The 225,051-nt window shown below is 53.3% G+C and carries 251 protein-coding genes, 1 tRNA gene, 1 other RNA gene and 1 pseudogene (1 of these 254 only partly in view); 116 read left to right on the plus strand and 138 right to left on the minus strand.

Annotation, left to right across the window (positions count from 1 at the left end; all coding sequences use genetic code 11):
* Positions 1-1,153 precede the first annotated feature (1,153 nt).
* The 6 genes from NQL71_RS31475 to NQL71_RS31500 all read left to right on the plus strand — a co-directional run bounded on the left by NQL71_RS31475 (position 1,154) and on the right by NQL71_RS31500 (position 5,208).
* Positions 1,154-2,254: a hypothetical protein gene (locus tag NQL71_RS31475; protein WP_274644750.1), complete on the plus strand. Its 1,101-nt coding sequence runs from the start codon at positions 1,154-1,156 to the stop codon at positions 2,252-2,254.
* On the plus strand, positions 2,251-3,060 hold the full coding sequence (locus tag NQL71_RS31480; protein ID WP_274644751.1) for a type I-F CRISPR-associated protein Csy2: 810 nt from the start codon (positions 2,251-2,253) through the stop codon (positions 3,058-3,060). The genes NQL71_RS31475 and NQL71_RS31480 overlap by 4 nt, the downstream gene beginning before the upstream one ends.
* 20 nt (positions 3,061-3,080) lie before the next feature.
* Positions 3,081-4,163, plus strand: a complete 1,083-nt coding sequence (gene csy3 / locus NQL71_RS31485; protein WP_274644752.1) for a type I-F CRISPR-associated protein Csy3 — start codon at positions 3,081-3,083, stop codon at positions 4,161-4,163.
* Positions 4,163-4,714: a type I-F CRISPR-associated endoribonuclease Cas6/Csy4 gene (locus NQL71_RS31490; RefSeq protein ID WP_274644753.1), complete on the plus strand. Its 552-nt coding sequence runs from the start codon at positions 4,163-4,165 to the stop codon at positions 4,712-4,714. Before csy3 (NQL71_RS31485) ends, NQL71_RS31490 begins: the two co-directional genes overlap by 1 nt.
* 70 nt (positions 4,715-4,784) lie before the next feature.
* Positions 4,785-4,946: a hypothetical protein gene (locus tag NQL71_RS31495; protein ID WP_274644754.1), complete on the plus strand. Its 162-nt coding sequence runs from the start codon at positions 4,785-4,787 to the stop codon at positions 4,944-4,946.
* Positions 4,947-5,037: 91 nt separating this feature from the next.
* Positions 5,038-5,208: a hypothetical protein gene (locus NQL71_RS31500; RefSeq protein WP_274644755.1), complete on the plus strand. Its 171-nt coding sequence runs from the start codon at positions 5,038-5,040 to the stop codon at positions 5,206-5,208.
* A 10-nt stretch (positions 5,209-5,218) separates the two neighbouring features.
* On the opposite strand, the gene NQL71_RS31505 is transcribed toward NQL71_RS31500, so the two are convergent.
* Positions 5,219-5,839 (minus strand): hypothetical protein, encoded by a 621-nt coding sequence (locus tag NQL71_RS31505; RefSeq protein ID WP_274644756.1) that lies wholly within the window; start codon positions 5,837-5,839, stop codon positions 5,219-5,221.
* Positions 5,840-5,972: 133 nt separating this feature from the next.
* On the opposite strand from NQL71_RS31505, the gene NQL71_RS31510 reads away from it, so the two are divergent.
* The gene (locus NQL71_RS31510) at positions 5,973-6,518 is read left to right on the plus strand and encodes a hypothetical protein (RefSeq protein WP_274644757.1); all 546 of its coding nucleotides are present in this window, start codon (positions 5,973-5,975) and stop codon (positions 6,516-6,518) included.
* A 189-nt stretch (positions 6,519-6,707) separates the two neighbouring features.
* Positions 6,708-7,604, plus strand: a complete 897-nt coding sequence (locus tag NQL71_RS31515; protein ID WP_274644758.1) for a hypothetical protein — start codon at positions 6,708-6,710, stop codon at positions 7,602-7,604.
* Between the two features lie 127 nt (positions 7,605-7,731).
* Here the strand turns inward: NQL71_RS31515 and NQL71_RS31520 are convergent, their stop codons facing one another.
* A complete protein-coding gene (locus tag NQL71_RS31520) occupies positions 7,732-8,289 on the minus strand; it encodes a hypothetical protein (protein ID WP_274644759.1) in 558 nt (185 codons plus the stop codon).
* A 148-nt stretch (positions 8,290-8,437) separates the two neighbouring features.
* A complete protein-coding gene (locus NQL71_RS31525; protein WP_274644760.1) occupies positions 8,438-9,331 on the minus strand; it encodes a hypothetical protein in 894 nt (297 codons plus the stop codon).
* A 131-nt stretch (positions 9,332-9,462) separates the two neighbouring features.
* On the opposite strand from NQL71_RS31525, the gene NQL71_RS31530 reads away from it, so the two are divergent.
* Positions 9,463-10,218 carry a hypothetical protein gene (locus NQL71_RS31530; protein WP_274644761.1) on the plus strand — a complete coding sequence of 252 codons (756 nt, stop codon included), beginning with the start codon at positions 9,463-9,465 and terminating at the stop codon, positions 10,216-10,218.
* Between the two features lie 71 nt (positions 10,219-10,289).
* Here the strand turns inward: NQL71_RS31530 and umuC are convergent, their stop codons facing one another.
* The 5 genes from umuC to NQL71_RS31555 all read right to left on the minus strand — a co-directional run bounded on the left by umuC (position 10,290) and on the right by NQL71_RS31555 (position 14,134).
* Positions 10,290-11,549 (minus strand): translesion error-prone DNA polymerase V subunit UmuC, encoded by a 1,260-nt coding sequence (gene umuC / locus NQL71_RS31535; protein ID WP_274644762.1) that lies wholly within the window; start codon positions 11,547-11,549, stop codon positions 10,290-10,292.
* Positions 11,549-11,986, minus strand: coding sequence for a S24 family peptidase (locus tag NQL71_RS31540; RefSeq protein WP_274644763.1), 438 nt, complete (start codon positions 11,984-11,986; stop codon positions 11,549-11,551). Before NQL71_RS31540 ends, umuC begins: the two co-directional genes overlap by 1 nt.
* Before the next feature lie 115 nt (positions 11,987-12,101).
* A complete protein-coding gene (ligD, locus tag NQL71_RS31545) occupies positions 12,102-13,070 on the minus strand; it encodes a non-homologous end-joining DNA ligase (RefSeq protein ID WP_274644764.1) in 969 nt (322 codons plus the stop codon).
* 64 nt (positions 13,071-13,134) lie between these two features.
* The gene (locus tag NQL71_RS31550; protein ID WP_274644765.1) at positions 13,135-13,659 is read right to left on the minus strand and encodes a hypothetical protein; all 525 of its coding nucleotides are present in this window, start codon (positions 13,657-13,659) and stop codon (positions 13,135-13,137) included.
* A gap of 109 nt (positions 13,660-13,768) precedes the next feature.
* The gene (locus tag NQL71_RS31555) at positions 13,769-14,134 is read right to left on the minus strand and encodes a hypothetical protein (RefSeq protein WP_274644766.1); all 366 of its coding nucleotides are present in this window, start codon (positions 14,132-14,134) and stop codon (positions 13,769-13,771) included.
* Positions 14,135-14,286: 152 nt separating this feature from the next.
* Here NQL71_RS31555 and NQL71_RS31560 point away from each other — a divergent pair, with 152 nt between their 5' ends.
* A complete protein-coding gene (locus NQL71_RS31560; RefSeq protein WP_274644767.1) occupies positions 14,287-14,661 on the plus strand; it encodes a YkgJ family cysteine cluster protein in 375 nt (124 codons plus the stop codon).
* Here the strand turns inward: NQL71_RS31560 and NQL71_RS31565 are convergent.
* Positions 14,646-14,987 carry a hypothetical protein gene (locus tag NQL71_RS31565; protein ID WP_274644768.1) on the minus strand — a complete coding sequence of 114 codons (342 nt, stop codon included), beginning with the start codon at positions 14,985-14,987 and terminating at the stop codon, positions 14,646-14,648. The two genes, NQL71_RS31560 and NQL71_RS31565, sit on opposite strands and share 16 nt — an antisense overlap.
* 200 nt (positions 14,988-15,187) lie before the next feature.
* On the opposite strand from NQL71_RS31565, the gene NQL71_RS31570 reads away from it, so the two are divergent.
* The 5 genes from NQL71_RS31570 to NQL71_RS31590 all read left to right on the plus strand — a co-directional run bounded on the left by NQL71_RS31570 (position 15,188) and on the right by NQL71_RS31590 (position 18,458).
* Positions 15,188-15,526, plus strand: a complete 339-nt coding sequence (locus NQL71_RS31570; RefSeq protein WP_274644769.1) for a hypothetical protein — start codon at positions 15,188-15,190, stop codon at positions 15,524-15,526.
* Between the two features lie 141 nt (positions 15,527-15,667).
* The gene (locus NQL71_RS31575; RefSeq protein WP_274644770.1) at positions 15,668-16,288 is read left to right on the plus strand and encodes a YkgJ family cysteine cluster protein; all 621 of its coding nucleotides are present in this window, start codon (positions 15,668-15,670) and stop codon (positions 16,286-16,288) included.
* Positions 16,289-16,369: 81 nt separating this feature from the next.
* Complete coding sequence (locus NQL71_RS31580; RefSeq protein ID WP_274644771.1) at positions 16,370-17,152, plus strand: hypothetical protein; 783 nt, start codon at positions 16,370-16,372, stop codon at positions 17,150-17,152.
* 229 nt (positions 17,153-17,381) lie between these two features.
* Positions 17,382-17,840 carry a hypothetical protein gene (locus tag NQL71_RS31585; protein WP_274644772.1) on the plus strand — a complete coding sequence of 153 codons (459 nt, stop codon included), beginning with the start codon at positions 17,382-17,384 and terminating at the stop codon, positions 17,838-17,840.
* 108 nt (positions 17,841-17,948) lie between these two features.
* Entirely contained in the window at positions 17,949-18,458 is a 510-nt protein-coding gene (locus NQL71_RS31590) for a hypothetical protein (RefSeq protein ID WP_274644773.1), read from the plus strand.
* 7 nt (positions 18,459-18,465) lie between these two features.
* On the opposite strand, the gene NQL71_RS31595 is transcribed toward NQL71_RS31590, so the two are convergent.
* The 4 genes from NQL71_RS31595 to NQL71_RS31610 all read right to left on the minus strand — a co-directional run bounded on the left by NQL71_RS31595 (position 18,466) and on the right by NQL71_RS31610 (position 22,574).
* Positions 18,466-19,554: a hypothetical protein gene (locus tag NQL71_RS31595; RefSeq protein WP_274644774.1), complete on the minus strand. Its 1,089-nt coding sequence runs from the start codon at positions 19,552-19,554 to the stop codon at positions 18,466-18,468.
* A gap of 113 nt (positions 19,555-19,667) precedes the next feature.
* A complete protein-coding gene (locus NQL71_RS31600; protein ID WP_274644775.1) occupies positions 19,668-20,162 on the minus strand; it encodes a hypothetical protein in 495 nt (164 codons plus the stop codon).
* Between the two features lie 200 nt (positions 20,163-20,362).
* Entirely contained in the window at positions 20,363-20,767 is a 405-nt protein-coding gene (locus NQL71_RS31605; protein WP_274644776.1) for a type 2 periplasmic-binding domain-containing protein, read from the minus strand.
* A gap of 34 nt (positions 20,768-20,801) precedes the next feature.
* Positions 20,802-22,574, minus strand: a complete 1,773-nt coding sequence (locus NQL71_RS31610) for a hypothetical protein (protein WP_274644777.1) — start codon at positions 22,572-22,574, stop codon at positions 20,802-20,804.
* Positions 22,575-22,795: 221 nt separating this feature from the next.
* On the opposite strand from NQL71_RS31610, the gene NQL71_RS31615 reads away from it, so the two are divergent.
* From NQL71_RS31615 to NQL71_RS31640, 6 genes are all read left to right on the plus strand, one after another.
* Positions 22,796-23,128, plus strand: a complete 333-nt coding sequence (locus NQL71_RS31615) for a hypothetical protein (protein ID WP_274644778.1) — start codon at positions 22,796-22,798, stop codon at positions 23,126-23,128.
* A gap of 154 nt (positions 23,129-23,282) precedes the next feature.
* Positions 23,283-24,329 carry an RNA ligase family protein gene (locus NQL71_RS31620; protein WP_274644779.1) on the plus strand — a complete coding sequence of 349 codons (1,047 nt, stop codon included), beginning with the start codon at positions 23,283-23,285 and terminating at the stop codon, positions 24,327-24,329.
* A gap of 159 nt (positions 24,330-24,488) precedes the next feature.
* The gene (locus NQL71_RS31625; protein ID WP_274644780.1) at positions 24,489-25,034 is read left to right on the plus strand and encodes a hypothetical protein; all 546 of its coding nucleotides are present in this window, start codon (positions 24,489-24,491) and stop codon (positions 25,032-25,034) included.
* Positions 25,031-25,600, plus strand: a complete 570-nt coding sequence (locus NQL71_RS31630) for a hypothetical protein (protein WP_274644781.1) — start codon at positions 25,031-25,033, stop codon at positions 25,598-25,600. Before NQL71_RS31625 ends, NQL71_RS31630 begins: the two co-directional genes overlap by 4 nt.
* 57 nt (positions 25,601-25,657) lie before the next feature.
* Entirely contained in the window at positions 25,658-25,927 is a 270-nt protein-coding gene (locus NQL71_RS31635; protein ID WP_274644782.1) for a hypothetical protein, read from the plus strand.
* A 315-nt stretch (positions 25,928-26,242) separates the two neighbouring features.
* Positions 26,243-26,557, plus strand: a complete 315-nt coding sequence (locus tag NQL71_RS31640; RefSeq protein ID WP_274644783.1) for a hypothetical protein — start codon at positions 26,243-26,245, stop codon at positions 26,555-26,557.
* On the opposite strand, the gene NQL71_RS31645 is transcribed toward NQL71_RS31640, so the two are convergent.
* The gene (locus tag NQL71_RS31645; RefSeq protein ID WP_274644784.1) at positions 26,547-27,812 is read right to left on the minus strand and encodes a type II toxin-antitoxin system HipA family toxin; all 1,266 of its coding nucleotides are present in this window, start codon (positions 27,810-27,812) and stop codon (positions 26,547-26,549) included. The two genes, NQL71_RS31640 and NQL71_RS31645, sit on opposite strands and share 11 nt — an antisense overlap.
* Before the next feature lie 208 nt (positions 27,813-28,020).
* On the opposite strand from NQL71_RS31645, the gene NQL71_RS31650 reads away from it, so the two are divergent.
* The 4 genes from NQL71_RS31650 to NQL71_RS31665 all read left to right on the plus strand — a co-directional run bounded on the left by NQL71_RS31650 (position 28,021) and on the right by NQL71_RS31665 (position 31,382).
* Entirely contained in the window at positions 28,021-28,743 is a 723-nt protein-coding gene (locus tag NQL71_RS31650; protein WP_274644785.1) for a hypothetical protein, read from the plus strand.
* 110 nt (positions 28,744-28,853) lie between these two features.
* The gene (locus tag NQL71_RS31655) at positions 28,854-29,243 is read left to right on the plus strand and encodes an outer membrane protein assembly factor BamE (RefSeq protein ID WP_274644786.1); all 390 of its coding nucleotides are present in this window, start codon (positions 28,854-28,856) and stop codon (positions 29,241-29,243) included.
* A 380-nt stretch (positions 29,244-29,623) separates the two neighbouring features.
* The gene (locus tag NQL71_RS31660) at positions 29,624-30,952 is read left to right on the plus strand and encodes a hypothetical protein (protein WP_274644787.1); all 1,329 of its coding nucleotides are present in this window, start codon (positions 29,624-29,626) and stop codon (positions 30,950-30,952) included.
* The gene (locus NQL71_RS31665; protein WP_274644788.1) at positions 30,942-31,382 is read left to right on the plus strand and encodes a hypothetical protein; all 441 of its coding nucleotides are present in this window, start codon (positions 30,942-30,944) and stop codon (positions 31,380-31,382) included. Before NQL71_RS31660 ends, NQL71_RS31665 begins: the two co-directional genes overlap by 11 nt.
* Positions 31,383-31,440: 58 nt before the next feature.
* Here NQL71_RS31665 and NQL71_RS31670 read toward each other — a convergent pair whose 3' ends face one another.
* Complete coding sequence (locus tag NQL71_RS31670; RefSeq protein ID WP_274644789.1) at positions 31,441-31,827, minus strand: hypothetical protein; 387 nt, start codon at positions 31,825-31,827, stop codon at positions 31,441-31,443.
* A gap of 138 nt (positions 31,828-31,965) precedes the next feature.
* On the opposite strand from NQL71_RS31670, the gene NQL71_RS31675 reads away from it, so the two are divergent.
* Positions 31,966-32,250 (plus strand): hypothetical protein, encoded by a 285-nt coding sequence (locus tag NQL71_RS31675; RefSeq protein WP_274644790.1) that lies wholly within the window; start codon positions 31,966-31,968, stop codon positions 32,248-32,250.
* Here NQL71_RS31675 and NQL71_RS31680 read toward each other — a convergent pair.
* Genes NQL71_RS31680 through NQL71_RS31695 form a run of 4 tightly spaced genes read right to left on the minus strand, consistent with a single transcriptional unit; the run spans position 32,235 to position 34,320 of the window.
* Positions 32,235-32,393, minus strand: a complete 159-nt coding sequence (locus NQL71_RS31680; protein ID WP_274644791.1) for a hypothetical protein — start codon at positions 32,391-32,393, stop codon at positions 32,235-32,237. The genes NQL71_RS31675 and NQL71_RS31680 overlap by 16 nt on opposite strands.
* Positions 32,394-32,440: 47 nt before the next feature.
* Positions 32,441-33,178, minus strand: coding sequence for a hypothetical protein (locus NQL71_RS31685; protein WP_274644792.1), 738 nt, complete (start codon positions 33,176-33,178; stop codon positions 32,441-32,443).
* Positions 33,179-33,190: 12 nt separating this feature from the next.
* Positions 33,191-33,610 carry a ParB/Srx family N-terminal domain-containing protein gene (locus NQL71_RS31690; RefSeq protein WP_274644793.1) on the minus strand — a complete coding sequence of 140 codons (420 nt, stop codon included), beginning with the start codon at positions 33,608-33,610 and terminating at the stop codon, positions 33,191-33,193.
* A complete protein-coding gene (locus NQL71_RS31695) occupies positions 33,607-34,320 on the minus strand; it encodes a GNAT family N-acetyltransferase (RefSeq protein ID WP_274644794.1) in 714 nt (237 codons plus the stop codon). The genes NQL71_RS31690 and NQL71_RS31695 overlap by 4 nt, the downstream gene beginning before the upstream one ends.
* 185 nt (positions 34,321-34,505) lie before the next feature.
* Here NQL71_RS31695 and NQL71_RS31700 point away from each other — a divergent pair, with 185 nt between their 5' ends.
* Positions 34,506-35,618 carry a hypothetical protein gene (locus NQL71_RS31700; RefSeq protein WP_274644795.1) on the plus strand — a complete coding sequence of 371 codons (1,113 nt, stop codon included), beginning with the start codon at positions 34,506-34,508 and terminating at the stop codon, positions 35,616-35,618.
* 170 nt (positions 35,619-35,788) lie between these two features.
* On the opposite strand, the gene NQL71_RS31705 is transcribed toward NQL71_RS31700, so the two are convergent.
* The 6 genes from NQL71_RS31705 to NQL71_RS31730 form a co-directional block, all read right to left on the minus strand.
* On the minus strand, positions 35,789-36,241 hold the full coding sequence (locus NQL71_RS31705; RefSeq protein ID WP_274644796.1) for a YccF domain-containing protein: 453 nt from the start codon (positions 36,239-36,241) through the stop codon (positions 35,789-35,791).
* A 65-nt stretch (positions 36,242-36,306) separates the two neighbouring features.
* The gene (locus tag NQL71_RS31710; RefSeq protein ID WP_274644797.1) at positions 36,307-36,648 is read right to left on the minus strand and encodes a hypothetical protein; all 342 of its coding nucleotides are present in this window, start codon (positions 36,646-36,648) and stop codon (positions 36,307-36,309) included.
* Positions 36,649-36,903: 255 nt separating this feature from the next.
* Positions 36,904-37,407, minus strand: coding sequence for a hypothetical protein (locus NQL71_RS31715; protein WP_274644798.1), 504 nt, complete (start codon positions 37,405-37,407; stop codon positions 36,904-36,906).
* The gene (locus tag NQL71_RS31720) at positions 37,397-37,720 is read right to left on the minus strand and encodes a hypothetical protein (protein ID WP_274644799.1); all 324 of its coding nucleotides are present in this window, start codon (positions 37,718-37,720) and stop codon (positions 37,397-37,399) included. Before NQL71_RS31720 ends, NQL71_RS31715 begins: the two co-directional genes overlap by 11 nt.
* Positions 37,721-37,899: 179 nt before the next feature.
* Positions 37,900-38,145 carry a hypothetical protein gene (locus NQL71_RS31725; RefSeq protein WP_274644800.1) on the minus strand — a complete coding sequence of 82 codons (246 nt, stop codon included), beginning with the start codon at positions 38,143-38,145 and terminating at the stop codon, positions 37,900-37,902.
* The gene (locus tag NQL71_RS31730) at positions 38,142-38,606 is read right to left on the minus strand and encodes a hypothetical protein (RefSeq protein WP_274644801.1); all 465 of its coding nucleotides are present in this window, start codon (positions 38,604-38,606) and stop codon (positions 38,142-38,144) included. The genes NQL71_RS31725 and NQL71_RS31730 overlap by 4 nt, the downstream gene beginning before the upstream one ends.
* 154 nt (positions 38,607-38,760) lie before the next feature.
* Between NQL71_RS31730 and NQL71_RS31735 the strand changes: the two genes are divergently transcribed.
* Positions 38,761-39,255 (plus strand): hypothetical protein, encoded by a 495-nt coding sequence (locus NQL71_RS31735; RefSeq protein ID WP_274644802.1) that lies wholly within the window; start codon positions 38,761-38,763, stop codon positions 39,253-39,255.
* Between the two features lies 1 nt (position 39,256).
* Here the strand turns inward: NQL71_RS31735 and NQL71_RS31740 are convergent, their stop codons facing one another.
* The 4 genes from NQL71_RS31740 to NQL71_RS31750 are packed head-to-tail and all read right to left on the minus strand — an operon-like array spanning position 39,257 to position 41,519.
* The gene (locus NQL71_RS31740; RefSeq protein WP_425520707.1) at positions 39,257-39,808 is read right to left on the minus strand and encodes a hypothetical protein; all 552 of its coding nucleotides are present in this window, start codon (positions 39,806-39,808) and stop codon (positions 39,257-39,259) included.
* A complete protein-coding gene (locus NQL71_RS36950; protein ID WP_425520708.1) occupies positions 39,786-40,427 on the minus strand; it encodes a DUF6088 family protein in 642 nt (213 codons plus the stop codon). Before NQL71_RS36950 ends, NQL71_RS31740 begins: the two co-directional genes overlap by 23 nt.
* Positions 40,428-40,449: 22 nt before the next feature.
* On the minus strand, positions 40,450-40,818 hold the full coding sequence (locus NQL71_RS31745; RefSeq protein WP_274644804.1) for a hypothetical protein: 369 nt from the start codon (positions 40,816-40,818) through the stop codon (positions 40,450-40,452).
* A 53-nt stretch (positions 40,819-40,871) separates the two neighbouring features.
* On the minus strand, positions 40,872-41,519 hold the full coding sequence (locus NQL71_RS31750; RefSeq protein WP_274644805.1) for a hypothetical protein: 648 nt from the start codon (positions 41,517-41,519) through the stop codon (positions 40,872-40,874).
* A 305-nt stretch (positions 41,520-41,824) separates the two neighbouring features.
* On the opposite strand from NQL71_RS31750, the gene NQL71_RS31755 reads away from it, so the two are divergent.
* Positions 41,825-43,213, plus strand: coding sequence for a PhoH family protein (locus NQL71_RS31755; RefSeq protein WP_274644806.1), 1,389 nt, complete (start codon positions 41,825-41,827; stop codon positions 43,211-43,213).
* A 55-nt stretch (positions 43,214-43,268) separates the two neighbouring features.
* Here NQL71_RS31755 and NQL71_RS31760 read toward each other — a convergent pair whose 3' ends face one another.
* From NQL71_RS31760 to NQL71_RS31810, 11 genes are all read right to left on the minus strand, one after another.
* The gene (locus tag NQL71_RS31760) at positions 43,269-44,006 is read right to left on the minus strand and encodes a hypothetical protein (RefSeq protein ID WP_274644807.1); all 738 of its coding nucleotides are present in this window, start codon (positions 44,004-44,006) and stop codon (positions 43,269-43,271) included.
* Between the two features lie 48 nt (positions 44,007-44,054).
* Positions 44,055-44,813 carry a hypothetical protein gene (locus NQL71_RS31765; protein ID WP_274644808.1) on the minus strand — a complete coding sequence of 253 codons (759 nt, stop codon included), beginning with the start codon at positions 44,811-44,813 and terminating at the stop codon, positions 44,055-44,057.
* 3 nt (positions 44,814-44,816) lie between these two features.
* A complete protein-coding gene (locus tag NQL71_RS31770) occupies positions 44,817-45,248 on the minus strand; it encodes a hypothetical protein (protein WP_274644809.1) in 432 nt (143 codons plus the stop codon).
* Positions 45,249-45,320: 72 nt separating this feature from the next.
* Positions 45,321-46,796, minus strand: a complete 1,476-nt coding sequence (locus tag NQL71_RS31775; protein ID WP_274644810.1) for a hypothetical protein — start codon at positions 46,794-46,796, stop codon at positions 45,321-45,323.
* Positions 46,797-46,897: 101 nt separating this feature from the next.
* A complete protein-coding gene (locus tag NQL71_RS31780) occupies positions 46,898-47,818 on the minus strand; it encodes a hypothetical protein (protein WP_274644811.1) in 921 nt (306 codons plus the stop codon).
* A 49-nt stretch (positions 47,819-47,867) separates the two neighbouring features.
* Positions 47,868-48,626, minus strand: coding sequence for an ATP-grasp domain-containing protein (locus NQL71_RS31785; protein WP_274644812.1), 759 nt, complete (start codon positions 48,624-48,626; stop codon positions 47,868-47,870).
* 11 nt (positions 48,627-48,637) lie between these two features.
* Positions 48,638-49,291: a phage head-tail adapter protein gene (locus NQL71_RS31790; protein WP_274644813.1), complete on the minus strand. Its 654-nt coding sequence runs from the start codon at positions 49,289-49,291 to the stop codon at positions 48,638-48,640.
* A 21-nt stretch (positions 49,292-49,312) separates the two neighbouring features.
* Positions 49,313-49,630: a hypothetical protein gene (locus NQL71_RS31795; protein WP_274644814.1), complete on the minus strand. Its 318-nt coding sequence runs from the start codon at positions 49,628-49,630 to the stop codon at positions 49,313-49,315.
* A gap of 217 nt (positions 49,631-49,847) precedes the next feature.
* Positions 49,848-51,209, minus strand: coding sequence for a hypothetical protein (locus NQL71_RS31800; RefSeq protein WP_274644815.1), 1,362 nt, complete (start codon positions 51,207-51,209; stop codon positions 49,848-49,850).
* 98 nt (positions 51,210-51,307) lie between these two features.
* Positions 51,308-51,844 (minus strand): hypothetical protein, encoded by a 537-nt coding sequence (locus NQL71_RS31805; RefSeq protein ID WP_274644816.1) that lies wholly within the window; start codon positions 51,842-51,844, stop codon positions 51,308-51,310.
* Positions 51,845-51,930: 86 nt separating this feature from the next.
* Entirely contained in the window at positions 51,931-52,620 is a 690-nt protein-coding gene (locus NQL71_RS31810; RefSeq protein ID WP_274644817.1) for a hypothetical protein, read from the minus strand.
* A gap of 166 nt (positions 52,621-52,786) precedes the next feature.
* Between NQL71_RS31810 and NQL71_RS31815 the strand changes: the two genes are divergently transcribed.
* The 3 genes from NQL71_RS31815 (at position 52,787) to NQL71_RS31825 (ending at position 53,682) form a co-directional block, all read left to right on the plus strand.
* Entirely contained in the window at positions 52,787-53,020 is a 234-nt protein-coding gene (locus NQL71_RS31815; RefSeq protein ID WP_274644818.1) for a hypothetical protein, read from the plus strand.
* Between the two features lie 63 nt (positions 53,021-53,083).
* Positions 53,084-53,485: a hypothetical protein gene (locus tag NQL71_RS31820; protein WP_274644819.1), complete on the plus strand. Its 402-nt coding sequence runs from the start codon at positions 53,084-53,086 to the stop codon at positions 53,483-53,485.
* Positions 53,482-53,682, plus strand: coding sequence for a DUF1289 domain-containing protein (locus tag NQL71_RS31825; RefSeq protein ID WP_274644820.1), 201 nt, complete (start codon positions 53,482-53,484; stop codon positions 53,680-53,682). The genes NQL71_RS31820 and NQL71_RS31825 overlap by 4 nt, the downstream gene beginning before the upstream one ends.
* Here the strand turns inward: NQL71_RS31825 and NQL71_RS31830 are convergent.
* The 6 genes from NQL71_RS31830 to NQL71_RS31855 all read right to left on the minus strand — a co-directional run bounded on the left by NQL71_RS31830 (position 53,679) and on the right by NQL71_RS31855 (position 56,949).
* Positions 53,679-53,981 (minus strand): hypothetical protein, encoded by a 303-nt coding sequence (locus tag NQL71_RS31830; protein WP_274644821.1) that lies wholly within the window; start codon positions 53,979-53,981, stop codon positions 53,679-53,681. The genes NQL71_RS31825 and NQL71_RS31830 overlap by 4 nt on opposite strands.
* Positions 53,978-54,265 carry a hypothetical protein gene (locus tag NQL71_RS31835; RefSeq protein ID WP_274644822.1) on the minus strand — a complete coding sequence of 96 codons (288 nt, stop codon included), beginning with the start codon at positions 54,263-54,265 and terminating at the stop codon, positions 53,978-53,980. The genes NQL71_RS31830 and NQL71_RS31835 overlap by 4 nt, the downstream gene beginning before the upstream one ends.
* On the minus strand, positions 54,262-54,978 hold the full coding sequence (locus tag NQL71_RS31840) for a hypothetical protein (RefSeq protein ID WP_274644823.1): 717 nt from the start codon (positions 54,976-54,978) through the stop codon (positions 54,262-54,264). Before NQL71_RS31840 ends, NQL71_RS31835 begins: the two co-directional genes overlap by 4 nt.
* A 229-nt stretch (positions 54,979-55,207) precedes the next feature.
* Positions 55,208-55,768, minus strand: coding sequence for a hypothetical protein (locus tag NQL71_RS31845; RefSeq protein WP_274644824.1), 561 nt, complete (start codon positions 55,766-55,768; stop codon positions 55,208-55,210).
* Between the two features lie 166 nt (positions 55,769-55,934).
* A complete protein-coding gene (locus NQL71_RS31850; protein ID WP_274644825.1) occupies positions 55,935-56,390 on the minus strand; it encodes a hypothetical protein in 456 nt (151 codons plus the stop codon).
* Positions 56,391-56,541: 151 nt separating this feature from the next.
* Positions 56,542-56,949: a beta-sandwich lipoprotein gene (locus NQL71_RS31855; protein ID WP_274645080.1), complete on the minus strand. Its 408-nt coding sequence runs from the start codon at positions 56,947-56,949 to the stop codon at positions 56,542-56,544.
* Between the two features lie 174 nt (positions 56,950-57,123).
* Between NQL71_RS31855 and NQL71_RS31860 the strand changes: the two genes are divergently transcribed.
* A complete protein-coding gene (locus NQL71_RS31860; RefSeq protein WP_274644826.1) occupies positions 57,124-58,329 on the plus strand; it encodes an AAA family ATPase in 1,206 nt (401 codons plus the stop codon).
* A 63-nt stretch (positions 58,330-58,392) separates the two neighbouring features.
* Here NQL71_RS31860 and NQL71_RS31865 read toward each other — a convergent pair whose 3' ends face one another.
* The 5 genes from NQL71_RS31865 to NQL71_RS31885 all read right to left on the minus strand — a co-directional run bounded on the left by NQL71_RS31865 (position 58,393) and on the right by NQL71_RS31885 (position 64,739).
* Positions 58,393-59,034, minus strand: coding sequence for a hypothetical protein (locus NQL71_RS31865; protein WP_274644827.1), 642 nt, complete (start codon positions 59,032-59,034; stop codon positions 58,393-58,395).
* A complete protein-coding gene (locus NQL71_RS31870; RefSeq protein WP_274644828.1) occupies positions 59,031-59,246 on the minus strand; it encodes a hypothetical protein in 216 nt (71 codons plus the stop codon). Before NQL71_RS31870 ends, NQL71_RS31865 begins: the two co-directional genes overlap by 4 nt.
* 233 nt (positions 59,247-59,479) lie before the next feature.
* The gene (locus NQL71_RS31875) at positions 59,480-61,618 is read right to left on the minus strand and encodes a hypothetical protein (RefSeq protein ID WP_274644829.1); all 2,139 of its coding nucleotides are present in this window, start codon (positions 61,616-61,618) and stop codon (positions 59,480-59,482) included.
* A 2-nt stretch (positions 61,619-61,620) separates the two neighbouring features.
* Complete coding sequence (locus NQL71_RS31880) at positions 61,621-63,657, minus strand: hypothetical protein (protein ID WP_274644830.1); 2,037 nt, start codon at positions 63,655-63,657, stop codon at positions 61,621-61,623.
* Positions 63,658-63,842: 185 nt separating this feature from the next.
* Positions 63,843-64,739, minus strand: a complete 897-nt coding sequence (locus NQL71_RS31885) for a hypothetical protein (RefSeq protein WP_274644831.1) — start codon at positions 64,737-64,739, stop codon at positions 63,843-63,845.
* A 265-nt stretch (positions 64,740-65,004) separates the two neighbouring features.
* On the opposite strand from NQL71_RS31885, the gene NQL71_RS31890 reads away from it, so the two are divergent.
* The gene (locus NQL71_RS31890) at positions 65,005-65,439 is read left to right on the plus strand and encodes a hypothetical protein (protein ID WP_274644832.1); all 435 of its coding nucleotides are present in this window, start codon (positions 65,005-65,007) and stop codon (positions 65,437-65,439) included.
* Positions 65,440-65,465: 26 nt separating this feature from the next.
* Here NQL71_RS31890 and NQL71_RS31895 read toward each other — a convergent pair whose 3' ends face one another.
* Both NQL71_RS31895 and NQL71_RS31900 read right to left on the minus strand, forming a co-directional pair.
* Positions 65,466-66,266 carry a hypothetical protein gene (locus NQL71_RS31895; protein ID WP_274644833.1) on the minus strand — a complete coding sequence of 267 codons (801 nt, stop codon included), beginning with the start codon at positions 66,264-66,266 and terminating at the stop codon, positions 65,466-65,468.
* Between the two features lie 318 nt (positions 66,267-66,584).
* The gene (locus tag NQL71_RS31900; RefSeq protein ID WP_274644834.1) at positions 66,585-67,106 is read right to left on the minus strand and encodes an Arc family DNA-binding protein; all 522 of its coding nucleotides are present in this window, start codon (positions 67,104-67,106) and stop codon (positions 66,585-66,587) included.
* Between the two features lie 205 nt (positions 67,107-67,311).
* On the opposite strand from NQL71_RS31900, the gene NQL71_RS31905 reads away from it, so the two are divergent.
* Positions 67,312-67,623: a hypothetical protein gene (locus tag NQL71_RS31905; protein WP_274644835.1), complete on the plus strand. Its 312-nt coding sequence runs from the start codon at positions 67,312-67,314 to the stop codon at positions 67,621-67,623.
* Positions 67,624-67,681: 58 nt separating this feature from the next.
* Positions 67,682-68,542, plus strand: coding sequence for a hypothetical protein (locus NQL71_RS31910; protein WP_274644836.1), 861 nt, complete (start codon positions 67,682-67,684; stop codon positions 68,540-68,542).
* A gap of 173 nt (positions 68,543-68,715) precedes the next feature.
* On the opposite strand, the gene NQL71_RS31915 is transcribed toward NQL71_RS31910, so the two are convergent.
* The 18 genes from NQL71_RS31915 to NQL71_RS32000 all read right to left on the minus strand — a co-directional run bounded on the left by NQL71_RS31915 (position 68,716) and on the right by NQL71_RS32000 (position 79,925).
* Positions 68,716-69,420 carry a hypothetical protein gene (locus tag NQL71_RS31915; RefSeq protein ID WP_274644837.1) on the minus strand — a complete coding sequence of 235 codons (705 nt, stop codon included), beginning with the start codon at positions 69,418-69,420 and terminating at the stop codon, positions 68,716-68,718.
* Positions 69,421-69,452: 32 nt separating this feature from the next.
* On the minus strand, positions 69,453-69,875 hold the full coding sequence (locus NQL71_RS31920; protein WP_274644838.1) for a hypothetical protein: 423 nt from the start codon (positions 69,873-69,875) through the stop codon (positions 69,453-69,455).
* 40 nt (positions 69,876-69,915) lie between these two features.
* On the minus strand, positions 69,916-70,206 hold the full coding sequence (locus NQL71_RS31925) for a hypothetical protein (protein WP_274644839.1): 291 nt from the start codon (positions 70,204-70,206) through the stop codon (positions 69,916-69,918).
* A 305-nt stretch (positions 70,207-70,511) separates the two neighbouring features.
* The gene (locus NQL71_RS31930; RefSeq protein ID WP_274644840.1) at positions 70,512-71,009 is read right to left on the minus strand and encodes a hypothetical protein; all 498 of its coding nucleotides are present in this window, start codon (positions 71,007-71,009) and stop codon (positions 70,512-70,514) included.
* 235 nt (positions 71,010-71,244) lie between these two features.
* Positions 71,245-71,610, minus strand: coding sequence for a hypothetical protein (locus NQL71_RS31935; RefSeq protein WP_274644841.1), 366 nt, complete (start codon positions 71,608-71,610; stop codon positions 71,245-71,247).
* A 41-nt stretch (positions 71,611-71,651) separates the two neighbouring features.
* Positions 71,652-72,059: an aminoacyl-tRNA hydrolase gene (locus NQL71_RS31940; RefSeq protein ID WP_274644842.1), complete on the minus strand. Its 408-nt coding sequence runs from the start codon at positions 72,057-72,059 to the stop codon at positions 71,652-71,654.
* A gap of 146 nt (positions 72,060-72,205) precedes the next feature.
* Positions 72,206-72,295: transfer RNA gene (locus NQL71_RS31945), tRNA-Ser, on the minus strand.
* Positions 72,296-72,362: 67 nt separating this feature from the next.
* Positions 72,363-72,953, minus strand: a complete 591-nt coding sequence (locus NQL71_RS31950) for a hypothetical protein (protein ID WP_274644843.1) — start codon at positions 72,951-72,953, stop codon at positions 72,363-72,365.
* 87 nt (positions 72,954-73,040) lie between these two features.
* Positions 73,041-73,466: a hypothetical protein gene (locus NQL71_RS31955; RefSeq protein ID WP_274644844.1), complete on the minus strand. Its 426-nt coding sequence runs from the start codon at positions 73,464-73,466 to the stop codon at positions 73,041-73,043.
* A gap of 35 nt (positions 73,467-73,501) precedes the next feature.
* Entirely contained in the window at positions 73,502-74,002 is a 501-nt protein-coding gene (locus tag NQL71_RS31960; RefSeq protein WP_274644845.1) for a hypothetical protein, read from the minus strand.
* A complete protein-coding gene (locus tag NQL71_RS31965) occupies positions 73,999-74,400 on the minus strand; it encodes a hypothetical protein (RefSeq protein WP_274644846.1) in 402 nt (133 codons plus the stop codon). The genes NQL71_RS31960 and NQL71_RS31965 overlap by 4 nt, the downstream gene beginning before the upstream one ends.
* Positions 74,393-74,791 (minus strand): hypothetical protein, encoded by a 399-nt coding sequence (locus NQL71_RS31970; protein WP_274644847.1) that lies wholly within the window; start codon positions 74,789-74,791, stop codon positions 74,393-74,395. The genes NQL71_RS31965 and NQL71_RS31970 overlap by 8 nt, the downstream gene beginning before the upstream one ends.
* A 143-nt stretch (positions 74,792-74,934) precedes the next feature.
* Positions 74,935-75,285 carry a hypothetical protein gene (locus tag NQL71_RS31975; RefSeq protein WP_274644848.1) on the minus strand — a complete coding sequence of 117 codons (351 nt, stop codon included), beginning with the start codon at positions 75,283-75,285 and terminating at the stop codon, positions 74,935-74,937.
* Entirely contained in the window at positions 75,282-75,539 is a 258-nt protein-coding gene (locus NQL71_RS31980; RefSeq protein ID WP_274644849.1) for a hypothetical protein, read from the minus strand. Before NQL71_RS31980 ends, NQL71_RS31975 begins: the two co-directional genes overlap by 4 nt.
* A 148-nt stretch (positions 75,540-75,687) precedes the next feature.
* Positions 75,688-76,326, minus strand: a complete 639-nt coding sequence (gene orn, locus NQL71_RS31985; RefSeq protein ID WP_274644850.1) for an oligoribonuclease — start codon at positions 76,324-76,326, stop codon at positions 75,688-75,690.
* An 845-nt stretch (positions 76,327-77,171) separates the two neighbouring features.
* Positions 77,172-78,047: a Ref family recombination enhancement nuclease gene (locus NQL71_RS31990; protein WP_274644851.1), complete on the minus strand. Its 876-nt coding sequence runs from the start codon at positions 78,045-78,047 to the stop codon at positions 77,172-77,174.
* A gap of 192 nt (positions 78,048-78,239) precedes the next feature.
* On the minus strand, positions 78,240-78,689 hold the full coding sequence (locus tag NQL71_RS31995; protein WP_274644852.1) for a hypothetical protein: 450 nt from the start codon (positions 78,687-78,689) through the stop codon (positions 78,240-78,242).
* A gap of 240 nt (positions 78,690-78,929) precedes the next feature.
* Positions 78,930-79,925, minus strand: a complete 996-nt coding sequence (locus NQL71_RS32000; protein ID WP_274644853.1) for a glyoxalase superfamily protein — start codon at positions 79,923-79,925, stop codon at positions 78,930-78,932.
* Positions 79,926-80,208: 283 nt separating this feature from the next.
* Between NQL71_RS32000 and NQL71_RS32005 the strand changes: the two genes are divergently transcribed.
* Both NQL71_RS32005 and NQL71_RS32010 read left to right on the plus strand, forming a co-directional pair.
* Positions 80,209-80,913, plus strand: coding sequence for a hypothetical protein (locus NQL71_RS32005; protein WP_274644854.1), 705 nt, complete (start codon positions 80,209-80,211; stop codon positions 80,911-80,913).
* Between the two features lie 142 nt (positions 80,914-81,055).
* Positions 81,056-82,360 carry a hypothetical protein gene (locus NQL71_RS32010; protein WP_274644855.1) on the plus strand — a complete coding sequence of 435 codons (1,305 nt, stop codon included), beginning with the start codon at positions 81,056-81,058 and terminating at the stop codon, positions 82,358-82,360.
* A gap of 56 nt (positions 82,361-82,416) precedes the next feature.
* Here NQL71_RS32010 and NQL71_RS32015 read toward each other — a convergent pair whose 3' ends face one another.
* A complete protein-coding gene (locus tag NQL71_RS32015; protein ID WP_274644856.1) occupies positions 82,417-83,931 on the minus strand; it encodes a hypothetical protein in 1,515 nt (504 codons plus the stop codon).
* Positions 83,928-84,278, minus strand: a complete 351-nt coding sequence (locus NQL71_RS32020; protein WP_274644857.1) for a hypothetical protein — start codon at positions 84,276-84,278, stop codon at positions 83,928-83,930. Before NQL71_RS32020 ends, NQL71_RS32015 begins: the two co-directional genes overlap by 4 nt.
* A 112-nt stretch (positions 84,279-84,390) precedes the next feature.
* Here NQL71_RS32020 and NQL71_RS32025 point away from each other — a divergent pair, with 112 nt between their 5' ends.
* Positions 84,391-86,838, plus strand: a complete 2,448-nt coding sequence (locus NQL71_RS32025) for a DEAD/DEAH box helicase (RefSeq protein WP_274644858.1) — start codon at positions 84,391-84,393, stop codon at positions 86,836-86,838.
* Between the two features lie 39 nt (positions 86,839-86,877).
* On the opposite strand, the gene NQL71_RS32030 is transcribed toward NQL71_RS32025, so the two are convergent.
* The 5 genes from NQL71_RS32030 to NQL71_RS32050 all read right to left on the minus strand — a co-directional run bounded on the left by NQL71_RS32030 (position 86,878) and on the right by NQL71_RS32050 (position 88,699).
* Entirely contained in the window at positions 86,878-87,096 is a 219-nt protein-coding gene (locus NQL71_RS32030; RefSeq protein ID WP_274644859.1) for a hypothetical protein, read from the minus strand.
* Positions 87,097-87,183: 87 nt separating this feature from the next.
* Positions 87,184-87,381: a hypothetical protein gene (locus tag NQL71_RS32035; protein ID WP_274644860.1), complete on the minus strand. Its 198-nt coding sequence runs from the start codon at positions 87,379-87,381 to the stop codon at positions 87,184-87,186.
* Positions 87,382-87,429: 48 nt separating this feature from the next.
* Positions 87,430-87,687, minus strand: coding sequence for a hypothetical protein (locus tag NQL71_RS32040; protein ID WP_274644861.1), 258 nt, complete (start codon positions 87,685-87,687; stop codon positions 87,430-87,432).
* Positions 87,688-87,711: 24 nt separating this feature from the next.
* Positions 87,712-87,969 carry a hypothetical protein gene (locus tag NQL71_RS32045; protein ID WP_274644862.1) on the minus strand — a complete coding sequence of 86 codons (258 nt, stop codon included), beginning with the start codon at positions 87,967-87,969 and terminating at the stop codon, positions 87,712-87,714.
* Between the two features lie 76 nt (positions 87,970-88,045).
* Positions 88,046-88,699: a YiaD family glycine zipper/OmpA-like lipoprotein gene (locus tag NQL71_RS32050; RefSeq protein WP_274644863.1), complete on the minus strand. Its 654-nt coding sequence runs from the start codon at positions 88,697-88,699 to the stop codon at positions 88,046-88,048.
* Between the two features lie 204 nt (positions 88,700-88,903).
* On the opposite strand from NQL71_RS32050, the gene NQL71_RS32055 reads away from it, so the two are divergent.
* A complete protein-coding gene (locus tag NQL71_RS32055) occupies positions 88,904-89,404 on the plus strand; it encodes a hypothetical protein (protein ID WP_274644864.1) in 501 nt (166 codons plus the stop codon).
* A gap of 69 nt (positions 89,405-89,473) precedes the next feature.
* Here NQL71_RS32055 and NQL71_RS32060 read toward each other — a convergent pair whose 3' ends face one another.
* Positions 89,474-90,109: a hypothetical protein gene (locus tag NQL71_RS32060; protein WP_274644865.1), complete on the minus strand. Its 636-nt coding sequence runs from the start codon at positions 90,107-90,109 to the stop codon at positions 89,474-89,476.
* A gap of 96 nt (positions 90,110-90,205) precedes the next feature.
* Complete coding sequence (locus NQL71_RS32065; protein WP_274644866.1) at positions 90,206-91,177, minus strand: magnesium and cobalt transport protein CorA; 972 nt, start codon at positions 91,175-91,177, stop codon at positions 90,206-90,208.
* Between the two features lie 439 nt (positions 91,178-91,616).
* Between NQL71_RS32065 and NQL71_RS32070 the strand changes: the two genes are divergently transcribed.
* The 5 genes from NQL71_RS32070 (at position 91,617) to NQL71_RS32090 (ending at position 95,649) form a co-directional block, all read left to right on the plus strand.
* Positions 91,617-92,117, plus strand: coding sequence for a hypothetical protein (locus tag NQL71_RS32070; protein ID WP_274644867.1), 501 nt, complete (start codon positions 91,617-91,619; stop codon positions 92,115-92,117).
* Between the two features lie 117 nt (positions 92,118-92,234).
* The gene (locus NQL71_RS32075; RefSeq protein WP_274644868.1) at positions 92,235-93,122 is read left to right on the plus strand and encodes a hypothetical protein; all 888 of its coding nucleotides are present in this window, start codon (positions 92,235-92,237) and stop codon (positions 93,120-93,122) included.
* 68 nt (positions 93,123-93,190) lie between these two features.
* Positions 93,191-93,874, plus strand: coding sequence for an ERCC4 domain-containing protein (locus NQL71_RS32080; protein ID WP_274644869.1), 684 nt, complete (start codon positions 93,191-93,193; stop codon positions 93,872-93,874).
* A gap of 273 nt (positions 93,875-94,147) precedes the next feature.
* Entirely contained in the window at positions 94,148-94,870 is a 723-nt protein-coding gene (locus tag NQL71_RS32085; RefSeq protein ID WP_274644870.1) for a hypothetical protein, read from the plus strand.
* A 23-nt stretch (positions 94,871-94,893) separates the two neighbouring features.
* Positions 94,894-95,649, plus strand: a complete 756-nt coding sequence (locus NQL71_RS32090) for a hypothetical protein (protein WP_274644871.1) — start codon at positions 94,894-94,896, stop codon at positions 95,647-95,649.
* Between the two features lie 261 nt (positions 95,650-95,910).
* Here NQL71_RS32090 and NQL71_RS32095 read toward each other — a convergent pair whose 3' ends face one another.
* Positions 95,911-96,750: an ATPase, T2SS/T4P/T4SS family gene (locus NQL71_RS32095; RefSeq protein WP_274644872.1), complete on the minus strand. Its 840-nt coding sequence runs from the start codon at positions 96,748-96,750 to the stop codon at positions 95,911-95,913.
* A gap of 387 nt (positions 96,751-97,137) precedes the next feature.
* On the opposite strand from NQL71_RS32095, the gene NQL71_RS32100 reads away from it, so the two are divergent.
* The 3 genes from NQL71_RS32100 to NQL71_RS32110 all read left to right on the plus strand — a co-directional run bounded on the left by NQL71_RS32100 (position 97,138) and on the right by NQL71_RS32110 (position 98,828).
* Positions 97,138-97,377 (plus strand): hypothetical protein, encoded by a 240-nt coding sequence (locus NQL71_RS32100; protein WP_274644873.1) that lies wholly within the window; start codon positions 97,138-97,140, stop codon positions 97,375-97,377.
* Positions 97,378-97,623: 246 nt separating this feature from the next.
* On the plus strand, positions 97,624-98,046 hold the full coding sequence (locus tag NQL71_RS32105) for a helix-turn-helix domain-containing protein (protein WP_274644874.1): 423 nt from the start codon (positions 97,624-97,626) through the stop codon (positions 98,044-98,046).
* On the plus strand, positions 98,043-98,828 hold the full coding sequence (locus tag NQL71_RS32110; RefSeq protein ID WP_274644875.1) for a hypothetical protein: 786 nt from the start codon (positions 98,043-98,045) through the stop codon (positions 98,826-98,828). The genes NQL71_RS32105 and NQL71_RS32110 overlap by 4 nt, the downstream gene beginning before the upstream one ends.
* Positions 98,829-98,925: 97 nt before the next feature.
* Here NQL71_RS32110 and serS read toward each other — a convergent pair whose 3' ends face one another.
* Together serS and NQL71_RS32120 are read right to left on the minus strand one after the other, a co-directional pair.
* Positions 98,926-100,212: a serine--tRNA ligase gene (serS, locus tag NQL71_RS32115; protein ID WP_274644876.1), complete on the minus strand. Its 1,287-nt coding sequence runs from the start codon at positions 100,210-100,212 to the stop codon at positions 98,926-98,928.
* Between the two features lie 127 nt (positions 100,213-100,339).
* A complete protein-coding gene (locus NQL71_RS32120) occupies positions 100,340-100,972 on the minus strand; it encodes a hypothetical protein (protein ID WP_274644877.1) in 633 nt (210 codons plus the stop codon).
* A gap of 384 nt (positions 100,973-101,356) precedes the next feature.
* Between NQL71_RS32120 and NQL71_RS32125 the strand changes: the two genes are divergently transcribed.
* The 3 genes from NQL71_RS32125 (at position 101,357) to NQL71_RS32135 (ending at position 117,531) form a co-directional block, all read left to right on the plus strand.
* Entirely contained in the window at positions 101,357-103,018 is a 1,662-nt protein-coding gene (locus tag NQL71_RS32125; RefSeq protein WP_274644878.1) for a ShlB/FhaC/HecB family hemolysin secretion/activation protein, read from the plus strand.
* A gap of 197 nt (positions 103,019-103,215) precedes the next feature.
* Positions 103,216-110,538 carry a YDG domain-containing protein gene (locus NQL71_RS32130; protein WP_274644879.1) on the plus strand — a complete coding sequence of 2,441 codons (7,323 nt, stop codon included), beginning with the start codon at positions 103,216-103,218 and terminating at the stop codon, positions 110,536-110,538.
* A gap of 138 nt (positions 110,539-110,676) precedes the next feature.
* Positions 110,677-117,531, plus strand: a complete 6,855-nt coding sequence (locus tag NQL71_RS32135; protein WP_274644880.1) for a YDG domain-containing protein — start codon at positions 110,677-110,679, stop codon at positions 117,529-117,531.
* A 246-nt stretch (positions 117,532-117,777) separates the two neighbouring features.
* On the opposite strand, the gene NQL71_RS32140 is transcribed toward NQL71_RS32135, so the two are convergent.
* Positions 117,778-118,350 (minus strand): hypothetical protein, encoded by a 573-nt coding sequence (locus NQL71_RS32140; protein WP_274644881.1) that lies wholly within the window; start codon positions 118,348-118,350, stop codon positions 117,778-117,780.
* A 185-nt stretch (positions 118,351-118,535) separates the two neighbouring features.
* On the opposite strand from NQL71_RS32140, the gene NQL71_RS32145 reads away from it, so the two are divergent.
* Both NQL71_RS32145 and NQL71_RS32150 read left to right on the plus strand, forming a co-directional pair.
* A complete protein-coding gene (locus NQL71_RS32145) occupies positions 118,536-119,453 on the plus strand; it encodes a hypothetical protein (protein ID WP_274644882.1) in 918 nt (305 codons plus the stop codon).
* 52 nt (positions 119,454-119,505) lie between these two features.
* A complete protein-coding gene (locus tag NQL71_RS32150) occupies positions 119,506-119,994 on the plus strand; it encodes a 3'-5' exoribonuclease domain-containing protein (protein WP_274644883.1) in 489 nt (162 codons plus the stop codon).
* A 3-nt stretch (positions 119,995-119,997) separates the two neighbouring features.
* On the opposite strand, the gene NQL71_RS32155 is transcribed toward NQL71_RS32150, so the two are convergent.
* Both NQL71_RS32155 and NQL71_RS32160 read right to left on the minus strand, forming a co-directional pair.
* Positions 119,998-120,723, minus strand: a complete 726-nt coding sequence (locus NQL71_RS32155; protein WP_274644884.1) for a hypothetical protein — start codon at positions 120,721-120,723, stop codon at positions 119,998-120,000.
* A complete protein-coding gene (locus NQL71_RS32160) occupies positions 120,720-122,324 on the minus strand; it encodes an RNA repair transcriptional activator RtcR family protein (RefSeq protein WP_274644885.1) in 1,605 nt (534 codons plus the stop codon). The genes NQL71_RS32155 and NQL71_RS32160 overlap by 4 nt, the downstream gene beginning before the upstream one ends.
* 218 nt (positions 122,325-122,542) lie before the next feature.
* On the opposite strand from NQL71_RS32160, the gene NQL71_RS32165 reads away from it, so the two are divergent.
* Positions 122,543-124,054, plus strand: coding sequence for a TROVE domain-containing protein (locus NQL71_RS32165; RefSeq protein ID WP_274644886.1), 1,512 nt, complete (start codon positions 122,543-122,545; stop codon positions 124,052-124,054).
* A 787-nt stretch (positions 124,055-124,841) separates the two neighbouring features.
* On the opposite strand, the gene NQL71_RS32170 is transcribed toward NQL71_RS32165, so the two are convergent.
* The 3 genes from NQL71_RS32170 to NQL71_RS32180 form a co-directional block, all read right to left on the minus strand.
* Positions 124,842-126,575, minus strand: coding sequence for a hypothetical protein (locus NQL71_RS32170; RefSeq protein WP_274644887.1), 1,734 nt, complete (start codon positions 126,573-126,575; stop codon positions 124,842-124,844).
* 66 nt (positions 126,576-126,641) lie between these two features.
* Positions 126,642-127,271: a hypothetical protein gene (locus tag NQL71_RS32175; RefSeq protein ID WP_274644888.1), complete on the minus strand. Its 630-nt coding sequence runs from the start codon at positions 127,269-127,271 to the stop codon at positions 126,642-126,644.
* A 96-nt stretch (positions 127,272-127,367) separates the two neighbouring features.
* The gene (locus NQL71_RS32180) at positions 127,368-128,456 is read right to left on the minus strand and encodes a hypothetical protein (protein ID WP_274644889.1); all 1,089 of its coding nucleotides are present in this window, start codon (positions 128,454-128,456) and stop codon (positions 127,368-127,370) included.
* A gap of 78 nt (positions 128,457-128,534) precedes the next feature.
* Here NQL71_RS32180 and NQL71_RS32185 point away from each other — a divergent pair, with 78 nt between their 5' ends.
* From NQL71_RS32185 to NQL71_RS32195, 3 genes are all read left to right on the plus strand, one after another.
* On the plus strand, positions 128,535-129,116 hold the full coding sequence (locus NQL71_RS32185) for a hypothetical protein (protein ID WP_274644890.1): 582 nt from the start codon (positions 128,535-128,537) through the stop codon (positions 129,114-129,116).
* A 151-nt stretch (positions 129,117-129,267) separates the two neighbouring features.
* Positions 129,268-129,474, plus strand: a complete 207-nt coding sequence (locus NQL71_RS32190) for a hypothetical protein (protein WP_274644891.1) — start codon at positions 129,268-129,270, stop codon at positions 129,472-129,474.
* 187 nt (positions 129,475-129,661) lie between these two features.
* Complete coding sequence (locus NQL71_RS32195; RefSeq protein ID WP_274644892.1) at positions 129,662-130,417, plus strand: hypothetical protein; 756 nt, start codon at positions 129,662-129,664, stop codon at positions 130,415-130,417.
* Positions 130,418-130,452: 35 nt separating this feature from the next.
* Here NQL71_RS32195 and NQL71_RS32200 read toward each other — a convergent pair whose 3' ends face one another.
* The 3 genes from NQL71_RS32200 to NQL71_RS32210 all read right to left on the minus strand — a co-directional run bounded on the left by NQL71_RS32200 (position 130,453) and on the right by NQL71_RS32210 (position 132,223).
* Positions 130,453-130,962 carry a hypothetical protein gene (locus NQL71_RS32200; RefSeq protein WP_274644893.1) on the minus strand — a complete coding sequence of 170 codons (510 nt, stop codon included), beginning with the start codon at positions 130,960-130,962 and terminating at the stop codon, positions 130,453-130,455.
* A gap of 207 nt (positions 130,963-131,169) precedes the next feature.
* Positions 131,170-131,448, minus strand: a complete 279-nt coding sequence (locus NQL71_RS32205) for a septum formation initiator family protein (protein ID WP_274644894.1) — start codon at positions 131,446-131,448, stop codon at positions 131,170-131,172.
* 121 nt (positions 131,449-131,569) lie between these two features.
* On the minus strand, positions 131,570-132,223 hold the full coding sequence (locus tag NQL71_RS32210) for a hypothetical protein (protein ID WP_274644895.1): 654 nt from the start codon (positions 132,221-132,223) through the stop codon (positions 131,570-131,572).
* 171 nt (positions 132,224-132,394) lie between these two features.
* On the opposite strand from NQL71_RS32210, the gene NQL71_RS32215 reads away from it, so the two are divergent.
* From NQL71_RS32215 to adk, 9 genes are all read left to right on the plus strand, one after another.
* Positions 132,395-133,477, plus strand: coding sequence for a hypothetical protein (locus NQL71_RS32215; protein WP_274644896.1), 1,083 nt, complete (start codon positions 132,395-132,397; stop codon positions 133,475-133,477).
* Between the two features lie 190 nt (positions 133,478-133,667).
* Positions 133,668-134,348, plus strand: coding sequence for a hypothetical protein (locus tag NQL71_RS32220; protein WP_274644897.1), 681 nt, complete (start codon positions 133,668-133,670; stop codon positions 134,346-134,348).
* Positions 134,348-134,989: a hypothetical protein gene (locus NQL71_RS32225; RefSeq protein WP_274644898.1), complete on the plus strand. Its 642-nt coding sequence runs from the start codon at positions 134,348-134,350 to the stop codon at positions 134,987-134,989. Before NQL71_RS32220 ends, NQL71_RS32225 begins: the two co-directional genes overlap by 1 nt.
* The gene (locus NQL71_RS32230) at positions 134,986-139,515 is read left to right on the plus strand and encodes a calcium-binding protein (protein WP_274644899.1); all 4,530 of its coding nucleotides are present in this window, start codon (positions 134,986-134,988) and stop codon (positions 139,513-139,515) included. The genes NQL71_RS32225 and NQL71_RS32230 overlap by 4 nt, the downstream gene beginning before the upstream one ends.
* Positions 139,516-139,692: 177 nt before the next feature.
* Positions 139,693-140,091 (plus strand): hypothetical protein, encoded by a 399-nt coding sequence (locus tag NQL71_RS32235; protein ID WP_274644900.1) that lies wholly within the window; start codon positions 139,693-139,695, stop codon positions 140,089-140,091.
* A 213-nt stretch (positions 140,092-140,304) separates the two neighbouring features.
* A complete protein-coding gene (locus NQL71_RS32240; protein WP_274644901.1) occupies positions 140,305-140,940 on the plus strand; it encodes an ATP phosphoribosyltransferase regulatory subunit in 636 nt (211 codons plus the stop codon).
* A gap of 528 nt (positions 140,941-141,468) precedes the next feature.
* A complete protein-coding gene (locus NQL71_RS32245) occupies positions 141,469-142,179 on the plus strand; it encodes a LexA family protein (RefSeq protein ID WP_274644902.1) in 711 nt (236 codons plus the stop codon).
* Positions 142,180-142,201: 22 nt separating this feature from the next.
* Positions 142,202-143,152: a hypothetical protein gene (locus NQL71_RS32250; protein ID WP_274644903.1), complete on the plus strand. Its 951-nt coding sequence runs from the start codon at positions 142,202-142,204 to the stop codon at positions 143,150-143,152.
* Positions 143,153-143,380: 228 nt separating this feature from the next.
* Positions 143,381-144,040, plus strand: a complete 660-nt coding sequence (adk, locus tag NQL71_RS32255; RefSeq protein ID WP_274644904.1) for an adenylate kinase — start codon at positions 143,381-143,383, stop codon at positions 144,038-144,040.
* A 47-nt stretch (positions 144,041-144,087) separates the two neighbouring features.
* Here the strand turns inward: adk and NQL71_RS32260 are convergent, their stop codons facing one another.
* From NQL71_RS32260 to NQL71_RS32290, 7 genes are all read right to left on the minus strand, one after another.
* Positions 144,088-144,480 (minus strand): hypothetical protein, encoded by a 393-nt coding sequence (locus tag NQL71_RS32260; protein WP_274644905.1) that lies wholly within the window; start codon positions 144,478-144,480, stop codon positions 144,088-144,090.
* A gap of 33 nt (positions 144,481-144,513) precedes the next feature.
* On the minus strand, positions 144,514-144,957 hold the full coding sequence (locus NQL71_RS32265; protein WP_274644906.1) for a hypothetical protein: 444 nt from the start codon (positions 144,955-144,957) through the stop codon (positions 144,514-144,516).
* A 3-nt stretch (positions 144,958-144,960) separates the two neighbouring features.
* Positions 144,961-145,611 (minus strand): type I-F CRISPR-associated endoribonuclease Cas6/Csy4, encoded by a 651-nt coding sequence (locus NQL71_RS32270; RefSeq protein WP_274644907.1) that lies wholly within the window; start codon positions 145,609-145,611, stop codon positions 144,961-144,963.
* 46 nt (positions 145,612-145,657) lie between these two features.
* Positions 145,658-146,755 carry a type I-F CRISPR-associated protein Csy3 gene (gene csy3, locus NQL71_RS32275; RefSeq protein WP_274644908.1) on the minus strand — a complete coding sequence of 366 codons (1,098 nt, stop codon included), beginning with the start codon at positions 146,753-146,755 and terminating at the stop codon, positions 145,658-145,660.
* A 14-nt stretch (positions 146,756-146,769) separates the two neighbouring features.
* On the minus strand, positions 146,770-147,894 hold the full coding sequence (locus NQL71_RS32280; RefSeq protein WP_274644909.1) for a type I-F CRISPR-associated protein Csy2: 1,125 nt from the start codon (positions 147,892-147,894) through the stop codon (positions 146,770-146,772).
* 1 nt (position 147,895) lies between these two features.
* Positions 147,896-149,521: a hypothetical protein gene (locus tag NQL71_RS32285; protein ID WP_274644910.1), complete on the minus strand. Its 1,626-nt coding sequence runs from the start codon at positions 149,519-149,521 to the stop codon at positions 147,896-147,898.
* A 272-nt stretch (positions 149,522-149,793) separates the two neighbouring features.
* Positions 149,794-153,252, minus strand: coding sequence for a hypothetical protein (locus NQL71_RS32290; protein WP_274644911.1), 3,459 nt, complete (start codon positions 153,250-153,252; stop codon positions 149,794-149,796).
* Between the two features lie 258 nt (positions 153,253-153,510).
* Between NQL71_RS32290 and NQL71_RS32295 the strand changes: the two genes are divergently transcribed.
* From NQL71_RS32295 to NQL71_RS32315, 5 genes are all read left to right on the plus strand, one after another.
* The gene (locus NQL71_RS32295) at positions 153,511-153,837 is read left to right on the plus strand and encodes a hypothetical protein (protein WP_274644912.1); all 327 of its coding nucleotides are present in this window, start codon (positions 153,511-153,513) and stop codon (positions 153,835-153,837) included.
* 176 nt (positions 153,838-154,013) lie between these two features.
* Positions 154,014-154,361: a hypothetical protein gene (locus tag NQL71_RS32300; RefSeq protein WP_274644913.1), complete on the plus strand. Its 348-nt coding sequence runs from the start codon at positions 154,014-154,016 to the stop codon at positions 154,359-154,361.
* Between the two features lie 272 nt (positions 154,362-154,633).
* Positions 154,634-154,972: a hypothetical protein gene (locus tag NQL71_RS32305; protein WP_274644914.1), complete on the plus strand. Its 339-nt coding sequence runs from the start codon at positions 154,634-154,636 to the stop codon at positions 154,970-154,972.
* Positions 154,969-155,763, plus strand: coding sequence for a sulfite oxidase-like oxidoreductase (locus tag NQL71_RS32310; RefSeq protein WP_343228903.1), 795 nt, complete (start codon positions 154,969-154,971; stop codon positions 155,761-155,763). Before NQL71_RS32305 ends, NQL71_RS32310 begins: the two co-directional genes overlap by 4 nt.
* Before the next feature lie 42 nt (positions 155,764-155,805).
* A complete protein-coding gene (locus NQL71_RS32315; RefSeq protein ID WP_274644915.1) occupies positions 155,806-156,186 on the plus strand; it encodes an ATPase, T2SS/T4P/T4SS family in 381 nt (126 codons plus the stop codon).
* Positions 156,187-156,194: 8 nt separating this feature from the next.
* Here NQL71_RS32315 and NQL71_RS32320 read toward each other — a convergent pair whose 3' ends face one another.
* The 4 genes from NQL71_RS32320 to NQL71_RS32335 all read right to left on the minus strand — a co-directional run bounded on the left by NQL71_RS32320 (position 156,195) and on the right by NQL71_RS32335 (position 157,633).
* A complete protein-coding gene (locus NQL71_RS32320) occupies positions 156,195-156,434 on the minus strand; it encodes a hypothetical protein (protein WP_274644916.1) in 240 nt (79 codons plus the stop codon).
* A gap of 5 nt (positions 156,435-156,439) precedes the next feature.
* A complete protein-coding gene (locus tag NQL71_RS32325; protein ID WP_274644917.1) occupies positions 156,440-156,673 on the minus strand; it encodes a hypothetical protein in 234 nt (77 codons plus the stop codon).
* A 39-nt stretch (positions 156,674-156,712) separates the two neighbouring features.
* Positions 156,713-157,042: a helix-turn-helix domain-containing protein gene (locus NQL71_RS32330; RefSeq protein WP_274644918.1), complete on the minus strand. Its 330-nt coding sequence runs from the start codon at positions 157,040-157,042 to the stop codon at positions 156,713-156,715.
* Between the two features lie 141 nt (positions 157,043-157,183).
* Positions 157,184-157,633 (minus strand): hypothetical protein, encoded by a 450-nt coding sequence (locus tag NQL71_RS32335; RefSeq protein ID WP_274644919.1) that lies wholly within the window; start codon positions 157,631-157,633, stop codon positions 157,184-157,186.
* Positions 157,634-157,785: 152 nt separating this feature from the next.
* Between NQL71_RS32335 and NQL71_RS32340 the strand changes: the two genes are divergently transcribed.
* Positions 157,786-158,286, plus strand: a complete 501-nt coding sequence (locus NQL71_RS32340) for a hypothetical protein (protein WP_274644920.1) — start codon at positions 157,786-157,788, stop codon at positions 158,284-158,286.
* 21 nt (positions 158,287-158,307) lie between these two features.
* Here the strand turns inward: NQL71_RS32340 and NQL71_RS32345 are convergent, their stop codons facing one another.
* The gene (locus NQL71_RS32345; RefSeq protein ID WP_274644921.1) at positions 158,308-159,003 is read right to left on the minus strand and encodes a hypothetical protein; all 696 of its coding nucleotides are present in this window, start codon (positions 159,001-159,003) and stop codon (positions 158,308-158,310) included.
* Positions 159,004-159,169: 166 nt separating this feature from the next.
* Here NQL71_RS32345 and NQL71_RS32350 point away from each other — a divergent pair, with 166 nt between their 5' ends.
* Entirely contained in the window at positions 159,170-159,979 is an 810-nt protein-coding gene (locus NQL71_RS32350) for a hypothetical protein (RefSeq protein WP_274644922.1), read from the plus strand.
* Between the two features lie 60 nt (positions 159,980-160,039).
* Here NQL71_RS32350 and NQL71_RS32355 read toward each other — a convergent pair whose 3' ends face one another.
* The 5 genes from NQL71_RS32355 to NQL71_RS32375 all read right to left on the minus strand — a co-directional run bounded on the left by NQL71_RS32355 (position 160,040) and on the right by NQL71_RS32375 (position 162,652).
* Positions 160,040-160,681, minus strand: coding sequence for a hypothetical protein (locus NQL71_RS32355; RefSeq protein WP_274644923.1), 642 nt, complete (start codon positions 160,679-160,681; stop codon positions 160,040-160,042).
* Between the two features lie 71 nt (positions 160,682-160,752).
* On the minus strand, positions 160,753-161,226 hold the full coding sequence (locus tag NQL71_RS32360; protein ID WP_274644924.1) for a hypothetical protein: 474 nt from the start codon (positions 161,224-161,226) through the stop codon (positions 160,753-160,755).
* A complete protein-coding gene (locus NQL71_RS32365; RefSeq protein ID WP_274644925.1) occupies positions 161,223-161,771 on the minus strand; it encodes a hypothetical protein in 549 nt (182 codons plus the stop codon). The genes NQL71_RS32360 and NQL71_RS32365 overlap by 4 nt, the downstream gene beginning before the upstream one ends.
* A gap of 26 nt (positions 161,772-161,797) precedes the next feature.
* Positions 161,798-162,169, minus strand: a complete 372-nt coding sequence (locus NQL71_RS32370) for a DUF4031 domain-containing protein (RefSeq protein WP_274644926.1) — start codon at positions 162,167-162,169, stop codon at positions 161,798-161,800.
* Positions 162,170-162,208: 39 nt separating this feature from the next.
* The gene (locus NQL71_RS32375) at positions 162,209-162,652 is read right to left on the minus strand and encodes a hypothetical protein (protein ID WP_274644927.1); all 444 of its coding nucleotides are present in this window, start codon (positions 162,650-162,652) and stop codon (positions 162,209-162,211) included.
* A gap of 325 nt (positions 162,653-162,977) precedes the next feature.
* Between NQL71_RS32375 and NQL71_RS32380 the strand changes: the two genes are divergently transcribed.
* The 9 genes and pseudogenes from NQL71_RS32380 (at position 162,978) to NQL71_RS32420 (ending at position 170,607) form a co-directional block, all read left to right on the plus strand.
* On the plus strand, positions 162,978-164,228 hold the full coding sequence (locus NQL71_RS32380; RefSeq protein ID WP_274644928.1) for a DUF4116 domain-containing protein: 1,251 nt from the start codon (positions 162,978-162,980) through the stop codon (positions 164,226-164,228).
* A 286-nt stretch (positions 164,229-164,514) separates the two neighbouring features.
* Complete coding sequence (locus tag NQL71_RS32385; RefSeq protein ID WP_274644929.1) at positions 164,515-164,769, plus strand: Lpp/OprI family alanine-zipper lipoprotein; 255 nt, start codon at positions 164,515-164,517, stop codon at positions 164,767-164,769.
* A gap of 199 nt (positions 164,770-164,968) precedes the next feature.
* On the plus strand, positions 164,969-165,541 hold the full coding sequence (locus NQL71_RS32390) for a non-canonical purine NTP pyrophosphatase (RefSeq protein ID WP_274644930.1): 573 nt from the start codon (positions 164,969-164,971) through the stop codon (positions 165,539-165,541).
* A gap of 101 nt (positions 165,542-165,642) precedes the next feature.
* Positions 165,643-166,677 (plus strand): annotated as a pseudogene (gene recA, locus NQL71_RS32395) (recombinase RecA); the annotation flags it as partial.
* Positions 166,678-167,153: 476 nt separating this feature from the next.
* Positions 167,154-167,762 (plus strand): alpha-ketoglutarate-dependent dioxygenase AlkB, encoded by a 609-nt coding sequence (locus NQL71_RS32400; protein ID WP_274644931.1) that lies wholly within the window; start codon positions 167,154-167,156, stop codon positions 167,760-167,762.
* Positions 167,763-167,857: 95 nt separating this feature from the next.
* Positions 167,858-168,175, plus strand: coding sequence for a hypothetical protein (locus NQL71_RS32405; RefSeq protein ID WP_274644932.1), 318 nt, complete (start codon positions 167,858-167,860; stop codon positions 168,173-168,175).
* Positions 168,176-168,315: 140 nt separating this feature from the next.
* Complete coding sequence (locus NQL71_RS32410) at positions 168,316-168,672, plus strand: hypothetical protein (protein WP_274644933.1); 357 nt, start codon at positions 168,316-168,318, stop codon at positions 168,670-168,672.
* Between the two features lie 178 nt (positions 168,673-168,850).
* On the plus strand, positions 168,851-169,207 hold the full coding sequence (locus NQL71_RS32415; RefSeq protein ID WP_274644934.1) for a hypothetical protein: 357 nt from the start codon (positions 168,851-168,853) through the stop codon (positions 169,205-169,207).
* A 146-nt stretch (positions 169,208-169,353) separates the two neighbouring features.
* A complete protein-coding gene (locus NQL71_RS32420; protein WP_274644935.1) occupies positions 169,354-170,607 on the plus strand; it encodes a mechanosensitive ion channel family protein in 1,254 nt (417 codons plus the stop codon).
* Positions 170,608-170,927: 320 nt separating this feature from the next.
* Here NQL71_RS32420 and NQL71_RS32425 read toward each other — a convergent pair whose 3' ends face one another.
* A complete protein-coding gene (locus tag NQL71_RS32425) occupies positions 170,928-171,683 on the minus strand; it encodes a metallophosphoesterase (protein WP_274644936.1) in 756 nt (251 codons plus the stop codon).
* Positions 171,684-171,902: 219 nt separating this feature from the next.
* On the opposite strand from NQL71_RS32425, the gene NQL71_RS32430 reads away from it, so the two are divergent.
* The 3 genes from NQL71_RS32430 to NQL71_RS32440 all read left to right on the plus strand — a co-directional run bounded on the left by NQL71_RS32430 (position 171,903) and on the right by NQL71_RS32440 (position 175,375).
* Positions 171,903-172,343 (plus strand): hypothetical protein, encoded by a 441-nt coding sequence (locus NQL71_RS32430; RefSeq protein ID WP_274644937.1) that lies wholly within the window; start codon positions 171,903-171,905, stop codon positions 172,341-172,343.
* Positions 172,344-172,413: 70 nt separating this feature from the next.
* Entirely contained in the window at positions 172,414-173,859 is a 1,446-nt protein-coding gene (locus NQL71_RS32435; RefSeq protein WP_274644938.1) for a hypothetical protein, read from the plus strand.
* Positions 173,860-173,935: 76 nt separating this feature from the next.
* Positions 173,936-175,375 (plus strand): hypothetical protein, encoded by a 1,440-nt coding sequence (locus NQL71_RS32440; RefSeq protein WP_274644939.1) that lies wholly within the window; start codon positions 173,936-173,938, stop codon positions 175,373-175,375.
* Here NQL71_RS32440 and NQL71_RS32445 read toward each other — a convergent pair whose 3' ends face one another.
* Entirely contained in the window at positions 175,376-175,594 is a 219-nt protein-coding gene (locus tag NQL71_RS32445; RefSeq protein WP_274644940.1) for a hypothetical protein, read from the minus strand.
* Positions 175,595-175,789: 195 nt separating this feature from the next.
* On the opposite strand from NQL71_RS32445, the gene NQL71_RS32450 reads away from it, so the two are divergent.
* Positions 175,790-176,257: a hypothetical protein gene (locus NQL71_RS32450; RefSeq protein WP_274644941.1), complete on the plus strand. Its 468-nt coding sequence runs from the start codon at positions 175,790-175,792 to the stop codon at positions 176,255-176,257.
* 27 nt (positions 176,258-176,284) lie between these two features.
* Here the strand turns inward: NQL71_RS32450 and NQL71_RS32455 are convergent, their stop codons facing one another.
* Complete coding sequence (locus NQL71_RS32455; RefSeq protein ID WP_274644942.1) at positions 176,285-176,794, minus strand: DUF4326 domain-containing protein; 510 nt, start codon at positions 176,792-176,794, stop codon at positions 176,285-176,287.
* Positions 176,795-177,652: an SIMPL domain-containing protein gene (locus NQL71_RS32460; RefSeq protein ID WP_274644943.1), complete on the minus strand. Its 858-nt coding sequence runs from the start codon at positions 177,650-177,652 to the stop codon at positions 176,795-176,797.
* A 217-nt stretch (positions 177,653-177,869) separates the two neighbouring features.
* Here NQL71_RS32460 and NQL71_RS32465 point away from each other — a divergent pair, with 217 nt between their 5' ends.
* Positions 177,870-178,421: a CYTH domain-containing protein gene (locus tag NQL71_RS32465; RefSeq protein ID WP_274645081.1), complete on the plus strand. Its 552-nt coding sequence runs from the start codon at positions 177,870-177,872 to the stop codon at positions 178,419-178,421.
* 74 nt (positions 178,422-178,495) lie between these two features.
* Positions 178,496-178,894 carry a hypothetical protein gene (locus tag NQL71_RS32470; RefSeq protein WP_274644944.1) on the plus strand — a complete coding sequence of 133 codons (399 nt, stop codon included), beginning with the start codon at positions 178,496-178,498 and terminating at the stop codon, positions 178,892-178,894.
* Between the two features lie 56 nt (positions 178,895-178,950).
* Here NQL71_RS32470 and NQL71_RS32475 read toward each other — a convergent pair whose 3' ends face one another.
* Positions 178,951-179,925 carry a hypothetical protein gene (locus tag NQL71_RS32475; protein WP_274644945.1) on the minus strand — a complete coding sequence of 325 codons (975 nt, stop codon included), beginning with the start codon at positions 179,923-179,925 and terminating at the stop codon, positions 178,951-178,953.
* Positions 179,926-180,221: 296 nt separating this feature from the next.
* Here NQL71_RS32475 and NQL71_RS32480 point away from each other — a divergent pair, with 296 nt between their 5' ends.
* The 3 genes from NQL71_RS32480 (at position 180,222) to NQL71_RS32490 (ending at position 181,464) form a co-directional block, all read left to right on the plus strand.
* Positions 180,222-180,584: a hypothetical protein gene (locus NQL71_RS32480; protein WP_274644946.1), complete on the plus strand. Its 363-nt coding sequence runs from the start codon at positions 180,222-180,224 to the stop codon at positions 180,582-180,584.
* Entirely contained in the window at positions 180,581-181,036 is a 456-nt protein-coding gene (locus NQL71_RS32485; protein WP_274644947.1) for a hypothetical protein, read from the plus strand. The genes NQL71_RS32480 and NQL71_RS32485 overlap by 4 nt, the downstream gene beginning before the upstream one ends.
* 77 nt (positions 181,037-181,113) lie before the next feature.
* A complete protein-coding gene (locus NQL71_RS32490) occupies positions 181,114-181,464 on the plus strand; it encodes a hypothetical protein (protein ID WP_274644948.1) in 351 nt (116 codons plus the stop codon).
* Positions 181,465-181,517: 53 nt separating this feature from the next.
* Here the strand turns inward: NQL71_RS32490 and NQL71_RS32495 are convergent, their stop codons facing one another.
* Genes NQL71_RS32495 through NQL71_RS32505 form a run of 3 tightly spaced genes read right to left on the minus strand, consistent with a single transcriptional unit; the run spans position 181,518 to position 183,335 of the window.
* Positions 181,518-182,009 carry an NUDIX hydrolase gene (locus NQL71_RS32495; protein WP_274644949.1) on the minus strand — a complete coding sequence of 164 codons (492 nt, stop codon included), beginning with the start codon at positions 182,007-182,009 and terminating at the stop codon, positions 181,518-181,520.
* Positions 182,010-182,019: 10 nt separating this feature from the next.
* Positions 182,020-182,730: an NUDIX hydrolase gene (locus NQL71_RS32500; RefSeq protein ID WP_274644950.1), complete on the minus strand. Its 711-nt coding sequence runs from the start codon at positions 182,728-182,730 to the stop codon at positions 182,020-182,022.
* A 32-nt stretch (positions 182,731-182,762) separates the two neighbouring features.
* Positions 182,763-183,335 carry an adenylyltransferase/cytidyltransferase family protein gene (locus tag NQL71_RS32505; protein WP_274644951.1) on the minus strand — a complete coding sequence of 191 codons (573 nt, stop codon included), beginning with the start codon at positions 183,333-183,335 and terminating at the stop codon, positions 182,763-182,765.
* 236 nt (positions 183,336-183,571) lie between these two features.
* Between NQL71_RS32505 and NQL71_RS32510 the strand changes: the two genes are divergently transcribed.
* The 5 genes from NQL71_RS32510 to NQL71_RS32530 all read left to right on the plus strand — a co-directional run bounded on the left by NQL71_RS32510 (position 183,572) and on the right by NQL71_RS32530 (position 187,208).
* Positions 183,572-184,225: an isochorismatase family protein gene (locus NQL71_RS32510; RefSeq protein WP_274644952.1), complete on the plus strand. Its 654-nt coding sequence runs from the start codon at positions 183,572-183,574 to the stop codon at positions 184,223-184,225.
* Position 184,226: 1 nt separating this feature from the next.
* Positions 184,227-185,504 carry a nicotinate phosphoribosyltransferase gene (gene pncB / locus NQL71_RS32515; protein WP_274644953.1) on the plus strand — a complete coding sequence of 426 codons (1,278 nt, stop codon included), beginning with the start codon at positions 184,227-184,229 and terminating at the stop codon, positions 185,502-185,504.
* The gene (gene nadE, locus NQL71_RS32520; RefSeq protein WP_274644954.1) at positions 185,504-186,352 is read left to right on the plus strand and encodes an NAD(+) synthase; all 849 of its coding nucleotides are present in this window, start codon (positions 185,504-185,506) and stop codon (positions 186,350-186,352) included. Before pncB ends, nadE begins: the two co-directional genes overlap by 1 nt.
* 171 nt (positions 186,353-186,523) lie before the next feature.
* Complete coding sequence (locus tag NQL71_RS32525) at positions 186,524-186,787, plus strand: hypothetical protein (RefSeq protein ID WP_274644955.1); 264 nt, start codon at positions 186,524-186,526, stop codon at positions 186,785-186,787.
* A gap of 22 nt (positions 186,788-186,809) precedes the next feature.
* Complete coding sequence (locus NQL71_RS32530; protein WP_274644956.1) at positions 186,810-187,208, plus strand: hypothetical protein; 399 nt, start codon at positions 186,810-186,812, stop codon at positions 187,206-187,208.
* A gap of 25 nt (positions 187,209-187,233) precedes the next feature.
* Here the strand turns inward: NQL71_RS32530 and NQL71_RS32535 are convergent, their stop codons facing one another.
* From NQL71_RS32535 to NQL71_RS32555, 5 genes are all read right to left on the minus strand, one after another.
* Complete coding sequence (locus NQL71_RS32535; RefSeq protein WP_274644957.1) at positions 187,234-188,043, minus strand: transglutaminase-like cysteine peptidase; 810 nt, start codon at positions 188,041-188,043, stop codon at positions 187,234-187,236.
* Between the two features lie 350 nt (positions 188,044-188,393).
* Positions 188,394-190,457, minus strand: coding sequence for a hypothetical protein (locus tag NQL71_RS32540; RefSeq protein ID WP_274644958.1), 2,064 nt, complete (start codon positions 190,455-190,457; stop codon positions 188,394-188,396).
* Positions 190,458-190,696: 239 nt separating this feature from the next.
* Positions 190,697-191,248, minus strand: a complete 552-nt coding sequence (locus NQL71_RS32545; protein WP_274644959.1) for a hypothetical protein — start codon at positions 191,246-191,248, stop codon at positions 190,697-190,699.
* On the minus strand, positions 191,245-191,538 hold the full coding sequence (locus tag NQL71_RS32550; RefSeq protein ID WP_274644960.1) for a hypothetical protein: 294 nt from the start codon (positions 191,536-191,538) through the stop codon (positions 191,245-191,247). Before NQL71_RS32550 ends, NQL71_RS32545 begins: the two co-directional genes overlap by 4 nt.
* Before the next feature lie 109 nt (positions 191,539-191,647).
* Entirely contained in the window at positions 191,648-192,229 is a 582-nt protein-coding gene (locus tag NQL71_RS32555; protein ID WP_274644961.1) for a hypothetical protein, read from the minus strand.
* Between the two features lie 231 nt (positions 192,230-192,460).
* On the opposite strand from NQL71_RS32555, the gene NQL71_RS32560 reads away from it, so the two are divergent.
* Positions 192,461-193,339 (plus strand): hypothetical protein, encoded by an 879-nt coding sequence (locus NQL71_RS32560; RefSeq protein WP_274644962.1) that lies wholly within the window; start codon positions 192,461-192,463, stop codon positions 193,337-193,339.
* A gap of 47 nt (positions 193,340-193,386) precedes the next feature.
* Here NQL71_RS32560 and NQL71_RS32565 read toward each other — a convergent pair whose 3' ends face one another.
* A complete protein-coding gene (locus NQL71_RS32565; protein ID WP_274644963.1) occupies positions 193,387-193,863 on the minus strand; it encodes a hypothetical protein in 477 nt (158 codons plus the stop codon).
* 138 nt (positions 193,864-194,001) lie between these two features.
* On the opposite strand from NQL71_RS32565, the gene cheY reads away from it, so the two are divergent.
* From cheY to NQL71_RS32580, 3 genes are all read left to right on the plus strand, one after another.
* Positions 194,002-194,394, plus strand: a complete 393-nt coding sequence (gene cheY, locus NQL71_RS32570) for a chemotaxis response regulator CheY (RefSeq protein WP_274644964.1) — start codon at positions 194,002-194,004, stop codon at positions 194,392-194,394.
* A gap of 341 nt (positions 194,395-194,735) precedes the next feature.
* On the plus strand, positions 194,736-196,100 hold the full coding sequence (locus NQL71_RS32575) for an SPFH domain-containing protein (protein ID WP_274644965.1): 1,365 nt from the start codon (positions 194,736-194,738) through the stop codon (positions 196,098-196,100).
* A 277-nt stretch (positions 196,101-196,377) separates the two neighbouring features.
* Positions 196,378-196,911 carry a hypothetical protein gene (locus NQL71_RS32580; RefSeq protein WP_274644966.1) on the plus strand — a complete coding sequence of 178 codons (534 nt, stop codon included), beginning with the start codon at positions 196,378-196,380 and terminating at the stop codon, positions 196,909-196,911.
* Positions 196,912-196,963: 52 nt separating this feature from the next.
* Here the strand turns inward: NQL71_RS32580 and NQL71_RS32585 are convergent, their stop codons facing one another.
* Positions 196,964-197,644 (minus strand): Bax inhibitor-1 family protein, encoded by a 681-nt coding sequence (locus NQL71_RS32585; RefSeq protein ID WP_274644967.1) that lies wholly within the window; start codon positions 197,642-197,644, stop codon positions 196,964-196,966.
* A gap of 177 nt (positions 197,645-197,821) precedes the next feature.
* Here NQL71_RS32585 and NQL71_RS32590 point away from each other — a divergent pair, with 177 nt between their 5' ends.
* Complete coding sequence (locus NQL71_RS32590; RefSeq protein WP_274644968.1) at positions 197,822-198,199, plus strand: hypothetical protein; 378 nt, start codon at positions 197,822-197,824, stop codon at positions 198,197-198,199.
* A 19-nt stretch (positions 198,200-198,218) separates the two neighbouring features.
* On the opposite strand, the gene NQL71_RS32595 is transcribed toward NQL71_RS32590, so the two are convergent.
* The 6 genes from NQL71_RS32595 to NQL71_RS32620 form a co-directional block, all read right to left on the minus strand.
* Entirely contained in the window at positions 198,219-198,410 is a 192-nt protein-coding gene (locus tag NQL71_RS32595; protein ID WP_274644969.1) for an exodeoxyribonuclease VII small subunit, read from the minus strand.
* Positions 198,403-199,779: an exodeoxyribonuclease VII large subunit gene (gene xseA / locus NQL71_RS32600; protein ID WP_274644970.1), complete on the minus strand. Its 1,377-nt coding sequence runs from the start codon at positions 199,777-199,779 to the stop codon at positions 198,403-198,405. The genes NQL71_RS32595 and xseA overlap by 8 nt, the downstream gene beginning before the upstream one ends.
* A 13-nt stretch (positions 199,780-199,792) precedes the next feature.
* Positions 199,793-200,260, minus strand: coding sequence for an SsrA-binding protein SmpB (smpB, locus tag NQL71_RS32605; protein ID WP_274645082.1), 468 nt, complete (start codon positions 200,258-200,260; stop codon positions 199,793-199,795).
* An 81-nt stretch (positions 200,261-200,341) separates the two neighbouring features.
* Positions 200,342-200,735: a transfer-messenger RNA gene (ssrA, locus tag NQL71_RS32610) on the minus strand.
* A 155-nt stretch (positions 200,736-200,890) separates the two neighbouring features.
* The gene (locus NQL71_RS32615; RefSeq protein WP_274644971.1) at positions 200,891-201,571 is read right to left on the minus strand and encodes a hypothetical protein; all 681 of its coding nucleotides are present in this window, start codon (positions 201,569-201,571) and stop codon (positions 200,891-200,893) included.
* A gap of 105 nt (positions 201,572-201,676) precedes the next feature.
* Positions 201,677-202,825, minus strand: a complete 1,149-nt coding sequence (locus NQL71_RS32620) for a hypothetical protein (protein WP_274644972.1) — start codon at positions 202,823-202,825, stop codon at positions 201,677-201,679.
* Positions 202,826-202,943: 118 nt separating this feature from the next.
* Between NQL71_RS32620 and NQL71_RS32625 the strand changes: the two genes are divergently transcribed.
* Both NQL71_RS32625 and NQL71_RS32630 read left to right on the plus strand, forming a co-directional pair.
* Positions 202,944-203,579: a hypothetical protein gene (locus NQL71_RS32625; RefSeq protein ID WP_274644973.1), complete on the plus strand. Its 636-nt coding sequence runs from the start codon at positions 202,944-202,946 to the stop codon at positions 203,577-203,579.
* Between the two features lie 2 nt (positions 203,580-203,581).
* A complete protein-coding gene (locus NQL71_RS32630) occupies positions 203,582-204,886 on the plus strand; it encodes a hypothetical protein (RefSeq protein WP_274644974.1) in 1,305 nt (434 codons plus the stop codon).
* Positions 204,887-204,925: 39 nt separating this feature from the next.
* On the opposite strand, the gene NQL71_RS32635 is transcribed toward NQL71_RS32630, so the two are convergent.
* The 7 genes from NQL71_RS32635 to NQL71_RS32665 all read right to left on the minus strand — a co-directional run bounded on the left by NQL71_RS32635 (position 204,926) and on the right by NQL71_RS32665 (position 210,034).
* The gene (locus NQL71_RS32635; protein ID WP_274644975.1) at positions 204,926-205,075 is read right to left on the minus strand and encodes a hypothetical protein; all 150 of its coding nucleotides are present in this window, start codon (positions 205,073-205,075) and stop codon (positions 204,926-204,928) included.
* Between the two features lie 212 nt (positions 205,076-205,287).
* Positions 205,288-206,022, minus strand: a complete 735-nt coding sequence (locus NQL71_RS32640; RefSeq protein ID WP_274644976.1) for a hypothetical protein — start codon at positions 206,020-206,022, stop codon at positions 205,288-205,290.
* Positions 206,023-206,080: 58 nt separating this feature from the next.
* Positions 206,081-207,229, minus strand: a complete 1,149-nt coding sequence (locus tag NQL71_RS32645) for a hypothetical protein (protein ID WP_274644977.1) — start codon at positions 207,227-207,229, stop codon at positions 206,081-206,083.
* Positions 207,230-207,238: 9 nt separating this feature from the next.
* Positions 207,239-207,499, minus strand: coding sequence for a nicotinamide mononucleotide transporter (locus NQL71_RS32650; RefSeq protein ID WP_274644978.1), 261 nt, complete (start codon positions 207,497-207,499; stop codon positions 207,239-207,241).
* Positions 207,500-207,569: 70 nt separating this feature from the next.
* Positions 207,570-208,154 (minus strand): hypothetical protein, encoded by a 585-nt coding sequence (locus NQL71_RS32655; RefSeq protein ID WP_274644979.1) that lies wholly within the window; start codon positions 208,152-208,154, stop codon positions 207,570-207,572.
* A 59-nt stretch (positions 208,155-208,213) separates the two neighbouring features.
* Positions 208,214-209,131 carry a hypothetical protein gene (locus NQL71_RS32660; RefSeq protein WP_274644980.1) on the minus strand — a complete coding sequence of 306 codons (918 nt, stop codon included), beginning with the start codon at positions 209,129-209,131 and terminating at the stop codon, positions 208,214-208,216.
* Positions 209,132-209,182: 51 nt separating this feature from the next.
* On the minus strand, positions 209,183-210,034 hold the full coding sequence (locus tag NQL71_RS32665; RefSeq protein WP_274644981.1) for a hypothetical protein: 852 nt from the start codon (positions 210,032-210,034) through the stop codon (positions 209,183-209,185).
* A gap of 182 nt (positions 210,035-210,216) precedes the next feature.
* Here NQL71_RS32665 and NQL71_RS32670 point away from each other — a divergent pair, with 182 nt between their 5' ends.
* From NQL71_RS32670 to NQL71_RS32720, 11 genes are all read left to right on the plus strand, one after another.
* Positions 210,217-212,241: an AAA family ATPase gene (locus tag NQL71_RS32670; protein ID WP_274644982.1), complete on the plus strand. Its 2,025-nt coding sequence runs from the start codon at positions 210,217-210,219 to the stop codon at positions 212,239-212,241.
* A gap of 122 nt (positions 212,242-212,363) precedes the next feature.
* Complete coding sequence (locus NQL71_RS32675; RefSeq protein WP_274644983.1) at positions 212,364-213,176, plus strand: hypothetical protein; 813 nt, start codon at positions 212,364-212,366, stop codon at positions 213,174-213,176.
* Between the two features lie 220 nt (positions 213,177-213,396).
* Entirely contained in the window at positions 213,397-214,410 is a 1,014-nt protein-coding gene (gene fliM / locus NQL71_RS32680) for a flagellar motor switch protein FliM (protein ID WP_274644984.1), read from the plus strand.
* A gap of 91 nt (positions 214,411-214,501) precedes the next feature.
* Complete coding sequence (locus NQL71_RS32685; RefSeq protein WP_274644985.1) at positions 214,502-214,870, plus strand: hypothetical protein; 369 nt, start codon at positions 214,502-214,504, stop codon at positions 214,868-214,870.
* Positions 214,851-215,243: a hypothetical protein gene (locus NQL71_RS32690; RefSeq protein WP_274644986.1), complete on the plus strand. Its 393-nt coding sequence runs from the start codon at positions 214,851-214,853 to the stop codon at positions 215,241-215,243. The genes NQL71_RS32685 and NQL71_RS32690 overlap by 20 nt, the downstream gene beginning before the upstream one ends.
* A gap of 175 nt (positions 215,244-215,418) precedes the next feature.
* Entirely contained in the window at positions 215,419-215,703 is a 285-nt protein-coding gene (locus NQL71_RS32695; protein ID WP_274644987.1) for a hypothetical protein, read from the plus strand.
* Between the two features lie 6 nt (positions 215,704-215,709).
* The gene (locus NQL71_RS32700; protein ID WP_274644988.1) at positions 215,710-216,435 is read left to right on the plus strand and encodes a hypothetical protein; all 726 of its coding nucleotides are present in this window, start codon (positions 215,710-215,712) and stop codon (positions 216,433-216,435) included.
* Positions 216,436-216,562: 127 nt separating this feature from the next.
* Positions 216,563-217,486, plus strand: a complete 924-nt coding sequence (locus tag NQL71_RS32705) for a hypothetical protein (protein WP_274644989.1) — start codon at positions 216,563-216,565, stop codon at positions 217,484-217,486.
* Between the two features lie 64 nt (positions 217,487-217,550).
* Complete coding sequence (locus tag NQL71_RS32710; protein ID WP_274644990.1) at positions 217,551-219,023, plus strand: hypothetical protein; 1,473 nt, start codon at positions 217,551-217,553, stop codon at positions 219,021-219,023.
* A gap of 9 nt (positions 219,024-219,032) precedes the next feature.
* The gene (locus tag NQL71_RS32715; protein WP_274644991.1) at positions 219,033-220,628 is read left to right on the plus strand and encodes an FMN-binding glutamate synthase family protein; all 1,596 of its coding nucleotides are present in this window, start codon (positions 219,033-219,035) and stop codon (positions 220,626-220,628) included.
* A gap of 102 nt (positions 220,629-220,730) precedes the next feature.
* Positions 220,731-221,633 carry a PDDEXK family nuclease gene (locus NQL71_RS32720; RefSeq protein WP_274644992.1) on the plus strand — a complete coding sequence of 301 codons (903 nt, stop codon included), beginning with the start codon at positions 220,731-220,733 and terminating at the stop codon, positions 221,631-221,633.
* Here NQL71_RS32720 and NQL71_RS32725 read toward each other — a convergent pair.
* Entirely contained in the window at positions 221,630-223,435 is a 1,806-nt protein-coding gene (locus NQL71_RS32725; protein WP_274644993.1) for a hypothetical protein, read from the minus strand. The two genes, NQL71_RS32720 and NQL71_RS32725, sit on opposite strands and share 4 nt — an antisense overlap.
* Before the next feature lie 128 nt (positions 223,436-223,563).
* Here NQL71_RS32725 and NQL71_RS32730 point away from each other — a divergent pair, with 128 nt between their 5' ends.
* Together NQL71_RS32730 and NQL71_RS32735 are read left to right on the plus strand one after the other, a co-directional pair.
* The gene (locus NQL71_RS32730; protein ID WP_274644994.1) at positions 223,564-224,319 is read left to right on the plus strand and encodes an SEL1-like repeat protein; all 756 of its coding nucleotides are present in this window, start codon (positions 223,564-223,566) and stop codon (positions 224,317-224,319) included.
* Between the two features lie 9 nt (positions 224,320-224,328).
* A protein-coding gene (locus NQL71_RS32735) for a hypothetical protein (protein ID WP_274644995.1) crosses the window boundary here: on the plus strand, positions 224,329-225,051 show its 5' portion. It continues 270 nt past the right edge of the window; the window shows 723 of its 993 coding nt (coding positions 1-723); its start codon is at positions 224,329-224,331; its stop codon lies beyond the right edge, outside the window.

Raw genomic sequence — 225,051 nt, forward strand, 5'->3', positions numbered from 1 at the left:
CTAGCTGCACAGCTGTTCACCACCTGCGGGTGGTTTAGAAATACAACGTGGTACCGACCCTTGTGAGCGCAGCGTTCACCACCGTCCAGGTGGTTTTAATAAGGACTGGCACGACCCTGACGTCCCCCACCCTGAGGGTGGTTTTGAAAGCCGTTGGATGGCAGCTTGGCATTTACCACATTGAGGTGGTTTTGACACAGAAAGATCAAGCGGACATTGGTTCTCCACCGTTCAGGTGGTTTTGAAAACTGGATAAATGACTTAACCACCTGCTTGGTGGTTTTGACACAGGAAGATCATGCGGTCAGTAGTTCTCCACCGACCTGGTGGTTTTGAGATCTATAAAAATGAAATTGTTCACCACTTTCGCTGTGGTTGTGAAATATCGTATTGCCCCGCGTCCATGGTGGCATGCATTCACCACTGCTGAGGTGGTTTGTGAAAAGACTGTAGGTACTGTCGTCCACCCTTGTGGTGGTTTTGATATTGCTGATGGCCATAGGCTTCATCCGTTTACCACCCACCGGTGGTTTTGAACTCAGCCTGGATACCGTTTGCTGTCCACCCTTGAGTGGTTTCGAAGTCATAGTGCTCCCCACGTGTTCCCCACCCTAAAGGGTGGTTTTGAAGAAGACTGAACCCAGCTTTCTGTTCTCCACTTTCGAGTGGTTTGGAATCTATATTCTGCGCTCCCGCGTGTCCCGATCCCCGATTTATCGGGCTGGTCACGCTCGTTTTTCATCCCCACCGCACTGGTGGTTTAGAAGAAACACAATTCGAGTTCACCACCCTGCGGGTGGTTTGGAAAAACCCCAGTGAAGACTCGATTCTGTACCATTTGTTCACCACCCTACGGGTGGTTTTGAAGAGACTGTAGCCCGTCGACGCCATTCGCCTCCCCAGGCGACGGTTTCGAACAATCGGCTCGCCAGCGTCCGCCACCTTCGGGTGGTCTGAGCTTTTTCTGCGAAATTGCGGAGTCAATCAGCCAGCTTCCGATGGTTTTTTCGTTTGAAGAAGGCACCGTGGAGATTCCGTAAACCCTTACGCCGCAACGTTTTTCGCGATTTTCACCCAAACATAATTCAAGTGTTGACGAGTCATAACGTATTGCATATATTGCCGCCCCATCACGACTAACGATGCACACAAAATGACAAAAGAATCAGCGACAGCCGAAGCTGCAGATATCAAGGAGTGGAAAAGCCATCCTCTGGATGACTACTCCACAGCCATCGAAAAGCTTGTGCACCACTCGTTCAAAACTGTGAACACCAATGCTGAAGCCGGTGGCGTCCGGATCGCACAAACGAACGGCACCAAACTGCCCTACGTTGGCGTACGTACCCTGCTGGGCCACGGCATCGATGTCCTGATGGATCGCTATGAAGGCGCTGCGACCTCTCGGATCTACTCCCAGATCAGTGAAGTTGCTCAGGGCCGTGTTGAAGGAGTTCCACCCCTGGAACTCGCTCATATCCAGCAATCCCTGGCTCTGATCAAATCCACGAGCCTGGTGCAGAGCCGGCAGATCTCGCCACGTGTGCGTCAGATCTTGCTGCCGCGCCCTGATGGCGGCTACCTGAGTGTCACGCCAATCTCTGCTGCCGGCGTTAGCCATCAGCTGAAGTCGTCCGCGCTGGCTCACAATCAGATGATCCATGAGCTTCGAAAGGCCAAGGATGAATCGGCTGAAGGCTTCAGGCGCATTACGCTCGCCGACTTCCCTATCGGCGGCGCTAAGCCCCTGAACCCTGGCGGCATGGTGTTTTCCATGCGAGCACCTATCGTTGGGAAATTTCCGGCCATGGCCAGCGAGCGTTCACGCGCCCTTTCGCTGCATTACTACGGCATTCGCAACCTGCGTTTGCCCAAGGGCATGCAAGCGGAGTATGTGAGCTGGCGCAACAAGCACAAAGGCATGGTTGAGGCTGATCAAACCACTCGCACTGAGCATGCCAATTTGATCTCGCGCATGGTTCAGCACCTGTTGCGCTTAGGCGCGGACGCTTACGAGCTGCTCCAGCAAAATGCCGACAAACTCCCAGGCGGCGTGCTGCTGGGTGCCCAGGTCGGTCACCTTGAAGCTGGCCTGATTGATCCAGATCGTCGCACGACCAACTGGCGATACGACGCTGGTTCGGCACTTGCCCGGCGCTTCGCAGCGATTGAACGCGACGACACGCGTCAATACGAATATTCGCAAGGCGAGATCAATGCGATTGCCGGCCTGGTGAGGAATAGCCTGAAATGAGCTACTACCTGATTCTGAAACACCTCAACGTTCGCCATGCCAACGCATTGTCGAGCAACTACGCGGTTACGGCGGCGCCCATCATGGCGGTCAACCTCTTTGCCCATGCAATGGGCCTGAAGATCGGTTGCCAGGCAGACGGCGTGGCGATGATCCACCACGATGCCAAATACCTGGCGGAGATGGACTTCCACAGCGGCTACAAGCGCCCTCAGTTCCAGCAGCGCCGCGCCTCAACCTACATCGACAAGAACGACTATGTCGGTACCACCATGGCGCTCTCGTTGCAGCCGGTGGCCACCGTTCATTTGAAGATCAGTCTGGTAATCGAGTTTGCGACCAAACCTGACTTGGGCCTGGTAAAAGCGTTCCTGCATGAGGGTCGTCTTGCTGGCGGTGTAATCGAAAGCTACGTCACCCCGCAGGAATTCCATGAAAGCGATGACAAGCTGTTCGATGCCATCCCTGGTAACGGGTTCTGGCTCATCGACCGTCAAGACTTGTTGGTGGGCGAAAACCCTGTGGATCTGCTGGTCAGCGCACTTGGTACTCGGGCGCAGTCTGACGCAAACGACTCGTGGCTCACTCCAGTTGTGCCGGCTTACGCCTTGACGTCCGAGCCTGCTGAACGTGTTGTGGGTGTCAGGAGCCTCTCAGATGGCACCTACCCGGCCCACGCCTACGGCGAGCCACTGATGGGCCTGGCGCAGTACGTTTCAGTTCGTGAATTCGAGGGCGAATCCCTCCCGTTCTGGCGCAGCCGCTGGATCGACGACACCGTTTTCGCTGTAAGCACAACCTACTAATTTTTTAGAGAAGACCGACAATGACCACACCGACTATTAAATTTTCGAAACTCCCAGGCGTCCTGTCTTTTACACGCCGTATCAACGTCACCGACTGCCTGTTCTTCAGTGGCATGCCTGACGGCTCGCTGAAGCCCCTGCTGGTAACCCGCAGCGGCCTGCGTGGTACGCAGAACATCAACAAGAAGGCCACCGGTGATCGCCAGGAAGTCTCGAACATCCAACTGACCGACTCGGCCAAAACCGATGTTGAAGCGGCGTCCCTGGTTGTTCAGATGGGCATCGGCTTCTATGCGCTGCAGAATGGCCTGAACTCCTGCGCTCTGTCCAAGACCGACGACGAGTCGTTGCTGGGTCAGTTCAAGGCCAGCTTTAACGGCTTCCTCGAACGCAGTGCCGGCGCCACCGGGATCTCTGCAGGTCTTCAAGAAGTCGCCAACCGCTATGCCCGAAACATCGCCAATGGTCGTTGGCTGTGGCGCAATCGTCAGTACGCACAGACCGTCAGTGTGACCGTCCAGTGTGGCGACGACATCATGACTTTCGACGCCCTGAAGACACCGCTGAACCGCTTCGACAACTACACCGCCGATGAACTTAAACTGGGCGGCTACATCGCCAGCTGCCTGGCCGGCCAAGCCCAACACAAGCTGACCGTCGGTGCCATCCTGAACTTCGGTGAAGGCATGAACGGCAGCATGGAAGTCTACCCATCGCAAAACTACCTAGGCGGAGACAAGCCAAAAGGCTTCGCTCGTTCGTTGTACGCGGTCGGTGAGTCCTTCCTGACCCCTGCAACTGACCTGATGGCGCTGCAGTCCAGCCGTATCGTCGGCCAGGCGGCATTGCGTGACACCAAGGTGGCCAACGCCTTGCGCACCATGGATACCTGGTACCCTGATTTCGAATCCCACGGCCTGCCAATCTCGGTTGAACCGTGCGGTGCGAACCTGGACGCTCAAAAGATGTTCCGTGGCAACAAGGAATCGTCCTTCACCTTCATGCGCCAGCTCAATGCCACCGACGTCAACAGCGGCGAAGGCATGTTCATGATCGCCTCGCTGATTCGTGGCGGCGTGTACTCCGAGGGTGGTGACAAGTAATGAAGCCCGCCACTTATGTTGATTACACCTTGAAGGTGGCCAACAGGGCGTCCGTTGCGGAGGTGTCCCAGGGCGCCTCCCTGCTGATGAAGGCACTGCACGCCGGTTTTTCCGAGTACAAGGAGAAGTTCGCGCTCGCCCTGCCGTTCCTCGACGAGTCCAGCCCTCAGAAGAAGCTATCCACGTTCCGGGTGTTTGCCCAGAGCATGGAAGATCACGTCATGCTTCACGAATTCATGCAGCGCTCGGGGTATCTAGACACCTACTTTGTCGCCGGCTTCCCGAAAATGGTGCCAGCGGACTTCGCCGGCACGTACAAGGCCTTCAGCCGCGTGCGGATCAAGTCCCGAGCCGATGGCGTCAAGCGCCTGAAGAAAATGCTCGAGGTCGAATCCAACGGCAATCCATGGTTCAACGTGCAAAGCCGTGAAAACGGCCACCGGTTCCGGATGTACGTCCAAAGCCACGTTGCAGAGTCAGGCAGTGAGGGTGTGCTAAACGGGTACGGGATGTCGCAGGCCGAAAACCTGCAATACCTTCCTCACCTTTGATTTTCAGTACTAAAAGGGGGCAAAAGCCCCCCTGATTAAGCGATTCTCAAAGCGACTGATGGAATACCTAATGACACCCACTGAAAAAGAAGCTCTGGTTGTAATGCTGGATGCTTACTCAAAGCAGATCATCACACTTATCGGGCGCGATCCAAATGTCCAATACTGGGATGAGCAAAAAGCGCAAAAGCGCGTGGATGAAGCCGTCGCTGCTTTCCTGGCTGCACCCTAGACAATTATGAACTTGAGCGCTCAGAGCTGATACGCTAGAGCGAAGCCGAGCTATAGGCTGAATTCCATTCCTGCACTACAGAGGACTGTAAATGAGCGTTGAGCTTTTGTATGAAAAGGCCAGGAAACTTTCGGGCGCGACTCCGGAGGAGCGCCAACGCAAGGCACGAGCCCGCACCGTCGTGATGACCAAGATCCTTGCAGCTCAATCCAAAGCCCAAGCCGTTACCAACGAGATGCTCGCTCGTACTTGCGACCTTTGAAAAAAGCAGATCAGTGCGGCGATGGAGAATCCTCAACCACCTTCGGCTTGCTGACTTTGGTCGCGGCGGTTTTTTCCACTTCATCCCCGGCCATGATCATCGACGTCAGCATTCCAACCTGATTTTCCACCTCAGCAAGCACCTGGGCCTCGGTTTGTGTGTGGGAAAACTTGGTCAGTGTGCGCTGCAAATAGTCCTTAGGGAAAGTCATCACTGGATCCAGCCCCAACAGCTCGCCGGCAACTCCGCCTGCAAAGTCGACACCCGTTTGGCCACCGGAGATTACCCTCTCCAACGGCCAGTGCTTATGCACCAGATCCAGCACCTGGTACATCCACAGGTTAAGGTGCTCCTGGCGCCAGCCGTAGTCCTTCAGCGTGTAGATGCCGTTGCCAGCGATGTTGAGGACTTTTGCGCCTCGCTTCCGGCATTCAGCGAACACCAGGCGGGCCGCTTCAATCGGCGACAAGCTCAGGTCGATGTGCAGATACTTCCCATCTGCGGCAGTTTTGGTGAGTTCCTCGCCCCTGGAGCTGAAATCCTCAGCGAAGGCGACCGTCAGATCAGCCGTTTTCGCGTTGTGATAGGTGCGTGGCGGATAGCTCGCTGATTTGTGTGCAACTGCTTTCATGAGTGGTATCCGCTTTTTAGTTTCACAGAAATATTCTTGAATTTAACCATAACATTTGAGCTGTATTGACGGCTAGACACCGGCACACAGGGCCGGCTACTCATTATCATCCAGCACCCAAAGGCTTAGATAAGTGGATACTCCTGATAATTCGGCATTGAGACCAAAAAAGCTCGACAAACTTTACGCGGTGGTCGCGGCGTCGGGCATCGATGTCAGTGAATGGCACACCGGCAAAGGTCATTACGAGACCAACCCGAGCTTTTGCTTTCGTTGGGCATTTGTGGGGGAAAAAACCGCCCTGCTCTGCCTATGGGCGGACTCCATAAAATGCGTCGGCGGGGTCTGGACTTACGAGGGCAATGCCCGAGCTGACCAGCTTGAGCGTGCGGCTGCCGGCGCCGACCACTGGGATAAAGTCGTGCGTAATCGGGCGAGACAGCGGGCCACAATTGCTCACCAAATTGACGAGGTTCTGAAGCAGGCTTACCGGAACAAGCTCGGCGTCAGAATCTGCATTGTTGATGCTCGTGCCAAGGTTTCTGAGTCTGAGATCACAAGAGCGGACTATCGCGAGCTCGACCCTGTGTCATGGCAATTGACCTACGACATGATGACGGGCGCCTACAGCGTTCGTCGCGACGTCGAGACTCAGCATTTTGAATCTGCTGTCGCCTGATGGATTATCAGTAGGTACTGGGTTACGCTCCCCCGAAGCACGCCACATCGATGGAAAGTCGGCGTGCTGACGAAACTTATGTTGCACCCGCTGTAGGCACGTAAGGCGGGCCGAAAGAGGCACGCGGCCTCCGGTCGACACCAAGCAAAATGACTCATCTAGCCAATGAGCCCTCTGAGGTGATTACGAATGCCACACTCAAACGTAGGAATCACGCAGCAGCTCCTTGATCGATTTCAGCCTGGGAAGGATGCAAAGGCTGTTTTGTCCCATTGGAGGCTAGGTTCATCAAGGAACGTTACGCCGGACGTGATTATCCTTTCCAACCTGCTCCACGATGGGTTTGCTCAAACGGAACGAGCCGTACGAACGCCGAGACCCGCCGTCGATATCATGGAGCCTTCCTTTTTGCTCAAGGAATTGCTCTACCGGTACCTCACAGAGGTGCTCGATCCTGAATTCATCAGCCACAGTCGAGATCTATTCGACCAGGCGTACACCTATCGCCAATTGTCGTTGCAGGTGGCGAAGGACGTCCGCAAAATCATGCGTGAGAAGACCTTTCTGTCGTTACAAAAAGATGGCGCCAAGGCCATCGAAAAGAACGAGAAGCTCGGCTGGGATGTCTACTTCATGGGGGACGCTAATCGCCTTTTGCATGAAACGCTCGGACACAAGATCCGAGACCTGTATTTCTCGGGTGAGGTGCAATATGTACCAGGAATTGGCGCAGTCAAGCGCACGCTCAATCCGGCCAAAATTGAAGTCTTCGAAGGCATTCGAAAAAGCCAGGAGGAGTCACTGGCCGTCATTGAGCAGATGAACAACAAGGAGCTGTGCCTCAGGTTGCTCAGAAGCTTTGAGGACACCCACGAAGCGAAACACCAGGGTGAGCCACCCATATACGGGGTGAAGACCATTTTTGCCTATGCCCCCATCCTCATTGATCGGCTGTTAAACGGTTGGAGCTTTGACAACAAATCGATGATAGAAACGCTGTCAGATCAGCTGACCAGCGCAACGGCAGAGTTACAGGCCATCAAGGCCAGGTTTGATCGACTACAGACCGCCGCTGAATGCCACTAACCCAGCTACACGCAGGAGCTAGAAAAAAATTGCCGCATTGAGGCTAATCGCGGCTATTGTCCGGCGACCCCAGGCGTTAAAAAACCCGGCATCAAGTCCGGGTTTCGATTTAGCAGTTCAGGCTGTATTAAGCGGCATCAGGCTTGGGGCTTTCATCGGCATCCCAGCGACGATCTAGCCACTTGTCGATGTCCTGCTCGATGTCCTTACCTGTGAGCGTGAAAAAGTATTTTGCTGCCTGCTTGGCCTTGTTCTTGATTTCCAAAAGTCCTTCTTCAGTAGCCTCTTTCGACGCCTGGTATGGTCTTCCCACGTTATGGATCAGGTTGTTGATGGAAAACTCCAGATCGTCAGCCTTCCTATGCTCAATCAAAGATAGTTTATTGACCCTTCCGGCCCGCATTAGGCGCGTGGTCTTGATACTCTGGTAAATCATCCCTGGAAAAATACCGAAGGCCATCGGCGTTAGGATCATGACACCTAAGAAAAAGGTCGAATAGTGGCATAGGAAAATTATGCCAAGGGTACCAATTGGAATTCGATAGTCGAAACGGCCAGTCGGAAAACAACTAGGAAGCCGTTGCGACTCGTAAAAACAGTAGCCCATCAGCGCGAAAAAGTAGACAGCAAAAATTGCCCAGCCAGTACCAAAGTGTTCAAAAGCAAAGAAATGACCACTACCCATATGTAAACCCCTTCTGACTTATTGTTATTTTTATGCAGTTGAAGCTGACTACTAATCATGCCATATCCGGATCTGACAAAGCTCACGAAATTCATGGACAAAACATAGAAACGGGCCTTTCGGCCCGTTTACTGATTTTCTACCCGCGTTAAGGCGAAGGGCTATCGTCCTCGGGGGAAACCTCTGGCTTCCAGTCTTTTAGCCGCTTGGTCATTCCTACCAGATCCGATTGCAAGTCCCGGATGTCGGAGACAAGCCTGGCCTCGTAGGATCTGAATGAACTCGCCCACCGGGAACTGGCCTTGGTGATCGTCACTCTCTCGCCGGCAATTCGAATCGGCAGGCTTTCGATGGTATCTTTTTCCGCCTGCAATTGGATTGTGTGCGTCAACCTCGCCTGGTGATTTTCGATCATCCACTGCAAGCCGGCGCTCGATACCTCGAGAGGCGGAAAATGAATGCCTGGGCAACTTGCGGTCTGCCCACCGTCGCCCGGTCGCTCATACCCGTGGTGCGCCATGTGGCTACCGACAACCGCGATAGGTCTGTTGCAGCACGGGCAGGTTTTGACCACCTTGTTCGGATTGACCTCTTTAGGAGGCTCAGTACTCGGAGCCCTACCCTTCACAATACTTGCTTTTAGAGAGTCAATCGTTGTGGCCAGTGGCATCAACTCAGCCAGCAGCTCGCGCATCGCATCGATCATGGGATGTGTCAGCTTGGTTTTCTGAATCTTCTTGTCTACGGAAGGTAGAGTATGGATACCCATAATCATGATCGAGAAATTCAAGTTCCGGACGTCTTCTGGCAGGCTCGCATGCTTCCCGCAATTGGAGTACACGTCGGAGATCTTCTCTTCCCACAGATCCATCGCGATATCGCTCGCCCAACGCTTCACGTCTTTCATCTCGGTGTTGCGGATGGAACCGTTGAGAATTGAGCGATTCAAGGTCTCCATCACATTCTCGAACCGAACGATTTGACGCTCGGCGCCGCGACCCTTGCTCGAGTAAACGGATGGAAAATTTTCGCGAAGAATCATAAGTATCGCCCCATTTTCTTTAAGTATGACCTTGGCGACGCTTGCCCTACCAGTCCTCACACCGACAATTTGTTTGCAATGTTCAAGCGCTATACAATCTCTAAAAAATCCACGATCAAAAGGATCGGCTCATGTACATCGAGATTCCCGGTTTTGAAGCAAGAGGTGTTTGGGAAATTACCCAGAAGTTCGGTAACCTGTCCGGCGCCGTCAACATTCACTCGATGGCCTATGACTCTGCAACCGGTAAGGCGCTTTGGCTTGGACAAGAAGTTGTTGGCAAAAAACTCATGCGCCATAGCCTGGGCTTTGGCCTGTCGCAAAAAATGAGCGAAGACGACGTTCTTTGCAGGATCCGTTACACCAACCTGGAAGACATCTTCGCAATCGAAGCAGTCTTCGCTGAAATGACGCGACTGATTCCGCTAATCGAGAGCGGTGAAGTGGCCCCGGAATCAGGCTATGTAGAGATTCACCGACAAGGTGCAGTGTTCGCGTTCAAAATGAACCTCAGCACCAACAGCGTCCTGGCCTACACACGCGGCGAAGATGACAAACTTGAACCTGTTGGCTTGAAGACAGGTTCACCATTTACAAACTATCTCCAAATCCTTGTTATCACTCCGAATGGTGAAATTGATATCGGTGGCTATGACCTTTACTGCGGCATCGACTCTGCTCTTCGAGTGGCTCACGATTTCGAGGTCATGAGAGCGCTCATAGATGGCAAGCCTGAAGCTGAAATCCTGGCCATGAAGCCCATACGCGAGCCGGAACCCAGGCTGAAAATAGACTTAGGGGCGATAGCCGAAAAAGCGCTCGAAGATATGCTTTCCTCTATCGAAACATCAGAAGAAGCCGAACCGGAAAAAACTGTGATTCATTGACGCCGATGCTGTCATGGTCTGAAAAAACCCAGCTCGGCTGGGTTTTTCGTTTCAAGTGGCGGCTCGGTTACCTAGCTGCACTGCGGTAGATCCCCCCACCGATAGGTGTAGCCCGGCGAGAGCATGTCCCGGCGCATCACCCAGTCTGGATCCGGTTTTAGCCTGGCGGAGTGAATCGCCTGACGGCCATACCGCAGATTGATCGTGTCCATCACCGCCCCGATCTTGTCAGAGCCTGCCGGCGCCGGCGCCGCAAACAAATCCTCGGTGAATTCACCGCGCTGGTGAAGCCTGGTCAGCCGCACCGAACACTTCGAATACGCGTACCCCTTGCGATAGATACGCTCCAAGCCCGCCAGCGCCGCGCTCAGGAGGATTCGCGTGTCGTCGGAGGGATTGGTCAACTTCATGTCGATGCTGTTGTAATAGCGCTTAGAGGCATCCTCGAATTGCCCGGTCTGTACCGACACGCTCACCTGCTGACAGAGAGAACGCTGCGAGCGCATCTTTTCGGCAGCGACACTGGTGTAGCTCGCTGTGGCCTGGCGCAACTCATCCAGCAGATGAACGCGCTGCCCGAACATGCAGGACTTCATAATTTCCTGTTTCAGATCCGGGGCCTGGTGCATCTCCAGGCAGGCCTCGCCGGCGAGTTCCCTGGCGGTGCGTTCAACATTGACATTGAACATCTTGCGCAGCGACTTCCGGTCGTACCGGGACAAGTCCCAGGCCGTCTTGATGTTCATGATATCCAGGTGAGCACCGAGCTTTCTGCCGATCCCCCACACTTCCCCAACGGGGGCTATGCGCAGCAGCTTTTCCTGCCGGTCTTTAGCCGTCAGATCGACCACCCCCTTGGTGCCCGGCCAGGTCTTCGATGCCCACTGCGCCAGCTTGGCCAGTGTTTTTGTCGTGGATATGCCCATACCCACCGGCATGCCGACGTCGCGCATGACCTTATCTTTTATCACAAAGCCCAACGCTTCCAAGCTCCCTGGAACGCCAGTTAGATCGGCCCAACATTCATCGATGCTGTAACACTCAATATCGGGTACTTGCGAATGGATGGTCTGCATCACGCGGCGGGAGATGTCTGCGTATAGGGCGTAGTTGCTGGAGAACACGTTAACGCCCTCCTGGCGCAGGTAATCCTTCACCTGGAAGTACGGCACGCCCATCTTTACACCAAGCGCTTTGACCTGCTTGTTTCGGGCAATCACGCATCCGTCGTTGTTCGCGAGTACACAGACGGGCTTGTCCGTTAGGTCGGGTCGAAACAGCATTTCACACCGGGCGTAAAAGCTCTCACAGTCGATCAGTGCGATGACCATCAGAACCTGGTCGCCCGCAGATCTCGAACCACAAAGTCGACGACACCCCAGACGTTAACCTCCTCCGTTTTTTCGATGGCCACCCTCTCCCCGCAGGCGGATACCGTTACCAGGTTTAAAGCTCCAGCCTGCCCTTCGGCCAGGAAGACCCGATAGGCCCCCTCCGCAGCGATCACCGCGATCTTTCCCGGCGTCAGCTCGGTCTGACGATTCACGATCAACAGGTCACCCGCGTGCAGGCTCAGTCCAGCGAGGGCTTCACTTGTCAGGCGCCAGAAGAAGATATGGGGCGCCCCCAGGCCGGTGATCTCGTCGAGCGACAGTTGTAGTTGCTCGTAATCCGCAGCCGGCGAGCTGAAACCAGTGATCTTGATCTTTTCTGGGAGGTTGGCCAGGGTGCCGGATCGGCGTCCTGGTGAGATAAAGGCTTCTGACATGATGGCGGAGATCGGGGAGAAGGACTGTATATCTATCCAGCAAACAGGTGTCTTCGTCAAGCTCCGCCTGAAAAAGGATCCAGGCAGCCGACTGAAGGCGTTGCAATAAGCTCAGTCAGCTCAATGGGTCGACTGGCGTCTCTATCCATACTTCCGTTGCCGCTATGTCAGACCTCAATGCCACAAAAACCCCATGCCTGACGCGCCCCTTGCGGGTGATTTCGGCAAACTTCACCTCGCAAACAAGAATGGGTTGTACCCAAATCACGTGCCTGACTGTCACTGCTCCCGGATCGATCAGTGCGCTGGTGTCGGTCACGATGGGCTTGAGCGCCTTATGGACGCTTTGCAGATTCTTGGCGTTGAAGCCCGAACCTACCCTGCCCGCATACTTCAAGGCTCCAGCATCGTCGTAGCTCGCAAGCAGCACTGATCCGAGCCCGGTCGCGGATTGGGTGAAGCCGACGATTACGAACTCCTGCCGATTCCGGCATTTGAGCTTCAGCCAGTCGGTGCTCCTGCCGGAGAGGTAGGGACTGCCGGCGCGTTTGCCAATCAGGCCCTCCAGATTCATGGCGCAGGCGGATGCCAGGAGTGACTCCACGGGCTGATCAAAATCCTCGGAGATCCGAACTTGTTCCGTCTCGTGGCCTGAGAGCAGTTTCTTGAGCTTCGCTCGGCGGAACTCAAGCTTCCTGGGCCTTAGGTCGGTCTTGTCGTAGAACATCAGATCAAACACGTACAGGACGAGCTCCCCGGTATTCTTCTGACCGATTGCCTCCTGTAGGGCGCCAAAGTCAGGCCGACCCTCGGCATCCTGCATGACCAACTCGCCATCCAGCCAGGCGTCCAGCAGGCCGAGCGACTCAACCGCCCCCGCGACGCTCTTGAACTTCGACGTCCAGTCGGCACCATTTTTCGTGTAAAGGGTTACCTTTCCCCCGTGCACCCTAGCCATCATTCGATAGCCGTCGAACTTTATTTCCCAGAAGTACTTTCCATGGGGAGGCCTGGTCGCCAGCGAAGCGAGTTGAGGCGGGAACCTTGGAGGTAGTTCGGCGGATGATCCTTTGGTACTTGGCATGATCGTGAACTACAGGCGGGCATGTGTAGTTGTGACCACCAGTTGGTTGCGTGATTCAAATCTGTTAAATCGAGAACACGCCTTCGCTCAAACTTTCCGGAGGTCGGCTAACCACCGGGTTGCTGACTGGGCATTTTGGCGGCGGTACAACATCCTCAGGTAGAACCTCGTCCGTAGGTATCCCCTTTAGTCGTAAAGCGTGTATGACGGATCGGCGGTAAAGCGGCAACTCAAAAAAACTCGACACGCCCTCCGGGCACTCCGCGTCGTAGAAGCGCCGCTCTGAATGATCCGCGACGAAAACATGCCCACCGACATCAATAGTGTCCATCTCTTCGGCAGACAACCCTTCAGGTGGCGCAATGCCCCAAAACTTGTCCAAAAGCGGCCAATCCCATCCGCCATCATCAGTCTGAAAATTGCCGCCTTCAACATCATACAAATGGGCTGGTGATCCTAGCTGGAGTACCACCATGATTGCGAATTCATCGCATAAGCCATTGTTGATTTCAAAGTATGAGGGAACGCCATTGGTGCGCAAAAACTCATCTCGGAGTCGTCTTATCGTAGAACCAATGACCTCACTCATAGCGACCCCTAGACTTTCATATTGTGAAATGACACGCCATCCTTTGGCGTGTGTACGCAGGATGGCTTTTATACAGTCTATGGGGTGCGTATATCGCGGCTCAAACGAATCAGTTTCGAGTGGTGGCTTCTGCGTGATCCTGGCACGCGACACGGATCCACGCGCCGCGAACCATCACACCCGGCTTGCCACAGGTGTCGCAGGTTTTGGCCGACTTTGCTTCTGCCTCTGTGATGAACTCCCGGCAAGCCGAATCACCGCCCGATTTGTAAAACCGCAGCGTGCCGAACTTTTCCTTAATTTGATCCGCAACCACTTGCGGGCAGCCTGACTCGTCGACCCTGGCCTGAATTTTAGCCAGGGCTTCATCCAGCAGGTCGTACCAACCATCTCCAAGCTCAAAGCACCTGAACCGACCCCCGGTGAGAATCTTCGGATACTTGATTTTGAGTTGCTCGCTCAGCTCTTTTTTCATGACTTGCTCCTGCGCACATCGGCGCGTCTGAGTAACGGAATTGTGCTGCTATTTATAGCTATGGATAGGTATTGGCGCCATCTAACAATGATGGTAAATTGCCCACCTCTTGCAAAAAACCCTTGATTCAGCCACCTATCGAGCCGGAAAAGATGTCGACCTCTCCATGCACGTCCTGCGGCGCCTGCTGCGCGTTTTTCCGTGTCTCGTTCTTCTGGGGCGAGTGCCAATCAAGCGGTGGGACTGTCCCTGACGACACCGTTGAGCTTGTCACGCCGAGCCTGGTGGCGATGCGTGGCACCAGCCAACCGAATCCACGTTGCACCAAGCTTGCCGGCGAGATCGGTGAAGATGTTCGCTGCACCATGTACGAACAACGCTCCTCGTCCTGCCGTGATTTCGATGCGTCCTGGGAAAATGGCGAGCACAATCCACGGTGCGACGATGCTAGGGCAAAACACGGGTTGCCGCCACTGTCGCCGCAGCCTGTGATCAACCACATCCCCGTGCTTCAGTTGAGAAGCTGATTCTCAAGGTAGTACGTGGCTTCTTGCGTTGTTACGGCGGTTTCGGTGGTCACCACTTGAGCTTCCTTGATCCAGCAATGCAGATCCACCGTATCGGCGATGATTTTGGTGAGCTTCTTTCGGCCCAGCGCCGTGACGAAGGCTTTGGTGACAAACACGTAGACATCCACGCCGCCATTTTTGTGTCCGGAGTAGCCTTGGCGGCGAAGTTCATTGCGCAACCAGGGGCGGAAGTTCAAAGGCGTGACGGCTGCGCCGGCGTTGACTATCGTTGCATACCGCTCGTTAGACATGCTGTTCTCACTGACCTTAGGCTTCTGTGGCATGGCCACGGCGCCGGCATTGATTGATTTCTCGGCCACATCATATCGGACGGCTAATCACCGTCAATTGATGTAAAATATTGAAGACGGCCAAAAATCGCAGATTTCTTGATTGCCGGCTGGAGTCCTAAGCACCTTGGAGGTCGAATGAAGTACATCCACGATAAGAGCTCTCGATTGTGTTACTCAATCGGAGAAGCACAATGTCCAGAACCATCCGCCGCACCCGCGTCGCCACCACCATGCGCGGTTACATCGATCTTGAGATCCTGAAAAGCCATCATTACTTTGAAGGTGATGAAGATTACAGCCAGTATGTCCAGCTGGCGCTGATCGACTTTCACCGTGACAAGCACAGGCCAATGAGCCGGTTTGATGTGTATTCCACTGGGGTGCCACGCTGCGTGCGCATCATAGACGTGAAGCGTCAATCACGCGAAAGCGCAGCAATCCTGCGCAAGGCCGTGGAGCGCAATGATTTCGATGTCGTGCTGCCCCTGCTAGGGAAACGCGCCTTCGACGCTTGGTTCATGTACTGGTAGCAGAAGGCCCCGAAGAGTTCGAGCTCCTAGGGGCTTTTTTCTGGTCGTAAACATGGCGAACACCAGTGCAGAGCTGATGATAATTAGCTATCATTAAACCGTTGCATACCTTCTGCCGGCCTTCTGAATTGAGCCCAAATCATGGCGACCACGACTACCGCTGTCACACTCATTCCACTCCTGGCGGTGTCCCCTACCAAGGAAGAGGTAACCGCTCAGGCTGAAAAGAATCTGACTCTGATTCGCCAGGAAGGCGCTATGGAGAAGTATGGCCAAGCGTTTATGGATGAGCTCAGGGCTCCGATTCAACCCCGTGCCAAGATGAACCGCCTGAAGAAGCTGGCCGACAAGATCAGTGGCGCCGTCGTGCCGCACAGCGCTTGTCGAAACGGTTGCAGTCACTGCTGCAACATATCCGCGATCATCACTCAGACCGAGGCGAATGCCCTCGCCACTGCCAGTGGTCGCAAGGCCAAGCAACTGAGTGGGCCGCCGCCGTCGTCAGAAGCGATCATGAAATACTTTCGTGTGCCCTGCCCGTTTCTGAAGAAAGGTCGCTGCTCGGTCTACGAAGACCGTCCACTGGTTTGCCGCCTTCAGTTCAATATCGCCGATAACCCACACTTCTGCGACACAGCCATCGAACCCAAAGACAGCCATGTGACCATGCTCAATGTCCACCAGCTTGAAGAGGGCTACATGATGGCCTTCCTAAAAGACACCTGGGGCGATATCCGCGATTTCTTTCCTCCTTCGGCTTGACCATGCCCTGGCAATTCCATGGCTATTGGTCAGTTTCCGGTGGCAAGATATGAGTAATTGGTAACGAAACGTGAGGGCGGTATGCAATTCAAGAATTTTGACGAGCGCAAGAGTGAAGTCTTTCGTTTCCGGATGGCAACGCACTTTGAAACCATGAAGGACATGCTCACCGCCGTCGATCAATGTCCTAGTGGGTTCAGGCATTTTATTGCCTCAGGCGAATACAAAGTCGTCAGCGATGTGATTGACGGTAACTGCGTGGTCATCAAACGTCAGATGCACGTGAGTAATAAAGAGGCCTATGCCGCTTATTTCATCGATGCTCAGGGCCATGCCGACAGAATTCGTGGCGGAATTGAGCATGAACACAACCTGGAAGACCAAATGGCCTGGTTGCAATCTGTCGAGTTCACGCAAAACAAACTCGGCCATCTCCTGCGTTGTGACCTGCCACACCATCAGTACGACATGACTGCTGAGGAGCTCGAGTTTGAGCCGGGATCAGCCCACGAGAAACTGTTCAATAACTTCCAGGCGGCCTTTTCACAGTGGTGTTCAGCACCTCAAGCAACTCCAGGGCCTGCGTTCTATGCCTATACCAACGAGAGCTACTCCAGAGCCGGAGGAAAATCCCTAAGCGCCCTAAAAGCAGAGCTTCAAACCGTGTATGATGCCTACCCGGAGTACAGCGCCCCTGAAGAGGGTCAGGGTGATTTTATGGGCATGGTGCGCCTGTTCGCTGAAGACAATTTCTTCAACCTGCACTTCGTGGCTAAGCATTACCTGCTGTTGAGCCAGGAGCTGGAATTGGCCAATAAACAAAAGCCCCGAACGCGTGACAGCGAGCCCGGTTTAGAGATGTGACGCGCCCCTTCCCGCCCGGCTGAACCTGGGCGTCGCTTCGATCAATGAACGGTGGCTGAGGCCGCCGTTCCTGCTTTCGGCGCATGCCAAGCACGCGAAAGATCGCAATCCAGGACGGAGATGGCTATCATTGGCAAATTGACATTATCTGATAATTGTCGAAGACAGACAGCGCCAACGAAAGCCCAACCGGCCTGGAAAGCTCAGCATTAAACTGGATCTGGACGCCATGCCAACTTACGACCTGAAAAAAATCAGTGACACGATGTTCGTGGCCACGCGTGCCGATGCTGCGGCGGTTTTCAACCTGACGCATAAAACACACCACGGCTTTTTGCAATGGGTTTTGGAGTTTGATGGAAAATTCCATGTAGATCACGACAAGAGCAAAACCTACCTGGTCAACCGACTTCAGGCCGGCGCCTACGACGACTACCTGATCACAAGCGTAACGATTGGGGATCGCCAATACCCGGTAGTCAGCAGATCCGAGCTTTATGATGCGAAGTTAGACACTGAACGCCTGGCTCCTCTGAACACCGTACACTGGTGGGTCAAGGGCACTGACGACGCGCCCTACTTTAAGTGCTCGCTTCATACGGATGAGATTTCACTTGAACCCGGTGGTGACACTCTGATGGAGGCACTTAATGCCCTTCGTTCCGAGCTCCTGTGGTACGACATCTAAAGTCTGGTGGCGCCGGCGTTTGTGACCAATCAGCCTCCACACCTATAATGGGAAATCGGCTATTAAAAAGGCCCACTCGATGCTGGGGATTGGTTCATGGACAAAGGCTTGGCGCGGATTGCTGAATTCAGGCAGATCTTTGAGCAGTGCACGGATCGGGATTCCGAACTCGATATGCTTGCCTACAACGGCGCCCATGCAGAGCTCAGGCTTGATTTCGCCAAGATAAGGCGGCACAGACCTGACAAGATTGAATACCTCCAGCCTATGGAATCGCTGATGGATGAGTACCCGCAGCTTCCACAGGTGGTCTTCGACAACGCTGAGATTCACACGGCCAAGCGATTCGACCGAGTCGAGATGCTGATTTCAAAGTACACCAACACCGATGACCTGAAGAATCTGTACGCCGTCATCGCCATCCGGATGGCCCTGGACAGCACCGACGCAAGCTTCCGGATGGGCGCAATGATGCGAGAAAGCCGGACTGATGGTGGGCCGAAAACGTTGTCCGCGAATGACCAGGCCCTGGTGGATAAGCTGGCCGAGTTGCGCCGGGTTTGCTTGAATCCGAGAGCGGTGCCGGCCCCATCGGCTGACAGCTCCCCTTCCCCTTAAACGACAATCAAGGCTTCAGCTTTGGCACTTGCTCGAACGAGCGGTCAACACGCGGAGAGCATTTAAGCCTGGCCAATGCTGTCCTCGCATAGTCCGAAGTGAAGGTGACCGGATTCAGGCCACGGGCGGCCCCACAATGCGCACAATGAGCTGAAGCTGGCGGGTTGACCATCAAGCAGGTGTCGCATTGAGCCGCCTGGCCTCCCCACTCCGCGACTGAGCGTTGAATACTGGCCGCGATCAACTCAGCACGCTGCAGGATCTTCTGGCGTAAGGCGCTCTTATCCTCCCGCAGGGGCTGCCTTACAGGTAGGTTGACCGCTTGAGTCACCCTACTGCTTCCGAAGTCTTTTATCCCCTGTCTACGAAGCCTTATAGCCTCTGCCCTGGCTTTACGCTCAGCTGCAGCGGCCTCCAACCGCAGTCGGATGGTTTCATTCTTGGCTTTGATCTCCGTTGCCAGTTCGGCCTTGGCCTCGTTAACCATCTGAACGCCGCGATTTGAATGCACCCAGTGCTTGTTGCTGGGGTCATGCAAAAGCGCCTGCTCAAAGAGTCCAGGGTCGCAGATCGTGCGCATGTCCAGACTGGAAATGTTGATTTCCAGGGTAGATAGACCCAAAGCTCGCAATCGTGTGTGTTTGTCGTGGTCGATTTTTTTGGCGACCCGCACTTCGATCAATAGCTGATGACCATCGACCTCGTAGATTACATCCGGCGTGACACCCGATAACACCACTTCCGCATCAGCGCGTGTGGCTGTCAGACTTCGCCCTTTGAAGCGAACCACCTTGCTCAAGGCACCGCCATCATGGGTCGATCCGCTGATGATTTCCTCAAAGTCGGGTGTAACAATGAACTTGCGCTCTACCAAGAGAGCTATCGCAACTTTGTGTAGCGAGGACTCGTAGCCTGCCCGGCAGTCGACCGTCTTGGCGTGACGAAAGTGTGGGACGTTCTTCAGGCCTGCGTTAGCGGCGATCAGAGAGGTTTTGCAGCCTGGGCAAAGGCATCCGCAGGCCAACCCATTGGCAACCTCTATAGCGCGTACCAGGCGCCCCTCAAGGAGCCCGAAAGGGATCAGCGTTTGTTCCATCGTAACCGTCCTGGGTATCTGAGGATGTCTTGAGTTGCCGGTGCTAAGCTTCGAGGATCTTATCTCAGATGATAGCTAATCGTAGATGCTTTCTTGAATGCCTGTTGGGGGGGTCAGGCTGTCTGAGGATTAGCTGATAACCGCCGTGCGATTGAGTACAACGCACGCCTTTCTACTTCCTCATTCGGCTCATGCTGGAATGCACGCCAGTTCCCCATTACCGCCTCAGCTGAAGCGCTTACACGCAGCGCCGGCCAGAGATTTCCGTCGGCTTTTACAACAGCAATCACCGATCTGCCTTTGGCGTACAGCAGTCCCCATTTCGGCGGAAGCTCCTCCGGGGTAATCATCCCCTCCGGGCAAAGATAAAACCGGTACAAGCCCAGACCGCCAACGGAGCGTTCAGGCTTTTTCCGGTCAGCGAAGAAGTCTGATCGACTGACCTTCACCTCAATGATTGCCGAGCAGCTACTGCGAAACCCAATCACGTCTGGCTGCTCACGGCTGCCGAAACACGTGAGCTCCGTGGCAATAACGCCAAAGCCGCTCTTTCTGAACCAGCCTGCACCCAGTGCAGTCAGCCTTTTGTGCTCATCAGAGACAGCCATTTTCTGTTCTCATTAGGTTGACCGGATGACCATCAGATTGATTCTCGAGACGCGCCAAAATGGTGCCTCTGGTTACCAGGCAGGATCCACCTACAGACCGCCTGGATTCATCCATGGATCGGGGCAAATACTACGTGAACAAAAAGACCGGGGATAGCCCGGCCTTGCCGTGATTGTGGCGACTAGCCCCGCCCGATGACTCACGGTGATGGAATTTCGTCCGCCTCAGGAACCAACTGGCTGTAATGAGCAATCACCTCGCTGAGCGACTTCGCATGCTCATCCATGTTCTGGCGCATCGCACGAGCATTCGACGCCCTTATCCAGCCTGACGCCGTGTCGTTGCGCACGATCAGCGTGTTCTTGAAACGAAGAAACGGGTCGACGAAGCCGTAATTCCGGCGAGCCAGTTTAATCAGCTCAGAAAACTCCTGATATTGCCTATCATCCGTTAAAGCGGTGTCCGAAAGATCGACGAACACATCGATGTCTCCAGGCTGTAACGAGCCTTCCGCCATCGAGCCGAAAACCTTGATTTTGTCGGCATACGGCAGTCGCGTCATCGACTTTGCCACACCTAACAGTTTCTGGTTGTAGTTGATCATGTTCGAATGCACCGCATGCTAAAAGTGGTTGATATCACAAGCCTAAATCCTGGGAAAACGCCTGCGCCAAAGTTTTTGAAGGCATTTGATGCAAGTATGGGCGCATCGCATCTACGCCCAGTAATTCCAGAAGAAACGTCCACTCCTTTACCGACCTGGCGGCAGCCGTACAGGCCTCAGCGCCAGCGCTGACCAAAAATGTTCGGTTTGCTATTGCCGGCTGCGTGAAGCTGCCCATCGGGTCTTTCATCCGCCCGCAGACCTTAAGCGCGTCGGCAACACTCCCAGGCGCGTGTTTCTCAAAAGGCCATATCCCCATCTGCGCCAAGCGATAGCAACTCTGATTCGACTCACTCTTGAAGTAGTCCGGCAATGTCTTGGTCGCCCCAATGATTGTGCTGAACAGCGTTGTAAGGTCGACTATCGTCTCGCCGCTCGACCGGAACGCATAAGCGTTTGAGTCCGCAAATTTGTTTCCGATTACCTGACTCCCAGGATAAAACTTGAAACCCTGGTCGTGGAGAGCCTCGATGGACTGCTGACTGGGGCTCATCAGAAACCCCTGATTGTCGATGCCCAACTCGGCATGCAGCCGGCTCATAGCACTTCCCTTGATGACACAGGATCTTCCGAGCGCCCGCCATTGCTCCGGGCTCATCAGCCTCGCCAGGTTCGAACCAACTGCGTAGTCTAGAGCCAGTGCATCAAAGACATCACTGATACTGCTACTCACCAGTCCATTGGAGATCGAATGAGATAATTTTCCGTCAGGAAATGCCTCGAGCGTCAGTAAATCAAATGGCAAATACTGGCTCATGAATTGCTCGACCAGGGCAAGGTTGGCCGTGTTGCAGGCTTGCGGTATCTGAAACTCGGAGAGAAACGACGTCGTTGTGTGGCACAACTGCAGGTTGTCGTTTTCAAGAAAGCCATAACGGGCTGTCGCTGGCGCCATCGCGTGAAGAACGTATTGACCCTTGAGGTCATCCGAAACCGCCTCAGCTGAGATGGTCAGGTTCCACAGATCTGGCACAGGCTCATTCGCTTCAGTAGCCGCTGCAAAACGCGCCTGCCAGGCGGAAAGGCTTTGGGTAGTCCCCATTCTTTGTACGGTTGAGCGGCAGGATGCTTCATGCCGAGCGTGAAACGGATGAAGGTGTTCAGGGTAGGCAGCCACCATTGCTGGCGTTGCCCAGCACAGCATCGGCTCGTACGCCCGGCCCGCAATAGAGTCCTTACCCGCTTCAAGGAGACCCATCAACAGCTCAGGGTCTTTCAAGCGCTCGTTGTCCAGCGTTGGCACTACACCCTCGAAGATCACTGTCCTGCAGACGTCCGCAACCGAAGTGACCCCAGTGCCTGCACGAAAGATCCCCTGGCCTGTCTCGTTCGTACTGACGAGGCCGTTCACCTGCATGTCCCGTATATTTTGAAAAAGCCTCATCAGCTCAGGGGCAGATCTGGACGTGTAGAGCAGGCCATTCTGTTGGTAATGCACTAGTTGATGCGGCTGCCCGTTGAGTTCGTACGCGCCATTGCTTTGCCGAACAAGCTGAACCGGGAACGGGCCGCGTTGCTGCCACAGGCGCTCTGCGATGAAATTATCGCCATTCATCAGTGCATACAGCAGCGCCGGCGCCAGCTCGGCATCAGGCATCGCCTGGCAATTGTCGTCGAGCACCTTAACGTCGAATCCCCATGCTTCGGTCGATAATTGGCGATTCTTGATTTTGTTGTCGCTAGCGCGAGCGTAAACCGCCTGTTTCAATCCAACTAGGGCATCGGTTCCATCAAATTTCTTTGCCATCGACATTAAGCCTGTGATTATTTTCTTCTAGTATGCCGTTGCCGACGACAGTGCCACAAATTGCGGGATCTAGGCGGATCGGGCTCGACCACTGCGCCACCGGCGCCTGCAACTCAAGGAAAGGCTGAATTTCTACAATAAATTGACGGCTGACTTCTAATCAGCTGGTAAGCAGAAGGACTCCATTCATAGAATAGTGAAATACCCAGTAGGAGATTTTCATGCAATACATCCATGGCGAATGGCAACACAAGTTCCCGACCTCCCCAACCCGCGATACCACCTGCCGCATCCTGGTGGACGCGGACAACGTGAATCTGGTCGCCGGCGAGATCTGTACTCGCCAGGAAGGCTCCCAGCCTGCCATCTGGCGCCCGATGCGTGCTGATGAAAGAGCCGATCTGCTCGACAGCCTCAAGCATGGCAACGACGAGATGTTCGACAATCCAAGTGACTACGGCCTCGACGTTTCCGACGATGCTCCAGATTGGGCGAAGCTGGCTTTGCAACCAACCATCAAAGCACACCAGGTTGACGGCGGCTACGCACCTTAAGCGGCACCTAGCCTGCGCAGAAAAGCTCCGCTATTGCGGGGCTTTTTATTGCCCTCTGCGCAATCACAATCAAATTGACATCACGTCAATATATGCTAATAATTCGCGCCCCACCATGAGATAAAGCCCTTATTTGCTGACCTAAAGGATTGTCATGCGCAAGTTAGTAACCGTTCGACGAGTGTCCTCGCTTAAGCCCATTCCCGAAGCCGATCTGATCGAGTGCGCCACCGTCGAAGGGTGGAAATGCGTTGCACTGAAAGGCGATTTCGTTGTTGGGGATCACTGTCTCTACTTTGAGATTGACTCATTTCTGCTCGATTCCGACCCTCGTTTTGAGGTTCTGATGAAGGACAGTAAGCGGGAATGGAATGGCCTCGTTGGGATGAAAATCTCGACCCGCGAGTTCCGCAAGCAAATCTCCCAAGGTTTGGCCCTGCCACTTAAGGACTTCCCTGAGGTGCAGCAGCTCATTGAAGGGTTGGACGACAAGTCGATCCGCGCTATGGATTTCACGGACGTCGTTGGCGTCGTCAAGTGGGAAGCCATTGTTCCTGACGAAATCATGGAAACAGTGCGTGGCGGTATGCCCACCTACCTCCCGGCTACCGGTGGTGAACGCATTCAAAACATCCCGGCGTTGATTGAAGACTGCCCCGAGGAAATGTTCGAGGAGAGCGTGAAATTGGACGGGTTTTCCATGACCGTTTTCAAGCATGGCGATGATCACGGTGTGTGCGACCGGAGCTGGTGGTTCAAAGACGACACCGTGAATGAATACATGACGACTGCGGCCCGCATGGGGCTGATCGAAGCCTTGAAAAAGCACCCGATGAGTTTAGGTCTGCAGGGTGAGCTGATTGGCCCTGGCGTGCGCAAAAACAAGGAAAAGCTGGCTCAGAAAGAGTTCCGCCTGTTCCGCATCTGGGATATTGCCAACAGCCGTCGATGCACTCCGGAGGAGCGAGATCGCATCGTGCGCGAACTGCGTGAGCTCGGGGCTAAGCTGGAAACCACTGTGTTTACGGGTATTTTCAAGCTGTCTGAGCTAGGGACAATGGAAGACATGCTGGCGAGAGCCGATGGCCCATCTCTGAACCCGAACACAAAGCGTGAAGGCCTGTTCTACCACAGCGTCCACGGTCGCGGCTCGTTCAAGGTCATCAGCAACCGTTACCTTCTGAAGAACAGAGAAGCCTGATCTGACTTGAAACACCTAAAGCCCCGCATCGCGGGGTTTTTTCTTTTGGCGCCTACGCCAGATCTGCGGCTCAGTATGTATTGGTGGTCGATTGACAGTCGTCAATATATGCCAATAATACTTTCACAATAGGCACTTCAGTCTGGACAGAAAACGCCAATGACCCCTGCCCTTATCCGCTGCATCGGAAAAACACCAGAAACGACCATAGACATCCTCGTCTACTCCGACGGCGGCCTGTTACGCTTGGGCGAAGTCCTCGCTACCGCGTCGAAAGACATACTTTGGGGGGATCGGTTCTGCATCCATTTGCTGAACGAGCAGCACCCCGACCACAACATTCGCCTGGGCAGCGAGCGCCACCTTAGTTCGCTCATCTTCGGCCTGGTATGGGAAGAGTTCGACAAACTGACTTCGTTCACAGTTCGCGGCAAGGATTACCCTGTCCGGTACTCGCACAGCCAGTTCCAAATCGTGCCCGCCAGTGCCGATAACATGAGCTTGGCTGCCTGGGTGTACCAGGTGGAATTTCGTGACTATCCAAACGAGTTTATGAGTTTCACAGATCCTATGCGAGTCTGGATCAAGGTCATACACCCCGCTAACTCGTTCGAAGGTTGGCCGGAGGACGTGCTCGAGTTCATTGCCTTGAAGACCGCCGAGCGCGAGCTGGCCGAAAAAGCGGAACTGGAGGCCGGCCAATGACCCCTGCTCTGATCCGCTGCGCCGGCAAAACTCCGGAGCAAGCCATCGACATCTTGGTGGAATCCTCTGGTGGTATCTCCGCCCTTGGCGAATGTCTCTCCTCGCTGTGCGGTGACATCCTCTGGGGTCACCACATATCTTTGTACTCTCTCGAAGATCGTGACCCTGAAAAGCGCATCAGGCTAGGGCGTGAAGAGAATCTTGGGTCACTGGTCTTCGGGCTGCTGTGGCCTCATTTCGATGACATCGAAACCACTGAAATGATGCGCATAACAATCTCCAGGCGCTACTCCCACAACCAGTTCGTGATCGGCCCTGTCAACGACAAGAATCTGGAACGAGCCTACTACGTCTACCATCTTGAGTTCCGCGACTATCCTGGGCACTACCTAGGCTTCAAAGGTACCAAGCGTGTCTGGATCAACATCACGAACGATCAGCTGGTGACGGAATTCGAGGGCTGGCCAGAGGATGTGCTGGCGATGGCCACGGCCCAGACGAAGAACGATGAGCAAGATGAGTTGGAATATGAGTCCGCAGAGAGAACACAGCGACAGGACGATTAACACCGCCCTGCCGTTGTGAGATCATGAACACATATTCTCGCGCTATCCATTGTCGCCATGGTCGCTTTGGATGCCGCCATCGCTATGGTGTTCATCTTGTTAGCCATCAAGATTCTGGCCTGTATCTGGGCCTGCGTGTTTGTTTACTACACCGTCTTGGTTTTCGTCGAGGATGGCAAATTTGGACGGTACTGCTGGCAGATCTCTCTGCTCTGCGGCCTGTTCTATTCGACTGGTCTGCCTATCATTCTGATCTTCGACGCGATTGAAAATCCAAAAGCCCCTTTCTCCAGGCTTAAGTACCTCCGCAAGAGTTCAAGACGGTGATTGCCCGACCGGGCGCCGCCCTACTCTGGAAAGTGCCGCCATTCTGCGGATCCGTGATGGTTAAAGGCATGACGGAATCCGGGCTGATCGAGATGTATCACATGGACAGCGATCTGTTCTTCAGCGTCTCTCCGGATGTATTCAGCCAGTGCCGTACGCTCACTTTCAAGGATGAAACGTTACGGCTGATAAACCTACCACAATGGGAAATCCAGACTGCGATTTGGGCCAGAGCGTACCTACGTTGCGGCGTGCCTGCTACGTAGCCGACGGTATCTCGCAACGTAAACAACACCACAAGAAAAGGTGCCAACAATGAAATTCCCTCAGAACAACCCATTCATCGATTACCGCAACAACCTGATTCTTGCTGCGTTGGTTGAAATTGATCATTTGAATCGCCTCAGCACCGCGTCGAGAAGCCTTTCCAATGCGCTCGCTCCCTTCAAGGAGCCAGAGGGCTTCCTGAGCCTTGTAAACGAACTGGCCTATAACGCCATCAGTCACTCGGTACCGGAGATGGTTGCCGACCAGGTGCAGGAGGAATTGGAAGAAATGCCCATCACTCAGCCGGAACTGGATGCTGTACTCAATAAGCCAATCGGCTCGGCCCTTCAGATTACTCTTTGATATTTTTGACCGGGCTCCGGCGAAAGCCTTTTCCCAGTGCTGGGTGCAATGCCATGACGATCCCAGCCTCCCATTCCTTACTCATCGCGGCGTGCAGGCTCGGATCGAGGCGGTCACGGTTGATCCGCAAGGCTTCGTGCATGGCCTCGGCAATCCGGTTGATCACGTCTTCTGGCCGGCGCAACATGCATTGGTTCGAGCCGAAGGCCAGGAGTTCCTGGCGGGTCGGGTAGTTCTTCTTGCCATTAAGTTTGAGCGCCATGGTGCGATCAACCAGGCTTTGTCCGGATTTCGGGTTGTAGTGGTCGTAGATGGTAGTTGTGGTCACGTCAAAGATGGGGGACAGCCTGACCGACGCCCTATCCCCTGGATGGGTGTAGAGCAGGCCAAAGTTCTTGAGGTGAGCATCGCCGTTGCGCACCATCACGGATAAGCAGAACGAGGCGAAAAACGCCTCCAGCTCGCGATCCTTGTCTTGGCACAGGTCATTCACCACCCTGGAGACTACCTCGTAGCTCTGGGAGTACTTGTAGTTGTCGTGTTGATCCTTGGGCAGCCTGAGCAAAACCGCCATGTCCTCGAAGCCCAGAAGGCCTTCCGGGGTAAGATCGAACCGCTCCATGATGAACAGCTCGCGGCTGTCGGAGAGCCAGTAGGCCGGCGTTGAAATACCTGCCAACCGAGCCGCCTCCATGCACAGGAACTCATTCTGAGCCAACCCATGGTACTGCTCTGAACCAGATTTCACGATCAGGTCAGAGGCTCCTAAGGCACCGCGAAAGGCATCCTGCTTGTCCAGATCCGGGACAAGTACTTTGGGCTGTACACCGGAAATACCCGAGGCAAAGTGGGCGTCGACCAGGAACTCAAAGATCTTTGCGGACTGCTTCTCGTTGAGAAGCTCTTTGAGTCCAACCTGCGGTGTTATCGTCGCCCCTGTCGACAGGGGGTCTCGGAGCGTAAGACGTCCAATCTGGTTTTCACCGATCAACGAGAGCATCCGCATCTCATCGAGCGGCAGGTGCTTGGCCATCCTGCGCCGGATCTGATCGGCCAGGTACCCTTCAGGTACATTCATGTCGAATATCGGGTGCAGTGTACTCGACCTGAAGGGAGCGTTTGCGCTTGGCATGACCAGCGAAACTTCCCTGGCTTGCTCATCAGCTCCCTCATAGCTGTAAAGGAACTGGGAGCCTTTGTGCAAGACGCCCGACGGGCCTTCTGGTACGGCTACGTTCAGGTTCTTGATCTTCATGCCATAACCTACCTTCACTTTCCCTTCGTTGTAACGAGAATGTTCAAGATATGGTAGCTGGTCAAGGGTTAATCGCTGCGATGACCATATGGTGAAATGGCCCCTCTAATCGATGGTAAACCCGCCTGAAAGGATCATTAGCCACACAGCCATTCTGATATGATCTGCTCATTGCGCAATTCCACCAGGTCGCCCAGGAGGCCACGCTTTGTCTATCGACTACATGGGGATCAAACGCACCAACAATGCCATGGAGCTGGCTCTCACGCCTGAGTGCGCCGATTTCAACCCTGCTGTGCTGACCTGGTGGTTTGAGGCCACTATGGAAATGTACCGGCGTGGAAACACCCGTGCTGTGCTGGATGGCCCTACCCAGGCGTTTGTCGACGCAAATCGCCATGGGGCCAATACTGCTCGGTCGGCACTGAGCATGCCGGGAAAGCTGCTTCTCCAGTCCACGATCACCGCGTACGAGTCGCACCTGCGCAAAGGCATCGACAAGAACCTGTTGTTAATTGCCGCCGCTTACGAACATGCCCTCAAATTGGCTGCGTGCACAGTCGAGAAGAAGTCGATTAGTTACACCCTGAAAAAGCACCGCGACAACAGCGCCCTTAGGGTTATGACTGTGCGCTCCGACGTGCTGCAGGACTTTGGATTCGAAGGTGCAAGCCTGGCCCTCACTGTTCTAGTCAAGGCGGTTGAGCGGGATCTCAACAAAAAGGTCTCGATCTGGAACCTGCATGAGGTATTCGGACAACACGACGCTTCACGCGTTTCTCCGGACTACGTAAGTGACGAGGTGTTTTTCCTTCACACTCACCTGGTCGAATACCTGTGCAGTAACCTGACGCTGGCGGAAGTTAAGGCCAACCTCGGCGTGATCAAGACCCTGAACGACTACTTTGTAACCCTTGAAATACCCGCTTAAAACACGGCAAAGATTTATTTCCATTTGGCGTGTTATATCATATTGACAGTATGTCAATTCATGGGCATCATCAAAGCTCATCACTGACATGTGTTTAAGGAAAGCCCTGCATGAAAAAGACTCTGTTGCTGTCCGCCGCCGTAATGTCCCTGGCTCTGCTGGGTGGCTGTGCGCAAGTTAACTCCGTCGTGAAAAAGATGGATTACACCACCGGTACCCAAGTGACCGATCAGCAGCTGCAAAGCTTCAAGAAAGGCAAAACCACCCAGGATCAAGTGGTAGCTGCCATCGGTTATCCGGCCAGCAAAGCTGAAGTCACCGGCAAAGAAGTGTGGAGCTACCCCTACACCCTGATCGCGGCAATGCCGTTCGCGCCGAACAAGCAGGAAACCACAGTTTTCGAGTGGAACGCCAAGGGCGTCCTGCTGAACTTCTACAAAGCGGGCGGTTCTGCTGGTGGCTCGGGCAACGCCCTGCTGGACGCGGCCAACATCAAGTAACAATCCGTTTTCAAAGCAAGGTCAACATCGAAAGGTGTTGGCCTTTTCTTTTGCCACCCAAAAGTAACATGTCGGTAAAGATCTGTGCCGGGCAAGGGGAAAGGCCAGAGCCCCTCGCCCACTCCGCGTCAGCGGCTTAAAGTTGGAGCCGACCACCCTGAGACACAAACGGGGGAACGCGGCGCCCGAGGTGATGCCCACTTTGCCGTCAACCGCCCTACACTGCACCTGGTTAAGCCAGATCTTCGATCTGAATGGGCGACGCCTCTCTTGTCGAGGCCTCCACGACGGCTCGGGTTCCTGTGGCTATATAATTATTATCCATATATTGACAACGACCCATAGGCGATTACCATCGTCTCCTCCTATTTCTCACCTGCTTGGCAAGGATCGTCGTGATGAGTACAGAAAGACTGAGCATGCGCCGGGAACTCCTCGAGACCATCGAAAAGTCTTGGCGCGTGCCAAACGGTTACCCACAAAGCGTAAGCGAATATGCTGAAACGATGATCGTGAATGGCCTGCACGAATTGCGGGAAGCGCTGGCCAGGCCCGGCAAGACAGTGTCGCTGCTCCCGCTTCCTGAAACCCGCCATTCGCTGATGGGTGATCCCTCGACTGCAGCCTACACCGCAGAGCAGATGCAGGCATACGCCCTGTACAACGTTGATTCGCGAGTGGTCGCTTGGCACTTCCATCGGGATCCACGTGAGAACGGCACCTTCGGCTTCAACTGGCCGGAGGTGAGTCGGATCATTCGCGAAGAAAAGAAGGCCATCAATGCCGCTGGCACCATCACGGAATCATCCCCCGGTACGCTCACGCCAATGGTGATTGACGACGTCCTCTCCATGCTAAGCAAGACGCTGATCAAGGTTTCCAGGCTTGAAAGCGCCGTCGAAGACGTAGAGAAGAAAAACGCTGAACTGACTCAGATGGTTCAGATCATGACGCCTGAGCGTGACATCTACAAGGCATCCAGCGAAGCCTTGGAAGATCAATGGGGTGAATCCCGACGGGAGCTGGAAAAGTTAGAGTCGCGGTTCGACCAGCAAGGTGCAACGCTGATCTCCTTGCGGAAGGTGCTCGACGGCGGCGATCCGGACTGGAAGGGCAAATCCATCAAGTTACTCGAGGAGTTGATTGCCTCATCGATTGAACCCGTTAGCGCACCTCGCAAGCATGTTGTGTCACTCGACGGCTCTGGTGCATTCAGCAGCGAACGTTCTAAATCAGCACAAACGATACTGGAATCGCTGTCCTCTCTTCCGATGGGCAAGGCCCCTGAGGGCGCGTTTAAGGCATGGCTGGAGCAAACCCACCCGATTGCCCTCGTCGAATCGGGGCGTTCCCTCAGCGATCAACACGCGGCCCTGCAGGCCCAGGTCGAAATGTTGAAAGACCCAGAGGTGGTTCTGGTCAACATGCTGCGAGGCAACATCGCCAAACCCAGTGTTCGTTCGATCAGTAAGCTCTTTGGCGAGGTTCTGAACGACGACGATGCCCAGTTGCTGGAGATTGCCATGCTGCGGGCTCACACCCGCGAGCTGAAGGAGCTCCTCAATCATTGGCTGCACCTGTCCAATGTCTGTGATGACAACCTGGCGCAGCTGGCGGTTGAAACCGCATCCGTTTTGAACGCCGGTGAAGTAGCCGAACGCACAAAACTGCAGAACGATGCAAACGGAGATCCAACCAATGGCCAATAAATGCGGACACGGTCGTAACTTTTGCATGGAGTGCCACACCCCCTCCACCCCGCCACAACCGGTGGTGACTCCAGACCCTGTGGCCTGGCGTATGTTCAATGGCGAAGGCGGCTACGACTTCACCGATGATGAAGAGACATCTGAGCGCTGGGCGAAGCACTTGGGGGAGAAATACGCCTCCTGGTTGACCAATCTCTACGACCACCCGGACGCCCCTGAGATCGAGCGGATGAAGCGCGACTTGGTCGACCTACGTGAGAGCAGGATCAAGGAACTTGGGGAGATCCGCAAACTACGCGCCATGCTCACCCAGGCCACCGACCGCATCAAGGACATGTTGCAGGGCGATGATGGGCAAGCCTGGAAAGAGGCTGAGAAATTCATGAAAAGCTATGAAAGCTCAGACCTGGTAGTTCAAAAAGCAGTTTGATTCTTGTTTGTTTCGATCCTGTGCCGGCTTTCTCGGCACAGGCTTCACGCGAATGGCCTTAGTGGCGACTGGCAGGCGTGTGGTGGTAGCTGCCTTTGGCAATGGCCAGGAACTTGTGAAGGCTCGCCCTGCCGATTTCCCTTTTAAACGAGGACACCACGTAGGTGCTGTTCATCGTGGTCAGTACCCAGAAACGGCCCTGCTTTTCAGCCCGTTGAATGTCTGAGGTGCGGATGCGATGGCCGTCCACGAAACGCCCTGTAAAAGCGTTCTGATTTTTGTGCTCAAACGTGACACCGACGGCAGTACAGGACGTGATGAACACATCACTCAAAAACGCGGTCACAGGTGTGTCAAAAACCTGAGCCTTCGCACGCTCAAGTCGCTTTTGATGAAAGGCCGTGTGCCGCTTCTCGTGCACTTCAAGATCGATATTTTGAACCACTGCATAACTCCTTGCCTGTATAGTTAAGGTTCCTAATTTCCTGCACCTGATCATAGCTTTTTTGGCGATAGAAAAGGCTTTGATCGTAGGTTTTTAAATGATTTTTTATCCAACATTCAGGTTGGCCAGGAAGTGATCTTGAACGAGACGACGGCTAAATTGGTGTACAGCGTGCTGATCGACGAATGCGGTGCCCTGCCATCCGCCGAGAGCGCATTCACCCTGGCGTTCACCGAGGAAAATCCACCTCGCGAATTCCGCATCAATGGAAAGCTGGGGTTCGGCGGAAAATTCCGATTCCCAGGAATGTCTGTAGACTGCTACCCCGAAGATCACACCCCGGCCAGGGCAGTAATGATGCAGCAGGCGAACGACCGCCTTCGCTCAATTAATGAAATTGTGCTCAGTCAGCCTGTTTTCTGATCCTCGCTGGCGCCAGTAATGCGATAGCCGGCGCACCAGAGATCAATTCGAAAAAACCACTTACCGTCATGGAGACCCGCGCCCACCCGGAGCATGCGGTTATTCGGGTCGAGGGGGATTTTCGTAAACTTCAGGTTTTTCATTTGAGCCTCTTTGTTTTTATTTTTATTGGGCTTAATTCATTGCATGATCAGGGCGCGTAGCCGTCGACCTCGTAGTCCCAGCGCTTTTCCAAGCGCTGATGCAGGTTCACCACACGACGCTTTTTAAAGTTGATCTCACCCTGGATGGTCAACCCCGTCGAACTCTTAATGGCAACGTCGAACATGCTGGAAATGCTTGGGGTCGTCTCAGCAAGTCGTGTAAGCACCTTTCCGAGTGAAAATAGCAACTCGCTGATCCCTTTGGTATTTTCAGGATTGAGGTAGCGAGCCTTCGTCTCCATAAATTCGTCCAGGATGCCGGTTACCTCAGCTCGTAAGGCTAAGTGCTCGTCTTCTGACAGGCCTGCCGGCCCACCGAACCCAACCTGGCCTTTCTCCAGCTCACGCTGATCTTTTATGCAACCACCATTGGGGAGATCATCTAGCTCCAAAAAGAAGAGCCTCGCTTTCTCCTCAACCGTCGACGCAATCATGAAAATCGTGCGCTCTTGCACAATCGTCATTTCGTAAAATGGGGCTTTGGCCGCAGCGAGTACAACTTCTGAGAGATCCAAAACGTCATCTGTATTTCTGACTTCTTTGTCTTTCAGCGATCCAATTCCAATGGATCCCAGGTAATGACTTCCAGCCATCACGGCAGCATGATTGGCAGATACATGGAGCTTCTCTGTTTTGTCGCTGGAGATTTCTCCGCCGACAGTTGATCGTGTATCTGAGATGACGACTGAGTGTGTCCCGAGGTGCATCCCGATGATGATTGTCATGTACCGAACGCCTTATGGTGTGGGGGTCGAATTGTCGGATTTTAGAGCTTTTTCTTGTCGGGCCAGGATCGTCCTTATCGGATTCCCCTTCACCTCGATGACGGCCTTGAGCTCCAAACCAAGCTTGGTCGCGGCGAACCACCGGTGATGGCCATCCTCAAGCTCGAAGACGCCATCCTCGCTGACTGAGACCTCAACAGGCTCATCAAAGATGACCGACCTGACCCAGGCCATGCCGTCCTGCTCAAACTTGTATTGAGGGTTACCCAGGTCTTCTTTCCATTTGATCCGGAGTTCCGAGGGCTTGAACGTGCAAATGTCACCGCCCTTGCAGCCGTAGGCCAGAACATCGAGCTCGTCGACGTCCATATCTTCCAGTTCTCTCTGGGTGTAGATCTTGTCCAGCGATTGCGTCGGACGTGGTTTTCTCACAACGAGAATTCCTCGTCATCCAGGTTTGATGTGTCTTCTGGCTCGACATCAAAGCTAGCACGGAAGGCCTTGCCGTCATCGTTCAGGCTGGTGGAATGCTCAATGTGACCATAGACTTTCTGAGCCCGGTTGAACAACTCGGTAGCAAGTCCGTGCCGGCGCATCCGGCTATGCACGTAGAGCGAATCGACGACTCCATTGTCAATTCGTAGACCGGCCACCACCTCCCCATCACGATAAAGTCTGAAGCGTGGGCGGTCGCCCATCACGCAGTCCAGATCGTAGTCGATTTCAACAAGCTCCCCTTCGAAACCGAATGAACCGCCGATGCGGGCGTCGTTTGGCTTGAGCAGCACCCTGGCAGCGCCGTTTTCCATCATGTGTTCGTAGGCGAATCGGTCTAGCGGTTCAACGTAGGTGGGCGCTTGACCGTCATGGGTGAAGAATAACTCGAAACCGGCCCGCTGCAAGAAGACGACTGGCTCAGCATCAGTTTCAACCTTGTAGGCGCCAGCCCAATCGTCAACCGAGATGTAATCATCCAGCGTCTCCCCGTCTTCAAGCAAGCTGCTGAGCTCACACGCCTCTGAGAGTTCTTCAAAGGTAATTCGCTCAGCCTTGGCCATCAGCGTATGCCAGACCTGATCGCCGTCATCATTGACCCGTAGGCGGTCGCAGGAAAGAGCGTACTGGAGCTTATTCTCGGCCATGTGAGTCGTCCTTCTTACGAGTACTGTATCTCTACATGATAGGCATTGAGCGATGGTGCCGGGAAGCGACAGGTTTACCCAAATCAATGATTCGGAGGGATTTTCCGACCCAGTGAGGATTGGCCTGCGCGCTTGCCCTGACGCTTTCTCGATCCCTATACTGCTAAAAAGCATTGGAGAGCGTCATGAGCATGCAAACAAGCCAACACCGGGGTGCATACGCACTGGAATTCCTACGCGCACCAAACCTGACTGCTCGCCTCGATGTCGCCATCGAAAATGATGTGATCGTTGACATACTTGAAAGCGCCAAGCACTTGGCCGGTCTGATCACCCCTTCCGAGAACGCAAGTTACTGGATCAAAAAATACGAAATCCAACCTTCAGACATGTCACTGATCCAAAAATTGACGAAGGTTGATGAGGACAGGTTGACCAATCAAGGGCAAAAGGCCCTGATGGCACTGATAAAAGCACTGCTTGATCCAGCATTGTCTGCCGCTGCGAAGAATTTTAATGGTGCACCACCAATAAAAATCGAGCAAGGCAGTCTCTACCACGGCCTGGATCAATCAAAAGCTCATCTAACACCAGGCGATCCCGAAGAATTCGGGATTTATCCAAGAGAGCAGCGTCATCGCTCAATGATCACTGAATATGTGATGACAAACGCAGATTGCTTTAAAGCCGTTGCAATGGGCGGTTATGTTCGTAAATTTCCTGATCTTAAACGTCCGATCAACAGCTACGATATGCAAGGCCTCAGCCTAGACGCTGTCAGTGGCGATTACACTATGTTCAAAGACAAGGCGGTCAAAACCGTCATGAGCCTGCCGAACACCTTTTCAGAGGTGTCCAGGAAAGATTTCTCCATTGCTTACCTCAAAGCTGCTGAGCAACCAAGGGCGCTTGCTGCTTTCGCTCTAGTGGCCCTGGGATCTGTTTCGATGAGCATCCCAGATGAATACGAAAAACAAAGGTTCATGGCGCTCTTGAAGGGTAAGCTATGGGGCCATAAAGGTGAGTTCCTTATCTCTGCTAAGGAGTTCACCGTCAATGAGTTCTCTTCAAATCCGTTAACGGTGAATGAGATCAAGGCGTTGCCATTTTTGCTGGGCCATCACCAGGAAGTCTACGCTGAGGTGGAACACAATCACGCCGCTCACGCCGAAGCATGCGTAACCAAACTGCGCACAGCTGGTTATGATTTTGCCGCTGACCGCATCCTGGACAATCAGGTTCAGAAAGTAGTAAAGCCGGCACGAGAACGTGACGACGAACCAAGCTTCGGCATGTGATTAACTAATCGCATCCAAAAGAAAAGGCCACCGTCAGGTGGCCTTTTTACATCTACCTTGCCCTTGGATCTTCAGGGGTGCTCTTAACCGTTCTGACGATTTTGCCCAAGCGCCTACGAGTCAATCCTACCTACAACGAACACACGGTGTCTATCCACCGGTGATACCGATCAGCTCAAGGCATTGACCTTGGCCACAGCATTGGCCCGGCGAGCAGCTTCGGCCACTTCCTTCGTCACAACCGTCTTGCCGATTGGCGCCAGGGAAATCCCAGCCAGCTTCAAGTGCTGGATGCCAAACGGAATCCCGATGATCGAGATGAAGCACAGAAGCGCCGAGGCAACATGTCCAAGCGCAAGCCAAAAACCGGCGAAGACGAACCAGATCACGTTACCCAGCAGACCAAAACCGCTGTTGCCGACATCAACCGTCCGACTTAACTCGCTGCGGCTGATAGCCTCGTTCCCGAAAGGAAAGAACGAGAACTGGCCCATCACGAAACATGCCTTACCCCAAGGGATGCCGACGATAGTTAAGAAGCACGCGGCGCCGATCAACCACCAGGCCAGACCCATGAAAACACCGCCCAGGATGAACCAAAGAAAGTTGCCAATTGAACGCATTGCATTTCCCCATGCCGGTGGTGTTCCGACAGCAGTTGTGGAAGCCGTGGGTGACTTACCCAGGCTTATCGACGCGTGATCGCCTCTTTGTACAATTTTAAGAATACCCGCTTCTGGTAAGCCAAGCTTTTTTCAGCTGTTAGCCCCGTCACGTCACATAAGAAATCCACACAGTCATCGACGCTGAGATACGGATCCCCGTCATTGTCTCGCAAAACCATATGTGGGTACTTCAGCTTGTCTTGCTCTAGCACTACAGGATCCGCTGTGCACACCGATGCTCCGCATAAATGCAGATAACGCGCCATCGCCTGCTCAAGGCTTTCAATAGCCCAAGGCATCAATGCGGCTAGGATGTTGTCCGCTTCCTGCGAAGTCATGGGCAACACTTCAGAAATCCGGCTCATGAGTGAGTCCTTTTAAGAATGAATGTTTGGCCAGCTGGCGCTTGCGATCTTCCAGCTGTTCTGCGGTCAGGTACCGGCCCAGTTGGAGATTCAAGTTACTGCGGGAGTATGAGCGCACGAGTTTATGAGCCAGGGCCTTTGAAGCCTCCTCAGTGTTGCTCGCCGGCATAACGACGAATGAGGGAAACAACGAGTTCAGCAACCTTTTCAGCTTAAATCTCATCTTGGCACCGCCTACGCTAGCTTCTGAACCTGTTAATCAAGCCTGTTTAGCCAACTTTTGAATCGATCCAAATAGCGCCCGACGAAAAAGAGAAATCGATTGAGCAGATCCGTTTCCCTTGAGGCACCCTGAAGGGCCGCCGCAATGTCTTGGACGATTTTCACGTTTGGATGAAAAGCCCAAGAACCCAGGGGACGATAGGTCTCAGGATCGATTTTAACCCCAGGGGCCACAACGTAGACCTTCACACCCACGGCCAGGGCCATGCCGACCTCAACCAATGCGCCTTTTAGGGGGAAGTCGTCTGGCTCAACGTACAGAATCAAGCGCTCGGCGGAGCAAACCTCGCCCTGGATTTTATGCCAAAGACCGCCCAGATCATCAAGTTCGCTTTCCCCTGTTGCATCGATCCAGGAGCAGCGTACATCCCAACCGACTTCACGCAGGCGCCGCCAGGCGGCAGAGCGTTCTGGAATGCTTGCCCGACTGGCGATGTAGATGCCCTTGCGCTGGGTCGTTTGCTGATCAAAGCTCATTCGGACGTGGCTCCTGCTGTTGGCGCTGATTACGTTTTTTCCACTCGGCGTAAGCCTCATCTCCCAGGCTCCAAGCTTGAATCTCTTCTTTACGCGACATCATGTCTGCAAAGGAGTTTTCGTCGCGCATTAGATCCAGGTGATCAGGCAGGATTCGCTTAGAAATACCGGTTTTCAACGGCCCGGAGCTGTTGGCCTCACGCTTGTTCCCGTTCCACCACCAATTTATCGACATTGTTACCAACTCTGATACCGGGTTAAGAGTTTTCAGCGAACAGTCAAGCTGTTCGCGGTGGTGTGTACTCGGTTTCATTGATGTCTGGCATGCTCTCCCACTTATCGAACTTATCAGTCCTGGGATTCATCGTGGAGTACCAGACGGCGCCTTCACTGTCCAAGCCAAAAACAACCGGTACATAGGGCTCACCTCCGACGGATGATGCCGGGATTGCTGCGATCTGAACAAATTTGCGTGACATAACGACTCCTCTGCTACTGAAAATCCTGCATTTCGCCGCTGGCGCCCTTGAAGACCTTGCAGCAATTGATGTCGACCGTCCCTGCCTTCCCTTCCAGCTCTACGACGGGTGAGTGCCCATTGAGCAGGTACGCCGGCGAGCGGGTACGGTATTGCTTCTTAGCGGCAGCCGGGTAAGGGCGGAACTCGATGACGGTGATGCCCACCTCTACCCGCTTGTTCCAGGTATCCACCTGGTGCTGGGGTTTATTACCGATCATGAGGCCATTGCAGTCGGGTGAATCACGTTGTAACCCATCTTGTGGGCGGCCTTGCGCAGGCGCAGTGCAAACGAAGCACGGTCGACCGAGGAGTCGTTGCTTGGCCACACCGTGCGCCCGAAGAAGTCTGCCACCACGTTTGCAATCAAATAAGAGTCCTGATTGCCCGTGCCGCTCTTGGCCGCTTCCGCCTTGGCCAGGTCACTGGTGGTATAACGCGCCAGGCGAGCCCGCTCCGCAGGATAGAGCGAGAACACCCCCTGCAACTCCGGTTCTGACAGGTAGATCCCTGTGAGCTTGCCGATGTAACTGCAGGTGCCGGCCACTGCAAGCCCCTCTGGCAGCTTTCCAGCGCCTTCAAGGTTCGAGCGCATGCGAAGGCTTCGTTCTGCCACGTGCGCCTGCTGTGCAAGCTCCTGCTCAGGCAGAGCCATGAATTCTTCAGGGTTGTAGACTGGCATGACCACTTTCTCCAGAAACGGAACTTTTAAGGTGACGGTGGATTATGTTTAAAGTCAGATAATTGTCAAGAATTGACAGAAGTGAAAGACTGCAACCTGTCCGTTACGGGCCTGTTCTCCTCATGTAAAATAATTGAAAACAGAGGGCTTAAAATTGAGTCAGCACAAACCCGTAATCGTGGCTTATCAGGTCGTTGCTCAAATCGTGAATCGAAATGATTTCGACCACTACAAAAAATGCGAGAAGGTGACAGTCGACGACGAAGCTTACGTTCTGGATCTGTTGACCAGGTACAAGCGCAGTGAAAACGATGGACTTGAAGTTTCTCATCTCTCCCTTGAAAAATGGGGGCCCGATATTTGGCAGGCAACAATCGAGGCCGTTGTGGTCGACGAGTCAGACCTTAAGGAGCGGGCGATCATCGCAGCCAAGGACTCTACTGCCGAAGGTGAGCTTCTGAATAAAGAACTGGAATGGCTCGACGCCGACGCCTCAGTTACCCAGATGGTCGCCGAGGTGGTAACCATTTCGAACGACGCAAATCGTTTCTGCTATGGGATCGAGATAGGTGTTATCCATACCGTAAAGCCGACACACACTTCCTTTCCAAAAATACGCTGCGATGAGAATTCTTCGCCTTCACCCTGAGTCACAGCCCGTGCTTGGCAAGGAGCGCCTTGCACGCGAGCGCCATCCAGACTTCCGTTACACTCGGTTGGCCGTGCGGGTTTGAGATCGCCCCTTCCACGATGGTGCCTTGGTGATTATTCCAGAAGGCCTTGATTTCACGGAGCTTGTCCATACCGCCTGACTTGTTGTGATGGATGTAGCGTTTCAGGCCGTATGGAGACACCGGCGTGTAGCCATTGATCGCGAGCTCCCCGCGAACGATACTGTTGTAGGTACACCACATGAGCGTACCGTCCGGTCGCTCTTCATACTCATTTAGCATTGCCTTGGCGTCCTCAGCTTCCGCTGGCGACTTGGGCTTCAATTCGGAAAAGAAGTCTTCCCCGCTGCCCGAACCAGACCATGGATCGGCCACCGGCGCCTTGTCGAGCCGAATGTCGATGATCGTCCAGCAGCGGGTGCCCTCGTACAGAGTCATGGCCGCTAGTACCTGCTTTTCAGCGTCGGCGTTTTTACCGTGATCCACCAGCAACGAGATCCTCCCCTTCTCAATCGAAAACTTGGTTTTCATGCTGCCCTGGTCTGCTTGAAGGGAAGTCGGTGGCCAGGTATTGCTCAACAGCGGTGGCCATCCAATCCGGAAACTGCGCTCGTCGTTCACAGAAAGCACGCCAATCATCCGGCGTAAGTGTCCGACGAAGTCGCTTAAGAGTTTCAGGCAGGTCAGACGAGCCGCACCATTGTACCGCTCGGGCCGCGTCGCCCAGAATTCCGCCACCCAGGGCGAGCGTCCAACACCTGGTGTGCCGTAACTCAACCTGGGCGCGATTAATGGCTAAAACCCTGGTCACCCCTGACGTCAAAAAGATTGATCTCATCGGAACGTGAAGGGTCAAGCCCAGGCGGTTAGCGCACTTGCCACCCTCGCTGACGATTGTCTCACCAGTACGCCTTGCCACCGCATCAATGAGGTATGGAATAGATGGCCCACGGAGGCCGAACCTTGTCGCTATTCGCCTGACATACAATCCCCGGTCGATCCGAAGCAACTCTCCGTTCTTGCACAGGTGAGATAAGCACCTCGCCACACCAGCACGGGGCCCGAGGTGCAGCAGATCACCAGCGGAGTGTATTTCCCCCTCCGGCGCCTGGTCGAAAATGGTGAGGATTGCGGTGGCCATCGGGGTCATCTGTTGTGTCTCGAGGTGTTGGTCAGGAGATATTGAGCGCCACGACGCCTTCAGCGGTATCCCATGCCGACCAACCAAGCGTAGGTAGGATGGAAAGCAAACGGTCAAAGAAAGGCTCGACCTCGGTGGGTGATGGGCCCTCTGGACAATTATCTTCTATTTTGAACTCGGCCCAAGAAACCTGAACGCCCTCAGCGTCCGCTTTCCCGATAAATACGACCATTTTGTTGGCCTCAACCAAAGGGTTGATGTCGATGGTCAAACCGACCGCCCTCACCTCGTCCGCCAGGGCTGAAAACGCTTTGGTCGCCTCGAGTTGATTACGGGCAAAGAACGCATCAGCAACGTCAATTGCGGCGGATTTTCCATATACGGCTGTCACATGAGGCATGCTCGGGTCTCACTAAAAGTCTGTGGAACAGGGATTCAACTCTGCTCAAAGCCTTATGGCGCCGATGCTGGCGCTGCCGAGGGGATTGCACACAGCCCTTTTGCATACACATTGAAGATCCCTTTCCAGGACGGCCAGTCGGCCTCAAGCTTCTCCAGGCAGCCAGTTAGACGGGCCTGATCGATCTCAGACAACCTGGTGCCAAGGGAGAAATTGACCCAAGTGACTTCGTTGGGCTTCTGGCCGGCAATCTCTTTTTCCATCAACTTCTTTTCAGAAGGCACAAACTTCAGTTTGTGCTGAGTGAGAAATTCACGCAGATTCACGTCCGTCATCGTCTCCATGGATTGGAGCAAGATCTTGTCAGACAGCGCGTAAGTCACCTTGTCCTCAAGTAGCCCCTTGAGGCTGTCTTTCGTCGCCCCCATAGCCTCTAGCTCCCGATTCACGGAGCCGCCCATCGCCATCGTGGCTGCGCGTGGATTTCCTTTGCTGGCCAAGTCCTCAAGCCAATATTCTTTTGGTCGATCATTGCCTTTGTCCATAAGGACGTTAAGGGCAACATCGATTTGACCTAGCTCGTACGCGTTGTTGACGTAATGGTCAGGCTTTAAAACAAAGACGTACGCGCTAGCCGAAATAGCCAGGCTCACCATCGCGCCGGCAACGAAGCTTGGGCAGATCACATCGGACAGTTTCATGGTGACCCCTTATTTTTATTATGTTTTCACTTTCGACAACGAATCAGACCCAGGTTGTGAGCTTGCCGAACTTGCAAGTCATTATCTAGGGGTGCAGTTATATGTCAACAATTGACGGGATCCTTGCCTCGCCCCAGTCCAGGTGCGTTTAAAAAAGTGACCGTCAATTGATGGGTATCTTTTCTTTTCCCGGCAGAAGGAGCAACATGAAAGGTGCCGGGCTACATGGCGTTTGAAATTCCAATAATAAGTGACTCCTGCGCACACCATAGCGAAGGGAGCCACAAAAAACAGGAACGTCTCACATGGTTGATCGCAAAGCCGCCGCAGCATCCCCCTCGCCTATCCGCTATGTCATCGACACCAACGTTCTGATTCACGACCCCAACGCCTTGATGAACTTCGAAGAACACCACGTGGCTCTGCCCATGACGGTGCTTGAAGAACTCGACAAACTGAAAACCGGAAAGCACAGCGTCGCCGCCGAATGCCGCCAGGCCATCCGTCTGATCGACAAACTGCTCGGCTCGGCCACTCCGGAACAGATCGAGGCCGGTGTACCGATTGCGCGGGGCAAAAATGCTCCAAAAGGCACACTGTCGATTCTGGTCGACCACCCCGACCTCAACAACATTCTGCCGTCCAGTGTGAACGACAACAAAATCATCAACCTGGCCATCGAGCTCAAGCGCTCGTCTGAGAGCAAGGTGGTACTGGTCACCAAGGACATCAACATGCGCCTGAAGGCGCGTGCGATTGGCCTGGACTCGGAAGATTACAGCTCCGACCAGTTGGTCGACGACGTCGACCTGCTCTCCAATGGCTTCCATCACGTGACCGGCTCGTTCTGGGACAACGTGGCCAAAGTAGAAACCCGTCCAGACCGCAAGTTTACCTGGCACACCGTGGAGCTGGTTGATCCGATTACCGCATTGTCTGTGAACGAATTCATCCTGGACGACGAAGGTAAGGTGTTTTGGGCCAAGGAAGTGAATGGCAAATACCTGCTGATCCAGGAGTTCAGCAAAGACGAACTGATGAGCCAAGAAGCCTGGGGCCTCATTCCACGCGATATCTATCAGGCGCTGGCGCTCAAAGGCCTAATGGATCCGGACATCCACCTGGTGAATCTGGCAGGCTCTGCCGGCTCGGGTAAAACGATCCTGGCACTCGCAGCTGCAATCGAACAGACGATGGTCTCCAAGATCTACGACAAGATCATCGTCACCCGCAGTGTGCAGGGCCTGGATGAGGATATCGGCTTTCTGCCAGGCACCGAGGCCGAGAAGATGGAACCATGGCTTGGCGCGATCAGCGACAACCTGGAAGCATTGCATGCCGACGATGAGTCGTCTTCCGGCAGCATCGAGTACATCCTCCAGAAGGTGCCGCTGCAGTTCAAATCGATGAACTTCATGCGTGGCCGTTCCTTCCAGCGAAGCTTGATCATCGTCGACGAATGTCAGAACCTGACGCCGCACCAAATGAAAACCCTCATCACCCGTGCCGGCAACGGTTCCAAGGTGATCTGCTTGGGTAACCTGGCGCAAATCGACACCCCTTACCTGTCGGCCACCAGTTCTGGCCTGACTTATCTGACAGAGCGCTTCAAGGGCTTCGAGTACGGAACGCACCTGACGCTGCAAGGCGTGCCCCGCTCCATCCTGGCCGAGTACGCGGAAGCGCACCTGTAACGCTTCCTGTGACGAAGAAGGCGCCCTCAGGGGCGCCTTTCTTATTCCGACTTGATCAGAAGCCCATTGATAACTCTTCATCGCGGGCCTTGGCCCTTTGGCGCCTGGCTGCTGGCGCTTGGGTTGCTGGGAGTTCCGGCTGAGCCCTTTCCCCTGTCAGAGCAAAAATTGCCTGGCTCTGATCGAAAACGCGGTACTCCTGCCTGAGAAGGTTCTCTCCCGTGCCGTTGTAAATTGCCCCGTCAAACCCGCGTTTTTTGGCGGCCTCGATAAACTCGTGGTCATCCAGGATGGGGAATATATCGAGGTAAAGATCCTTGATCAGGTGCGGCGCCTTCTCAGCCAGCGTAGCGACATCCCCATATGTACCCTGCGGATCGATCCTTTCACGCCAGTTGCTGGTGTGGAAGACATAGTTCTGGTGCTTGATGAGGAGCTTCAGAGCTAACTCTTCGCCAACCGCCGCAAGAATCTCTGGATACTCAATGAAAGGGTCTTCCCAGTTAACGACCGGGTTTCGTATATCCAGGTAAACGGCAAAAACCTTGGGCGCCCGGTTGCGGCCATCATAGGTCAATTCTGAGGCTGGCCCGTTTTTCGAGTAAATGTTGGCAATCCTCAAATCCCCAAAGCTGTAGGAAGCCCGTGTCGCTTGAAAACCGGCAGGGTTACCATCAACCTCGCCGAATTCACCTCGATAGACCAACAGCGGCTTACCATCTTTACCCACTACCTTGGTCTGGCTCAGGTCGATAGGAAAGTCGTAGGTTCTTTTTATTTTGCTACGCGCCACAGGCGTCTCCTTTAAAAATGGACAGCTTGCCCCTTACGCAAACAATCCTCACATGCTCATACTTGGTGAGTCTTCTAGCTCGATGGTGCGCATGCGTGACCGTTTCGCAACAGGCGCCACAGGGGCTTCTGGCTCTGCCCTCTCCCCGGTCAGCGCAAAAATTACCTGGCTTGCATCGAAGACTCGGTACTCTTGGCAGCGCGAGTTCTGATTCGTGCCGTTGTAGATCGCGCCGTCAAATCCGCGCTTCCTGGCCTCATTGACGAACAGTGGATCATCAAGGATCGGCCAGATATCGAGGTAAATCTCTTCAAGCAGATCCGGCGCCTTGAGTGCCACAGTGGCCACGTCACCGTACTCCTCATCCGGGTCGATGTTCGAGCCCCAATTGTCGGTGTTGAACACGTGATCCTGGTGCTTGATTAGCAACTCGAGAGCGACCTCGGCACCGACGCTTTTGAGCAAATCAGGGTATTCAATAAACGGATCTTTCCAGTTGACGACAGGGTTCTGAATGTCCAAATAAACTTGGTACAGTCGTTGCTCCTTCGGCCCATAATCGTTCCCTTGATAGTCCGACCTACCTTGCTCGTCGAAACCCGCGTAAATGTTCGCGATTCTCCGGTCACCGAACGAGTACGACCCCAGCTTGCTCTGCAGGGCCAGAGGGTTACCGCTGTGCACTCCTGTTTCACCGCGATAAAGCAGCAGTGGTTTGCCGTCATCGCCTACCGCCTGGGTCTTGGATAAGTCCGGGAAGGCTTCAGCCTTCTTCTTGTTGTTATGCATACTTTCCGCCCGCGTCAATTATCAATCTTTGTTTTCACTCGAAAGCATCTGCGCATCAGTGGCTGGCCACTGCTGATGCCAAGGCTGGCTCTCTGAGAGGATGAAAGCCGCACACTGAAGCTCTGTAAGCCCGGTGACCGCCACCAGGAACGATATGCAGTCCTTGTCCGTGCGATATACAGCACCCGACTCCGAAACAGCCTGGAAGAACCCGTGAGCCATCCTGTCAGCGGTACTTAGCTCTGGATTTGTGCAAAGGCCTGCTGGCAGCGTAGCGTCGAGGTATCGTGCATGCGCGTCCCTCAAGGCAGCCTGGGTATCCACTGTGAACTCGTTGACTAACTCTTTCGCGTAAACCGTGCGCATTGAAATACCTTCGTGAAAAAGCCGTTCCTTCCAACCAACGTCGACGAGGCGGCCATGAATCTGCCGCCACACGGTAAGCGCCATCATTTCAAATCAGCATAACTAATCATCGCATATCCTATGGGCTCCTGGTAGCGGGAGCCCCACAGAACAGCAGGTTCAGATACCCAACTCTTGCCCAAACATCTTACCGAGCATTTTGAGGTTCATGGCTTTCAGCAACCGAGGTTCGCCAGTCAGCTCATACAGCGGCTTGAGCATTTCATCCCGGCGTGGATGTCCAATGATCAACTCCAGTGGAACGGTCGCGAGGAAGCCAATTCGGCCAGGTTTTTTCAGGTCGGCCAGGCACATACGTATCATGAAAGCGTGGTCGACAGGCTCATGTTTTTGAACCTCGTACTGGAACCGACCAACTGTGGTCAGAATAAAACCTTGATTGCAGTCTATTCCCGCTTGATGCATTTCAAATATAAACCGGTTGGCATTTAGAGCCGAGACCTTGGTTGCAGTCAGCAACTGATCTATAAAATCAGCTGGGGCTAATTTTAAAAACTCCGGCACGAAAATATCTGACCATTTATGGTCATTTTTAATATCGCTAACTACAGACTCCAATGCCTTGCACTGAGCAATATCATTCCAGTATTGCCGGATAGGATTACCATACTCCTTAAAGAGCCATCGTGACTTCATGTCAAATTCAGGGTTGGCTTCCGCATATACTTTGTAATAGCCGACAACGTGATTGGCTATTTTCTGTACCGTACCATCACCCCTGTACTTTGCAATTCCAGGTAAACTTTGCAAATACTTGAATGCTTCAAGATCATCGAAGTGAAATGCCGACTGAATCAGTACCGGCATAAAATTATCAAGGCGATCTTTGAAGTAATCCTTACTTCTAAGCGTGCCATCCTGCTCGCGGCACAGGTTGACCACAGGCGCCTGTGTTTGGCTAGGATCAGTGCAGTACTGGGAGGTCAACCTAGCCAGGTGATCTATAGAAGAAGCGTTTTTGATAACGTACTTCATCATTTCATCTGCACTGGCAGGAGAGTATAAGCGCTCGGAAATCCAATCCATGACGTAATCTAACGATGGTTTTGCTACCAACTCGTCCTCACTGACCAATCCCTGGAAATTCAGCCGTGAGTAATATCTAACATCACTGATTAATTTACCTAGCTTATTCAGCCTGTTTCCAGCCATCGCAAGACTATCAAGGACAGCATGAAGTGGCTTTACATCAACTTGTTTGAAAAGCTTATAGCTAAACTCATCAAACTCTAGATTAGTAATATTTTTTATGCGTTCGGCAACGCTTTCAACTGGTGAACGCTTTAATGACTCTTGATTCTGAGGTGGAACAAATTGAATCCCACGCACAGCCAAATATTCACTGCAAAGCGCCCCTGACAGCCCGGTCGACTTTATAAGATAATCAACGCAATCAGCCTTGTATGCGATACCCTGGCCATCTGCGTCTTTTCGCAATAGGTTTGGAAAGTCCAAACGGCAGGACTCAATCGCAGCAGGAGTGCATCGATCTTTATAGTAATCGATGACCGACAAGTACAACTCCATTGAGTTGTAGAGCAGTTCATCCTCTTCCTGCGTTGCGTTATATGCCATTTCAATCGCCCAAAGTCTAAATACCCAATTCCTTTACCTTATCGCAGGCTGGGTATCGGTGACCAGATCAAGATCGAACTTTGGGCGATTTCAATACGCATCTAGGGAAAAGAGGCGATTGGCTGATCGTGCAGGCTGTGCAGAAGCGGTCGGCTGAAGGCCCTCTCCTCATCGACACTGATTAGCCCCTTGGCCGCAAGGACGCCTTGCACATAGCCCAGGCGAATAGACTGCGACTCTAGGTCACAATCTTCAATGACTTCGAGGGAGTCATAGATCATGATCTCGATGGGCTTGAGCTCCTTACGGAGCGGCGCATCTATGGAAATTTTGGAAATGATCCCAAGGTAGCGGTCGAACAGCTTTGACAGCACGTTCTGTGCCGCACTGGTAAGGTCACCTTTAACCAGCCCGGTGTACCCGCTGAATTCAAGGCGCTTGTCCAATGTGCTGAGCACCCCGCCAGCAAAGCCCATCCACCGGCACAGTTTGTCCGACGGGTATCGCTGGTTATTGTCCAGCGCCTCCTTGCAGAGCTGCTGAAGATGAGCAACACCGCATTTCTCAGGCATGATCGGAGGATGCACCTCAAAGACCTGCAGATCGACCAGAGCCCCTCTGAAGAAGTCGAGGACTGGCACGAGCCCGGACGCAGGTTTACGTTCGGATTTAACGATAGGCTCCTCTTGTACAAACGAAATGGTGCTTCTGTGGTAACACACCACATTCCCTCTGCCGGTCACCCGGTAGAACGGGCCGAATTCGTCAGTTGACCCAGCGTAGAAAAAATCATGGTCTGAGGATTTTTTAGGCCAGATTTTGACTCTGAACCGCGCCGAGGTGGCGTCCAGTGGGAGCTCACCATTTGTCTCGTAAAACTTGATGACATCCTCCAAGGGGAACCTGTTGATCACATCATCGGCGCAAAGAACGCACAGGAAATTGCCATCGATGAACAGCTTCTGAACGTCGTCATATCGAAACGGACGCAAGGTGTCCTGAAGACGGATACATATCTGCATGATTGCGCCTTAACTCATTGAATAAACTGAAATCGAACGGTTAGTTGCATTAGCAAACAAGACGAGCGTCCATCCCGACCATCTGATCCCATCGCGCTTGCAACATGGCCAGGTAACTCTCCCCCGGCAGGGCGCCGTAGGCGCCAACGGAAAAGCCGTCATTGCATTCGACCAGGGCGGTTCGACCACACGCCAGCACGCCAAAATCGATGGCGTAGCCCATTGGTGCGTTAGGCTGCTGGGCCATGAGGATCAAAGCCTCGGCAACGATGGTAGCGTCAGGCATCAGTCGGTCATTGCCTGCATAGCAGGCCTGGAACAGCAACTCCTGACCTATGACGTAGCAGCGCCATTCACTGAGCCACTGTACCACCTCACTGTGATAGACCGACTCAGACCTGGGGATCCCGCTCATGCGGTAATCATTGGCTTCACGCAGCACCAGACCGGTAAAGCGTTTTGCGCGCAACGCGGGCTTCACAAACACCGGGGCCCGGTAAGCCACCCGTTCCATCACCTTCCCGAGCGTCGACAGGCCGACATCGCGATGCAGCAGGTGAGCCAGGCAGTCGGGGTAGCAGGACTCTGATGGCAGTTGCAGGGCGCGCTGCCGAAGCGCGTATTTCATGAAATCCAACCCACCCACAACCAGCCGGCTGGCGCTCGAATCGAAGCGATTGCGCATCAACTGCGATGAAGCGGCCTTCAAGTAGGTTCTGCCCTGGCCATGAAGGGCATTGATAACCAGGTGCTCTTCCGGGCCAAAGCGAAAGCTACGGTGCTCAATAAGAACATCGTCTTCCCGCATGGACAGCCCCTTCAAACCTGATAACCTGCTACTTTCGCGGCCTTTTCAAAGTCCGCCCAGAACACAGCGCGGTCGACAATGTTATCACCGTAGGTTGGCACCCGCCGACCGGTCAGTTCGAAGGCTAGCGCACTGCTTAGTTCTTCACGCAGTTGTGTTTCCACCTCGCCGAACTCGGCAATCCTGGCATCGATGCCTGAACGCTCTAAGAATGCGATCATTTGCGGTTGTTTGAGCTCAATATTCGTTTGCATACAAACAGCATTTACTGCCGAGCGTACCAATGACCGAGTGAGGACAACACCGTTGGCCGTGGTTATGGGATGAACTTCTTTCCTGTGCTTCTTCCCGCGTGGCCGTTCAACATCGGACACAATGTACGTCTTGCGACGGCGCTGGAGCGCCCTTGGATTTCGCCCTGAAAGCCCTAACGCCAGCCTGCGAGATGCTTCGAACTCGTAGGGTAGCAACCCCCTTCCGCCCTCATCACGAAAGCAACTGGAGTCAATGACAAACCTGCCTTCCTGTCGCGCCTTCGCCAGAAACGATTCGCTTAACAAAGAGCGCCCCTTCCCGGTCGTTCCAACGATCATTGTATGGAATTGACTGGCTGACGCCTCAAACACAGCGCCATCTGGAGTAACAAATTTAGGGTACATAACCATGAGTGTCGCAATCCTTTGTATTCAAGTGGGCAGGCGGTACCGATAGACGTGCGTGCCTTCAATGGGTTCGCGGATGACCACCTCGTGATCCAGGAGCTCGCTCAGGGTCTGGTTGAAGCTCTGATCAGGCGCCTTGATACCAAGCGCTTGGCGCCACTCGTAGGAGGTCAGAGGGCGACGTGCCAGGCAGGCAAGATAACGTTCGTATTTCTCCTTATCACCGGCGCTGATCGCCTTGAATTCCCGACGAACAGCCTCCACAGCCCCAATCAAGGGTGCGAAAAATAGGCGTGGGGTTTCCTTGGCAGCTTTAAGAAACTCATCTTTGAGCGTCGTCATCTGGCAATACACCTCATCAGATCCCACGACTGGCGTGGCGACAATATAACGATTATGTAGCAGCAAAAAACCGCCTATTAAAGGCGGTTTAAGCAGGTTTCAGCCTGGGCCCTGGCCCTGGAATCAGACACTGCAATCAGCGCGGCATAGGTAGCGTCAATATATGCCTATTGTATCACATGTCAATAGGCCATTCCATGCCTAACCTACCGGCAGCCTACTGCTGAGGCGGTTTTGCCTCAGGACTATCCAGTGCCTTTCGGCTTTGCTGGACACCGGCAACGATTTCTCGCTCTTTTACGACCTCCTCCATACGTTGCTTGATCGCTATCTCGGCTTCCGCCCTCAAGTAATCAGCTCTGTCTTCCGCCGAACGGGCAGCGCTACTATCCATAGCCCGCATTTCTACCAATTTTTGTACATTTTTGAGCTCTTCAGTGTGGATGTTGATCGCACTCTGCATAGCCGCCCTCATACTAACAATGCGCTCTTCTGCGGATCGAGCTGCCATGACCTCAAGCGCATGAGAATTGAAGTGATTCGTCAGTTTATCAACAATGTTTTTAACTTTGCTTTCGTCGGAATAGCGGTTTAAGACCCAGGCATTTACCCAGCTCTTGTTTAATTCCAATGCGTCCTTCGGATCTTTTCCGTCCAGATAACCTGCCATGATCTTGCTGATCAAGATGGTGGCGTCAGCTGCACTCAACCGTATTTTTCCGTTTTCTTTCAGCTTATCCAAATATCGCGATGAATTCTCGAATCCTCGCAGAACCGCCTGCGGTTTCACCTCATTGGCGGCACCACCTGGGATGGAAAGACCAAATTTTTCCGGATTTTTCACCAACTCCTCAATGAAATCGAAGTCTTTGTCAGAGGCAGTTGTATTATCTGCATAAACCAATATTGCAGACATCGCGCCTAGCAATGTTGAGACCTCATACCCTCGAATAAATTGATCTACTTCACCTTCGGATACATAGTTCTTATCAAGTTCCTTGAACCTTCTGGTCAGGTATCGCCGGAACTCGAAATCAACATCGTCGTTAACGTCGAGATGGTCGCCATAGCGTGTCTTAAAATAACCGGCGAAGCTAACAAGCATCTTCCGGCTTTCATCCAAACGGCTATTGCGCTCGATGGTAGCGTCCAATGCCGTCAGATAGTTGCTAACCTCCGTCTTTGAAAACGACTGATCAGCGTGATGGGCTTCCAAAAAATCTCGACACTGCTTATAACTGTTGATTACTGTATCTGCTTGAATCAAATGCAATTGAGATTTTGGGAAAATATTATGGCCACCAATGATCCCGCGCTCATCCCAAAAAATCCACGAATCATACAAGTTTGAAGGTTTCGTAGAGAGTTGATATCCATGCTCTAGAAAAGCTGTCTGTGATCCAAGCCATTCAGAAACGGATTCGCCCTGCGTACATGGCGTGGCGGTCATCACAAGATCAGGATCCACCAGCCTTTTGACTGTTACACCAACAGCCGTAAGTACACCTAATAATGCCAACCCAATTACTAATTTCGTATTCGTTGGAATCTTAGACAATTTACTTTCTGTATTTTTCACTATTTAAGCTCAGGTTATGACAAAAAATTAAGTATCGTCCTGCATGAACACCAGATAACAAAAAGCCGGCTCGATGCCGGCTTTTTAGGCTATTGGGTTTAGTAATTTGCCCCCGGCCTTACGTAGTCGGAAAACGACGCCCCATCACCGTAAATTTTCACGAACTGCTCGTCCGACAATGCGGCGAGTTCATCACGTGATTTTGTGTACATTTTCACTCTGGCCTCGAGTTGCCCCATCCTCACCGGTTTGATATTGCTGTCCGGTTGGGTGTTCCACTCGTCCAGCTTGGCCTGCTCGGCATCCAGTTGTTCCTGCTCGATGCGAAGCATCCGCACACGATGCTCTTTCAGGTAGAAGGTGTGGGCTTCAACGATCAAAGGCTTCATGCCTTCGATGGTTTTCCCGTGGAGTACCTTGAGGTACTGACCATCTGGGTAGCGATGCTTCAACATTTTCAGGTCGAGATCCCACTGGAGAATCTGCGATGGATCATGAATATCCCCCACCACCTGGCGGAAGGTATGCTGGAGCGACTGATCGGAAGCGCCATCGATCTTGGTGATCTTGGATTCGCCACACGCGGCCAACAGCAGCACAGCGGCCAGTACCACGGATTTTTTGAAGATACCCATTTTAATCCCTTATCTTGCTTGAGTGAGTACTCGAACCATATCATAAATTGACATGCTGTCAATACACCACCATGGTTAACCCAGCATCAATGTACTGCTGCCCCGCCCGGCACTAAATTTAACTTTTGATCCGGCTGATTTATGATTTTGCGCAGTTTGCGAAAAATCATCACGGCACGTTCCAGCGCCTCGGTGCTTTCCTGCGAATCAACTGACACGTTATCCCCCTCAGGCCCCTCCCATAGCCGCGATAGCGCAAGCAGCAACCGCGCATCGTCCTGTGGGCTGTCTGTATGGCTGACCTTGGCTTGTAGTGTCTCTTTGAACTGAAACAAATCGCCGGCTGTGAACGGCGGTGCTTTGCCATCGCCCCTGAACATTTGGTAGGCATCTAGACAAGCCTGGTATTGACGGCGCCAGGTCTCAGGATCAATGCGAGCGAGCATCGATGAGGAGATGTCGAATTCGCCCTGCTCCTGCGCGAGCAGGCTATTACTCCCGATCAGTTTGTCGACAAATACAGATTCATTTGGGGTGACGGTGCCGTCAGCTAGCACCAGGATCGCAGTGGTGACGCCCATCAACTGCGAAACATTGGCCGCCTCGGCAAACGGTGAAGCCTGCAATAGGCTCACCCTTTTTTCAGGTGCAGGCTTGAAGTGGCCCCTCACCCATGGGCATTCAAGAAGCGCCAGCAGCGAAATGCCTAACACCAGAAACCCCGCACCCGTCCAGCAGAGCCATCTCGGCATTTTGAAAGGCTTTGAAGTACTCATGAGGCGCGCATCCAGAGTGCGTAAGGAATCCGCCCTACGGGGCGGCGTTTGATGGGTCGTATTATGGGTCGCGTTGGCGCTATGTCAATTGGTGGTGTATGTTTGCGACCTATCTATGATTGGAGCCGGCCAAGGCCGGAGTCTCGAGCCTCTCCTCAGGATCCCTATGGAACTACCAGCCCCCGATGGTTCATCCCAGCAGGTTGCCACTGTGGCACAACCTTCCTACGCCCCATTGTTCGAGCAAGGACTGGGTGAAATTGACTTTCGAGACTTGATCGCCAAGAACGAAACCATTTTCATCAACATGCCTTATGGCGGCATCTCTCCAGGCTTGGCACTGTTGTTCGCCAAACTGCTCAGAGCTGACGTCGACCGGGCGCCACCCGAGCAGGTCTAACCCTGCATGCTTGCGGCGGCACTACAGTGCATTTTTCGTCACTTTTAAGTTTTGGAGTTTACTGTGATTGATCTCAAGCGCGATCAGCCTGTCTGGCTGTTACACCAGGGCTACTGGCGCCTGGTATTCTTCAAATGGGTCAGTGTTCAAACCTGCTTTTTTTCCTGCACCCGAAAGTATCCAGCGACGCTCTCCGTCCACCGTAACGAATGCTTCACGACCGCCAGGGCCGCATTGAACGCCGCGCTGGCGAGACTCGACCCGCGCAGTCAAATACGATTTGTGGCAGACCAGATTCGCGCATCGATTCGTATGGCCTCCGCCTTCCCCCAACACCTGCTGATCAGCTGGCTTCGCTCGATGGGTGCCCATGAGCACCTGATCAAAGCCATACTCGAGCAACAGCTAACCGGCGAGGATGTTCTGGACGCATTGAACGGACAAATCTCCAGGATGGCCCTATGAGCGTGCTACGACCGAATAAACCTGATTCGAGCCCATGTGTAAGCCTCTGCTCGCACAACGTCGGTGGCGACGTCTGCACAGGCTGTGGCCGCACCGTCGAAGAGGTGCGTGAGTGGAACTTCTACACCAGCGAGGAAAGGATCGAGGTCAAACGGGTGTGCCAGATCCGCTTGGAACAGATCCGTAAACCCAGCTAGTCGACCGCTATACCATCCGGCGCCTGCGGATTAGTGCTCGGCGCCAGGTGTTCAGCCACGCGCTCCAGAAATGTCTCCGGGCCGTAATCACCAGAGTACAACCACTCCACCGCTTTCATCAGCGCGGCGATCTGCACGGTTTGAGCCTGCACGTCGTTCAATACCACCAGCACTTCAGGCGGATAGCCGGCGACGTCCCCGTATTCGTCAGGGATATCGTTGTTCCGGATCTTTTCCGCCAGAGCCTCGTTAAAGTCCTGAACACGACTGTAGGCATAGTTGAAGCTGCCGCCGCTCATAGCTCTGGCTTGAGGTAAAGATTGGTGCCTGGATGGAGCGCCTGGTAGTCGTGCACGTGGAAGGCGAATTTTTTTTGCTGGATAACGACAGTCACTGCGGGCGCTTGTTGTTCGATAATGTCGGCCTCCAAAACAAGGCCCAGCGCTTTCATATCCGCTTCAACTTCGTCACGCCCACAATCGTGGAGACCTTCACACTCGCAGAGGTTGTGATCCAGGAAACCCGCCAGGTGTTTCTTCACACGCTCAGCCAGCTCTCGCGACATTTTGACATTGCTGCTCATGAGGGAATTACCGACATAGGAGACATTTTCGGGCAGGGAAGATTGCCGGAGCCTTCATGGTACTCGCCACACGCCAGGCACTTGAATCGCGCCGGTTGTATGCGCTGATTCTCAAAGCTCAGGGCCCGCTTTACGACTTCGCTTATGCCTGGTTCAATCGGTTTGACCAGATCGGTCTTGCGATAACAGTCGGTGGGGAAGCCGCATTCACTGCAGGCACACACCTCGCCACATGCTTCTTCGCGAGGCTCGACGCGCAGCAAGCCGTGCTTGACCGCGATGTCCTGAATCTCCCAACCATCAAAACTGCCACCTTGGCCTGCGGCTTCAACCATTTCGCTGGCGAAGGCCTTTAGGGGTGCAAGTTCCTGCTCGGCAGCAGTCAGCTTTGTTTTTAGGTCGCCGGCGTGCGCGCTCCAATAACCCCCAGAATCGTTCCAGCCATTGCAATAGGCGATAGAAGCGTTGAAGCCGTTCTTGTAGTGCAGGTACTGCGGTACCGCCCTGCCCCAGGCGTCTAACGCATTGGGAATGAAGGCGTCTCTTGAAGGGTCGAGATAAGTGGATCGATCTCGTATCTTCTCCAGCTTGGCCGTGGCTATCGTGTGCATGTCGCGCAGCCCCGCAAGCTCACGTTGCATGGCGTCAAACAGCGCTGCATCCACGAACTCTCCAGCTTCGCCGTTGAAACGGTACCGCTTCACTTCACTCATCCTGAAACCTCACTAAAAGCTCAAAAAGACCGTCAGCCAGCTGGTGTAAGGCTCACCGTAGTGCGTCTTACGCACCATAAAGCTCACCATAATGCGCACTATCCAAATGGAGTACATAAATACTCCGTCGTGCTAAACTCATTGTTGCAGCCCTAGGAACCTCCACTCCCGTGCTCCAGAAACGGTGAAGAGACTAGGTATTTCGATTGCCCCGCTTTGCGGGGCTTTCTTATTTCTGGCCCTGGCCGATCTGGAGTCCGGTGTCCGAAGGTGCGCAGCTCATCGGCCCGCTTGCGGCTTTGATGAGAGTGACCGCCAGCTTGGGATTGAGCGTTGAGTTGGGCGCCGCCACCAATCCGCCTACCAGGTAGGCCACGTCCTCCATTTCCAATTCAACACCCGGCATACGGGTAAATTCGCCAAGCAGCTGCGTGAAGGACTGGTAACCCTGAGTCACCTTAGCCGGATCAATACCGACCAATTCACCCTCTTCGACAGATCCTGGTTTAACACAAGGCGTCAGCGTAGCTTTGGGATCTTGGCTCAGTTTGTCCACAAATGCTTGTTCGCCGGCGTCCAGCTTGCCATCGGCGAGCAGCATCAACGCGGTAAGCGCGCCTAGGGTTCGTGACTTGTCCGCCTCCAGCCCCTCGTGCTCGATCTGAGTCTGGATGGTTGTGTATTTCGATGGGGTGTAATCGAAATGCTTCGAGTCGTAGAGGGCCTTGGCGCTGAGGGCGATGGCCACAGCTAGGGCCAGAAAGGCCACGGGCTTTGCACGAAACTTCATGAACTGTCCTGTGTGGGTTTAAGCAATAGCCAGCCTGATGCGATCCTACGGCCTTGCCAAAATGGTCAACCCATGGTGCATAAGCCGTAGATCGCGGTGCAGTATCACGAAAACACCGAGAAAGTGTCAATTTACTGAGATTGAATTTGCCATACCTTTTCTCTTATCAATCACCAAGCATGGCCAATAATTTCCGGAGCATAGATGCCCGGTCAGCCGGATCAGTGCAGCAGACGGTTCCTCTCATACCATAACTGCCTTCCGTCGAGGTCATGGCCCAGCCCAGCTCGACTGAGTCTCCGGTCACGAAAAACTCCATCCTTTCGGCATTTCGGTACACCGCGATTGAAGCGCACTCCCCGTCCTCACCCTGGCTGAACTGGAAAGAGCACGGCAATCCATCCGCCACGGGCATGATGCTGATGAATTGAGCAAACACATCGCAACTCACTTGGAAATCCGAGGGCAATTTCAGCGACAGATCACGAGCCAGGGCCTCGCTGATACGGCCTTGAATCTCCTCGGCTTCGTCGGCAGAGAGTTTCCGTCCAGGCACAGCTACCAACTCTTTGCTGATCGGATCGACAAACTCGAACCACGCTTCCCAGTCAAATCTTTCCATTGTTCCCGATCCCTGCGCATGATTTCTGTTCACGGGGCGCCTTCAGCACCCCTGAATTTTTTCAGCCTGTAGCCTTTCGGCTCGATGAGCTTACCGTCAATTTATGCTGAATGCTTCTGTGGCATTTAACATCGGAGTACGTGGTGCTGCCTTAATGAGCAAGCTTCTTGAGTGCGTCAGTGCTGCCGGCAAAATCAACGTCAGGAAGGATTGTTTGCGGCTTGAAGATCACTCGGTAGTGGTAAACGCTCACGTCAGCAGAGGCCAACTGTTCCGAGAAGTAGGTAACGTTGTCCGACAGGCCCAGCGAGTGTTTTTTGTATTCGTTAGGGCCGGTCTTGCAGGTCACGTCGATCTTGTTGCTTCCGGAAACATCGAACGAACACCGACCCTCAAGCGAAAGCATGTAGTCACCGGTGATGCCGTTGTAGAAAACGATGCGGCGGTTGATTTCGAACATATCAGCTGCTTTCGACAGGTTGCGAGACGCCACCTGCGCATCGCCACCTTCACAGCCAGCGAGCGTCGCCAGGATACAGGCAGCGATAACTGTTTTCATTTTCATCGTGTTGCTCCAGATTATTTTCGTAGTGCCCAGTGCACCACCACTCGACTGTCAATTGACGGGCAATGTTTTATCACATCTTACGAGCCAATGTTGGATAAATGATGGCCAATGTGACATACTCAGCGAATTGGCAACTGTCTTGCCTTCATACACTCAGGTGAAAAAATGGACTACTCACTTTTGGCAGGACTGGTTCCGGAGCCTGGTTCTCGCGTCGATTTTGCACGCTGCCTGGAAATCATTCCCGACCTGGCCCTGCTGGCCACCACACCCCAAGATCCGGTGTTCCATGCCGAGGGCGATGTGTGGACGCATACAAAAATGGTGGTGGAAGCTCTGGTGAACAGCCAAGCATATGCCAGCGCCGGCCCGGCTGACCGCTTTGTGCTCTTCCATTCCGCGCTGCTGCACGACATCGCCAAGCCGGCGACCACGGTCATCGATGAGGTCACCGGCAAGATTAGTCAGCCAGGTCATTCCCGTCGCGGCGCCATCGACGCCCGGATTCTGCTGTGGCGGGCCGGTGTGCCGTTCCAGATGCGTGAAACCATCTGCCGGATCATCACCGTGCACCAGCTACCGTTCTTTGCCCTGGCAGGCGACAAGCGTGGAACCACCCCGGAGTTCACCATCACCAAACTGTCGTGGGAGCTGCCGGTCTGGATGCTCTGCGCGGTGGCCACCGCTGACATGGAGGGTCGCACCTATCACGGCAAGCAGGCCGTGCTGGACGACATCGAAGTGTTCCGTTTGCTTGCTGAGGACATGGGGGCGTTGAATGCTCCTGTGCCTTTCGCCGACGACTACACGCGCCAGCGCTACTTCAGCGGGGCGAATGTGCAACCGCAGTTCGCGCTGTTCCGGGAGAAAGTGGGTTCGCAGGTCATTGTCATGTCCGGCATGCCAGCCAGCGGCAAGAACACCTGGGTCGACAAGAACGCCCCTGGCTTACCGGTCATTTCCTTCGACGATGCTCGCGATGAACTGGGCCTGGCCCACGGCAAGAACGAGGGGCTGGTTGCTCACCATGCATTCGACATGGCCAAGGAACTCTTGCGGGCCGGCAAGCCATTTGTGTGGAATGCCACGCATCTGAGCAATCAGATGCGCACCAAGACTCTGGATTTGCTGCACGACTACCATGCTGACGTACGCCTGGTGTACCTGGAACACCCAGAGGAGGTGATCTACTCGCGCAACTCGCGCCGTGATACCTCCCTGCGCAACAAGGACATCACCAAAATGCTATTCCGCTGGGAAGTTCCAGTGCCTTCGGAAGCGGCCAAGGTCGAATACATCGTTGAAGAAATCAAGCCGAGAAAGCAGAGAACAAACGATCTGAGCGACTCTCAGCCAAAATCGAAACCCTGATGGACGTCGATCAGGTCATTAAGACTGATCGACACATCCCCTGCCGATGCCTTTGCCGCAACCTCAAAACATGAAGTCGAAATTTGGACGCTCATTGGCATAGTAGCGGGGATTTTCGGCTGTCCCTGCAGTGTTCGAGAAGGACACAATCCGCCTGCCCGTTTGGGTGCGCCAGCTGAGCAGCTTGACCATGTCTTCGGAAAAATGCCCAAGGTCGAGGTAATACTCAGGCGCATCCGGAACAAGTTTTTCCTGCAACCACTCCATCAAGGCTGGCGCCGGCGTTTCAGATTCCGTCAAAAAACACGCCATTTCATGCGCGTTGAGACCCTTGTGGCCATCTGTTTTTGTGTGCAACAACACACCGGGCGCGATCTCAGCCCACCAGCCTACTCCCTCACCGTTCAGCACCTGGACGATGGCAACGGAACCGGACTGCATACGGTGCGGGAATTCGTACCATGGTGCGCGAAACATCAGCGAGCCGTTTCTCAGCAGGTCGTTCAGGGTCATGGCGTACCAGACCTCGACGTCGTCCTCTTTGCATGGCCGGCCATACAACTTCATCTCGGCGCGAAAGCGCTCGATGTAGGCGCTCTCGTCTATGCCGGCAGACATTGATCTGGCCATGGCTTCGATGGCCTCTTGCGGCGGCTGCCCATCGAGGTACGTGACGTTGCCAATGCTCACTGGATAATCGGTCATGCATGCTCCTTTTTACGGGTTTTTTGATGAACTTTTTCAGGCATATTTGCTGTTACCCAGGTGCTGGCGGCATACTGACCAAAAGGAAGAGGACAAAAGATGATCGACTCGAAGACGCTAAACCACCTTCTGCGCCACCCAAAACAGATGATGGATTTCCAGGCCACGGGCAAGCTCCCACAGCTGGCAGCACCGAGCAGTCCGTTGATCACCCTCCTCCAATCGATCAACCCACACGAACGTCGAATGATCACCTCCATTCGCATCGGGCAAGGTCTCGGCTACACCAGCAACCAGCTTTTCCAAAACGCGGCTCAGGCGCTAGCCTGGCTTAAGCCCGCATACAGCGCTATCAGCTACCCGAGTGAGTCACATCAGAACAAGCGCTTTTCCAAGATCTTAACCATCGACGACTTGGCAGCCTGTGCCAAAGTCCCTGATATGATCAAGGAGTCCTGGTGGCGCCAGCACCCTGATCTACGCAGGTTAAAATCGCCCGTCCGCTCCGATGAGTCGACCCCTGGCTTTTAACGTTCTGATCGGTCTGCAGCGCGTTCCGAATATCCCCCAATACGGCGGCCCCAAGTTCAGCCATTGCGCTCGATCCATCATCGCCGGCTGCAAAGTCGGTCAAGCTTTGTGTGACGGTTACCGTCCTGGTGCCGTATTTTCTACCCTCTTGGATCATGGCCTCACCGAAGGACGGCTGGCGCTCTGTGGGCACTTTGTCAGTTGCGTACAGGTACTCACCCGCCGCCCTTATTGCCCAGAGCTTTGCATCGCGTTCTTGCCAATCGAGCACCTTTTGGACGTTTTTTTCATGAAACTCTAAGGTGCTTCGAAATTTCCGCAACTGTTTGAACTGCAGGTACGGATTCATCGACTCAAGCGCCAGCGTCTCTGTCTGGGTTAAGGGCACGTTGCGCTTGGACTTCGTAATCGCCTCGATGAGTGTGGCCACTGCACAGTATTCATCGCCGTCAGTGGAACGCCTATGCGTTAAGCAGTAGTCAACACTCTCGGTCAAAGCCCCAATTACCATTAGCAGATAACAGAGGTAGTAGGCGCAGACCCTGTCGTTGTCGGCCCTGAAGGCTTTGACCTTATAGCCTTCGGTGAAATCGTCGTCATAGCTTGAATAATGGAGCCAGCCGAGCGTCATGGCGGTACAGTCTGACAAGCCAGGAAACGCCTGGAGAATTTGCCTTCCTACGTCCTCATAGTGCGTCTGCGCTTGCGTCTGATCGATCAGATACCACTTGTCGTCCTCATCCATGTCTGCCACCGGGTGAGCAGCACTGAATTTTTTCAGGGCATACCGATTCAAGTCAGCGACAGAAAACAGCGCTTCAACATTCAATATTCGGAGGAGCTCGCCGTCTCTATACGCCTCCAAAACCCGTTCTGAGGCACGATGGTGCGTCAATGCGATCTCTTTCTGCAGATCTTCAAGGAAAGCCGTGTATGCCTCAGGAAGCACCTCCTGAGACTCACAAAGATCAGCGAGCGTGCTTGCTTTGCAGTTATCGGCCATCCCCTCTGGAATTTCGCCCGGAGCAAGCCAGCTCTGACGTCTCAGGTAGACCTGATTTGCCTGGGTGAACGTATTGCCCCGTCGAGTTTGTCGCAGGCTTTCGATGCTTGAATTGAAATGAAGAGCTTGATGCACACGGGTCAGTGATCGAATTCCATATTCCTTGGGGGTATAGATTTCGTACTGAAAACCTTCGTCGTCTGCCGGCTTAAGTCGGGATGACTCAAAAGCTACAGCCTCCCCTCTCAGAATCATCAGCACGGCCTGCTCAAGCATTCCCGAGTTCGGATAGAACGCAATCGGGATGTAACCGTTCAGATGCTCGTTGCAGAGGTAATCACGCCCCGCGCAGCGAACGATGATAAAGCCATCCGGCATCAGCATCTGCTGAGTGATCGTATCGATGGCGATTTCGTACAGCGGTTCGATCATCTCATCACGGTAGAATCTCAGCCGGCGCTGTTTTGAATCGAGCCCGCTGTACACCTTCACCGCACTGAGTTTTTCATCAAAGTTCGACGGAAGCTTTTTAACCGCATCCCTCAATCTTGACCAGCGGAAACCTCTACCATCTGCGGCGATGCACAAACTGTAGGGCGGTGCGCCGGCCTCGATCAGCTCGGGGGTTTGCTCGAGCCAGGGCGTTCCGGCCCAGTAGGCACCCACCTCATCGAAGACTGCGAAAAAACCAGAAACTGAGTGGGAAGTCTTTTTGTGGGCGTCTATACACGCTTTCCAGTCGAGGCGTTCCAGCGGCAGTAGGTTCACCGCCACTTCAGCTTCGTTGTAGCCCATCAGACCTGACGTAAATGCGTTCCAGACAATCGCCTCCACCACTTTTGGCGCCTTCCATGAGGCGTCAATGGCAGAGGCAACACTCTCCATCCTGTTGTCCATCAAGTCTTGCAGGTCGCGGTAGCCCAACAGCTGGGCGAATCCATTCTGGTAAACAACCGGGCTCACACCATGCCGATGCCAGCAGCCGCTGAGCGCATCCACCAGGTGGAAGAAATGCTGATCGAAATCCCTGAAAGAGAACGGGATCTTCATCCTCAGACCTGCCCTTCGGCTGGAACGGTGGGCATAAGCGTCACCGCACACGTTTCCAGATTGATGACAGCTGTCTGGTTGGCCAGATGTCCCCCTCGCGCCAGATCAAAAAGCTCCGACACTGCCACAGGCCGTTGCAACGGCACTTTCTCATCCGCAAAGAGATAGTCGCCTTTCTGCCGGATCAACTTCATTGCGTCATTCGAAGCATGCCACTCACGTACTCGCTCCACGAACGTATCATGCCATTGCAGCCGCTGCATAAAGTCGCAGGTGCTTGCATAAACCCTATGGATGTTCATGGACACCAAGGTGGACATTTCCAACTGGCTCAGCGTCATGCCAGCTTTTGACTTGCTCACAGCCTCGCTCAAGACACTCACTGCAAAGGTCATGGCCTGTTGGTTCCGTAGGTCAGATTGGTGCACGGGCTGGGTCATCGAGGCGCTAAGCAACAGGATGACGTAGCTCAGGAAGCGTACCAATTGCTCGGTATTGGTTGGATCGAAGTTTGGGAAGTCAGTGCAATCCTTGTTAATGAATGCATACTCGCACTCACAATGCAGGATACCCAGGGTGATCACGCTCAATCCACTTAGCTCAGGGAACGCTTTCTGAATGCAAGTGCCCGCCAGTTGGTACTGTTCCAGGGCAGACTCCAGTGCTTCCCTATCCCCAGCCAACGGATACCAGAATTGGCGTTTCGACGTCGCATACCGATCCAGATCGATACAGCTGAAGGTTAACAGGGCCGCCGTTAGCTTAACCAAGTCGCCACGACCAAGGGACTCCCTCAGGCGCTGGGAGGCCGATTGAACGGTGCCGGCAAACTCCTTGCGAAGTGCGTCCGCAAACTCCATGCCCCAAGTCGGTAGCACCTGTGGGCTCAATCGGTTCGGCATAAGTGTCTTACTTGCACAGACATCCGCAAGCCCGGCTGGGATCCCGGATGGGGTAATCCACTGTTGGCTGCGCAGATAAGGTTGCCAGTTTTCAAAAAACAGCTCGTCAGCCTTCACCAGCAGGTTCGCCACTTGCCGCCCTCTCATGCGAAGCTCTGAACGTTCATCGCCTGACTCGATGGGGTCTGTTAGTAAGACCTCTTGAAAGCCTCGCTCATCTGCTGGCCCTAGTTCATTTTCGGCAAACACAATCGGCTGTCCGCAGAGAATCATGACAACCGCCTTGTAAAAGGCTTGCGAGTCGGCCTTAAACGACAGAGGAATGAACCCCATCAGCACCTTGTTGTACAGGTACCAACGCTCCTGATTACAAATGATCTCAAAACCTTCAGGCAGCTTGTAAGTCCGCCTGGCGTAGACCCAGGCCGGCTCAAAATTGTGGAGAATAATCTCATCCTGCCAGAACTTTAGTCGCCGGCTCTTCGGATCAGGCAACTTGTCATAAAGCGCCACATTGGCAAGCTGCTCATCCAAATCATCCGGTAATGCCCCTACCATGGATGTTAGCCGCTTCCAGCAGAACGCCAAACCATTTGGCAGAATCGATGATTTGTACGGCGGCGCCCCAGCCTCTATGAGCTCGGGTGTTTGCTTAAGCCAAGTATCTTTGTAGGATGGAAACTCATCCAAGATCAACCCAAGCGGAGTGTTTGGACTGGCGAAGGGATTATTGGTGGCGCCACCAAATAGGACTTTTCCCGGACGAAAGTTCTTCACTCCCAGAACAGCATTGGCAGCGCGGGTCTCACGAGTCAGCAAGTCGCAGTCGAAGCGCTCCAATTCAAGAGAGCCAACCACTTTTGTGGCCTGGAGATAGCCGCATACCCCTTGAGAGAAGGCATTCCAGGTCATGGCCTCTAACAAGCTGCTACGGGTAACCTGAAATTGGCTGTGGACGTGGATGTCTTCAACCCGCGCACTCAGCAGCTCGTCGTAGTTCTGGTAGCCCATCACTTTGGCGAACAGATCAGGGTAGAAAGCATCCTCTCCCCGCAGTTCGTGGAGGCTGTCACGCACAGACTGGATCTGTGAGGCAAACAACCGGTCATGATCGGCAAAAGAAACTGGAATACGCATGCGCATCTACCCTGGCTTGTCTGACGTGCATCAAACCCGCCAGACGTGGCCAAAGGCTGTGTTGCACGTGAATTCGCGCTCACGTACCAATGTGTCGGCACGGTGCGAGCGCGGTCGAAAAATCGCGTGCAGTATTATTAAAATGCCATTAATTGTCAAAGTCTGATCGGTGAGCCGAATGGCAATTAACCATTAATCTTCAGGCGACCGAAACCGGAAGGCTGGCTCGGCTGCAACCGGAAGCAGGCATATTCCATCTTCTGGTGGACGCGGAACCTCAGGTTCTCCCCGTTCTCATCAATGCTTATCACCTTATCCGTTAAACCCTCAGTCCCCAACCACTCCGAAAGATCCGTTTTGGACTCAACAAAGTGGTCAATGAACACCCCGACGCAAGTACCCGTCCGCGTGACCAGGACGTCTCCCCAGGATAAGGCAGCAATACTAAAGGCGCTAACGTCGGTACAGCTGCCGATCCCCGGCACGCCCACCGCCAATGGTTTGTCAAAGCGGTGTCGGTTGAAGACTGCCGTTTCCTGGTCGCGAATCTCTTCCGGAATGTCCACCAGCCTCCCCCGGCAGTGCTGCGGTAAGGGAACTTTGAACGCGGCAGACCAACCTGGCCCAGCCAGGAAGTAGGACGCTATCGAGCCCAACTCAAGATCCGTGATGACCTCGTCATACCCATCATCAAGATCTTCATCGAAATCATCCTCCGGATCGACTTCCATCAGTGTGGCGCCCACCTGGATCTCCAGGTTCAACAGGACGCACCAGCCAATCAGGATTTTGGTCGTGATCGGGTCTCCCTTGAAGCTGTCCGCCACGGCGGCGAATTGGGCCTGTGGCGAGCGCCCTGGCTTTAAGGCCAAACGGCCTGGTGATGCCTCGTACAGCTCCCCGATATGAGGGTCGAACGCCTTGGCCAGGGCCGACTCAAGGTAAGGCTTGCAGTATTTGACGACCAGCGAAAAATCGTCCCAATCCTCCAGAGCAATCTTGGTACCCCGGATAAACAGCCCATCCGCTGTGAGGTACCCATTGGCCACGTCAATAGTCCCGCTCGAACGACATTTCAACATCGAGAATCCCCTGCGCTAAATAAACTCGAATAGCCAACCCAGACCAGCCGACCAAGTACCAATCGCGCATACTGCCAGCACATAACGTGTCGTGACACGGAATATTTACTGAGTATTGTCAGCTGAAACGATAAGATTTGCAGGTAGCCAAGCTGGCAACTCCTACTGAATCGGGGCCACCTCATGACTTCGACCGACGACGATCCCGAAAAGAAGGAAGAAACGACAATCTACCGGCACTACCTTCAACATTGAGGCAATACAAATGAATGATCAGCCCGAGTACGCGATGAAAATGGATGTGCGCATTGCGGCGCTCAGCCAGCTGCCGTCCAATCAGATTGATCCTATCCTTAAAGATCTCCTCGCTGACGTGCATACGCTTGTGCAGTTCGGCCTCATAGACCAGGCCGGCAAAGAGCAAATGACCCAGAAGGCGCACAAGGCTGCGACGACCAGAAAGATTGAGATCGAGGTAGAAAATGTAGCTCGGCTTGCGTTCCAGGTGATTGCGCTGAGCTCTCTTTCCGTTGGTGCATTCCTTTGGGCAACCTACGCAAATTACCTCTCGCAGCAAAACGCCGTCTTATTTGTGTTTTTTGCCGGGATCGCACTGGTGATTTACGGGCTCGGGTTTTTGGCCACGAGAGCTATTCATTCACTCTGGAGAAAGTTGACCTCATGTAAAAAGCCACGATAACGTGGCCTTCTTTAAGCTCAAGCTCGTTACGGCGCCGGAGACTCATCTTCTGCAGCATGCCTTACGGTAGGCGCCGGCGCTGGTATCGACACATTTCCATGTTCGTCGACTTCAAACAGCGTCACAACGGCCTGGGCCTTGAGCCCGTCGAAGAAGTACTCACCTTCATTGGAGGCCCTGAAGATCTCCGCTGCCGGCACTCTGGCGCAGGTGACGTGCTGCGGCGCCTGCTCATAGATGGCGGTGGTTACCGCATGGTCGAGGGTCATGCGCAGCATGTGCTCTGCCTGGGTGCGCGACCGCTCCCCTTCTTCATAGGCCCGCAGTACCCGCTTGACCATGGTCGGCAGGAGGCGAGTGTCCGTCTTGTAGGCGTAATCCATAGGGAACAGATGGTTCACCTCCTGACTCATGGCGCGAATCAGCGTGAACTCGTAGCCAGGCTCCAGGTTCTTCACGCAGACCCCTTGGGAGATTGAGCGACGGCGTTCAGTTTCAGCCGGGTTTAGCAGGTGGCCGAATTTCTGCTGCAAATCCGCATCGTCGAAGCGCAGTTCAGCCAATGTGGCCTTGTGCACCTTCAGCTCTGAGTTAGGGTGAACCTCGGTCAGAAGGTCGACTTCGTCGTAATCGAAAGTCAGGATCAGATCTTTGTCATCGGTACCACCCCGGTAGTAATCCAGAAAACCCAGATCACTCCCCAAGTAAAACCCACCTGGAGAGGTATGCACCGAGCCGATGCTGAGGTCGACCGGATTGCGATACTGCAGGGTCTTAGCCTCCAGTGTTTTGAGATCAAACGAGACAACTCTATACCCTTGCGGCATTTCTCAGAATCCTTGTAATTCCCCGACGGCAATCAGTGACGCCGCAGGCTCTAAAGATTCATTGTCCGACACGCGCACAGGCGCAGCCAAGCATTTTGGGGAATGATAAGGGGATGTTCGCCACTTCCCCGCAGGGGGCTGGCGCTGGTCAAGAGGTTAACCGGGAAGGAATGGTGCTATGGCGCGTTGAAAGCCAAGAAAATCCCGGCTTTGCCCTCACCGATATCGGAAGTTCAGCGAGGAGCTACGACCTGGTCGGACAGGCCTGTGTAGCTTTCCCTGGAGCTCGTGCAAGCCCCAGGGATGTATGAAGCACTATCAGGCAGCGTGCGTCATGAAAATGCTGACATCAAGGACGTCCTTCGGGCTGCCGTTGTGTTTGTTGCAGGCGGCCATCAGCGCTTTGAGATCCTGGTTGATGTTGATCCACCACTGCAAAATTTCGTTCACGATGTCGTTCATCGCGCAACGCTTGACGGATTTGTCACGGGCACTGGCTGCGACACGCTCGTCTTTCTCTTCGCTGATCTTTTCACGCATGCCAGGCAGTAAACGTACCACGAACTTGGTTTGTGGCAGCTGCGGTACCATGTGCGGCACGCTGAGGGCTAAAACAGCCTGGGCGGGTTCCATGCGGCTGGACAGGACTGCCTTGAGCAGTTCAAGTTGGCCCTTGCACGACTGCCAGGATTGGATCGCCTGTACCATTTCGCTGTTGGCGCTACGGTTGTGGCGCAAGCCCAGCTCGGCGATGGCATCGTTCAGATCTTGGGGAACACGAATCACAAATTTGGGCGCGGTGCGGGAAGGGCAAACTTTGGCATCTTTGCTGCGAGTCATGTGGATTTCCGTTGTAGGGGGTAAAAGGCCTTGGAGTAATGAGATCCAGGCATCCTGATTTCATTTTGGTATCATAATTGCTCAAAAAAAACATTGCAATAGTAATGACAGGAAAATCTGGCCTTTTCGGTCAAATTTGGCCTGTCAATTGTGTCGCTATTCTATCCTCCCGTATAGTGATAGAACACATGCTTTCGAGACTGCCATGAACAGCCTGAAACCCATTACAGCGCTATCCCTGAACAGCTACAGCATCGGCATCGGCATGACCGATGAACAGAAGCCGGCCTGCCTGATCCTGAGCTATGACGCTCTCGAACAAGGTGGCGATATCGCCATCAGCGCAACGACCGCTCAACTGGTCGGGAACGATTTTCAACTCACGTCAAACCTCGGAACCCTGGTTCTGAGCAACGTCGGGCAGGCCATCAAAGATGCCGCTGAGCTGCGTCTCCCAGTGGTTGTAATCGACCCTGAGCGTGAGCGCGAAATCATGGTTGAGCGCTGGCTGAACTAACACCCGTAGTGAACTGAAACCACATAACAACAATGTCGGAAAGACAGGAAGTAAAAGCATGAGCACATGGAAATCTAAACTCCTAGACAAGCTGGGCGTGGTCTCGGTCGCGGGCACTGACCACGGCCCTTCCGGCCTTCTCAAAGGTGCTCTTCTGGCCGCTACCGTGGTCGCTAGTCTTGGCGCAGCAGCTCCTGCTCATGCTGAGCAGTACAATGAGTTGAGGGATCAGACCCAGCATGAGGGTCTAGGCAAAACCTGGGCGCAGAAACAAAAAGAAGCAGTTAAAGAGGAAAGTACCTTCACGAAGATCAAAGATTCGGTGCTGAATGTAGACAGCTACCTGGTCGGTAAGGCCGTAGAGCAGGTTGTTGACGCCGATGAGCTTAAGTATCAACAGACCCTTGTCTCAGGCGAGTCAGAATCCCCCTACACGCATGTCTTTGGCGCGGGTATGTCAGTTATGGCAGCGAGCGCTGCCGCACCTGCCATGGGGCTCTGGATTTTGGCTAAACAAGTCGACAGCTCCGTGGCGTTCGTCCAGGAAAAGCAAGAAGCCGACCTCAACACAAAAATGACTGAAGTCGAGAGGCGGACTGCCCATGTCTACCAAGAAACTGTGTTAGCAAGCCGCACGGAAGAGCTCAAAAAGCAAGGCATCGAAAATCCTACCGAAGCGGATTTTTATGCCCAAGATCAGCGCCATCAGGAAATCCGTCAACAGCTAATTGCTAAAAATGCTGAACGCGTCATGGATGCGGCTATGGCCGACATCGATATCGAGCTGGATCAGAAAAGCACAGCATCAGCTGCCGCCTTTGATAGTCCTGATGTACCTTCCTCGACCTCGGGCATTGGAACCTTGCTCAACAAGGACAAAAAAGTCGAACGCGATCACAGCTCGGAACTGTCCCGCTAGCCTCGGCAAGCGAACCAGGCGATGGGCTGACCATCAGCTTTTTCACGTCCGCAGGCCGAAAAACCATAGCCATAAGGAAAAGTCGCATTTTGCGACTTTTTCTTTGCCGTGCACCTCCCCCTCGACTGACTGGCCACAAAAAACCGAAAACCCGTTAAGCCGAGGGGCTCGTGTTACACCGACGGGTCGAGGCGATCAGTAATCTGCTTGCTGGCGACTTTGGATGCAACTTTGGCTGCAGACTTCTCGGCCAATTTGGCTCTGGCCTTGCTGACGAGCTTGCTGAAGTGCTTCTTCTGCACCATCTCGCGGACTTTTCCGACGAGCCTGCTCAGTAGAGAAGGCTGCTTTGGCGGGATAAACAGACCAAACTCCCTGGCCTGGTCGCCTGGCTCGACTTCATGTCTCGGCTCCACATTGAAGGAGTCGTCCACTACAGACTCCACCGTCGCTGCTGGCTCGGTGAATTCGTTCATACCTTGCAGGGTGTTCAGACCCATCTCCACCGCACGCCGGCGCAGCAAGCTGGTGAACTCGTGTACATCCAGTCCTTCGTCTGCCGCTGGCCAGCGGCAACTCAGGAGGAAATGCGCCACGGCGAACTGCAAGGCTTCGTGCACGGCGCTTTCATCCGGGCCCATGACGGCCAAGAGAATTCGCGCTTGTGGGTACAGACCCAAAATCGCAACCACATTGGCCTGGGTAAACTTGATCGCCGTCAGCTTGGAGACATAGCGCGTGGCCGCTTCGTACTGTTCGTCAGACGGGACTGTGTCACGGTTCGCCATGTAGAACTTTTGAAAGTGGTGGTGTAGCGCCAGGGCACTGGGGTCTTCTTGAACCCGGAACATCAGGGCGGCAGCTGTTTCAATTCTCACGTTACGTATACCTTGCAGATCGTAGGGTCGATTCAGACGGTGTCAGGGGTCAGGGTGAAACCCAGTTTGACGGCCTGGTTGCCAAGCAGCTGCATGAAAGCGTCATAATCCACCGAGGTGTAGGACGGCCAACTGCAACCCAGGAAAAACTGCGAGATGGTCATCAGTAGCAATTCCCGAGAGCGCAGCTCATCGAGGGAATTGGTCGACAGCTCGATCCGTGCCATTGGGAACATGTCAAAAATTGTTTGAAGCTGACCCTTACCGAATTCGATCCCGCACACATCTTGTGCATAGCGACTGAATCCGCCCCAGGCCTCTTCACTCGGCTTCGCATTGATCTGCTCAAGGTAGAACGCCGCATTGTCACGCGTGGATTCCAGGATGTTTTCGCTGGCCGAATCCTTTGGCTTACCGTCTACGCCAAAGAGCCCCATGGCCTGTTTTGCACTCATGACATACATCGATTGTCCTCTTGATTGATAAGTTGTCCAGTCAGCGCAGGCACGCGATGGCCCGGTCTAAATCCCACCATGGGACTTTTCCCGTCACTGCCTGACGGTACCGGCTGAGCAGACTCCAACCCCTGACGCCAAACACCAGCCCGCCGAGCTGGATGAAAAGTCCTGTCCAGCGCAGCCCTGTCTGGACACGAATCAAGGTCTCTGCACCCAAGAAGACAATCAGCGCTGCAATGACGAAGTCGATGACAATGACCACCACAACGCAGTTGGCATCCGTGAGGTCAAGTTTCGTTACCTTGCCGATAAAATCTCGCAGTTTCATGGCAGAAGCCCATACCTGGTTGGTTTTACGTCACGACAATGAGTTGTCAAACGACCGGCGCTTGGCTATGGCAATTGATGACAATTGTTACTGACCCGACTGTATGCTGATCATCCCTTGAATTGTCTAATGATGTCATTTTTAGTTGCGAATGGACAGCCATTGCCCGACAAAATCTGTAAATAAAGACCAGGTTGGCTGGCGAGCTGAGCGCGGTGTTGGGAAGTGAGGATTTCCACCACCCACCAGCCGTGAGTGTAAGCCCGCTGCCGGATGAAGCGCCGGCAACGGGAGGGTGTCGACCTCTACAGCAACAGCTTACTGATCTGCTTGCCTCGGCGATCAAGGTGCTTCCACTTCATCTTGAACGACGTGGACTCGATACCGCCAAACATCGCCGCGTTGGCGTGCACTTCACAGAACCCGGTGATCAGCAGCGAAGCTGCTTCCGGCCTGGCTGCGAAGTCGGCTACCCCTTCTCCTTTTAACAAATGCACATCCATGTCCATCCCCATCAAGCGGGCTGCCTCGGCGGTGCCGACTTGGTTCCAGATTGCCTCAGACCAGGCCGCGTGATCCGGGAAGTGCACACGCCCCTCCAGATCCGTCGTTCGACAGTAAGGTTTACCGCAGTCATGGAAGACCTGGTACTCCTCCAGGATCGTTTCAGGGGCGAGATTCGACCACAATGCAGGGCTCAAGATCCACTCCGGCAGTTTCCATTCCAGGCGTAGCCGGCTACCGCTTTGCACATGGGACTTCAGGTCAAGGAAATAGTCATGGACTGACTGGCCATGGGCCATAACAGACAGGCCTGAGGTTTGCTCACATGCCTGCATATCATCGATGACGGTGTTCAGTGTTAGGTCGGAGCGCGGTCTAATCCGTGCGCAAGAGCTACAACATCTCGGTATTCCTTTTTCTCGATTTCAGATTATAAATCAGTGATAACATGCTGATTAAACTGACTTTAGTATCCATAGTTTTAGCAATCACGACCTGCCGACGGCTGGTGGCAGGCCATTGCGCTCGAGTTGATTAGCTCGCCAAGGCTTGTTCCAGGCTAGCTTTCAACTCATCGAGGGGCATCCCTTCCGGTACGAAGCGAGACAAATCCTTTTTCACCCATGCCGGCTGTTTCTCAGGGGTGTAGTCGGTGATTTTTGCCAATACAATTTTCAGCTCACGCTTGGCATTGTCATAACCTGCCGGATGGCTTGCTTTGCGGTAGTCGGAACCACGCAGTGCGGCATAAACCACAAAGTCACGCAGGGTGAGCTTCTTCGGGCGGTAACCGTACTCGTTGACAACCTCGCGTTTCAGGTTCTCAGGGTTGGTCAGCAGCCCCTTGGTGTGAGCGATCATGGCTTTGCGAGCGGCGGTGAATTCGATGAAAGTAGTCATAGGTGTATCCTCTTTTGGTTTTTTTGTGGTTGTTGGTTTGGTTACAAACACTGGAATTTTTTGGTGAGCTCTTTGGCTTCAGCTTTCGTGCAGGGGCCAATCCCCAATGCAGTGATCACTGGAGTACCGTCAAAATGTGGAGGGAGTATGTGGTGGCTGTCAGACACCAGGGCACAAGGAATCCCCCGCTCACGCGCCAGATCGCACGCTTTAAGCAGGTCTTCTTGCTTTTTGGTTTTCATCGCGACTTTTGATCCGCCATATTCATGGTTTCGGTAGCGTGCGGCACGCTCCGGATCAATTCGTTCGGCTTCTTTGAGGCTGTCGCCAAAAGCATGTCCAAGCTGCGCCCCGAGCTTACCGACAGGCATCTCGAGCGACATTGGAATGATGGCGTAGATGTACAGATGATCGACGTTAGCAGCCGGCCTGTTATTCGCCAGGTGCAAAGCCAAATCTTTAGGGGATATCGATTTGAGGTCGATATTTTCAAGCGGGTCGATGAATCGCGGTCTAATCCGTGCGCAAGAGCTACAACATGTCAGTTCATCTCATTTAAAGGGCTTTCTTTGGGTGAAAGCCGTAACCCTGAATTTGGTGCATAGGAGGGGATTCGAACCCCTGATGGTATTGCTACCCAGACGTTAGCAGTGTCTGTGCCTTTGGCCGCTCGTGCCACCTACGCTTTGTGTTTGAGAGCATAGGGCCATCAGACTTAGTCGTCAATACATGCCGAATAATATTTTGAAAATTTATGGTGATGGCCCATCCATAGCGACCACCCTGCTCTTCTCAGCCGGAACCACCAGCTGATCGGGGTGCTTCTCCATAATTGTCTTCATGATGGCCACACCGTCGAAGAGACTTAACCCGTCTTCCTGGAGCTCGATGGCCTGCTCAGCAGTTAGCTCGGCCAGCATGATCGCCCGTTCTGGTTCAAAGCATACCGATATAACGTCTTCACTCGACTCAAAGTCGAGCACGTCATAGCCCTCGCTAAGCAGACGCGCACGTAACGCCACGAATGACGCTTTGTCTGCGAGTTGCACCCCATCGTCGCGTCCGTAAAACCCGGCACGGTCTATGTCGCTGAACGGTTTTTGGCAGGGGATGGCCAGGACGTACACATGCTCATAATCCCCTTCGCCCAACTCACCGGCATTTTGAGCGTATTCAGCCGCGTTTGCGGGGATTTCTGAAGTGAACAGACCTAGTCCGGTGTTCAGGTCACTACCGCGACCCATTCCCGCAGAGGTGAATGCTGTGATCTTTTGGGCACTGCCATGGAAACCGATCCGGTAATCACCGGCTTCCAACAGCTTGAGGATTTCGTGATGAGGCACAGAGGTTCTCCAGGGAGCGCTTGTGCCTTCATCGTAACAGCGCCGCGCCCATCGATGCCATCCTGGCTGTGGCCCGCCACCTGGTGGCTAGGCGACGCGAGATACTGAACTATCAGTGTTGATTGGCCGACCTTGCTCGTCCCGATTAACGCTGGCGCTGGCCAACAGCCTGGCGGTGAGCTCAGCGGGCAATTTAAGCTTTTTGATGTGATGAGCAATGTCGCTGATCAACTGGGCTTGATTCGCCAAGTCTTGCGCCATCTGCGCCCTATCCTCAACCAGCTCTTCGATTTTTGGCGTGGTGGCTACCTTCAAGCTATCCAGCCGGTGCTTGGCCATCTGCGCAGTTAACACCGGCCCGTCAACCTGGTTGGGATCTTTACTGCTGTCAAAGATCCAGTGGCGAAGCTGCCCGGCCACCATGTCGGCAGCTTGGCGCTCGACCTCCGAATAGGCCGCTGGGTTATTGGCAATGGACTCGCAGAACGCCTTGGTAATTTTGAGGCTGTCCACAGTAGTAGTTACAGGGGTGCTGGAGGAATTTTGACTCATGACGGATTCTTTTCTTCTTTGGCGGCTTCGGTAGGGGTTTGGGAGGTCAACGGCTCACGCTTGAGTACGACCGACCCTGGGTAAGGCAGGGCCAATTCCTGGCGAATGCACAGCGCAATCTGGTCTTCGAACAGATTGCGAAATCCCATACGCCGGTCAAAGTAAAACACCGGCACTAAGACAAGACCCAAGATCCCCAGGGTGAAAGAAGTACTGTACCAAGTGCCGATCAGACTGAGTGGATTCGCGGTGTAGCTCGCCCATAAGCTGGCGTCCATACCGTTCGAAGCGACCATGTGCCCCGTCACCAAAATCATTACAGCCAGGCTCGTCACCGTTACCCGAATGCAGAGCTCGAGGGCGCAGAGTAGCCAATTAAATGCCTGCTTGATGTACAACAACTTGCGGCTTCTGACGTCGTCGCAAATGGCTTCGTAACGGTCATCCGCCAATGTTCCCACGCGCACATCATTCATAAAAACTTGCCAGGTGCTCATGGTGCCTTGACCTCTTTAGCTGTCGTTTGGTTATCACTTCGAGCTCGTGCAGCGTAGGCATCACACAGGCCGCTTCGATCTGGATCGGTGAGCATTTCGGTAAAACGAATGTCCTGAATTTTTTCCGACAACGACGGCTGCTGACGCTCCATCACGATGAGCAACGCCTTGTCTTCGAAGGAAAGCTCCAGAGGCACGCTGGAGACGCCGAGGTTAAGGCAACGCATGATCACGCTGTCTTGGCCTTCATGGGTAATGTAAATGCCCAGGCCGTAGATGTAGGCGTTCCTGAGGCCATGGGTAACGCCTACGGCGGCCCACCACACACCGCAAAGCACTACGCACCAGATCAGGACGTACTTGATAAACGGAGCTTTGTGCAGATACTGCTTACTCATGACTGCTGCCCGCCTCAAGATCTTTACGCTTAGGTACGTTGGATTCGATGATGTGGCAGATTTGTGCCCGCTGACCTCTGGTCAATCCGTTTTCAAAGAATGCCACGTATTGACTCATTTTGTAGTCAGGCATCCCCAGGCCCATGCTCAGCGCCGCCAGTGGCGCTCGAGTGCCTGGATAATTCTGCGTCGCATTGGCCAGCGTACGGCGCAGTTGCCGATACCCGTCAGACTCAGGAGGGCCAATCCTCAGGCTGTAGCACTGGTCGACCAGATTATCGTAATGCGGATCACCGTAATGCACCTGGCGATACTCGTCGGCGAAGTTGTATCCGACATACCCGATCATCGCAGCGAGAACAGCATAAATGACAATATCAAGTCTCGACATGATGTCTGAATGACGCCTCAGCCAGTATGTAAATAACCATTACAGGTGCCCTACCGCACTACGAGGAGCGCTGCACCGAGTGCAATAAATGCGAAGGCGAGCACCTTCCACAGAATTCGTTCCAGCCGTATGGTGTGCATGGCTCATCCCGCTTTCGGAGTCGTTGAGGCCTGTGCCGGTACAGGCAATTTAGAAAGCGACGTGCAGAGACCCTGGCGCGCTTCTGGCGTCAGTTCTCGTTGCGAGGCGTAAGACCCGACGACCGCCGCGTGCTGATCATCGATATTGGCGATTTCGCCCAGCGTCCAGATCACCGATGACGAGACTGGACGATCAGTCAGCGACACCTCCAAATTCCAACACATTTCCGCAATCGCTGTACTGCCAAGAGGCTGACGCGGCTGCGAATCAGGGAAGTATTTGTACAACAGGTTGGCACTAATGAAGAAGCCAACGAGGAGGTAAACAGGTAGAAATCGTTTGAAATGTTTCAAGACACGTTGCTCTGATTGGTCACCTGGACTTCAGTGCTGCTCATAGACACCCTGCACTGGCCCTCTGTCAATCGCCCGTAGAGGTAGGCACTACGCAAAAGAAGGACTACACCTAAGAGGCAGGTGATGATGGTGAAATTGGTCAATCCAATGGTTTCGTCCCGCAGAATCCCGTTTATACCCACGCCAAAGCTGAAAACGCCGCCAATGAAATGGGTTGCCAGGTGCTGATTATTCTTATGGTTCTGGGTCATGGCGAGATTCCTAAGTGCAAGGAACCCCCTTCGGGGGGTGGATGGATGAATCATGCCAGATCACCTCAAATTTCCAACCCCCTAGTGGCAATTTATATCAATTATTTACTCAGATCCTATCCAGACCAGGCAGCGGCCAACGATCTTTTCAGGGAGTGTAATCTGAACCACTTTCGCGCTCGCGGATTACTCGTTCCTTTGCCCTTCGGGCCTGAAGGATCTTTTCCAGGCCTGGCTTGATCAGATCCATGTACACGCGGGCCTCAGCCACGGACTCCTTGATATCGTCCATGGCGCGGTGGCATCTAGCTTTCACCGGTTCGAATTCAGGAGAAATCAGTTGAATGAAACGTTTGACGGAGGAGATGTCACCGTTTTGGTAGTGCAGGTGATCGCTGAGCAGCGGTAGCTTGGCCTCGATGAAAACGCGATCCAGATAAACGCTGTTACCCCACAGCGCGGTCTGTCTGGCCTCGATATGATGCTTGGCGAAGAACTCCAGAATGGTATCCTGGGCCTGCTCATGGGTCACAGAGGATGCTGCGCAATCATCCCAGAGACCGTTCTTCGTGTGCATGTTGAGGACATATTCATCTGCCCAGTACTGCGCCTCTTCCCTGTCGTGGCCGATGACCAGGTTCAGTTCATCAACGTACTCCAGGTCTTTGTTGGTGATCAGAACTGCAATCTCCAACAGCTTGTGCTGGTAGACCCCCCTTCTGTTGAGTTCGGTAAACCCTGTGGTTTCCAAATCCAGCCAGGCCAAGCGCTCTTCTTTTTCTTTCATGATCAATCCTCAAAATATCAGGAGGACTGCGATGCCTGCACCCAGTCTTATCCTTTGAAGTGAATCCCAGCATATCAACATCGGTTACCCAGACGCCACGGCGCCAGGGAGATAGACTTCGCCTCGCCTATCTCTCCCATTTTTTTGAAGAGCAAAAGAAAACCCGCCGAAGCGGGTCTCTTTTTTACACATTTGCCTTTCGGCCAACAGCAGCTCCGGACACCACTTTCGAATCGCCTTGTGCGATTACGGATTTCTCCGCTGGGGAACGTTCAATCTCATCCGGTCAGTCGTTCCGATTGCATCGCCACGTCTAGCGACATTTCTCTGGCCGCATCGGCTGCCATTAATCCGAATTCAACCTCATTACCGCCTACGGGCTCGGCCTTTGTACAGGCTAGGACAGCCCCACGTCTGGTTCGGGTTGCTGTTTTTGCAGGGAGGTCGCACCGACTACTTAGCTCGGGCTTTCGCCAGGGTTCGCATTCCGACCAACTGTTGCCAGGCCGCCGCCTCCGATGGAGTGTGCAGCTCTCCATCCGTCCAACATCCGGGCCTTGCTGCACGGGGAAACCGGAAACTGGTCTTACGCTGCTTTCCATTACGAGATGTGCCAATGACGGATAAGGAGGCGCTGATTGCCGCCGTATGATCGCCATGAGTCGTATCCGGCCTTTCGATAACCAAGGTCTCACCCTGTGCAGCGAATCTGCATGCGATCTGCCAGGGTTCCTGCATGCTGCGCTTGGTTATCTGTCTCGAGCAGAAAGCCAATCTTAATGGATCACGATGGAGTTTGGCAATTCTCTTTCTATGTGGCAGTGTGCCTGGCCTGCCCGACTAACTTATTTGCTCAGTTTTCGTTTCGCCGCGAGATCGGCCTTGAATCTCTTCTGGTCGTCTTTAGCTTTCTGCTTCCTGGCTTCGATAATCTCTTTGTTGGCCTCCAGGTATTCGGCCTCTCGCGCCTTTCTAAATTCCTTAGCCTGGGCCTTCAATTCTGGCTTTAGGGCATCTTGTAGCTTTTTCTTTTTGACCTTTTGCTCAGCTTGGTAGGCAATCTGCTGGGCTGACTTCGGTGCCTTTGCACTCGGGATCTTCTGGCCCTTCGATTGAAGTGGTCGTGCCGGCGAGGCGATCTTCGCAGGCCTTACAGCTTTCTCTGGTTTTGGCACCCTCTCCCGCTGACGCAGCGTCCCGTGTTGAGCCGGCGCCTCTTGTTCAGAAGGGGTCTGCAAGGTCTGCCGCTGAGCCAATTTCGGCTTCGCTGGCTTAGACTCCCTGTCGCGCTGGCTTAGCGTACCGCGCTGAGGCGGATTTTCGGGCTTGGTCGACGACTCGCGCTGGGTCAGTTTTGGCTTCGCTACGGCTTCTTTCTCTTTGCGCTCGCGGTTGATCGGCTTGGCTTTGCGCTCAGGAGTTTTGTACTCAACCCCAAGGTCAGCCCATTGAGCCGCTACCAGATCATCCTGCTTACCGTACCGTTCTTCGAAGCGGCGTTTCCAGGGATGCACTGAAATTGTGTCGCTACCATCACCTACGTGATGACCTTCACAAAGCGCAAGCACCTGCATATGGGCACCGGGCTTTGTTCGCCCATGAACGTGGTGGATGCTGATGTGCGTGTTGAATATGCCATGTTGCCGGCAAGCGATACACCCGAGCTGAGCAATGCGGTCGTGCAACAATTTCTCTGCTGGGGTGACTGGACGGCCTTGCATACGTTTCCCTTACGACAGTTCTGGAACAAGTGACTTAGGGGCCGAAAAATACCGGGGCACTGCCATGATGTCAATTTATGTTATTTATTAGATTACTGACATTTTGAATGGCTACCTGAGGCGATTCAACCCCTCACCTGGCCAACCTTCCGACAAACCCCGAAACTCGCCCTATGGACGACCACAGGCGCTTCAAGGCTCGATTCCAACGTCTTCCAAGCCGCGCTTCTTCACAAATCGAGCGAAGTGGGCTTTCTGCATAACCACTGATTCTGTCGGCTGCGCATGAGGGTTTGGAATTTTCGCTTCGGCAACCGAGCCCTCGTGCTCATCCCAAAAGACTTTAAGGGCGCGCAATTTCGCCCAGGCGGACGCTCGCGAGTGGTACACCGGTGGATGAAAATTATCGTAAGCCACAGGGATATACCCTTTGACTCCCTGCTCACCCCTAACGAGGTTCGTGCATGGGCACCAGACCAACTCACCATCACTGCGCTCTTCAAACTCACGGAGCATCGCCTTTGCAGCCTGGGCTTCTTCAGCAGAATCCGGCTTAAAACGCGAATGGACATCCTCAGCTCGAACGCCACCAGCGTATTCGTGCGCAACAGGTCGCGGATGAAGGCGGATGTCTACCACCATCCAACATCCAGTACCCTCCATTTCGGTCATTGCCGCTAGCTGAGGTCGCCCCCTACCTGGTTCGACAGGTATGTCTTGAACAAGCAGGATTCGACACCGCTCCTTGACGATCTTGGTCTTCATCTCAGTACCCAGTAAGAAAGGATGTAGTGACAATATAGCTCATTTGTCACTAATGAGCGGATTCGCAACCATCCAGGTGATGGAACCCATTTAATCGGGTTCCATACCGGTCAGCAGTTAGGTGCGGGACGAGTCATCGAGCAATGACGCACGAAGATCTCTAAACCAAAGGGAATTTCCTGGGATTTTCTTAGCTCTGGATTCGCCAGAGCCAAAGCGATCCTCTAATGATGACATCGCAATTGTTTTCAACCAATTCAGCGTATCAGTGACTATTGTTCGATCTTCCAATGAAGTCGCACGAACAAATTGAAAATGATAGCTAGTGTCCATGCTTGATGGTTGGTAGGCAGGATCTTGATAGCTAATCCTTTGTGCATTCATACCAATCGAATTTAAGTAGTCCATTATTTTGTAGTTATGCGTAGTAGCTATAAACCGTCGAAATGTATTTACTTTCCTCAGCGCAAAGCCGTTTATCGCAGCAAATATGCCATCCAATTCTACTTCTTCGAATTGACCAAAATCCGAAATCATCAAAGTTCCAATTCGCTGGCGAAAATCTAATGAATACTTGTGCCCAGTGTTATTGAGGAACTGAGCCAAAGCCAGGCCGGCACCGTGGCGAGCCCCTCGTTTTTCTGGGACTAAATTAATTAACAGTCCGCTCTTACTGTAGCCACTATGAAATATTTCAACAACGCCGTCGGCATCATAGGTAATGGTTAAACGTTCCCTGCTGTTGAAATAATCATCAATCCTACCATTGTAGGTGTGGCCGTCCCCTGCTACTGCGATCATTACAGGGCTAGTTTCGCCATCTGCACATTCAAGCTCAAAGAGTGACCTCAGAGTTTCCAGAGGTACACCTTTCGAGCTGTAACCATCGATAAGAAACGCATCATAAGTATTGATGGTAGTTGGCTTCGTGTTGCTTCCAGGTTTGCTCAAGCCTTTCAACTTTGATTGAAGACGGTTCCAATCAGTGCGATTGTGCAGACTGCTGATAATTTCAAGCGCCTGTGCCTTTTTCAGGGTGATGCCCTGTTTCTTGAGAGACTCAACCAAAAGGTTGGCGTGACTCTTCGCTACAACAACGTAATCGTTTTGCATTCGGATGCTTCCTGGCGCCAGCGGTGTCTGAACAGGTGCTCGCATTGCCCAATCGCTGGCTGAAAGACCGAAATTCGATGGGATTGGTTTGCTGCGTCATCCTTCGCCATCCCGATACGGGGCGAGCTGCAGGCGGAGACAAGCCTCGATAAAATCTACCAGAGGCCGGCAAAAATGCAATTGGTTTTTTATGCATAAATTGCCACAATGCGTCCCCTATTCCGCTGGCCACCGGCTGGCTCTACCACGCTATGGCAGCACCAATCAATACCAAGGAATGTCCATGCAATCACCCGAACGCGTTGCCGAATTAAACACCATAGAAGACTACAAGCGCCTGCTCTCCCTAGTCGCAAGCGATCATGTGTACCTCTACCGAGCATCGAATACCGACGAAAACGCGGACAGTGAATTCAAGGATCCCCACCTTCGCTTTTCCGTTAATTGCAGTGACACCTTTTACTACGCATGCTCTGACTTCACGGAATTCGACCTGACGGACACTGCCGATCTGACTGAAATGTTCGATAAATTCGGTACCACTGGCCTGATCGCCTGGTGCGCCCGTGATCGAAACGAGAAGCCTCTAAAAGAACTGATCGACGACAAGTACAACGAAGCGTTTGCCTATGCCGCCAAGTTCTACGCTCCGGAATACGACTACATCCTGCTCTGCTCGAACGAGCAAAAGCTGGCCTTGGAGGAGATTCTGAGCGGTATCAGCTACACCAGTGAAATCATTGACGAGGATAAACTTCACCTCGGCTACAAGGTGCGCTTAACAGAGACCCAGCACCTGGATGTGTACAACCTGGTCACGAGCATGTATCGCGTTTATGACCTGGCCAGAATCAAAGAGTGCAAATTCAGGTATTTCAATGGTTACAGCGTTTACAGCACCCGGAAAATAGTCGCCAAATTGCTGGGCCTCACCTACGACATCAACAAAGGTTACATCGCACCAATGGCTGAGGTCGTTCAGGCGTAAGGCCAGGCTACGTTGGAGAGCGTCGACCGGCGCCTCCGACTTCCTTCCCAGCTTTTCTGGCAATTGATCACACATATTGGGTGGATCTTGGCGTCTGCACTGACCGTATAATGGGACATGATAGGCGCAGGCGCTCTAACCCATGAAAAAATCCAACATTGAGATCACCCAATTCCTCCTCGACCGAAGCCTTCCTGGCCGGGACGCGGTGACGGAGCTATCCAACTGGGGCATCGACATTTTGCGCAACAGCCGAAATGACGTCAGGTTGTTGACCTCGCTGCTGTATGACGGGTTTGGCCAAGCCAATTTCACCACCCGCGATGATGTTCAGAATGGTTACATCAACAAAACTGACTTTCTGATGAGAGAAGTGCTGTACCGCTACGTCAGCAAAGTCCTTGGCCCTGAATTTATCGAGCGCAGTGGGCAGGTGTTTCAACAGGCTGCAGACCTGATGAGCCTGAATCTGCGTGTGAAACATGCTTTGAGCACCTTTGAGAAAAAGGATGGCTTTGACACCCTGCGTCAAGGCGCCAACACGACGTTGGAGTCGATAGCGCCGCTGGTCAACGACGTGTACCTGATGGGCGAAGCTAAACGGCTCCTTAATGGCGAGGCTGGATCCAGGGTCAGGGAGCTCTACTACCCCACTCCCAGCAAATCCCCTTACAGTGAGCGCCCCGTACGATTTCCTGCGCTGGAAACCATTGGCAAGAAAATGGATGACGCGCAGAAAATTCTGGATTTGATGGACGACCAGGAGCTAACCCTGCGTCTTCTGCGAAGCTTCAGCGCCACCAAGCTGGCCGAGTACGACACCAAGTACCCGGTCTACGGTGTCAAAACGATCTACGCCTATATGCCCCTGATCGTCGACCGCCTGCTCAATGGATGGACGTACGACAACAATTCCGTCATGGATGACCTAGCCGTCAGCATGGACGATGCATCCAAGCGGCTTATCGCCCTTCAAGAGCGACTGGAGCGTATGCATCAAGCCGATTGCGAACGTCAGGTAAACTATCTTGCCGAGCGTTACGGTGACGGTGAGTGCGCCGTGTTTGCCGTTGCCCTGAACCAAATCACCGACCTCCCGGTGGTGGTTTTTAACATCGCCGGCAACTCCAGCGATCCAGGCCTGCCGGCAGGATTCCCACGCCATGCCGCCGTCCAGGTTGGCAAAAACCAGTACCTGGATGCCTGTGGCACCGCCAGCCTGGCTGAAATCAGTGCCCGTCTTGGCTGCCAGCTGACAGTCATCCCCGATCCCCAGTTGAAGACGAGTTTCTTCGAGCCCGAGTGGACAAAAATGCAATTGGATAACGATTACATCGTCACTGCACGTGATCATGCCAAGCAAATGCTGAACCTTCGAGGCCTTGAGAAGCTACGTGATAGCGAAGCCATTGCGCGATTTGATCGTTACGAGGAATACGGAATGTAGCTCAGTCGCTGAAGACAAAAGGCCCACCCTGGTGGGCCTTTTCATGACGTGGTCGGTTAACCACCAACCGCCTTCTCCACGTCCGCCAAGTCCTTGCGCAGCTTCGCAATAGCCTTCTTGTCATCCGCTTCATCCGACAGATACCACGATTCACAGATGCTATCGAAGGCCGCTTCCTTGTCACCATCACCCGCCGCTTTCTTTGAGGCAGCCTCTATCCTGGAAACAATCCCTTCGAGGTCTGACGGATGATCGGTGGCCAGCACCCTCACTCGCGTCGATTGGCAGCCCGCTTTGATCAGCCTGGTGTCGAGGGTAGTCGCCATTGTGATGCCTCCATCGATGAGTGTGAAATTCCGTCGTGGGCGTATGCCGGTAGCCCGTGTAAAGCCGGCAAAGATCTCATTGCTGTCCTGACGAGCGAATTCGACCAGTCGTTGAAGGTGCCGGCGCTCCACATCGGAATAGGTGTACAGGTGCTTTAGCACCATGCCGATGGAAAAGTAGTTCACCTGGAGGATATCGCCAGTGAACATCGCACGAGCAGCACCGCCTGATGCAGCGAAGGCCTGAGCAATGATTTTCATATCCACGTATTTGGGCTGATCACGCCAGGCTTTGACCTCATTTCCCAGCTGGGCAGCATTGCCATTCCAGTTGATGTGCCCTTTCTTCACGCCTTCCAGGAAGGCAAACACTTCGACCCCTAGTTCCATGACTGCCGTGATGACCAGCCGACGTTTAACACCCCCGGCAGCCGCCCCCAAGTCGCTCGTCCAGAACACACGTTGATTCAGCGCTCCGGAGTCGTAGAGCTTAAGCATAGCCTCGCCAATCGTGGCCCCCTCAGGAACCAACCCTTCACCGAAGAACTTGTTAAGCCACTTTGACCAGTCAACATTTTTGGTCATGCCCTGCAGTAACTTAAACACTGCGCTTGGCTCACCGACGTTGGCCGGGTCACCCGCCTTGATGCCCTGCTCCCACAACCACGACATCATTTTGAGTGGCAGGCTCGCCGGCGAGCAGCGGTCAGCATCGAGGTGCATTTTTAGTAGTTCGGTTGCGGCCTCTCGCGACATCGCCGGAAAGATCTTGTAAACCAGTTTCCCGATGCCAGCTTCGCCTTTCATCAACATCTCGATGACGGTGCGCTCATCGGTATGGTTGAGAATTCGGTGATTACGTGGTCGAAGGCGAAACGGTGACTTTAGCCCCAGATCCTCATTGAGCTTTTGATACCAATCCATGGCCATTCCAGGCTTCCCCTTATCCGTGGGGTTCACGCCAAGCTCTTCAAGACGCTTTTTGACCCTCGCCTCCAGCTCCGCCTGGGTCTTTGGATCAACCTGTGCGTGTTTGGTCGCCATCTCTTGGCGAAACGCCTGATCGAGAATCAAATCTGCCGTTGTCGCCAAGGCGCCAATTACCATTGCATAGCCAACGGAGAAGTTGTCTATTTCGGTAGTCGGCAACGGCTTTGGTGGTGTTGCAAGGAGTCGAGCCTGGAATTGCTCGACCATCTGAGAGCCACCGATTTCGGCCAGTATTTTCTCGTATTCGACTTTCATGACGCCGCCTTGAAGAAGCCTTTGGCATCCAGTTCCGTCATGATTTTCGCAATCAGTACCTCCAGAACTCCGTGAGACCGGAGACGATCAATGACATCGGCCCTGCACCTTGGCGGGTTTGCAAGAATGCTCGCTAAGGCGGCTTCTATGTTCGCATTGTTCGCGACAATCGATTCGAAAAAAGCCCTGGCCTCAGCACGTTCTCGTTCATTTTCCTCGTGCATTTTCCTGAGCGCATCATCTTTGGCTTTGTTGCCGCGAATGTTCGAGCGGGTGTGACCAGCGGCGTATGAAGCGACACATGCCACAACCACCAAAACACCTCTGGCTACTAGCGCATAACTCATGGGAAGACCTTTCCTTTATTGAATCCAGAAACAATAGCTCATCGCCAGCTCTTCACCTGGCCTATTTCGATAAAATTGAAATCGCGAACTACGCTAAGGGATAACTCAGCGTATGGCTTGGCAAATTTTGATGAAGCGCCCCAAACGACCGACTGCCACCTACAACCCGAGCCAGTCTTCAATAGACTTGGAACTGATCCCTGCCGTACAGGTAGAGGCTTCTGATGGTGTATCAAATCCTCCCCAACCCCCTACCTCCAACTACCCATCGAAAAGGAAGTCAAAGGTCAGTCAAGAACCGCTGTCTGAGAACTCTCTCAAAAAAGTCCATTTGCTGATGGACACATTCCACGTGCGCCGGGACATTTACGCCAAGTCCTGGATCAGTAGTCGCACCGGCAAGCCCGGCTATGCGCCGGCATGTTCGAATTACCGGGCCCCCAACATCTGCAAGAAGTACCTTGACTACTCGTTTGACTGCAAAACCTGCAAACACCGTGTTTTTGCCCCGTTGACCGATCAGGTTATGTACAAACACCTGACCAAGGCGCCGCACATCGGTATCTTTCCGCTACTGCTCGATAACACCTGCTATCTCGTGGCGGTCGACTTCGACAAGGAGGATTGGAGGACGGACGTCTTGGAATTTCTGGCGTCCTGCAAGCTTTTCGGCATCCCGACAACGACGGAGATCAGCCGCAGCGGTAACGGCGCCCATGTCTGGCTGTTTTTCTCTGAAAAAGTCCCCGCGATCAACGCACGCAAGCTGGCACTCGGCTTGATGAGTCACGCTCAGCAGCGCACTGGTAAGATCGAATTTGACTCTTATGATCGACTGTTTCCAAACCAGGATTTTATGCCAGCTGGTGGTATCGGTAACCTCATCGCCATGCCATGCCAATTTCTGGCCAGGTTGAACAACTTCAGCGTGTTCGTCGATCCGAATGACGACTTCAAGCCCTACTATGACCAAATCGCGTACCTGAAGACGATCCAAAAATTATCATCAGTCGAAGTCAGCCAGAAGATCAGCGAGGTCGTTGTAGAAGGCGAGCACGAACTCGGTGTCCAGTTCATGAAAGCGGGTGATGATCACCACTTTTGGTCGGCGCCGAAATCCGCAAAAAAATTAAAATTGGACGACCTGCCCAAGGTCGTCACCATCGTGCAGGACAAAGGCTTGCAGTTCGATCTCAAGGAGCTGCCACGCCCATTTTTTGGGCAGCTGGCCAGGCTGGCAGCGTTTCCAAACCCCGCGTTCTACATTGCTGAGGCAGGCGGCTTTTCGACATGGGGTAAGCCAATGGTGGAGCGTCGATGCGTTGTCGAGAACGGCATGTTGAGCATGCCCAGGGGCTGCCTCGACGCCGTGCTGGATTTCATCAAAAGCTATGACGTGCCCTTCTTGCTCAAGGATGAGCGTTCACTTGGGCGCCCCATTGATGTGACATTTACCGGCACGCTTAGAGACGATCAGGCCGAGGCTCTGAAAGCGATGCTGGAGCACGATGTAGGCACCCTGAAAGCTAATCCCTCATTCGGTAAGACCGTCATCGGCGCTGCCTTGATTGCCAGTCGGCAGGTCTCAACGCTGATCGTGGTGCACCGCAGGTACTTGATCAAGCAATGGCGTTTGCGCCTGAAGCGTTTTCTGAACCTGGAAGACGATCAAATTGGTCAATTGGGCGGGCCCAAGTCGAAACCCACCGGGATTATCGACATTGTCATGATGCCCTCCCTGGGCCGCCTGAAGGATATTCAAAGCATCTCCGAAGGTTACGGGCAGGTGATCATTGATGAATGCCAACACCTCGCCGCCAAGACGTTCGAGGAGGGCCTCAACAAACTGAAGTCTCGCTATTTCGTCGGGCTCTCCGCCAAGCCTAAACGCAGCGATGGGCGCCAGCCCCTAGTCTTCATGTGCGCTGGCAACATTCGGTACATCTCCAAGCGCCCTTTAGGGGCACCGCAAGATCTGACGGTTAAATCAAAGGTCAGGAAGAAAAACATCGATCTTCCGGCGACAGCCAACACCACTGAGTTGCATTCCTACCTGGTGGATGATCAGGAACGAACCCGGTGGCTTGTAGAGCAAGCGCTGGCGGCGTATTCCAGGGGTCGACAAGTTTTGCTTTTGACCGGGCGTAAAGCCCACTCCAAAGCCATCGCCGAGGCTCTGGATGGTAAGGTCGATCAGCTCTTTGTCCTGAGTAGCGAAGCGAAGGAGAAGGCCAGGGAGGACGTGATCGCGGCAATGGAGGCGCTGCCTGTGGATACGCCACGGGTACTGGTCTCTACATGGCAACTGGTGGGCGAAGGCTTTGATCACGCCCCGCTGAATACCCTGATCCTCTGTCTGCCATTCTCCTGGGAAGGCACCGTCGAGCAGTGTGCTGGCCGGCTTGACCGCTACCTGCCGGACAAGCTCGATGCCGAGATCTTCGATCCGATAGACGAAGGCCACCCTTTGGCTAAGAAGATGTGGAAAGCCCGACAAAAGGCCTACAAGGCCATTGGGTATCGGATCATCGACGAGCGGGCTACGCTAGAAATGTTCTGAGATCAGGTGCCAACCACGCGACCAGCACCCGAAATGACCCTACGGAACAACCTCAAAAAGACCGAGCAAGATAATGTGGACAATCAGCTCAAGAGTGCCGTAGTGAATGACAAATTGATGTTCATCCACCGCTGTTACCAGCCAAATATCGTCCACCGTGGTGCCTTCCCACCATTTGGCGTCCACAGCTTTCAACCTAGTACCTACCTCAATCGTGTCCATATAGCTTTTCCTGAGCAAAGGGATGCTGATCGCCATGGAGATCCGATGGCGTCACTGGAAAAGGTTGGACAGAACTATTGGGTAACCGTGGGCAACGCGTGATCGTGAATCGATTGTACCAGCCTACGACACCACCTCAAAATCATCGAGCATGGTCAAAGGAACATTATACTCACGGGCACCAAAGCTCAGCACCAAATGGTGCTGGAACACCTCTGTAACTAGGCACTCATCCTCGACGGTCAGGCCTTTCCACCAGCCGTTTTCGAGCACCTTGAGCTTGGTGTTTTTCTCGATGCTAATTCCATCTATATTTGCCATTGGCGATATTCTCATTCGATTGGTCATCTGTACTTGCAGCAAGGTCAGTCAGAATGGCGATGGCGAATCGCTCTCGCTCTCAACCTTGGGCGTTGGCAATGGCACCGGCTTACCCGCGCATACGCCAACCAGTAAGACGTACTCTTCCATCGTCGGCAGCTGGAGCGTGATTTGACTCCGTTCGATGCCCAGGTCGCCGGCCTCCAAACGGAAATCCACAGCCGCCCAGAACGCAGGCTCGTAACCGAGCTTTTTGATGTTGAACAGTTTCTTTTCCCAGGCCGTGCCATTGTGCCGCTTCGCCACAAAGTACGGCGATCCCTTATCGATCTAAATAAAGACACCAGGTAGCACACCGTTCTGAGTACGGCTGACGCTGTTCAGGGTCGGCTGATTGGCTTTTCGAAGGACAATGCCATGCTCTGCGCAGACTTGGTCGCGGTAGGCTGTGGCGGCGATCAGAGCGCCATCCCGGCCCCCATGATGGTGGTCGTAGAACTCCTTTCGAACCTCGGCCTTATTGATACGAACCATCAGCCCGTTTTTGAGCTGGATGATGTAAGGCGTGGCGGCAACGGGTGGCGGCATTGTGCGATTCCTTGGATTGTCCCTGTACAGAGAATACCAGCGTCGACACTAAGGCGGCCACCCGGTGCGGTAGCAATTACTGCTGAGTGGTGTTCATCGGACGCAGGTTGATTTCAACACGACGGTTTTGCGTACGACCGTACTCGTCGGCATTGCTGGCGACCGGTTGATCCGGGCCGGCACCACGACTGTTGATGCGGGTGCCATTCACACCTTGCGCGATCAGGTAGTTACCCACGCTTTGGGCGCGGAGCATCGACAGGTCGAGGTTACGCTGGCGTGCACCAACGCTGTCGGTGTGGCCGACAATTTCGATGCTGCTCTGGTCGTACTGCTTCAGAGAAGCGGCCACCTGATTGAGCGGGTTGTAGAACTGGCTGGCAACGTCCGATGAGTTGCTGCTGAAAGTAACGCTTCCCGGCATGATCAACTTGATCTGGTCACCCTGGCGCTGAATGTCAACGCCGCTGTTGGCCAACTGGTTACGCAACTCGGCTTCCTGCTTGTCAGCATAGTAACCGTAACCGGTACCTGCTGCGCCACCTACCAGCGCACCAATCAGCGCACCCTTGCCACGGTTTTTATGGCCACCCACCAAAGCACCGGTGGCAGCGCCAGCCAGCACGCCGATCCCACCGTAGGTCGCAGTTTTGTTGATGCCGTCAACGGCACAGCCAGAAAGCATGGCCAACACGGTAGAAGCCACGATTAAACGCAGAGAGGTTTTCATATTTGCCTTTCAATGAGTACGCCGGATCTTTGCCGTCCGGCCAGCGTTGCCGGCATCGTGCTCTTGCCGGCGAAACAGTGTCAATTATACATCATTGTTCTACAAGCGATCCTTGCCAATCTTTTCACAAAACTTACACGTAAGTGTTTGATTGGCCACGGGATGATACCTAGGATGGGCATACCAACCACAAGGAGAGATTTTATGAAAAAATCCGTTCTGGCCCTGGCCTTTGCCCTGGCTCTGCCTACCGTAGCTTTCGCTGCTTCGACCATCACTGAGGAAGCGCCGATTCAACCACCTGGTGCTCATCAGGAATTCGGAGGCCGCGACGGTCACCGCCCTCATAACGGTGATGGCCCACCGAAAGGCGAACATGGAAAACCAGGCCAGGGTCAGGGTCATGGGTTCCAAAAGATCAAGAAAGAACTCAATCTGACCGAAGATCAGGCGGCTATCTTCAAGGACGCACAGATGTCAGAAATGCGTTCGCACTTCGAAATCGTCCAGAAATACCTGGATAAGCTTTCCCCCGAAGATCGGGCCGCGATGAAACAAGAGCACGAGGCTGCGACCCAACTGCGCAAGGCTGAGATCCTGAAAGTTCTCACTCCCGAGCAGCGCGTCAAGGTCGAAGTGGTCTTTGCTCGCCAGAAGGCCCAGTACGAAGCATTCAAGGCTGAGCACGAGAAGCCAAAAATCTAAAAAGCTGATTGCGGCCAGAAAACGGAGGCACCTGCCTCCGTTTTTAACGCGCAATTTCCGGTGTATGAATCAACGCGCCAATGGCATCTGCAAAAACCGCACGGCGCCGTACTTAAGCCTTGCGTACTCCATGGCCTCTCCCTGAGTTGCGATGGGTGGACTGATCACCAGATTGTCGTCATGTTCTACAGTTTCCCGAACCACAGAGATGACCATCCATGCGCCCAGCGTGAGGCCCAAATGTTTAACGTCGATTTTTTCGATGTCGCGTGCTGTGGTCTGGCGAAGAAGGCATACCGGCTCTACATCATGGGTCTTTAAAAATTGCTCAGCGGCGCTCTCTGAGTCGTAACACAGAAATGTCGTCCCCAAGCCGTCCATATCAGTGTTGGCCCGCTGACCGAGCATATTCGAGGCGTGCATATAGGCCTCTTCGACCGAAATCGGCGCACTCAAGGTGACCACTTTGATCTCGTCGATCCATTCATGCTTGCTGGCTGCCTTGTTCACGAGCTTTGCAAACTTCTTACGCCCGAGCGTACCAATGCAGGTTTCAGTCACAAAGAGGATGACCATGACGTCATCCTCGTCTTCCTTGTCGTCAAAAGTCTGGGCCACCAGCTGACGCCGGAGCCACCCCTGAAGATTGAGCGGGGTTACGGCCTGACTGGCATTGAGAACCAGGTAATTGAGGTCGACGCGCATAGGCAACTCCGGGGTACTATCGAAAAAAGGCTCGTGAACCCCAGCGCAAGCTGGCTGAGGCTTGTCTGGGCTCGGGATCTCGGCTTGATGGTTTGCCTACAACCATCCAGATTTCTTGAAGCTCGCCCACAAACTCGTGCACCCCGTCGCAATGAACCCCACCACCCCGAAATACCCATACTGCCAGGTCAATTCAGGCATGTTTTGGAAATTCATCCCGTAGATCCCGGCTACCGCCGTCGGGAAAGCGAGGATAGCTGCCCAAGCCGCAAACTTTCGCTGCACCACGCTCTGGCGTGACGACTCGAGCAACACTCCGACTTCAATGGTCTGGCTCGCAATCTCAGCCAGGGTCGTCAGATCTTCCATTTGACGCGCTACATGAATCTGCACGTCACGAAAGTACGGACGCATGGTCTTGTCGATGAATGGGAATTCAAGGTTTTGTAATTCCTCACTGATTTCAACCATCGGCGCCACATACCGCCTTAGGCGCAACACATCACGGCGCAGGCTGTGGAGCCTTTGAATATCCCGCTCATTCAGTTCAGTGGCCAGGATGCTGCGTTCTAGCTCATCGATCTCGGCGTGGATCGCTTCGCCCACCGGCTGGTAACTTTCGATCACGAAATCGAGCAGCGCATAGAGTACAAAATCTTCCCCTTGCTCAAGCAGCAGCGGACGAGCCTCACAGCGCTGGCGGACATGGGCATAGGACGCCGAGTGACCGTTGCGGGCAGTAATGACGTACCCTTTACCGGCGAAAATATTCGTCTCGATGAACTCGAGTTGTCCTTCGATCCGGATAGGCGAATAGGTGACGATAAATAGGGCATCGCCGAACGTTTCGAGCTTGGGCCGGCTGTGATCCTCAAGCGCATCCTGGATGGCCAGTTCATGGAGGTTGAACTGACGTTGCAGGACGGCGAGTTCCTGGGCATCCGGCTCTTCAAGGCCAATCCACACAAAGTGATCAGGCTTTGCAGCCCACTCGGCACCATCCTTCAGGGAGATATTGGTGACTTTCCTACCGGTGTTATAAACCGCAGCAGCAACAACTCTACCCATGTCGGTGGTTCACTTTTTATCAGAAGTTAAATACACAAAAATGTCAGGTTCAACCTGTGCTAGCCACACAATTTCCCAACGCAGGCGAAACAGCAAAGCAGCCACTCGCGCCGGCACGTTGCAAGCAAAAAGCGCCAAAGGCGCTTCGGTAAAATCGTCGACAATTGGTAGTGTTAGCGCCAGTTTATGAAATGCAGGGGATCAAATACACCCCAGCTTCTCCTGAGCTCTCGTGGTCAATTCTGTTCATTGACCGTGAGAGTGTCAACGCCAACCGGAAACTGATCGATCCCCTTTGGAATAGGAGAGATTGACGACAACATCTTGAAAGTAGATGTCATATTGCCGTTAATTGTTGTTTTCCACCGCCCAGATTGGTTAATCTAGCCCTCTTCTCCACCAGCCACATGGCTTAGCCGATTACAGAGGATCAGTAACAGTGTCATTGGAACAAGAGATTCGCGACCTCCATGCTTCAGGGATCTCCAGAGCGCAGGCCGCTCAAAAATTAGGCCTAACCGTGGATAAGTTCGGTGCAATCCTGCAGGCAGGTGGATGGAAACTGAGGTGGAAGCGCAGGCCCACCGGTGGAAAACTTACCATCGACGGTATAACTGACACCCTGCCTGGTCACGCAGCACGCTACGGGATTACGGTAGGCACACTCCGTGGGCGATTGGAGCGTAAGGAAGACCTTAAGGCACCGCCGAGTGTAGCGGCGATGGTCACCCAGGAAGAGGCTCGTAAATTCACGGAATTACGCCGAAAAGGAATTCCTGCCTGGGCTGCTGCTGAGCTCGTGGGCCGGCCTTACAACACCCTGAAGAATGCCGCCAAGAAATTCTGTCCGGACTACCAGTCTGTGATTGAACAGGCGCCACGCATTAGACGCCCTGGCGAAAACTCGAGCGTGTACGAGGATGACACCCAAGCGGCCTGACCGCTGCTGTCGATGATTAAGGACTATACGTAATCGCAAACATCATTGAATAATGCTATTACGCCACCTGTTCGGTCATGCGAGCATACCTACGATCAAACCCAGATTGAGATGCCCATGACCACTGACCTCAGCCTTAACCCTCGTGCCTGGACTGGCCTACAGAAACTACAAACCAGCATCACGAGCTGGTGCGCGGAAAACCAAGTTGCACTCGGCGTTGGGGAGATGGCAGCTGGCGCGAGTCTCATTGCCATAGGTGTCAGTAGCGGCGCCATCGAGCTTGGTAACGCACTGGTCGGCACCAGCACGCCACTGATCAATTCGGAAGCCTTGGCTGGATCGGCTGCTGGGCTAGGGCTTGGCGCCTGGGCCGGTTACATTCTCGGCTCGATTGGTGTGGCTGCAGGCGGCACTGCCATCGGTATCCCAGCCATTCTTGTTATCGCCGGCGCTTCCGCAATTTTTGGCCTAGCTGGCTATGCCATTGGGGATGTCATCCATAACCTGATTACACCGGCGTTACAGATCAGCCCCCTGCTCGCATCTGGATCGGCACTCGCCATTGGAACCTATCTGTTAATCCAGGGTGGCCGACGTCTATCGGCGGCTTATGGGAAGGTAGCCGTCCACGACCACCTACCTGAAACGAACCACAGGAATATGCGCCTCTACCCTTTGGTGACAACGATCATCGCCCGCACCTGGGAAGAGCTAGCCGGCTTTGCAGCCGAACTAACGACATTGCCCGAGACCCCTGCTGAACTCGCACTCGTTTCGAGTACTACCTTGACCTGCGGTGCGGTAGGCGCCGCTATTGGTGGGGCTGCAGCTGCCAGCTCAGTGACCTTGATGGGATTTCCATTCCTTGGTGGATTGATGATGTCCATGGGTATCATTTCCGCGCCTTTATGGCCGGTGGTAGCCGGCGCTGTGGCCTGTGGCTGGTTGGGATATTCGACGCAAAAGGCCTTCAAACATTGGGGGCGTGGGAAAAATAACTGACCCCGCCCTAGCCGTCCGCCGACCGGGCGGCTAAGCTGGCCTTTTGAGCCCAAATAAGGAACACCTTGATGATCGAGATTTTTGCGGACATGCGCGAGGGAAAGTCAGGGATTCTGCAGGCCTTGGCACAAATGCCCAACGTGAACCTCAAGGTCGGCGCCCTGCCCTGCGGCGACTTTGTAGTCGGCCCCAATATGGTGGTCGAACGTAAGGAGGCCAAGGACTTTGTCGACTCAATCAAAGATCGCCGCCTGTTTGAGCAAGTAGCCAAGTGCAAGTTGGACTACCAGCGAGTGATCATTATTGTCGAGGGTGACATCTCCAAGGTCAGAACCGAAATGTCCAAGGAAGCAATCGCCGGCGCCCTCTCCTGGCTGCAGGTCATTGAAGGTGTGAGCTTGACGCCATCCAGTAATGCGGCACAAACAGCGCTGCTGGTCGGCACAATGGCCAGGCACGCCCAGGAAGGCTTGGGTTACGACATCGCCCTGCGAGCAGCCAAGCCGAAACCGTCCAGGCATATGGCCGAGTTCATCCTTGAAGGTCTTCCAGGTGTGGGGCCTACTAACGCCAGAAAAATCCTCGATCACTTCGGTTCCGTCCGGGCCGCTTGTAATGCTATGCCCATCGAGCTCACCAAAGCGCCAGGTATCGGCGCAAAAACGGCTGCGCGGATCCATGAGGCGATCAACTGGGAGGTCGCCAATGAAACCATGGAGTCACCTGCTGAGCTGGCAGGCAGTGGCTTGTAACACCCCGCGAACCAAGCATTTTTCCTCCAATCCTCGCCCCTTGGGCGAGGCTTCCATGCGCTATCAATACCTAGTCAATCCCCTTTAGTTTATGGATAACTCCATATTTCGACTTGTATGTTAGTGCCATAACCCAGGCACTAACTGATGTCAATTTAGCTCCTTAATTATATCTGATCTGACGAACTTTCAGATCACCAATATACTTCCATTTGTCAATATATCTGGTAGATTACGGTCGATAATAATAACCAACCCTGAATTGGATGCTCCATGCGACCGACTAAGAAACCACTTACGCCCTCTCAAAAGAAATTCGCTATTGGCCTCGCATCGGTGAGCGTAGTGATCTTGTCGTTCGTCTTCGGCGGGGCCTCGATGCATTCGTACGAGAAGGCGTATAAAACGCCAATCTTACTGGAAAACCTTCGTACTTCTACTGAAGAAGGGTTGATTCAAAGGGCCCAAAAAGCATTCCATGGCGATGAATTAGCCATACTATCCTTCGTTTCAGGCTTGCGTCAGGCCGGTGTAGCTGAAGCTTACAACAGGGAAATATCAACCCTGCGCAATAATGCCCTCAAAGAAGCCCTTGATAACAACGATGTCGTGGCCCTTCAGGCCATTGATACCCGCATGGCGGATGAGTTGCTGATCGAGGCGATGAGTAAACTGGGTGATCAAGACCTGTTCGGAGTTCTTGAAGAGAAATCGAATCTCTTTCTCGCAGAAAACGGCTACAGAATGGCCATGCTCAGTGATACGGAATCGACAGACGCTAAGGAGCGTGCTCGTAACCTGTACTGGGCCCACACCACCCTCTCCGAGGAACAGCGGGACGCATTGACCGCGTGCTACTTAAAACTCAAAGAGAAACTGGGTAAATTGCCCGATGATCACCTGAGATTCGATGCTGGCTCGGGTACTTGCGATGAGCCAGCTCGCAAGAAGGCGGCTACGCTTTTCAATCCTCGCGAATACTTGAAATATCAGTAACCATTCGGTCAGGTAAAAATTCGATGAAATTTAACAAGTTTTTCACAGCGTCTGACAAGTTCAAACGTAATGCAAACCTGGCACTATTCGGTTTGGTCGGCGCCCTCTGGGGTGCAATTGCAATGAACGAATACAACACCCACGTTGTATATAAAGAAGTTGCTGTAGCCGTCAGAGACGAGACTGTCTCACTTCTTGGTGGTGCAGCGTCGCAAAAATACAAGGAAGGCGACAAAACCCAGAAAGTGGTCATGGAAAGCATGGCCAAAGCCGGATCTGCTGTGTCTTACATGTTTCTTATCAACACCCTGAGGGGAGATGCGTTTGATGCATCCAAGGGTTCTCTGAAGTACGGAACACTCGAAACCATTGCCGCAGCAGATACCCATGCAGCCGACGTGTTGCTGCTGGAAGCAATGGATTACCTGAGCAATGCTCAGTTATCCTGGCTTTTAGATATTCACAGACGCCTGTTTGATCAAAAGATCCGCTTCGAAATTAGAAATAATCTCGATAACAATGATTATGCTTATGAATCTGAACGGAAATACGACGTGGCACAGACTCAAACAACTCTGACTGAATTAGAACGGTCAAAGCTCCAAGGGTGCGCGGCGAAACTGCAGAGGGCTAAAGACAAATACAAAGCCGGTGATCGCGAGGATTGGCTGAAAGAAGGTTTGTGCTCAAAAGAGACAAAATACCGCCCCTACGATACGAGTTACTTCATAGACAGTTCGCTGTTTTTGAGAGCCGCAAGCTTTTCCAAGCCTGAATAAGACTGTCACGCTTGAGTTGACCTCTGACGGTCTGCTACAGTCCTGATTCGGGTGGTTACAGGGGTCTTTTGGATCGCACCCCACTGCTGGCTCTGCCAGTTGGCCGACGGCCAGGCAACAGTGACCTGCCCCAGTCCGATCAGGATTGGCTGAGTCTCCTTCCATGAGGGGGAGACGAAAAACCGCCTCAGCCGAGGCGGTTTTTGTTTCCTGCGATGCCCGAGAGTCGCGACTGGCAATATATAAGCATCGTTACAGATTTTACGCCTGTGGGCGGCGGATCTCTTCGAGATAATCAAATCCAATCCGTTGTGCGACATCACGCAGGTCGACCTGGCCGGCCATTACTTTTTCCAGGGCATGGTCAATCAGAAACTTTCCGCCCGCGTCACGGAACATCCTGGCGGCCTTCTCCCATTCCAAATTGTGGAGACACTCCAGCATGGGCGCGTCGGGCGCCACAACCTCTACGACAGCCGTGCGACCTGTGTAGCCCTCCTTGCAGCTGGGGCAACCGAGCGGGTTGCGGAAACGCAGATTATGACGCTGATCGGCTGGAATGTTTTGATCGAGAGCCGGCGTAAACCACGTATCTAGCGTTTCCGACACAGGAAGATTTCCAAGCGCCAAGGAACACTCAGAGCAGACGCAATTAACTAACCGCTGGTTAATCAGGGCGGAGATCTTGAACTGTTGCCCTTTGCCCAAGTGATGGAGCCTCACCGGGACGTGGAAGGCAGTGGCAGCATGGATCTTCGCCATCACTCGATGTCCTGTGTTCACAAACTCAGCGCATGCCGAAACGCAATTCTCGTCTCTGATCTCCGGGAGGTAGTAGAGCTCTGGGTCTACCCAGAAGTTTTCAGCCGCGACAGTGGCAAAATCAAGTTTTGAGGCAGGCTCTTTTGGTTTCAGACTTGGGTGAATATCTTCACGCAAGGGCGCTTGCAGCAGCGTATGCAGTGTTTTGCTTTTGCCCGACCACGTTGGGCCTGAAGCAATGATTGCTCCCGACGGCATGGACAGAGCGAGCTCAATGGATTCGACATGCGAATCACCAAAACCCAACAACTTAAGGGAGTTCTTCCAATTATCGTTCATTGATTGTCCGCTAGTCAGGTGAAACCTGGGCGCATCTTAACCCACCTGGGGGATGCCTGGCAGGGGCTTGCCAGAAGCAGAGATTGTTATTTTATTTTCTGGCGCCCGTTTAGGCATCGGACACTGAAAAACTCAAAATTAGACATCTCGACCTGCGGATCGTGGCCAACAGAAAACGAAAGTCACCTATCGATTTGTGGCCCATGAGCCACTCAACTGGCACTAAAAATTATCGAATCGCCAGGCGACCTCGTGCATTTTCAACTACACCTTCAGAAGGGTATCAAATCGCCCGAGACAGAACGTTTGAAGGTTGGCGATTGCACCTTGTACGCAACCAAAAGCCTGGACAGATGATCCTCAAGCAAGATTGAACGGGAGCCCGCCATGCTTCGCAAAAACATGATGATAGCCCTTCAACCCTTCCACTTTTCAGAAATCAGCCAAGCCCGCGATATCCTCGCCCGCGACACCAGCGATGAACTCTCAGCGACTGACCTCACACTCGTTTTAGATCGTATCTCTGTGGCACTCGAAAACCATCAGGACGACCTCAATCGCTTACCGGACTTGGAATTACTGGAAGCAGATATCACCATAAGTTTCGTCAAATCACAGCCTGCATGACTGACAGATATTCAACAAAACTTGAATGTATCCTTCACAGGTTAAAGCTTACTTGCAGATATGACAGATTTGTATATGCTGGCCTAGTCCAATCCTCATGGTGGCCATCGTGTTTAACCGAAGGTTCGAGATCACAACCTTGTACGAGCGGCTTCATGAGCCACTGGCCGACGATATAGCGCGCCCTGACGAAACCGGGCCCCATCCACTGCTGCCGCACAAAGCGCAGAAGGATTGGATCTCTGCATGACCACTTCAGAGACGACCACTCAAACGGTGCATGACCGAATCTTTGGTTTGCTCAAGGCCAGCGGTATTGCCGAGCGTAATGTGCGTCCGACCCTGGCCAAACTCTGCGGTATTTCGCACCAAGCCGTATATCAGTGGTTCAGCACCACTAAGACCATGCGTCCTGAACACCTGCTTGCGATTGCCAGGGAGTACCACACCACCATCGAATGGCTATTGACCGGGCATAACCCTACCCATCAAGGCGCAATTGCGCTTGATCCTGGGAAAGCTCGTAGGGAAACACTGGCACTGTTTGATCCGTTCAGGGAGACACTTGTCCAGTTGTCCGAATCACTGGAAACCACGGACTCGGCGACCGCCTATAAGTTGCTGAAGATCGCGATGGATATGGGCAAGCTGAAGGAAACAGCGAAATGACCATCGAACTGGCTGCCATGCTGACGTTCGGACTTGTCAGTGCTACTGCTTTTTGCCTAGCAAGCCTCCAACGCTGGGCGAACGTTGACTGGTGGATAGTGCCCTTCAATATCACCCTGCTGCTCCTCTTGCAGGTTGCCTTTACTGATTACGGCCCCTTCACATCGTTCATGCAGTTTTATGAGTTGGAGATCCACTGCAGCATCGTCCTGATGCCGATGTTCTATTACGCCATGATTGGTTGCGACTACGTTGCGCTGGCCAGGATACGCAGATCAGACCTGAGAAAAAGATTCGCCGAACTAGGGCCTGGAGCCAATATCTTCGGCAACCCGCTTCGCCCTTGGAGCTGGTTGACCTACAGCCTCTATCAAGACGCATCGTCCAGGCTAAATAGACTTGGCCACCAGGTTGAACGGAGAGCTGCGGGGCATGAACGACTGAAGGCCACACGACAGTTCGCTAAGCTCGCCCGCGAGAACTATGCCGAGTTGTGCCGCAAGCGCTCACAACATGCCTACCTGAATGAAGACGGCATGCTGGAGGATGGGCCTTGGGCCAAGGATGCTCGCAACTTTATCGTCGACGTTGCCCTTCCGCATATCCACCCGTGGAACCAACGGCTGCCACTTACCGTAGAGGAATTGGCGAGCCTGCTGAACGAGTTGATCATCCCGGCAGGGTCTGCACCAGAGCCCGAGGAGCAATTGCCCATCGAAGAAGCGCGGGATGTTGAAGAGCCCGAGGAGCAAGCCGCCACACTCCTGCGGGCAGCAGGCTAGAACCAGCCATAAGACTGAACCACGGCGATGCCAGTAGGGACTTCGGGCTCAGCCGCGAAGAAGCCAGCGCAGCCTGTGAAGGCTGCGCTGAGGGTTATTACTGGCCAATCACGTCGATGCCGCCCATGTAAGGGCGCAACGCCACCGGCACCACAATCGAGCCGTCAGCCTGCTGGTAGTTTTCCAACACGGCCACCAACGTACGACCGACTGCCAGACCAGAGCCATTCAGCGTGTGCACCAGCTCTGGTTTGCCGGTGGTAGGGTTGCGCCAGCGGGCCATCATGCGACGGGCCTGGAAGTCGCCACAGTTCGAGCAGGAGGAGATTTCTCGGTACTTCTCCTGGCTTGGGATCCACACTTCCAAGTCGTAAGTCTTGACCGCGCTAAAGCCCATGTCGCCAGTGCACAAGGCCAGCACACGATATGGAAGACCCAGCAATTGCAGCACCTTCTCGGCATGCCCAGTCATGGTCTCCAACGCGGCCTCGGACTGATCCGGGGTCACGATGTGTACCATTTCCACCTTGTCGAACTGGTGCTGACGAATCAGGCCTCTGGTGTCGCGACCGGACGATCCAGCTTCGCTGCGGAAACACGGCGTGTGCGCGACCAAGCGAATAGGCAAGTCTTTCGCATCGAGTACGGCGCCGGCGACGGTGTTGGTTAAGGTCACCTCCGACGTCGGGATCAGGTAAAGATCCCCTTCCCCCGGCCTGCTGATCTTGAACAGATCCTCTTCGAACTTCGGCAGTTGCCCGGTACCCTTCAACGCAGCAGCTTGCACCAGGTAAGGGGTGTAGGCTTCTTCGTAGCCGTGGGCTTCGCTGGTATGCAGGTCGAGCATGAACTGCGCCAGCGCCCGGTGCAGGCGTGCAATAGGCCCACACATGATCGCAAACCGCGAGCCGGAGAGTTTCGTAGCGATGTCGAAATTCAGCCAGCCCAAATTCTCACCCAGTGTCACGTGATCGTTTACCGGGAAGTCAAACTCGCTCGGCGCTCCCCATCTGCGCACTTCGACGTTACCGCTTTCATCTTCACCGACGGGTACCGACGCATGAGGCAAGTTGGGGATCGCCATCATGATGGCGTCCAGTTCCGCCTGAATACCCTCGAGCTTGTTTTTGCACTCAACCAATTCTGTGGCCGTGGCCGCTTCATCTGCCGTCAGAGGCGCGATGTCTTCACCGCGCTGCTTGGCCTGACCAATGGCTTTGGCCCGGCTATTACGCTCTGACTGAAGTTGCTCGGTGCGGGTCTGAATCGCCTTTCGCTGGGATTCCAACATCTCCAAGCGGCCAACGTCCAATGTGAACCCGCGACTTGCCAGGCGCAGAGCAATAGCTCCCAGGTCAGTGCGTAACAGTTTTTGGTCGAGCATTTCGAACTCCTGTCATCCGTTTTTACTCAAGAGTAAGGGCGGGTAGACCCCTATAATTGCTAAATAATGACCTTCACTGAGGGCTGTTTGAGAGCTCATTTCTGAGTCCAATTGCCCCGTAGAGGACTTAGACTGCGTTGCAGTAGTCATCGATGTACTTGAGCTGTCGCCGATAGAAAATGTGCTTTGATTCAATCCCCGCCATGCGAGCTGTCAGCGCGGACTCCAGTGGCACGTCCGTAAGCACTCGCCAGAACGTCAAAAGTACAATCCACAACGCCTTGAGGTTGTGTTCGTAGGCAGTTCGACTATCGAAGCTCTCTACATGGTCAAGGGCTTCGACCGCTTTGGCGAGCTTACCCACGATGATCACATAGCTCAGGATATGTGCCTGCTCATCGCCGGACTGTTGGCGACCATCAAGGGCGCCCTGCAAATCATCTTCAGCGCCTGTGATGTTCCACAGCGGCAGATTCAAGGTGTTTGCAGAGGACATCACGATGATCAGTGCATCGAGGACTGTTTTCGTCAGGCTCTTGGAGTCAACGCCCTCCTTCGTAACCAGGGCTTGCGCCATTTTCCCTGAGTATTTGCCCAGGTGAAGCGTGTGGTGAGCAATCCTGGCCTGAATACGCAGCAAGCAGATGTCGCTATGGTAGATCTCATCGTGCTTCAGTTGCTTGAACTGCAGCTTCTCTAGTCGGTCTGCCGCCTGCATCGGGGTTTGGGCAGCATCGCTCACGATTTTGAGGCTGGTCATGTCTATTGGCTCTGTACATCGTCTAGGGAGACAGCGAATATACCGAAAACCCAGTGAAATGAAAGCCATCCGCCAGCGAGATGAGCATCGCGGGTGAAAAATTTGCGATGGAGCATTGGCCTTTCCCTTGCCTGGCAAGGGCTGGGCACGCCAATTGGCAATTGATATTATTCGTTTTACCCCTGTGTTGCGAAATACGAGTGGGCTACACGAGAGGCCATTGATCACCCTAATGGCCCTCGCCGACATCAGTTTAAGCCAGTAAATACGGGATAAGACCCTCGATCTTTTTCTGTCAATATATAATCAAATAATCTAGAATCCCGCCCCATTGGTTAACAATAAAAAGCGCCCTCCAGGCGCATAAAATAACGGAAGTCACCAATGCGATTTTCTCTGAATCTGCTTACTGCGGCCATTTTGCTGCAGACTGCCTCTGTTTATGCGGCCTCCCCCTATATTCCAGACGCAGGTCAGGCCATCCGGATTCTCGAGCCGACCAACAGCTATCAGCCGTCTGACTTCAAAGTAAATCTGCAGGCTCCTCGCTCTGCTGAAGCGAAATCCAATGCAAAGCCTGGCGGCGCTACCATCCAGGTCAGTCAGTTTGAAATCGGGGGCAACAGCGCAATCCCGACGGATGTACTGCAGAAGCTGGTGGAAAGTTCTGTTGGTAAAGAGCTCACGTTGGCTGAGATCCAGGACGCTGCCGACGCGATCTCCAATTACTACCACCGTGAAGGATTTTTCCTGGCCAAGGCTTACCTGCCCCGTCAGGAAATCACAGACGGCAAGATCAAAATTGAGATCCTTGAGGGTAAGTACGACAACATCGGCCTGCACAACACCTCAAGAACCTCGGATGCCACGCTCAACCGCTTTCTCGGTGACTTCGCGACCGATGATGTGGTGTACCGCACATCGCTTGAGCGTAAGCTGCTGCTGATCTCTGACCTTCCAGGCACTGGGGTAAACTCAACCCTGAAGCCGGGTAGCCGAGTGGGCACCACCGCGCTTGACGTGGATATCAAGCAGAAAGAACTCATTAGCGGCTACGTTGACGCCGACAACTACGGCAACAAGTACACCGGCACCAACCGCATGGGCGTGACAGTTAATGTCAACAGCCCGCTGGGGATCGGTGATCAGCTCACCACCCGTGTGATGGCATCTGAGGGTAAACAGCAATACGGGCGAATTGCCTATCAGGCCCCGGTAGGTGGCTCAGGTTTGCAGCTAGGCAGCTCCTTCTCCGAGATGGATTATCGACTGGGCCGTGAGTTTGGTTTCTTCGAGGCCCATGGCACTTCGCGTGTTACCAGTGCTTACGGCCTCTACCCTATCGTGCGCACGCGTCAAACCAACCTGAACGCGTCTTTGCAATTCGACAACACGGTACTCAAGGACGACGTCGATCTGTTTGAGAGCAAATCACAGAAGACGATCAACAGCTGGTCGTTCGGTCTGAGCGGAAGTGCCTATGACGAATTCCTGGGCGGTGGGCTCAACAGCTTTGCTGTCAACTATCATGCCGGCGTGGTGAACATTCAGTCAGCTGACGTCAAAGCCATCGACGATCTATCTGCTGGCACCGATGGTCATTACACCAAAATCGACGGCATGTTCTCCAGAACCCAACGCATCACCGACAAGCTGAGTCTGGCTGCCCGGCTCAGCGGCCAACTTGCAGATAACAACCTGGACTCTGCTGAGAAGTTCGATGTCGGCGGCGCCCAGGCAGTCAGGGCCTTCAAACAGGGTGACTCCAGTGGCGATACCGGGTGGCTCGCCAACCTGGACTTGCATTACTCCCTAACAGATATGGTCGTGCTGAACACTTTCTATGACATTGGCCAAGTGCACATCAATCAGGATGCTTGGGACAATTCGAAGAATAAGGCAACAAAATCCGGTGCGGGTGTTGGTGTAGACCTCTTCGGGAAAGACTGGAAGGTCAGCATGGTTGGGTCATGGAAAGTCTCCGGATCCACAGAGTCGACCCCAGACAGCCATCAATTCTGGGTTCAATTGATTAAATCGTTCTAAAGGCTTCAATCTGTTCGGTAGAAAGCAGGCCTGGCCTGCTTTTTCTGTTTCTGTTTCTGGATAATTACCTTATTTTCTCCGAACAGGCCTAACAGGCTCCAGTAGTGGGTACCTCATTATCAGTTTTAGAGATATGATATGATGTGAATTGACAATAATAAGAATACTTACCACGAGTAAGTCCAAGGTAATGCCCAGTGAACAAAATCCACAATATCATTTGGAGCACGACTCAGAACGCCTGGATCGTGGTCGCTGAGGGCACAAAGCGCAGCGCAAAATCCGGCGCGAAAGCGCTTAACGTAATGATCGCGCTGATTCTGCTGTCCCCGGCTGGCGCCTCCGCTGCAACCCTTCCGCAGGGTGGCGTGATCAGTGTGGGACAGGGCACCATCGTCAACAACGGTGGCAACCAACTCGTCATCAAACAGACCACCGATAAACTAGGTGTCAATTGGCAGAGCTTTAATGTCGGCGCCGACGGCCAGGTGATATTCACCCAGCCGAGCAAAGAATCGATAGCGCTGAACCGCGTCGTCGGTAGCGATGGCAGCGCGATTCTCGGCAAGATCGACGCCAACGGCCAGGTATTCCTGATCAACCCGAACGGGGTGATTTTCGGCAAAGATGCTCAGGTCAACGTCGGCGGCTTGGTCGCTTCTACGATGAATATCACCGATGAAAAATTCAAGAACAGTGATTACTCTTTCACCGCCGATGGCGGCAAAAATGGTGAAGTGATCAACCTTGGCCAACTGCAAGCCGCTGACGGCGGTTACGTCGCCCTGCTTGGAAAATCGGTCAAGAACAACGGTATCATTAAGGCCAAGCTTGGCACAGCGGCTATGGCCGCTGGTGATGCTGTGACGCTGGACTTTGCTGGCGATGGTCTGGTCAACATTCAGGTCAAACAAAGCAGCGTTAACGCCCTGGTCGAGAACAAAGGCCTGATCAAAACTGACGGAGGCAGTGTGTTGATGACGGCGCGGGCTTCAAATGCTCTGCTCAATACCGTCGTCAACAACGAGGGTGTCATCGAGGCGCAAACCATTGGTTCTCGAGGCGGGAAAATCTTCCTTGATGGCGGTATGGAAGGCGGCACTTTAGAGGTCGCTGGAACGCTGGATGCCAGCGCTCCCACAACCGGTGACGGCGGATTCATTGAGACCTCGGCAAAAAATGTAAAAATCGCGGCGGATACGAGGGTCACGACCTTAAGCAAAGCTGGAAAAACAGGCCTATGGCTTGTTGATCCGCAGGACTTTACGATTTATGGCGGCAATGACCCTCTCAGCAGTTTCGGCATTGGTGTTGACACCCTGGTCAGCAATCTTTCCAGTACAAACGTAGCATTGGAAACCTCAAGCGCGTTCGGCTGGGGTGGGAAAATGACCCTCTACGGTGATCTTTCCTGGAGTGCAGACACCACGTTGACGCTGACTGCCCATACCGGCATCGAATTATACGGCAACATCAATGTCAACGGCGCAAATGGCGGCCTAGCCTTAAATTATGGTGCCGATCCGAGATCCAACGCACAGACCATCGGTTTCTTTGGGCATACCATAAACCTGAACGGTGCCAACTCCACATTCGCACTAAATGGAGAAAACTACCAAGTCATTCGAAATCTTGCCGACCTACAAAATTGGAACACCGGATCGGTATCCGGTAATTATGTGATCGGCAACAACATCAATGCAGCCTCGTCAAATTCCTGGGACGGAGGTCTTGGTTACAAGCCTATGGGCACCTTGGTCAACCCCTTCACAGGTGTCTTACTAGGGCTTGGCCATTCCATCACCGATCTCACCATCAATCGGGGGAGCGATGCTGGGATTGGGCTTATTGGCTACGCCACCGGGGCTTCCGTTCGAAGTCTCAAGCTTTCTGGCAATGTGTTGGGCGGTAATAACACCGCCCTTCTCGCGGGATCCTTCAAAGAAGGCTATCTGAGTGACCTTGCACTCTCTGGAACCGTGAATGGCGGTACTAACAGCGGAGGTATCGCTGGTTACTTGTCAGGCAGTGTTGTTAACTTCGTCGACGTAAAATCCAACGTCTCGGGCACTTCAAATGTCGGCGGCCTTGTCGGCCAATCTGCTGGTGGCTCTACTGCACCCACGACGATTAACAACCTCTCTGACAGTTCTTTCCAAGGGGACGTAAAAGCCACAGGCAACAATGTTGGTGGCGCTGTGGGCGTATCTGATTCAACCAATGTCGCCCAGGTGAAATCATCTGGCACCGTGGAAGGCGTAAACGAAATCGGCGGCCTTATTGGCAACGCCAGTTCTACCACTATCAACAAAGCCTACAGCGCATCGGCGGTAAAAGGCGGATACAACGTGGGTGGCTTGTTGGGCAAAGGCTACGGTTCGACCATTTCCATGGTTTACACTACGGGTGATGTGAGTGGGCAAAACTATGCCGCTGGATTGATCGGCACCGATGATGGTGGAACGACCATTGACCAGGCTTTCTCGCTATCAAACGTAAAAACCAATGGATATGGAGCCGGTTTGATTGTCGACATGTCTGGAACGACAATCACCAATTCATATTCATCGGGAAGCATCAGCGCAATTTCAGGCGCCCTCGACCCAACCAAAGTCGGCGGCTTTGCCTATAACGCGCTTAACGCCAATCTGGATCGCGTTTACTCAACCACCTTCGCCGATGGTGGCTCTGGTTTCATCAGTCATTCGACAGGTGGAACGATTCAAAACGCAGTCTGGGATATTGATTTAACGGGCTCAGCTATCAGTGCGGTTGGCGTTGGTAAAACGAACTTGGAGATGCGTTCAGCTGCCACGTTTGCAGGCTGGGGCGCCGATACTATCGGCAGTGATCGCACCGCTCTGTGGCGTATCTACGATGGTAAAAGCGTTCCTCTCCTGACGTTTATGATGCCCTATGGATCTTCACCAGGCTCCGTAATATCCACGACCTATCAAGGCCGAACACTCACATCAGCCGATATCGTCGTGCCTAGCTTCGGCTACGGTTCTGACACATTTTTCTACAGAGCAATCGCTGGTACTGGGTTAATCGGCGGGGATACCAGTGGTGGCTCGGCGATCCGGAATGCTGGCACCTATACCCTTGACCGATTTTATTCCAATCAAATGGGAATGAACTTTGATCAGCAAGGAGATTTCACCCTAACGGTTAACAAAAAAGACCTTTCAGCGACCGGTACTGGAGTGAATAAGGTTTACGATGGATCAAGTTTGGCCGACATCAATTTCACATCAGATGCCATCGCTGGCGACGACGTAGTGCTTTCTGCCTTGGCTACGTTTGACGACAAAAATGCGGGTACAGGCAAGACGGTAACAATTTCTGGAGCCACTCTCGGTGGCGCTGACGCGGGCAACTATAATATCGTTTCACTTCCGACTACCGCAACAGCAGACATCAACAAGGCGATCCTCAACGTCACGGCCACAGGGGGCAATAAAGTCTACGATGGAACGGTTGCGGCATCAGTGACTCTCAGTGACAACCACTTTGGTGCCGACGATGTCGTGGTTAGTTCGACCGGCGTAACGTTCTCTGACAAAAACGCCGGCACCGGAAAGGTCGTCTCAATCACTGGCATCAACGTGACAGGCGTGGATGCAGATAATTACATTTGGAACACGACCGCCTCCACCACGGCCAATATCACTAAGGCAGCGCTGAACGTGACCGCCGCAGGCGTGAGCAAAACGTACGACGGCACCACCGTCGCCGGCGCATCGCTAAACGATAATCGCATTAGCGGCGATTCGCTGGTTGTAAGCGCTGGCTCCAAAAACTTCACCGACAAGAATGCCGGAACTGGTAAAACCATTACCGTCGGCGGCATCACGGTGACCGGTGCTGACGCGTCCAACTACGTTTGGAACGCCACCACGACGACAACTGCAGACATTGCCAAAGCAGCCATGGCAGTCACTGCCATCGGCACCAACAAGACCTACGATGGGAATACCAACGCTGGCGCAACCCTCAGTGACAACCGCCTCGGAACAGATGCGCTGGTACTCGGATATTCGTCCGGTAGTTTTGCAAACAAAAACGCAGGAGCCGGAAAAACCGTTACGGTGAGTGGCATCACCGTGACCGGTTCGGATGCATCGAACTACACGTGGAATACCTCTTCAGTCACCACCGCCGACATTGCCAAGAAAGCCCTCAACGTAACCGCCACAGGGGTGAGCAGGGCCTACGACGGCACCACCAGCGCAGGATCAACCCTAAGCGACGACAGAATCGGTTCCGACGTGTTGGTTTTAGGCGCTGCCAGCAACGCCTTCGCGGATAAAAATGCGGGCACAGGCAAGACTGTCACGATCAGCGGAATAACCGTCACGGGTGCGGATGCAGGAAACTACGTTTGGAACACCTCGACCTCCACCAGTGCTGATATCACCAAAGCTGCACTGACCGTGAGTGCATCAGGTATCAACAAGACCTATGACGGAACCACAGACGCTAACGCGAATTTGAGCGACAATCGGATCGGTGCAGATGACCTGACTCTAACCTCTTCCGGCGAATCCTTCGCAGACAAAAATGCTGGCGTTGGTAAAACCATCACGGTCACCGGTATCAACGTAACCGGTGCCGATGCCGCCAACTATACTTGGAATACGACGGCGAGCACGGCGGCGAATATCGCCAAGGCGGCGCTCAACGTCACCGCCACCGGTGTCAACAAAACCTATGACACCACGACGAATGCCGACGCCTCTCTGGCGGATAACCGCATTGGCTCGGATGTCCTTACAGTCAGCGCTACCAGCAAAAACTTCAGCGGCAAGAACGCTGGCCTGAACAGAACCATCACCGTCACTGGCATCACCGTGACCGGGACTGACGCTTCAAACTATACGTGGAACACGACGGCGGTTACCTCGGCTGACATTGCCAAGGCCGCACTGAACGTCACGGCCACGGCGGCGAACAGGGCCTACGATGGCACCACCAACGCGGGTTCGACGCTTGGCGATGACAGACTCGGCTCCGATGTCCTGACCTTAAGCGCCGGCAGTAGCACCTTCTCGGACAAAAATGCCGGCACCGGTAAAACCGTAACCGTCAGCGGGATTAACGTCACCGGTGCGGATGCGAGCAACTACACCTGGAATGCCTCGACCACGAGCAGTGCCGATATCACCAAGGCTGCCCTCACGGTGAGCGCATCAGGCCTCGACAAGACCTACGACGGAAGCACCAACGCCAGCACAACGCTCAGCGACAACCGGATTGGTTCGGATGTACTGGTCGTTAGCGCAGGCAGCAGCGCATTCACCGACAAAAATGCAGGTGCCGGTAAATTGGTCTCCGTCAATGGGATCACAGTCTCAGGCGCGGACGCGGCCAACTACACGTGGAACTCGTCTGCGGTGACCTCAGCGAATGTCGCCAAAGCCGCGCTGACTGTGACCGCTACTGGGGTAAACAAAACGTATGACGGCACAATGACAGCCGGTATCACCTTGGGTGACAACCGCTTTGGCGCAGATGTGCTGAACGTGAGTTCAGCAGCAGCCACCTTCGCAAACAAAAATGTCGGGGTCGGCAAGGCCCTCAATGTCACTGGTATCAACGTCACCGGAACTGACGCCGGGAACTACACGTTCAACACCACGGCAGCCACAACAGCCGACATCACGAAAGCTGCTTTGACCGTGACGGCTTCTGGCGTAGGCAAAACCTACGATGGCACGACGGTAGCTTCAGCAAGCCTGAGTGATGACCGCATCGGCTCCGACGTGTTAATCATAGGCTCTGGCGCTAAATCCTTCTCCGACAAAAATGCCGGCGTAGGTAAAAGCATCAACGTAGCCGGCATCACAGTAACGGGTGCCGACGCCGGGAACTACGTTTGGAACACGACTGCCACCACCATGGCTGACATTGCCAAAGCGGCGCTCAACGTGACTGCCTCTGGCGTTAACAGAACCTATGATGGAACCACCAACGCCAGTTCAACGCTCAGCGACGACAGGATCGGCACTGATGTTCTGGCCTTGACTGCAGGAAGCAGCACCTTCGCTGACAAGAATGCGGGCACCGGCAAGACGGTCTCCGTCAGCGGCATTTCCGTCACGGGTGTCGATGCAGTCAACTACGTTTGGAACACTTCCGCAACGACCAGTGCAGATATCGCCAAAGCAGGTCTGACAGTGTCCGCTGTCGGCACCAATAAAGTCTATGACGGCACGACAGCCGCTAACGCGAACTTAAGCGACAACCATCTTGGCGCTGACAACCTGGTGATCAGCTCCTCGAGTCAGTCCTTTGCAGACAAAAACGCCGGGGTCGGTAAACTGATCACGGTTAACGGTATCAACGTCACCGGGGTCGACGCCGGGAACTACACATGGAACACGACTGCCTCTACCACGGCAGACGTCGCCAAGGCCGCCCTCAGCATCACCGCCGCTGGCGTGAACAAAACATACGACGGCTCGACAGCCGCTGCCGCCAATCTCAGCGATAACCGCATAGCCTCCGATGATCTGGTGGTCAGCTCTGCTGGGAAAAGCTTTGCAGACAAAAATGCAGGCTTGGGAAAGACGGTCTCTGTTAACGGAATCAGCGTCGCTGGTGCTGATGCCGCCAATTACACCTGGAACACCTCGACAACAACCACTGCGGACATCGCCAAGGCCGCGCTCAACGTAACCGCAGCCGGCGCCAACAAGTCCTACGATGGGACAACCGTGGCGGGACTGACCTTCGCAGACAACCGGGTAGCAGGCGACACCCTAAGTGTTTCTGGCCTCGGATCATTCGCCGATAAAAATGCGGGCACAGGGAAATCGATCAGCGTATCTGGTATCACCGTGACCGGTGCCGACGCTGGGAACTACACCTGGAACACGCTTGCTGTGACTGCCGCCGATATCGCCCAAGCGAACCTTACCGTGAAAGCGATAAATGGCAGCAAGACAGAAGGTGATACAGATGGAGTGTTGAATTGGAGCCTCCAGTCGGGCAGCTTGTTCGGCAGTGATTCGATTAATGGCGCGTTGGCTCGAGATGCTGGTGAAGTGTCCGGGCAGTACGCCATCAACAAAGGCACTCTCGATGCTGGCGCGAACTATAACCTGGCTTTTGTTGCCGGCACGTATGACATCACCGCGCCTCCGGTGGTAACCCCTCCAGTGGTGACGCCTCCGGTGGTAACCCCTCCAGTGGTGACGCCTCCAGTGATAACCCCTCCAGTGGTGACCCCACCGGTCGTCGTCGATCCGATCACCCCACCGGTTGTCACTCCTCCGGTGATTGTTGAGCCGCCAGTCGTGACACCGCCAACCTCACCGGTCGTGAATGCACAACTTCAGCAAGCTAAAGAGGTGATTTCGACCATCAGTGCAGCGACCAAAGTCTCGCACTCAACCGAGCAGCCACTAAAAGAAGTGAGAACCGATACAAATGGTGGAATTGGCGACTACCGACTCACCAACTTCGGCATGAAACTTCCGGAAGATTCAACGACAGGCGATAACTCCGACCAATAATGGAATAAAAAACAGGTCGAAAGACCTGTTTTTATTTCCAACAAATGTCGAATTGTAGATTGTCAAACCTCAGCATGATATGCTGTGAATTGACAATAATAAGAAAACTTACCACGAGTAAGTCAGAGGCCGCCTCCCATGAACAGAATCCATAATATCATTTGGAGCACGGCTCAAAATGCTTGGGTTGTCGTCGCCGAAGGCACCAAGCGCAGCTCAAAATCGGGTGCAAAAGCACTTAACGTGATGATTGCGCTGATTCTGCTCTCCCCGGCTGGCGCCTCCGCCGCAACCCTTCCTCAGGGTGGCGTGATCAGTGTGGGTGAAGGCACCATCGTCAACAACGGTGGCAACCAGATGGTCATCAAGCAAAACACCGAAAAATTAGGCATCAACTGGCAGAGTTTCAACGTCGGCGCCGACGGCCAGGTGATTTTCGCGCAACCGAGCAAAGAATCGATAGCGCTGAACCGCGTCGTCGGTAGTGATGGCAGCGCCATTCTTGGCAAAATCGACGCCAACGGCCAAGTGTTCCTGATCAACCCGAACGGGGTGATTTTCGGCAAAGATGCTCAGGTCAACGTCGGCGGCCTGGTCGCTTCGACGATGAACATCACCGATGAAAAATTCAAGAACGGTGATTACTCCTTCGCCGCCGAGGGCGGCAAGAATGGCGAGGTGACTAACCTCGGCCAACTGCAAGCGGCTGACGGCGGTTACGTCGCCCTGCTTGGAAAATCGGTCAAGAACAACGGCATCATCAAAGCCAAGCTCGGCACAGCGGCTATGGCCGCTGGCGATGCCGTGACGCTAGACTTTGCTGGCGATGGCCTAGTCAACATTCTGGTAAAGAAAAGCTCAGTCAACGCCCTGGTCGACAACAAAGGCCTGATCCAGGCCGACGGCGGCAACGTCTTGATGACCGCTAGAGCGAGCAACGCCTTGCTCAACACAGTCGTGAACAACGACGGTATCGTTCAAGCCCAAACCATCGGAACTCACGCAGGCAAGATATTTCTCGATGGTGGCGTGGACAGCGGTACGGTCATGGTGGGCGGAACCCTGGATGCCAGCGCCCCGGTTAACGGCAATGGTGGCTTTATTGAGACCTCCGGCCCTAACTTGATCGTCAAGGATGGCACCAAGGTCACCACCCTAGCAAAAGAAGGCAAAACCGGCGATTGGCTGATAGACCCAACGGACTTCACAATCGTGAGTGGCACAGCCGCGCAAACGACCTCCAAAATTGGCGCCACAACCCTTAAAACTAACCTGGCGTCAACGAACGTGACACTGCAGACATCGGCTGCAGGCAGTCAATCCGGCGACATCAACGTCAACGCCGACGTTAGCTGGTCAGCCAACACCAAGCTGACGTTGACCGCCCATAACATGGTCAACATCCATGCGAACATCACCGCTACGGGGGCCAGCGCAGGCTTAGCCATCAACGCGCCATGGGAATACTACATCTCCCCTGACGTTAGGTTACGGATGCCCGGTGCCAACTCGACCTTTTCGGTCAACGGCATCAACTACACGATGATCAGGACGGTAGCTGACCTGGCCCTGCTCTCGAATGCTACCAACAACCAACGATTTGCAATCGTCGACAACATTGATGCTTCTGCAACCGGCACCTGGAACAGTGGTGCTGGCTATGTTCCGCCAGGAGGTTGGGATGTAGGAATGATCGATGGTCTGGTGGTTGATGGATTCAACAACTCGATCACCAATCTCAGGATTAATCTGGCTAACGACTATTCCGGATTAATTGGTCAGGCGAGCAATGCCACCCTTTCCAACATCAAACTGAACGGTGCTGTTGATGGCTTTGGCTACACCGGCATGCTTGCCGGGTACCTGGAAAACAGCACGGTCTTTAACGTAGTAACTAGTGGCACGGTCAACGGCACTAACGCCGACGGTGTCGGCGGGGTCATAGGTTGGGGTAACAACTTAACGCTGCGAAACCTAGAAAGCAGCGCTGTTGTAGCGGGCACAAACGACGTTGGCGGCCTGATCGGGTACGTCATCGATTCGGACATGATCTATTCGTATTACACCGGGTGGTCGGTAACCGGTAAAGATGCCGACAGTGATTACACGGGCGGTATTGCGGGTTACTCACAAAACAGCACCTATGAAGGCCTGCTCAGTACAGGCAACATCATCGGGGCCAACTTTGTAGGCGGTTTATTCGGCTACAGCAAAAACAGCACAATCAGCCTGGGTTCTGCTCAAGGTGGTGCAGTCTCCGGCGTGCAAGCCACGGGTGGTTTGATTGGCTACGCCACTGGCGGATCTCTCATCAATTCCTACGCAACAGGACAAGTAGACGGCCAGACCCAAACGGGTGGCCTGATTGGTAAATCGGTAAACCTGAACGTCAACAACGTCTATGCCAGCGGCAATGTGACGGGTACCACCTACACCGGTGGCCTGGTCGGCGACCTTTCGACCGGCACCATCAACCAAGCATTTTCTACCTCCAGGGTGGTTGGCACAAACTACGTCGGCGGCTTCGCCGGGCGTGATGTATCAGGCGCGATTTCTAACGCCTATGCAGGTGGTGATGTCACCGGCACCCGATACGTCGGCGGATTCCTCGGGTCAGTGGCAACGTCTGTCGTCAATTTCACCTATTCTCTCGGCCTGGTTTCCGCTTCGCTAAACTACGGTGGATACAGCGGTTTTGGAACAGGCAACACCATCTCCGAAAGCTTCTGGGATACCCAATTATCAGGTCAAGCGACCAGTGTTCACGGGCTTGGCAAAACCACGGCCCAAATGCGAGCGGCCTCTACCTTTGCTAACTGGAACATCGGCACTTTGGGTGGTACCGGCGAAATCTGGCGCATCTACAATGGCTTCACAGCGCCCCTGATGCGTTTTGTGATGCCGACTGTGTCAGTTAGCGGTAACGACAAAACCCTGACCTACTCAGGCCATGCCGTCACCAGAGCTGAGTTGGATGCCGGCACCGCTTTCGGATACTCGACGAGTGATCTGTATACGGACTGGTACAACTTGACCTGGGATCCCCGCGCCACTAACGATGCTCGGTATATCTTGGGCGGTAATACCTACGGTGGCGGCCTGGCAATAAGAAATGCAGGCACCTACACCACCGATCTCTTCTACTCGACCCAGTTCGGCTACGACATCGTTGAAGCGGCGCCTAAAACCGTCGTTATCAACAAGGCCAACCTGAGCATCACGGCCACCGGCGATAACAAGACCTACGACGGCACCACTACTGCAGGCACGACGTTTAGTGATAACCGCCTGGGCAGCGACTCTCTGGTGATCGGATCCGCCTCCAGCACCTTTGCCAACAAAAACGTGGGCAATGGTAAGACCATCACTATCGGCGGAATCACCGTAACAGGCGCTGACGCCGGAAACTACACCTGGAACACGAGCGCCACCACGACGGCCAACATCACCAAGGCCGCCCTGACTGTCGGCGCGACGGGAGTCAACAAAACCTACGACGGCACAGCCGGAGCCAGTGTCAATTTGACTGACAATCGCTTTGGCTCCGATGTTCTGGTGATTGGCTCAACCACTAATGCCTTCGCTGACAAAAACGCCGGGGTGGCTAAAACAATCACCGTAAACGGCATCACTGTCACAGGCGCTGACGCTGGTAACTATACGTGGAACACCTCCACCGCTACCTCGGCTGACATTACCAAAGCTGCATTGTCGGTGACCGCTGCTGGCGTGAACAAGACCTATGACGGCACCACCAATGCTGGCGCTACCCTGAGCGATAACCGTATCGGTGCGGACAACCTGGTTCTCAGTTCAACGGGCAAGGCCTTCTCTGACAAAAATGCCGGTACAGGCAAAACGATCACGGTGAGCGGTATCACCGTAACCGGTACGGATGCAGGGAACTACACCTGGAACACCTCAGCGTCGACTACTGCCGACATCGCCAAGGCGGCCCTGACCGTCACGGCTGCCGGCGTGAACAAGACGTATGATAGCTCAACGGCTGCTGGTGCAACCCTAAGCGATAACCGCATCGGTTCTGACGTATTGGTGTTGGGCGCAGGCAGCAAGACTTTTGCTGACAAAAATGCCGGCCTTGGCAAGACCGTAACCGTGAATGGAATCACCGTGACGGGCGCAGATGCTGGCAACTACACGTGGAACACCTCAGCAGTTACTACCGCAGACATCACCAAGGCGGCCCTAAACGTGACTGCCACCGGGGTGAATAAGACCTACGACGGCACGACGAATGCCGGCGCCAACCTCAGCGATGATCGTATCGGCTCTGATGTACTGGTCGTGACATCTGGTGCCAAGGCCTTCTCAGACAAAAACTCAGGCACCAGTAAATCCATCACCGTGGGCGGCATCAACGTCACGGGCGCGGATGCCGGCAACTATACCTGGAACACTTCGGCTACCGCCTCTGCTGACATCGCCAAAGCAGCCTTGACTGTAAGTGCTTCGGGTGTGAACAAGATCTACGACGGCACGACAGTCGCTAGCGCGAATCTGAGCGATAACCGCATCGGTGCTGACGACCTCGCGCTCAGCTCTTCAGGCAAGGCCTTCTCTGACAAAAACGCAGGCGTTGGTAAAACCTTGACCGTCAACGGCATCAACGTGACCGGTGTCGACGCCGGGAACTACACGTGGAACACGACCGCCGTCACGTCAGCCGACATCGCAAAAGCAGCGCTGAATGTCACCGCTACCGGTGTGAACAAGACATACGATGGCAGCGCCACTGCCAGTGCGAACCTGGCTGATGACAGAATCGGTTCTGATGTTCTTGTCTTGAATGCTACCGGGAAAAATTTCGCGGATAAAAATGCTGGCAGCAGCAAGGCGATCACTGTCACTGGGATCAACGTCACGGGCGCCGACGCTGGCAACTACACCTGGAACAACAGCGCCTCCACGACGGCAGACATCGCCAAAGCTGCACTGACGGTAACAGCCACTGGGGTCAATAAGACCTACGACGGTACAAACACCGCTGGGGCGAACCTAAGCGACAATCGCATAGGCGCCGATGACCTGGTGCTTAGCTCTACCGGCAAGTCCTTCGCGGATAAAAACGCGGGCCTTGGAAAAACTATCACCGTGAACGGCATCAACGTTACGGGCTCTGACGCGGTTAACTACACCTGGAACACCACGGCATTGACCGCAGCCGACATCGCCAAGGCTGCCCTCACCGTCACCGCGAATGGCGTTAACAAGATATACAATGGCAGCAGCTCAGCCGGTGTGAACTTGGGCGATAACCGCGTTGGTGCAGATGATCTGACCATCAGCGCAGGCTCAAAAGCCTTCGCCGATAAAAACGCGGGTACAGGCAAGGCGATCAATGTAAGTGGCATCAATGTCACGGGTGCTGACGCTGGAAACTACACGTGGAATACCAGCGCTGTAACGACTGCTGACATCGCAAAGGCGGCGCTGAATGTCACCGCCAACGGGATCAACAAGACCTACGATGGCACCACGACTGCAGCTGCCAACCTTGCCGATGACAGAATTGGTTCCGATGATCTGGTACTCAGTTCAGGAAGCAAAGCCTTCGCTGACAAGAATGCAGGCACTGGCAAAGCGATCACAGTGAACGGGATCAGCGTGACCGGTGCTGATGCTGGTAACTACATCTGGAACACGTCTGCGCTAACCTCTGCAGATATCGCGAAAGCCGCGCTGAATGTGTCTGCGACCGGTGTGAACAAAACGTACGACGGCTCCACCGCCGCTGCCGCAACGCTGAACGACAACCGAATTGGGTCTGATGACCTGGTGCTGAGCGCTGGTTCAAAAGTCTTCGCAGACAAGAACGCAGGCCTGGGCAAGACGATCTCGGTGAACGGCATTACGGTGACCGGGGCTGATGCCGCAAACTACACCTGGAACACATCAGCCGTCACTTCAGCCGATATTGCCAAAGCGGCACTGTTAGTGACCGCTGCTGGCGTGAACAAAACATACGATGGCTCAACCAACGCTGGCGCCACCTTGACTGATAATCGCATTGGCGCAGACGACCTGGTCATCGGAGCGTCAAGCAAAACGTTCGCAGACAAGAACGCTGGGGCCGGGAAAACGATCACCGTCAATGGTGTCAACGCAACAGGCGCTGACGCCGGGAACTATATCTGGAACACAACCGCTGCAACCTCAGCAGACATCGCCAAGGCTGCGCTTAACGTGACCGCAGCAGGTACCAACAGGGACTACGACGGAACAACGGCAGCCGGCTTGACCTTCTCGGATAACCGAGTGGCTGGCGATAGCCTGAGCGTTTCCGGGCTGGGTTCTTTTGCGGACAAAAACGCAGGCACAGCAAAGTCGATTAGCGTCACCGGTATCACCGCAAGCGGGATCGATGCCAATAACTACACATGGAACACGTTGGCCTCAACCACTGCCGATATCGCCAAAGCGAACCTCGTCGTGAAGGCCGTAAATGGCGGCAAGGTCGAAGGTGAAACAGATGGTGCCCTAGGCTGGAATCTGACGTCGGGCAACCTCTTCGGGGCCGACTCCATCAATGGATCCTTGGCTCGAGACGCTGGCGAAGTCGCCGGAGAGTACGTGATCAATAAGGGAACCCTTGATGCTGGCATGAACTACAATCTGGCCTTCGTTGCCGGGAAGTATGACATCTCAGCAGTGGCGCCCCCTCCTGTGGTGACTCCACCGGTTATAACCCCGCCTGTGGTGACTCCGCCAGTCGTGACACCTCCAGTGATAACTCCGCCTGTTGTGAATCCACCAGTTGTGACTCCGCCAACCCCGCCGCTCGTAATCGTGCAACTTGAGCAGGCCAGGGAGGTTATCTCAACGATCTCGGCAACAACCAAAGTGTCACACTCGAACGATCAGCCGATCAAAGAGGTGAGAACTGAAACGACAGGTGGAATCGGAGACTACCGACTGACCAACTTCGGCATGAAGCTGCCGGAAGATACCACTCAAAGCGATAAGTCCGATTGATCTGAGATTGGAGTATTAAAAAACAGGCCGAAAGGCCTGTTGTTATTTCCAATCCCTTTCGACTTTGCTCAACAACCCGAAAAAGCGATGCTGAAATTGGGCAGCAGCCTGCTGCACAATTTGCGTTGATCTAGTAGGACGCCCACAGGAAGCCGTGTAGCCGCCATGGATAGGCGCAGGCCTACTGACTCGGGTTTTGCTCCTGGCAGGCTGGATGGCCCAGTGAAGGGCCTTCCAGGGTTTGCCTCAGCGACTTGGTTGAGCCTCTTGTTCTGACTCTTTCCCATAGTGCGTTTTATCGAACTGGGCGAAGGCCTTGTCGTAGTCGCAGTGGTGGGCGGCAAAGGTGCTCAGCGGGATGCGGTAGCTGTCCAGATCGTCCTTATGCTCTTTGTAGAATGCCGTGGCCAAGGCGTAGTAGTCGCGGGTTGAGGACGGCTTACGTTCTTCGATCATATCCTCGAGGTCATCCCTCAACCCGGAAATTCTGATCTGACGCTGATTCGCCCCGTCTTCCGATAGCACCAGGTGGACGTCATCAACATCAACGAAGACGTGCTCGATACGGCTGTGCTGCACGTAAAGGCAAGGTATGCCCTGGTAAAACGACCTAGCGCAATTCATGGCCCAGTCGCCGGCGAAAAACTTCTTGGTGTCGTACCCGAGCATGCCCAAAACTTCCTTGTCGATGCCCAGCTTTGGCGCCAGCTTCTCAATGAAATAGCCATTGGTCATCGTGGTTTTCAGGGGCATGTCGACCATTTCGTTGATGTCGTCGCCATTGGCTTCTATGCAGCGGGTTACAAAGCGATGAGGCATGACGAAATCTCACATAAATTTCACTGGGTCTATTACTCAATTTACCAGTGCCGCGATTCGAAGCACCAGCTAACAATAAGATTTTCGCGGCGCGATCCATGCGCATAGGAGACACTCTGCGTTGACCATATTTGCGCATACTCTGTACAGTGAAATGATGCAGCATCACCGCGCAGGAATGTCACATGAACGACGATCACCCATCCAAGAAAGACCAGGCTGTAGCTCCTCTGGTATTCCACGGCACAAAAAACGAGGAAGTGGACTTCACCGCCTCCAAAAATTACGGATCTGAAGGTGCCTATTTCGCTAGCGGTAGTGTGAATCCTGATCCTGGCCAGCACTCTGGTATTAATACCGAAAGGGTCGTAGTTCTGGATGGCGCGGCGTACGCGGCGGCTGAAGTTGCAAAATGGAACGCCATGGGAATTGAAGTGGACGGTGATTTCACTCCCCCTACTGGGCCCAATCCATTCGCGCAATACGGTGCCAAACGAGACGTGACGCCAGCCCCTGGTGAGGATACCGCTACCCCTATGCAATCTCAGGGTAACCCAGTCACTGGTGATCTGATCGCCAAAGATGACTGGATGCAAACGTTTGATCCAATGGTGTTGGAATTTCTAAAGGAACCAGCACTATCCTCTTACAGACCCGACATCGAAGGCGTGTTGGTGGATGAGGACGAAAAATACAAACATTTGCCCAAGGGCATAGCCGATTCGATGAAGCCGGTTCCAATCAAGGTGTCTCTCGAGGACTGGCTTGAGCTCAAAGATAAATCGCCAGCTGGCGTAGATCCCGTTCTCGGTGACTTCCTACGAGCCAACCCCGCCTACTTTGATCCGAACAGATCCGAAGGTGAAGGGGTTACCCTGCGCCAATTGGGCGTTCTATCGGACAACCTAACGCGCCTGAATATGGACAAGCCCATGATCCAGCAGGGCTCGGAATGGATAGCCCCGAAACTCGTTCTACACAATTACCTCGGCGAAAAGATCATGAATGAACTGATCGATTTTGCAAAGGCGAAAGGCATCAACGTCAAGGGCGGCCTGGGTCTCTACCAGCAGTTGGATCTGGACGACTCACCGAGGCCGTAATGTGGAACGCCCGGCGCTTTGCAGCATCGGGCATCACTCACGATGGTGACCAATGAAAGTCTTTCTTGACTGTGAATTTACCCAGATCAACGCCCAAGCCAAGCTCATTTCTCTCGCCCTGGTAGCTGAAGATGGCCGCGAGCTCTACGTGGAATTATCGGACAGCTACGGCTTTGATGATTGCAGCGGCTTCGTCAAAGAATACGTCCTACGGCAGCTTGATCAGGCCAGGTACGGATGTACCCTAGAGGAAGCTCAGGCTAAACTCGCCGGCTTCGTATCAGAGTTGCACTCAAACATTCAGATCCTGAGCGACGCACCAGAATTTGATTGGGAGTTCTTTTGCGAGCTGATGTATGTGGATAGTCATTGGCCTGTAAACGTGAGTAACAGACCACTCAACCTCCGTGACTGGTACAACGAACTTGAGTCCAACGAAATTGTGATATATATACCTGAAGTGCCTCACCATGCGCTTTTTGACGCAAGAATTCTTGCATCGTTATATAGATCCATATCCGCGCAAACAAAAACACGATAAAGATTAACTAAATTGGTTACCACTTAGCGAATGCCATTTGATTTTGGTTTTTTTACTCAAGTTTACAGTTCCGCCAATCATATTTCCCTCTGAGTCTTTTACGCAGACATTAAACTTACTAGAGATTTCACTTTTCACCTTAGCGAGTTCAGTTAACACCCCAGTAACTTGGATGATTAGCTTACCCAATGCAGAGCGATTACTCGGTTTAAATTTATTGCCACTATTTATGAAAAAACTGCATAAGACTTCATTAATCCTACCATCAAGAATATGGGATTCCTTTTTAGTGATGGTTCCTGGGTACGAGATGCAGGCGTTACCAATCTCGACAATGCCTGATTTTCGCACGAATCCATCGTCAATAAATCGATAAAGATTATGATAAATCAATTCCACTGCGCCATCTTTGTGCAGGCCAGAAATTGCCGCAAGGCGCTCAAAATACCCAATATCAGTTTCGGTCGTTGATGGGAGGCCTTTCAGAAAATCAATGACGACCTCGAAGCATTTATAAGACTTGACAGATTGGTATCTAATTAATCCTGCAACATCCTTACTTATCCTCTCGATGCCTCCATAGACAGTTGCTGAATTTACAGAAAGATGTCGTTTTCGCCTATTATTCTTGAATATCTTCTGGCCTGGCATAGGATTCACCGACATAGATCTTGTGTCTGAAATGACTACTACATGAGTTCCAAGATTAAGTCCAACCAGAACTGTCATTTCAAACCTCCAGCCGGAATAGAATTGTGCAACACAACTTTTACCTTCTCCAGATTCAGTCCATGGTCAACCAGGAGGTCGCGGACTTTCTGTGAAGGGTTCTTGCCCACATCATCACCAAAGACCTTACGCCCGAGATCCGCGTAATTCTTAGCCTCCCTACACAAGCTCAAGACGAGGTTCAACTGCGCCTGCTCGAACAGGTTGAGGGTGTGGCCAGGGAGCACCTGCTCCAGGAGGGTCGTCTTACTCCCGGCTATGGCCGGGCTAGCTCGGCGCCAAGCCGCCTTAAGGGTCGATAGCTCATCACTCACCACGCCATTATCGATGGTTCCATTGATAGCCAAGGTCGACATTCGCTCGACCGACGACGCCAGGTCACGAAAGTTACCCGTCCACAACGCCTCACTCGACATTGCAAACGCCAAGTAGCGCTTCAGCGATTGTGGCAAGAATCGATACATGACGCCCTCGCGCTTTTGCAGAGCATCCAGCTCATACGTGATGTTGGGATGAATATCCTCCAAACGATCCCGCAGGCCTGGCATGGTGAACGCCCAGGTGTTGATCCGCGCCAGCAAGTCACCCCGGAAGGTGCCCTGCTCAACTGACTCCAGAAGATCCCGGTTGGTGCCGGCGATCAATTGAAAGTCACTTTCGACCGTCGCGTCACTACCCATTGGCGTGAAGATCTTGTCTTCGAGCGCATGCAGCAGCATGGCCTGCTCATCGAGACCCAGGTCGCCGATCTCATCCAGGAACAACAACCCCCCATTGGCTTTCTTCAGTAATCCGTCCCGATTGGCCTGAGCGCCGGTGAACGCGCCGCGCACGTGACCAAACAACGTCGACATCACCGTGTCACCCCGCAGGGTGGCGCAGTTGACTTCCACGAACTCGCCCTTGAGCAGTCCGGCCTCTTCTTTGACCTTGTGTAGCCTTCGCGCCATAGCGGTCTTCCCGGAGCCTGTAGGGCCCATCAGGAGGATTGGGCTACGGGACTTCGACGCAACCTGTTGTAGCTTGCTGACCATGTTGTTGAACGCAGGGTTGAGCGTCACGATCCCTTGCTTGAGTTTCGACTCGCCTTGCAGGTCGTCCAGGCGGTACCGGGCCATGACCAGGTCATATTTACGCAGATCTAGGTCGATCAGGTTGATGGCCGTGCTTAAATCCTCACCACGCGAGCACTGCGCTATCAGCCCTGGCCAGCGCTTTTCTTCCGCCATCTTGTAGCTAGCAATCTGCATGATGTGCGTACCGGTGCTAATGCTTAGCAGGTAAGTATTTTCAGGCCTGAAATTGATGGATGACCGAAGCGAATCCATCATCAGGAAGGTGGATACCAGGTCGAATGGCTCGAAGTCGACTTCTTTCAGTTCAACTTCAAAGCCCTCGTGGGACTTAATCGACAACGCATCCTCCATGACAAGTTTGGCCAGAGACGCGTGTTCTGGCTGATGCAGGAGCACCAGGGTGTCGACCCGCACACCTGTGGAGGCCGACATCCCTACGTTCGGACGCCAGCGTTTCCATCGGCGCGGATGGAAGCCAGCATCCAAGTCTGTGCCAAGGAAGCTGTACATAATCGTCTTTCCCATATTCCCACCATATCCATATATGTATGGAATATAGCCTAGCCAATACCGTTGCTTTCGTCAATTTACTTAAATCAAGGTTACAGCCGTAAAAAATATTTAAATCCATATTTATCAGTATGTTACGAGTTTGTTTTGCAAAGGATTGCGAAGTTGGCACGCCTTTTTCATTAGGTATTTCATCGTCTGAACACTTCAGAATGAATTCAAGGAGCTTCACAATGGCTAACAAAGCAGTATTCGCCTCGGCAACCGTCACGAACCACGCTGGTGGAAAGGCCTTCGCCAAATCAGACGAGGAAACCCTCGTACAATTCGCGATGACCGGAACCTTTAACGACACCTTCTACACCAAGGGCTCGAACCAGCTGAGCCAGGTGCTGGAGCGTGCGGCTCGCGTCTCGGACGAGTTCATCGCCAAGCTGGCGATCTACGGTCGTCAACAGGGCTTGATGAAAGATATGCCGGCGCTGCTGTGTGCCGTTCTGGTGGCTCGTCAGAGCGTGCACGTCGAGACTGTATTCACACAGGTCATCGATTCGCCAAAAATGCTGCGTAACTTCGTGCAGATGATGCGCTCCGGCGTGGTTGGTCGTAAGTCGCTGGGTTCGAAAGCCAAGCGCCTGGTGCAAGACTTTATCGGTAAATTGTCGGACTACTCGCTGTGGGAGGCGTCGATTGGCAACGACCCATCGCTGGTGGATGTGATGAAGCTGGCGCACCCGAAAGCCAAGGATGACCGTCGTAACGCGTTGTACGCCTACATCCTGGGTCGCCCAGTCGATGCAGCGCAGCTGCCAGACTTCATCCGCGAGTACGAAGACTTTGTGAATGGCGATTCTAAAGACGCGCCACTGAAGGCCCCCTTCCTGAAATTGACGGCCCTGCCGCTCAAGGAAGACGACTGGAAGCGCATTGCGCTGAACGCGAGCTGGACGCAGACCCGATTAAACCTAAACACCTTTGCCCGGCATGGCGTGTTCAAGGATCGTGAAATGGTGGCGCTGCTGGCTGACCGGCTGGCCAACCGTGAAAACGTACTGAAGGCCAAGGCTTTTCCGTACCAGTTGATGGCAGCGATGCTGAACATCGACAGCGAGATCCCCTACGAGATGGCGAACGCGCTTGAGCAGGCCATGGACGTGGCCCTGGAAAGCGTCCCTGTGATCGAGGGCTCCACCCTGATTGCGGTGGATATCTCGGGTAGCATGTCCGACCCAGTGACCGGACGCGGTGGTGTGCCAAGCAAGATTTCTTGCCTGCAGGCCGCAGCACTGATCGGGTCTGCCCTGCTCCACAAGAACCGCTCTGCCCACCTGGTGGCGTTTAACACCGCTTGCCATGAGGGGGAGTTCCCAGCCGATCAGTCAGTGATGCAAATGGCTCGCGAGTTCTCGGCGATCCAAGGTGGTGGGACGGATTGCGGTAGCGTCCTGCGGCACATGAATGAACACAACATTGAGGTGCAGAATGTAATCTTGATCAGCGACAACGAAAGTTGGGCTGATCGCCACAATTCGAACCTCTCGGCCCTCTGGGCCGGCTACAAGAAAAAGATTCCAGGTGCGCGGATGATCAACCTGGACATCACGCCGAACGAAACCTCGGTTTCAGCCAACCGTGCAGATACCTTGCGCGTCGGTGGCTTCTCGGACGAAGTGTTCCATGTAATGTCAGCATTCCTGGCAGGCAATAAAACGCAGTTGGACGCGGTAAAGGCAATCAAGCTGTAAGGCAACGCCTGGCGAAAAGGATTTCGCCAAATGATTGAAAGATCTACGAAAAAGTATTGATCTTCTGCTAAAAGATGGTAAAGTGTCCATAGGTCGAATGTCGCCGTGGATTACATTGAACGGAAATCTACGGCAACTTTTTGTCGACCTTCGCCAGATGCCTGTTGGGACTACATTTCGAAAACTGTCCGTCTCACAATCCTTTGCTGGCAACCTATTTTTCACCCTGGCGCTACGGCGATAGGGACAGGCTTCAAAATTTGAGTCGAATGCGGTTGGGACTACATCATTCGGGATAACCGTCTCCTCCTTTTTTGTCGATTCAACGGTCAGATGCCGTTCAGGACTACACTACGAATGTCCGTCTTGCGCACCTTTTGCTGACCACCCTACTCCGGTTTCCGGCAGTGCCGGCGACCAACAGCTTCAAAATTTGGTTCGAATGTGGAATGGGACTACACGCATTGATACGTCTCACCAGTTTTTGTCGAACCATCGGCCAGATGCCGAGCATGTCTACATCTTTTAAATGTTCCGACAGCTCATCCTTTGCTGGCCACACTACAATCGATTACCGGCAGCGCCGGTGACCAACAGCTTCAAAATTTGGTTCGAATGCGGCGGGGACTACATCATTTGGGATAACCGTCTCCTCCATTTTTGTCGAACCAACGGCCAGATGCCGGGCAGGACTACACTCATCGAAGTCTTTCTCACCTCCTTGCTGGCCACCCCACAAAACAAAAGGCACCTCTGAAGGTGCCTTTTGTCTTTTTGAACTATCGACTTAAATGCCAAGATCCTGGGAAAACACGACACCTCTTGAGGTTAATGGCATCACGCGCAAATAAGGCTGCATGACCTCTGGGCCATGAATAACTGCCAACAATGTCCATTCACTAGCCGTTTTGGCGTGCTTCACGCATTCCTCAATGGGCGAATCTTTGATGATGACCCTGGCAATGGAAGCCATGTCGCTCAGATCATCCGTCGGAGTTTGCGTCCGGGCCAGACCACGGATCAGCTTGGAAAGTGGTCGCTTGGGCTCCTTGAACGGCCACAGGCCAATTTCGTAGGTGTTCTGTAGCATGCACCTTCCCCACCGAGTCCCAACATCATTGATGTCTGTGCGCCTGCAAAATGTCTTGATTTCCGAAAGGTCAACACAGGTGGCGCCGGTGTTAAGCCGATCACGACTTGTGACTCCTTTTTTATCCTGCAAGAAGACTTCGGTTTGGGGCACAAACCTATAGCCTAAATCCTTCAAGTCACCCGGCGTCTCCTGCTCCAATCTCCAAACCATGGCCTGGTTGTCCAGGCCAAACACCTTCACAGCGGTAACGATATCCTGGCCTACGAGCCAGTCGTCCTTAAGGATAAATTTCCACTGACTGTGACTTAGCACCGGCCCGAGGGCTTGATGAATATCCTCACCAATGCGCATGAAGGCAAGCGCCTTTACACGGGTAGCATAGTGAAAGCCAAGTTCAGCTGGACAGTTCCTGTCTCCGCCAGGGTGAGCGTTGAGCGTCATCAGGTCAAAGGGGACATAATGGTGAGTGAACGCCCGAGCCAAAGCATAGTTCCGGCTATCCAGCTCAACGGGCCTTTCGAACTCTGCAAGAAAAGCGCAAGACGTGTGGCACAGAAGGTACCCAGTCTTCTCGAAGATGCCATGTTTTTGTTTTTTGTTTCCATAGGCCTGCATGACGACCTGCCCGAGAAGATCATTTCTCGAGGCCTTGAATTGCAGTGTCAGTGCGTCGCAGGATGGAGGCTCACTGGCTTCTGTTTCTGCTTTTGTGTGGAGGGCTCGCCAAGTTTCGAAGTCCACGAACTGATCCCCCAGCGTAGCCCCATGAACGGGAACGTAAGGATCCAGGTACTCCCCATAAGCTTCGACCATTTCAGGCGTTGCCCAGCAAAGAATAGGGTTATAGGGCTTTGGATGCTGCCTTCCGTTCGCCATCTCGTTCAATGCGACCATAAGCTCAGGGTCACTGACAGTCTCGCCACTAAGGGTCGGCAAATTACCATCAAACTCTACCGCTCGGGCGATTTCAGCCACGGGCTTCATGAGGCCTTTCTGAAATAGAGCGCCAGCATCATCAAGCAATCCAATAATGTCTGGATGATCGAGAAGATCGAACATGGCCTTTAGCTGGTCGGCAGTCCTTATGGCCTCGAACAGATAAAGCCTGTCTGTTGGCCTTGTGTAAGCCTCGCCGTTGAGCTCCAACTGATTGGTCGCCGTCTCCACCAAGTGAATCTTGAACGGGCCCCGCTCACTCCACAGATCTTCCGCCAGCGTCACGTCCCCCAGGTAAACTGCGTACAGCAATCCTGAGGCTAGCTCCGATGCAGGCAACTCTCTGCAGACCTTTAGGAGTGTTGCTCGATCCAGATTCAAGTATGGGTCGTTAGGGAGTCTGGCCGCATCAAACTGTTCAGAACGTTGGTAGACCCACTCTTTAAAAAGACTCAACGATGGAGAGTCGACTGGATCATCTGTCTGTGTCATTTGCTCGAGTCCTCATCAGATCACTAAATCTTACGATCAACGCCCTCCCGGATTTCCTCTGCATGCTCAAATCCCCAACTCGGCGGCGAAGACAGTGCCCAAAGCCTTAAGGGTCATTTTTTCTGCATAAGGCCTCATCGCTTCCGCGCCCAGTGCGTCGACCAGGTACTCCCACTGTGCCGGCGACTTGGCCACAGCTGCGCACGCTTCTGCTCCAGCGTTGATGAGGTAACCCCGCAGGGAAAGAGCGGCCTCGTTGTAACGCTTTCCTAACTTCTTGCGCGTGCATTCGAGCAATGCATCTTTCACTGAGGCGGGCTCCGGAATCTGGCTGCACGGCCAAAGCCCCATTGCGGTGAGGTCGGTATAGGCTTTCACCAAAACTGTCTGTCTAGCCGGCCAGGTCGGCTCAGGATCCGTACCCTTGCTGGTGTCGTCTAGGTCGACGGTGGATGAAATACCCCGGTAGGCCGAGGGAGATGATTTGCCTGACAGGATTGTTGTGCCCTCGGCGAATTTGAAGTCGATGGCCTTAAGCGTTTCCAAGTCGTGTACGGCAAGTTTCACCTTAAGGCCCCGGTTGTCGAACTCGAAATTTCTGTTGAGTACGGCCAGCAGCGCCCCATCTATCGTCTCTCCGCTCGCAATCGCCTTGAACTGAGCTGGAGTCAGGAGGTTTTTGGTCGCTTCGACCACAATAGGATCGCTTCCAAGCAGCCATAGGAATTGCGAATAGGTGTGTCCCTGGTAAAATTCATCATCATTCAGCTGACTGCCAGGGATTGCGTCCAGTCAAAGCAGGTCAAATGGCAGGTATCTATTGACGAATACGCAAGCGTCTCTAAGGTTCACATCGTCAACACCCCGCGCTGCCGGGAACTCACACAAAAAATCCGCTGATGTGTGGCACAGCACGTAGCCAGGCTCGGCCTCAAAACCATGCTGAACTTCCTTCGTCGCCATATACTTCAACAGAATACCAGCAACGACCGATTCTTCATCCGATTCGTTTCGAAGCCAGATCTTCGAAGGCAATGCTCCAGTTACGCCAGCCTGGGCGTCCGCCTCGAAGCGTTCAGACCACTCGGAAATCGGCATTTTTGGCGGATAGAACACGCCATTGGTGAAGAACTCGTGCTTGGCTGCATACGGCTTTAAAAGCCCAGGGTGTTGCCTGACCATTTCTGGCGTTGCCCAGCACAGCAACCTGTCGTAAGCCTTGCGCAAGCCTGGCCTTTTGGAGCCAGTGGTTAGAGCTTGTAGCAGTTCACCTTGGCTGACAACGCCGGCATCCAGTTTAGGCAAATCTCCGGAAAATCGGGCGCCTCGACGGCAGGTTCGCCTGACCACCTCCGACTTACCCATAGCAAACAGATTGCTGCCTTCCGGAGTCATGTCGATCAGCCCTCGGAAACCCATGTCCGAGATTAGGTGAAACAGCTTCTGGTAATCCTCGACAGTTTCTAGGCACTCGAACAGGTTAGGCGCGTCCGAAAGCAGCACAAATTCGCGCCCATTGAGGGTATGGATGTTTTTCTGCGGATCGTGCTTAAGGTTCAATGGGAATGGCCCACGCCCCTGCCACAGCTCCTTCAAGAGGGTCAACTCACCGTAGGAGATGATGTACAACGCAAGCGCGGCCACCTCCTCCTCAGGCAGATAACCCATCATTGCCTTAAAATTTGCGAACTCTGGTGTTTGTTGGCGGCTTACGTGTGCCACTAAATCAGTATCTGCGAGATCTCGAACGATGCGGCAGAGCTGATTCCAATGGACGGATTTGGAACTGACAGACCCAGTTTCTAGAAAATACAAATCCACCACTCCCGCAATCGCTTTGATCCAGAATATCTCTGGCGCCACTGACGGCTCAAGCGCCATGAGAAATAGGGGCCCTGCGGTTACGTCCTGGCCTCACCCTGCTCTCCATCGGTATTCTAAGGGAAAAGGGGATTTCGCATGCGCCATAAAAAAGAAGACGAACGTTTCGAAGAATTCCTAGTGGATCTCTCCGTCGACCATCAAGCTGAATTGCGGGCAGCTAGGGAAAGCTTCAAAGCCAGGGTTGATGCAAAATTCGCTGAGGTGACAGAACCCTTTCCTTACGATGAAAAAACCCTACTGGCCACTCTTCGTGAGCCAATGACCGCCAATTGGTGTCACCCCCTCGCCAACCTGGCCATGAAGCTAGTGGTGCATCACCACGCGGTGGATGAAGAGCCTTTTATGATCGGGGGTGTCGACCGGGATGACAGAGGTTCAAGCAATGGCGTCGTCTGCGGCTGCTTCTACGGCACTGTGCGGTTTACCCCTGACGAGATCCATGTGTTCTCGAACTGGGGCGAGGGGAATATGTGCCCGGAAACCTTTGCCAATCTTGCTGCCGTGCACCCCGCCCCACCCGCCTACAAGGCCTTGTACACACAGCTTGAAGCCATTGCTGATGAGCAGATGAAAATCGGCTGCACCGATTACAATCCACCAAAGAAAGTGAAGCTAAGACTGCCTCAGCCAGAGGAAACTCTTGGTTTCAGCATCTGATTGGTTCAGGTCTAAAACCCAGCGCCGTGTACTCATCAATCCACAAGGACTTGGCCGGCGCCTATAGCACCCAAAGGACATTCCGTAGGTGAAATTTCCCTTGGCATTTTGTAGAATTCGACCCTCAGCCATTTCATGCCGGTACCAGGGAATGCAATTCGACTATTTGCAGCTAATGCATACTGCTAACACTTCCATTCCCAATGCCATCGGCATGCACCTAATGTGCGACAGACCTCACATTCATTTTATCCACGATTTGATTGAAAGGTTTGGGGTAAAGGCTGTGCAGTTAGCACTTTCCGATGAAGAGCTATTGAAGTTGATGGATGCAATTGAACAGGATCAAGATAAATAATTAAATCTGAATAGTTTTAGTAAGTTATCCAGATGAATTGCTACTTAGATAATAAATGTTAAATGGCTTATCTAAGTTAATATCTCAGCCGACTTCCTCCTATCGCTCAATCTCAGGCTCAGTTTTCAAGTTCCTCGAGGTTTGGTATTATGGCCAATTGATGCCCAGCTCTTGGAGAGAAACGGCGATGGCCACCGATGAACCAACACCACCTCAGGATTTCGCGCAGCTTTACGAAGGTGCTGTGACCAAAGAAACCGTCAGCGCAGTGGCAAAAGTCACAGCTGATAAGGTGCTGGAGCGGTTCAATAGCATCAAGCCCTATACAGCGACCTTAGCCATTACCAGGGCCATCCAGATAGCCTCGGCGGAACATAACATTCCCGAGGTGCGGCGACTCGCTGAGCGACTGGGCAAGGTGGTTGACGACGAAGAAGTCGATAAAGAAAAACTCGTCCAGCTGACTAAAGATTATCCCTTTGAATCGGTTTTGAGCGTCTATTCCGAGGATCTCAAGGCACTGGCATTCGAAATAGCGTTGATCGTCCTTCAGACAGCTGAGGAAGAAAAAACGAAATCAGGCAGCCGAAGCCGTGGAAAAAGCCGGAGTCGGTCAAATTCGAAAAGAGCCTTCATCATCGCGAAGGGCGAAAAGTCGATTGAGGCGATGCGCAACTCGGGAAGGCCAACCTCACCGGGTAAGGACAAGGACTTCTTTGAATTTATGGGGTTTCAGGTGTCAGGTGACGGTAAAACGCTGACACCGGGCTCTTTCCCGGACATTAATGGCAACCGCGTCACCTCAATATCCAGGACAATCATCATCAACGACTTACTCGCCGGTAACCAACATTGGCTAAAGCTCGGCTACTCCATCGTAGAGAAGCCTGAAGAGGCCCCACAGGCCTCACAAGGCAGCGATCAACTTCGCGCAGTCAGCTGACCTAAGGTTGACCAGGAGGCCGCGCCCTGGGCCTCCTACTTCACTCCGCGTTTGACCACTGCCTGCCCGTGCTTGTCGTAATTTATGATCGACTTCGACATTCTCCTGAGCATGGCCTTAGCCTTTGGAAAATCATCAGGAAAATTCAGAGGCTCCGTTACAAGCATGACGATGTACAGACCGGTCAAGGCTACGAAAACGTAATAGTCGACACCATCGATCTCCCGCTTGAAATATTTTTCAGGGTCACGAAGGTTGATGAACGTCTTGTTGTGCTTGATTTGGAACCAAAGTTCTTTTGTACTTTGCCTAACAATACAGTTGAAGTTATCGCCGACTTTAAATGAGCTTGTCATTTTGTCGTCGTATATAGGAACAGCCTTAGTATCAATCATAGAGCAATAAGTTTCTTCACTCTCTTCATGATATATGTACGCCTGTTTTTTCTCTCTAAAAGACTCCAATAACTCTGTTTTAATGTCCGCGAAGATAAAGGCTTGACGTTGTAATTCAAACTGTTTGTGGGCTAATGCTACTGCATCCATTTCTAAATGGGCTCCAAGCTATTTATGTCAATATATTATCACGCTCATCACCCAGTAAGCTTTGCAGCTCGTCGGCTAGACAGCATCTGTGAAACTTATTTGATGAAAACCTGTCGCTCGATCAGAATGACCAGCATAGCTAATAAAGTTAAGTGTTGATGTCAATCAGTCATTTGTCGAATTTTTTAAAAATATTTGCACCAGGGATCACTTGATGATCATGTACAGGGTCTCCCCCTCCTTGATCATTCCAAGCTCCTGCCGGGCTCGCTCCTCGACGGTCTCCATACCGGATTTCAATTCCTGCACCTCGGCGTCAAGAATCGTATTCCGTTCCTGCAGCTTTTCGTTTTCAGCACGTTGCTCGGCGATCTTGACCTCCAGTGCCCTGGCGCTTTTGAAGCTGCCATCCCCTACCCATAGTCGCTGTTGCAGATATCCAAAAATCACAAGCAGTACAACGAACAACCAATGGGTGCTACGCATGGCGCTACGCTTTTCCGAGTTGAGTTGTTAGGGGCTGGACTACCTGCAACCTCAGGCTGCAGGGTCTCAATTCACTCACATACAGAGGGTGTGCGAAGAACGTCGAGGATCGACACCACCCTTAAAACCGCAAATTCACTCGTTCACGCTGCTTTGCATTTTCATGGGTTTCGTCCAGGCCAGCCTGCTCAAACGTCTGCTTTGACCACACGCTTGATGCAGCAGATACCAACATGGCCGATGACTCGCCCGGCCCAACCGCCTTGGCGCTGGCCAGAATCTCGCTGGCCGCTGAACTGATCTTGTTCGCTGACCAACTCGAACCCATGCTTTCGCGATTGAAGGCGGCCAAGTCTGCTTCCAGTTGCTGGCGGTACTTTTCCTTGGAAAAGCCCTTCACCATCTGCTGATCCACGGGCCAAAGGCCCTGCCCTGAGATCAACATTTCTGGCTTATCGGCTAACGATTGTGCAAAAGCCAGTTCGTCAGCTCCGGCGTGCCCGTCGACCACGATCATCAGCGCCGAGACATCCGCAATCAGTTCCGACGGGCCTTGCCCTGTGCCAAACGGTGAGGCCGGCACCGCAGCGGCGGTTTGTCCCATCGATCCATTAGCGGAGAACACCAGGAAGGCCCCGACGCCAGTCAGGGTTGCAATTAGCGCCCCTGCCTTGATCCAACTGACTCCTACCGTCATAACACACCCAGAGAATGCCTGGTGGCGCAGCCGAAACCGGCCCGCATGCGCCACCGCAAATGATAGAAATGGCGCCACGTTGAGGCGGCTGGCCCGGAATTAACCAAAAGATATACGAAATCATGGCGTTAGGCGATATTGAAAAGCAATTATTTAGCATGAATTGACACTTTTTTGACCTACCCCTACGATTCCTTCTCTTTCGTCGCCCACCAGCGGCGGTGACGTCGTGCGGTTGCGGAGCTTGCCATGCCAGTTTTCAAGCTGTTTCAGTGGATCCGGGTCACTTGCTTGTCCGATCCTGGCTTTTCGTTCATCCAGAAAACCAAAACGATTCTCGACGAATCGTTGCAGGCTTTCTTTGTCCTTTGGTGGGGTGCATTGCTCCTGACCACTTTGGACAAGCCGTTACACGTCGCCATCATCATCCCCTGCTTGGTGATCTCATCCCTCAGTCCCCTGGCGTCACGATTTATGTCGCGCATGGTCAGGCAAACGTTCACGCTAGTGGTCGGCATGGGCAGTCTGGTTCTCGCGACCCGTTTTTCCAATGACCTGACCAATGCCATGGCATTTGCGGAACACCATATTGGTACCATCGCCATCATGGTTGTAATCGGAGGGCTCGTCACTGCTTCTCAACTTATGTTTGCGCTCTTCGAGGCAGACATTAGCAATCAGCTCCCGCCTCGGCCCCGTAAACCGACACTGATCGGGCCTTACACAAAACTTCAAAAATTGGATGCCCAGTTTGTCGCGGCCCATGAAGCTGGCCATGCCATCGTTCTGGCTTTATTTCCTCACCAACCCGATGATATCGCTGTGGTCATGACGGCTGACGTGATGGGGAACAACAATAATGGCTGGTGCTCCAGTGTCGGTCTGGAAACGCATATCACGCCGAGGGGCTTTCACGAGCTGTACATGATCCTTCTTTTGGCCGGTCGGGAGGCTGAACTACTGTTCGTTGGCGAATACTCCATCTGTGGGACTACAGACAATGACAAATGGCTGACCTGTGCAAGACGATTCCTTGAAACCTCCCCCACCCACATATTTTTCCGGAAGCCGGCGTCGAAACAGGAGTTTGATTTCAACGCAGAGCAGCTGGAGAAGCTGAAGGCCGAGCATGTCGAAATTGCCAGGCGTCTGCTGCTAGCAAACCAGGGCCTCCATGCACAGATTCGGGATGGTGTTCTGGAAAAGGGACGGGTTGAAGGAAAAGAACTGCTCGATCTACTCGCCCAGGTCAAAAACATCGAAGGCTGCCCTGCGCTGTCCGTTCTTACCGATCAGGCCCTAAAGGCCGATCTGGAGACTAAGCGCTCATGATCAGATCGGCTAAAAAGCATTACGTTGAACTCAGTGATACATTTAAGATATATTGCCGGGTCAACTCATGGCTATATCAATACCGGCAACGGATCTGAACACCCTAGTTTTGTCATAGGATCGTGCGTTGGTCGAGACTTCCCCCTAGCAAATTAACCTAAAAATTTCAGACAATATGGAATCCCACCAGATGAAGAACAAGATCGCAGCATTTTTAGGTATTTCCGCTTGCCTTATTTTCACCGCGATTCACATGCATAACCCGAAGCCACCGGTACGCACGCCATTCCTCCCAAAGACATTTTGCGGCCTGCTCGGTGAGCAAAAAATTGAAGTACCTAGCGAGTATTTTGGGACAGTACCCGATTACGAGGAAATAAACATTTCGGCAGCGGATAGGCTAATAGTCAAAGAAGATTGCTCTAGCAAGCTTAATAGCCTTGAAGTCCACACAAACATTAAAAGCGGGTTGCCGACCGGGCCTTTTGGTCAAAGCCCATTTGATATTGTAGTTACATACAGGCCTAGCAAAGTAGATTTAAAGTTAAGTGACCGCTTAAAGAACATTTCAACTGACAAAAACATTGTGTTAATCGATAAAAATTTTGATACCAGTGTATATGAAACCGTTAAAGATGAGATAAACCATACAAAAAGAATTACTATTAAAACCAATGAGGGGAAGGCAAATCGTATTGTTGAGTGCACTGTAAATTCAACAGGTAAAAATCTTGGCTGTGAGCTGTTTTATTATTACGAAGGATACGATATCAATATATCAGGAGACTACGATTCTCTAATTGATTTTGAAAATATGCGGATTTTTGTAAAAAGTTTTCTAGACAAGATACTTTTAAAAGGTGCTTTATGATGAAAGTTAACAAGATATTCGTTATTGGTCTAACTATTTTCCTGGGGATCACGGCCCACCAGGCAAACGCTAAGACATATTGTGGTGCTCTAGGTCAATATCAAGTTCAACTTGATAGCCTATATTTCACTATGAAGCCAGATTATGAAGGTACCAGCGCATGGGAGTCAAATAACTTCCAACCTAAGGAAGACTGCACGAGCAAATTAACTCTACTCAGCGTACATACAAACATCAACACCGGAGAGCCGTCCAAGGCATTCTCAGAAAAACCTTTCGACATCGTTCTTTCTTTTGAGCCAGCTAAGGATAATTTGTTTCTCGAAAGATATTCTAAAACATTAGAACAAAACAAATCAAACATGTTGGTTAGCAGCACTATTGATAAGAAAGTTCTCGAAACCACTCACAATAGATACGGAGGCTTTGAGAGGACGGTTATTTACTTAGATAATTCTCATGTAACTGAAATAACAAAATGTACGTTTAATACAACAACGAAACGCAACATTTGCGAGTTATTATTTGAGCATGACAACTTTCATGTAAGTATGTACGGGTCTTTTGAATCATTAAGAAAATTCGATAAAGCTAGAAGTTTTTCAATTTATTTTCTTCAAAAGTCAAGGATTAACAAATGAGCGAAATCAATCTTCATAAAGACAAGCTGTCTGTAGCAGAAAATGAGCTATATACTAAAGGCCCAGAAGCTTTCTATACATACCTTTCTGATATGGGGTTTCAATACGCAACCTTGGCATTGGGCGTAGCTAATGAAAATTCATTATCAGCATCATCTATTGGCTATTTGAAGGAGGCGGCACTTGGTATTCATAGAACTTTAACGGATGACGAAATAGCTGACATAAAGTTTGGCATGGCCAATGGTTATCTCGAGGCGCTGAAAAAAATATCTGCTGATAACCACGATGGGCCAATTACCCGTGAAATCAACTTCGACGAGGCCGAGCTTTTCCATAGAAAGTTGTTTGAGAGTAAAAGTCTACCTTCTGACTCATGGATTGCTAAAGCCACCTATGATCTTCTTACTATTGAACAAAGAGAAGAATACTGGAAAGACTGTTTAAACTCAGCAGGTAATACAATTGAAGAGGTTTCATTCTCTGCAAATACTTACTTGTACATGCTCAACCAGAAGAATATGAATCACGATATTCAATCGGTGACCTGGCTTGACAGAATGGTTTCTCTTCCAGTAACAAAGGTCGTTGCTGGAGTAACAATTCACGGGATTGGGGAATGGGGAGGTAATGAATTTATAAAACTCCTCGCGATGACAGAATTACCTGGTGTATCAGGCCATGTTCTGGATCGATCACTTGGAATGAAAGCCTACGATCCGTTGGTGCTGGATCTTGATGATGATGGTATAGAAACTATAGCTGTGCAAGGTGGCGTTAAATTCGATTTTGATGGGGACGGAATTAAGACCGGGACTGGCTGGATCGCCCGTGATGATGGAATTCTGGTATTTGACCGTAACGGCAACTCCCTAATTGACAATGGGTCAGAGCTGTTCGGCGAGGACACGATCAAGCAGGATGGCCAAAAAGCCCTTAATGGCCTGGATGCTCTACGGGATTTAGACTCCAACGTGGACGGTGTGTTTGACGCCTTGGATAGTGACTTTTCGAAGGTTTCTGTATGGCAGGACATCAACGGAAATGGCATATCTGAGGCTGGTGAACTTAAATCGCTGACGGAACTGGGTATTACATCGATTGGACTCACTGGGAAGTCCCACAATGTAGATTCGAATGGAAATTCTCTGGCAACAATCGGTGAGTTTGTTAAACAGGATGGTAGTTCTGGCCTAGTTGCTTCAAATATCCAGAATTCTTATGACATAAATTTCGCCACCAATAATTTTGATAGTGAATTTACTGAAATCATCCCTGAAAATAATGACTTTGACGACATTCCCCAAATTGCCGGGTCGGGCAAAGTGCGAAATCTCTATGAGGCCTCTATCCTTGATGCACAATTGGCCGAGGATGTAAGGAACTTTCTTATAAAAACCACTGAAGGTAAAGGCGCACCGCTAATGGACGAGATTCTCGCCAGGTGGGCATTAACCAGCGGATCAAAAAACATAGCAACACGCTTCGAAGAAGCGGGCGGAAAGCAAACCGGGTTTTCATTGAATTTTCACGACCTGGATCAAGGGTTTGGATCATCCCTTGCTGATACCTTCCTCAGTAAATTAATGATTATTGAAAAGTTTCTCGGCAATGATCTTCTGACTTTTACAATCGACAATAACGGCAATACGCAGCATCTCAAAATTGTTGTAAATGGTAATGAATTACATTTCTATAACGACGCATCCACGTTAACAGTAGTAAATGCAGTCGAATTAATTACAACCTCAGTTAAACATAGTGTCGATCAAATATATCATCAACTCTTGTCAGACACCTACCTATCTTTAACTGTCAATACACTATTTAACAGCTATCTCCAGGATATGAAAATTGGGGTCAGTGGTAGCGATATATATTTCAATTTTGACAAGATTGCTACCACTTTGTCAGTCGAAGGTGAAGTAAATCCTTTGAAGGTCATCCGTATTGCTATGGATCTTGCCGCGTATTATGGAGATAAAGACGGTACATTGACTGCGCTGATAGCCAAGTTCGCTGGAAACGTAACCGACGCTGAACTCGCTAGTATCGGGCCTCTTCCTGCCGGCATAATTTTTACCGACAGACTTCCTGGAATGAGCCTGGTTGCATTTGAAAAGAACATAATAATCGGTAGCAGCCAAGACACGGTCAGCGGTAAAACTGGTGATGACTTAATCAACACCTGGAATACCGATGATTTGATTTTCGCAGGCACTGGGAACGACATCATTCACTCGGCAGGCGGTCTGGACACCTATGTTTTAGCCAAAAACAGTGGCGATGATAATTTGTACCTATCAATATACGACGACATTCGAAACGATAAAGTTATATTCAGCGAAATGGATATAAGCGATGTAAAAAATATCACCAAGCGCGGGGAAATGTTGGAGGTCGAGTACGGTGATAACTCTAAGCTAACTATTCATAATTTCTTCGACGTAAACACATTACAAGGAGGGTTTACGTTCAAAAACGGGGAAATATTGACAAAGTTGGACATCCTTAAGCACGCAGTTATCAGAGGAACAGAAGGTAATGACAGCGTATATGGACTCAATGAAACATTTAATTTGATTGACGCTGGCGCCGGTGACGATACTATTTGGGCCGGCAGCCTAGGCTCAAAAATTATTGCCGGTTCTGGTAACGATGTGGTCTTTGGCAGCATGGTTGACGACCATATTTTTGGAGGCACAGGTGATGATATCATTAACGGTAGCTCCGGCCTTGATTCATTTTACTTCGCAAAGGGTGACGGCCATGACACCGTCTTATCGAACTCCAACGACAACAACTTTTCAGACCTTATATTTCTGACCGACACTAAGTCATCAGAACCTATCAGCCTTGTTAAATCTAACGACTCTCTAATCATAAATTTAAGCGAATCTGATAGCGTGACACTTAAGGACTTTTTCTACAGTGATGCTTATTTTAAAGAAGGCATTACATTTTCAGATCAAGTAACTTGGTCAAGGGATCAAATTCTTACCAGAACAATGATCAATGGTTCTAAAGGTGATGATCAGATTTGGGGATTTAATGGCGGTTTCAACAACATCGTTGCTAATTCTGGAGATGATCTTATCTTTGTCGGGAATAGTGGTTCAAAAGTCTATGCTGGATCAGGGAATGATACGATCTATGACGGCGTAGGAAACGACATCCTCATTGGAGGCGAAGGTGATGATTTTATCAACTTATCGTACGGTGAGGACGTCTTTTACGCCTCAAAAGGCGACGGTCATGACACCCTCCTGCTGGGCTACCACGACGATAATCCGAATGACCGGATTGTCTTTACTGACATTGCCTCCACAGACGAAATAACCGTCGAACTTGTTAACGAACAATTGATTATTAATTATGGTGAAGATGACAGCATAATTATTAAAGGCTTCTTCTCAAGCGATATTGCATTTTCAGGTGGTATTGAATTTTCTGACCAGACGAAATGGTCTAGGCAGGACATCTTGGCAAAGGTTTTGATTCAAGGTACGCCTGGAGATGATTACATCTCGGGCTTCAACGGTGGGTTCAATAACATTATCGCTGGCGATGGGAGCGACACGATCTATGTCGGCAATGGGGGGTCTCTGGTGGAAGCCGGGGCCGGTAACGATACGATTTATGATGGGGCAGGAAACGACATACTAATTGGTGGTCAAGGCGATGATTTTATCAACCTATCGTTTGGGCAAGATATTTTTAGGGCATCCAAAGGCGATGGTCATGACACCATAAAGACGTATCCCTACGACGACAATATTTTCGATAAAATCGTCTTCAATGATGTTTTGAAAACGGACATTCAATCCTTACTAAATATTGACAGCTCACTTGTGATTAAGTACGGGGATGGCGACCAGATTACCGTAAAGGATTTCTTTTCAAGCAGCACTACTTTGTCTGGCGGTTTGGTATTTTCAGATGAAAGCGCCTGGTCAAGGCAGGATGTTCTTGAGAAATCTATCATAAAAGGAACCTCAGGGGATGATTACATATGGGGTTACGACCAGGCCAAGAACAACATCTATGCTGGTGATGGAAACGACAATATATGGGCAGGATCCAATGGCTCTAAGATCAATGGCCAAGGGGGTGATGATGTCATTTATGGCGGTGCAGGAAACGATCTGATCATAGGCGGCACTGGCAACGACGCCATACATGGCAATGGTGGCGCTGACTCGTATTCGTTTCAGCTTGGCGATGGTCAAGACACGATTTTCTTTGAGAATTTTGACATTGACCATAATGACAGCGTAATTTTCTCTGGGCTGATAGCTTCTCAGGCAACATTTGAAAAAAATGACGATGACTTAATCATTAAGTACGGTGCAAATGACCAAGTAATGATCAAAAACGCCCTCTCGAGCGAAGACTTCCTACATGGCGGCTTTAAGTTTGATGACGTAATCATGACAAAATCAGATATCAGCGCCAGTATCAACACGTACACTGCTCCGGAACTGACGGTTCTAGGGCAGCCACCTACCCATACTGATTACATGTAACGCTATAGGTAAATTTGCGATAACGGCGGGAGCCAAGGATGGTCGAGCCGAAGGCGGTTAAAATATTCGAAAAAATGGTCTTTGTTCATTAATCTGCTCCAGACAGTTGTCAGTGGATTCAAGACTGGCTCTCGATATAAGCTTGTTGGCACAGACCTTTCTTACAGAGCTCCACATATGACACAGCAAGCTGTTCACAAACTAGTTACCGACATCCTGGACTGGTGGGAAAATCATAAATTCGACATGGTGCCCGTGGGCGACGAAGAGTGGGATAACCAGTACGACAATCCTGGCTTCGTACTCGAGGCACAACGTCTTTCCACCAAGATACAGGCCAACACGATTAACCCAAAGGCCCTGCGTATCGAAGGTGCCAAGCTGGCCGAAAAGGTTGTTCAAGACTGGACACATGAGTTGGAATCTCAGCGCGGCTGGGCTGCCTATCGGCTTAAAGATGGTGATGACCGTGAACCAACCTGTGTGGCCGACGAAAACGAAGCGTTCGCCGTCAGTGCCCGTGACGTGCTGGCCCAGGTGCCAAAGCCACAGCAGGACGAATCGCCTCAACCATAACCTCTTGACGCTGCGACCGGAAAACCACTAACGTGATGCCATGAACAGCTCATCGCAATACTTGGCGCTCCACCACCATCAGTCGCATCGCCGGCTGGGAGCGCTACTGCGTGTGGAGAATACGATTTCGTAAGTCCCTCACTGCACACGATATGCCCTCCCAGCGATCCTCGGAGGGCTTTTTTGTGGCTCAAAAATCAAGACAGGTGACTTATGGAATACAAGATTAGCGAACAAGCCCGTGGCGTGCGCATCATTGCCGGCGAACAGGCTAAAGATCGTCGTGTCGTACTCAACCAGCTCATCGAGATCGCTGAGGCGAACGGCTTTGGGGAAATCACGCTACCGTCGATTGAACCTGCCCAACTCTACGTGGACAAAGCAGGGCCAGAAATCCTCGGCCAGATGTACGTGTTTCCCGACAAAAAGAATCGCACACTGTGTCTTCGGCCCGAGGCGACCGCCACGGTACAGCGCCTGGCCGACCAATACTTCAAAAATCAGAAGGATATTCGTCTGTGGTATTTCGAGCGCTGCTGGCGGTACGAGCGGCCTCAGGAAGGTCGGTACCGTGAGTTCTTCCAGTTCGGCATGGAGGTGATCAATCCGAGCAGCGCCACCATCCGCGATGAACTCGTCGAGATTGCCCAGGCCATGGTTTCACTCAAAACGAGCTCTTTTGATACCAACATCAGTGCCAAGCGCGGCCTCGACTATTACACCTCGGATGGTTTCGAGATCGCGGTGCCGGCTCTCGGAGCTCAAAAGCAAGTCGTGGGTGGTGGCGCTTACGAGCAAGGTATTGGATTTGCGGTGGGCTTCGACCGGTTGATGCTGTGTTCGCCGTAACTGCGCCAACGAAAGTTTGGTAAGCTACACGGGGCGCAGAGAATACTCTGCGCTATTTTTCCGAGAACCCCTGGATTTGCGCTACCGGCCAGCATCCCCGGCAATTCTATGCCGCTCAGCGACCCACGATGTCCAGATCCTGCTCAAGCCATACTGGCAGTGGCGACGTACGCCGATACCTGGTAATTCCCGCGCTGTTTCAACTGACCAAAGTACCCATCCGGACGCGCACTCTGGATCCTTTTCCCGCTTGCCCGTCACCATCCATGGAGTTATCCTGCCCGCCAGTTTCATTGGCATCTGTATGCCGCTCAGCGACCGACGTTGACCAGTTCGTGCCCAACCAATCAAGTGGCGAATTACGCCGTTTTCAGGATTGCGCGATACCAACCCACCCCTAGCCGAACCTTTCCAGCCTGTTTGACTGACCGCGCTTGTTAATTTGTCAATTTATGCCATATGATTCTGTGCATACGTACAGCATAGCCATCACGGACGCTGATTTTATCGCCTCAGGATATGGATTGAATGCAAGAGATAACCCCAAAGCAGGCAATGGTCTTAGCTTTCCTTCAGAAATTTATCGACGACCACGGCTATCCACCGTCTATGAAGGAAATTGCCGATGGACTGAACTTCAGATCAGCCAATGCCTCCTGTGAGCATCTGAAGCGCCTCAAAGCAAAGGGCTTCATCACCATGCAGCCTGGCCAATGTCGATCCATCCAGATCGTATCCCAGGCTTGTGCGCAAGATGTTGGCGGCAGCCTTGATTACCAAGTCGATTCTCCCGGTCTCATCGCCTACAGGGCAATTCGCGAAACAGATCCGGCGTCTTTCTACAAAGCATTCATAGCCCCGCTGACCACGGCCTCTGCCCAACTTTTGGCCTCGAAATTCCCCCTGTGCTTCCAGGCACAGTTCATCTACCAGGAAGCAGAGTTTGTCGAACGTCACCTGGTCTCTTTGATTCGCAAGGTCGAGGGCGGCGTAGGCGCTGACGCGAAGGCGCGAGCTCTCCTGAATAGTCTGGCATCCCACTACCAGCACGGGTACCCGATTACGCTGGCGGCTCATGACCTGGCCACAGCACCACAGGCCTTCAAGTCCCCAGAAGAACTGATCGCTTATTTTGAGTCCGTGGTTGAACTGTTCAATGGCGAGGCCGCTGGCTACGTTGCACTCTGGCAGTCGAACCTGAACCTGATGGCGACTGTTATGGCTCCGGTGCTACGGTAAAGAAAACGCACGAGCCTCGATCATGACCGCGACCAAAGAAGAACGCCTGATCTCCTCCATTCTTACCGACCCGAAAAAGGTCGGTAAGATTCCAGTCGAGCAGATCACCCACCGCGTCGCCCGGTTCATGATCGAAGCCAGTGCCGAACCAGAAACCTATGCCAGGATCCCCGATGAGCTAAAAGATGAGGCGTTTTACATCGCCTACCTGAGTAATCAAAGGAGCTCCAATACAGAGCAACGACTGCTAACTGTTCCTGATTCTTTTCAGACAGAAGCCGTGTTCATGGCAGCCGTAAAATGTCACGGTTGTGCGTTGCAGCATGTGCCTGTCCAGGCCATGAGCACAGGTTTGCTTCTAACTGCTGTGCACGATCAAGGTTCAGCGTTGGAGTTCGTTCCAAACGCCTTACGCACCATTGAGGTCTATACAGCGGCTCTTTCCGGTTACTACGGATATCAGGCCTGGCACATGATTCCAGGCGACATTCAGGCCACCGATGACTTCCAGCTGATGGCGATTGACGCCGCCCAGCGCACCGGTGACTTGGCAGAATTTGTCCGAGAGCACCTGGTCGACTCCTCGAACACCGATCACAAGATCATCGCAATCCAGCGCAGTGAAGACATGTTGGGGCTCTTTCCAGACCTTGAACAGTTTGAACTGATGCGGCTGTATATCCAGCGCAATGACTACCCCCACCATTGGTTCGAAGACATCGAGTTGCCTGATGAGCCTGCTGAAATCCTCAAGCTAGCCGGCAATGAGAAAAACAAGGTGCGCCAGGTCGCGATGTTGCAAAGCATCGAAGGCGCTACCTTGGAAACGCTGGCTCCGTTGGCGAAGGCCTCACGCTCGGCCAAGCAAAAGGATCTGCTGCGGCGGTTGTTCGGCAGTCGGGGGGTTTTGACGCTCCTGAGTGCGGATGACAAAGCCCGTGCGCGGTGGTTTTCTGAAGACCTGAACCTATAAATCTTAGGTCGTCACGATCCCCGCAATAGCCCTCACTCACTGTCACAATTCATTGAGCAAAAATTGCCAAATATGCTCACTGCACCCTGGTTTTCAGCTAAAGTTATCCAGTAACGGATTGGATTGTCATGCCCGTCTTTAGATGGGGTTTCCAATTGGTAAAAAGCTCCGCCCCTGATTGGGCGGACAGCTCTCCAAGAACCCAAGCAATCAAAGGGACTGAAATAGATGACCACGAAGATCGTACTATTGGGCGCTCCAGGCGCCGGCAAAGGCACCCAGGGTGAACTGCTGTGCAAGAAGCTGGGCATTCCCAAGATCTCCACTGGCGACCTGCTGCGCGAAGCCGTGGCCAACCGCACCGAGATTGGACTCAAAGTCGAGTCGTTGATGGGCACCGGGCAATTGATCGCTGATGAAATCGTCATGGAATTGCTGAGCCAGCGCCTTGATCAAGCCGATTGCGCCCAAGGCTATGTGCTCGACGGCTTTCCTCGCACCGCTGAGCAATGCCAGATGCTATTCGATGCTGGCGTTGTGGTGACGCTTGTTCTGGAACTCCACGTTGCCGACGAGGTGATCGTGGATCGCATGAGCGGTCGACGCGTCCACAAGCCGTCCGGACGCACCTACCACGTCACGCTGAATCCTCCGTTGACTCCAGACGTCGACGATATCACCGGCGAACCGCTCACCAGCCGGGCTGATGATGCGCCAGAAATCGTCTTGAAGCGCCTGGCCATCTACCACGAGCAAATCAACCCGATCCTGAACTTCTACCGGAATTTGCCATACCGCCACTGCCCGAAAATCCGTCGCATCGTTGGCGAAGGCCCGCTTGAAGATGTTCAAGCCGGCTTGTTCGGCGCGGTGCACCCCAAAGCCTGATCGCAACAGGTTTTCGCGCCGGATCTCCCGGCGCGTTATCCGTCTCGTTATATTAACCCGAGTTCCTGACACTCTTCTTTCCAACCGGCGATCAGTTCTGCATCAATAAAATCGTTCGTGTCTTGGATGTCCTGCATGTCCTGACGATTACGCTCTTCCGCTTCCTCTTCCTCATGCCACTTTTCTACGTTCGCCACATTCAGCGCATAAGACTGTGTGTATCGCGCTGCCAACTCCGGAACATCTTGCAGCACCAGCGGGACGTTTTCCTTGTAGTGCCACTGACCATAGACCTCATCATCGGCGAGTTCATCCACCGTATCGAAAGCCGCCTGGGTCGCGTTCTCAACATCCGTTTCAAAACCGGCCATGCCTTCAAAGGCTCGCACATTGATCCAAAGCAACCGGGCAGCCAGAGCCTTTTCAAAATAACTGTTCATATCTTTCGCCTTTCTGTAGAGCCCGCCTTCAGGCTATTGGTCGTGTGTTGGCTGCGTTGTTGTCGCCGGCGCCAAGGTGCATGCGAGACTGCAGGACATGAAGCACAACCCCATGACCAGCCCCATGAAGATGAGCGAGGGCAGTCCTTCGATAATAAACAGGGACGGCATCCACAAAGGGCACAAGGCGCCCAGGCAGCACCACCGAGCCACGACGGGCTGTGTCTTACGCAATCTCATCCACAGGAACGAGCCGCCCCCGGTGGCGACGATCAGTAGGGTCGCCAGGGCGAACTGCGTCCAGGCCCCCACAGTCATGACGCGCACATGAAAGTATGTCGAAGGCGACAGCACGTAGCCTACCAGCATCAACGATAAGGCCAGCCACTGCCATTGCGATGAAAACTCCAGGCTCAGGAAACTCTTCAAACGGCCAAGTCCGGCCAATTGTCGGTTCAAGTCGTTTAACGTTTTCATGGGTCACCACGTCGGGATAACGGATCCATCCAGGCTAAAGCCGTAGGTGGAGAGCTTGGGTTCTGACGATGTTCGTTCGGCAGGCTCACGAATCACAAAGGCGGTGAAACGTAGATCCGTTGACTGGCTTTTCAGCTTGATCAATACGGAGTTTCGCTGCTCTTCCAGCAATTTGCTTTTGATCAGTTCCATCGACACCATCAGGTTAACCGGAATACCCAACTTCGCCGCGACTTCTTTCATCATGCTGGACGCCTCCCCCTCCACTTGGTCGTAGTGGATGTTCTCCGGTTTGGACAGGAGTTCCAGGTACCGGCTGATCTTGTAGTTGCGCTTCACGATCACATACCCCTCAGGGGTCGCTGGCACCTCGCGCACGCCGGCGATAGAAAAGCCCCCTTCAATCAGCAACTCCAGCAGGCCAGACTTGCTCATGAACAACGCCAGGCCCTCCTGGCCGCCAAGCACCCGCAGTACGGTGCCGGGATGTGCCGCCATGAACGAACTCGCCATCTGCCAATCCGGAAAGTCCACAGCAATCTCGTAAAGCGGATGCTTGGATTTGAAGCCGTGCAATCGGCTGAGCAGCCTGGCGAACTTGGATGAGTTATCACCCTTCCCGACCAGCTGGATATCGATGAAATGGGAAAGCATACAAGCCTCGTTGAAACGCCGGCCCCGTTTGGCGCCAGCATTGGGGTTAAACGAATGCGCCGCCACGCACCAGTACAGCGATCACGTAATGCAGGTCATGCAAATCGGTGACAGTGGCCAGTGATTTGGCATTTTCGAGTTCATTGCGCCACAGCACCAACTTGGACTTGCACAGCGAAAAGAAATCGCGCTTGTTCTCAACCCGCGTAGACGCCTGGTGGGTTGATACCACGCCGAGCGGTTCGACCGCTTGCACCCCAAAATGGTCGTGCCCATGCCAGTCATCAATGCAGCGCATCGCATTACCTATTTTCTGCTCATGTAGCGCCGCCTGATTCTTGATACCGCCTTGCGAAACCTTGTACAGCGTGCGGCTGAGTTCGCCTTTTTCGCGATCCCCCATGATCATTTCCTGGCTCGGGTAAGCCTGGGTACCGCCGCCCATGTGGTAAACGGCTTCGACGTTGATAGCCAGGGGCTTGTGGGCCAAGTGGAGACCAATGAGGGTGCCGAGTTCATCCACTTTCTTCTGATCGGAGGGGCTGAGATCGGTGTAGCTGAAGGCGTTGTAGTCAGGGCTGAACTCAAATACCTGGGGCTTCGCACTGGAAACGACCGTGATCTTTATACGCTTCTCGAACGCTTCGTCATTGTTGCGCCACATCCAAAGGCCCGTGGCAAGCGGTATGGCGTAACGCAGACCCAGGTATTGAAACCCCTCAAGCCTGGTGTAGTGACGCACCACGTCCTTGAACAATCCGCCCACGGCCAGGTTGTTGCACATGTGCGGCGCACGGCTGTTCGCCAGGTACTTGGCCGAGAAACACACCTTGAGATACGGCTTGTTCTCAGGCATGAACGCAGTTTCAACCCGCTGGGGGTTCGGCGTCGTGACCTCGTGAATCCCTTTTTCCAGCGCCAGGCTCTGCTTCTTGGCCTCTTCGATGTTTTTCCAGATGTCGAAGGCTTTCGTACCACGCAGGCAGGCCACTTCGACCAGCAGCGGCTCGGCGTCGCGCCCGGACATATCGCTGCAAGCGAACATCAATGCCCGCCCTTGGCTGATGGAGCGTTTGTAGCTGAGCATCGTGGGCAAAATAAGTGGCTCGGCATCGAGCATCACGGCTGCATTCGATTCGGACATCGAGGGATCCTTAGTCATTGTGCGAAAGAAACCGCACGGTAAAGGCGGTGCGCGGGCAAGTACTCCCAGCGCCAAAAATGGGTTTGCCAGGCAGCACGGCTCTGGCTGAGGTCGAGCTTCACCGACGGCAGAATGCGGGCTCTCACCAACGACAGCACCGACTCGACAAAATGCTGATCGCCACGCGGCTGGCAGACTTCATGGAAGCCAATGGCACAGGGCAACAGCACGCCAACGTAAGGCTGCCCGGCATCGGTGTCGGCGTTTTCAACGATGGCCTCGTCAGTCATCGCGTCCAGGTCAAAGTCGTCGTAGTCAAACAGAGCATCGTCGTCGAGCAGCGGGTCAGTTGAGAGAGAAGTCGATTCTTCGGACAGACCGCAGGGCTCGTCCGGCTGATCCTCTAACCCCTCACTGATCAAAGGAGTGGAATCAACAGACACGCAAGCTTCCATCACTGCCGAGGACTCTGTCCGAGGGCTTTGCTGGCGCTTGGCTTCGCGCTGGAGGCGACTTTGGTAAATAAGGTCAGCCAGAGCCACTAAGGTGCTCGTCCCGCACTCCTGAGCCGCTCTGGAGAGCTCGTGGCTCATATCCTGGATCAACAACCCTTGCGTCGGGTAAGCGGTCATCAATTGGCTGACCACCGCGCTCCAGTCTTGCTCGACGAACATCGTGAGCGATTTGTTCCCAAACTCACCCTGGGTACCGATAAAGACTTCGCCCCCAGCAAACCGAAGTTCGCCGGCCAAGAGATGCTGCAGGGCGTGTACACGAGCCGATTCACCGAGTTGATTGAGTAACGTATTCGATTCGTGCTCATCGGTGACGTCGAAATACACCACCAGGGCGGCCTGACCATGGGCGCGACGGATGTCCATCAGCCCCGGCATGCGCATTGAGCCCTTAGACGGCTCTTGCGGCGGGCGGCGCGGGGTTCCGATATCGCGGTCAATGTTGAAATAGATCAGGCTGAACGCCAGTGAGCTAAAGGTCGTGTAGCCCAACTCAGTTTGCATCACGCGCTGCAGGTTGTGCGCCATGCCGGCCACCGCACTCATCGACGGCATTCCCGCAATCATGTCGTTGGGGCGAATGTTGCTGGCGGAATAGGTGAAGGGGATCGTCAGAAAGTACATTTCAAGCGCCCTTCAAATGGCGGGTTAACGACTTGCGCAAGGCGCGGGCTGACACAGCCTTTTCTGCCCTCGTCATGTGCGTATGCTTGAAGAGCCAAAACTGAAGGTAATCGGCGTAGTCATCGATGTGCTGCTCGGTGCCCATGCCCAGGATCAGGTGGCGCTCGGCAACGGTACTTTTCAACCTCGCCGGCGCCATCATCTCGATTCGCGGAATCAAGCCGTCCTTCACCAGCGTTGCTATGCTGCCAAGGAAATTGACGGTCTCAGCTGCCAACGCGTCCACCTGCCCCTCCAGCGCGGTACGCCGGGGCCGGCTAAGTCTGGCCAGGGCGAAGGCTGGGTCTTTGGATGCTCGGCGTGAGCAAATTTCCAAGGCCCTTGCATGGGAAATGTAAAATAACGCCCGCCCGGCGTTCATACGCTTTTGAATCAGGCGCAGTCCCGAGTTCTGGTCATTCAGTGGCGCGTGGAAGGCGTTGATCCTACCGTTGCTCATCACGGCAGTAAAAAATGAGCCGGCGTTCTGCGGTTTGCTGCCTCCCACCATGATCGGGGTGAACATCCGACGCCACTGGGTCGGATCTTCCTTCTCGGGAGCACGGTACAGCAGGTTGTGAATGTCACGCAGCAACCCGGTATTGATCAGCGGCGTGGCCAGGTGGTAATCCTCGCCGACAGGCAGCCGAATCATGTTCAAGCCGGTGCCTTCTGGCGTATTCAGTAGTTTAGCCGCGTCCAAACACACCGGCTGACCCAGGCACTTGAACAGCGCCTGTACTTGCGCTTCGTGGCTACCGTCACGCATGTAATTCAAGCCGAAAAACAGGGTGGCGACGAAAGCCTCCAGACCATCTGTGCTCTTCAGCCAGGCCTCAAGGGTCTCCACCGTCGGCGTTTGCGTCAGGCCGATCATCTTTCCCAAGATATCCAAGCGAGGCTCGGTGATGATCTGAAGCAGGTTCAGCGCCTCTGCACCGGGCTCCATCACCTTGATCATGAAAAATTGCTGGGCCGGCGCATCGGCGGCATTTCCCACCGAGGTCACGAATGGGGTGGCGGATGAACACACGATCCCCAATTCGGATTGGTCGTCGGCACTCATGGTCACCGAAGGGCCCAGCGCTTGACCAAAGGCCGCGTCGACCAACACCTTGGCGTCGTTGCCGGCGTACGTGATGACACCCTCTCTCAACTGCTTGGATAGACCACTCAACAAACTGTCACGCATCGTCGACCGCTGTGGTAATTCGGAAGACTTGTCGATGTGAGTGCTCAGCGAGGCGGCACCCTTACGCAGGAGTTCGACAGCCATGCCAATGCCGGGCAAGCACTGTGTCTGGGTCAAATAATCAGTCCCGATGGACTCGAAGAGTTCCCAGGCACGGTCATGCTCGTCGTCAGTTTCGAGCACCAGACATTTCTCAACTTTCAACGCCTTCGGTACCAGGCTCAGGTTGTTCTTGTCGAACTCCCTGACCAGCGCCAGGTGGATCAGGAAGCTGAGGGCACGCTGATAATCTGCAAAGCCGGACAACTCCAACGCGTACGCCTGTGATTTGAGCCAACCGGTGAAGTTGGCCTCAAAATCACCGAACAATCGATGGGTGTTGATGGCTATGGTCATTGCAGATCCGTGGCGTCGGCTAAAGCGCGTCAATATACATACATTGTTTTTATGCGCAAAGGCCAATCCCTTTAATTCCAGGGGGCCGGTAAAGGTTGTCGGGGGTCTTGCCGATCAACAAGGATCAGCCACCCTCGCCATGGCCACCCGCAGAGCGGCCAAGGCGCTGGTGAGTTGAGAAGCCCTTAGGCTGTTCAACGAACGCAAACAACAAAACACGTCGTTGATTCAATGGCAGAAGCACTGGCCACTTAGGCCGTTTTAGCCCTGACCTACACCTTCTGATAAAAGCCAAGCTGCGGATCGAACCACAAGGACGTGAAGTTGCCGCTTTTCTGCATCGACAGCAAGGCACTTTCAGCCAAGCTCATGTCTTCCGGATCTTCAGGCCGGTAACCCAACAGGCCGGCCACCGTATCGGTCAGCGCCAGCATTTGCTCGATGCTTAGGATGTTTAACGCCGACAACAAGTAAATATCCGGGCTGACCAGCGTGTCATGAAAGGTCGGGAAGATGCAGTCATTGGCAGACTTGACCTGCTCCTGGCTGTTGAAAGTGAACCAACCGGCCTCTCCCCGCAGGTACTCGATCTTGGTGCTCTGATCAGTTCCCCGAAACACCGAGTTTTCATAGAACGTGCTGCACAAGAGAGCGTCCGCCTGCCGCGTGGCGTATTCCAGGGTGAAATGGTCAGTACCGCTTTGAGCATAGGCTCGTCGGAATAAGCCCAGCTGCTTGACCCGCTCCATCGCTGTCAGGGGCGCCAACGCATACTTGGGTGGTGTCGTGAGGCAGTGCCCGGCGTGCAGGGGCTTGTTGTCCACCAGGAGGGCTGACAATGCGGTGCGCGTACACAGTGGCGTCGCCGGCGCCGGCTGCGCCTGAATGGTCAGATACTGCAGGGCCTGGCCATGATTACGCTCTGCGCACTGCTGCGGAACATAGTAGGAGCGCTTCAGATCACGCCAGGCGCTGCGGTCGTCCGTCATACCCGCCAGTGACACCGGCATCACCAGTACGTTGGGCTTCTCGGCGGCAAGCCTGCGGTGACGCCTAACACGGCCCCCGGCCTGAACGATTGATGTGGTGGAGCACGGCTCAAGCACACACCAGTCAAAGTCAAAATCACGCCCGGTTTCCATGATGGAGCTGGTGACCACCATCATCACCACGTGTTGCTTGCCCTCATCTTTGGCCTTAACCAAAGCAGCTTTGAAGTCAGCGTTGTCCAGCAGCGGATCTCCGACGCCGTCGTTCATCCTCGTGCGGTTCAAGTGCGCCTCAAGAAATCGCTCTTGCAGCACGCGAACAAGCCCTATGTTCTGGGCATGGTAGCAAATGAGCTTGACCACCAACCCTTTGCCATCCAGGTGTTTGCGCAGATCCGACTGAATCAACCACTGAGCGAACTTCTGGGCGCTCTTCACCGTGTTGAGTCGGACAAATCCCGCGCTGTAGCTTATGCCTGTTTCATTGTCCTTGAGGCGGTTGTCCTTGTGCGCTTCGGTCGCCGAATACAACAGCGACGAAAAATAGCGATCCTGAGCGTGAGGCACTGTGCGCTCTTTCCCGGTTCTTTCGGTGTAGATGCTCTCCGCCACCAGTTCCAGGCGGCGCTCGGGCGGTCGTTTGCTATCAAACGCGGTAAACCACGGCTCCATGTTCCGGACAATCCTTCGAGGCGACAGCTCGGCGCCTTTGCGCTCCTCCTCCGAGAAGGTGTCCATCACCTCGGTATAGAACTCACCGAAACTTCCGGTCTCGTGCTGGCTGAAGTATGGGGCCAGGTGGGTGATGATGAGACTGTCCGCGTCCTCTGTACCATAGAGGTTTTGATAAACCGCATAGCCCTTGAAATAAGCATCCCGGAACCCGTCCACCACGGTCTTTGGCAGCGTGGCCGAGGCAATGATCACCCGCCGACCGAATTGACCGGCGATCTCAATCAAGCGCCCAATACAGATCAGGTCATCGCCTCGATAATCGTCAACTTCATCGAGAATCAAGTCTGTGGTCATCAGGTGCAAGGCCTGCAACAGGTCTTTTGACTTCGCGAGGTCGATCAGGCGGATGACATGATCAACGGTCATCACCGACACGGGGGCCGAGAGCATGCGCATCAGGTGGTGATCCTCTTGCAGACAAGCCAATTGCAGGGTTGCCCGCTGCGAGCCGTGGTAAACCACTGAATACTGCTCGGCGCCGGGCTCACTCAGCCGGTTGTCGGTACCAATGTCCTTAAGCCGCTGCCGGCTGGCGGCGCGGACTGTTTTCTTTTGCTCCCGGAAACGCCGCTTCAGCACGTCGTCGCCCACGAACATCGCCACCTGATCGGGCCTGAAGCCTACGGTGTCACTCAAATAGGCACTGGATGTCTGGAACGTCAGCGAGCGCATGCTCAGGAGCACGGAAAAACGAGGATGCTGGCGGGACGAAGTCATGATGGCCGCACAAGCACGTGTCTTCCCCCTGCCCGTGCCTGCCGCCACAACGCAGAAGAAACCCTTTTCCGTTTGTGCATAGCGCTGCATGTGTTGCTGGGCATAGCCCTGCCAGGCATACGGTGACTCAACAATGCTTTCCGGCACCCGAAGGGAAGCCGGCTTGTCGGCCCTGCCGAGCTTCACCGGATCGAACATGCCCGGCGCCTGCTGAATGAATAACCCACGCAAAATCTGTTCGGCGAAATCGCCGGCTTTGCGCAGGTGCACATGGAGCCTATCGGCGAGGCGTGGGCTGTTCTCGGCCATTTTGGTGTTGGCAAACAGAAGATTGTCCGCTTCACCGGTGAAAACCTGCTTTACGGCATCACAGGAGGCCTCATAGTCACCCAAGACCAGGCTTAAACGACCTACCCTGACCAGCGAGGTCATCCAGGATGTAGCCGCACCGAAGCCCTTATCGGCACCGTCTCCGCCGCAGGTGAACATCTCCTGCTCAAACCCCGGCCATTTCTCCCGTAAGTCCAACAGCTGTTGGACACTTTCAACCACCGCCGCCCGCCACTGGCCATGGCGCCATGGCTGATCAGCAGCCGGGAGTTTCAGGAAATCGCCCAGGCGTTCAATGTTGGCCAGGCTAAACTCCCCTGACTCTTCGCACGTCACAATGCCAAAGTGGTGATTGAGTACGCTGATGAAACTGCCTTCGCGTTTCAGCCAGCCACCTGTGGGCAACTTGTGATGTGTGAAAACCAGCCACAACACACTCATCCACAACGGGAACTTTGCCCAGCGGCTGGCGTTGTTCAGGCTCAGGCGCTTCGCGAAATGGTTGAGTTCTGCCACCGAGGTAGAGCCGCGACTGGCCCCAGCCATCTTCAGGGCGACTTGGATATGCTCGTCGATCTCCAGGCGCATAGGCTCACTATCCAGCCAGGCTCGTTGTGATTCGAAGGCATCAAAGACACCCCTTGGGCTGCTCAGTTGCTCAAGCCAAGCCTCAGGGTCTGCGACATCGATCAGCAGCGCACTGACAACCTCATGCCGAATCGGATCATTACCCTCACCTTCGGCCAACGTGCCGGCGACGGCTTTTGTCAATTTACGGCTAAAGCCGACAGTGCCTTTGCCCAGGTCATGAAACAAACCGGCCAGGCGGACGGTGATTGCCAGGTATTCGAGTAAAGGACTTTGGGCTAGCGTGATGGACTGGCCGCCCGGCGCATCCGGCCACAGGGGCAAACGATAACGAGCACAGGCAGGCTGAGCAGAATTCAAAGAATCAGGCACGCAGAGATGTCCGTAGCTTCACGGTGAGCGTTGTGCGTCAGTGCGTGAGGACAAATAGCCGCTGGCGCGAAGAGAACGACTTCTCCGCCTATGCCCGCCCCGGAGCGTGTTGAAGCTGCCAGGTTGCCGATTTGACGATTGATCCAATCTTAAGCAGTATATTGCCAGATTCGGTGAATTTGAAGCGTAGATTTATGTGGCCCCAACGCCATTTTCCGGATCATGACGAACAAATGGAAACCTCTTAAGGAGATACACATGGATAATCAGCTGAAACCGCAAAAATTGACCAGGAAAATTTTCATCCTGGACACGGGCGTTTTACTTGTTTCGTTGATGTTTGGGTTCGCAGCGGCATATTTTATACCGGTCTCACCCAAGGCCTATTTGGCATGCTCTTTTATCCTGGCTCTTATCTTCATGCTCTTGGTTTTTTCCGTAGTCTTCGCGGACACCTCCAGAAATTCCGGAGCGAGACGTCGAACATCTGATGGCGCTAGTGGCGGATGGTTTGGCGGCGAGAGCTGTGGGGGTGACGGTTGCGGCGGCGATGGTGGAGGCGCAGATGGCGGTGGCGGCATCTAAGTCCGAAAATGGCTAGCTAGGCCGTTCAAAGTCATGACTATGCAGGGCTTCTGACGCTCACCCACAGGCCGTTTATCGGCAAATTTCCGTGGTGTGCGAGCGTTGGCCAACTAGGCCGTTCTAACGTAGTTCTACGCTACTCAAAACTTCCTACACACAGCCGAAAGAGGTCACTCTTGAAAAAGACCCGTATGGAAATGTTGCAACCTGAGCCGCTTAAAGAGCTCTGGTATGTTAAACATCAATCATGGCTAATTGTTCTTGGGTGTTTGAGCACCGGCTTTGCTGCTGGCGCCTTTTTGGGGCTGCCCACCGAGCCGACTGTTATTCTATCGTTGGCCATCGCCGCCATATTTATGTTCCTCACATTTTCTGTGATCTATTTACTGAGCCCTGGTCAAGGGCATGGGAGTAGAAGGAATTTTTTTGGAATTGAAGTAGACGATTCTTTTGGTACGCACGGAGACAGCTGTGGTGGCAGTCACGGCTGCGGGAGTGGTGATGGCGGTGGTGACGGAGACTGATCTACCTTGGCTTCATCGGCCAAAGGCCTGATATACGAGGCTTGTAACCCTCGCGCTCAGAGTTTTCGTAGACAGCTTTCAGTGGGGAGTGAACATTGGCAGTTCAGCAAGCTTCAATTTTTTCCAGAAGCACGACACAGCTGCAGGTAATATAATTAGTCTGCAGTTAAACTTTGTTAGTTGCAGCTTAATAAATACTTTCATAAATCTCTTAACTTGCTTCGTTTATTAGCTTAGACTTGAATCCACAACCAACAAAGGAGCTATACCACATGACAAGTCAATTCTTCGGCGGCCCTCTACAACTAAAAAGAGGCCAGGAAGTTTATGTAGTCCGAGAGGATCAGGTGGTGAAGATGTACTTCTTCAACTTCACCCACGACAAATGTATCCTAAAGCTCCAGGCCATTTCGCCAGAGACGGCCTCGATGCCCTGCTTTTATCCTGCTGAGGATGTGCACCTCTCGGAAAAGGACGCGTTGCGCAGCATGAAAAAGGCGCTTGAAGCTCAGATGAAGGATCTAGAGCAGCGTCATTTTGCGCTGTCGCAAACATTGGCCAGCGCGATCATGAAAGAAATCAACCAGGACAGCGCCAACCCCAAACCATGAGCGATCCAACCGATGCGGACGATTCAAAACTGACCAGGGCGAAACTCGACTTTGCTGAGCAAGGTCGGTTTCTGACCGGGATGATCTCATCCCCTGAGGAGGATCGCCTGCCGCCTGGACAGTCATGGGTCAAAGGGTTTCCGACGCTCGATCTGGGCATTAAACCGGAGATCTCGACCAGCGAATGGTCGCTGCAGATCTTCGGCGCCGTCGACACGCCGGCGATCATCACCTGGGACAATCTCGTCGCCGATTTGCCGCAGGTCGAAACGATGGTGGACATACACTGCGTCACGAGCTGGTCGCACCAGGACTGTACCTGGCAAGGCGTACGCACCGCAGATGCACTTAAGCTGGCCAACCCTGATCCGAACGCCAAATTCGTCCTGGTGCACAGTGCCGACGGCTACAGCACCAATCTCTCGATGGAGGACTTCCTCGGCGACGATTGCCTGATTGCCCACACCATGAAAGGGAGCCCACTGTCCATCGACAACGGCTCCCCCGCCCGCCTCGTAATTCCGCACCTGTACTTTTGGAAAAGTTCTAAATGGATCACGAAGATTGAGGTGCTGCTGGAGGATGAGCCTGGCTACTGGGAGCTGCGCAACTATCACAACCGGGGCAATCCCTGGTCTGAAGAGCGCTACGGTAGACCGATCAAGGAACCACGCAAGACTGTTGCATTACCTCTGGAAGCGGAGAGTGAAATATTGCCTGAATTGCCAGTGGTCGTTGTCCGTCATAGCCTGATGATTCGTTTGCTCAAATGGCTGGGCATCCGCCGATAAATAGCCGAGAATTGCCCATCTAAAAATCGACAGAGAAGTCCCATGAGCCTTGAACCCGATTTCGCACCTGAGTTAACCGCTTTGGTCAGCTCAGCGATCAAAGCAGATGCCTCAAACCTTGATTTTTTGATGCATCACGATGAGATCAATGTGAATTTCCGGGTGAACGGGGTTCATGAGCTACACAGCGGCTTAAGCATCGAGCAAAAAAAGTCGGTATTGACCGAAATTCATTGCAAGCTGCTCGGCCACGAGAAAGTTTCCTATGACCGCTACGAAGATGCGGTTTTTCATCTTCCGCACGAAGAATGGCAGTCGATCCGCGTGCGCCTGGCAATGGCGCCGTACCTGAACGGCTGCATGATTCTCATGAGGCTTTTGCGGGTAGAGCCAAATACCAAGCCGGTAACCGATTCGGTATAGCTCTTTGCTCAATCTTCGCTACCATGAATCCGCTGCCACGCCGCTCGAGGGTCACTTGCAGACAACTCGGCCAACTCCGGCGCCAAGGCGTGCAAGACGTTCCAGGCCTGCGCAACAGCTTTGTGATGCTCCCGAAAGTACTGGATAGAGACTAACTCGCCAAGCGCAAGCTTCAAGCGTTCGTCCGTCAACTCCGGGATCTCGGCACGCGGCACATACTCAATCCCATCAACCGTAACTGTCGCCATCTCGGTTAATCACTCTCGACCATAATGTTTGGCTGGAAGAAATCGCACTCACCATCATTGTCCGGCCAAATCCCCTGCTTGAAGAACACGTTGGTTGGCGGCGGCGAGCACATCAACACCGGGATCCTGACATCGATCACCGCTTCACACCTTCCGGCGACCTTCTTCTTGATCCGCCCACTGTCCGTCCTCGTCCATGTTGAGAATTTGCAGTCCACGCATTTCACGCAATTTGCCATGGCAATTTTCCTTAATGTTGGCTGATAAATGGGCTGGAATTAAGCAGCCGGCGCACTCTTCTTTTTTCGTTTCTTCAACTGAAATGACAAAGGCGAAGCCTTGTTAGTTGAGTCGACATCGACATCGAAGTCGTAACCGCTGCGCACTACCAACTCCAGGAGCGCTTCGATTGAGAACTTTTCGAGCTTGCCTTTAATCAGGTTGCTCATCCGTGGTTCAGTGATGTTCAACGCCCTTGCTGCGGCCACCTGCGTCCAACCCTTTTGGCGGATCAGATGGGTCAGCATCATGAAGAGGTTCACCTTCAGGTGCTTCATGTTTGATTCAATCGGATCTTCAGTAAACATCGCGAACAGATTCTGCGTCATGCGGCTCAAATCTCAGCAGGAGAAACCGGTACTGCAGTCGCAACAAGCAACTGCTTTGCTAAAACAAATCTTATCAGTACCGATAACTTTCGCAAGGGCTATTTTCCGCTCCCAAGAGGTGACCGCTCGATCAGTGTGCGGTCACACGAAATCGCTAGCTGCAAACTCACCAACCGCAAGCATGAAGCCTCTCCATTGCTCGGTATTGAAGCGCAACGGTTTATGCTTCTGCTCATCTCCAATCCAAAAACCACAGGAAGTAAGCTCCATCATCATCGATCTGTCTGGGTTCCACCAGGCGCCGCGTAGTGAAGTCCCCCACTCAATGCGTTTGGCAAAGAACGGCATGTTGCACATCAGCAAAAACCACCGGTAGTTATCTTCGTCCTGGACATACTCAGACGCGGTTCTTTTGGTGATTGCCAAGCATACCTCGACAGCCTTCGACGCAAAGAGCTTGGACATCCCTTCGTCGTAGGTTGTGAAGTCGAAAATGTGATCGGCGAGAAAGACCAGCGGGCTTTCAGATGGGCATTCGCCGTGCAGCTTTTCTGTGTTGAAGCTGTGTTCCAACAGTTGTTTGTAGTCCATCTGTGCGCGTGCACCCGGTCGAGTTTGTCCTGAAATGAGCTCATCAGGTACGCTGAAGGCTCTGAGCTACGCAGTCGGCAACGTTTTCCAACTGCGACTTTCAAGTTTATAAGGCCACAAAGGCTTTATCTACCTTTTCCCTGGTGTGCCCGATGATCAATAATTTTGATACAGCAGATCTCAAAAAATTTCTGTCCAGCGACGACCTCAAGCAGCTACTGGCCGTAGACTCGTCCAAAGCTTTTTCTGAGCTTTGGCCAGACTGGCGCTCTGGGCAGCGCGAATACGCTGACAGCTCAGTTGGCATTGAAAAGTTAGGAGTGGTTCTGCTGAACACACCCATGGTTGATTTCGATGAACCGGAGGAGTCAACAAAGGTTGAAGTCGTAAAACTGTACGGAACCCATGAACTACCGTTTAGGGTCATCGGTGAGTGCTACTACGAGGACGTGTTCGGCCAGTCGAGCGAAACGATTTTGAAGCACTTTGCGACGGTCGTGGAAGCCGCCAACTACGCCATTGCTGCGCATCAAGCCCGCTCCTTCGAACCTGCGCGAATTGAGGAGCACCTTCAGGCCCTGAAGGCAGTCGAGGGGGCTGTGAGAGCCACCCGGCGCAGTGTTAAACCAGAAAGCGACGAGTTTTCGCCGTAGTTCCTGGCTCAAGCATGGCGGCTATGGCCCAGCCGGCGCGGTATCGAGGTTTTTCTCTTTGTATCGCTGGGCTTGCCGCTGCCCTTCTTCCGCCCCCTTCATTAGGGTCGCCTGCAAAAACAACTTCTGGTGGATCTCCCCCAAAGCCACCTGAAACTGACTCGATAATTTTGGCTCCAAACGAGCCCCAAAGGCTTGGGCCTTTTTCTCATCGAAGCCCACCAAATCGTTGTGTTCCCGGCGAAAACTCATCATCGCCGCCCTGAGGAAATTCACACTAAAACCCATTTTGCTGTCGGCAGGTCTGGGGGCGAAGTCGGCGTAGGTCTGAAGTAAATCGTGCAGATCCTTGGCCACCGGAAGCAGCTGCTGGAAGCCCGCCATATTCTTGATGTTCGGCAAGGCGCTTTGAGCGAAATTCACGGACATGGCATAGGCCATTTCAGGCGTTATTTTAGCCTCTCGCAGCGCAGGAGCCCATGGGTCAACATTGCAGCCGTATTTTTGAGCGATGTTATCCAGGTCTTCAAGGTAGCGGCCAAACGTCAGTTCAATTTGGTTACTCATGACTGGGGGTATGACCTGGAACACCTGTTGAATGCTTAAATTCTCGCGCTCCTCCAGGAAAATACTCAAACGGGGCTCAAGGAACGTTGCCGAATAGAAAAAATTCCGGTGTGAGTCTCGGCTGCGTCCTTTAAATACTGGCGTTATCATGAAGACTCCATCGCCTGGCGTGAGGCAGGCACTTTCGGGGGTTAAATATTCATAGAGATTGTGTGTATATTGACACTTAAGTAGAGCTTGGGTAAATCGCCGCTCCCGCACTCTAGCCCCGGTACGCCCACTTGGCTCTTGTGCACCTCACAAAGGTACAACGATCATGCTGGTACTTAATCCCCGCACCGCCATGCTCAGCTATGAGGATCAGGATATCCCGGCTGAAGATGTACTCATGTTCATCGATGCTGAATTCGACCTTAGCCCTGACTCACCAGCCCCTCTTACCCTCTTAACCATGAAGCGGCTGCTCCTCAACTATCCACTCCTGCAGCAGCTCAACGGCTGGGCTGAGGCGCTGCTTGAAGACGCCGAGGGGATCCGCCCAAGACTGGTCAACAGTGCCAGCCTCCAGCCACAGATAGGTGACCCTGGGTTCACCCATTTGGAACTGCAAAAAACGCGTATCGCGACGTTCTCAGAGTTGACGCTCGTCAAAATCACTTTGGATATCGACGAAAAGGTCATCAACATCAATGGTGAAGTGCCGGCAGAGATGACGGCCACCTACGAAGATGTGCCGTCCGTGACCATCACCGACGAGGTCAATTTGTATGGCATTAAAGGCAGCAGTCGTTACAGCCTGGCAATGACCAGGCTGCACCAGATCTTCTATCTACCTATCGTCTTAGCCCCTGCCCTCAACGTACAGGCGATGGAGGTGGCGACCGAAGATCGAACCGCCATCGAACAGAGCGCTACGAGCCGCATCAAAATTCTTCAAGACGGCCACCAGATCAGTCTGCGCGAGCTGCTTCATGCGGTGCTGATGGACATGAACCTCGATCACGAAGAGTTGTACGAGATCGACAGGGAAACGCTGATGACCGAAATAGCCAAAGCGGAATTGGCCAAACTGTCGGATGATGGTCAGGAAGCGGCTGAAGCCGTCGAAGAGACCGAAGGCAGCTAAACGTCAGAAACAAAAAGGCCCCAATGCAAGATGGGGCCTCATTATTTGAGCTTCAGCGGTTTAATCGCCACCCCCGCCGCCGCAGCCACCATCTCCGCCACACCCGCCGCCGTCACCTCCCACACCGCCTTCGCCAACCGATGAACCCCCACCGCCGCCAGAGGTTCTACTGTCAGTGGATCGGTAGTCATCCCTACCTTGAATGACAGCCTTATCCTTCTGAGAGGTGGCGAATAGACGAACAGCGGTGTCGACGTCTAACGGCACGGCCTCGACCACCAACTTGGTACCGCCGACAACGCCGCCAAACCCAATACCCACCAACACAAAGTCATCATCCGAGCGCTTCATCAGCACCAATCGCACCAGGCTATTGCTTTCAGCAACTTCATCCCAGGAACAGACAATCATCATGGGGTCGTTACTGCGCTCCGGCGACGCCGATATAAACGCCGCTTCATACTCAGTGAATTCGCTCAGGAGTTTGCGCTCATTTGCCTCCCTACGCACTTGCGAACGCAAGTACTCACGACCGCACCACAGGGCAATGCAACCGACTGCGACAAACACCAGGGTGATCATCCCTAACGCATACGTGCTGCCCACCCAAATCAGTGAAAACAGACCAAAAGCAAAGGTCAGTTTTGTTTTCAGCCTCGAAATGTAGGCTTCTCGGTGGTGGTATTCGGGGGAATAAAGCACATTTAACCTCTAGCCAACGGTGATAATGCAGATGCAGGCCAAACTGACAAGCCTGCCCATTAAATAGTCAATCAATTGCCATGGCGAGGTGTTCCTCGCTTCGGCGCTAGCTCGGCATCGATACCATCCAGCAACGCCGAGAGGCGGGTACGTTCCTCATCAGTACCCCCGAGCCATCCAACCCGGTTCAGGTCGTTTTGTACAGAGGCCCGCGCCGCCAGGAGCAGAGCATTTTTTCGGTCAGTCTCCTCCGCCATCCTGGCCTTCATGGCTTTGTGTTGCTCGTAGGCATGCCATGAGCTGCCGCGATTAACGCTTTTGAGAATCGCAGCTTTCTGCTTGGCAGTGAGGATCGAAACGTCCTTATCAAGCCGCAGGAACAGCTTGCCTCGATCATGATCGAAGCCCACGTCGAGCGCCGTGACCGGGAGCCCCGCCCGTCCACCGACTTTGCCTGGACTGAAAATCGGCAGAATCACTTTGAGTTCACAGCTTTCATCGCCAAGGGACGTGATGAGCTCAGAGAAATCACCCAGTTTGATCATGCAGAGAAATCCTTCCCAGGCGCCGGCGTCGAGGCGTTCATTTCATTCCAGTGTGTTGGCGTACTGTATTGCGCTGAGCAGTGACTGCACTCCACCGACTGTAGCACCCGCACCAGTACCACCGGGCTGCCACAGTCTTTGCACGCGGCAAATCCAAGAAAAGGCGTCGGCTTCGGGAATAGCGCGTCCATCCCCTCCGGTAACGGCTCCGGGATTTCCTGTTTGAGAGCAAAAGGATCCAGGCTTAATACGCCCATAACCTGCTGAGCGTGGGCTTCCTGGAGATCGTCGATCTCGAGCGACTCGATACCATTCGCATGCAACAGGGAAAGGGCTTTGCTGGTGGTGATCAGGCTCTCGCGCACCACCGCAGGAATCACTGCACTGGCCTTTGCCGGCTCGGACAACCACAGCTCCAGATTACTGAGATGCTCAACAGCCTTGCCATGCGGGGCAATCTGACTGATTCCGTCGCGTATTGTGCGTAAACCAGCCTGCATGTGACTTTTGGCTTCTGCGAAAATGCTGTCTACTTTTTCTGACACGACGTACTCCCAGCGTAATTAAGGTTCTAGAACAATTGCCTGGTATCGCCGGGCGCAGGTTCGGTGCTTGTGTGTGGCCTCAGGTACTGCTGCAGTCGAGCGACTTCCAGAGGGTCATCTTTACTGCGCTCCAGGAGCCGCTTCAAGGTGCGTTGCCCAGCTTCCGTGCGCAGAGCCAACTCTTCTGACGAAACGGCTATGGCGCCGGCCAGAATCGCCAAGTCGCGCTGCAGGCCCGTGATGTCGTAGTGCGGACGTCCTCGAACGTTATGGAACCAGCAGCGATTGATGCCGATCTGTTGGCAGAACGCATGCAGCTCCACCACCGAGTCGGCAATCATGTGAAAGCACGGCTTGCTCCGGTACATGATCGCAGCGTCGTCGACAAAGATCGTCATCACGCCTCCCAGTGATTCGCAACGCTTTAGCCGTTAATGCTACCGACTGTAGGCTACCTCTGACTCTACCAGAGATTCCAACCGACCCTTCCAGAAAGCCTTGAGGTCATTCAGCCGTGAGGACAGGGTCGATGGCTCCGGCGCAGTCGTGTAAGCCTGCTCGATATGACTCCATGAATTGCGATCCGCTGTATCCAGAAACAGAGCCTGCTTGAACAGCTTTTCAGCATGCCTGTGCAGTTGCGCCAGGTCGTCGAAACAAGCCTCAGGGTCAGAGGCCTCCTTACCAGCGGCCTGCGACTCAAGCAGAGCATTAATCCTGCGGTCGATTTCCGTCAGGTGCGGAAAAATATGCACGCTGTGGCGGGGGTTAAGAATTTCCTGGGTGCGACCGTTACACACCGGGACTGAAAATTTTGGTATGGGTCTACCAGCTTCGTTAACCCGGAAGAATTCTTGAAAATAGTCGTACGGCTTATGCATTGCTGAAAAATCTAGTGCTGAAAGGATGGTGGCAATTTACCTCAAATAGAAAAAGCCGCCAAGCTTTCCAGGCAATTTTCGTCAATTTTCCTGACCTGGTTGGCCAACTTCCTGATGAGCTTGCTCACATGCCAATGTGCCACCACATTCCTGATTTTGATGCTATAATGATGGCCACCAACTCAATAACCCCATGTAATAAAAACAAATAAGTGAAATAAAAACAAAACAGTGAATATTAATTTCAACAATCAAGTTTGACAGGGATTCAATATTTGATGGAATGGGGAATAATATTGTGAGATTGAAAACAAGACGAGAAACCTTGGCCAAACAATCCATAGTAGATGGCTATTTCGATTTCACTGCGATTGCACATTTGCAAAACAACATAGCGCCAGAGGTTTGGAGCATGCTGCGCTCTTCCCACGGGGAACCATTATCTAATATGAGCGCTTCATCGCTTACTAACTTTTATAAATACTTATGTGTTGCTCTGCGAATTGATATCAAATCGTTGATTGAACCTGATTTGTTTGAGTCGCAGGCAAAAGCATCAAAAAACGTAGAAGATCTCTGGATTTCCATGCTGAAAGGTTTCCTTTGTAACTTCCAGGACATTCCTTTGTTTGAGCGAACAGAGCGCGTGTGCTGGGTGGCTGTAAAACTCAACCCAAAAGATTTTTGTTATGTTCCAGACGCTCTGAAAAAAATTGAGTTATGTCTGCTTGCTATGGAAAAAGAACCGACCATGTTGTTCTTTCTTCCTGACCATCTTTTGAATAAGTCCTTATACAAAAAAGCGGTAAGCCTGAATGCGCAACTGATCCATCAAATTCCTGCTCAGCACCTCAAGAAGGACATTTGGCTGACCGCCCTTGGGAAAGATGGCCTTCTGTTGCGTTTCTGCCCTGTAAATATCGTAACGTCGGACATGGCTAACGCTGCTGTTCGCTCCAACGGGGGTGCCATCGTCTTCGTGCCCCCGCGCCTGCTAACAGGCAAGCTGTGCGAGACTGCAATCGGTTCATGCCCCCACGGGGCCTGTCTTGACGACATTCCGCCCTCCTTCCAAACCGAAAAGCTCCGTCTTCTTGCCGTTTCTAGAAACCCGATGATGCTCGGTCAGATACCCCCACAGGAACAAACTGAAACGATTCGTTTAGAGGCCATAAAGCGCGATGGCAGGGCCATTCAGTTCATCCCCTGTGCCGAGCAAAGCAGACTTATTTGTTTTCACGCATTGCTTAACACGCTCGACAGCCATCCCTGGGTGTCCACTCTGCATCTGTATCAAAGCATTTTACTTCTACAGCAAATCAATCCTGACCCCCGGTTTCCTGAAACTGGCACTGAAGCAGTACGCCAACTTGTCAAAGACAAATGTAGCATATGCGAATTATTTGCTAAGGCCTACCTTTCCCAGTTCCAAGCCAATGAAGTTGTTCCACAAATCCAGCAATCTGTTCGTAATGCTCAAGCTCTGAATAGGGTATATAACACCGTCGAGTTGATCCAATTGTTCCGGAAATTAAAAATCAAGGGCGTGTTGTTCGGTCAAGCTCTGAATTTGTAATCAAGACCTAACCACTGATCTGGGTATTATGATCGTAGATATCGATTGGCCATAACGCTTCTGAATGCCAGTCTCGACGATCAACTACCCAGAAACTCTCCATGAATTCTATATAGAAACTGTTTTTACCATTCGTTTCAGGTAACAGCGGTAGCAGCTCTTCCAATTAAAATATTTTGCAGAAAGGTATATTTACATTCCATAGGAACACTGCAACAATGGGTTTTGCTTCAAGTCAGTCGACCGGTCGCATGACCGAACTCACTCAACATAGGGATACAAACGCATGAAACGTGTGCTCCAATTCTCGGCTCTGGCTATCGCTGCTGTGCTGGCCACCGGCTGCTCGTCTCATTTCACCAAAGAGACCGAAGCGCGCCTGACCGCCAACGAAGACGCGATCTCCAAAGCTCAGCAGACCGCTGATTCGGCTTCGCAGAAAGCTGATGAAGCCCTGGCCGCCGCCCAAAAGGCGCAGCAGACCGCTGACGAAGCCAACGAGCGCGCTCTGCGCATGCTCGAAAAAGCCAGCCGCAAGTAATTCCGGCAGGCAGTGAAAAAACGGCGCCTAGGGCGCCGTTTTTTTATAGGCGCCAGCTGGCGCAGAACCCGACTTCTCTCGATGCCAGGCCTTCTCCACCTGATGCCTCATAGACTCAATATTAAAGCCCATCAATTGACGTTTCGGTATAGCAGGACTATACTGATAACCTAGCGATCAACGACAGGACGTGACACCAATGGGCGCTCCAACCCTTCAAGATTTCACCCTGGTTACTTCAAACCCGGTCAAGATTGCTGAATACCAACGATTTTCTAACGCTTCACTGCGTATCGAAACAGGCGAAGACCTCGACGAGGTCGATGGTAATCCAGATGAAGTCATCATTCACAAAGCTCTAGCCGCAGGGCCAGGCCGCATGGTCGAAGACTCCATCATGGTCATTGATGGCCAGCCCATGATCGACATTCGCTGGCGTAAAGACGCTCTGCTCGCCGGCGAAATCCAGCATCCCGCCAAAGCTATCTGGCAGGTGCGCCTGGGCATTCTTCACGAGGGTGTGGTGTACGCCTACCTCGGCGAGACCTATGGCACCATATGCCCTTATGACACACCAGGCTTTGGCATCGACCCAATCATTCGGGTGGATGGCGTAGGTCAGTCCCTTTCAGCCATGGACAAAGCCGGTACCAAAGACCCCGTGTCAGCTCGCAAATTTGCATTCGATGCCGTGGTCAACCAACTGCCCTACCTCACCGTTAAAGTTGACCTGGTAGCCCCTTGGACAGGCCGTTATCAGAACGAAGATTGATGTGAAAATATCATATCAATTTACCATCAATCTTGTTGACAGCCTGTCAATTGAAGACAATAATTACATTCACACCTACACCAGATTCATCGGAGATTCATATGTCTACTGAAAAGAAAAAGGCGCTCCAAACAGCGTTGTCGCAGATCAACAAGCAGTTCGGCGATGGCTCGATCAGGCGCATGGGCGATAGCGAGCGTGCGCCTATCGACTCTTTTTCTACCGGCTCCCTGGGTCTGGACGTGGCACTGGGCATCGGCGGCCTGCCGCGTGGTCGCATCATCGAAATTTACGGCCCGGAATCGTCTGGTAAAACCACCCTGACCCTGTCCGTGATCGCCCAGGCGCAAAAAGCCGGTGCGACCTGTGCTTTCGTCGACGCCGAACACGCTCTCGACCCTGAGTATGCCGCCAAGCTGGGTGTAAACGTCGACAACCTCCTGGTCTCCCAACCCGACACTGGTGAGCAAGCGCTGGAAATCACCGACATGCTGGTGCGTTCGAACGCGGTCGATGTCCTGATCGTCGACTCCGTGGCGGCGCTGGTGCCAAAGGCTGAGATCGAAGGCGAAATGGGTGACATGCACGTGGGCCTGCAAGCCCGTCTGATGTCCCAGGCGTTGCGTAAAATCACCGGTAACATCAAGAACGCCAACTGCCTGGTGATCTTCATCAACCAGATCCGCATGAAGATCGGCGTGATGTTCGGTAGCCCGGAAACCACCACCGGTGGTAACGCGCTGAAGTTCTACGCGTCGGTTCGTCTCGATATCCGCCGTACTGGCTCGGTGAAGGATGGCGAAGAAGTCATCGGCAGCGAAACCCGCGTCAAAGTTGTAAAGAACAAGGTCGCTTCACCATTCAAGCAAGCCGAGTTCCAGATCCTTTACGGTAAGGGTATCTACCTACACGGCGAGATGATCGACCAGGGTGTTCTGCACGGGTTCGTCGAAAAATCCGGTGCCTGGTACGCCTACAACGGCACCAAAATCGGTCAGGGTAAGGCTAACTCGGCAAAATACCTGGCGGATAACCCGAAGGTCGCGGCAGCGCTCGAGAAGCAACTGCGCGACAAGCTGTTGGGCAACAACGGTGTGATCGAGGCGGTCAAACCGAAGGTGGTGCCGGCTGAGGCTGCCGAGAAGTTGCGCCCAGCTGCCGAGATCCCTGCCCCTGTAATCAAACCACAGGTAGATGAGGAAGAAGAGTTCGATGAACTGGCCGACGGTGAACGCCCGGCTCACCGGGAGCCCCTGGACGATGACGAGTACTTCGCGCAGCCGATCAGTACCCTGTTGAGCTCCGACACGTCGCCTTCGGTTGAGGTCATCACCCCAGTCATCACCCCGGTGACCGATGGAGCAGCACCAACCACCGGTGATCAAAAGTCGTGGTTCGACAAGGCCATGGAGAAGGACATTCTGTACATGAGCGGCCCTCATGTTTACTACGAAGGTCAAAACATCGCCAAGGGCAAGGTGGCGGCCAAGCTGGCCATCGAATCCAACCTGGGTCTGTTTAACATTATCCAGTCCTTGATTCGATAACCCCCACTGCATCACCGACGGCCCGAAAGGGCCGTCATACATTTGAAGGGAAGGAGCTCTTTTCAATGGTCAAGATCACTTACATTGCCGAGGCGGTACCCAATCCAGCAGCGTGCTTTGAACACTTCTGGAACAACCTGCCTTGGGAGCAGCGCGATGTACCCCGGCGCGAGTGTTTTTTCAGTGACAACGGTAAACCCTACACCTATGGTCGCGGCCTCGGTGCCAAAACCTACTACCCCGCTGCGGGCTGGGACGATCTGATTGCTGAGATCAAGCAAAAAGCCGAAGCCGACTTTGGTGTCAAATTTGAGGCCTGCTTTTGCAACGGCTACAACGATGAGCACGATTCGTTGAACTGGCATGCCGACGACAGCGAAGTCATTGATCACAAACGGCCAATTCTGGTGTTCAGCTTCGGCGCGAAACGCGAGATCTGGTACAAAGGCATGGACGGCATCGTTCATAAGCAAATGTTGGAATCAGGCTCGTTGTTTGTGATGCCTGCCGGCATGCAGCTGACGCATCTGCACCGCATTCCAAAGCACAGCGCCTCATGCGGCCCGCGTGTCAGCTTGACCTTCCGAGGGCTCTTGCAGGCCCATGAGATCGGACAAGATGAGCGTGACAGGCAGAAAGCGATTGATGTCTTCAGAGGCCTTGGTCTCCTGTAATGCTCAGCAGAGGAGTGAAACATGAAACAGAATGGCATTTCAGACCATGACCTTGCGTGGAATGCTACCTTGGATGGCCTCCGAGGTGATCACCCATGATGCCTAGCAAAAAGGAAGTGCGCCGGCTGATGCGGGTCATTGCCAAGACGACCCGGCAGGGCACTCTGTTCCACGGCGGTATCTACACCAAGGACGAGCTAGCCGACGTCATCGACGCTGCAATCTCAGAATCCATTGCGCTCGATGTGATGACGGTGGTTCGCCCGCAAGCGGCCTGGGCGCTTAGCGATGGCCCCGTACTGTGGTGGAAGTTGCCGGTCTCCGAGCCTCCTTACCTGGGCACGCCCAGGGACGACCGCTGGCCCGGCGATCACACCCACTGGACGCCCCTGCCGACTCCATCACTCGGTTGACCACCAAGGCTGCCTACAGAAATTGCTTGCCTTCCTGATTCATGCTGTTAACCTGGAATGCTGATTTAAGGGGGCAGATATGAAGCAGAAAGACATCCACGACAGGTATTCCCGATTGTGCAGTCAATCGAGGAATCAACATGTCCAGAACTATCCGTCGCGGGAAACCCTCGCGTAATTTCGCCCGCTACAATCGGATCGGCGTCATCGATCACGAGAACCGGGTTTACTTTTCCTATAGGGCTGGCGACTTCCAACAGACCTGGTGTGAAGGCGATGGCAAGTCCTACGAGGAGTACGCCGCCCGAGAGATTCGGTGGTTCCATTCTGACTTCCGTAGCCGCAGGTTCAGCAATGTACCCCGCGCCTGCCGCAAGGCCGATAATGATGCGCAAAAGGCCAAGCACCTGCAGGCCATTCGCGTAGCGCTCAGCACTGGCGACTACGATGTTTGCTTGTCAGTGCTGGAGAAGTTCTATAGCTGGCGTTATTATTGATGCAAAGCTCGACCACCATGGTTGGTCGGGCCCTTTGTTGCCAAACCTTTGAACGCCAAGGCAAGGCCCTCTGGGTGGGCGTTGTTAGCCTGAAATACAGACTTGAGGAAGAAATTATGACGGTGAAATACATCCACGACAGGTACTCCCGATTGTGCAGTCCAATCGAGGAGTCAAGATGTCCAGAACCTTCCGACGCGGGAAACCCTCGCGTAATTTCGCCTACTACATTCGGCTCGGCGTAATCGATCACGAAAACCATGGGTACTGCTTCAAACGTGATGGAGTATTTATCCATTCCTGGGACGACGGCAAAGGGAAAACCTACGCTGAGTACGTCGCCGAAACCATCCGGGTGTTTCATACGGACTACCGTACTTACAGGTTCAACAGTGTGCCGCGTGATTACCGCAGGCGTGATCGCGACATGCAAAAGGCCCAGCACTTCCAGGCCATTCGCAAGGCACTGAGCACCGGTGATTTCGATGTATGCCTTTCTGCGCTGCAGAAATTCAATAGCTGGGATTACTGGTGATAACGAGCCCGACCGCCGCAAGGTGGCCGGGCTTTTATTTTTTGACTGAGTGGTCGACACCCTCTCCTTTCCAGCTAGGCATATATGATAAATTGACGGCTTACTCTGCCAAGAGCGGCAGCGTGTCTTCGTAGGATTCATTTTCCATGTTTGACCATGTGTACCAGGCAATTGCCTGGCTGAAAGGCTACCCTGACGCCTACTCAGCCGGCATGGGCGCGGCCTTGTTGATTTTTGCAGCCCTTAGCACCTTCTTGCTCAAAGTCATTTTCATCAACGGTATCTACCGTTTGTTCAGTCAGTCCCCGCTGGTTCAGACCTTCCAACAGCTGCCGACCAAGGTGATTTCACGCATCCTTCACGTGGTGCCGGCTTTGTCGATCATGTACGGGGTTCCCTACATCCCGGAAATTTCAAAAACCATCAGCACGATCATTGCAAACCTTTGCAGCGCCTTTATCGTGATGACACTGGCCCTTGCGCTGTGCGGCGTATTGGACATGATCAATACGGCCTACCAAAGCCGACCACGGGCCACGCAGCGGACGATCAAAAGCTACATTCAGATCTGTAAAATTGTCGTTTACTGCCTGACCACCATCCTGTGCATTGCCGCCCTGGTCGACAAGTCTCCATTGATCATGTTCTCCGGCCTCGGTGCGCTGGCGGCGGTTGCGGTACTGGTCTTTCAGTCAACCCTGCATAGCCTAGTCGCCAGCATTCAGATTTCTTCCAGCGAGATCGTACGCCTGGGCGACTGGATCGAGGTTCCTCAGTTCAATGCCAACGGCGACGTGATTGACATCGCGCTTCACCAAATTCTCGTCAGAAATCATGACTTTACGTTATCTACAGTGCCGACCCGAGCGATAGTTGAAGGCGCATTCCGTAATATGCGTGGTATGAGGGAGGCAGGGGGGAGACGGATTATGCGTTCACTCTTCATCGATCAAAATACCGTCGGTTTTTTAAGCCCCGAGGAAAAGACTGCCCTCTCCCGCTTCAGCCTGCTGCGCGATTACCTCATTGAGAAGGATCGGGAGATCAATGCCTGGAACGAGAAACTGCCAGAAGCCGGCAAAGATGAGGTCAACCAGCGTCGACTGACCAACTTGGGTACATTCCGGGCGTACCTCGAACAGTACCTGCGCAACCACCCCGGCGTGCACCAGGACATGACCCTGATGGTTCGCCTGCTCGATCCGACCCCGACCGGGATACCAGTTGAAATCTACGTATTTGCCAACACCACGGTCTGGGTCGATTATGAGCGAATCCAGGGCGATATCTTCGATCACGTGATTTCGATCCTACCGGAATTTGGCTTGAGCGTGCACCAGCAGCCCTCCGGAGTTGATCTCAGGTCGTTGCGATCTGATTTCGACCGACTCAGAGCTTAAGCCCACACCGGCGCCCCTGACGCCTCTCAGGGGCTTTCCCAGCACCCCGCACAAGGAAGCTTATGACTCTTCGAGACACCCCAGACCAATACAGCGCCTGCCTGACTGTCACCGACTTTCCTTTCGCGAAGCGACGGCATATTGCAGCGTTTGGCCCGACTAGCGATACGGCCCAGGAAATGTGCACCCTCCTCGCGACCCAGGAAGGCTGGACGGCACCCAAGCGCTGGCAGTGGTGGCGCCGTAGGGATGCCAAAGTACCGTACGTCAGTCATTCTTGCTGATCCGAACGGGCCTCCAAAAGGCCCTTGCGGTTAAGCTCAACCTTTCCTTCGAAAGTTGTCCGTGTCGATCACGAAGGCCGGATCGAAGTCGATGACTTCGCCGGGATACCCTCGCTGATTCGAAACAACCCGGCACCCGTAGACGTCGTAGTCAGCCCGCTGATGATTGTGACCGTGCACGAAGAGGTCGAATCCGCTCAGAATGTCTTCCCAGCGGTTGGCAAAAGACGCATCCAGGTGCGTTCCGGCATCAGGGTGGCCGTGAAGGGACTCCACTGACGGTGCATGGTGCGTAATGCCCACCGTGTGGCCAGCGAATGGTTCTTCGAGCTTGCGCATGAACCAGGCCTTAGCCCTGCGGCATTCATAGGCAAAATGATCCGGATTAACCCGCTTGAACAACGCCGTCCGAATCTTTTTAAAATCAGTCAGAGCTGTCGCCGCCAGCTTCGCCATGGGTTCGTTACCCGAAGCGGTGTAATCCGTCCAGGCGGTCGCACCGAGGAAGCGCACGTCATCGATGATGACCTCGTCGCAATCGAGCACTTTGACGTTGGGCGTCTTGGCGGCAGCTTCGCGCATTTTCACCAGGTTGCGGCCCAGCTCGCCCCCGTAGTACTCATGATTGCCGGGGATGTACAGCACCGGGCAGCTGAATGCGCTGGCCGCCCACTCGATGCCACGGGTTTTCAGTCCGATATCACCGGCCAGGATCACGACGTCGACGTCGGTCAATGAGGGCTCGAACGGCGAAAACTCAATATGCAGGTCAGACAGCACCAGGATTTTCATGTCACCTCCAGTTCAATGCCGAAAGGGTACACAACATAGAGCATGCATTGCCAGCGGACAGTTCTCGAGAGATCGCACATCCGGCGAAGCCGGCTCGCTTTTTGGCAATAACTCGAATCAGGGTTTTGGGTCACCAACACCGAGAATAAGCTGTAGAATACAGGAGCACACTTCCACCGCCAGGTGGGCTTATTGTCGCTGTATCAGGAGCCGTTATTCATGGGGATTCTCAAAGCAGCCGCAGGCAAGGCTCTGGAAATGGGCGCCTCTAAAGGCTTGTCACGTGTCCTTACCGCAAGTTCCTCGGGTTTGCTCAAGCGCCTGCCTGCTGCGCTGATCGTGGAAACGGCCTTGACCGTTGGTAAGGAGTCCATTGCGGTCATGCGCAAGGAAAAGACCCTGCTACAAGCCGCCGACACCCTTGGGGAGAAGACTGCTGAAATCGGCGGGGCTTCCGTCGGGGCCGCCCTCGGGATCGCTGCGGCAGGGGCTGTAGGCGGGGGTTTGATCGTGACGGCCTCTGTGTCCGCTGGCGCCGCGTATTGCCTGGGAGTTGCCGGGCAGAAAGCCTATCAGGCGACCAAGGCCCATTTTGCTCCCAAAGAGGAACCGGAATCACCCCCACTGTCGATCACAGACGACCGTACACCCGAGGCCTGAGTCCCGGTTCGTCGCGTTGCGCCCGCGTTAGCGCAAGCCCCATACTGAGAAAAAACATTGGGGCTTTTCCATGAGCGATCTAGACGCAACTTACCAACGCCGCAGAGCCGACCAGGTTGCATGGGGCGTCACGTTAGCGACTCGTTTCTGCCGTGCCCTAGAGAAAATGCCGGAAGCTATCGGTTACCTGCCCGCACCCAGTAATGGTAGCGGCGAGAGCAAAGATAATTGGACGCCATCCACGCTGCGCCGGGCAATTGAAGTCAACATCGCCCGGTGCGCTGAAACCGTCAACCATGAAGCATTGAAGATCTATCGTGAGCACGGGGTAGGCCTCGTGATCTTCGAGCGCTATGACAGTTTCTTGGAAAACCAGGAACTGTACTCACCCCACCCTCGCGATATCTTGAATCGCGGTACAGTTTTTCCGAATCCTCTGGAAGCCGTCGGCACGTTGATATCCGGTTATTCGAGAAGCGATCTCTATGAAGCTGCCTGCATCACCGAGGCCGACTTCGACGAGACCCTGTCGGTTCTCATGATCATGGGTGGAAATCACTACAAGAACGATCCCCAGTACGTCTCGAAAATGTTTCGTGACATGGGCTTCCTGTTCATGAACCTCAATAACAGCCGTCGCTTGAGCTACGCCAGCGATAAATTCCTCGCCGAGGGTGGTATCTCCCTGTGCCGGGACTATGACTCAGATCTAAGCTTCGATGACTCGGTGCTGAAAATCATCAAAAAGATCCGGAACATGGATTTCAACCCAGAAACCCAGAACGTGATGCTACCGTTCGCGCTAGAGAGCGAAGTGAAAGCCGGCGTGCGTGATTTTGACCCGGTCATCGTCTTTCAATCGTTTATGAATGCCTTGAGTCGCGGGCAAGACAAGGTGGTCAGTTGGCTGGGGGAGAACACCAACCTTCGGGCCATCTTCCAGCGCATGCACGAACTCTACCAGATCAACAAAGATCCGAATGCGATCATCCTCGGCAACCAGAAGCGCTTCACTCCGCTGATGCTGCTGCGTGCGATAGATGAATCAAAGAGTGCCAAAGTAGAGCCTGCGCGCATCCCAGCGTTGTTCAACGCTTGCATGTCAGCGGGCATGGACACGTTGATCAATGACAAAGGCCATCTCTTCACCTTGATCTCCAAGTACGAACGTAAAGGCTGTCTGGATCTGGATAAGTTGGAAGAGTTCAATGATGAACTCGGGAAGCACACTGAGGTGCTCAACCTCACTGCCGCGATGAAGCTGTGCAAAGGCCATGTGCTCAAGGCCAATCCAGCTGCCTTGGCACGGATAAAGCAGATGCTTACCGACGACAAGGTGAATGCCATCGCCGGCGCCGATGAAGCGACCATCCAGCGGCTGTTTACCGACCCTACCAGCGAAAGCTACCGGATAAAGCTTGGCCTGAGCATGGGTGACGCCTTTGCCTACAAAGGTAAGACCACCCAGTCGCTACAATTTCGCGCTGAGTCCTTTTCAAAAGACCTCGGCCTTTGAGGCACGGGGCTCAAGTACTGAGCCCTCCCCTGCATCGCCCGACTGATCAACCATTCAAATCTACCCGAGAGCTTCCATGACATTCGATCACCGCCGTACATGGCCAACAACGTCGGAAAGGGCCGTAAGCAACGCCAGGATCTACTGCGAGCAACTGGAGAACATGCCAGAAGCAGCAGGCTACTTGCCGGCACCTATGTCTCCTGACCGTAAGAGTCCGAGATACATGACCCCACAATCCTTGCGTAGGGAGGTGGAACAGCACATCTGCGAATGTGCCATGGAGGGTAATCATGAGGCATTGGCCATTTTCCGTGATCATGGAGTACCCCTGGCTATTTTCGAACGGTACGATTGCTACCTTGACGACCCTGCCCTGGACGACTCCAGCCCGCAGACCATCCTTTACAGTAAGGTAATCTTTCCAAATCCGCTCAAGCCATTGGGATCTGCCATTCTCGGATTTGGTCGGAAATTCCCAAAATCCGATAGGGAGCCCCTGGTCTCTGAAGAGGATTTTGTCGAAACGATGAATGTTCTCCGGAGCATGGGCGGTCACCGCTATATCTCCGAACCCCAGTACGTCGCAATGATGTTCAAGGACATGTACCTGAACAATTTCATGGGAAGTAGAGACAAGGAAAAAATGGTCACAGCCCTGTCCCATTTCCTTGAGAGCGGTGGAGTCTCCCTGTCCCGCGATGTGGACTCGGAGCTGACGTTCGATGAGTCGATCATCAAATGCCTCGACAACATCTCGCGCCTCGAGAAAAAGCCATGGGTGCATAACCAGATCCTGGACTATGCCATGGACGCCGAAGCCCTAAATGGGATCCGGGATTTTGACCCCGGTTTAGTCTTCAATCGATTTTTGGGTGCTCTCAAGAATGGAGAGCCCAAGGACATAACGCACCTTCGAGATACGACTCACCTGAAGGCAATTTTCTCGCGTTTGTATGAGATGTCGCCGATGGAAAGAACACCTACAGAGATCATCATGGGACGCCGGACTGATTTCACTCCATTGCGTTTGATCAAAGCTATTGATCAATCCCCACGAGGCGACGAAACCCTGACGGAACGTTTGTTTCATGTCGCGATGGAAGCCGGAATGAACGTACTGACCGCTGATCCCAAGCACATGATGAGTGTGATCAGACACTATACCCAGGAAGGTGCCCTTTACTTGAATGGGCACGATGGCTTCAATGCTGAACTTCAAAAATGCATTGGATCATTGAGTCTGGATGCTGCAATTAAGTTAGCTGATGGTCGTTATTTCAATACGAAAAAAATCGCCTTGGCCCACGCCAAGCAATTAATTGAAGCAGACAAGGTGGGAGCGCTCGCATCAGCCCACGAAAAGACCATTGAGACCCTGTTCAAATTCTCAGGCAGTGAAGAATTGCAGAAAGCTTTGGGCCTTGAGCGGAAAGACGCCTTCCTGAAAAAGTGCAAACTCACTCGGTCTATGAGCTTTCGTGCGGACTCCTTCGGTAAAGACCTGGGCCTGTAACTAAGATTTGGCCTTTACTCCTCGACGAACCTGACCCACTCTGTCCATCGCCTTGTTCAGCTGGCGCTTTGCGTCAGCCACGCCGGCGAGTCTACCCTCTTCAGAAGAAGCCTGCTCGCTGTAAAAAAGGTGGCGCATGACGTCACTCAAATTGGCGTCAATAAGCCGAAGATCGACCTCAAGGCGGTCGTACTCAGAACTGCGAGGAACGTTTTCCATCCCCGGCTCCCAATTTACATTCATTCCGTCAATTATTGGTGATTATTCTATGCCTGTTTCTTGACATTTACGAGAGCTTGTTAGCACTTCCATGACCGGTCATTCAGGGTTGCACCTTTCCGTGGATGAATATACAGTGTTATTGCTGCATGATTAACCACGAGGACAGGAGGTTTCATGTTGGGAAAGTCACTGATGGCTATCCTCATTTCCGCCACGTTTGGCCTTATCGTCTGGCAACGCATGCCCTTGGGCATGTTTGTCTTATTGGACATTGTGGTGCTGGCGACGTTGTTTGCGCCTCGCCAAGACGTCACGATGTTTGACAAGGGCTATGCGCGGTACCAGGCCAGGAAAGCCAATAAAGAGTCCACGATCATCATCGATCAGCAACCCGAGATGAGCGAAGCACTCAAGGTTTCCAGACTTGGACAATGGGGTAAAACGTTGAAGGGTCGCTTTAACCGACCCATCGTTTCACTGGCACGTTTCAAACCAAAGCCTCTGCGCATCAGTGCAAGATGGCGACGCAAAAAATCGGCAGAGCCTGTCGTAAAGGTCGAGCCATCCGTTTCCAAGAAAATGCGTAGTGATGGTTGGGTAGATCCATACCTGAGATATTGCGAAGAGACTGAAAACGGGGACAACAAAAAGGCGGCTTAGGCCGCCTTGTTTTTTCTCTTCACCCGATCAGCCAAACAGATCCAGCTGATCTTCTTCCATGACACGAGCACGTGTCGCCGTCTTGAGCGGTGGATCTTCCACATCCACTTCGCTGGCTACGACAACCTTCACCTCTGTAGTGGGCGCAACGGCTCCAGCGAAAATGTCATTCTGAACCTCTTGCCACGGTTGAGTGCTCAGCGCCTGCTCCTTGGTGATTTCGCCCAGGAAGGCACGGTAGATTAGGCCGTGACATGGTTGGGGCATACAGAAGCAGCCCAGCCGCTTGCCGCGCAAACTCTCCAGGTTGTCCAGGATCCACTGCCGGCGTTCTGGCTCTACGTTTTGATCAGCAGTCCCCTCCAGCCAGTACCAGAAGCGGTTCATGGCCTCGGTGCGGCTACTGACCCGTACTGCGCACTTGTCCCCGGACAAACCAAACGGGTTTCCCCAATGCATCATATTGGGCTGCTTAGGACGGCCAATGTATTCGTCGTAAGGCGCCTTGCCAATTTTAACAACACGCGTCAGCTTCATTCATCGCACCTCATTAAAGAGCTGGATAGAACCATTCACGCTTAGGTTGAACTTGGATTCACCACCGGCGACTTCAGGCACAGACACACTGCGAGAAGTCTTGTACGCCATCATCTGCATACCACCCACCTGGTTGTCATAACTCGGCATCACCTCGCCGACAGAAACATTCACCAGTCCATAGCTAGAGGCGCCAAAAGCGGTACTGGTCAACGTCGCCTTATCTTTAAACTCCGCCAGTGCCTTGTCGAGCATGGCCCCTTCTTGGGCCTTGCGGGCCTGATCGGACACCTTAAAAGTCATTCTGTCGATCTGCATGTCACCCGACAGGTCAGTCAGAACAGTCGAGAGCAGCTTGAAGTCCTGACTCTGTAGCGTGATGTCTACTCGCTCGCGCCAGGAAGCGATAGTCCCCTCAGCAGGTACTGGCTTGATATCCGGCTTGTCAGACGGATGTCTGGTTGTAAAGGAACCGGTTGGATCCTCGACCACCCTTTCGACGTAGATCGGGGTGGCCCTACGGTTGCCGGTGAAGACCTTGATGCCAGCCACTTTGTCGACCCGCTTCATGACTTTGTCCAGGGCTTCTGAGTTGCGGGCAAAAGCTTGCTCGGCGGTTGCCCCCTCAGCCTCATGGAACAGCTTGATTTCCATCGTGTCGTTGTTGATCACCTGCTCGACTTTGACAGAAAGGTTGATCAGATTGACCTTCGCCTCGTTGCCATTGTCGGTCACCTTGCACACTGCAGCCACACCACAAGGCCGGTGAGCAGGGGTTAAAGGCGATTGCGCGTTAGCCAAACCGGAGGCAACAACTGAGGACAAAATAAGGGCATGAATGCCCATAGCAATACGCATGGATGCTCCAATTTCAAGGTTTAGAAAGCAGAAATATCAAGGCCTACGATAACATATGCCATATATTGACTTCGAGTCGGGCGCAGGTATATTCGACGATTCTCAACCTTTTGCTCGCCGTCAGAGGTCTTCGCACATGTTTCTTCATCTGTACGACACGTACCACTCCGCACTGAATACTCTGCTCATATGGCTGACCATTGTCTTTGCCGCTTGGGTGCTTTTTGCTGTCCTTCTCCGTCGACACGAAAAGCCAAAAGTCGAAATCGAACGAAAATTTCTGGTTAAGCCAGAGTACCTGAAGGAACTCCTTGCCAGCGCCAGCAAGGTCGACATTATCGCCCAGGGATACCTGAACGACGATCCTGGCCGAACCGTTCGGGTAAGGCTGCACAACGACAATGGCGTATTAACCATCAAAGGGATTGGTAGCGCCTCTGGCATGTCGCGATTTGAATGGGAAAAAAACATCGCCGGCGCGGAGGCAAAGATGCTCATGCCCCTCTGCCTGCCTGGTTTGATCGAAAAACTCCGCCACCTTATACGTGTAGGCCACACCTTTGAGGTTGATGTGTTTGGTGGCGCGAATGCCGGCCTCGTCCTGGCAGAGATCGAGCTGTCCAGCGAAGATGAAGAGTTTGAACGTCCCGTCTGGCTGGGCGAAGAAGTGACCGGCGACAAGCGTTACTACAACTCGTACCTGGCCAAGCATCCGTTCACAACGTGGGCGCATTCCACTGAAGCGGCAGAGCCTTCAACCGCATCATAAAAATCGAACACCGGGGTCTGCAGGACTAACTCTGCAGGCCTGTATTCCCGCCAAAGACCCTGGACGAGATCACTATGTACTTTTCCTATTATCCAATTCTGCCTTCCTTGGGATTTTCGATCACATTCTTCATCACAGGCTTGTTTTGCACACTCTTTAACCTAAAGACACTCAAAGCAGGTTGGAGGCAAAACCTTACGCTTGACCTGGTGTTGAGCACGCTCGCTCTCTTATTATCTGTGCCGCTGACCGTATCACCGCTGCTTGCATGGTGCTTTCAGATACAGTCGCATGCCTTCGCAAACTTACTTTGTGGCTTTCAGGGGATGGTAATCTTCTTTTTGGCACTTGTAGGTATGTTCAGGACAAGAAACGACCCGGACGCCGGCTGGAGGGATCTGGGGTTGATGATATTGGCGACAGCCTTGATGATTATTCCGTGGATTGTAGGAGCTCAGACTGAAACTATCTAAGTCTTGATATATAAAAGCCCGCATCTTGTGCGGGCTTTTGCATTCTCGTTAAATATTTACTCCGACTTGAAGAATCTGTATGAATCTTTGCTGTAACGATACTTCATGATCCAGCGCTGTAGCGGGCTAAAACGTGAATTACGTGTGACGTCAGCCACAATGAGGTAATCAGGGGAGATGTCTGAGATTGCAAACTGTCCCTCATCGAACGATTCAAGGCCAAAAAACATATTCAATGGGCATTTTACGTTCTTCTGGAAGATTGGCTTGTTGATGTAATGTTCACTAACCAGAAGCCGGTAACCCGGTGCGTAGCCAGCCACATTGAATTCACGAGCACCATCGGCGCCGCAGACGACGCTGCCATAACCATCTTTGTCGACGTTCTCGCCAATCAGTTTTTCGTCAATCCCCAACTTTTTCAATACTGCGACATCGTTGCCATCGAACCTTATGTGCAGCGACCTGGAGTCGACGCCTGGTTTTTTATCGAACACCACTCCAGGCGATAGAAGGTCGAGTTTTAGCGTCACGGCCAGGGGTATTTTTTGGCCTTTTCGATTCACCAAGTAAACACTGCCTTCATAATTATCAGCAATGACTGGCCGGTTGTAACCGTAGATGATCTCGCCTACGAGTGCAGTAAGAAGGATCAAAGCAATCATCTTGGAAAACGGTATTGGTTGGGCTTTTGATTTAATTACCCACTTAGCATTTTCCTTGACTTGCCACATCGGGTCTAGCTTAAACAACAATTCTTTGAAGTATGGTGGCTGAACAAACGCGAAATACAACATAGCGGCCACAACGGAAAAGCCACCCACCCACATGTAAATGGGCATGATAATAAATGCGCTAGAACCAGGAATTAATGTCGCCAGCGCGGTGACGGGATAGCTCAGCACGCTGGATAGAAAATCAGGAAAAAACAGGTAGCCAAGTTCCTGCCTGATAATGTCAACCGCCATTTCGAATGGTACACCTTCAACACTCGACGCGAACAACCAGGCTGGCGCGAACACCATGACCATGAACAGAAACCAACCGCACCTGTAGTACACGATTTTGCTCTGAAGGGCTTCCTGCTCTGTAGTTAAACACGATTCCATATCTGGTATTCCTGGCGTTGTTTATCATGATACTATATTGACATCAAGCGAATGTCAATTGTTCAACAAACTTTATTCATTAACATATCATTCCCATGTAAATTAACCACTTATGATACGTGCAGCCTCAGATATAACACGACCAGTTTCACAATGCGGAGTTGCAGGAGCTCCCGATCCAGAACTAAGATGAAGTATTGCCACAAGAGGAACCTCCCATGAACAAGGCCCCTACCCTGGCCTCTACCCCAGAAGCCGTTTTGACCGCCTGGAACAAATACATCACGTCCAAAGGGCTTCCTCCAGATGACGTCGTTGGAAAAATGGAACCCGGTGATCGCTACGTCTGGGAGTACCACACTGGCAAGCCTACCTTGGCCATCCAAGATGGCATTGGCATTATGGAAGCATCTCAGGAACAGTATGACGAGGTCATCGACGCCATCGCCAAAGGTCAATTCAGTATCACCGCTTACGACCGCTTCGGCGAGGTATCGGCTGTTCTGCACAAGGCGACCGGCAACCCCTTGCAGCCAGAAAAAATTCGCCGCGAATATGACAGCGGCGGACTGACGTTTTGAACAAGTCGTACGAGTTTATTGAAAAGATTCTTCACGGCACAGGCCAGGGGCCTGCGAACAAGTGGCACGCGCTTGTTGAACGGGCCCTGCATGGCACAGGCCAGGGCCCTTTATACGATCCCGCAGTGTTTAACCTCGGGATGGCTGACATGACGCGCTATCAGCTCTTCGCCAATGTCAGGGGCGGAATAGGTAAAGCCTTAGCGAGAAGTGCAAAAGACCCAACAGCGCCACTGGCCGATGACTTTAACGCTCGAGCAATCAAACTGGTTGAGGATGCGCTGAACGGGGCAACGGTGGCTTATCCAGACGAACTGCGCAGGGCCGCGAAGGCTGAGTTCCTGATAGTTGGCTTCACCCAGCCCAGCGTTGCCATCAAGAACCTCCTCCTACAATCACCGCAGTTCGAGGAGTTTCGAAAAGACGTCTTCAGCCACGACCTTGGATTGTAGGGCCCGGTGACGAATCGTTTTAACCGAACCATCCCGCACTTGCAGTACACGATCAATCCCTTGGAGAACTTGCGAACATGCCTATCCTACTTGCCAACACTGCACACCAGGTCATGGACGCATGGGCAGCCAAGATCCTGTCAAAGCAAGCACTTCCGGACAACGTGGTCGGCAAAAACTCTTCAGGAACGCAGTTCATTTTCGAGGCGTGGGATGACATTCCGCTCTTTGCGGTGGTGATGGAAGACACGAAAGTGCGCTTAGCATCGAATGATGAGTACGACCAGGTGCTTGGTGAGATTGCCGGTGGAAGATTCCAGATCACCGAACTCGACCCGGTCGCCGCAGTGGAAACGGTCATCCATGAGGCGTCAGGAATACCGCTGCCAGTGAAACGCCTATCACCAGAATCAACCCCAGGCCTTTAACGGTACAGCCTGCAAAGGCCACCCGAGCAGGCAGCCTTTGGCTGAAGGTGCGATTATCGCATTGCCCAGGCCGACAGGGTGTGCGCGTCAGTGATCTTCCCGGTGCGAATCAGGACTTTAAATTCGTCCTCGGTGTACAGCAGGTTACCTTTGGTTTCTCCGTCAGTGACGGTGGTCACTTGTACCGCGTCGAGCGCCAGGTAGATTTCGACCGCACTGACGATGATCGAGGTGTTGGTGTGGATCTTCCCGAGGAACGACCAGGCCTCAGACACGTAACCAGTCTCCTCCTTCAACTCACGCTGGGCAGTTTCCAGCAGAGTTTCGTTCGGCTTGCGGCCACCACGCGGCAGTTCCAGGGAATCCTGATCAATAGCGCCACGGTAGTGGTTGACCATCAGGTACTTGCCATCAGTGGTTCTGGCGAGGATCACCGCAGCGTTAACCTCGTACTCTTCACTCACGAGGTAATACTTCCCACGCTTGATCACGTTGAAATACGGGGTTTCATGCAGGAGTTCAAACGGTTTGACGGGTGCGTTCATGTCGATTTCCTTATTCAGAGGCAGAGAGAGTACGGTCGAAAAAGAAGACTTTTTCTGGTTGAAGGTTTTCGTAGATGGTTTGGGCCCGGCCCATCAGCGGTTGGTTTTTGCGGTCAGTCTTCAGCACCAGGCCGGCTTCCGTCATCTTGTTGATGCGTTGCACCATGCTCGTCCGGGCCACCGGATAATTGAGGATCGAGGCGAACACGCTGATCGCGCCGGTGATGGTAAATTCCTGTGGCAGCAGTTGCAGGCCCAGGCTGCTGTAGAGGCACTTCGACGCAAGCCGCTCATAAATCATGCCAGCCAAGAGGTTGTGGTCAAATGCGAGCAGGATCTCGGAGGACAGAACGCCAGCCAGCGGCACCCACTGCTTGTCCCCTTCCAGGGCAATGGCGTCATCCACGAGACCAAGGTAGACGGTGGTGCTCGACCAGCAGCGCGGATCACGCACGCCGTTGCCTTCGGTTCCCACTTGTTCGGTGTACTTTACCGGGATGCCGACCTTGGGCGACGCCAGTAGGCGGGCCAGTGCGGCGTTGATGTCCTGGTCGATCATGTCACCATTGATCACGATGCCGGGCAGCGCCCACTGACCAAAGTAAGGTTGATCAGGGTCGAGGCGCTTCTGCAGCATGACCTCGATCACCTCACTCGCCTGGTTGAAGCGCAGCACACCGATGTCGACGGAGTGGAGGTAAGGTCTTTGTTGAGTGGTCATCCTGGAGTCCCCTTGAAAGATAAATTGGTGATTCAGGCGATTTTGCGTGAATTCAAGTTGGCTTGGCCAGCCGGGTCTTGGCTGTACACCTGGTAATCATGTTGCGTCAGGCCGGGGGCAACCCAGTCCTGCGGAATTTCACCCGTATCAGCCAGGGCACTGCGCAGCATCGTGCTGTGGATCTGGTACACCTCAGGCATGGTGATCACCGAGAACTCATCCACGATGGCCTGGTAGCCAAAGAAGGTTGGGAAAACCTTTGCGTTGTCCGCGCCCATCACCAACGCCACCGACTTGCTATCGAGGCCGAACCGGTCGGCGATGAACCGCAACAGATCGATGCTGAAGATCGGGGTCTTGATGGCGGCTAGATCTTCCTCACAGGCATCTACCTGAATGCGCTCATCTTGCAGCTGGGTCACGATCTTGGTCAGCCACCCTACCCGCGTTTCGAAAGCCACCATGTGCTTGCCAAACGGGTGAGCATAAGAGGGTACCACCAGCACTTTTTCAGCCTTCTCAAGCAGACCCTTCATCACTTGGGCGTGCCCTGGGTGAGGTGGGTTGAATGCGCCGCCGTATACGGCCAATGGGATCTTGCTCATGTTTTGCTCCTTCTTTTTCAACATAATACGTGTCACGTCGTATCTAGTCAATCGCAACAGGTCAATTATATGAAATTATGGCTCAGCAATAATTTCAGCCAGTACCACTATATATAGGCAAATGAGCGACTGTTTTTCGATTGATGGAAGATTTTTAGAAATTTTCATTTCGGGTTGTTGACGACTTATGACGTGTGGCGTAATATCTAATCATCGGCAAACAAGGAGCACCTCACATGAGCTTCCCCAAGAACAAAATCGCAAGCTTTGACGTAGACGCCCAAAAGGGGTTCACCCCGATCTGCCCAAATGAACTGCCTGTCGTTGGCGGTGACCAGATTGCCCCTGAGCTGAACTTCATGGCTTCCCTGGCTGGTTTTCGCGTCGGCAGCAAAGACGCTCACTCTCCGCAAGCCCCATGGATCGACGAGACCGGCGAAAAGATCGCCCAGCCTACCGGCCTGCCAAATGCTGACCTGTTCTGGCCTGTGCACTGCGTACCCGGTACCTTGGGCTACGAGCTCCTCGACACGCTGCCCGCCGAGACCGACTACGGCTACATGGTCTACAAGGGTGTATCGACCGACCTGCACCCCTACGGCGCCTGCTACCACGATCTGCACAACAAGCTGACCACCGGCGCCATCGAAGTCCTGCGCTGCAATGGCATCGAAAAAGTCCTGGTGGGCGGTCTGGCTCTGGACTACTGCGTCAAAACCACCGTCCTGCAACTGCTGGCCGCAGACTTCATCGTCGTGCTCCACTTGCCGGCCTGCCGAGCAATCAGTGCCGAAGGCGCACTAGAAGCATTGGTCGAAATGGTCGCTGCCGGTGCGGTGATCGCTCACAATCAAGATGAATTGACAAAATTCGCTAAAGAGGGGAATTGAGATGGAAAGCAATCGCGCATGGAATACCCCGGTCATCGGGAAGACGGAAAGCATCTACAAATGGAATCAGCCGCTCCTTTCCAGCGTGCTGGATACCGACTTTTATAAGCTAACGATGCTGCAGGCAGTGCACCACCAGCATGCTAACGTTGACGTCGAATACGCCTTTATTTGCAGGTCGAAGGAAAACTTATCGCACTTGATCCCTGAAGTTCGTGAGCAACTCGAACACCTGGCGAATCTGCAAGTGCGTGATGACGAACTGCGTTTTGTCTTTGATCAGCGCTTCCGCGAGTACCTGACCGACGACTTCCGCCGCTTCCTGGCGCTGTTTCGCTTTAACCTGCGTTACGTGCATGTGTCCGAGGTAGACGGTCAGATTTCGATCCGCGTTCGTGGGCCGATGGTGCACACCATGCTCTTCGAAATCGCCGTTTTGGCCATCGTAAGCGAGCTGCGCAACCGCACCAAGTACCCGGATGTGCAACTGTCCCAAGTGCGTGACCGCCTCTACCAGAAATTCGAATGGCTGGAAAAGAACGCCACGAAAGAAGAGCTGGCCGACTTCCGCGTCTCGGACTTTTCGACGCGCCGTCGTCTGTCGCAAGAGGTACAGCGTGAAGTGGTCGATATCATGCGCCGTGACTTCCCCGGCCAATTTGTCGGCACCAGTAACCCGATGCTGGCCTACGAGTTCGACCTGCCGTTGATCGGCACGATGGCTCACGAATGGTTGATGCTTCACCAGCAGACCGATGTCCGCCTGGTCAATAGCGAAAAGGCCGCGCTGGAAAACTGGGTTCATGAATATCGTGGTCGCCTGGGTATTGCCCTGACCGATGTCATCTCGAGCGACTACTTCCTGAACAAGGACTTCGATCTGTATTTCGCGAAGTTGTATGACGGCCTTCGCCATGATTCCGGCTGCCCATTCGCCTGGGCTGACAAATGCATCAAGCGTTACGAAGATCTGCGCATCGATCCGAAGCGCAAGGAACTGATGTTCTCCGACAGCCTGAACTTCGAGAAAGCGCTGGCCATCCACCGTCACGTCGGTGGCCGAGCTCGAGTAGGCTTCGGCATCGGTACCAGCCTGGCCTGCGACGTCGAAGGCGTTGAGCCTTTGAGCATCGTGATGAAACTGGTGCGTGTTAACGGTGCGGCGGTTGTGAAGTTCTCCGACGACCCGGTGAAGAACGTCTGTGAAGACCCGAGCTTCCTGCAATACGCCGCGAGTGTGTTCGGCATCAAAGAATTCAACGACAAGGTGGCCCAGTAATGAACGACATCCTGAAAACCGACATCACAACCGACATCGCCGCTCGCATTGCCGGCGAACTCAACGTCAAACAGTGGGTTCATCGAGCCAGCGACGCGGTAGCAGAACTCGAAACCCGCGTGGCCTTCCTGAAAGACTACGTACGGGCCAGTAACACCAAAGGCCTGGTACTGGGTATCAGCGGCGGCGTTGACTCCACCACGGCAGGCAAGATGTGCCAGGAAGCGGTTGAACAGCTGCGTGCCGAAGGCTACGACGCCAAGTTCTACGCCGTACGCCTGCCCTACTACGTTCAACGCGACGAAGAAGATGCTCAAGCGGCCCTGCGCTTCATCAAACCGGACGAAATCCTGACCGTCGACATCGGCCAGTCTGTCGATGCCATGATGGGCGCTTTGAGTGGCCAGCAAGCCGGCAACGAGCACCAGATCGACTTCGTGAAAGGTAACGTCAAAGCACGTGCCCGCATGATCGCCCAATACGCAATTGCTGGCGACAGAGGATGTCTGGTTGTTGGCACGGATCATGCATGCGAGGCTGTATTTGGTTTCTTTACCAAGTTCGGCGACGGCGCGGCAGACCTGACTCCACTGTCAGGTTTGGTCAAAGGTCAGGTTCGTCAGATCGCGCTGGCGCTGGGTGCACCAACTGACCTGGTGCTGAAGACCCCGACCGCCGACCTTGAAGATCTCGCCCCAGGAAAGCCAGATGAATTGGCTTACGGCTGCACCTACGATGACATCGACAACTTCCTGCTCGGCAGGCCTGTCTCTGATGAAGTCGCCAAGGTGATCATCGACGCATACGCCAGAACCGCTCACAAACGCGCCCTGCCTTACGCTCCGTAAAACCACCGTTGTGCACTTTTTTGGGGGTAGAAAACCCCTCCAAGAGTGATAAAAAATCAAAAAAGCGCCTTCTGGCGCTTTCTTGCTGTCAAAACCAACACTTGAGGTGCCGAAAAGATTATGCGTTAATTGCCAGAGCAACACTTCAGTCATTCACGGGTATATTTTCGCATGCGTAAGTCTATTGTTGTTCTGTTGTCGGTCGCCGTTGTTGGTCTGATCGGTTCGGCTGCCTGCTACCTTCACCGCGCCTCCGAGCAGGAAAAGCAGAGCGAAGTTAGCCCTGCTGCCGAAACCCAAAGCCCAGTGGCCGCAGCGCCAGAAGGCACCGTGGCAGAGGCAGTCGAAGCGCCTGCGGCGCAGACGCAGGCTACCGCTGTTACCGAAAAGCTGAAACTCGAAGGTAACGAGTCCGACGCGCCCGCTACCAAGTAATCACTGACCGCAGGCCGCGACCTTGGACACCATTCATCAATCGATTCTTGATCAGCTACCGCCCCTGCCTTCTCATGAAGCGCAATGGCGGGCAATCTACATGGAGCCCGTCATGGGCTCCGGCGAACGTATTACGGTCGCAGTGATTGCTTTTGATCAGGATGGTTGTGATGCCCTAAAGACTTTAAGTCCGTCGCGCCTGCGGGCTTTGTTTGGAAAAGCTGGAATCGGCATGTCCAGCATGATCAACCTGGTGGTTGATTCTGCGCTTCGTCAGGGCCAGTCCGGACACCTGGACAACTTCAAATCGCCGCTCAGCGGTGTCTACCTCGGCGAGCTGCGCAACGGGCTTAGCGAAAGCCGGATAGGCGTGCTACGGCAAGCGGCTTCACTCACAAGCTGCTTTTTCGAGCGCAACTAGTGGCTCCGCACCGTTGGGTATGATGTCATTTTAGGTCAGGCTCGTCAGTTTCCAATGAACGCTTGTTTCTAGACTTCAGGTGGCTTCCGATTGTGGCCGACTGCTTGATGTCATCCGTCGTAAGCATCGTCAGATCCATTGGCTTGCTCTGCTCTGCTGCGACCTGAATTTTTTTTGGTACCTCACTGGCGGCTCTATTCATCACGGCCACCCACTTTGACAGTCGCTCGGGGCCGGCAAGGCTGGTTTCCTTGCCTGGCAGGTAGACGCCTGCATCATTAAACGAGTACACCTGAAAAAGGTCAGTACGGCTTGAGAGCCGGCTGATGCTTTTCTCGATGTTATCCAGAATCAAAGGGTCGCTGCCTCGCTTGTCGGCATAGGACAGCACCATGTGTGGCTCGGGAAACTGACTGGATTTAACGTAAACCATCCTGAGATGACTCTGCTCGATCCCCAGTTTCTGCAGGGTGTAGTACTTGGCAATTGCAAAGTCCTCACAATCCCCGGCGCCCTTCGTCAGAGTCTCCCCCAACGTGGCCCAGTAATCATTTTTACCCCAGGCTTCAGCGTCGCGCTGGTACAGCACCCGCTCATTAAAGAAATTGTTTACCGTTTCTAACTTCTGGCTAGTCGAAAGCCTGCCAGCGCCGGCGATCATTGCATCAAAAGCACCTTTGCGTGCAGTTTCTGCCGTAGGATATCGACCATAGGTGTGAAAACCTTGCCGGCCAATACTGGCAGGCTCGGCCTGGCTACCAATGTAATCAAGCTCAGAATCCGTCCACGCTTTGTCGACTGTTCCAGCATGGGCGGTCGATGGAATGCCGCTCATGGCCAGTGATGCCGTCAAAAAACATGCAACGCCAATGGCCCTGAACGTTTGACCAACATCAATTACGGTGGCTTGTGAGACGCCTAGTCTTTGTAAAATGGTCGAAGACCATGACGCACCTGGCTGCACCGAAACCCCCTTGGCTCAGTACAGCGTGTCTTGGCTTCAAGTGCTGACTTGAATGACACTCATGCTGTACATGCACAATTTCTTTCCATTATTGCTGTGGAGCAACAGGGTAAAGAAGGGCCGCATAGCTACTTGTGCCTAAAGCACTAACTTCCATGCTATCGGTTCAGACAGAAAGAGGCGCCGAAGCGCCTCTTGTGGTTTGCATAACATTGCGGGGATCAGTTGGTCTGCACTGAATCCAGGTGCTTACCACAGTAGGCGATAACGACCTTACCGTCGATGATATCGAAGTAAAGTCGAACCGAGTCCGCCGTTCCGTAGTTACGGCCCAAGGTCAGATGGCGCTCGAAATAGTGCGGTTCGCCGTTGTAATAAAACTCGCGCTGAGACCTGAGACTACGGCTTTGTTCAACGCCTTGGGACTCCTTAGCCGCGTAGTTATCGCCCAAAATCTTACGTGCCACGGAATCCGCGTTACCCGACTGAATGGCATCAAAGTAAGGGTAGATCAAACGCTGAACCAGGCCGGCCAGGCGATAGCCGTGCTTGTAGTCATTCGCTTCGTCTGCCGACACCTTGGCACTGGGGAGCACAACAACCCGATCCTGGGCTTCCATCTCGAAAAACGTGAGGACTTCCAAGGGACTTGGCTTGCCACCGGTAATGATCTTCTTGAAGAGGTCGAGCGGAAGAGGTGCCTCGATCTCGGGCTCTTCCACGACTTTTGGAAGAAAATTCAGACGCTGCTTGAGCTTGTGGTTGTTGCCCCGGCACTCGGTCAGTTCTGACGTAAGTTTATCGATCAGCGTGCTGTTGGACACGTTCAGCTGCACTTGGGATGACAGTTTGTCATTGAGTGTCAGCTTTTCCTGCTCGGACTGTTTAAGCTCTTCACGAAGATCCGGATACGCTGGCTCTTGGGCTTCAGGTGTCGCCTCAGGCTCAGGCGTTGGAACTGTCGCGGCCTCAGGCGCTTTGTTCTCAGCGAACTCCTTTAGCTTTTCGCGCAAGTCCAGGCAGACCTTGAGTACGCCGGTGTACATGTCCCCAAACTGCGCCGCCGATGTTTGGAACATGGTTGTCTGTTCCGACAGTTGCGTCGTCAGTTCGGTGATCTTGCTAACGTCAGTATTGGACTTCGAGATCTCTTCGGTAATGGCTACCTTGATATCCTTGATTGCATACAGGGAGCTGATAAAGGCATCTGGATCAGGATCGGCTTTACGGCAAATGTCGGATCGTTCAAGCGTGTAGCGCTCCAATGCATTCAGGAGCTTTTTGGATAAGGGTGGAAAGGCTGGGAGCGGCGGAAGGCTTTCAAGGGTATCAATGGCATATTTCCAGGTTTCCTGAGCCACTTGAAGCCCGGACTCTTCCACCTCTGCGCCCAGGCGAGACAGCCCCTTGAGTAACAATTGCTCTTCGCTTTCCATCCGATTGCGAATGACCGAGCAAATACCGTGACTCTCGTTGGTGGTTAGGCTGAGTAGCACATCGGCATTGAGAATAAGGTTTCTGAACGACATTTCCTGCCCCTTGCTGGGCGTCATGTCGTGCATAACTTTTAAGCATCCGCGCCAGTAAAGCGGATAAGGCATATCAGTAGGAGGCGTAAGGATGTCGAACTGGGCACCTGGGGAGCCGCCCTCCACCACCGCACGCGTGACGCCCATGGCAAATGCCGTCTGGCGTTCCATCAGGAATTGGTATTGCTCGAGGAAATCACTGACGAAATTGAGATCGATGCTCATCAGGTTGCAGAGCGAGACGTTGATAACAAAGTCTGCGCAGTCTTTTTCCGTTTGGCCCAGACCCCGGTAAAAATCGACATCGGTATAGGGGTGAAGCAACTCCAGCATGGCCTTCTCAACCGACCCTCTGGTCAGCTCGAAGTCGTAGTTTTCCAGCTTAAGTGCCCAATTTTTCGTCTTCGGGGTCTTTCCTGAAAGCGCTTTGGTCTGACCGTTGAAGATGATGTCATGCCACTCTTCCGGGTTTAGAGTACCGGTCTGGGTGAGCATCGTTCGAGCCTCGTGAGAAACCATCAGCATCGCAATGATCGCTTCGTCAGCCATGCGTCTACGGGCTTCCCGTGGCACTGCCTCAATGTGCGACGATTTGCGTAAGCGCTGAGCCAGGTCTCGAATGGCGGCCTTGCCCCCGAGTAGCGCTGACCATACGCGATCACGGGTCGCGTCGAGCAGAAATCTGTCCGGGAGCATGCAGCGGTGCACCGGGTGCTCGAGGGCTATCTGGTACAGCATTTCCTTGTCGTCAAACATGAATTGTCCTTATGGCTCTGAAAATAAAGGAAAAAGCGGGCAAAAAAGGGACTTAATGTCCCGAAGCCATCATCACGATTATAATGCAAAGAAGCAAGGCAAATGGTGCCGTTTCCTGACTTTCTGGTATACGGCATTGAGGATTAGCGACGGAAGGTTAGACCCATCCAGACCGGGCTTTTGATGGGCCTGCATTTGGATGCGTGCTGCCGACCCCATTGGGGCTGGCGCACGCATATTCAGCCAGTGAACCCGAACAAAACTCTGACGTCTTCAGGGGGCCCAAGCGCGCTCAGTAGTTCAAGGTGCTGAAAATAACTCTTCCCAAGCTGGCTGCGCAGCGAGCGGACGATGGTCGGCTCGTCAATGGAAGTTATCAAAGCGTCGTAGTCGACAGCCATCAACTCGGCGGCGGTGACCCAGGAAAATCCATACTGCTCGCAATGAGCTCGGTTTCGTTGCTTGTCATACACAGTCATCTCCGTTTCGAGATCGGGCTCGAACCAATGATTGCCTGTATCCCAGCTGCCCAGCAATTCGACCAGGGAATCGTCATCCGCATCTGCTGGCAGGTTTCGCCCCGGCGCGATGGGCGTTATCCCATGTTCCCGAACACGAACGCCGGCAAGCAGCGAGTAGACGGTATAGTTCTGACAAACGAAGGGTTTGTGCGTCAAAAGCGGAGGTGAATCCACAAGAACCTCATTGGAAAATACACCCTTTGCGTTCAGCTTCCAGCCGTCGGCATCCCGCACTTCCGCGACCGTAGTGATGTAGGCTCCCACAATCATTCCCCGCTTGTTTGCGACGGGGCCAGACGGATGATCAGCGCAAGCTCGCTGACAATTTCGTCACGCAGCTCTTCATCCAGATCCTCAAGAGCATTACCGACCCCTCCCCGGTCAAGCAGGTTGGCCAGAACGCCACGTGCAGCCGCATGCGCCCAGTCCGTCGCTGGCGTCGGGTTATCGTTGTCACCATCATATGGGAAGGTAGCCCCATGCTCGAGCTGCCTCAATGCCTTCGCTTGATCGTGAGTATCCGATTCACATGGGTTGCCGGGGTTCAGTTCAGAGATCATTCACAAATTCCTATGGTCGCTTTTGGGAGGTGCCGCACCACAACCGGTGCATTGCCCTCGCCAGGTCTTGATCACAGCACCCGCGCCTTGGAGCGGGCTGCTAGGACAGTTAACTCTGGATGCACGTGTATTGCTTCATCTTCTTTTCCCTGCGACGGGCAAGAATCACTGTCAACCGGCTACCCTCAAACTCGTGGTCGGCAATTGTCCAGTTAAAGTACAGGTTGACGCAGAGCTCACGCATGGCCTCTTGTGGCAGTCTCGACGGCGCTAGGGCGATTACCTTCGCGATGAGCTGCTGCTCGACCTGGTAGTAATTCGCAGCCCGCGTGGACGCTGGGTGCCAACGACCGTCTTCGGCGCACCAAGTCGAGTGCTGGCCGCGATTGTGCAGAACCCGCCCATCCAGCAGGCTGAACATCGACACAGACGTGCCACTGAGCACTTTGGCGACAACCGCCTTGATCTGTTTCGTGGAGGCCAAGGGAAAGCGCTCACGAGCTGCAACTTTCGCTCGATGGCGCTCGACCGGATTCCAGGAGTCCAACGTGAAGATGCCAATGCCAATAAGGAGCAGTGACCCGACGATGCCCGCCGAACTCATTAACCCCTGCGGATCAGCCAATGACGCAAAACTTAGAAAACACAGCGAGGATATTGCGCCCAATAGGCCGACCCCGCTGGTTTCCATGACTGGCGCTAGACTGATGATGACCGAAAAAACAAAGAGGACAGCAGCGCAAACGAACATACTTTCGGACGGACTTATCACGGGTCAGGCGCTCCTGCGTTACCGACTAATAGGGCAGAAAGATATCATGGAAAATGCCAATCAGCTGAATGGTGGCGTTAACCTTTGGGCTGGTATCATGAGCTGGGCACGACAAAGACGCGAGGCTCATACTGAACCGCAGGTAGAAGAATGCTCATCTACACCATGCTTTTTGTGGGGCTGGCCCTGGCCCTACACCTTCAAAAAATTCAGAACAAGTTCTATACGGTCAAATACACCTGCTCGGTCATCATTTGCTTGTGTGGCTCTCTCATCCTGCTGGCCGTGAATGGCAGCGAGATCACCACTGACTCGTTTGATTTCCTCACCGACTACCGGTTTTATCTGGCGCAAGTCTTTAACATCGTGATGCTGATGGTTCAGGTCGAAGGCCGGAAACAGAACGAGAAAAATATGGAGGTTTTCTACTTCTCCAGCTTCCTGATTATCTCTGCCATACCGATTCTGACCCCGTTGCTCACCGATGTATTTAATTTCAAATATGCGGTAGTGGAAACGTACAGCAGCCCATATTCCAAGTACGCCCTGGTCGGCTGCATGCTGGTACTGAGCTTCCTTTTCTACGCCAGAAAGCTCAGAAACAAGACCTGCCATCGTCCGGATCTGTTGGTGGCCAACATCGTGTTCGGTTCCGTTGCGATCATCCTGGGTGGCCGGCTGGTTCAGGAATACAACGCAATTAACTACCTGATTGCCGCCAGTGTGTTCACCGCCATCTCGTTCTTGGGCCTGGCCTTGTTCAACGGTGAGCATAAGCGTATCAGAGACGCCAACCTGCAGATTAGGCCGATCTCTGAAATCGTTTTTTGCTTTGTGGTCTCGCTCTACATCAGCAGCTATGTAATCAAGCACTCCACGATTGAGACCTACACGATCATCAGGAGTGTTGGCTTCATCTTCGTGAGCTACGCCTATTCCTGGATCGTTGAAAAACAGAAAACGCACAATCTGAGGGATGCCGTGCTCCTGGGCCTGATGATCATCAGTCTTTTCGTGTTTTCCGGTTGATGCCGGGGTGATGGTCGGCGACTATGACGGCGCACTTTGGCAATTGATCAGATAATTAGGGCTTCGCACTCATCAAGCCCCACTACCAGGGCGCGATCTAATCGCGCTGTCGCCGGCATGCGCTCCTCCGCCACCTTAATCCAATGCCTCACACGGGGCATGCAAGTGCCGAGTGATGCCCGATAATCGCGATGCTGAATGCACTTGGGTATCTCATGATGAGCCTGCTCCGCCAAGAGCAGGACATCCGTCTGCTCCTCATTTAGATCGAGCACGGCCCCATCTCTCAGCACAAAAACGTGCATCTCATTTCCTGCAAGGCGCCCGCCAAAGAGCTCCCTGGCGATCAATGAGGCAAATTTGCAGCTGCTTGAGCGATCATCCGTCGGTGGCAGGCCATGTTCCAGGCGGCGCTCATTCCAGAGGTCACGAATCAGACCCTGCGCGATAGAGAACGTTTCTTGATTAAGCTCGTAACGCGGTGGGTAGACCGCACTTACGTCGGATTTGGATAAGGGTTCCACGCACTAACTCCGTTGACTGTTTGTCAACAATTGACAAAAACATCTCCAACCGTCGCTGCAAGGATAAAGCGGCTGGAAACGCGGATAAAATTATCATACATTGGGCGGATTCTAATTATCAGCAAGTTGGGGCGGTTCATGGTAGATAAGAACATGCGTTTTCTCGTGGTCGATGACTTTTCTACCATGCGCCGAATCGTTCGATCTCTCCTGCGAGACATCGGCTTCAACAATATCGAGGAAGCTGAGGACGGTAGCGAGGCCCTCGCCAAACTGAAGGCCGGCAAGTTCGACTTTCTAGTTACCGACTGGAACATGCCTGTAATGACAGGGTTAGAACTTCTGAAGGCCGTCCGCGCTACAGATGGGTTAAAAGAGCTCCCTGTTCTACTCGTGACCGCTGAGGCGAAGCGCGAGCAGATCATCGAAGCGGCCCAGGCCGGCGTGAGCGGCTACGTGGTCAAGCCCTTCACCGCTGTGGTGCTGGAGGAAAAACTGAACGCCATCTTCACCCGTCTCGGCATGCAATAAACGCCAGATCCACACTCATCCGCAATCCCTTTAATTACTGGTGTTTTCGTGAGAAAGCGCCAGTTTTATATTAGTAAGCCATCATCCATTAGAGCAAACTAAAGATATCAAAACGATATTAATATCGCCCTGCTCCATCATCCGATTAACAACTTAACCTAATTTGTTAAATCAATAGATTGTCAATTTTTATGTATTGTTTGTATTTCTTTCAGTTTCAGCTTGGCCTATGATCCCGCCATCAGATTTGACGAAAGCAATAACTTGGTTAGACCGGGTGCCTCTGTGCGCACGAACTACCAGTTGATGGTTTATTACAGTCCGCTGAGGGTAAGACAAGCATGTTTGATAAGAGCGAATTTCAGTCTGTTGATCCGAGTGTCAAGAAGAAAACCCTGAAGTGGGCCGGTATTGGCGTCCTGGCAGTTGCCAGCTATTTCACCATTTTTGATGGCTTTCTCTACTACAACGAAGCCGGATACCAATCCCACATCCGTACCATCTGGGGTACCGAGAAAGTCGTCGACACCCTTGGATACGCAGTCAAGGGCTTCGGGTCAACTACCGCCTGGCCAAGGGAGATGACGGCACAATCCGTTTCTGATCCATCAACGTTACGCTTGAAGGGCGACTTCGACGGCCTTGGCGCCTCCCTGATTACCTCGTTCCCGGTGACTTTCCTGGGCGGCGTGACCGCGACGGTCGACTCAAACGTGCGAATCGTTTTGCCAAAAGGTGATCAGTTCTTAGCCATCGCACGTGGCTATCGGAACCCAGAAAACTTCATCCAGATGGCCTTGATTCCGAGTATGAAGAATACGTTGCAGTCCACCGCTCAGATGATGACGGCAGACGAGTTCTATTCGGGCGGTCGCTCTGAATTTGCGAGCAACTTCCGCGACCAGATTTCGGACGGTATCTTCCTGGTCAACCGCAACGAAATCACAAAGAACAACCCGCGTGCCACCAAAACCGCCATCCTCCAAGCTGGTACCGAGCAGGGCGAATACGGTGACAACGTGACGACCAAATTCGTGACCGAAAAGGTCATGCGCGATGGCGTTCCGGTGCGTCTGGATCAGCAGTTCCGCAAACTCGGCGTGTCAGTGGCAGAGGCGTCCATTACGGATATTTCGCCGAACCAGCAATTCCGTGACCGGATGGTTAATGCTCAGAAATCTCAAGCCGACCTGTCGCTGGCTCGCCTCGACCGCTCCAAAGAAGAAGAGCAGAAGCGCCTGGTGACAGCACGCGGTGAGCGTGAAGTGGAAGAAAAGCGCCAAGGGAGTTTGAAGGAACAGGTTGAGATGACCACTCAGGCTGAAACCAAGCGTCAATTGGTGCTGATTGAAGCCGGTCGTGAAAAAGAACGCGCTGAGATCGAGAAACAAACTGCGCAGATCACTTTTGACAAAGCGCAGATCGAAGCGAAAACCACCAAAGAACGTGCCGATGCTGAAGCCTATGCCAAGAAAGCGCTCCTGCTTGCTGACGGCGCGTTGAAGCAGAAGCTCGACGCCTGGGTTGAGACCAACCGTGCATGGGCTGACGCCTCAGCTAAAGCGCCGGTACCGGGTGTAATGCTCGGCGGTGGCGGCGACGGCAATGGCGCCGGCTCCCGCCAGGCTGATCTGAACACCTACATGCAAGTGATCGCAGCCAAGTCGCTGAAAGATCTCTCGCTGGACGTGTCCGTTAAGCAGTGATTCATCGGTAGCACCAAGAACCCAGGCCTTGCCTGGGTTTTTTAATGGGCGGCCAACGCCCGACAGCGCCAATCCCCCAGCTACCTATGACATGGCACTCAAAACCAGTACCTGCGATATCGAGCGCAATGGACAAGCAAGCCACTGTCGCCAAGGCTCGGTGGAGGCGACGAATAGCTTCATCCTTGGCTCGTATCACCACGGGATGCGTGCAATACTTCGCCAATGTTGAGGCACGAGCCTGAGAAACAGGCTTAAGATTACCCGTGGGAACCGCATGATCACCATCACCACTGAAAGTCATGGCTGCGCTCCGTCCTTTGATGCCAGCGAATTGCCGCACCCTCGTATCGCCTTTGTGGAACCGAGCAGCACCAGCCGGCCTCACCCGGTAAGCGTCCCTGGGAAGCTTCTGGTCATCACGGCCTCGGATCTGGATACCCAGGTCGTCTCTGACGCGTGGTACGCCCTGTTGCTACTACGCGGGCCTCGAGTGGCCTACTGGGCCAAGGGCTACGCCCTGCGTCGTGCTATACGCGCCGGTGAGTACCCTAACTGCCCGATGACGCTGCCCGAGGCGATGGCCATCCTCAAGTTCTTTGACCACCTTCATGTCAATAATTGCAAGGAATTGACGATCAGCTGCGAATACGGCAAAAGCCGGTCTGTGACCACCGCGCAGTTCTTGGATGCTCTGCAACAGGGGCGCGTGTTACCAACCGAGCGTGAAGCCAAAAATGGCTACATCAACCGCTTACTGCGTCTGGCTAATCTCAAGGAGCAGGAGCGCCTGAACAAGTGCCTGCGATAATCAGCGGACAGCAAAAAGGCGCCTTTCGGCGCCTTCGGTGTTTCTGCCCAGGTCACTTGTTGCCAGAGAAGGCTTGCAAGAGGTTCAGCAGGCTCAGAAACAGGTTGTAGATCGACACGTAAAGACCCACGGTGGCCAACACGTAGTTGGTCTGCCCGCCGTGGATGATAGCGCTGGTCTCGAACAAGATCGCCGCACAGGAGAACAGGACGAAGCCTACGGACAGTGCCAGGCCCAAGCCAGAAATGTTGAAGATCATCGACAGCACCACACCCACTAGCAGCACGACAAAGCCGGCAACCAGGAAGCCGCCCAGGAAGCTCATGTCCTTACCGGTTCGGGTTACATAAGCTGACAGTGCGACGAAGGCAAACGCTGTCATCAAGAAAGCGTTGGCGATCAATGTACCGCCGTTCTGCAGGTTCAAGACCTTGTTCAGGATCGGCCCCAAGGTGTAACCCATAAAGGCGGCCAGCATCAGGGTGAAGAAGATCGACTTGCCGCTGTCTTGCGTCTTGTGGATGAGAAACATCAAGCCGTAGAAGCCGACCAGGGAGATCAGAATGCCTGGCGCTGGCCAACCCAACTGCTGGGATATCAGGGCCACAATGGCCGTGACGCCGAGGGTGATCGACAGCAGCATGTAAGTCTGCTGCAACAGTTTCGACATACCTGCTTCATCGAGCGAATGGCTCGGCGCGGTATTGCGAAGCTTTCCGAAATTGATAGCCATTATTGACATATACCTCACACGAAGGATCTCTGATTTCAGTCTAAAACTGAATTAAAGCTGAATCAACATGGGTATGTTACCGAAAAATACGGATGCGGATGGCTATTTGATATATTGTCAATATAGTCTATATTTATAAGGCGACTAGCAAATCACCATCATCAACAAGGTGCCCCCATGACCAAGCAAATCACCTTTACACCGACTGAAGCCGAGATCATCGCCCATCGCCTGGGGCAATTATCTGAAGAAGATGAATTGGTAGAGTTATTCGAAGAGGAAGATATCAACCTGGCGCAGGCCTCTGAATTTGCCAGTACGCTGTCAAAGCAGTTTCAGGCCAAAAACTACGTGGTCGCCATCCGCGAGCCTAGCGATCTTCTCATCCTCGCTGAGGCCCTTGAGGGGAGTACCTACTTCGGCGACGATAAACACGCCATCTTCGACGGCTTGCAGACGCAGCAGAAAAGCACCGCACACAAGCGATCTGCACAGACTGCCGCAGACAAAATATCGAAACTGCTCGGGCGAAATGTAATCCCCGCCCTCGCCTAAAACGATTCGCTGAGCTCGATCAGAGCAAACTCTTGAGCTCAGCACATTCTTCTCTGACCTTGGCAAGACGTTCGGCGCAGACCTTGAGTGATTCCAGGCCACTCCGTACGAGTGGTGTGATCTGATCCACGTCTTGCTCAATCGCTTCAAGCCGTGTCACTGATTGGCTCAGGTTTTCCATGTGTCCCATGTACGCTTCGCTGTCACTCATTGCTGATCCCCTTCACTTCAACTGTTAGAGCGCCATCCTGAAGCTGAATCTCCAGGGAATCGCCCGCGTTAACTTGTTTGACACTGCGCACAAACCCATCTTCGCGGCGTACATAGCCGTAACCCCGCGCTAGAATCGCTACAGGGTTAATGGAGGTGATAAAAGCGAGTTTGGTATCCAAATCCTGTTGCGCGGCCTGGAGGCTGCGCTCAGCGTGTATAAACAGATCGGCACGTAGGCGTGCTTGATGTTCTTCGTGAAACTTCATGGTGGCGTCGTACGCCCGGCCAAACGCTGCCTTTTTGAGCTCAAACTCCTGCTCTGCCGCCGTGATTTTGACAGTGGCGGTTTGCAACAACTCAAGCTGCCTGGATTTAAGGGTGCTCTCGGCTTTGTCCAATTGTTGCTCGGCATTGGCAAATAACCGCTCCTTGAGGGTTTCGCACTGATTCGTGGCCCGGCTCAGGATCTTGTCCGCCAGGTGCATCAGGCGCTCAGCATCGGCCTGGGCTTTCTGGGCGTTTTTGATGATCGTTGAACGAATATGCGAGACCAACAAACTGGGTGTTGAGAAGGATTGATTGGCCACCTCGTCGATCAGCACCTCGTCACGATCATGCCCTATACCCACCATGACGGGTATCGGGAAACGGCAAACCGCCTTGGCCAAGAGCCAATGATTCAGGTGATAAAGGCCCGCCTTGTCACCGCCCCCGCGAATGACTACTAAGGCGTCAAAGGCCGCGAGTTTGTGGCGTTCGTTGACCTTCACCATCTGCTCAAAAATCCGGTCGCCGGCGCCGGCACCCTGAAACACAGCCGGAAAGTATTCGAATTGGCATAGCCCACGAGCATCAAGCCGATCCGCCACGACTCTAAAGTCGCCCAGGCCGGCTGCTTCTGCAGGCGAGATCACCGCGAGACGACAAAACTCACCAGGCTTACGCAGATGCCGATTCTTGTCCCACAGGTTTTGCTTTTTAAGCTGTGCCCGATACTCGTTCAGCTGAGCTGTCATCAAGCCCACGGTGAACACCGGGTCGATCTCCTTGATAGCCAGAGAGAGACCATACACGGGGTTGAATGAGGGTTTAGCCCTGAAGAGGATCTTCATGCCACTGGCAAGTGGGTTGCCCGTCACTTTCTGGAAATTGGCCAGGATGCCAACATCATCCGCCCAGATGGTGCCCCGCCCCTTCGCCACCTCTTTGCGGTTGGCGTCGTACTCAACCAACTCGAGGTATTTGTGACGACCATTACTGACCTGGAGGACTTCGGCAGTCATCCACAGGGCGTCTGTAAACAGGAGCTTAACCGCGTCACCGACCAGGCTCAGCACATCGCTCAAGGAGCTTGGCGTAACGCTCATGCGAAGCTCCTGATCAACGGGAAGATTTGGTCGCTTGCTGGATCTGCCGCTGGGCATCCCTGGCTTTTTCGGTGTCACGTTTGTCGTGGTTTTTCTTACCCTTGGCCAGGCCGATGGTGCATTTCACCATGTGCGCTTTCCATTGAAGTGACAAGGCGACACAGGTGAAACCCTTCTGGTCGCAGGCTTCTTTCAGGCGATCCAGTTCACGACGGTTCAACAGCAATTTCCGGGTGCGCTCAGGATCGGTTTCCACATGGGTACCGGCACTGATCAATGGCTGGATATGACTACCCAGCAAAAATGCTTCGTTGTCCTTGAAGACCACGTAGCAATCAACCAGTTGACCCTTGCCTGCCCGCAAACTTTTTACTTCCCAGCCGAGCAGCGCCACGCCAGCTTCAACGGAGTCTTCGATGAAGTAGTCGTGACGTGCCTTACGGTTCTGAGCGATTAGCGTATTCTGCTTGTCCTTGCTCATCATCAATTCTCTTTACAGTGGCCAAATCACTCGGCGCTGAAACAAAAAAGGCGCCCAACGGACGCCTAGTTTGATTTAAGTTGGTGGAGCCGGGGGGATTTGAACCCCCGTCCGCCAGTACTCCGCTGTCGGTACTACATGCGTAGCCATATCTACTGAGTTAATCCGCAGCCGCCCGATTGGCAGGGTGCTTTGGACGAGTTACGTAAGTTTTAGCCCCGTTGTCCGCAACGTACTCGGGTGGCGATCCTGTTCTGCATGACAATCACTTCGGGTTTACAGGCATCCCCTAGTGATCGCTGGTACCGAAGTAACCAGAAGGGCGTGTCAGCTGCGGTTAGGCAGCGAGACGAGCGCCCTCGAAGGCATTGTCATTGGCAACTATAGAAAGTTGCAACAGTGGATTTACGAGTTCTGTTACCAACTCGGCACGCACCTAAAGTTTTGTTACCGGCGTCGAATCCTAATCGGCCCCTTGAATTGAATTCTAGGCAACTCCGCCTGGCATGTCAATACTCTTTATTAAATTTGCTGATTGATGGGTGGGGCGGCATGAGGGGGGAGTCGAGTCCTCCGCTCCTCCTGGAGCGGCTCGCTTTTTGGAGCCCTAACCATGCAGCGTAACCAACATTACGGCCTGGTCACCATGCCACTGCCCAACACCTTGGCGATGGCATCCACGCGAGGAAGATACTCCCGCAGAAGGCACTTTGCCAAATGGTCGTAGTAGAAGTCCGGATTGATCAGTGCCTTGATGTCATCACTCATGGCGTCGACTTCCGGAGCGAACAAACTCTGATCGGTTTCCAGCAGCAAAGACAAATCCGCCAGGCGAAGATGGCGCAGGGGTTGATCGATACGCCCCAACTTTCTGAAACGCTCGACGAGTGCATTCACCACGCCTGGGAACGCATTGATCGGTTCGTAGTGATCTAACGTCTCTGCCGGCACATCCCATCGCTCATCGCCATTGACGATCATGTCGTACAGCCGTGGTGGCAGCGGCGCCTTCAAAACACTCCAGCTTGAGCCCTCGAACATCAGGGGGCCGTACAGCAGCCTGGCCGGCATCCCCTTCTCTTCAATCATCTCGCGCAGCAACTCATTCCCCGAGGCGCTGTACACCAGGGCGGCGATGATTCGAGGGGACGTGCTGTTGCTCGACAGGTAAGAATGGATATTTTCCCTCACACTTCGCTTGTGAAGTATGGGCTCAATCAACGCATCGAACGCGGGACGATCCAGGACGATGTCATCGTTGGGCTGGAACATCTTGGACAACATGCGATCAAGCAATTGGAAATCCGACATAAAAACGCCTTTATCCTGAGGGTTGGCCTTGTCACCGACGATGTCCAACCCATTTACCTTCCTCCATTCTAGATCATTTTCCACATAGATCAAGAATTGTCACGATCAGGAGAATTCCGGTTCCATATGGCCAGTTTCAACAACCTTGACCAAAGGAACAATTGGCTCATGATTCTTGATATTTGCGGCAAGACTCCTTCTTGTTAAGCCGAATGTTTCCTCTACACTGTGGCCATATTCCTTTCCAAGAAAGTGATCAGGCGGAACAATGATTTTTGCTGAATCATCCAGATGTACGTCGAAGCCTGATCCGTTTGAATAATCATTGAAAAATACAATCCCACCACTAAGTTCTAGAGGTTTAGTTGGATCGATTTTTTTAAGATCATTGAAGGTCAGTGATCCCACCCAGCATGGCAACACGTAACTATTCCCATTGGTATTTTCAAACAACGACTGTAGGTCATCACTCGACGTAAAGAGCGGTGTTAGCGGCTGGCCAGCCGCCTCTGCTTTAGCAACCGGGTCTTCCAGCTCCAGCCAAGCATCAATAAGCTCACTGTCATCTTGGTCAACCTCCACCATCTCCATCAGCTCAGGGATCGAGACTCGCGCCAGGTTCAGCAGGGCCTGATGGCCAAGGCCCGGCGCTCTGGTACTTATTTCAGAGGGGTTGATGTCAAAATTATCGACGTTTTGGGTGTTGGGATCAAACCCTGGGACGTACATCAGCTTAATAGTCTGCTTTCCGACCTCATCGAAAATCGTTGTGTAATCCAAGTCCTCCATCTTGTAGCGAGTTTGGTGGCGAATCTCATCGATCAATTCGTCAAGGTCGCAGACAGGGCCGTCATGCTCTTCCATGGCTTCACTGATGCATTCATACAGGGCAGTGAAGGTTTCACCATGCAGGAAATAATCATTAGCATCGTGGTCGTTGCCCATCTCGCCATATAATTCACAACTAATCGCATCGCCAAGTATGTATTGCCATTCAGTAAATGGCTCATCACTCACCAGACTATCAGCCACTTCCTTGCGGTAATTACTCATTGCAATGCCAACGCACTCGCTAAGAGACTTCGATTTTTTAGCATCAAAGTCATCATCGCGTTGCTCATACTTCAGGCCATATTCTGACTGTGCCCATTTTTGCATCAGAGGCTCAAAAGCCTTAACCCAGCTGTCCTGATCGCTCGGATCTTCAATCTCAATGGAGTCGTTTTTGAAGTCCAACTCGAGTGCTGTGGTCATGCCTTTTCCCTCAATTTTTATTCAGTATGCGATTTGCCGATAATATTCATCAATAGTTATTGCAGCGACTGTCAATACATCCCTAAACTGAAAGAAATCGATAAAATTGGAAACGACCATGTCCGCCCTCACCGCCCTGCCTCAGGAGATCTTTGAAGAGCTCTACCTGACCATTCCAAAATCCATGCCCCGCGATGACATCATCAACGCGCTCGTGGCAGATGAGCGCAAGCGCCTGGAGCTGGATGGCATTGGTGGTCAGGAGAGCTACCTGGCCGACTATCGTCGGCGTCTGGATGCTCTGGGGCCCCTGAGCCTTGCCGACATGGCCTATGAGACCTGTGTTGGCAACAACACCTTTGACCCCGGTCAACAACAGGCCTGGCTGGATCGTGCTGGCACCTACCAGGTCAATCCAAACGACATTTATCGCCATACGTTCAGCGACGGCTTGTTCGACCTGCAGGACAAATTAAAGGGCTTTGCCGGTACTCCAACCGAGCGCCGTGAGCTTCGCCGCCAGATCGATCAGGTCTGCCAGGAAGGTCGAGGCGTTGTAACTTTGGCTCACGGGGCAATGTCTATTTCCTTCAACGCGGAAAAACGCGTGGCGAAGGTTACCAAACAAAGCACTGAAATTGACAGTGACGATCATCACCTGGGTCATATCAAGTCGACTTTCGGTCTTTTCGTTGATCGCTGCCTGCCTAAAAGCCGCCGCGACCTTGATCGCACTTCCTCCATGGAGTTATGAGCATGCAGATCAGACATCAGCAAGAACGTTACGTCCTTGAGACCCGTATGCCGTTACTTCAGCAGCGGATTGATGCGATCAACGAAAAGCTTCGCGCATCGAAAGCGCCGCTCATTGAGATGAACATCACTGGGCCTATCATCCGCCGCATACACTTCGGCCTCTACAGCCGCTTGCTGCCTGTGATGAAGGTCGAGCTCAATCGTGAACTCGATGGGCCCAAGGGCGAGGTCAAGATGCTGGCGCTGTCCACGGTCGACAAGACAACGCAGTGGATGGAGCACAAGACCTTTACCAAACTGACGCCCGAGCAGGATGTCCAGGTACGCCTGACCGACACGCCATGCTTGTGTGATCACTGCGGCACCAACCGCATCCGCGTCTACATGTACACCCTTGAAATCAACAATGAGATCAAGCGCGTGGGCAGTGGCTGCGTGGACGAATTCGCCGGGCTTTCGATCCGCAGCTGGCAGGCGGCCTACGAAAAAGCGGTCGAATCCATCGAAAAATACAGTGATGTGGATTTTTCGGTCGTCGATGACCATTCGGTGGTGCCGGTGATGGACTTCCTCAAAGAAGCTGTCATGCATACCAAAGAACACGGCTACCTGACGTTCAACGAATCCGGTCGCTCCTCTGGTTACGAAGCCTTCCAAGCCCTGGGTGACAGGCTCGACGCCGAGGGTGATTCCCCAACCTACCCTGCTGAGGTCGTTGAGAAAGCGAAAGCTGTTCGAGACCACATCCTCAAAGCTGAGGCTGACCCTGAGCGGCGCGATAAGGACTACTGGTGCAACCTGTTGAGCCTGGTCAAGTATGGCCACCTGACCATGCGTCAATCGAGCCTACTGTGCAGCTCCATCAAGTCCTACGAGACGCACTTGAGCAAGATGGCGAAGCCGTTGGAAGGCGCCTCTCTGGCTAATGAGCACTTCGGGAAGGAAGGCGAGCGCCTTCCCCTCAAGAACATGCAAGTAGCCTCTGCATACGTGGATGAAGGTGAATGGGGCTATACGACCAAGATCACGATGTACGATGAGAAAAACCGGCTGTTTGAGTGGAAAGCATCAGGCCGTTTCGAGGTTAAGCCTGGTGACATCGTCCACCTGGTCGGCACCTTGGGTAAACCTGAAACTTTCGAGTCGAAAAAGTACGAGAAAATCATGTACAAAAACACCCTCAAGCGTTGCAAATTCCACTCACTTGAGGAAATCGACGAACTCATCGAAAAGGGTAAAAACCCGAAAGCCAAACGACGTCCGAAGGAACCAATGCCTGAAGCGGAAACGCAGCCAGTCTGGTAAATGAGATATTACAAAAACCCGTCTTCGGACGGGTTTTTGTTAGTTCTTCGGCTCTTCCGCGATGCCCATAGCACGCAGGAGGATACTGCGGTGGCCGTTCTGCTCGGCCTCGCGAATCAGGTTACGTAGGAAAGAGTCGATATCGCCGGCGCGGATCAACATACGCATGTGGCGAAGTTGCTGACCCATTGCGAGGTTCTCATTCGCACCGAGGGCTCGATAACTACTTGGGGTGTCCTGGATGGCCAACAACATGGGGACTTTATGTTGTGAGCAGAGTGTCATTAGATCTTGAATGCACTCTTCAATGTCTTCAACCATTGACCGCGTCCCTTATGCTGCACTAACCGTTAATCCATTGTAACGGCATTTGCCAGGAAGAGGAATAGCAGCCAATTTCTTCAAACCCCTAGATCTTCTGAAAAGATCAGTGCCCTCATAGGCAAATTCAAATAAGTGCGCCAGTTCTCTGGAAACTCCATGTGTTGCAAGTAATGATTCAAGGTGGCCTTTTCCGTCACAGCATGAAGCAGCCGGCGCTTTTCCCCATTTGACATGACAGCAGACGCCACGACGTACAGGCTTCGGGTGTCGTTCTGGGCTGCCCTGCTGATTAGATCAAAACCGTCGGCATAGTCATTGAAAGCCAACATAGACTTCCAGTTAACCTTACCCGTCTTGATCGCACGAGAAATGAACTGCTTGGAGAAGTCATTCGGCTCAAACGTATAGTCGTGGCAGACCTTGCAAAACAGTTGTTCACCCGGCGCCGCACCATGCTCAAAAGCTACCTCGGCCAGTTCCCAGTTTTTAATTTCAAAAGGGTACACCAGAGCCCGCATGCCTTCATTGTGCCGAAACTTTTTTGGCAAAGCTGCCATCAACTGGGGAATGGTTTGCGCGTTGTAGGCGTAGCTTTGCAGGGTGTCAATGATCTCCCACAAGCCATCACGGGCATGCGGTAACTTCAGAAACCGGCTCATGAAGGCCCAGGCGCCGTTTTGAGCGCAGGTCAACAGCACCGCCTGATAGGCATGCTCAGCGGTCAGAGTTGAAATAAACCGATGCATGAACACTGATTGCTCGCGCTTATCCAAATCACTGAACGCCAACAGAGGTTTTGGGTCGATGAGCATAAAGTGATCTCAGAAATCCGTTACCTGAGCATAGGAAGATGGCCATTCAGTGTCAACACTACAAACCCAAGTCTTGACCGAATTTATTGCCCAGTTCCTTTACTTTGACAATTAATCGAACCGGTACGACATCCTTGGCAATAAGAAATTCACGTTCTTCTGCCGGCAGGCCTTTTAGGTATTGTTTAACCAGGCCGCGCTCTTCGAGCATTTCAATATGATGTGCTTCCAGCGAGTACGAGCGTACGGCAGCGCGTATCTGCTTCAAATCGCTGTAATCGTTCTGAATTACCCGTGAGAAGACGTCTTGCTCCCAATTGGGTGAGAATCGCCTTTTCTCATTTTTGCTTCGCACGCGGTCAAGATATTTGATATGCCCAGGCGTACTCACCAGCTTGGCTTTAAGTCCTAGGCATAGCAAGGCATAGGGGTGACCGTTAGAGTCCATTTGACGCGGTATAGGCAGGGGTGGCAGCAGATGTTCAGCATTCTTCATCTCCCCAGCTAACTTACCGTAGTAGCGATGCAAGACAGGAGTCATTTCCTGCGGACTGTCCGGCAACTGCTCAAGGAAACCGCTGAAATTCAGATCAATCACTTTTCCAAGTTGACTGAACACATTCTTGGCATGTGTTTCCAACGGGATTTCATAGTTGTCCCGATGTCGGTGCTTCTCTTGATAGCGAGTGTAACGGGTGAAGGCTGAAAAAATGCCAATCAAAGCCAGGTCGCGGGTTTCTGGGTTCATCGCGCCAGCTTTCCAGGCGCCAGACAACAAGCCTGGAATCTGCAGGCAACGAACAGGATCAAGGGCTAGAAGAGCGTTCAGCGTTGCAAAGCTGTCGTCCTTGCTGAACAAGGGGTTCGGCGTTTTGGCCAAGTCCAACGGATAATTGGCAAAATTCAGGTTCTCGAAAAATCGCATCGGATCGGCATGTACCAGTTCGGCCCAGGTGCTGAAACAGGCGTGATGATCCAGATTCCGCCCCGCTTCTGCCAGGCCCTGGAGGAACGCCTCTACCACGTCGAGTGACTTTCCTTCTGACAGCCAGATGGGTGCCTGCTTGGCAAACCCACTCTCGATATCAGTGCTGCGCGTGAGAATTTCAAGCTGCTCACGTCGAAACCGAAGGCCTTTCATCCTTTCCGTAAACTGGCAATCCAGTTCGACATGATAAAGGGGATCGTGGGTAATGTTCCAAGACATGGTGCAGCCTTACTGTTGTTGGCCCTTCCTCCTACCAATATACGGTTTCAGCAACCAGCGCCACAAGCCAAGCAGGTTGGTCAGAATAAAGCAGCTTTCCAGGAGCAACAGCCCGTCGGCTTGAGTGAGCCAGGCAAAGCCCGCTATGCACGAACTGCTGATCAGGAAGCTGACCCAGCCCCAGGCGCTGTGGCGCGTGTTACTAGCCACCAGCAAGGCACCGGCAATGCCGGTGAAGGTACCCGACCATTCAAGAATCAACACCAGCATGCTAACCACCTAACTCAACTTTCAACGAAAATGAAAAAGCCCCCACTCGGGGGGCCGTTTTGTACCGAGGTTACTTCGGCGCCATGGCTTTTGCACCAGGGGAGTCTGGCGACGGCCCGTCGTTCTCGATGTCGGACTTGTCGAGTTCGGCTTGCTTGATTTTGGACGCTTCGTTTTGAGCACCCTGCACCACGTCTTGAGTATCCTCAATGGACTTGCACACTGAGTCACGCTTGGCGATCAACCCAGGACTGTCGGACGAGAGCGAAGGATCACTTTTCTTCCCCCTGAGAAGATTATAGATATCCTTCAGCAACTTCATGAATGCCTTGATCGCCTCTTCAACAATAGGAACCGTCATTTTCATGGGCCCATTCTGGCGCATCATGTAGTCACGTAGACGATCAGATTCTCTCTGGGCCGTATCCAAAGCCTTCGCCTCTTTTTCAGGGTCAGGGGGATTGTTGTCGTCATCCGGAGCGATATCTTTTGCTGCTGCCGTGAGCGCATCGTGAGCGTTGTTCATTTCATCGGCCAGCGGATCCCCATCCAGGCCGGCTTTGACAGCGGCAGGGGTTGGGCTTGGCACGCTTGGAGTGGCGGCTGCGCCCACGGTGTCCAGGCTAGAAGGTGATGGTTCTGCGGAAGTGCTCATGACAATTCTCCACTTTTCTTTTCATTACAGCATAGGCGTAGCGGCCCTCACAACTGCGCCTATGGCGCCCCCTCTTCGTCTGGCTCAGCCTCTGAAGATTGTGGTCGAGTAGGGGCGACTTCGTACGACCACAGGCCTGAATCCAACCACCCACGGCTCATCATCGTAAGTACGGGGCGCAGTACTTTATCGCTGGAGCGAGGGTAGGCTTCGGACATGTTCGCGAAATCCTTGAACATGTACTTCCACAACAGGCAATAGTTTCCATTCGTTTTAGCCAGGCCGATGCGATAACGAGTGTCAGCGTCCAGGCCGCCAAGCCACTCCCCAGCGAATTTCGCGAAGACCATCTGGGCGTCGGAATCATTCACCCCATATGGCAGCGTGCCGGCCAGCATGCGCTTGATCGCATCGGTCTCGTCGTCGAGTGCCTGATTAAATACGTCCTCTTCTACGCCGGCGACCCAAGGGGAATCGACTGACATAACCATGGAGAAATCAGCCGGAATGTAACGGCACATCGAGGGTTTGTTTTTGCTGTAGTAGTCGGAGACCTGCGACAGCAATTTGGCCCTGTTAATCAACGCTGCGCGGCCCATCACACCCGGCGTTAGGCGCAGCGAAGCATTGAAGGCTGCCAACGCCTGCTTGGCGTAGTGCTCTGGCTCCTCACTGACATCGTCGATCTTGCTGCGCTCATACGCCATATCCACGAGGTGCTGATACACCACTTTATCGGCCAGGAGCTTTTTGGTCTTATCGACCAATACATCCGCCAGCGGCGATTCGATAGGGGCCATCGACTCAGCCATAGCCTGCTGGGTTTTCTCAATCAGGGGGAACATGGCCGCAGAAAACGGGGCTCGCGGATCCGGTGGCGTTTCTGCAGGTTTGGCGGCATCGGCGGCACTGGCCGAAGAATGGATAACAAAAAGAAGACTCGTCAACATTAGAGTCTTTTTCAGCATTGGTCGCATTGGCCGAGCCCCTTTCACTGCTTGAAAAGGGGCTAGTATTGACGCGGCGTTTTATCGCGTCAATTGTTCCTCAATGCGCATCTGGTAGGCACGATGCTTCGAGTCTTCTGTGCGGATGACATGCTTTACGTCAAAGTCCTTCATGTCAAAGCCCAGTTGATTGACCATGCGCATCTTCCCGACGAAGTCTGGGCGTGTCTCCAGCAGGTCTTCCTTGCTCAGGCGTCGACTCATCAACTGGCCGGCGAGGATCGAGCTGGCTACCTCCTGAACATCGACCAGTTCAGTATTGAAGAACTTGTCCACCCAGGGCGCATGGTCTTGGTCTGTCTTTCCGATACCTAGGGATTTGAGCCCAAAACGCCTGACCAACGCTGACATGCCTTCCTGCATGCGCTCTTTGAGTCGGTTATTTGGGTCATACGCTTTCGAGACCGCCTTCCACAGTTGCGGAATGCTCCCCGGCAACCCGGAAGTGGCTGCGCGGCACAGGAAATGACTGACAGGCGCCATGTTCGAACCCCTGTCCCTGAACATCTGTGTGAGCTCGTCGGTCGTGATCAAGGCCGAGTGATCTTTAAGGAACACCCGATCCTTGCCGCCGAACAAGCGCATGTAAGCCACCACGGCGTGGGGGTTTGCGGCCTCAGCCATCGCCAGGAAAGCCCGACGGTGGTCTGCCGGATCAGCGTTCAATCCCTTGATTGTTTCAATGAATACGTTGCGCTGGTCGTAATACTTTGGATTTTTCCAAACTTCAGACTGGAAAACGTCAACCAGCACCTCGTGCAGGTCTTTCATCGAGCTGTTGTCGTAGACTTCATGCAACCGATGAGCTTGCAGGCCGACGAAAACCGCTTTGACTTCGTCATCGTCGAGCCGGAATGTTCTATTTGTATGCATATTTATCACCCCTACACTCAGTATGTCTGAAACAATCTAGCGAATGGAACTGCTTTTTAAGCTTAAATTGTCAACCTGTTTCATCCCCGCGAAACCCCTTTAAAAACAGGGGTTTCAAACGTTTACTATCTATTGACAATTGATGGAACGATGAAATAATCCCCCGACATTCCGGAGGTTTTATGTCACCGTTGATGAAAAAACTGCTCCTTGGCGTCACCCTCGGCATCGTCCTGGGGATGTCGGCTTACGTGGCAGTCGATACTTTTTACCCTGCGCCAGTGGTCGAAACGCCTGCGGACGGTGCTGCCGAAAAGCCTACCAACGCGTACGAAGTACACACGTCTGATGAAATCTTCCAGATGAAGGGGGATAAACTCAAAGACGTACAGCAGATCATCCTTGTCAGTGGTGAAGTGTTTGGCGAGCGTCAGATCCTGATGCGCCGATCCTCAAACCCTCTGATCCTGCTCTACCCTTCCCTTAACTATGATGGTTTCAACCAGTACGAAGAGCTGGTGCTGTCCCAGTTTCTGAAGGATCACCCTGAAGTTGACTACCGGGTAACCAACTCATTGTCCGGTGTCGGCAAGATGCTTGGCGTGAGTCACGATCCAAACGCCTTGATAGCCACACAAACGGCCAAGAGTGCCGGCAAGTACGCTTACACACTGCTCGGTACCATCCTCTCGGTACTTCTGTTCGTGGGTGCGTTTGTCTGGCTGACTGGCTCCATGACCAGTAACAAACAAGAGATGACCGAACCCAAGGACATCCAGGATGATCTTGATGACCTTGTAGGCCTGGCCGACATTAAATCCGAGGTTCTGCAGGTCGAGCAGATGATCCTCGACAAGAAGCTCTTTGCAGAGCACGGGATCGTCAAGCCACACAACATGCTGTTCACCGGCCCACCTGGCTGCGGTAAGACGGTGCTCGTTCGCTGCATCGCCAAACGCCTTGATATGCCGCTTTATTACGCTTCTGGCGCCTCACTTGAGACGTCGTATGTGGGTGGTGGCCCGAAGACACTACGCCGCCTGCTGAACAGCGCGAAGAAGCATAAGAACGGTGCAATCATTTTCCTGGACGAGGCCGAAGGCTTGCTGGGCGCCCGTGACAAAGGGAATAGGCACAGATCCGAAAACGATACCAGCAACGCCCTACTCAGCATGACCGATGGCGTGAACTCTAAAAAGTCAGGCAAGGTGATCTGGATTCTCGCCAGTAACTTCGACGAAACCAAGACGCCAATGGACAAAGCGATGCTCCGGCGCTTTCAGCACAAGATCAACTTCCGCCTTCCTAATGAAGAGGAAAGGCTCGAACTTCTGCACCGCCTGATCGGCAAATGCGAGAGCAAGAACATCTCTCATGACGTCAACCTCAACCAGCTGGCCATGATCAGTGGCGGGATGAGCCCGGCTGACCTCAACACCCTGATGACCCGTGCAAGCCTCATCGCGATCCAGGAGAAGGTGCAAATCTCCCAGGACGTATTGATTCGTGCCTATGAGCGTGAAGCGGTCGGCTTGACTGACAGGGCTACTACCAAGGGTATGGATTTGGCTCGGCGCACAATCGCTGTCCACGAGGCCGGGCACTTCATCATCAAGATGCACCACGCCCTGATCAAAAGCCAAGGTAACCTGCTGACCCTGCCCGACACCCTCGATACGCTGAAGATTTCCACCGAGGCCGTGTCGAAGATCGGTGCGCTCGGGTTTGTGCTCAACAAACAGAAAGACGTTCCGCTGAGCAGCTTCAACGACTACAAGGAAGCCATCATCGAACTGTATGGCGGAATGGCCAACGAAGAAATTATGTTCGGTTCTGGCAACGTGACATCCGGTGGTCGTGACGATATCTCCCGTGCCACTGATTTGCTCGACCTGATGTACAACGAAATCGGGTTCCAGAATGGCGCAAAACTGAGCTACAAAAAGCTTCAGCAAATTGGTGTTGATGCAGGGGCTTCCCGCCTGGCGGATATGAACGACCAGTCGGCGTACCTGTACTCTCACGCCATCCAGCTTCTGGAAAGCTACCAAGATCTGACGTGGATCATCGCGGATCGTCTGATCAATGACTATGTGCTGACCCATGCTCAATTGCTGGTCATCATTGATGAGTTCTTCCAGGCGAATCCCGCGCAGCTGGCGGGTTACGGCCCAACCGTGATCGAGGGCCAGGTCGTTCACGCCTGATCACACTGCACACATCCAAACGGCCTACGGGCCGTTTTTGCATTTTTCGACAGGGCTTTTCAAATATGGCAAAGTAGCGGCAATCGACATCTTATAAATCGCATGAAACACAAGGACGAAACATGGCCACCAAACACGAACAGGCCAAATACACCCTCTACCCGAGAATGACTGACTTTCTCGTGGATGAGTACAAGAAACACAGCGATGATAAAAACGCAAAGAGCATGTCCACCAAGGAGGTTTTGACCAAGACCTTCGAAATGATCCCAGAGTTCGTGAAAACCATGGACTTCAAAATCATGGCGGAGGAGTATTTCTGGCGCCGCCAAGGCAGTCATATCTTGGTGCCTGAAAACGCGGCGACGCTGAATACATTGCTCAAGGGTGATATTTCAATCCCCACCGGTAGGTTTGCTCTCCCCCATGAAAGCTTTACGGTAGCAGCCCCCAAGCGCTATTCGTTCGAAGGGGTTGAGATGCCTGGATTCCTTGTGACACTCATGCCATATGCCAAGGCCTTGCATTACTCCCTGGCGCCCTTCTATGACTACGTCAACCTGACGCGGCCCCTGGGCATTATCACCGATGAGGCCAGCGATAATGCGCGCTGCGTGAGTATCTGCTACCGGGACATCGACCGTGGTTATGTACGAGCGCTGATCGTTGAGGACAACTTTCCAGCCATCCTGCAATCGCAGTCGCTCGACGAATTTCGAGAAATCGTGGGTTTGCCAACTGAAAACGCGCTTGAACTCGACGACCGCGAATTGTCGATTCAATGGGTGGCCTTCAAGGTGGTTGTCGCTCTCGCGGCGCTGGATCAGAACACCGAGGGTCAGTGTTTGACGCCTGGCTTCAAAGCCAAAACAGCCCCGCAATTATTAAACCGTCGCCCCGACCTCAATCCGCAATACAGTACCTTCAGCGTCTAGTCGGATGGGCGCCCAACCGGGCGCCCTTACTATGTAAAAACAGTCGCTGCACCGCAAGCTTTACGATAAAGTGGCCGACTGAAGATCTACGGAGCTTGTCGTAACTACTCGCTATCCATAGGCGCCTTTGAAGACATGAGTGTTTTCAGGCTGCCTGGCGTCTGTCGAGGGTTGCCCAGGCATCCAACAGGAACATTGACCTTATCGGTGGTGCAACAAGATGACAAATATGCTCTCACAGGACGAGATCGACGCCCTATTCATGGGCGGTGACAGCCCAAAGGCTGAAGCCAAAGCGGCTCCAGATAGTGGTGGTGTCAGGCCCTACAACGCCGCCACTCAGCACCGGGTTGTCACCGACAACTTACACGCGCTTGAGATCATCAACGAGCGCTTCGCCCGAAGTTTCAGGGCCGCAATGTTCCTTTTGTTGCGTCGCACAGCTGACGTCAGCGTCGTCTCGGTCGATTACCAAAGCTACAGCGAATTTTCTCAAAAGATGCCGGCGCCAACGAACCTCAACATCGTGGCGATGAAGCCGCTACGAGGAAATGGGTTGATCGTATTCCCAGCTGCCTTAATCTTCTGGGCGGTTGAAACCCTCTTCGGCGGCGAAGGCAAGCAAATCATGAAGACCGAGGGTCGCGATTTCACGCCCACCGAACATCTCGTGATCAGCCGCCTGCTTAATCACGCCATCAACAGCTACCAAGAAGCCTGGAAAGACCTTTACCCGCTTGAAATCGGTGTGGTTCGCTCCGAGATGATGCCCCGCTTTGCTAACATCACCAGCTCATCAAACGAAGTCGTGGTGAACACCACCTTCCGCCTGGAGTCTCAGGGCGTGCTGGATACCTACTTCAATATCGCCTTTCCCTACCTCATGGTTGAGCCCGTACACGGCAAGCTCAGCGGGCCGCTGACCGAGAGCAACCCCGAGGAAGAGCGCCTCTGGAAAGAGCTTATGGCCATGGAGCTTAAGGAAACCTCCGTGGAGATCCAGGCGAAACTGCTCGACATTGGGCTCACCGTCGAACAGTTCATGAATCTGAAGGTAGGGGACGTCCTTAAAACCGACTTTCCTGACGTCATTTCTGCCGGGGTCGACGGCATTCCGGTGATGGAGTGCGAGTTTGGTACGATGGATGAGCAGCGGGTTCTGGTGGTCAAGAAGTTGATCAACTATGACAACGGGAACAAGCCTGAGCGGTTGACCAGAGGCCTTAAACGTTAGCCATCAATTGACGCGATCACGGTCTTCCCCCTGAAATCACTCATTTGCTAGGATGAATGAAACGGTCATCACTTACTTCAGGGGAATGTCCATGAAACCGATGAGAACCACTCGAAACAACCTGGAAGTCATCGTTATGCGCGGTGACTCCGACGCTCTGGATGAAATCGACTGCGTTTACGAATTCGCCAACGACGAATTCCTCAACGACCAGCCGGTGCACGCCGCCGTTTCCAAGATCATCGCCGACAACCGCTACCCGGAAATCAAGCTCTCCGAGTTCCTTGTACCGCACGTGCGCAAAGTCGCTAAGCGTGAAGGCTTCATGGCCGGCAGCAAGGACGCCAACTTCGTGGCCGTCGCAAACCAGCTCGCCGCCGACTTCAACAGCTCCCTGGGCGCCGACATTCGTCGCGAACAACGCAGACAGGCCGATGCTGATGTCTCAAACGAACGCTAAGGCGCTGTGTCCCGAACGTTACTTCACGCTCGGGCTGATCAATGAAGAGGCCGACGCCGCGTCGCGTTCGGCCTATCCACTACTCCTTGTCCTCCAGCACCGCCAAACAGGCGCCCTGCTGGCTGTCGATCCTGCGACGGATGTGGTCACCGACCCAGCCATTTCGCCACCCCGGATCGACGAGCACCGCCCCATCGAACCCGATACCGCCTGGCACCACGAAAACGGTAATGACTATTACTGCATAGGGCTCGCCAACGAGGGCATGGCCGATGGGAAACACCCTGTATTGGTGTTGTACCGCGACCTGCGCACGAAACAGTTCTGGGGTAAGGCGCCTGAACGTTTTCTGAAGGGCATGCAACGCGTTTAGGGCTTGTTGAGGCTGAGCTGTTCGCTTAGAGTGGCAGTGCGCGCTGACCCATCTGCGTCCAACCGCAAGAGATGGTGATGGTACCCCGGCGATGGTTGGACATCGGCGTAGGGTGAGACCGCACTTACCGCACTTCGGTGCGGTTTTTCACATTCCGACAATAAGATCGCGCCGTATGCCCCTATTCAAGCAAAAAGAATTGCACTCCGTCGTATTCGGGCTTCAGGTGCACAAGCCGGACATGGTCGAAACCATGGTGCTGTTGGCCGGCACACTGATCCTCATGCTGATCCTGAACAAACTTTTTCCCATGCCGATTGCCTGGTTTGTGGTCGGCATTGTTGGCTTAACCTGCGCCACCTTCGACCTGATCCCCAAAACCAGCAAGGTCTCAGGCCTGATGTGCGGCTTGGTGATCGGTTTCACTGCTGGCCAGTTCAATTTTCTCATCCTCAAGTGAGGTGTCATGCGGATTAATAGCCCGTTCCGGGATTACTACGACTCCAGCGTTGGTTTCGGCATCGACAACACCGTGGTGTTCAACCGCACCCGGCGTGAGCTGGACTACTACGCCAAGTCCGGCGACGATGCCCAAGTAGTAGCGGACATCGAGAAGTCGCTGCGTCGCTTTGAAGATCTCAAAGGCGATATTACTCGTCGGAGCTCCAAGGTCTGCTCGATCTACATCGGATTTTGCGGAAAGGTCTACCAGGGCTTGCTCACCCATATCGATCCTAAGACCGGCAACCTGCATCAAACGCAATACCGTGACATCGTTATGACGGACTGCCTGATGTGGCGCCTGAAAGACGTCCCAGAGCGCCTGCTTGAAATCGATCTCGTGCAACGCTTTCTGCGTGATGGCTCCATAAAAACCATCAAAGACTGGTTTAACGATGAACACATCCGCAATTTCGACGACGTCGACCTGTTCACCAAGCATCAGATGGCCACGTTCGTCTATTCGCCGGGCCGTGCGATCATTAACCCATGCCTGAAAGATTTCGAATTCCAACGGGTTGTTGGCGCAGTGGAGGCCTTCCAGGAAATCTCGATGTTCATCTCTGGGGTACTGGGCGCTCCGAGCAGTCCGATGATTGAGCTCAAGGATAAAGACCGCATCGTGGCCCACGGCTTTGACGACCACAGTTTTCGCCAGAGCTCACACCCCAGAAAGTCGCGAAAAGATTAAGGTCAGGATCTGTTTGAGCCCTTTCCTGTATGAACGAATGGCATGTATTGACGAAATATCTCCAATTTATTGCGTCAATTGACAAGCCAGGCTACCATCGCGCATCTTTCTCCCTGAGACCCCTCTCATGCTGGATCTTGCCCTTGTAGATAAGCTGGTTTTCGACCGTTCCCTTAAACGTCTGACTGCAATGAAGGGCCGCCTTCCCGACGCAATTGCGTCCTTTGGCGACGACCTCAGTGTGATCCAGTACGTCTCCAGCTTTGACCCGACACCGGACTGCATCTACACCAAGTGGCTGATGACCCGTCTGCATCGCAATCCTGAAGTCCTGATCAACGAACTCAAAAACTCCGCCCAGGGTTGTAACACGGTCGGCAACCTCCTGGCAGAGTTTCACGGTGTAAAGCAGCGCCTGCCGCTGGAGCAGCGCGACATTTTTGTCTACGGCTCCGTGCACGAGCTGGAACAGGCGTTGACTCCCCATCGCGCTACCCGGTTCAATGCTTCCAAGAAATTTCTGAAAATGCTCGACCTACACGAATGCCTGCTTGAAACCCAGGTGATGGCCTGCGACGGCTTGACCGTGCACAAAGCGCGCTGCATTGAAGATGTCATCGTGATCACCGGTGCGGACAATGTCTTCGACGGTCGTGGTGATGGCCTTTACCGCAGCCTGTTGGCGGATGGTGATGTATACGTGTTCAACACCGGCTATGGCCCTCTGGTTGGCGCACTGCCTACAAAGGTCGGCCAGCGTGGCGACCTATTCGATTGCTGTGGCGAGCGAGCGATGTTCGAAGACGCCCTGCCGCTGCACCCGAACCTGTCCTGGGACACAGCCCCGGAACTGCTGTCGTTGATGATCAAAATTGATCCGAGTATCCCCTTCGATAACGAGATGACCGAGAAGGAACCCTTTCTGGTGGCGCTCAAGCAGTTCCCGCTGATCCTGCATGAAGACCGTGAGATTCCCGAGGATCTGCTCGACGAAATCCTGGCAGACGAGGAAGTCGGCCCCACGGTCAGAGAGTTCCTCGGGGATCGATAATCCGCACTTAAGGGGCCCTCGGCCCCTTTTCGCGTCAACCCCACCAACCAGGAGGATGCTCAGGATGGGTTCCAACTACCCTGTTTATTGGCCGTTTGAACACCTTGACCCCAAGTCGTTTGACATGGGGTTGGCCAAACACGTGTCGAAGTTTTTCGAGAAATACGACTTTTCGCTCGAAGACTATCGACGCATCAATGCTGCCCCGTTCAATAAGTATTCCAAACTTCAGCAGGCGCTAGCCGACTTCCACGAAAAACTACAGCCTCGGCTCGGCTTTGGCCTGTTTGCCCTGGCCTTGGTGAGGTCAGGCTTTGATCCGTCCGCGCACGTCCATGACCGTCACTATCTCGAAGGCACAGTACAGTTGTTGCCGACAATCCTGGAAATGGATTTGGCTCACGTACTCATGCTGCATCCAGGGTGCAAGATAGTCAGTATCCTCCAGCCCTGCGCAATTGAGCTGCATCGTCACGCCGTCAAGCGACTGGACAACCTCCCCGACTCCACCAAATTCAGTTTCGAGCATGAGAGGCACCTCCATGTTCTGCGAAGCCTGACCTACACGCAGGGAGTTCAGGATTGCCTGGGGGATCTGTTGTCCACTACCCGTGAAGGGCTGGATAGGGAATGTGCTGAGACATTCGCTCTGAATGGACTACCGTCGGCGGCCACACTGGTAGCCGGCGCCAAAACCGTGATGACTTTCAAAGCGCTGATCAAGAGTCGTGATCGAAGTGTTTCTCGCGACTTCGAGCACGACTTCGTAATGTCCCTGGTCAATGCCAGCTATTTCTGGACACTGGCGGGTGGTGATGTGGTGCAGACCACCCTCGAACTGGAGCGGCGCCTGGCCGTGATCCTCCCCGTCTTGTTCCCGAACCTTGACGCCAAGATCCACGCCCTACAAATTCGAAACTTCATCGGCCATGTGCTGGTGCATTACCCTGACTGCTGGCCGGCGTTCCACTTTGAGGCCAAAGAGCTCCTGGGCCCTCCGATCCTTGAGTACCAGGCGCACTGGAACAAGGAAGAGAGCAGCTTTGCAGGGCTGTTCGATGGTTATGTGAGTCGACGCTTTGGTATCGATGTACAGAAAGCCGTCACCAAAACGCTGATCAAAGCCTTCCCAGCGCTGCTCGATCCGCTGAATGTGCAACGTTTCGGTAGCCGCACAACCGTATGGTCAAACAACGTTCCTGATTACAAGGCAGCCTCCTCCGTGCTCAATGAACTGGCCAGCATAGATTTCTATCATCATGCGATGCAGGGCACTGTGACCATCGACTTGATGAGTGAGGACAACTGTTACAAAAATGTTATGACTTTCCTCGACGACGGTGGCAATGCCAACGCTGACCGGGCAAAAGCCGCTCTTACGCAATACCCGACGCTGATCGACCGGATTCTCCCGACCTTGATCAATAAAAAGCCAACCGAGCGCCTGGCCTCTATCTGCAGCCTATCGCCGGCACAAATCGAATCATTGCCCCTGGTACTCAGGGGTGTCGTTTTCTCTATCGAACTTGGATTGTGAGTAAGTAGCATGATAAGTCTGTTCCAGCGTCACCTGGTGTTTCTGCTCTGCCTCGGGCTTTCAGTTGCGGGCAGTCTGGGCGCCTACTACGACTACCTGAGCTTCGGTTGGATGCTGCCCTTCGCAGTCCTGACCCTGCTGGGAATCTATGACATCGTGCAGAGCAAGCACGCCGTCCTCAAGAACTATCCCATCACCGGACACATTCGCTTTCTGCTGGAGGCCATCCGACCAGAATTGAGGCAGTACTTCTGGGAGGCCGACCATGAGGAGGTGCCATACAGTCGTTCGGCGCGCTCCATGGTCTACCGCCGTGCACGCGGTATCAACGCGGACAAGAGTTTTGGCACTCTGGACAACCTTTACGATGAAGCGCATGAATTCATCAGCCACTCGATTGAGCCCGTAAAGGTCGACCCTAAGTCCCTGCGCATCACCATCGGTGGCCCCGCCTGTACTCAGCCCTACTCTGCCTCGTTGCTGAACATCAGCGCCATGAGCTTCGGCGCCCTGTCGGCAAATGCCATTCGCGCCCTGGGCCGTGGCGCCAAAGCAGGTAATTTTGCGCTGGACACTGGTGAAGGCGGCATGTCCCGCTACCACCAGGAAAATGGCAACGACACCATCTTTGAGATCGGTACTGGCTACTTTGGTTGCCGCAAAAATGATGGAACTTTCGATCCTGAAAAGTTCGCAGCCCAGGCAAAAAAGCCTAATGTCAAAATGACACTCTTGAAGCTGAGCCAGGGCGCCAAGCCCTCCAAAGGCGGGATGCTGCCCGGTGCAAAGGTCAGCAAAGAGATCGCTGAAGCACGCGGCGTACCCCAGGGCCAGGACTGCATTTCGCCTTCCAAACACTCCGCCTTTAGCGGCCCGGATGGCTTGATCAACTTCCTCCAGCAGATGCGTGAACTCTCAGGTGGCAAACCTGTTGGCTTCAAACTCTGCGTGGGTCACCTGGTGGAAGTGGCGGCGCTCGTCAAAGCCATGCTGCACACTGGCATCACCCCGGACTTCATCGTGGTCGACGGTTCTGAGGGCGGTACCGGTGCCGCCCCAGAAGAGTTCTCCGACCATATGGGCATGCCTCTGCGTGATGGCCTGGTCGTGGTGCACAACCTGTTGAGAGGCGCCGGCCTTCGCGACAAAGTGAAGATCATCGCCAGCGGCAAGATCATCAGCGGCTTCGATATCGTTCGCGTCCTCTCGCTCGGCGCCGACGGAATCAACATCGCTAGGGGCTTTATGTTCGCACTCGGGTGTATTGGCAGTCAGACCTGTCACCTCGGCACCTGCCCGGTGGGTATTACTACTCAGGATCCTATTCGCCAAAAAGCACTGAACGTCAAAAACAAAGGCGAGATGGTCTTCAACTTCCATAAGAACACCTTGATCTCGGTCGCTGATATCCTGGGCGCTGCCGGGATGGCGTCGACGGAAGAACTGAGTCCGGCCCGTATGATGCGACGCGTTTCCGACACCCGGATCATGAACTACACCTCCTTGTACCATTTCCTACTGGAAGGTGAGCTGCTCTCCGGACGCGGTACAAACGCCGAGTACCGAACGCTGTGGGATCTTGCCAAGCACGACAGTTTCCACTGATAGACCACCCAACCCCAAGCCTGGCTTGGGGTTTTTGTTTTCCTGACGGTCAAAAAAGTGAATAATGACCATCAATTGCCAAACAAGCATTACCGGTGGCCTGTGACTTCTTTCCAGCTGTTTTCCTTGCGTGATAACGAATGCCACGAACTCCACCCTTCCCAGATCGCCCTCGAGCGTGATCTGCAGCAGGTGCTGGAACACCACCTCGAGCCATTGCTCAAGGTTCGGTTTCTGGCGAGTGAGTACAGCACCGGTGAAGTACATCGTGGGCGCATCGATACCTTGGGGCTGGATCAGTACAACGCCCCGATCATCGTTGAGTTCAAACGAGACGTGGAAAGCACCGTCATCAACCAAGGTTTGTTCTACCTGAACTGGCTACTCACCCATCAAGCTGAGTTTCAACTGCTCGTGCAGAATCGTTTGGGGGCGGCGGTGGCCGGGCAGATCGATTGGTCAGGGGCCAGGGTGATCTGCATCGCCAAGGACTTCGCCCGGTATGACCTTGAAGCCATCCACCAATTCGAGGCCAACCTCGACTTGGTCACCTACAAGTTCTTCGAGTCCGGCCTTTTGTCGCTCTCCACAGTCGCCTCCAAGCGCCGCCCAGGCTATTTACAGGCCAAGAGACCTCCTGCCACTCGAAGACACCCGCTGAGCATCTCCCAGGCCCTCGCAAGAGCTCCACAGGAAAGCCAGGCACGGTTTCTGGTGTTCGTGGATGGGCTCTATGAGATCGCCAGTGACCTAATCGTCGAGGAGCAAGGCCAGGCCTATGAGTTCGGCTTATTCGGCCCCCTGGGCCGCCTGTTTGTGACCGAAACCCAATACCCAAAGCTGATGGTGGAATTCTACTGCACCCCCAATGAGCTGGAGATAGGTGAGAATGTGCGCACCCGCGTCAGCAAAAAAGGGTTCCAGTACTCGCTCATCGACGAGCAGTCGTCGGAACAAGCCCTGGAATGGGTGCGCACGCTCTACGCCCGCGCAGAACGCGGTTAAAGCCCGATGTCTCGTGAGAAAACGTCGCCGAGTTGCTTCAGCGGGAGTTTGTGCGCAAAAGGCCTGATCTCGTCCTGCGTGAAGATCCTCAGGATGTACTCATGTTGAGCCGTGGTTTTGCAGGCCCGGATCGCGGCATCTGCTCCATGCACATTGAGATAGATGGAATACAGACTTTGACCCTTCTTCCGGATACCCATTTTCAGGGCGTCCTCAACATCCGTTGGTCTAGGGTCGGTACTGGGCCAGCCGCCCATTGAAATTACTTGGCGGTTAAGGACAGCGCATTCGCTGGTCGTTGAAGTCCCGTACGAAGTCTTCACACCAAGTCCATCTTGAGCGAAAACGTAACCAGCATTGAAGAGTTGTGGGATTGTGTTCTCATCAAGTCTGAAGCCGTGGCGACCGTCAGCGTTTGTCCAGCCAAAACGCTCCTTTGCCTCAACTATCCCTGGCGCCCCGATAACCACCGAGAATGCGTGGAAAATGTTTTTCCAAAAGGTGTGCTCGAAACTGTCGAAGATAGCCTCACGATCCGTGCTTTTTGCAGCGAAATTAAAGAGATCGGCAACAGATTCGCCCTTCAATTCCTTTCTGAAACTTGCAGTCTTATTACTATCAACTTGATAGCGTGCACACAGCAATTCTGAGCTGTAGAAACCTTGGGCGTATTCTCGCGCATGAGCCAACGCCTCATGATCAACCCGTCCAAGGTCGAAGGACTTCAATACATCAATGTCCACGGACATCAGTGTGTAACCAGTAGGGTGATTCAAACCGATAAATTGGCTGTCCAGCAGTGTTTTCTGCCTAATTTTATCGTCATAGATGGTGGTCTTGCTTAGCTCATCCCCCACCACTTCAATACCAAGGTCAACACATGGCCATTGATCCATAATCGGTAGAGCTTTACGGTCATCATTGTTTTTGGTGAACTGCAATGGCTCAGTGAATGCCGCTGGCGTCGACAAAATGCCTATGTCGAATGACTCGGTGTAACAAGTGGCCCTCTTCACTGGAGCGTACGCCACCCCAGTCGGCATTTCACTGGTCTCCTCGGTCTTCACCCAGCAGAATAGCCGGCTATGCATGGCGTTCATCAACGTGCTGTCCTGGGCCTCGATGAAGGCCAACAGCAATTCCGGATGATCGATTTGCCCTGAGCGTATCGAGGGCAAATTTCCTGTAAATGGTTGAATCGCCGTCAGTTCATCAGCTTCATTCAAGTGCACCTTGGCGCACATCCAATAGAGAAACTTATCCTGATCCAGCTTATTGTCTTGAACGATCTGCAGCAGAGTTTCCATCAGCTCGCGAAACTGAGGTACACCCCCAATGTTCTGCATAGCCTCGAACTGATGCTTCACCTCCTGACCATCGGCCAGCAGCCGCCCATCGACGGTGGAGAAAGACAGCTCGATATGCCTATTTGGATGCTCCGCTTGAAGAACACGAACCATGTCCAAATCGCCCTTAATGATGGCGGAGATGAACACGTTACCGAAGCTTTCGCTCAGGGTATTCAGCGCTACCGGCATTGCATCTCGGTCTTTGCGTCGAAACATGCTGCGATCCAGGAAGTAACCTGCCGCCATCGCATCGGTTAATTCGAAGTGTTGGGAGAACAACGCAATCATCGCCGGATCTTCATCCTGCAAAATGTCGTACATCAGTATGCCGCCCATTGTTGCTTTTTGGTCGACAGGAAGGAGAGGGACGATGCTATGCAGCAAGGCCTCCACCATCGGCTGATTCTTCGCCTCTATTTGTTCTTTGATCAGCTGCTGGAGAGTATCCGACACGACATTTTCCTTCTAGAAATCCTTCCTCCAGTGTAGAGATGACGCTCTCACAGGGTCAACGAAACAAGGCCTTGATTGACATTGCCTGGCGCGTTGCGATAATCGAGGTTTTCGTGTGAGTGACTAGCATGCAGCGTATCTCAGCCCTGGTGCTCGGCAGCCTGTTGACTGCCGGATGTGCCCCCGTGCAATTCCAACCCACCCTGTTCGATCCTTCCAAGCCCAACCTGGGAGTTCCAGTGGTCGATCAGACCTCGCGGCTAGCGCCCACGGTCGTCATGCGTGAGGACGTCATTGTCACACCACAGATCGTGCAGAATCAGGACGCTGATACACAGGATTCAGGTCAGGCGGAAGTGTTCGTGCCAACCGCAGCGCCGGCGCAGAGCTCAACCTTTACCGTTGATGTTCCGCCACAAACCCCGGCGTACCAGCCCCCTGCTCAAGCCCCTGCCCCGATTGCAGTGAAGAGCACTTCGGTTGCAAGCAAAGCACCCCCAGCTGAACCCTACGACATCTCGGCGTCCTTGGAGCGTGAGTTGGCGATGGAGGCGGTTCAGCATGCTCCGGCCAAGAATTCGAAATCATCGGTCACGGGGCCGCGTAAAAGCCAACATCAAGACGAAATCAATAAATTGACACTGCTGTACGCCGAAAGTGACGTTAACGCCGCTTACGACCTGGCCAAGCTCCTGTACCAGGATCAACGCACTGAAGAAGCGGACACGGTGCTGGATTTTGCCGTCCGTAACAAACACCCCAAGGCCATGCTGCTCTACAGCGAACGCTTGCTGAAGGCCGGCGATAAAAAACAATCGCGCCGCTGGTTACAAGCCGCCGCTGATGCTGGTAACAAAGAAGCCAAACAGAAACTCACGCAATAGGGCTAGGTGATGTTTAATAACCGCTTTCGTTTACGCTGTGGCTACATCGCTTTGCTGATGCTGGCGGGTTGTCAAAGCCAGCCTCAGCAGCCTGTGGCACCGGTTGGGCCCACGCCGGTAATTCGTGAGCCTGTCCAGCCGGAAACCCCGTGGGTCGCTCCAGCTCAGGTCGAGACGCCTATCCAGGTGAATACCACAACGCCAGATCCCTTCAATGTGGAGGAAGGTCTCTCCGTAGACTCGGCCTTGTCGAGCGATGAACTTTACGAGAAAGCCCGCCAGCTCATGGAGGGTACCCCCAGCGACGAGAATAAGCAGGCTGCTGTGGTCTTGTTGAACCAGGCCGCTGAATTGGGGAATGCGGAAGCCATGCGTGTACTCGGTCTTCTGAAGCTGAAGGAAGGCCCGGATCAGCGAGCCTTAGCCATCGCTTTGCTGGAAGGTTCCGCCGCCAACAGCATCAAAGCCATGCGCCAATTGGGCATCCTGTATGGCAACCTGAGCCAGCCGCACCTGGACAATCCACAGAAAGCCCTCTCATACCTGCAGAAAGCCTCTGACCTTGGGGACGGTGAATCGTCTTTCTACCTGGGTCGATTGCTAGCCCGTGCCGGGAGGAACGACGAGGGCAAGCGATTGATCGCTCTGGCCAGCGAGCAAGGCTTTGTTAAAGGTGGCGGGATCAGCAAGAAGGCGGATGAGCAACGTTCAGCCGACTTAATGCGTTCCTAC

The organism is Pseudomonas serbica, assembly GCF_028823535.1.
Classification (GTDB): domain Bacteria; phylum Pseudomonadota; class Gammaproteobacteria; order Pseudomonadales; family Pseudomonadaceae; genus Aquipseudomonas; species Aquipseudomonas serbica.

Bases quoted from the DNA above. Each gene is read 5' to 3' on its own strand.
- NQL71_RS32635 (WP_274644975.1), bottom strand. From the start codon at position 205,075: ATGGGTCAGCAACTTCGCCACATGCGTATGTTGATCCGCGCCGGCGAT.
- NQL71_RS32640 (WP_274644976.1), bottom strand. From the start codon at position 206,022: ATGCTCATCGACCCAAAACCTCTGTTGGCGTTCAGTGATTTGGATAAG.
- NQL71_RS32390 (WP_274644930.1), top strand. From the start codon at position 164,969: ATGGGCGCTCCAACCCTTCAAGATTTCACCCTGGTTACTTCAAACCCG.
- NQL71_RS32135 (WP_274644880.1), top strand. From the start codon at position 110,677: ATGAACAGAATCCATAATATCATTTGGAGCACGGCTCAAAATGCTTGG.
- NQL71_RS32310 (WP_343228903.1), top strand. From the start codon at position 154,969: ATGAGCGATCCAACCGATGCGGACGATTCAAAACTGACCAGGGCGAAA.
- NQL71_RS32180 (WP_274644889.1), bottom strand. From the start codon at position 128,456: ATGGCGCTTGAGCCGTCAGTGGCGCCAGAGATATTCTGGATCAAAGCG.
- NQL71_RS31930 (WP_274644840.1), bottom strand. From the start codon at position 71,009: ATGGCCCATGGCCAGTCAGTCCATGACTATTTCCTTGACCTGAAGTCC.
- NQL71_RS32140 (WP_274644881.1), bottom strand. From the start codon at position 118,350: ATGCCTCATCGCTTTGTAACCCGCTGCATAGAAGCCAATGGCGACGAC.
- NQL71_RS32620 (WP_274644972.1), bottom strand. From the start codon at position 202,825: ATGACCACAGCACTCGAGTTGGACTTCAAAAACGACTCCATTGAGATT.
- NQL71_RS31605 (WP_274644776.1), bottom strand. From the start codon at position 20,767: ATGATCAACTACAACCAGAAACTGTTAGGTGTGGCAAAGTCGATGACG.
- NQL71_RS31600 (WP_274644775.1), bottom strand. From the start codon at position 20,162: ATGGCTGTCTCTGATGAGCACAAAAGGCTGACTGCACTGGGTGCAGGC.
- NQL71_RS31570 (WP_274644769.1), top strand. From the start codon at position 15,188: ATGTCCAGAACCATCCGCCGCACCCGCGTCGCCACCACCATGCGCGGT.
- serS (WP_274644876.1), bottom strand. From the start codon at position 100,212: ATGCTCGACCAAAAACTGTTACGCACTGACCTGGGAGCTATTGCTCTG.
- NQL71_RS31480 (WP_274644751.1), top strand. From the start codon at position 2,251: ATGAGCTACTACCTGATTCTGAAACACCTCAACGTTCGCCATGCCAAC.
- NQL71_RS32085 (WP_274644870.1), top strand. From the start codon at position 94,148: ATGCGACCGACTAAGAAACCACTTACGCCCTCTCAAAAGAAATTCGCT.
- NQL71_RS32080 (WP_274644869.1), top strand. From the start codon at position 93,191: ATGATCGAGATTTTTGCGGACATGCGCGAGGGAAAGTCAGGGATTCTG.
- NQL71_RS32150 (WP_274644883.1), top strand. From the start codon at position 119,506: ATGAAAGTCTTTCTTGACTGTGAATTTACCCAGATCAACGCCCAAGCC.
- NQL71_RS31740 (WP_425520707.1), bottom strand. From the start codon at position 39,808: ATGAAAACCAAGTTTTCGATTGAGAAGGGGAGGATCTCGTTGCTGGTG.
- NQL71_RS32090 (WP_274644871.1), top strand. From the start codon at position 94,894: ATGAAATTTAACAAGTTTTTCACAGCGTCTGACAAGTTCAAACGTAAT.
- NQL71_RS31710 (WP_274644797.1), bottom strand. From the start codon at position 36,648: ATGAGCCGGATTTCTGAAGTGTTGCCCATGACTTCGCAGGAAGCGGAC.
- NQL71_RS31810 (WP_274644817.1), bottom strand. From the start codon at position 52,620: ATGAGTACTTCAAAGCCTTTCAAAATGCCGAGATGGCTCTGCTGGACG.
- NQL71_RS31880 (WP_274644830.1), bottom strand. From the start codon at position 63,657: ATGCGTATTCCAGTTTCTTTTGCCGATCATGACCGGTTGTTTGCCTCA.
- NQL71_RS32010 (WP_274644855.1), top strand. From the start codon at position 81,056: ATGAAAAAATCCAACATTGAGATCACCCAATTCCTCCTCGACCGAAGC.
- NQL71_RS32005 (WP_274644854.1), top strand. From the start codon at position 80,209: ATGCAATCACCCGAACGCGTTGCCGAATTAAACACCATAGAAGACTAC.
- NQL71_RS31700 (WP_274644795.1), top strand. From the start codon at position 34,506: ATGAGCATGCAAACAAGCCAACACCGGGGTGCATACGCACTGGAATTC.
- NQL71_RS31990 (WP_274644851.1), bottom strand. From the start codon at position 78,047: ATGCAAGGCCGTCCAGTCACCCCAGCAGAGAAATTGTTGCACGACCGC.
- NQL71_RS32410 (WP_274644933.1), top strand. From the start codon at position 168,316: ATGTCCAGAACTATCCGTCGCGGGAAACCCTCGCGTAATTTCGCCCGC.
- NQL71_RS32665 (WP_274644981.1), bottom strand. From the start codon at position 210,034: ATGCATACAAATAGAACATTCCGGCTCGACGATGACGAAGTCAAAGCG.
- NQL71_RS32185 (WP_274644890.1), top strand. From the start codon at position 128,535: ATGCGCCATAAAAAAGAAGACGAACGTTTCGAAGAATTCCTAGTGGAT.
- NQL71_RS31750 (WP_274644805.1), bottom strand. From the start codon at position 41,519: ATGAAACTGTCCGATGTGATCTGCCCAAGCTTCGTTGCCGGCGCGATG.
- NQL71_RS32690 (WP_274644986.1), top strand. From the start codon at position 214,851: ATGTCTCAAACGAACGCTAAGGCGCTGTGTCCCGAACGTTACTTCACG.
- NQL71_RS32285 (WP_274644910.1), bottom strand. From the start codon at position 149,521: ATGACCATAGCCATCAACACCCATCGATTGTTCGGTGATTTTGAGGCC.
- NQL71_RS32470 (WP_274644944.1), top strand. From the start codon at position 178,496: ATGTACTTTTCCTATTATCCAATTCTGCCTTCCTTGGGATTTTCGATC.
- NQL71_RS31720 (WP_274644799.1), bottom strand. From the start codon at position 37,720: ATGAAACCGAGTACACACCACCGCGAACAGCTTGACTGTTCGCTGAAA.
- NQL71_RS32525 (WP_274644955.1), top strand. From the start codon at position 186,524: ATGCGTAAGTCTATTGTTGTTCTGTTGTCGGTCGCCGTTGTTGGTCTG.
- NQL71_RS32265 (WP_274644906.1), bottom strand. From the start codon at position 144,957: ATGAAAACGTTAAACGACTTGAACCGACAATTGGCCGGACTTGGCCGT.
- NQL71_RS31795 (WP_274644814.1), bottom strand. From the start codon at position 49,630: ATGACGACGCTCAAAGATGAGTTTCTTAAAGCTGCCAAGGAAACCCCA.
- NQL71_RS32060 (WP_274644865.1), bottom strand. From the start codon at position 90,109: ATGCGCGTCGACCTCAATTACCTGGTTCTCAATGCCAGTCAGGCCGTA.
- NQL71_RS31685 (WP_274644792.1), bottom strand. From the start codon at position 33,178: ATGACAATCATCATCGGGATGCACCTCGGGACACACTCAGTCGTCATC.
- NQL71_RS32340 (WP_274644920.1), top strand. From the start codon at position 157,786: ATGATCAATAATTTTGATACAGCAGATCTCAAAAAATTTCTGTCCAGC.
- NQL71_RS32215 (WP_274644896.1), top strand. From the start codon at position 132,395: ATGCCAGTTTTCAAGCTGTTTCAGTGGATCCGGGTCACTTGCTTGTCC.
- csy3 (WP_274644908.1), bottom strand. From the start codon at position 146,755: ATGTCCGAATCGAATGCAGCCGTGATGCTCGATGCCGAGCCACTTATT.
- NQL71_RS31840 (WP_274644823.1), bottom strand. From the start codon at position 54,978: ATGAGTGAAGTGAAGCGGTACCGTTTCAACGGCGAAGCTGGAGAGTTC.
- NQL71_RS32195 (WP_274644892.1), top strand. From the start codon at position 129,662: ATGGCCACCGATGAACCAACACCACCTCAGGATTTCGCGCAGCTTTAC.
- NQL71_RS31695 (WP_274644794.1), bottom strand. From the start codon at position 34,320: ATGGCCGAGAATAAGCTCCAGTACGCTCTTTCCTGCGACCGCCTACGG.
- NQL71_RS32505 (WP_274644951.1), bottom strand. From the start codon at position 183,335: ATGAGCAAGATCCCATTGGCCGTATACGGCGGCGCATTCAACCCACCT.
- NQL71_RS31920 (WP_274644838.1), bottom strand. From the start codon at position 69,875: ATGAGTGCAAAACAGGCCATGGGGCTCTTTGGCGTAGACGGTAAGCCA.
- NQL71_RS32345 (WP_274644921.1), bottom strand. From the start codon at position 159,003: ATGATAACGCCAGTATTTAAAGGACGCAGCCGAGACTCACACCGGAAT.
- NQL71_RS31965 (WP_274644846.1), bottom strand. From the start codon at position 74,400: ATGAGTAAGCAGTATCTGCACAAAGCTCCGTTTATCAAGTACGTCCTG.
- NQL71_RS32675 (WP_274644983.1), top strand. From the start codon at position 212,364: ATGGCCACCAAACACGAACAGGCCAAATACACCCTCTACCCGAGAATG.
- NQL71_RS31505 (WP_274644756.1), bottom strand. From the start codon at position 5,839: ATGAAAGCAGTTGCACACAAATCAGCGAGCTATCCGCCACGCACCTAT.
- NQL71_RS32425 (WP_274644936.1), bottom strand. From the start codon at position 171,683: ATGAAAATCCTGGTGCTGTCTGACCTGCATATTGAGTTTTCGCCGTTC.
- NQL71_RS31705 (WP_274644796.1), bottom strand. From the start codon at position 36,241: ATGCGTTCAATTGGCAACTTTCTTTGGTTCATCCTGGGCGGTGTTTTC.
- NQL71_RS32105 (WP_274644874.1), top strand. From the start codon at position 97,624: ATGACCACTTCAGAGACGACCACTCAAACGGTGCATGACCGAATCTTT.
- NQL71_RS32190 (WP_274644891.1), top strand. From the start codon at position 129,268: ATGCAATTCGACTATTTGCAGCTAATGCATACTGCTAACACTTCCATT.
- cheY (WP_274644964.1), top strand. From the start codon at position 194,002: ATGGTAGATAAGAACATGCGTTTTCTCGTGGTCGATGACTTTTCTACC.
- NQL71_RS31560 (WP_274644767.1), top strand. From the start codon at position 14,287: ATGTCGACCTCTCCATGCACGTCCTGCGGCGCCTGCTGCGCGTTTTTC.
- adk (WP_274644904.1), top strand. From the start codon at position 143,381: ATGACCACGAAGATCGTACTATTGGGCGCTCCAGGCGCCGGCAAAGGC.
- NQL71_RS32655 (WP_274644979.1), bottom strand. From the start codon at position 208,154: ATGAGCACTTCCGCAGAACCATCACCTTCTAGCCTGGACACCGTGGGC.
- NQL71_RS31910 (WP_274644836.1), top strand. From the start codon at position 67,682: ATGAGCACATGGAAATCTAAACTCCTAGACAAGCTGGGCGTGGTCTCG.
- NQL71_RS31665 (WP_274644788.1), top strand. From the start codon at position 30,942: ATGGCCAATAAATGCGGACACGGTCGTAACTTTTGCATGGAGTGCCAC.
- NQL71_RS32625 (WP_274644973.1), top strand. From the start codon at position 202,944: ATGTCCGCCCTCACCGCCCTGCCTCAGGAGATCTTTGAAGAGCTCTAC.
- NQL71_RS31630 (WP_274644781.1), top strand. From the start codon at position 25,031: ATGACCCCTGCTCTGATCCGCTGCGCCGGCAAAACTCCGGAGCAAGCC.
- NQL71_RS31995 (WP_274644852.1), bottom strand. From the start codon at position 78,689: ATGGTGGTAGACATCCGCCTTCATCCGCGACCTGTTGCGCACGAATAC.
- NQL71_RS32145 (WP_274644882.1), top strand. From the start codon at position 118,536: ATGAACGACGATCACCCATCCAAGAAAGACCAGGCTGTAGCTCCTCTG.
- NQL71_RS31615 (WP_274644778.1), top strand. From the start codon at position 22,796: ATGCAATACATCCATGGCGAATGGCAACACAAGTTCCCGACCTCCCCA.
- NQL71_RS32240 (WP_274644901.1), top strand. From the start codon at position 140,305: ATGGAATACAAGATTAGCGAACAAGCCCGTGGCGTGCGCATCATTGCC.
- NQL71_RS31855 (WP_274645080.1), bottom strand. From the start codon at position 56,949: ATGAAAACAGTTATCGCTGCCTGTATCCTGGCGACGCTCGCTGGCTGT.
- NQL71_RS32235 (WP_274644900.1), top strand. From the start codon at position 139,693: ATGACACAGCAAGCTGTTCACAAACTAGTTACCGACATCCTGGACTGG.
- NQL71_RS32545 (WP_274644959.1), bottom strand. From the start codon at position 191,248: ATGATTGTGGGAGCCTACATCACTACGGTCGCGGAAGTGCGGGATGCC.
- NQL71_RS32375 (WP_274644927.1), bottom strand. From the start codon at position 162,652: ATGCATAAGCCGTACGACTATTTTCAAGAATTCTTCCGGGTTAACGAA.
- NQL71_RS32685 (WP_274644985.1), top strand. From the start codon at position 214,502: ATGAAACCGATGAGAACCACTCGAAACAACCTGGAAGTCATCGTTATG.
- NQL71_RS32455 (WP_274644942.1), bottom strand. From the start codon at position 176,794: ATGAAGCTGACGCGTGTTGTTAAAATTGGCAAGGCGCCTTACGACGAA.
- NQL71_RS32050 (WP_274644863.1), bottom strand. From the start codon at position 88,699: ATGAAAACCTCTCTGCGTTTAATCGTGGCTTCTACCGTGTTGGCCATG.
- NQL71_RS32555 (WP_274644961.1), bottom strand. From the start codon at position 192,229: ATGGAAACCAGCGGGGTCGGCCTATTGGGCGCAATATCCTCGCTGTGT.
- NQL71_RS32120 (WP_274644877.1), bottom strand. From the start codon at position 100,972: ATGACCAGCCTCAAAATCGTGAGCGATGCTGCCCAAACCCCGATGCAG.
- NQL71_RS32400 (WP_274644931.1), top strand. From the start codon at position 167,154: ATGGTCAAGATCACTTACATTGCCGAGGCGGTACCCAATCCAGCAGCG.
- fliM (WP_274644984.1), top strand. From the start codon at position 213,397: ATGACAAATATGCTCTCACAGGACGAGATCGACGCCCTATTCATGGGC.
- NQL71_RS32350 (WP_274644922.1), top strand. From the start codon at position 159,170: ATGCTGGTACTTAATCCCCGCACCGCCATGCTCAGCTATGAGGATCAG.
- NQL71_RS31550 (WP_274644765.1), bottom strand. From the start codon at position 13,659: ATGAGTGAGGTCATTGGTTCTACGATAAGACGACTCCGAGATGAGTTT.
- NQL71_RS31530 (WP_274644761.1), top strand. From the start codon at position 9,463: ATGTACATCGAGATTCCCGGTTTTGAAGCAAGAGGTGTTTGGGAAATT.
- NQL71_RS31620 (WP_274644779.1), top strand. From the start codon at position 23,283: ATGCGCAAGTTAGTAACCGTTCGACGAGTGTCCTCGCTTAAGCCCATT.
- NQL71_RS31515 (WP_274644758.1), top strand. From the start codon at position 6,708: ATGCCACACTCAAACGTAGGAATCACGCAGCAGCTCCTTGATCGATTT.
- NQL71_RS32065 (WP_274644866.1), bottom strand. From the start codon at position 91,177: ATGGGTAGAGTTGTTGCTGCTGCGGTTTATAACACCGGTAGGAAAGTC.
- csy3 (WP_274644752.1), top strand. From the start codon at position 3,081: ATGACCACACCGACTATTAAATTTTCGAAACTCCCAGGCGTCCTGTCT.
- NQL71_RS32490 (WP_274644948.1), top strand. From the start codon at position 181,114: ATGCCTATCCTACTTGCCAACACTGCACACCAGGTCATGGACGCATGG.
- NQL71_RS31585 (WP_274644772.1), top strand. From the start codon at position 17,382: ATGCCAACTTACGACCTGAAAAAAATCAGTGACACGATGTTCGTGGCC.
- NQL71_RS32595 (WP_274644969.1), bottom strand. From the start codon at position 198,410: ATGAGTGACAGCGAAGCGTACATGGGACACATGGAAAACCTGAGCCAA.
- NQL71_RS31970 (WP_274644847.1), bottom strand. From the start codon at position 74,791: ATGTCGAGACTTGATATTGTCATTTATGCTGTTCTCGCTGCGATGATC.
- NQL71_RS31925 (WP_274644839.1), bottom strand. From the start codon at position 70,206: ATGAAACTGCGAGATTTTATCGGCAAGGTAACGAAACTTGACCTCACG.
- NQL71_RS31825 (WP_274644820.1), top strand. From the start codon at position 53,482: ATGAGCGTGCTACGACCGAATAAACCTGATTCGAGCCCATGTGTAAGC.
- pncB (WP_274644953.1), top strand. From the start codon at position 184,227: ATGGAAAGCAATCGCGCATGGAATACCCCGGTCATCGGGAAGACGGAA.
- NQL71_RS31890 (WP_274644832.1), top strand. From the start codon at position 65,005: ATGAATGATCAGCCCGAGTACGCGATGAAAATGGATGTGCGCATTGCG.
- NQL71_RS32160 (WP_274644885.1), bottom strand. From the start codon at position 122,324: ATGGGAAAGACGATTATGTACAGCTTCCTTGGCACAGACTTGGATGCT.
- NQL71_RS32100 (WP_274644873.1), top strand. From the start codon at position 97,138: ATGCTTCGCAAAAACATGATGATAGCCCTTCAACCCTTCCACTTTTCA.
- NQL71_RS31525 (WP_274644760.1), bottom strand. From the start codon at position 9,331: ATGATTCTTCGCGAAAATTTTCCATCCGTTTACTCGAGCAAGGGTCGC.
- orn (WP_274644850.1), bottom strand. From the start codon at position 76,326: ATGAAAGAAAAAGAAGAGCGCTTGGCCTGGCTGGATTTGGAAACCACA.
- NQL71_RS32730 (WP_274644994.1), top strand. From the start codon at position 223,564: ATGCAGCGTATCTCAGCCCTGGTGCTCGGCAGCCTGTTGACTGCCGGA.
- NQL71_RS31540 (WP_274644763.1), bottom strand. From the start codon at position 11,986: ATGTCAGAAGCCTTTATCTCACCAGGACGCCGATCCGGCACCCTGGCC.
- NQL71_RS31580 (WP_274644771.1), top strand. From the start codon at position 16,370: ATGCAATTCAAGAATTTTGACGAGCGCAAGAGTGAAGTCTTTCGTTTC.
- NQL71_RS32230 (WP_274644899.1), top strand. From the start codon at position 134,986: ATGAGCGAAATCAATCTTCATAAAGACAAGCTGTCTGTAGCAGAAAAT.
- NQL71_RS32405 (WP_274644932.1), top strand. From the start codon at position 167,858: ATGATGCCTAGCAAAAAGGAAGTGCGCCGGCTGATGCGGGTCATTGCC.
- NQL71_RS32305 (WP_274644914.1), top strand. From the start codon at position 154,634: ATGACAAGTCAATTCTTCGGCGGCCCTCTACAACTAAAAAGAGGCCAG.
- NQL71_RS32445 (WP_274644940.1), bottom strand. From the start codon at position 175,594: ATGGAAAACGTTCCTCGCAGTTCTGAGTACGACCGCCTTGAGGTCGAT.
- NQL71_RS32590 (WP_274644968.1), top strand. From the start codon at position 197,822: ATGACCAAGCAAATCACCTTTACACCGACTGAAGCCGAGATCATCGCC.
- NQL71_RS32710 (WP_274644990.1), top strand. From the start codon at position 217,551: ATGGGTTCCAACTACCCTGTTTATTGGCCGTTTGAACACCTTGACCCC.
- NQL71_RS31610 (WP_274644777.1), bottom strand. From the start codon at position 22,574: ATGGCAAAGAAATTTGATGGAACCGATGCCCTAGTTGGATTGAAACAG.
- NQL71_RS32500 (WP_274644950.1), bottom strand. From the start codon at position 182,730: ATGACCACTCAACAAAGACCTTACCTCCACTCCGTCGACATCGGTGTG.
- nadE (WP_274644954.1), top strand. From the start codon at position 185,504: ATGAACGACATCCTGAAAACCGACATCACAACCGACATCGCCGCTCGC.
- NQL71_RS31830 (WP_274644821.1), bottom strand. From the start codon at position 53,981: ATGAGCGGCGGCAGCTTCAACTATGCCTACAGTCGTGTTCAGGACTTT.
- NQL71_RS31575 (WP_274644770.1), top strand. From the start codon at position 15,668: ATGGCGACCACGACTACCGCTGTCACACTCATTCCACTCCTGGCGGTG.
- NQL71_RS32700 (WP_274644988.1), top strand. From the start codon at position 215,710: ATGCGGATTAATAGCCCGTTCCGGGATTACTACGACTCCAGCGTTGGT.
- xseA (WP_274644970.1), bottom strand. From the start codon at position 199,779: ATGAGCGTTACGCCAAGCTCCTTGAGCGATGTGCTGAGCCTGGTCGGT.
- NQL71_RS31745 (WP_274644804.1), bottom strand. From the start codon at position 40,818: ATGCCTCATGTGACAGCCGTATATGGAAAATCCGCCGCAATTGACGTT.
- NQL71_RS31635 (WP_274644782.1), top strand. From the start codon at position 25,658: ATGGTCGCTTTGGATGCCGCCATCGCTATGGTGTTCATCTTGTTAGCC.
- NQL71_RS31815 (WP_274644818.1), top strand. From the start codon at position 52,787: ATGGAACTACCAGCCCCCGATGGTTCATCCCAGCAGGTTGCCACTGTG.
- NQL71_RS32540 (WP_274644958.1), bottom strand. From the start codon at position 190,457: ATGTTTGACGACAAGGAAATGCTGTACCAGATAGCCCTCGAGCACCCG.
- NQL71_RS32125 (WP_274644878.1), top strand. From the start codon at position 101,357: ATGCGATTTTCTCTGAATCTGCTTACTGCGGCCATTTTGCTGCAGACT.
- NQL71_RS32370 (WP_274644926.1), bottom strand. From the start codon at position 162,169: ATGACGATCTTTGTCGACGACGCTGCGATCATGTACCGGAGCAAGCCG.
- NQL71_RS32460 (WP_274644943.1), bottom strand. From the start codon at position 177,652: ATGCGTATTGCTATGGGCATTCATGCCCTTATTTTGTCCTCAGTTGTT.
- NQL71_RS31715 (WP_274644798.1), bottom strand. From the start codon at position 37,407: ATGAGCTTTGATCAGCAAACGACCCAGCGCAAGGGCATCTACATCGCC.
- NQL71_RS32260 (WP_274644905.1), bottom strand. From the start codon at position 144,480: ATGAACAGTTATTTTGAAAAGGCTCTGGCTGCCCGGTTGCTTTGGATC.
- NQL71_RS31640 (WP_274644783.1), top strand. From the start codon at position 26,243: ATGAAATTCCCTCAGAACAACCCATTCATCGATTACCGCAACAACCTG.
- NQL71_RS32320 (WP_274644916.1), bottom strand. From the start codon at position 156,434: ATGGCGACAGTTACGGTTGATGGGATTGAGTATGTGCCGCGTGCCGAG.
- NQL71_RS32660 (WP_274644980.1), bottom strand. From the start codon at position 209,131: ATGCGACCAATGCTGAAAAAGACTCTAATGTTGACGAGTCTTCTTTTT.
- NQL71_RS31875 (WP_274644829.1), bottom strand. From the start codon at position 61,618: ATGAAGATCCCGTTCTCTTTCAGGGATTTCGATCAGCATTTCTTCCAC.
- NQL71_RS32510 (WP_274644952.1), top strand. From the start codon at position 183,572: ATGAGCTTCCCCAAGAACAAAATCGCAAGCTTTGACGTAGACGCCCAA.
- NQL71_RS32045 (WP_274644862.1), bottom strand. From the start codon at position 87,969: ATGCCGCCACCCGTTGCCGCCACGCCTTACATCATCCAGCTCAAAAAC.
- NQL71_RS32580 (WP_274644966.1), top strand. From the start codon at position 196,378: ATGATCACCATCACCACTGAAAGTCATGGCTGCGCTCCGTCCTTTGAT.
- NQL71_RS32695 (WP_274644987.1), top strand. From the start codon at position 215,419: ATGCCCCTATTCAAGCAAAAAGAATTGCACTCCGTCGTATTCGGGCTT.
- NQL71_RS32480 (WP_274644946.1), top strand. From the start codon at position 180,222: ATGAACAAGGCCCCTACCCTGGCCTCTACCCCAGAAGCCGTTTTGACC.
- NQL71_RS32650 (WP_274644978.1), bottom strand. From the start codon at position 207,499: ATGCTGGTGTTGATTCTTGAATGGTCGGGTACCTTCACCGGCATTGCC.
- NQL71_RS31865 (WP_274644827.1), bottom strand. From the start codon at position 59,034: ATGACCGATTATCCAGTGAGCATTGGCAACGTCACGTACCTCGATGGG.
- NQL71_RS32385 (WP_274644929.1), top strand. From the start codon at position 164,515: ATGAAACGTGTGCTCCAATTCTCGGCTCTGGCTATCGCTGCTGTGCTG.
- NQL71_RS31885 (WP_274644831.1), bottom strand. From the start codon at position 64,739: ATGTTGAAATGTCGTTCGAGCGGGACTATTGACGTGGCCAATGGGTAC.
- NQL71_RS32205 (WP_274644894.1), bottom strand. From the start codon at position 131,448: ATGCGTAGCACCCATTGGTTGTTCGTTGTACTGCTTGTGATTTTTGGA.
- NQL71_RS31755 (WP_274644806.1), top strand. From the start codon at position 41,825: ATGGTTGATCGCAAAGCCGCCGCAGCATCCCCCTCGCCTATCCGCTAT.
- NQL71_RS31495 (WP_274644754.1), top strand. From the start codon at position 4,785: ATGACACCCACTGAAAAAGAAGCTCTGGTTGTAATGCTGGATGCTTAC.
- umuC (WP_274644762.1), bottom strand. From the start codon at position 11,549: ATGGTCATCGCACTGATCGACTGTGAGAGCTTTTACGCCCGGTGTGAA.
- NQL71_RS32645 (WP_274644977.1), bottom strand. From the start codon at position 207,229: ATGTCTTGGAACATTACCCACGATCCCCTTTATCATGTCGAACTGGAT.
- NQL71_RS31780 (WP_274644811.1), bottom strand. From the start codon at position 47,818: ATGCAGATATGTATCCGTCTTCAGGACACCTTGCGTCCGTTTCGATAT.
- NQL71_RS32035 (WP_274644860.1), bottom strand. From the start codon at position 87,381: ATGGCAAATATAGATGGAATTAGCATCGAGAAAAACACCAAGCTCAAG.
- NQL71_RS32630 (WP_274644974.1), top strand. From the start codon at position 203,582: ATGCAGATCAGACATCAGCAAGAACGTTACGTCCTTGAGACCCGTATG.
- NQL71_RS31645 (WP_274644784.1), bottom strand. From the start codon at position 27,812: ATGAAGATCAAGAACCTGAACGTAGCCGTACCAGAAGGCCCGTCGGGC.
- NQL71_RS32270 (WP_274644907.1), bottom strand. From the start codon at position 145,611: ATGCTTTCCCATTTCATCGATATCCAGCTGGTCGGGAAGGGTGATAAC.
- NQL71_RS32715 (WP_274644991.1), top strand. From the start codon at position 219,033: ATGATAAGTCTGTTCCAGCGTCACCTGGTGTTTCTGCTCTGCCTCGGG.
- NQL71_RS32155 (WP_274644884.1), bottom strand. From the start codon at position 120,723: ATGACAGTTCTGGTTGGACTTAATCTTGGAACTCATGTAGTAGTCATT.
- NQL71_RS32055 (WP_274644864.1), top strand. From the start codon at position 88,904: ATGAAAAAATCCGTTCTGGCCCTGGCCTTTGCCCTGGCTCTGCCTACC.
- NQL71_RS31900 (WP_274644834.1), bottom strand. From the start codon at position 67,106: ATGACTCGCAGCAAAGATGCCAAAGTTTGCCCTTCCCGCACCGCGCCC.
- NQL71_RS32585 (WP_274644967.1), bottom strand. From the start codon at position 197,644: ATGGCTATCAATTTCGGAAAGCTTCGCAATACCGCGCCGAGCCATTCG.
- NQL71_RS31980 (WP_274644849.1), bottom strand. From the start codon at position 75,539: ATGACCCAGAACCATAAGAATAATCAGCACCTGGCAACCCATTTCATT.
- NQL71_RS31805 (WP_274644816.1), bottom strand. From the start codon at position 51,844: ATGGGTATCTTCAAAAAATCCGTGGTACTGGCCGCTGTGCTGCTGTTG.
- NQL71_RS31960 (WP_274644845.1), bottom strand. From the start codon at position 74,002: ATGAGCACCTGGCAAGTTTTTATGAATGATGTGCGCGTGGGAACATTG.
- NQL71_RS32705 (WP_274644989.1), top strand. From the start codon at position 216,563: ATGCTGGATCTTGCCCTTGTAGATAAGCTGGTTTTCGACCGTTCCCTT.
- NQL71_RS31775 (WP_274644810.1), bottom strand. From the start codon at position 46,796: ATGGCATATAACGCAACGCAGGAAGAGGATGAACTGCTCTACAACTCA.
- NQL71_RS32450 (WP_274644941.1), top strand. From the start codon at position 175,790: ATGGCTATCCTCATTTCCGCCACGTTTGGCCTTATCGTCTGGCAACGC.
- NQL71_RS32475 (WP_274644945.1), bottom strand. From the start codon at position 179,925: ATGGTCATGGTGTTCGCGCCAGCCTGGTTGTTCGCGTCGAGTGTTGAA.
- ligD (WP_274644764.1), bottom strand. From the start codon at position 13,070: ATGCCAAGTACCAAAGGATCATCCGCCGAACTACCTCCAAGGTTCCCG.
- NQL71_RS31565 (WP_274644768.1), bottom strand. From the start codon at position 14,987: ATGCCACAGAAGCCTAAGGTCAGTGAGAACAGCATGTCTAACGAGCGG.
- NQL71_RS31625 (WP_274644780.1), top strand. From the start codon at position 24,489: ATGACCCCTGCCCTTATCCGCTGCATCGGAAAAACACCAGAAACGACC.
- NQL71_RS32535 (WP_274644957.1), bottom strand. From the start codon at position 188,043: ATGAGCGGCATTCCATCGACCGCCCATGCTGGAACAGTCGACAAAGCG.
- NQL71_RS32110 (WP_274644875.1), top strand. From the start codon at position 98,043: ATGACCATCGAACTGGCTGCCATGCTGACGTTCGGACTTGTCAGTGCT.
- NQL71_RS31680 (WP_274644791.1), bottom strand. From the start codon at position 32,393: ATGAAAAACCTGAAGTTTACGAAAATCCCCCTCGACCCGAATAACCGC.
- NQL71_RS31835 (WP_274644822.1), bottom strand. From the start codon at position 54,265: ATGAGCAGCAATGTCAAAATGTCGCGAGAGCTGGCTGAGCGTGTGAAG.
- NQL71_RS32170 (WP_274644887.1), bottom strand. From the start codon at position 126,575: ATGACACAGACAGATGATCCAGTCGACTCTCCATCGTTGAGTCTTTTT.
- NQL71_RS32075 (WP_274644868.1), top strand. From the start codon at position 92,235: ATGACCACTGACCTCAGCCTTAACCCTCGTGCCTGGACTGGCCTACAG.
- NQL71_RS32200 (WP_274644893.1), bottom strand. From the start codon at position 130,962: ATGGATGCAGTAGCATTAGCCCACAAACAGTTTGAATTACAACGTCAA.
- NQL71_RS31595 (WP_274644774.1), bottom strand. From the start codon at position 19,554: ATGGAACAAACGCTGATCCCTTTCGGGCTCCTTGAGGGGCGCCTGGTA.
- NQL71_RS32440 (WP_274644939.1), top strand. From the start codon at position 173,936: ATGACATTCGATCACCGCCGTACATGGCCAACAACGTCGGAAAGGGCC.
- NQL71_RS31555 (WP_274644766.1), bottom strand. From the start codon at position 14,134: ATGAAAAAAGAGCTGAGCGAGCAACTCAAAATCAAGTATCCGAAGATT.
- NQL71_RS36950 (WP_425520708.1), bottom strand. From the start codon at position 40,427: ATGACCCCGATGGCCACCGCAATCCTCACCATTTTCGACCAGGCGCCG.
- NQL71_RS31730 (WP_274644801.1), bottom strand. From the start codon at position 38,606: ATGCCAGTCTACAACCCTGAAGAATTCATGGCTCTGCCTGAGCAGGAG.
- NQL71_RS32295 (WP_274644912.1), top strand. From the start codon at position 153,511: ATGGATAATCAGCTGAAACCGCAAAAATTGACCAGGAAAATTTTCATC.
- NQL71_RS31860 (WP_274644826.1), top strand. From the start codon at position 57,124: ATGGACTACTCACTTTTGGCAGGACTGGTTCCGGAGCCTGGTTCTCGC.
- NQL71_RS31790 (WP_274644813.1), bottom strand. From the start codon at position 49,291: ATGGTTATGTACCCTAAATTTGTTACTCCAGATGGCGCTGTGTTTGAG.
- NQL71_RS31895 (WP_274644833.1), bottom strand. From the start codon at position 66,266: ATGCCGCAAGGGTATAGAGTTGTCTCGTTTGATCTCAAAACACTGGAG.
- NQL71_RS32415 (WP_274644934.1), top strand. From the start codon at position 168,851: ATGTCCAGAACCTTCCGACGCGGGAAACCCTCGCGTAATTTCGCCTAC.
- NQL71_RS31850 (WP_274644825.1), bottom strand. From the start codon at position 56,390: ATGGAAAGATTTGACTGGGAAGCGTGGTTCGAGTTTGTCGATCCGATC.
- NQL71_RS31770 (WP_274644809.1), bottom strand. From the start codon at position 45,248: ATGATGGCGCTTACCGTGTGGCGGCAGATTCATGGCCGCCTCGTCGAC.
- NQL71_RS31500 (WP_274644755.1), top strand. From the start codon at position 5,038: ATGAGCGTTGAGCTTTTGTATGAAAAGGCCAGGAAACTTTCGGGCGCG.
- NQL71_RS31490 (WP_274644753.1), top strand. From the start codon at position 4,163: ATGAAGCCCGCCACTTATGTTGATTACACCTTGAAGGTGGCCAACAGG.
- NQL71_RS32550 (WP_274644960.1), bottom strand. From the start codon at position 191,538: ATGATCTCTGAACTGAACCCCGGCAACCCATGTGAATCGGATACTCAC.
- NQL71_RS32330 (WP_274644918.1), bottom strand. From the start codon at position 157,042: ATGACGCAGAATCTGTTCGCGATGTTTACTGAAGATCCGATTGAATCA.
- NQL71_RS32315 (WP_274644915.1), top strand. From the start codon at position 155,806: ATGAGCCTTGAACCCGATTTCGCACCTGAGTTAACCGCTTTGGTCAGC.
- NQL71_RS32000 (WP_274644853.1), bottom strand. From the start codon at position 79,925: ATGCAAAACGATTACGTTGTTGTAGCGAAGAGTCACGCCAACCTTTTG.
- NQL71_RS32220 (WP_274644897.1), top strand. From the start codon at position 133,668: ATGAAGAACAAGATCGCAGCATTTTTAGGTATTTCCGCTTGCCTTATT.
- NQL71_RS32420 (WP_274644935.1), top strand. From the start codon at position 169,354: ATGTTTGACCATGTGTACCAGGCAATTGCCTGGCTGAAAGGCTACCCT.
- NQL71_RS32335 (WP_274644919.1), bottom strand. From the start codon at position 157,633: ATGGACTACAAACAACTGTTGGAACACAGCTTCAACACAGAAAAGCTG.
- NQL71_RS31785 (WP_274644812.1), bottom strand. From the start codon at position 48,626: ATGCGGGAAGACGATGTTCTTATTGAGCACCGTAGCTTTCGCTTTGGC.
- NQL71_RS31520 (WP_274644759.1), bottom strand. From the start codon at position 8,289: ATGGGTAGTGGTCATTTCTTTGCTTTTGAACACTTTGGTACTGGCTGG.
- NQL71_RS31725 (WP_274644800.1), bottom strand. From the start codon at position 38,145: ATGATCGGTAATAAACCCCAGCACCAGGTGGATACCTGGAACAAGCGG.
- NQL71_RS32250 (WP_274644903.1), top strand. From the start codon at position 142,202: ATGACCGCGACCAAAGAAGAACGCCTGATCTCCTCCATTCTTACCGAC.
- NQL71_RS31845 (WP_274644824.1), bottom strand. From the start codon at position 55,768: ATGAAGTTTCGTGCAAAGCCCGTGGCCTTTCTGGCCCTAGCTGTGGCC.
- NQL71_RS31905 (WP_274644835.1), top strand. From the start codon at position 67,312: ATGAACAGCCTGAAACCCATTACAGCGCTATCCCTGAACAGCTACAGC.
- NQL71_RS32095 (WP_274644872.1), bottom strand. From the start codon at position 96,750: ATGAACGATAATTGGAAGAACTCCCTTAAGTTGTTGGGTTTTGGTGAT.
- smpB (WP_274645082.1), bottom strand. From the start codon at position 200,260: ATGAGCAAGGACAAGCAGAATACGCTAATCGCTCAGAACCGTAAGGCA.
- NQL71_RS31475 (WP_274644750.1), top strand. From the start codon at position 1,154: ATGACAAAAGAATCAGCGACAGCCGAAGCTGCAGATATCAAGGAGTGG.
- NQL71_RS32560 (WP_274644962.1), top strand. From the start codon at position 192,461: ATGCTCATCTACACCATGCTTTTTGTGGGGCTGGCCCTGGCCCTACAC.
- NQL71_RS32670 (WP_274644982.1), top strand. From the start codon at position 210,217: ATGTCACCGTTGATGAAAAAACTGCTCCTTGGCGTCACCCTCGGCATC.
- NQL71_RS32025 (WP_274644858.1), top strand. From the start codon at position 84,391: ATGGCTTGGCAAATTTTGATGAAGCGCCCCAAACGACCGACTGCCACC.
- NQL71_RS32225 (WP_274644898.1), top strand. From the start codon at position 134,348: ATGAAAGTTAACAAGATATTCGTTATTGGTCTAACTATTTTCCTGGGG.
- NQL71_RS32245 (WP_274644902.1), top strand. From the start codon at position 141,469: ATGCAAGAGATAACCCCAAAGCAGGCAATGGTCTTAGCTTTCCTTCAG.
- NQL71_RS32015 (WP_274644856.1), bottom strand. From the start codon at position 83,931: ATGAAAGTCGAATACGAGAAAATACTGGCCGAAATCGGTGGCTCTCAG.
- NQL71_RS32030 (WP_274644859.1), bottom strand. From the start codon at position 87,096: ATGGCGATCAGCATCCCTTTGCTCAGGAAAAGCTATATGGACACGATT.
- NQL71_RS32165 (WP_274644886.1), top strand. From the start codon at position 122,543: ATGGCTAACAAAGCAGTATTCGCCTCGGCAACCGTCACGAACCACGCT.
- NQL71_RS31655 (WP_274644786.1), top strand. From the start codon at position 28,854: ATGAAAAAGACTCTGTTGCTGTCCGCCGCCGTAATGTCCCTGGCTCTG.
- NQL71_RS32435 (WP_274644938.1), top strand. From the start codon at position 172,414: ATGAGCGATCTAGACGCAACTTACCAACGCCGCAGAGCCGACCAGGTT.
- NQL71_RS32280 (WP_274644909.1), bottom strand. From the start codon at position 147,894: ATGTACTTTCTGACGATCCCCTTCACCTATTCCGCCAGCAACATTCGC.
- NQL71_RS32615 (WP_274644971.1), bottom strand. From the start codon at position 201,571: ATGTCGGATTTCCAATTGCTTGATCGCATGTTGTCCAAGATGTTCCAG.
- NQL71_RS32575 (WP_274644965.1), top strand. From the start codon at position 194,736: ATGTTTGATAAGAGCGAATTTCAGTCTGTTGATCCGAGTGTCAAGAAG.
- NQL71_RS32020 (WP_274644857.1), bottom strand. From the start codon at position 84,278: ATGAGTTATGCGCTAGTAGCCAGAGGTGTTTTGGTGGTTGTGGCATGT.
- NQL71_RS32325 (WP_274644917.1), bottom strand. From the start codon at position 156,673: ATGGCAAATTGCGTGAAATGCGTGGACTGCAAATTCTCAACATGGACG.
- NQL71_RS32430 (WP_274644937.1), top strand. From the start codon at position 171,903: ATGGGGATTCTCAAAGCAGCCGCAGGCAAGGCTCTGGAAATGGGCGCC.
- NQL71_RS32360 (WP_274644924.1), bottom strand. From the start codon at position 161,226: ATGATCAAACTGGGTGATTTCTCTGAGCTCATCACGTCCCTTGGCGAT.
- NQL71_RS31935 (WP_274644841.1), bottom strand. From the start codon at position 71,610: ATGACTACTTTCATCGAATTCACCGCCGCTCGCAAAGCCATGATCGCT.
- NQL71_RS32495 (WP_274644949.1), bottom strand. From the start codon at position 182,009: ATGAACGCACCCGTCAAACCGTTTGAACTCCTGCATGAAACCCCGTAT.